Below are 226,043 nucleotides of genomic sequence, written 5' to 3' on the forward strand. Positions count from 1 at the left end.
AATGAAAAGCTCGTCTCCACTGGCAGATCGCATGCTAATGGAGAAGAAACGCGTTTCCAAGGGGAAAAGGGACTTTTTCATTGGGCGCTGTTGTTTTTTCAGAGGGGAGCGCGCGTGCGGTCGCCATGCGATGCGCTCCAGCGCTCGCCTCAATGGATCGAAGGCGTGCCGCGGCGTGCCGGCCAGGTGGCCAGAACCACCCCCGCCAGCGCCGCCGCGAAGGCCAGGATCTGCGCGCCGCCGAGCGATTCGCCGAGCACCAGCACACCCACCAGCGCCGCGCTCACGGGCAGCATCACGCTGAACACGCCGGCCTGCGCCGCGGGCACGCGCTTCAGGCCCGTCATCCAGAGCCACACGGTCCAGATGCTCGCGGCCAGTGCATAGAGCACCAGCAGGCCCCAGGTGCTCGCACCCACCGAGGCGAAGTCGAAGCGCCATGCGAACCAGAGACCGAAGGGCGTCGAGAGCACGAAGCCCCAGAGGTTGATCAGCGAGGAGATGCGCTTGGGCCCGAGGCGCCCGGTCAGCGACTTGCCGATCACCGCATAGGCGGCTTCGCAGAGCACCGCGCAGAAGACCAGCACGTTGCCCAGCCACGGCATCGCGCCGCGCGGCGCGTCGGTGGGCGCGGCGGCATGCGCGGGCGACAGCGCCAGCAGGCCGATGCCGACGGCCGCGCAGCCGATCGCCAGGCCGATGCGCCAGCCGATGCGTTCGCGCAGGAACATCCAGCTGGCGACCGCGACCACGGCCGGGATCGACGCCATGATCACGCCGGCCGAGACCGCGCTGGTCATGCTCACGCCGAACAGCATGCAGACCGAGAACAGGAAGTTGCCGAGGAAGGATTCGAGGAAGACCAGCCCGCGCGTGCGGCGCGTCATGGGCGGCTCGTCGGCCGGGCGCTTGAGCCAGTGCGGCATCGCCAGCGCGGCGATGCCGAAGCGCAGCCAGGCCAGCAGCAGCACCGGGAAGGCCGCGACCAGCGGCTTGGAGAGGGCGACATAGGTGCCCACGAGCGTCATGCTGAGCGCGAGGCAGCCATAGGCGATCAGTCGGCGCGGGTCGGGGGCGGTGTGGTTCACTGGCGGGCGATCGAATCGAGGATGACGAGATTGAATTCAATGATGCCCCATCGCCATGAACCGCCCCGGCTCACCCCTGTCTTCGTCTACGGCACGCTGCGCCGGGGCGGCTCCAACGACATCGCGCGCTACCGGCCCGCGCCGCGCTTCGTGGGCGAGGCCTTCATCGCGGCCACGCTCCTCGACCTGGACACCTATCCGGGCGCGGTGCTCGGCGGCACGGCGCGGCTGCGCGGCGAGGTCTACCGCATCACGCCCGAAGTCGAGGCGGCGCTCGACCTGCTCGAGGACGTGCGGGCCGACGGCACGGGCGAATACCTGCGGCGCAAAGTGGATGTCGAGGTGGATGGCGTGCGCCTGCCGTGCCTGGTCTACGAACTGCATCCCGCGCGCGTGGCGGGGCGGCCGGTGATCGCCTCCGGCGACTGGTTCGACGCGCCCGGCGCGCGGCGCGATTTCATCCGTAGAAACTGATTCCGTCATGCGAAATCGCTGCTTGCTGCAGCGCAGTATTTTTTCTCGATATGAGAAAACAAATTCCGCATCGAGAAAATAGATGGATAAGTGGTTGATTTTGTTGATGAAAAAATATGTCTTATATAAGACATAAGACAGAGGTGCGGCGACTACAGTGGATGCCAAGGCCCCGCGCCGAACGATTCACTTCAACCCCACCTCCGGAGTCACTCATGCCCCAGAATTTCACCGAACAGCTCAGCCGTGAACAGCAGATCGCCGCCCTCGAGAAGGACTGGGCGAGCAACCCGCGCTGGAAGGGCGTCAAGCGCGGCTACAGCGCCGCCGACGTGGTGCGCCTGCGCGGCTCGCTGCCCATCGAGCACACGCTGGCCAAGCGCGGCGCCGAGAAGCTCTGGGACAAGATCAACGGTGGCGCCAAGAAGGGCTACGTGAACGCCTTCGGCGCGATCTCCGCCGGCCAGGCGATGCAGCAGGCCAAGGCCGGCCTCGAAGCCGTGTACCTGTCGGGCTGGCAGGTCGCCGCCGACGGCAACACCTCGGAAACGATGTACCCCGACCAGTCGCTCTACGCCTACGACTCGGTGCCGACCATGGTCCGCCGCATCAACAACACCTTCAAGCGCGCCGACGAAATCCAGTGGGGCCGCGGCGTCAACCCGGGCGACAAGGAGTTCATCGACTACTTCCTGCCGATCGTGGCCGACGCCGAAGCCGGTTTCGGCGGCGTGCTGAACGCCTTCGAGCTGATGAAGAACATGATCGCCTCCGGCGCGGCCGGCGTGCACTTCGAAGACCAGCTGGCGGCCGTGAAGAAGTGCGGCCACATGGGCGGCAAGGTGCTGGTGCCCACGCAGGAAGCCTGCGAGAAGCTGATCTCGGCGCGTTTCGCCGCCGACGTGATGGGCGTGCCCACCATCGTGCTGGCCCGCACCGATGCCGAAGCCGCCAACCTGATCACCTCCGACCACGACGCCAACGACAAGCGCTTCCTGACCGGCGAGCGCACGCCCGAAGGCTTCTACCGCGTCAAGAACGGCCTGGAGCAGGCCATCAGCCGCGGCGTGGCCTACGCCCCCTATGCCGACCTGGTGTGGTGCGAAACCGGCGTGCCGGACATCGGCTTCGCCCGCGAGTTCGCGCAGGCCGTGCATGCCGCCTGCCCGGGCAAGCTGCTGTCGTACAACTGCTCGCCGTCCTTCAACTGGAAGAAGAACCTCGACGACAAGCAGATCGCCTCGTTCCAGGAAGACCTGTCGGAGCTGGGCTACAAGTACCAGTTCATCACCCTGGCCGGCATCCACATCAACTGGTACAACACCTTCCAGTTCGCCCACGCCTACGCCAACGGCGAAGGCATGAAGCACTACGTGAACATGGTGCAGGAACCCGAGTTCGCCGCCCGCGACAAGGGCTACACCTTCGTGTCGCACCAGCAGGAAGTCGGCGCCGGCTACTTCGACGACGTGACCACCGTGATCCAGGGCGGCTCGTCCAGCGTCAAGGCGCTGACCGGCTCGACCGAGGAAGAGCAGTTCCACTGATCGGCCCTGCGCCGCACCAGGAGCCCGGCCCCGTGCCGGGCTTTTTTTGCGTCCGCTGTTAAACTCGGCCCTCTCTGCTCCTCACAAGAACGGGAAAGGCATTCTGGTTATGACACCGCGAACTACGTCCGACGCATTCCACGGCGCTTCCACCTTCGAAGGAACGCGCCGGTAATCCGCGCACGCTGGTCCCACCAGCCGTTCAACCAGAGCAAAGCGCGGTCACCACCGCGCTTTTTTGTTTTTCCGCCCAAGGTTTTTCATGATCCAGATCACGCTCCCTGACAACTCGCAGCGCGAGTACCCCGGCCCGGTTTCGGTGGCCGATGTGGCCCGTTCCATCGGCCCCGGCCTGGCGAAGATGACGGTCGCCGGCAAGGTCGACGGCAAGCTGGTCGATGCCAGCGACATCATCGACCACGACGCCAAGCTGCAGATCATCACGCCCAAGGACGACGAGGGGCTGGAGATCATCCGCCACTCGACGGCCCACCTGGTCGGCCACGCGGTCAAGCAGCTCTATCCGACGGCCAAGATGGTCATCGGCCCGGTGATCGACGAAGGTTTCTACTACGACATCTCCTACGAGCGCCCCTTCACGCCCGAGGACGTGGCGGCGATCGAGGCGCGCATGCGCGAGCTGATCGCGCAGGACTACGACGTGGTCAAGAAGGTCACGCCGCGCGCCGAGGTGATCGAGGTCTTCAAGTCGCGCGGCGAGGACTACAAGCTGCGCCTGGTCGAGGACATGCCCGACGAGCAGGCCATGGGCCTCTACTACCACCAGGAATACGTCGACATGTGCCGCGGCCCGCACGTGCCGAACACGCGTTTCCTCAAGGTCTTCAAGCTCACGAAGCTGGCCGGCGCCTACTGGCGCGGCGACGCCAAGAACGAACAGCTGCAGCGCATCTATGGCACGGCCTGGGCCGACAAGAAGCAGCTCGAGCAATACATCCAGCGCATCGAGGAAGCCGAGAAGCGCGACCACCGCAAGCTGGGCAAGGAACTCGACCTGTTCCACATCGACGAAGTGGCGCCGGGCGTGGTGTTCTGGCACCCCAAGGGCTGGGCCGTGTGGCAGCAGGTCGAGCAGTACATGCGCGCCATCTACCGCGACACAGGCTACTGGGAAGTCAAGGGCCCGCAGATCCTCGACAAGAGCCTGTGGGAGAAGACGGGCCACTGGCAGAACTACCGCGACAACATGTTCACGACGGAATCGGAGAAGCGCGAGTACGCGCTGAAGCCGATGAACTGCCCGGGCCATGTGCTGATCTTCAAGAGCGACCTGCGCAGCTACCGCGACCTGCCGCTGCGCTACGGCGAGTTCGGCCAGTGCCACCGCAACGAGCCCAGCGGCGCGCTGCACGGCATCATGCGCGTGCGCGGCTTCACGCAGGACGACGGCCACGTCTTCTGCACGGAAGACCAGATCCTCGACGAATGCGTGGCCTACACGGCGCAGCTGCAGAAGGTGTATGCCGACTTCGGCTTCACGGACATCCTCTACAAGGTCGCGACGCGGCCCGACAACCGCGTCGGCTCGGACGAGCTGTGGGACAAGGCCGAGCATGCGGTCATGGAGGCGCTGCGCCGTTCGGGCGTGGACTTCATCATCTCGCCCGGCGACGGCGCCTTCTACGGCCCGAAGATCGAGTACACGCTCAAGGACGCGCTGGGCCGCCAGTGGCAGTGCGGCACGATGCAGGTCGACTTCAACACGGCCGAGCGCCTGGGCGGCGAGTACGTGACGGAAACGAGTGGCCGCGCGCACCCGGTGATGCTGCACCGCGCGATCGTCGGCAGCCTCGAGCGCTTCATCGGCATGCTGATCGAACACCATGCCGGCGCACTGCCCGCATGGCTCGCGCCGGTGCAGGTGGCGGTGCTCAATATCAGCGAAGGCCAGGCGGACTACGCGGCATCCGTGGCGAAAACGCTGCAGAATCAAGGGCTTAGAGTTCAGCTCGATCTGCACAACGAGAAGATTACGTATAAAATACGCAAGCATTCGTTGCAAAAGCTTCCCTACATCCTCGTCGTGGGCGACAAGGAGAAGGAAGCAGGTGCCGTCGCAGTGCGCGCCCGAGGCAATGTTGACCTCGGTGCCATGTCGGTCGAGGCGTTCTCCCAAAAGATCGCCGACGACATTCAACACAAACGCTGATTTTTCGGAACAGGCCGGTTGTGGCGCGTGGATGCGACGGTGTTAGCTACAGTTTCTGTAGCAAGTTGTTTGAAGGATTCTGACCATCGCTACTGCATTTCGCGACCGCCGCCACCGCGAGGAACGCCAACACCGCCTGAACCGGGAAATCATGGCCCCGGAAGTCCGCCTTGTAGGCCCGGAAAACGAGCCATTGGGTGTCATGAGTATTTCCGAGGCTCTGCGTCTGGCCGGTGAGGCCGATGTGGATCTGGTGGAGGTTGTCGCCGCGGCGAACCCGCCGGTGTGTCGCCTGATCGAGTACGGCAAGTTCAAGTACCACGAGCAGAAGAAGGCCGCCGAGGCGAAGTCGAAGCAGAAGGTCATCGAGGTCAAGGAAATCAAGTTCCGGCCCGGTACCGACGACGGCGACTACAACATCAAGATGCGCAACATCAAGCGCTTCCTTGAGGACGGCGACAAATGCAAGATCACGCTGCGCTTCCGCGGCCGCGAGATCACGCACCAGGAACTCGGCCTGGCCCTGCTGCAGCGCATCCGCGACGAGCTGGGCGACACCATCCTGGTCGAGCAGTTCCCCAAGCTGGAAGGCCGCCAGATGATCATGATGATCGCGCCTGGCCGCAAGAAGCCGGGTGGCGCGCCGAAGCCGGCCGCCGCCGCAGAGGGCGCGGCACCCGCAACGGCTTCGGCCTGAGCGACGAGAGTAGAAGAGTTTTTGAAGGGATTTCGCCGGCGCTGCAAAGCGATGGCGAGATGAAGAAGTGTCTCGGGGCCAACAAGTCTGCGGAGTTTCCGTGGCGCCTCACGAGCACAAATTAAAGGAGCATTCACATGCCCAAAATGAAGACCAAGAGCAGCGCGAAAAAACGTTTCCGCGTTCGTCCCGGTGGCACCGTCAAGCGCGGTCAAGCCTTCAAGCGTCACATCTTGACGAAGAAGACCACCAAGAACAAGCGTCACCTCCGTGGTGCAGTCGCAGTGCATGAGACCAACATGGTTTCTGTCGCCGCCATGCTGCCCGGCCGTGGCATTTAACCCAGACGAACAAGGAGTACTCACATGCCTCGCGTCAAACGTGGTGTAACGGCTCGCGCCCGCCACAAGAAAGTTCTCGCACTCGCCAAGGGTTTCCGCGGTCGCCGCGGCAATGTCTTCCGCGTCGCCAAACAGGCGGTGATGAAGGCAGGCCAATATGCCTACCGTGATCGCCGCACCAAGAAGCGCGTCTTCCGTCAACTGTGGATCGCGCGTATCAACGCCGCCTCGCGTGAACTGGGCCTGACCTACAGCCAGTTCGCCAATGGCATCCGCAAGGCCGGCATCGAGATCGACCGCAAGATGCTTGCGGACATCGCCGTGCATGACAAGGCCGCTTTTGCCGGCATCGTGGAGCAGGTCAAGGCCAAGCTGGCTGCTTGATCCCGCACAGCAGACGGCAGCCCTTTCGGGGGCGTCCGTTTGCGCCCACGGCACAAGGGCTGGCGCTTGAAAGAGCACCAGCCCTTTTTTATTTTTTCCCGAAGAAATCCCATGAACGAGTTGGACTCTCTGGTCGCCACCGCCAGCGCCGCCTTCGCCCAGGCGACGGCCCCCGCGGAGCTTGAAAACGCCAAGGCGCTGTTTCTCGGCAAGGCCGGCCGCATCACCGAGCTGATGAAGGGCATGGCCCAGCTGCCGGTCGACGAGAAGAAGTCGCGCGGCGCCGCCATCAACGTGGCCAAGCAGGCCATCGAGGCCGCGCTGAACGAACGCCGCCAGCAACTCGCCGACGAGGAACTCGCGGTGCAACTGCGCGCCGAGGCGCTCGACGTGACCCTGCCGGGCCGCAAGCACGCCGGCGGCGGCCTGCACCCGGTGAGCCGCACGCTGGAACGCATCGAGGCGATCTTCTCCAGCATGGGCTTCGACGTGGCCGACGGCCCGGAGATCGAGAGCGACTGGCACAGCTTCACCTCGCTCAACAACCCGCCGAACCATCCGGCGCGTTCGATGCAGGACACCTTCTACGTCGACATCAACGGCGACGACGGCGTGCCCTACAACCTGCGCCCGCACACCAGCCCGATGCAGGTGCGCTATGCCCACCAGCACATCAAGAAGCACGCCGCCGCCTTCGAGGCCGCGGCCGCAGACAGCACCGGCACGCTCAAGGCGCCCGAGATCCGCGTGATCGCGCCGGGCCGCACCTACCGCGTGGACAGCGACGCCACGCATTCGCCGATGTTCCACCAGTGCGAAGGCCTGTGGCTGGGCGAGAACGTGAGCTTCAAGGACCTGAAGGTCGTGTTCACCGACTTCTGCCGCACCTTCTTCGAGAGCGACGACCTGGTGCTGCGCTTCCGCCCCAGCTTCTTCCCGTTCACCGAGCCCAGCGCCGAGATCGACATCCAGTTCCAGAGCGGCCCGCTGGCCGGCCGCTGGCTCGAGGTCGCGGGCTCCGGCCAGGTGCACCCCAACGTCGTGCGCAACATGGGGCTGGACCCCGAGCGCTACATCGGCTTCGCCTTCGGCATGGGCCCGGACCGGCTCACCATGCTGCGCTATGGCGTGAGCGACCTCCGGCTGTTCTTCGACGGCGACCTGCGTTTCCTCTCGCAATTCCGCTGATCCAGCCCCGACAACGCCCCGAACGAGAACGAGAAGATGCAATTCCCCGAATCCTGGTTGCGCGAGTTCTGCAACCCGCCGCTGTCCAGCGCCGACCTGGCCGAGACGCTCACCATGGGCGGCTTCGAAGTCGAAGAGCGCCGTCCCGTCGCGCCGCCCTTCAGCAAGATCGTGGTCGGCGAGATCAAGGAAGCCGAGCAGCACCCCAATGCCGATCGCCTGCGCGTGTGCCAGGTCGACGTGGGCCAGGGCGCCCTGCTCAACATCGTCTGCGGCGCGCCCAATGCGCGCGTGGGCATCAAGGTGCCGTGCGCGCTGGTCGGCGCCGAACTGCCGCCGGGTGAGGACGGCAAGCCCTTCCTGATCAAGCTGGGCAAGCTGCGCGGCGTCGAGAGCCAGGGCATGCTGTGCTCGGCGCGCGAGCTCAAGCTCAGCGAAGACCACGGCGGCCTGCTCGAGCTGGCCGCCGATGCGCCCGTTGGCGCCGACGTGCGCGAGGTGCTCCAGCTCGACGACGCGCTGCTCACGCTCAAGCTCACGCCCAACCTGGCCCACGGCCTCAGCGTCTACGGCATCGCGCGCGAACTCTCGGCGCTGACCGGTGCGCCGCTGACCACGCCCCCGATCGCCTCGGTGGCCGCGGCCCATGCCGACCGCCTGCCGGTGAAGGTCGAGGCGCCCGAACTGTGCGGCCGCTTCTCGGGCCGCATCGTGCGCAACGTCGACACCCGCGCCGCCACGCCGGCCTGGCTGGTCGAGCGCCTCGCGCGCTGCGGCCAGCGCAGCGTCTCGCCGCTGGTCGACATCTCGAACTACGTGATGTTCGAGTACGGCCAGCCGACCCACATCTTCGACCTCGACAAGATCCACGGCGGCCTCACGGTGCGTTGGGGCAAGGCGGGCGAAGAGCTCAAGCTGCTCAACGGCAACACCGTGACCGTCGATGAAAAGGTCGGCGTGATCGCCGACGAGCGCGAGGTCGAATCGCTGGCCGGCATCATGGGCGGCGACGCGACCGCGGTGTCGGACGACACGAAGAACATCTATGTCGAAGCCGCCTTCTGGTGGCCCGAGTCCATCCAGGGCCGTTCGCGCCGCTTCAACTTCTCGACCGATGCGGGGCACCGCTTCGAGCGCGGCGTCGACCCGAGCCGCACCATCGAGATCATCGAACGCATCACGCAACTGATCGTCGAGGTCTGCGGCGGCGCCGCCGGCCCGATCGACGACCAGACCCTGCGCCTGCCCGAAGCCAAGCCCGTCACGCTGCGCGTGGCCCGCGCGGCGCGCGTGATCGGCATGCCGGTCACGCAGGCGCAGTGCGTCGATGCGCTCAAGCGCCTGGGCCTGCCGATCGAGGAAGGCGAGGGCATCGTGATCGTCACGCCGGCCCCGCACCGCTTCGACCTGCAGATCGAGGAAGACCTGATCGAGGAGGTTGCGCGCCTGATCGGCTACAACAACCTGCCGACCACGCCGCCGCTCGCGCCCATCACCGCCCGCCTGCGCCCCGAAGCGCAGCGCAGCCGCTTCGCGGTGCGCCATCGCGCAGCCGCGCTGGGCTACCAGGAAACCATCAACTTCAGCTTCGTCGAAGCGCACTGGGAGAGCGATCTCGCCGGCAACGCCAACCCGATCAAGCTGCTGAACCCCATCGCCAGCCCGATGAGCGTGATGCGCTCGTCGCTGATCGGCTCGCTGCTGCAGGTGCTCAAGTTCAACCTCGACCGCAAGGCGCCGCGCGTGCGCGTGTTCGAGGCCGGCCGCGTGTTCCTGCGCGACGACACGGTCGCCACCACCGACAGCACCGTCAAGGGCATCCATCAGCCGATGCGCCTGGCCGGCCTGGCCTTCGGCGATGCGGCCGACGCGCGCTGGGACGGCAAGCCCCAGCGGGTCGACTTCTACGACGTGAAGGGCGACGTCGAAGCGCTGCTCGCGCCGCTGGTGCCCACCTTCGAGGCCACCGAGCATCCCGCGCTGCACCCCGGACGCGCGGCCCGCGTGCTGGTCGACGGCAAGGCCATCGGCGTGGTCGGCGAACTGCACCCGCGCTGGCGCCAGAAGTGGGACTTCGCGCACGCGCCCATCGTGTTCGAACTCGAGCTCGACGCCGTGACCGCGCGCCCCGTGCCCCTGGCCCAGCCGGTGCCCAAGCACCAGGCCGTGGAGCGCGACATCGCGGTCGTGGTGACAGAGAGCGTCACGCACGATGCGCTGCTGCAGGCCATCGACGGCGCGCCGACCGGCGGCCTGCTGCGCGACGCGGCGCTGTTCGACATCTACCGTCCGCAGCCGGGCCGCGACGGCGGGCTGGCGGCCGGCGAGAAGAGCATGGCGGTGCGCCTGAGCTTCCACAGCGACAGCGCCACGCTGACCGATGAACAGGTCGATCCGGCCGTGCGTGCGATCCTCGATCGCCTCGCTGAACGGCTCGGCGCACGCCTGCGAGGATGAACGCCATGGATTTCACGCTCGAAGCCCTCGAAACGCCCGCGCTCACCAAGGCGCATCTGGCCGAACTGCTGTTCGAGCAGATCGGTCTGAACAAGCGCGAATCGAAGGACATGGTCGAGGCCTTCTTCGAATTGGTGTCCAGCGGCCTGATCGAAGGCACCGACGTCAAGATCTCGGGCTTCGGCAATTTCCAGATCCGCGTGAAGGCACCGCGGCCGGGCCGCAATCCGCGCACCGGCGAGGCCATTCCCATCGGCGCGCGCCGCGTCGCGACCTTCCACGCCAGCGCCAAGCTCAAGGAGCAGATCCAGGGCGGCCTGGTCGCCGAAGCGGCCGAAGATGCCGGCGAAACAACGTCCGCCGAAGTCTGGCGCGTCGGTACGGAATAAGTGCTTGGTGGGGCGCGCGTGCCTGGAGTAACCTATGAGGTTTCGCGCGCACGATCTTGATTTCAATGGAGAAAACCCTCCCACCGATTCCTGTCAAACGCTACTTCACGATCGGTGAAGTGGGCGAGCTCTGCGGCGTGAAGCCGCATGTGCTTCGCTACTGGGAGCAGGAATTCACCCAGCTGCGGCCGATGAAGCGGCGCGGCAACCGTCGTTACTACCAGCACCACGAGGTGCTGATGATCCGGCGCATCCGCGACCTGCTCTACGACCAGGGCTTCACCATCAGCGGCGCCCGCAACAAGCTGCAGGAACTCACGCAGTCCGAGCGCGAGCGCCGCAAGGCGGGCGGCCTCGCCGAAGAGGTGCATCTCGACGGCGTCGAGGCCACCGACATCGAGCCGGAGGAGTGGGAAGCGGCGACGCATCATCCACAGCCCGCCGAACAGGGCGTCGTTGCGACGCCGCGCGCCGTCGATTCGGTGCCCTGGGAGCAATTGCGACGCGAGTTGTTTGAAATTCGTGAGCTGTTGACGTCGGGACACTGATCTCACCGGCTATAATCACAGGCTTCGGTGTGTGGCGCAGCCTGGTAGCGCACTTGCATGGGGTGCAAGGGGTCGAAGGTTCGAATCCTTTCACACCGACCATAAACGTCAGATAGATCAACGGGTCACGCTCACAAGGCGTGACCCGTTTTTCTTTGTCTTCGACCAACCCGCTCGTGCGGTTCCCGCAAGTCTTGGACGCCTCCTGCCCGTACGGCTTGCCCGGCGTGGAGAAGAGCAGGCACCGTCGTCCTTCTGTCATGAGGCAGGGCTAGCGTCCAGGAACCTCCAGGAGCGCACGATGAAACTGTCCCGACTCGGCATCGCCACGTTCAACCTGTTCAATCTCAATCTGCCCGGCCTTCGGATGTACGCGAACCAGGAGGGGTGGAGCCAGGCGCAGTACGACAGCAAGATCGGCTGGACGGCCCGGCAGCTGCAATTGCTCGATGCCGATGTGGTCGGTTTCCAGGAGCTCTGGCATGCGGACGCGATGGCGGCGGTGCTCGATGCCGCCGGCTTGACCGACCTGTACGAGGTGCTGGTGCCGGGCGATGCCAAGGGCACGAAGATCGTGTGCGCAGGCATCGTTCGCAAGGGCCTGTTGAGCAGCGCGCCGGATTGGATCAGCGACTTTCCCGAGGCCTTCGTGCTGCGCTCCAGGGGCGACGACCCGCAGACGCCGCTGATCGAGGTCAACATCCGCGGCTTCTCGCGCCCGGTGCTGCACTTCACGATCCAGCCGCGCGAAGACGGCCCGGACGTGCATGTCTACGTCTGCCATTTCAAGTCCAAAGCCCCCACGAAGGTCTTCAACGAGGATTGGTACAAGGCGGACAAGGACACCTACGGCAAGCACGGCGACGGCCTGGGCGCCGCGCTGTCCACCATCCGCCGCACCGCCGAGGCGGCCGCACTGCGCTTCCTGCTGAGCGAGTCGATGAAAGGCAACGACACGCCGGTGATCGTGCTGGGCGACATCAACGACGGCCAGCACAGCAACACCGCCAACATCCTCACCGACCAGCCGCGCTACCTGGTGGGCGACTCGAAGGGCGGCGGCGACACCGCGCTCTACACGGCCCAGACGCTGCAGGAATACCGCGACACGCGCGACGTCTACTACACGCACATCCACCAGGACATCCGGGAATCGCTGGACCATGTGCTGGTGAGCCAGGAGTTCTACGACAACAGCCGAAAGCGCCTGTGGATGTTCGATGGCCTGATCATCAACAACGACCACCTGAATTTCGACGACCACAAGGGCCTGGGCACCAACGACCACGGCATCATCCGCGCCACCTTCCAGTACAAGCCGATCACGAAGAGCGGTGTCTGAAGCCGGGGGCGGCTTCTGCGCAACGGGGCCTCGAGCGAGGGACAGAAAGCGGTGCTGACGCCGCCGAACGACACCACGGGCGCCCCTGAATCCACCGTGTCGCGCCGGTGTCGACGCGCCTCTCGTGCGCGCTGGCGCGGGCGTTCCGCCGCGCCTATAGTGAACGCATGAGTGAGCGTTTGCGCATTGTTTTCATCTCACGCCGGAACTCCCTGCGCAGCGTCCTGGCCGAGGCCTGTCTCTCGCATCTGAACCCCACCAAGTTCGTGGTTTCGTCGGGTGGCCAGCCAGGTCAGGTGGCCGCGCAGTTCCATCCGGCGGCGATCGGCGCCCTGAACAGCGCCGGCATCGCGCTGCCCGCGGGCCGTCCGAAAGCATGGGATGCGGTGCTGCGGCGTGGCGCACCCGTTGCGGACTTCGTGATCACGCTCGATGCCGAGTTGCCGCAATCGGCACCGCGCTGGCCGGGCCAGCCTGAAGTGGCGACCTGGCCCTTCCCGGACATCGCCGTCGGCATGGACGCGGAGGAAACGGCCGTCGCCGCGATCCGGATGCTTTACGCGTTGCGCCGCAGGCTCGAACTGCTGTCGAGCCTCCCCTTGCGCGGGGCGGATCGCAGCGCCGTTCGCGGCGATGTGCGAGACCTCGCGCACTGGCACTAGCGCGACGCGTCGCCACCGGCCCGAGCGGCCGGCCCGTGCCGCGCACGGCGCTCGACCCGAGATAGACGCAGGCAAGGCTGAAAGCCGCACCTCGTTCCACAGGCAGGCATTCCCTCTCGCCCGGCCCGTGTGCGCGCGCGGCCGTAACAAAGAAGACACATCCCGGCACGATGATGGAATTTTGCGCAATGGGCCTCATCGCTTGTCAATCCGATTCGCCTCATCGTTCGGCTGGCCGCATCGTCGCGGCACCCGGGCGTGCCTTCGTGCCTGTGCGAGTTGCAGAGGTCGTCGCAGGTGTGCGCGTACGCCGGCCGCCTGAACCGTAGCCAGGCGCTCGCATGGGCCTTCTGCGGCTTCGCCGTCTCCGCGCCGGCCGCCGAGATCGACGGCGACGGTCTGAGGGTCGGGGCCGATGGGCGTCAGCCGGCGTCGGACAGGGCGTTCGCCGTGCGCCTCCAACGCTTCGACATTCCGGCACAGCCCCTGGCCGCCGCCCTGCATCGCTATGCCTCGGTCTCGGGTCGGCCGATCCTGTTCCATGGAACGATGGTGGCGGGGCGCACCTCGTCTCCCTTGCAGGGCGATTACGAGCCCGGTGCCGCGCTGCACCGCCTGCTCGATGGCACGGGCCTGGTGCCGGCGAAGGTGGATGCGGGGCCCGCGGATACCTATACCTTGAAGGCCGCGGACGCGCGCCAGCCCGACGCGGACCCGGACGCGCCAGGGGTCGACTTCGCGTACGGCGGATGGGTGCAGGCGCGAATCTGGCAAACCCTTTGCGCGGACGCCCGGACCACACCGGGCCGCTGGCGCTCGCTGTTGCGCTTCCGGATCGATGCGGACGGCCATGTCCATGCCGCGCGAATGCTCGGCTCGACCGGCACGGCGGCGCGCGACGGGGCGGTCATCGCCGCGCTGCAGCGTGTGCGCATGGAGCGCGCCCCGCCGCCGGAGATGCCGCAACCCCTGACCCTGCTCATCCTGCCCTTCGCGCAGGGCAGCGGGCCACGCTGCGCGGGCACGCCGTCAGGGACGGAGCGCGCAACCGCGTCGGCACATGACTGAAGATGCGCGACTCGCCCTGACGGACTACCTGGCCAAGCACTACGCCCACCTCCGTCGCCGCCTGACCCAGGTGCTGGGCAACAGCGAGCTCGCGGGCGATGCCTTGCAGGACACCTGGGTGCGGCTGCACGGCAAGGAGGAGGAGAGCCCGGTCCAGAGCCCCACGGGCTACCTGGTGCGCATGGCCGTCAACATCGCGGTGGACATCCAGCGCCGTCAAAGCCGCTCCGTGTCCTTCGAGGAGGTCAACGCCCTGATGGAGCTGGCCGATCCGGCGCCCGGCCCGGCGCAGGCGGCCGAGACCCGGTCCGAGCTCGACAAGGTGGTCAAGCTCATGGAGCGGCTGCCGGAACGGCGCCGGACCATCCTCATGCTGGTGCGGCTCGAACACCTGCCGCAGAAGGAAGTGGCGCGGCGGCTGGGCATCTCGACCAGCGCCGTCGAGCACGAATTGAGACGCGCGCATGACTTTCTGGACGCGCACATGAAGCATGAAAAAAAATAGTTGGAGGTTTGGCGTGCCGTCGTTCGTCCTAGGGGATGAGAAGCCTCGTCGCCCCTCCCGCGTGCACCCGTTCGCCCGGCCTCTTGCCGGCGTCGGCGGCCGCGTGTCCGCCGAGGGGCTGACACGATGAACCCGCGCGCCGACGAAGTGACCGATGGCAGCGATGCCGTGCGCACCCAGGCGCGCGTCTGGCTGCGCCTGCTCACGTCCACGCAGGTCAAGGCCTACGACACCGATGGCTTCCAGCGTTGGCTGCAGGCCAGCCCGGCCCACAAGGCAGCCTTCAGCGAGGCCAGGAGGCATTGGGACGCACTGGCGCCGGCATCGCGGGCCTTCCTGCAAACGCATCCCGGCGCGGACGAGGCGCACCGGCGTGCGCTGCATGGCACGCGCCCCGACCGCCGCGCATTCCTCGGTGCCGCGGTGGGCGCGGCGGCCGTGGCGGGCGTGGCCGGCATGGCGGTGGCCTATCCGCCGGCGGGGCTCTGGCGCGCACCGTCGGAATGGGGGGCCGACGATCGCACGATCACGGGCGAGCAGCGCACGCTGGTGCTGGCCGATCGGGTCCAGGTGATGTTGAACACCCAGACCAGCGTGCGCCGCGGGGCCGGCGGCGACAGCCACGCGGCGAGCCTCGAACTGATCACGGGCGAGGCCGCCATCGACCTTCCGTCCGGCGGCGCTTCCTTTGCCGTCACCGCGGGGGCCGGCCGCAGCAGCGCCGATGCCGGGCGCTTCGAGGTCCGCAACCTCGACGGCAGGGTCTGCGTGACCTGCGTCGCGGGCGCGGTGCAGGTGGTGCATCCGGCGGGAACGCGAACGCTGAAGGCGCGCCAGCAGGCGGTCTACGACGCGCATGCGCTGAGCGGTGTGGCGAGCGTCGACCCGGCGTCGATGTCGGCCTGGCGGCGCGGAGAGCTCGTGTTCGACGAGGCCCGCCTGAGCGACGTGGTCGCCGAGATCAACCGCTACCGCGCGGGACGCGTCGTGCTCCTGCGGCGCTCCGCGCAGGACAGCCGGATCAGCGGTCGCTTCCTCATCGCATCCCTGGACGCCGTGTTCGCGCAGCTGCAGCAGATGTTCGCGTTGCGCGTCCGCACGCTGCCCGGCGGCCTCGTGCTGCTGGGCTGAAGCCGGGGCCGCAGAAGGGCCGCTCGAAAAAGAAAGTTGGAGGTTGTCGCGGCTTCCGTTCGTCCTAGCGTATCGGGATCCTGTCCGTGATGCGCCCGCGATCGGTTGCAGGCGATGGTCGGAATTCCGTGACCGTGACCGGCTGCATGGCGCAGGCGGCACGGTGATCCTTGCATCACTACGGGCTGGAATTTCACATGAGCACAGGCGGACACAAGAGCGCAGCAACGAAGACGGCCACCAGGGTCGCCACGGCGGGCCGCACGGCCCTGCGCGGGCGGAGTTTCCGCATGGCACCAACGGCGCGCGTCGTCGCCATGATGCTGGCGGCCGGCGGCGTGCTCGCCGATGCCCACGCGCAGCGCGCGCTGGGCGCGGCCTGGCTGGCGCAGAAGAACGTGATCCAGGGCACGGCGCAGGCTACGGGCCGGCTGCCCAACGGCCAGCCGGTGTCGAGCCTCACGAACCCCACGCAGCAGCGCGACAGCGCGCAGATGCAGCGCTCGCTCGACAACCTCAACCTCGCGGCACGCGGCATCGCGGCGCAGCAGGCGGCCCAGGAAGCGGCGCGGCTGGCGGCATCGAACGGCACGGCCACGGTGCCCGATGGCCTCGTGGACGGTGGCCTCAAGGTCGACACGAACAGCCTCACGGCCGGCTGGCTCAACGCCAAGGCGCCGGTGCAGAGCGTCGCGGACGGGCGCACGGTGGTGGGCATCGAGCAGACCGACGAGAAGGCGATCCTCAACTGGGAGCGCTTCAACGTGGGCCGGAACACCACGGTGAAGTTCGACCAGAAGGGCGGCGCGAAGGCCGACGGCACCAACGGCTGGATCGCGCTCAACCGCATCAACGACCCCAGCGGCAAGCCGAGCCAGATCGCGGGCCAGATCCAGGCCGACGGCGCGGTCTACATCGTCAACCGCAACGGCATCGTCTTCAACGGCAGCGCGCAGGTCAACACGCGCACGCTGATCGCCTCGTCGCTGGCCCTGTCGGACGCGCAGTTCATGCGGGGCATCAACAACCCGACCAGCATGGCGCACGTCTGGGCGGGCGACACGCTGCTGCCGGCCTTCGGCGACCACGCGCCGACGGTGACGCCGAACTTCGATCGCGCCGACGCCTGGGCGCCGACGGCCCCGACGCCCGGCACCGTGAGCGTGCAGGCCGGCGCGCAGATCCAGGTGGAAAAGGGCGGCAAGCTGATGCTGCTCGGTACGCAAGTGAGCAACGCGGGCCGGCTCCACGCGAGGGACGGCCAGGTCATCCTGGCCGCCGGCGAGCAGGTGTGGCTGTCCGAGGACGTCAACGGTGTGCGCGGGCTCGACGTGGCGGTGTCGGGGCCGATGCCCTACCTCACGCTGTACTCGAACATCAACCAGGCCGTGACCCAGGGGCCCATCTATGCGTTCCATGACTTCCAGGCGCGGTTGGCGGCCGAGATCCTGCCGGCGCTGGACGCCCGCGCGGCGGCGCTCGACTACAACGTCCTGAACACCGGCACCATCCACTCGGACCGCGGCAACATCACCCTGCAGGCGCGCGACGTGCGCCAGATGGGCGTGCTCACGGCCAGCACCGCGCTCAACAACCGCGACGGCAGCATCCGCCTGCGGGCATGGGCGCAGGGCCAGCTGTTCGGCGGCGCGGGCATCTTCGAGGGCTTCAACTACGGCTCCGCGAGCTGGTCGGCCGGCACGCTGACCATGGGCGAAGGCAGCGTCACGCGGGTCCGGCCCGACGCCGAGGACACCAGCCAGATCGAGGCCACCGACCTCGCCATGCGCTACACGCCCGGCTCCATCAGCCTGTACGGCAAGCTGATCGACCTGCGTCCCGGCAGCCTGACGATGGCGCCCTCGGGCCTGGTCGACATCGTGGCGGCCACGGTGCCCTATGTCGCCGGCAACAAGCAGGTCATCACGCCGGGCTTCGGTGCCCGCGCCAACGACACGAGCCGCATCTACATCGACAGCGGGGCGGTGGTCAGCACGGCAGGCCTGCAGGAGGTGGCCGTGCCGATCGAGCGCAACTTCATCGAGGTCGACCTGCGCATCAACGAGTTGCGCGATTCGCCGCTCTTGCGCGACAGCTGGCTGCGCGGGCAGAAGCTCATCGTCGACCGGCGCGCGAGCGGCGTGTTCGCGCACGGCCCGATGTCGGGCGTGCGGTGGGGTGGCGACGCCGGCGCCTGGCAAGGCACGCCGCTGGCCGACGTCTCGGGGTGGATCGGCGTCGGCAAGACCGACCTGCAGGAACTCTCCGCCACCGGCGGCAGCATCAACCTCAAGACCGGCGGCGACCTGATCGCCCGCCCGGGCTCGCTGCTGGACATCTCGGGCGGCTCGGTGCGCTACGCCGGCGGCTGGAACACCACCAGCAGGATCCGCAGCCAGGACGGCCGCCTTCACACCATGGCCAACGCCTCGCCGGACCTGGTGTACGACAGCATCGCCGGGCGCTTCATCAGCGAGCACGCGCGCTGGAACGTCAACGAGACCTTCCTGTCGCCCCTGCTGTCGGGCAAGGCCTTCGAGGCCGGCTACACCGAGGGCCGAGGGGCCGGTGCGATGCAGATGTACGTGGGGCAGGGCGTGGTGCTCGAGGGCGACCTGGCCGGCGGCACGGTGGTCGGTGAGCGCCAGCAGGGCGACGCAGGCACGGCCAAGGCCGGCCGCTGGACCTTCGGCGGGGGCAGCAACCTCGAGTGGCCCTGGAACCTGGGCGCGCTCACCATCTCGGATGCGCCCGAGCAATTGGGCAGCGACTTCACCCGCGCCACCGCGCTCGACACGCGCTGGCGGCAGGCCGACGGCAGCACCGCCAGCTGGTTCGATGCCGGCATGCTGGAGCGCAGCGGCCTGGGCAGCATCCAACTCGCCGTGGGCGGCAATTTCACGCTGGCCAAGGACACGGAACTGAGGCTGGCGCCCAGGACCGCGTTCACCATCACCGCCAGCGCGGGCAACACCTCGAGGCTCGACTTCCGGATCGACGGCACGCTGCGAAGCGCGGGCGGCGCGGTCGTGCTGGCGAACCAGGACCCCACCGGCGGCAGCGTGACGCTGGGCGACGGCGCGCGCATCGACGTCGGCGGGCAATGGCACAACGAGACCTTGAACGGCCGGGCGGTGGAGGTGCTCGCCAAGGACGGCGGCTCGATCTCGCTCGAGGCGGCCAGGCTGCATGTGGAAGGCCCCGCGACCCTCGTCGTCTCCGGCGGTGGCCGGGGCTGGCGCGAGGGCAGCAAGAAGAAGCTGGACATGGGCGATGCCGGCAGCATCCGCCTCGACGGCGTGGCCGGCAAGGACCTCGACCGGCTGGACCTCCAGGCCTTCGCTGCCGGCTCGGGCGGCTCGCTCGCGCTGGTGCTGGCGCAAGACCAGCTGAGCATCGGCGGTCCGCCGCTGGCCGACGCGTGGCGCCTGCCGAGCACGTTCTATGGCGACCGCGGCTTCCGCGCCGTGTCGCTGGAAGTGCCGGGCCCGGTGGACATCGCCGACGGCACGCGGATCGGGCTCGTGCCGCTCGGTTGGGACATGGTCGGTGTCGACCACGAGGCGATCGCCAGCGGCAGCCGGCTGGGCGATCTGCTGACGGCCTCGCCGCTGCGGCCCGAGCAACGGCTGGCGCGCGCGCCGGCGTCCCTGAGCCTCTCGACCATGGGCCAGGGCGACCTGCGGGTGGGCCGGGACGCGAGCATCCGGGTCGACACCGGCGGCACCTTGTCGCTCAACGCTACCGCCGTCGACGTCCGGGGCACGGTCGAGGCGCCGGCCGGCGCGATCAGCGTGAGCGCGGCCACCACCCTGACCCTGGCCGAGGGCGCGAGCCTGCTGGCGCGCGGCGCGGCGGTGGTCCATGACGACGCCCGGGGGCGGCGCATCGGCCGTGTGCTCGACGGCGGGCGCGTCACGCTCCGGGCCGCCGACCTGGCGCTGGAGACGGGCTCGCTGATCGATGTCTCGGGCACGCAGGCCGTGCTCGACAGCGTGCCGTCCGCGTGGCATGAAAGCGTCGGCCTGGAGGTGGCCAGCCATGGCGGCAGCATCGCGGTCACCGGCAAGGGCCTGATCGCAGGCCGCCTGGTCGCGCGGGCCGGCGGCGCCGGCGCGCATGGCGGTTCGCTGTCGCTCACCCACGCGGATCCCTCGGTGCAGGGCGATCCGGGCCAGCTGCTGGTGCAGCAGTTCTGCGGCATCGTCGGCTTCTGCGATCCGTCGCAGGTGATCGGCGTCGATTTCGCGAAGGTGCTGGAAGACTACGGCATGCCCGGCTTCCCGCGCATGGTGCTGACGCAGGCCTTCATCGACGCGCTCAGCAACTCCTTGCGCGCGGGCCTGTCGGTCACCGACGCGGCCTTGCAGGCCGGCAGTGGCACGATCGACTTCGCGGCCTACGGGCTCGATGACGCCGCGCTGGATGGGTTCCGCGACGGCGTCGGCATCGACCTGCGCGCCATCCAGCCGACGCGTTCGCTGCTCACCGTGCGTCCCGGCGCGATGGCGTCGGGCGGGTTCGCGGACCTCGCGCTGAAGGCCAGCGGACGGGTGGAACTGGGCGACGTGCACCTGAGCGCCGGCCGTTCGATCACGGTGGACGGCATGCTCGCCCGTGCGCCCGGCGAGTCGGCCGGCGCCAGCCTGGTGGCGCCCTACATCGCGCTGCAGCGCACCGGCTCCAGCGCCAAGGCCGCGCCCGCGGACGAACTCGCGGGCCACCTGCGGCTGCAGGCCGATACCGTCGACGTGTACGGCGGCCGCAACGCGGGTGCCATCCACGGCCCGGCCAGCTTGCGCGGCTTTGCGCAGACCACGGTGGCGGCGGACGCACTGCGCTTCACGGTGGTCACGCCCGGCAGCGGGGCCGAGCCCACCGGCGCGCGCGAGGCCACGCTCGACGTCGACGGCAGCTTGCGCATCGAGGCGGGCCAGGTGTACCCGTCGACCGGTGTCGACGCGAAGATCGTCGCCAGCCGTTCGATCGAGGTGCATGGCAAGGGCGCGACGCCGGCGGCACCGCTGTCCGCCGGTGGCGCGCTCACCCTGACGGCCCCGGTGATCGAGCAGCACGGCGTGTTGCGCGCGCCCTTCGGGCAACTCACGCTGGCCGCCGGCGAACGGCTGGTACTCGGCGCCGGCAGCCTCACCTCGGTCTCCGGCGACGGCCTGCGGGTGCCCTACGGTGCGCTCCTCAACAACGAGTACTGGACCGGCCCCTTCCAGCTGGAAGGCGAACGCGGCATGTCCGCACCGCCGGAAAAACGCATCGTGCTGCAGGGGGCGTCGGTCGACGTGGCCGCCGGCTCGGTGATCGACATCCGCGGTGGCGGCGACATGGTCGCGCGTGAGTTCGTGCCGGGCAGCGGCGGCTCGCACGACATCCTGACGCTGCCGGGCGCCTACGCGGTGGTGCCCGGCCATGCCTCGGCGGTGGCGCCCGGCATGCCCGCGCGCGCCGGCCACAGCCTCTGGCTGGCGGGCGGCAATGGCCTCACGGCCGGCTGGTACACGCTGCTGCCGGCCAGCTACGCGGCGCTGCCGGGGGCCTTCCTGGTGCTGCCCACCGGCGCACCGGCCACGCTCGGCAACCCGCCGGCTGGCACGGCAATACGGGCGGACGGCTCGGTGGTGATGGCGGGCCGCGAAGGCAATGCGCTGGCCGGTTCGGCCGATGCCCGCAGCGGCTGGTGGCAGGTGATGAACGGCGCCCAGTTGCGCCAGTACAGCCAATACAACGAGGCCCAGGCCAACACCTTCTTCGCCTCCGAGGCCTTCAAGCTCACGCAGTACCGGCTGACCGGCATCGACATCGTCACGCCGCGGCTGCCGATGGATGCGGGGGCGGTGGTGCTGCGCGCCGCGCAGCAGCTGCAGCTCGGCGGCAGCCTGCAGGCGCGCGGCGGCAGGGGGCCGGACGGCGAGACCGGCCGCGGTGGCCTGGTCGACATCGTGGCCGACAAGATCGCCATCGTCGGCGCCGGGCAGGACCCGTCGGCGCTCCGCGCGGAGGGCTTCCTGGTGCTGGCAGCGGACATGCTGTCGAACTTCGGCGCGGGCAGCCTGCTGGTCGGGGGCACCCGCTCCGGCGATGCGCTCGGGCTGGCGCTGGACATCGAGGCCAGCGAGATCCTGGTGCGCAACGACGCCGGCAGCGCCCTCGGCGGACCCGAGATCATCCTGGCCGCGACCGATGCAGTGAAGGTCGCGGACGGCAGCGTCATCCGCGCCGTCGGAAAGGCGGATGGCCGCGGCACCAACCTCATCGTCAAGCCGCGGCAGAAGGCGGTCTATGCCGACCCCGACGGCCAGCTCGACGACAACCGCGACGGCGTGATCGACCAGCTCGACGCGGCCGACGACGTGCTGGTCTCGCCGGCGCGCGACTGGGGTGCATTGCTGCGGCTGTCGAACGCGGGAACGGCGCAGGTGGTGCGCTCGGCGGTCGATGCGACGCAGGGCGGCGTGATGCAGATCGGCGCCGGCGCCACGCTGGCCGGCGGCGCGTCGCTGCTGATCGACGCCACGCGCACCACCCTGCTGGCGCCGAGTGCCCGCCTGTCCGGCGAAGCGCTGTCGGTGGCCTCCGGGCGCATCGGGCTGGGCGGTGGCAGCGAAGGCCTGGTGCTCGGTGCCGGCTCGTTGGCCCAACTGGCCGACACGCGCGAACTCACCTTGCGCAGCTACGGCAGCATCGACTTCCACGGCAACGTGGACTTCGGCGGCGCCGGCCTTCGCAGCGTGGTGCTCGATGCGCAGCGCTTGTCGGGGCAGGGCGGCGACGTGGTGGTGGACGCCGCCCTGCTGACGCTGAGCAACAGCAGCGGTGCGTCCGTGGGCGGCAACGGCTCCGGCCTCGGCAGCCTGCGCCTCACGGCCGACGAACTGCGACTGGGCAGCGGCGACAAACGGATCGACGGCTTTGCGTCGATCGCGTTCGGCGGTCGCCAGCGCGTGCTGGCCGTCGGCAGCGGCAGCCTGGATGCGGGGGCGATCGATCTCGTGCTGCACACCCCCGTGCTCACCGGCCAGCGCGGCGCGCGCCAGGCGGTGACGACCACCGGTGCATTGACGCTCGCGCATGCGCCGGGCGCCGCATCGGCGGCCGAAGCGGAGGACAGCCTGGGCTCCTCGCTGTCGCTCACCGGCGGCTCGGTCGGCGTCGAGGGGCGCATCGTGGCGCTCGGCGGCAGCGTGTCGCTCCAGGCCTTGACCGGCGACCTGCAACTGGCGGCAGGCTCGCGCATCGATGTCGGCGGCTTCGCCAAGCGTTTCTTCGACGTGGCCGCCTACGCCGATGCAGGCCGCATCACGCTGCAGGCCGGCCAGGGCCACATCGTGCAGGCGGCCGGCTCGACCCTGGCCCTGGCGGCCCATGCCGATGGCGGCAATGCCGGCACGCTGAGCATCGAGACCGCTGGCGCGGGCACGGTGTCGCTGGACGGCGCGCTGCTCGCCCAGGCGGGCGCCGGCGGCCAGGGCGGGAGCTTTGCGTTGAACATCGCCGCACTGCCCGGCTTCGGCGCGCTCGCCGCGCGCCTCAATGCGGCGGGCTTCGACGCCGCGCGCGATTTCCGCGTGCGCAGCGGCGACGTGACCGTCGACGGCAGCACGCAGGTGGCGGACTTCCGGCTCAGCGCCGACCAGGGCCGGGTGACGCTGGCCGGCGCCATCGATGCGCGCTCGACCTATGGCGGCCGCATCGCGGTCGCCGGCGGCGGCGGCGTGACCATGACCAACGCCGCTTCGCTGCGGGCCGGTGCCACCGACGCCGAACTGGGCTCGGGCCGGATCACGCTCGAAGCGAGCGGCGGACAACTGGACCTGCAGGGCGGCGCGATCGACGTCGGCGGCGGCGAGGGCGGGCGCGTGCGCCTGCGCGCGCGCCAGAACGCAGGCCACGACGAGATCGCGGTGACGGCCTTGAACGCCACCGTCAGCGGCGCACGCTCGGCGGTGCTGGAAGGCGTGACGGTGTACGACAGCCCATCGGTCGATGCCGTCAAGGCACAGGCCGTGGCCGACGCGCAGCAGTTCGCATCCCACGCCGGTGCCGTCGCCCGGCGCCTCGGGCTGGGCCCGCTGAGCGTGATGCCGGGCATCGAGATCCGCAGCGATGGCGACCTGAGCCTCGGCACCGACTGGAACCTGTACGCCAGCTTCGGGACCGGGCTGCGCGAAGGCGGGCTGACGTTGCGGGCGGCCGGCAACCTGGTGATCGGCGCCAACCTGAGCGACGGCTTCGACGCCGCGGGCCGCGGCGGCGTGCTGCAGGACGCCGCCTCGTGGGATCTGCGGCTGGTGGCCGGTGCCGACCTGTCGGCGGCGAACGCGCTGTCGGTGCGCCAGTCCACGCAACTGGCGGCGGGCAGTGGCAACGTGGTGGTCGGCACCGCCACGGCCGGCTCCCTGGTGCGCACCGGCACGGGCGACCTGCAACTGGCCGCGGGCCGCGACCTCGACCTGGCCCACCAGGCGTCGGTCCTCTACACGGCGGGCCGCAGCGACAGCACGGTGTGGGCCGATTTCACGACGCTGCCTTCGTCGGTCGAGCTGCAGGGGCCGAGCTGGAACCCGAGCATCGGGACGGTGGCGCTGCCCACGGCGGCCTATGGCGTGCAGGGCGGCAACCTCGAGCTGCGCACGGGCGGCGACATCCGCTCGGTGGCGGTGGCCGGTGCCGAGGCGCAGTTCTTCGGCGAATGGCTGCGGCGCCTGGGGCGCAAGGAGCCGACCCTCTCGGGGACCCCGGGGGTGGTCACGGTCGACATGCCGTTCCAGCCCGGCGAGCAGGCGACCTGGTTCGTGGACTACGCAAAGTTCAACCAGGGCGTGGGCGCGCTGGGCGGCGGCAACGTGACGGTGCAGGCCGGTGGCGGCATCGACGACCTGCTGGTCGCACAGCCGACCCATGGCCGGGTGCGCGGTGGTCGCACCGCGGGCGAAGCGATGACGCTGGTGCTGGGCAACGGCGGCGCGATGAAGGTGACGGCCGAGGGTGCCATCCGCGGCGGCCAGTACTACATCGGCCGCGGCGAGGGCCGCATCACGGCCGGCGAAATGACGGCGGGCTCAGGCGCGCAGGCGCCGGTCCTGGCCATCGGCGACAGCGTGCTGGGCGTGACCACGCGGGGCGACCTGCGCGTGAGCACGGTGGCCGATCCGTTGATGACCGACCAGCGCTACACCAACGTCTACCAGGGCAGCAGCACGATCTATGGCGGCTTCATGAGCGGCTACACCGCGCGCAGCGCGGTCGACCTTCGCTCGGTGGGCGGCGACCTGGTGCTCGGCACGGCGGACATCGGCAGCCTGAAGGGGCAGGACACCTATCCGTCGAAGCTCGCGCTGACCGCGCTCAGCGGCTCGGTGAGCAACGAGACCGGCTCGTACAACCCGATGCAGTCCGACGACCAGCTGTACTACGTGCCGCGCACCGGCCTGCTGTTCATGATGCCCTCGACGCAGACCGAACTGCGGGTGCTGGCCGACCGGGACGTGCGGCTGGGCGAGATCGTCATGTCGCGGAGTGCGCCCGACATGCTGCCACGGCCCTTCAATCCGATGCGCGACTGGGTGTCGGCCCTGCGCCGGTGGATGATCGATCCCACGGGCGGCCTCGTCGGCACCCCGCAGAGCACCACCCCTGAGTTGAACTGGCTGGCCGACGATCATGCGCCGAGCCGGATCTACGCGCGCTCGGGCGACATCGTGCGCCGCGTGTCGAGCAAGCTGGTGGCCAGCGAGCAGCTCTGGCTGCGCGCCGGCGAGGACATCCGCGGGCTGCGGCTGGACCTGCGCAACAACCATGCAGACGAGGTCTCGATGCTGGCGGCGGGCAAGGACGTCATCGGCCTCATCGCCGACCCGCAGCTGATGAACAACCCGAACACCACGGCCACCCTCAGCATCCAGGGCCCCGGGGGCCTGCTGGTGTCGGCGGGCCGCGATGTCTACAACGTCAACGCGATCAGCCAGGGCAACATCCAGCGCTGGGACGCGAACAACTTCCCCGAGGAAAGCAGCCGGGTGCAGCACCTGCCCGACGAGGGCGCGTCGATCACGGTCATGGCCGGCCTGCAGGGCAAGGACCCGGACTACGCCGCCTTCGTGGCCGCCTACCTCGACCCGGCCCGGGTGGCCTCGATGCCGGCGCATCTGGTGAGCACGCTGGCCGACGGCACACGGGTGCCGCGCTACCTGCTCGACGCGCAGGAAACGCGCGCCGGCGGGCAGGACAAGACCGTGCAGCGCGGACTCGTTTCCTACATGAAGGAGATGACCGGCGAGTCCTTCGATCCGCTCGCGGCCTGGGCCCGTTTCCGCGCGTTGCCGGCCTTGGCACAGGAGGTGTTCGCGCGCCGCGTGTTCCAGCAGGAACTGCGCGAAGCCGGACGCAACCAGAACACGCCCGACGCCAAGGGCGAGCCGGTGCATGGCGGCTACAACCGCGGCTACGCCGCCATCGAGACGCTGTTCCCGGGCAGCGACTGGAAGGGCAGCGTGCTGGCCGACAGCATGACGCTGCGCACCATGCGCGGCGGCGACATCGACGTCCTGGCGCCGGGCGGCCACCTGCAGGCGGCATCGCTCACGCGCATCCCGGCGGCCGGCGAGGGCATCGTGACCCTGGCCGGTGGCCACATCGGCCTGTTCGCCGACGACAGCGTGGTCGTCAACCGCTCGCGCATCCTGGCCTTCGTGCCCGAGGCGACCCAGCGCGGCAGCGACATGATCATCTGGTCGAGCAACGGCGACGTGGACGCGGGGCGCGGCGCCAAGACCGTGCGCGTGCCCGCCAGGCCGATCGTCAAGACCGACGTCGACGGCGTGACCCGGGTGACGGAGCGTTCCGACATGAGCGGCAGCGGCATCGGCACCGTGGGCGACGGCGACGTCGACCTGATGGCGCCCAAGGGCACGATCAACGCCGGCGATGCCGGCATCCGCTTCGCCGGCAACCTCAACCTGGCGGCCCTGCACGTGCTCAACGCCGACAACATCCAGGGCGAAGGCGACGTCACGGGCTTGCCGGTGGTCGCCGCGGTGAACATCGGCGCGCTGACCAACGCCAGCGCCGCGACCGCGCAGGCCACGGCGGCGGCGCAGGAGGTGCTGCAGCGCGAACGCGCGGCGGCGCGCCAGGCGCTGCCCTCGGTGTTCACGGTGCGGGTGCTGGGCTTCGGCAGCGAGGCGCCCGAGCGTGGCGGCGCGGCCCTTCCGGCCGGGCCTTCGGCGGCCGCGGCGACCGCCCCGCGCTACGACGCCACGAGTCCCGTGCGACTGGTGGGCAACGGCCAGCACTTCGAGACCCGGGGCTGGGCCCTGTTGACGGAGCAAGAGCGCCGTCAATTGCGCCAGGACCGCTGAGCCGCGTCGTTCCGTCCGCCCCATCCTGCGGCGGCAGGGTGGGGCGCCATCGCCCTTCACACGAGGCAGAGCCACCATGGCATTCCACACCCCCGGTGATTTCGAGGCGGCGTGCGGCGACGGGAGCGCCTGCGCAGCGCCGGCCGACGCACGGCACGGCCAGGCCTTGCGCGGCTTCCTGGTGACGCACTACGACCAGCTGCAACGCAAGCTGATGCGCCATCTCGGCTGCGCCGACATGGCCAGCGAATGCCTGCACGATGCGTGGCTGCGTCTGGGCCGATCGGCGATCAGCGATCCGGTCCAGAGTCCCGAGGCCTACATCTACCGCATGGCGTGCAACGTCGCGACCGATCGCGCGCGCAGCAACCGTGCATGGCAGTGCGCGGGCGACGCCGACGAGGCGCTCGCGCACTTTGTCGATGAAGCGCCGGGGCCCGAGGACATCGCGGCCGGGCGCGCCGACCTGGCCGCGGTGGAGCGTGCGCTGCAGGACCTGCCGCGCCGCCACCGCGCGGTGCTGATCGCGCTGCGCATCGACGAGATGGCCCGTCAGGACGTTGCCAGCCGCCATGCCCTGTCGTTGCGCCGCCTGGACACCGTGCTGCGCCAGGCGCTGCGGCACTGTGCCGAGAAGGCGAGGCCGCATGCGCTCCAGGGCGGGCGTGCGTTCGAGGCACCGTGCGCGGCGCCCGAGCCCTGAAGACGGGGGGCGCGTGGCCCCGGGGCCGACGGCTCAGAGCCCCCCGTCGTCGGCCAGGATGACTTCGACGCGCGCCACGCCCAGTGCATTGGTTAGCGCCGAGCCCTCCGGCAGCTGGTCCGTGACCAGGCGGTCGAGGCCGGCCAGCGGGCTCCAGGGGAACAGGGCTTCGCGCCCCAGCTTGGACGAATCCGCGAGCACCGTGACCGACCGCGCATGCGCCACCATGGCGCGCGCCACGTCCGATTCCTCGAGCGCGAAATCCATCGCGCCGAACTGGGAGATCGCACCCACGGTCAGGACCGCGTGGTCGGCACGGAAGCGCGAGATCTGCTCGAGCACGAAGCTTCCCAGGTTCTGGCTCGACTCCTCGCGGTACTCGCCGCCGAGCAGGAAGACCTTGTTCTTGCCGCGTCCCTGGCCCATCACGCGTGCGATGGAGGCCGAGTTGGTGATCACGGTCAGGCCCGTGGACTCGGCCAGCGCCTCGGCGAACATCAGCGTGGTGGTGCCCGTGTCGATGAACAGCGAATCGCCGGGCTTGAACAGCTGCGCGGCGCGCTTGGCGATGCGCTTCTTGTGCGGCGCGCTCTCGTTCATCCGGATGTCGAAGGAGTTCTCGCTCGTGGCCTCGGGCAGGACCGCGCTGCCGTGCACCTTGCGGATGCGTCCCTCTTCGGCCAGGCCGGAGAGATCGCGTCGAACGGTTTCCTTGGACGCGCCCAGCATCACGGCCAAATCCTCGACGGAAACGCGGCTGTTCTCGCGCACCAGTCGCACAATCTGCTCTCGACGTTCCAATGGTTTCATTCTTGCGGGCAGGCCCTGGTCATTTGCTCTCACAAGTCTATTCCATGTCTTTTGGCGACCCGGGCCGCGCGCGGGCCTCAGTTCGGCGCGAAGCCGGCTTCCACCGCGCTCCACAGATGCACGGGGCAGCCGCGGTCCTGGAAGATCCGCATCTCGCGGGCCACGCCGGAGCTCTCCTTCCAGCCCGGCGCATCGATGACGATGAGTTCGTCCATGGCGTCCATGAAGACCTGGTCCACCGGCGCCCAGAGCCTGCCGATGGCCGCCTTGTCCAGGCCCGCGAGTTCGCCATTGATCGGGTGCGACATCGAGACCTGGCTGAAGACGGCGCAGCCGGCTTTCACGAGCCTGGCCGCGACCTGGTTGGACAGCCGGAAGCGCTGCGCCACCACCTCCTTGTCGTCGTGGCCGTAGGGACAGGCCAGAAAAATCTTGCGCATTGCTTTACCTCTGCTGGTTGAAAAATTCGGGGATGTCGGGATGCTCACTGGCGCCAGTGCCGCGCGCGTTGCAGCGCCGAGGCGAAGCGCCGGCGATCCGCCTCGGCCACCCGACCGTCGGGCCCAAAGCGGCTCAGCGTGCCCCGCAGCGCGCTCACGTCGGCGCCGCAGAGGCCGGCCAGGCCCAGGGCGCTCAGCTCGTACATCGACGGCACCGTGACCGTCCGTTCGCAGGCCGAGGCCAGGAAGCGCGCGAAGTAGGGGCTCTGCGAGAGCCCGCCATCGATGGAAATGGTGTCGCCCGGCGCGCGGGTCGGGGTGGCGGCGTCCACCAGGCCGGCGCTCAGCATGGCGACGCCCTCGAGCACCGCGCGCACCAGGTCGCGGCGGTCGGTGGCGTGGTCCATGCCGATGAACAGCGGCGCGGCGCTGCGGTCCCAGTGCGGGGCCGCCAGGCCCGACAGCGCGGGCACGAAGACGATGCCCCGGCTCAGCGCGGAAGGGCCTTCGAAGTGCTGCAACTCCTCCATCGTGTCGAAGAGGCCGAGGCTGCGCGCCCATTCCAGCGCGGCGCCCGCGTCGTAGACGCCGCCCTCGACGGCATGGACCGGCGGCGCGCCCTTCAGCTGCCAGGCGATGGTCGGCAGCAGCGCGCTCGGCGCCGGGCGCTGCGGCCCGGTGATCGCGAGGAAGAAGGCGCCGGTGCCGAAGGTGATCTTGCTGTCGCCCGGCACCCTGCAGCCGTGGCCGTACAGCGCGGCCTGCTGGTCGACGATGGAGGCCCGCACCGGCACGCCCTCGATGCTGCCGAAGCCTTCGTCGACCGGCACGATGCGCGGCAGGCATTCGATGGGCACGCCATGGAATTCGCACATCTCGGGGCTCCAGGCCAGCCGCTGCAGGTCCATCAGGCCGGTGCGCGAGGCGGTGGCCACGTCGGTCAGGCATTGGCCCGTGAGGCGCTGGAGGAAGAAGGCGTCGGTGGTGCCCAGCCGCAGGCGCCCGGCGCGCAGCGCCTGCGCCACCGCGGGCAGGTGAGTCACCAGCCAGGCCAGCTTGCTGGCGGAGAAGTAGGGGTCCAGCGGCAGGCCGGTGATCTCGCGCGAACGCCGGTCGGCGGCGTCGCCCAGGGCTTTCAGCGCGTCCTCGGTGCGCGCGTCCTGCCAGACGATGACCGGCGACAGCGCCTGGCCGGTGAGCGCATCCCAGGCCAGGCAGCTCTCGCCCTGGTTGGCCAGGCCGATCGCATCGACCGCGCCCGCGCTGTCGAGCACCGCGCGCACGTTCGCGAGCAGCTCCTCGGGGTCGTGCTCGACCCATCCCGCGGCGGGGTGGTGCCGCGCATGGCGCCGTGAAGCGGCCAGCCTCACGCCCTGCGCTTCCACCACCAGGCAGCGGGTGGAGGTCGTTCCCTGGTCGATCGCTGCAATCCGCATTCAGGCGTTCTCCTCGAAGACAAATGAAATCCGGCCGGCCTCCGGCGCACCGGGCGGCATCGGCACCAAGATGCGCCGTTCGGGCAGCCAGTGGCCGCTGTGCCGCCAGGCCGGGATGCCGTCGAGCAGCAGCGTGATGCGTCCGGCCGCCGCGCGCGTCATGCGCAGCTGGAAGTGCCGGAAGGCGTGGGCCGCCAGGCGGTCGCCGCTGCGCAGCAGGCCCGGCACGACCAGCTTGATCGGCGCGTCGAAGTGCACCCGCACGGGCTCGCGCGCCGCGGCCGGCCGCGCCAGGTCGTCGGCCACGGCCCGGCCGACCGAGCGCCCCTCGCGAAAGGCCCAGCCGCCGGTCTCGATGGCGCGCAGCACGTTGCCGGCCGCGAAGTAGAGCGGATTCTGCAGCCGGCCGTGCTGGTCCACGAGCGGCGCGCCGCTGCCGGCGGCCACGCCCAGGTCGCCCAGCAGGTGCAGCGACGCCTCGGGCGTGAAGCGGCCGGTGAACAGCACGCCGTCGCATTCGATCTCGCTCAGGCGGTCGCCGTGCCGGAGCGTGACCGACTCGACCCGCTGGCGGCCCCGGATGTCGACGATCTCCGCGCTGCGATGGAAGGGGATGCCCAGCAGCGTCGGCAGCCAGGTCAGCGGTTGCCTGGCCGTCGCGCGCGCGTTGGCCTCGACCATCGCCACCGGCCGGGCGCCATGGCCGATGCAGGTCAGCACCGCCGACAGGGACACCAGTTCGGAGCCGACGATCAGCGGCCGGCGAAAGGGCATGAGCCCGTGGAAGGCCACATAGGACTGGAGGGCGCCTGTGGTGAGCACGCCCAGCGGCCGGTCGCCCGACACCAGCCGCGCCGAGCGCGGGGTTTCGCGGGCGCCGGTGGAGGTGACGATGCGGCGCCCCCGCAGGCTGGAGACGCCGTGGGGGCTGCTCACCAGCAGTTCGCCGTCGTCGCCCAGGCGCACCACCGAGTGCGAGGTGCGCACGTCGACGCCCGCGGCCAGGGCCTCCTGCTGCAGCCGGCGCCCGTAGCTCGCGCCGAGGTAGACGCGATGGAACTCCCGCATGCCGAAGGGCGAGTGGCTGCAATGGCGCGTGGCGCCGCCGAGCTCGGTCTCGCGGTCGAGCAGCACCACGTCCCTGACGCCGCGCCGCCGCAGCTCCACGGCCGCCGCGACGCCGGAGGGCCCGCCGCCCACGACGATCACATCATGGGTCGCGCTCATCGGGCCGCGTCCCCGGCCTTGACGGCCAGCGGCGCCGGCCACAGGTCCTGCGTCATGTCGGCCAGCCTGGCGTTGCAGTAGAAGCCCTGGCAGCGGCCCATGCCGGCCCGCGTGCGCCGGCGCAGCCCGCCGAAGTCGCCCGGGGGCACGGGGCTGTTCAGCGCGGCGACGATCTCGCGCTTCGTCACCAGCTCGCAGTGGCAGACGATCTCGCCGTGTTCGGGCGCCTGCCAGTCGCGCCGGCGGCATTCCGCGAGGTTGGGCATGCGCACCATCGGCACGGGCGGTGCAGGGCGCTCGGTGGCGCCGAAGCCCGCATGCAGCTGCAGCGCATGCTGGGCCAGGCCCAGGGCGGCGCTCAGGCCGGTCGAGCGGATCCCGCCCAGCGTGATGGCGCGCTGTTCGGCGCGCACGAAGACCCGGTAGGCCTTGTCCTCGGTCGCGGGGCGCAGGCCCGCATACACCGCGGTCACCGGAATGGCCGCGAGCGCGGGCACGATCTCGGCCGCCTTGCGCAGCAGTATCTCCAGCGTGGCCTGCTCGACCGTGGCCCGGTCCCGGTCCTCCTGCTCCTCGGCGGTCGGGCCGACGAGCACGTTCCCGAAGGCCGTGGGGCACACCACGATGCCCTTGGTGATCTCGGTGGGCACGGGCAGGACGATGCGCGGCACGTAGCGCGCGGCCGCCTTGTCGAGCACCACGAACTGGCCCTTGCGCGGCCGGATCTGGAACGCGCGGGGCAGGCCCAGGCGTTCGTCGACGAGGTCGCCGAACAGTCCCGCGGCGTTGACCACCGACGCGGCCTCGACCCGGCCCGCGGTGGTCTGCAGGTGCCAGCTGCCGTCGAAGCTGCCTCGCACGAGTTCGGCATGGCGCAGGAACACCGCGCCCAGCGCCACGGCCTGGGTCAGGTAGGCGAGCGGGGCCGACCAGGGGTCGATCACGTGCTCGTCGTCCACCTCCAGCGCCTGCACCAGCCGCTCGGACAGGTGCGGCATGGACTGCCGCGCTTCCTTCGCGCCGAGCAGGCGGAGCTTCTGCACGCCGTTGCGCCGGCCCTGCGCCTCGATGGCGGCCAGCTTGTCGGCCTGCTGCGCGTCCCAGGCGCACACCAGCGCGCCGGTCTGCACCAGCGGCAGGTTGAGCCCGTCGGCGATCTCCAGGTATTCCGCCCGGCCGGCCTGGACCAGGGCGTGCTCCAGGCTGTCCGGCGGCGCATCGAAGCCGGTGTGGAGGATCGCGCTGTTCGCCTTGGACGCGCCCGACAGCAGGTCGGCCCCCTTCTCGATCAGCACCACCCGCGCGCCGGCCAGCGCGAAGCGGCGGGCCACGGCACATCCCACCACGCCGGCGCCGATGACGGCCACGTCGAACCGCCCCTCGGCGGCCCTGGCCCTCTGCTGCGCGCCAGCATGCGCTTCATGTCCAACACATTCGGTCATTATTTATGCCACTTTTCGGCGTTTTGTGGCCGAATCATAGTATCTTTCTGCCCGAACGTACACATCGGGACAACCCTTTGAATACGAGCGGTCAGTGAGTCATCGCCGCCCCAACCGGCGTGCGGTGAATGCGGGATCGACGAGTTCCTCCAATGAGACTTGCGGGAGGATCGCGTGACGTGAGCGGTGTTCTCAGACCCTGAGATGGCTGCACCGAATCGGGCGCCGTCCGCGCACCAGCACTGTGCTTCGTCGCACCTGGTCAGTGATTTGACGGAGATTTAGACCATTCGGTAGATATAAATGACCATTCGGGTAACTACGATGTGACGTATGACCGTTATGGTCTGAAAATTGCAAAGACTGTGAAGTCGTTTTTTCCAACAACGCCCGAACGGGCATCACGAGGTAACTATGGATAGAAAGTTGAGCGAACTGGATGCTGTGGCTTGCGCGGAACTGGTCGCCAGCGGCGAGGTCAGCGCGGTCGAGATGGTCGAGGCGGCCATCGACCGCATCGAGCAGGTCAATGGCGATGTGCATGCGGTCATCCATCCGCGCTACGAGCGTGCGCTCGACGAAGCCCGGAACGCGCAGAACGGCACGGCCCGCTTCCGCGGCGTCCCGATCCTCGTGAAGGACCTCGACGGCACGCTGGCCGGCGAGCCCTACCACGGCGGCATGAAGTTCCTGAAGGAGCTGGGCTGGAAGGAGACCGAGGACTCGACCCTGTTCCGCCGCCTCAAGGACGCCGGCTTCATCGTGGTGGGCAAGACCAACACGCCCGAACTCGGCACCATGACGACCACCGAGCCGCTGGCGCACGGCCCGACCCGCAACCCCTACAACCTCGAACATTCGACCGGTGGCTCCAGCGGCGGCTCGGCCGCGGCGGTCGCGGCCCGCATGGTGCCGCTGGCCCACGCGGGTGACGGCGGCGGCTCCATCCGCGTGCCGGCCAGCGAATGCGGCCTGGTCGGCCTGAAGCCCTCGCGTGGCCGCGTCTCCCTCGGTCCGGTCGAGAGCGAAGGCTGGGCCGGCATGGTGAGCCGCCACGTCGTCACCCGGACCGTGCGCGACAGCGCCGCGGTGCTGGACATCCTGGGCCAGCCGATGCCCGGCGACCCCTACGGCCCGCTGCAGGCGGCGCCTGCCGGTGGCTATGAAAGCACCCACCGGATCGCGCCGCCGCGGCTGCGCGCGGGCCTGATGCTGCAGACGCCCGGCAACGAATACCCGATGGACCCCGAAGTGATCGAGGCCACCCGGCTGTGCGGCCGGCTGCTGGAAGGCATGGGCCACGCGGTCGACGAGTCGCATCCGCGCGCGCTCGACAACGACGTGATGATGAGCAACGTCGGCGTGATCATCCGCACCTGGACCGCCGCCTCGCTGGAAGCCTGGGGCGAACGCATCGGCCGGCAGATCGTCGAATCGGACGTCGAGCCGCTGAACTGGGTGTACCTCAAGGACGGCCAGACCTACAACGCGGTGCAGTACGTGCGCGCGCTGGAGCGCCTGCATGCCTGGTCGCGCGATGTCGAGAGCTGGTGGAACGACTACGACATCCTGGTCACGCCCACGGTCTGCGAGCTGCCGCCCCCGCTGGGCGCGTTCCGTACGACCGACGACCCCTGGGCCCCCTTCCACAAGGGGAAGGTGATCTCCGCCATGGCGCGGCCCTTCAATGTCACCGGCCAGCCCGCCATCTCGGTGCCGCTGACCGTGTCGAAGTCCGGACTGCCGATCGGCATCCAGATCGTCGCCAGCGAAGGCCGCGAAGACCTGCTGCTGCAGATCGCGGCGCAGCTGGAAACACAGCTGCAGTGGCAAGACCGCCGCCCCACCCATTCCGCCCGTTGACCGTTGGAGCATTGAAGATGAGCCCCGTTCTTTCCCGCCTCGCCCGGACCCTGCAACTGAGCGCCATTGCCGCGCTCCTCGGCGTCACCGCCGTCCATGCCCAACTGCACGACAAGAAGACGCTGACCGCCGTGCTGGAGGCGGACGTGCGGGTGCTCGACCCGTCGTTCACCACCGTCTACATCACCCGCACCTTCGGCTTCATGGTGTACGACACGCTGTTCTCGCAGGCCGAGGACGGCTCGGTCAAGCCGCAGATGCTCGAGAGCTTCGACGTGAGCCCCGACAAGATGGTCTACAAGTTCGTCCTGCGCGACGGCCTCAGGTTCCACGACGGCAGCAAGGTCACTTCGGCCGACGTGGTCGCCTCGCTGCAGCGCTGGGGCCAGAAGGACGCCCTGGGCAAGGCCCTCACGGCGGCCACCAAGAGCCTGGTCGCGGCCGACGAGAAGACCATCGTGCTGACGCTGGGCAAGCCCTACGGCCAGGTGCTGCAGACGCTGGGCAAGCCCTCGGCGATGGTGCCCTTCATCATGCCGGCGCGCCTGGCCAAGACGCCGCTGAGCGAGCAGGTGCCCGAGATCATCGGCTCGGGCCCCTTCGTCTTCAAGCGCAGCGAATGGAAGCCCGGCAGCCAGATGACCTTCGAGCGCTTCAAGGACTACGTGCCGCGCAAGGAGGCCGCGGACTTCCTGGCGGGCGGCAAGGTGGCCAAGGTGGACCGGGTGATCTGGAAGGTGATCCCCGACGCGAACACCGCCATCTCCGCGCTGCAGGCCGGCGAAGTCGACTATGTGCAGTACCCGAGCTTCGACATGCTGAAGCTGCTGCAGAAGGACCCGAGCGTGCAGCTCGTGAGCGCCAAGGGCGCGGGCATGTTCATGGGCCACTTCCGCCTCAACCATCTCGAGAAGCCTTTCGACGACCCGGCGATCCGGCGCGTCGTCAACATGGCCGTCGACTCGTCCAAGTTCATGGCCGCACTGGGCGTGCCGCCCGAGTTCGCGGTCAAGAACTGCCTGGCCTACTTCAGCTGTGGCGGGACCTACGAAAGCAATGCGGGCAGCGAACTCGTCGCGCCGCGCACCGTCGCCGCCGCCAAGGCCGCCCTGGCCAAGACCAGGTACAAGGGCGAGAAGATCACCATCCTGCAAGGCACGGACATCGAGGCGCCGCGCGTGTCGGGCGAGGTGCTGGCGCAGACGCTGCGCGAGGTCGGCTTCAACGTCGACCTCCAGAGCATGGACTGGGGCAGCGTGGTGTCCAAGCGGGCCGCGAAGACGGGATGGCATCTGTTCTCGGTGCACAACGCGGGCTACGACATGGCCAACCCGCTCACCAACCTCTACATCGGCAACAACTGCGCCGACTACCCGGGCTGGTCCTGCGACGAGCGCATGACGAAGAAGCTCGCCGAGTTCCGGGAGACCGCGGACCTGGCCAAGCAGAAGGAACTGGCGGCCGACATCCAGAAGCTGGCCTACGAGACCACGCCTTCGGTGGTCTGGGGCCAGTTCGCCCAGCCCGCGGCGCTCAGCAAGGAGCTCAAGGGAATGATCAATTCGTCGATTCCAGTCTTCTGGAACGTCTCGAAGTAACGCGCAGCGCACGTCATGCCAAGGCTGATTCTTTCCCGGCTGATGGCGACCATTCCGGTGGTCGCCATCGTGGCCCTCTTCATTTTCCTGATGCTGCGACTCAGCCCTGGCGATCCGGCCATCATCATGGCCGGCGACAACGCCACGCCGGCCGAGCTGGCCGCCATCCGCGCCCAGCTCGGCCTCGACCAGCCGCTGATCCTGAGCTTCCTGCGCTGGGCTGGCCAGGTGCTCCAGGGCGACCTGGGCATGTCGCTGTTCGCGCACATCCCGGTGACCGAGCTCATCGGCCAGCGGCTGGAACCCACGCTGATGCTGACCCTGTGCGCCACCCTGTTCTCGGTCACGGTCGCCGTACCGCTGGGCGTGGTGGCGGGCATCCACCAGGGCAAGCTCATCGACCGCGCCGTGATGGTGATGGTGGTGCTGGGCTTCTCGCTGCCGGTGTTCCTCATCGGCTACGGGCTGGTGCGGGAGCTGTCCATCCAGGCCGGCATCTTTCCGGTCCAGGGCTACGTCTCGGTCTTCGAAGACCCGCTCCGGTCGCTGCACCACCTGGTGCTGCCGACCGTCACCGTGGGGCTGGCCTATGCCTCGCTGGTGGCGCGCATGACGCGCTCCTCGATCATCGAGGTGATGAAGCAGGACTACATCCGCACGGCCCGGGCGAAGGGGCTCCGGCCGCTGGTGGTGCTGGGCATCCATGCGCTCAAGAACGCCTCGCCGCCGATCATCACCACCATCGGCGCCGGCGTGGCGGTGCTGCTCGGCGGCGTGGTGGTCACCGAAAGCGTGTTCGCCATTCCCGGCCTGGGCCGGCTCACGGTGGACGTGGTGCTGCGCCGCGACTACCCGGTGATCCAGGGGCTGCTGCTGCTTTTCTCCGGCCTCTATTTCCTGGTCAACCTGGTCGTTGACATCCTCTACGTGATGGTCGATCCACGGGTGCGCACATGAAACTGCTCAGAACCCGCAACATCCTCGCGCTGGTCTGCGCGACCTACCTGCTGCTGCTGGTCCTGTCGACCCTGTTCGCCGCGCAGATCACCAGCTTCGATCCCAAGGCGATGGCGCCGCTGCAGCGCCTGCAGGCGCCGTCGATGGAACATTGGTTCGGCACCGACTCCTTCGGCCGCGACGTCTTCACCCGCACGCTCTACGGCGGCCAGGTCAGCCTGGTGGTGGGCGTGGCCGTGACGCTGCTGGCGCTGCTCATCGGCACCACCATCGGCCTGGTCAGCGGCTACTTCAGCGCGCTGGACAAGATCCTGATGCGCATCATGGACGGCATCATGTCCATGCCCGGCATCGTGCTGGCCGTGGCGCTGATGGCGCTCTTCAACGCCGACATCAAGACCGTGGTGATCGCGATCACCATCCCCGAGATCCCGCGGGTGGCGCGGCTCGTGCGCTCGGTGGTGCTGACCATCCGCGAGCAGGAGTTCGTGCAGGCCGCCATCGTGACCGGCTGCACGGTGCCGCAGATCCTGTACCGCCACATCCTGCCCAACGCGGCCGGCCCGCTGGCGGTGCAGGCCACCTTCGTCTGCGCCTCGGCGATCCTGCTCGAGGCCTACCTCAGCTTCCTGGGTGTCGGCCTGCCGCAGGAGACGCCGACCTGGGGCAACATCATGAGCGGCGGGCGGCTGTCGGTGCAGATCGCCTTCTGGGCCATCCTCTACCCCGGCATCGTGCTCGCGCTCACCATCCTCTCGGTCAACGTGCTGGGCGACAGCATCCGCGACCTGTTCGACCCCAAAGGAAAGAAGTGATGAGCGACAACGTTCTGGAGGTCCGGGGGCTGTCGATCGCGGTCGGCGGCGAGGAGGGCGACAGCGCGCTGGTGCGCGACGTCAATTTCTCGCTGGCCGAGGGCAAGACCGTCGGCATCGTCGGTGAAAGCGGCAGCGGCAAGACGCTGACCTCGCTCGCGCTCATGGGCCTGCTGAGCCCGCCGCTGAAAGTCACCGCGGGCAGCATCCGGCTCGCCGGCGAGGAACTGGTGGGCGCGCCGGAGCAGCGGCTGCGCGCACTGCGCGGCAACCGGATGGCGATGGTCTTCCAGGAGCCGATGACCTCGCTCAACCCGGTGCTGAGCATCGGCTACCAGCTCTCGGAAGCCCTGATGGTGCACAGCGGCTGCAGCCGCAAGGAGGCGCTGGCCAAGGCCGTGCAGCTGCTCGACCGCGTGCGCATCCCCAAGGCCAGGGAGCGGCTCAGGAGCTATCCGCACGAACTCTCGGGCGGGATGCGCCAGCGCATGATGATCGCGATGGCCATGATGTGCGACCCGAAGGTGATCGTGGCCGACGAGCCGACCACGGCGCTGGACGTCACGGTGCAGGCCGAAGTGCTGATGCTGCTCAAGGACCTGCAGCGCGAGTACCGCACGGCCGTGGTGTTCATCTCGCACGACCTGGGCGTGATCGGCGACGTCTGCGACGAGGTGATGGTCATGTACCGCGGCGACGTCGTCGAGACCGGCGCGGTGGCCGAGGTGCTGCAGCGACCCCGCCATGCGTACACCGCCGCGCTGCTGGCGGCGCGGCCGGCCTTCCACCGCGGCGCGCATGCGCTTCGACTGGACAAGAGGACGCGGCTGGCGGACCTGAACTCAATGATGGAGGCCACCTGATGCCCAACACCGCAGCGATGCCGGCACCCCGTGCCGGTGCCCACGTCCTCGAGGCCCGCAACCTCGTCAAGGACTACAAGACCCAGAAGAGCGAGGACGGCAGCAAGACCTTCCGCGCCGTCGACGGCGTCTCCTTCAACCTGGCGCGCGGCCAGACCCTGAGCATCGTGGGCGAGAGCGGCAGCGGCAAGTCGACGGTGGCACGGATGGTCATGCGGCTGATCGAACCCACGAGCGGCCAGGTGGACATCGACGGGCGCGACTGGCTGGCGCTCAGGGGCTCGGCGTTGCGCGCCGCGCGCCGCAAGCTCCAGCTGGTGTTCCAGGACCCGTATTCCTCGATCAACCCGCGCATGAAGGTCCACCAGATCGTCTCGGAACCGCTGCGGAATTTCGGCCTCTGCCCGGCTTCGCAGCTGAAGGACCGCGCGGCCGAACTGCTCGAGAAGGTGGGTCTGCCGACCGCCGCGCTGGAGCGCTATCCGCACCAGTTCTCCGGCGGGCAGCGCCAGCGCATCGTGATCGCGCGCGCCCTGGCCTCGGAGCCGGAGATCATCATCTGCGACGAGGCGGTGTCGGCGCTCGATGTCTCGATCCAGGCCCAGATCCTGAACCTGCTGCGCGACATCCAGGCCAAGACCGACGTCGCCTTCCTGTTCATCTCGCACGACCTGGCCGTGGTGCAGCACATCAGCGACGAGGTGCTGGTCATGCGCAAGGGCCAGGTCGTCGAGCGGGGCGACGTGCGCAGCCTCTTCTCGGCGCCGAAGCACGAGTACACCGTCAAGCTGCTGGATTCGGTGCCGGGGCAGCGGGTCTTTTCCTAGGCCCCGGGATGCGCGACTGCAAGGAAACACGAGGGTGTTTCGATGCAGCGGCGTGGAGGCCGGGGCCGTCGAATCCTCTTCGGCGGCCATCCGGCGGGCGCGGCCTCAGTGCAGGAAGCCTGTCGAGATCCAGGGAATCGCGGTGACGAACACCAGGCCGATGAACAGCGCCACCATGTAGCCGACGATGGGCTTCATGCCTTCGTCGGGGTGCACGCGACTGATGGCGCAGGCTGCGTAGTAGCCGACGCCGAAGGGCGGGGCGAACAGGCCCAGGCCCATCGCCAGCACCACGACCATCGCATAGTGGATCTCGTGGATGCCCAGCGTGTGCGCGATCGGGAACATCAGCGGGCCGAACAGCACGATCGCGGGAATGCCTTCCAGCAGACTGCCCAGCACGATGAAGGCCAGTACCGACACGGCCAGGAAGGTCGCTGCGCCGCCGGGCAGATCGCTCATGAACAGGGCCAGTGCGTTCGAGAAGCCGGACTGCGTCAGGCCCCAGGCCATCGCGGTGGCCGCGCCGATGATCAGCAGGATGGCGCCCGACAGCGATGCGGTGTCCACCAGCATGGGCCGCAGGCGTGCCCAATCGAACTGGCGGTACACGAACAGGCCCATGATCACGGCGTAGGCGATGCCGATGGTCGAGACTTCGGTCGCGGTGGCCACGCCTTCGATCACCGCGGCGCGGATCACGAAGGGCAGGGCGATCGCAGGCAGCGCCGCGATGAAGGCACGGCCGATCTCGCCGCGGCTGGCCTTGGTCACGCCCGCCAGGCTCTCGCCGCGGTGCCGCCACCAGACCACGAAGCACAGGCCGATGCCGAGCACCACCGCCGGCATCAGCCCGCCGGTGAACAGCGCCGAGATCGACAGGCCGGTGACCGAGCCGACGGTGATCAGCACCAGGCTGGGCGGCACGGTTTCGGTCTGCGCCCCGGTGGCCGACAGCAGCGCCACCAGTTCGCCGCGCTTCGCACCGCGCTTCTCCATCTCGGGGAATAGCACCGGCGCGACCGCCGCCATGTCGGCCGCCTTCGAGCCGGAGATGCCGGACACCAGGTACATCGCACCCACCAGCACGTAGCTCAGGCCACCGCGCACATGGCCCAGCAGGCTGGCCAGGAAGCGCACCATGGCGCGTGCCATGCCGGTCATCTCGATCAGCAGGCCCAGGAACACGAACAGCGGCACCGCGAGCAGGATGAGGTGCGACATGCCTTCGTCCATGCGGCTGACAACCACCGTCACCGGCATGCTGGTCGTCAGCGCGAGGTAGCCGAAGGTCGCCAGGCCGAAGCAGAAGGCGATCGGAACGCCGGCCAGCACGGTCGCGGCCACGATGACGACGAAGAACACCACGAGGTTGATGTTGCCCAGGCCCTTGAAGACCGGCTGCATCGCATACAGCACGCCGCAGATGGCGGCCACCGCGACCAGTGCAGTAGCGACCAGCCGCAGGTTGCCGACCTGCGCCAGGCGGATGACCGCGGTGACGATCATGAGCGCGACGCCGACCGGCAGCGCGGCCGCGCGCCACGAATTGGCGATCTCGAGCGCGGGCGTGGTGATGAAGGCCTCGTCGGCCGCGTACTCGTAGGCCGGATGCGCGAGCAGCACCAGGAAGGCCAGGGCCGCGGCGATGGCGATGACGTCGAACATCGCGCGCCGGCCCGGCGAGGCCTTGTTGACCAGTGCGGTCATGCGCATGTGCTCGCCGCGGCGGAACGCGACCACCGAACCGAGCATCGCGAGCCAGAGGAACAGGATCGAGGCCAGTTCGTCGGACCACACCACCGGATGGTGCAGCACGTAGCGCGACACCACGCCTGTCAGCAGGACCAGGACTTCCGCCAGCACCAGCAGCGCGGCGGGAATCTCGACCAGCAGGCCGAGCCAGCGGTCGATCGCCGCCAGCGCGCCCGTGGCCGGCACGCCTTCGGCGTGTTGAGGATTTTCCATATCGCTTGCAGTCCCCGCGTCAGCTCAGGTTGCCGCTGTACTTTTCCAGCAGCGCCCAGGCCTCGGGGCCGAACTTCTGCTTCCAGTCGGCGTAGTACCCGGCCGTCTTGAGCTTCTGGCGGAAAGGCGCGTTGTCGACTTCGTTGAACTTCATGCCCTTGGCACTGAGGCTCTGGCGCAGCTGCGCATCCTGCTTGGCCATGTCTTCGCGCTGGTCGAGCGCCGACCGGTCGAAGTGCTTGCTCACGATGGCCTGCAGCTCGGCGGGCATGCGTTGGAACGAGCGGCGGTTGCCGAGCACCCAGTAGCCGTCCCACATGTGGTTGGTCAGCGAGCAGAACTGCTGCACTTCGTACAGGCGGTTGGTCTCCAGGATGACCAGCGGATTCTCCTGCCCGTTGACGACCTTGGTCTGCAGCGAGGTGTAAAGCTCCGAGAAATTGATCGCGGTCGGGCTGGCGCCGAAGCCCTTGAAGAGCGACACCCACATCGGGCTGGCCGGGACCCGGATCTTGAAGCCGTTGAAGTCCTCCGGCGTGCGGATCGGCACCGAGCTGCTGGTGACCTGGCGGTAGCCGCTGGTCCAGATGCGCGGCATGGCGATCAGGCCGGCCTTCTCGATCTGGGTGCGCAGGTGGCTGCCGACCTCGCCGTCCATTGCCTTGAGCGCGGTGGCCGTGTCCTTGAACGCAAAGCCGACGCCCGGCAGTGCCGCGGCCGCGACCAGTGGGGCCACGAGCTGCGTCGAGTACATGAAGTAGTCGAGTGCACCCGAGCGCAGCTGCCCCAGCATGTCCGGGCCGCTGCCGAGCTGGTTGTTGGGGAACAGCTTGATGTCGACGCGGCCGCCGGTTTCTTCCTTGATGCGCGCACAGGCTTCCAGCGTGCGCACGTTGCAGGGGTGGCTGGCCGGGGTGTCGCTGGCGATCTTGAACTCGAATTCGGCGGCAAAGGCAAAGCGCGGCAGCAGGGCGGCGCCGGCAAGCGCTGCAGAGCCGGACAGGAGGTGGCGTCGGTTGAGGGTGGTCATGGAATGTCTCCGGGATGTAGGCGCCGTCTCTGGTTGCCGCGGTGCGCGGCCCCGGGACGGCAGTGAGGGCAGGAAGAGGCGGGTGGGGAGGAAGTAGCGGCTCAGGCCTTGTCGGCTGCGTGGGCGCTGCCGAGGAAGTCCTCGTCGTCGAGTGCCAGAACCATCGCGGTCAGGGCGCCGAGGTAGCTGTACTGGCGCATGCCCATGCACAGGCCGGTGGCGGTGTGGGTGAAGCTCGATTGGATGCTGCCGCCGCCCAGGCCGCGTGCGCCACCGGCGCTGGCCGAGATGTTCGCGAAGTGCACCTCGATCACCGGCCGGCCGGTGTCCTCGAGCGCGTGGCGCACGCCTTCGCCCACGGTCGTGAGGCCGGCCGGATTGATGATGTAGCCGTCCACACGCTCGGCCGAGGCATGGATGAATTCCAGGATGTCGCCCTGGTGGTTGGACGAGAAGGCCTCGATGTCCACGCCGAGGCGCGTGCCGAAGGCCGCGACGTAGGCCTTGAGTTCGTCGAGCGAGCCGATCTTGCCGTAGACCTTCTTGCTGCGGGCGCCCAGGTTGGACATGTTCGGGCCGTCGATGACCGCGATCCGGTGGCGGCGTGCGCTGGCGCGCTCGATCGTTGCTGTGGAAGTGCTCATGCGTGTCTCCGTTGTTCGGGGTGGGTTTCAGTTGAAGCGCAGGCCGGCGTCGACGTTGAGCGTCTGGCCGGTGATGTACTTGCTGGCGTCCGAAGCCAGGAACATGGTCGCGCCGATCATGTCGCTCACGTCGCCCTTGCGCTTGAGCGCCTGGGCCGAGAGGATCGCGTCCCACTGCTCGGGCTTGATGGTGTCGCGCGGCACCTCGGTCACGATGCCGTGCGGGCTGATGGCGTTGACGTTGATGCCGGCATCGCCGAGCTCGGTGGCCAGCGCGCGGGTCAGCGCAACCACGGCGCCCTTGGATGCGACGTAGTGCGCATAGTGGGCGCGGCCGGTGACGACCACGCTCGACGAGATGTTGATGATCTTGCCGCGGCCCTGGGCCCGCATCGGCTTGGCGGCCGCCTGGGCGCAGAAGAACACGCCGCGTGCGTTGACGGCCATGACGCGGTCCCATTCGTCGCCGTCGATCTCCTCGAAGGGCTTCATCTTCAACGTCGAGAAGATCGCTGCGTTGTTGATCAGCACGTCGACCTGGCCGAAGGCGGCGATCGCCGCGTCGACCATGGCCTGTGCGCTGGCGCGGTTGGCCACGTCGACCGTGACGGCGATGGCCTTGCCACCCGCGGCGGCGACTTCGCCTGCGACCTTGGCAGCCTGCTCGCCGTTGAGGTCGGCCACCACGACGGCCGCGCCGGCCTTGGCGAACTCGTGTGCATAGGCGCGACCGATGCCTTGGCCGGACCCGGTGATAACGACGACTTTGTCCTTGAATTCCATGACGATGCTCTTTGTAGAAAAGGGGTGTTGAACGAGAAAAAGAAAAGAGAGGGCCACTCAGCGCGGCATGCGCAGGGCCGTCATGCCGCCGTCGAGGTTGATCACGCTGCCGACCGACGAATGCGCGCCGGCGCGCGCCAGGTAGGCGACCGCCTCGCCGACTTCCTGCGGCGAGACCATGCGCCCGGTCGGCTGGCGCGCCTCGAATTGCGCGCGCTTGGCGGCCGGGTCCGGCGCACGGGCGGCGAGTTCGGCCATGAACGGCGTGTCGACGGTGCCGGGGCTCACGCAGTTGACGCGGATGCCTTCGGTGACCAGGTCGGCCGCCATGGCCATGGTCATGGACTGCACGGCGCCCTTGGTGGCCGAATAGAGCGCGCGCTGCGGCAGGCCGTTGACGGCGGTGCACGACGACATGTTGACGATCGCCGCGTCCGCCGAACGCCGCAGCCAGGGCAGGGCGGCGCGGGTGGCGCGCATCATGCCCACGACGTTGATGTCGAAGATGCGGTGCCAGTCGGCCTCGGTGCCGTCCTCGATGGTGCCGACGAAGCTCACGCCGGCGTTGTTGACCAGTACGTCGATGCGGCCATGGGCCGTGCCGAACTGGCCGATGGCTCGGTCGAGCGCATCCTGGTTGCGCACGTCGGCCACCAGTGCCGTGACGCCGGCGGGCACGCCGTCGGTGCCGAGGTCGATCGAGGCGACGGTGCAGCCGAGGTCGTGCAGCACCTGGGCCACGGCCTGGCCGATGCCGGCGGCGCCGCCGGTGACGACCGCGACGCGGCCCTGGAAGGAATCAGTGGTGGAGGTCATCGATGGCTTTCGCGTGGGGCGCGCCAGTGCGCGGTCAGCGCCGCGACGAGCGGCGGCGTGGCGAACAGCGGTGCCATGTGGCCTCCGCCGTCGAGTGTGGAGAGTTCGACCCCGTCGCCGCGGCCGGCCGCGACGAAGGCGTCGACGATGGCCTGCATGGCCCGGGGCGGGGTGGACCGATCGTCCGCGGCCGCAATGCACAGCGTGGGCGGCAGGTCCTGCACCAGTCCGGCATAGCCGGGAAACTGGGACAGCGCCTCCCATGCGCCGGCGAGGCCTGCCGGCTGCATCCTTGCCAGTGCGGCCTGTGCATAGGCTTGCGGCGCATGATCGAGGCCACGGGCGTCGCCGAACCAGCGCGCCAGGGTCTGTGCCGAGGCGGCCGCCATGCCGCCGGCCCGCACCTCCGCGCCGCGCTGCGTGAACACGGCGCCGCCGTGGGCGGGCGTCGAGAGCAGCGTCAACGATGCGATGCGGCCAGGCGCACGGCGCATGACGCTGGCTGCGAGCAGTGCTGCCACGGCGCCGCCCATCGAATGCCCGAGCACATGCACTGGCGCCTCGCCACAACCCGCGAGCGCTGCGATGGCATCCTGCACGTACTGATCGAGGCTGGCGTTGGATGTGCCGGCACTGGTGCCATGGCCGCGCTGGTCGAAGGACACGATGCGCCAGTGCCCGTCCAGCGCTCGACGCAGGGCATCGAAGGCATGCGCATCCAGTCCCAGCGAATGCAGGGCCAGCACGGTGCCCGCGGCACCGTCGCCGCTGCGAACGACGTCCGTGCGGAAGTCGCCGAGCGACTCGGTCGCGCTGCGGATGGCGACGCTGGATGTCATGGCGCGACCGGCTCCCGCTGCACCAGCACGCCGCGCCCGATCAGCGCGGCGACTTCGGCGCCGGCCGTTCCGAGCCAATCGCCGAGCACCTGTTCGGCGTTCTCGCCCAGGCGCGGCGGGTAGCTCGCATCGCGCTCGTCTTCGCCGACGAAACGGATCGGATTGCCGACGACTTCGATCTGTTCGCCATGCGCGCTGTCGAGCTGCAGGATCATGCCGCGGCCCGATTCGCGCGCGTCCTGCAGCGCCTCCGGCACGTTCTTGATCAAGGCCACCGGCACGCCGTGCTGTTGCAGCGGGGCGATCCATTCGGCCGCGGCGCGGGTGCGGAAGGCCTCTTCGAGCAGGGGCCAGAGCGCCTCGCGGTTCTTCAGGCGCCGGCCGCCGCTGTCGAAGCGCGCGTCGGTCGTCAGTGCCGCCAGCCCGAGCGCTTCGCAGAGGCCTTTCCACATGCGTTCGGTGTTGGCGGTGACCACCAGCTCGCGGCCGTCGCCGGCGACGAAGGAGCGGTACGTCGGGATCGAGTCGTGGCGCGCGCCTTGCGGCTGCGGCGTGGTGCCGGCGACCAGCGCGTAGGTGCTCTGGTAGGACAGCATGGCGAGCTGGCAGTCGAGCATCGACACATCGATGACGCGGCCTTCGCCACTGCGTTCGCGGTCGGCCAATGCGGCGTTGATCGCGATTGCCGCGTACATGCCGGCCACCATGTCGCCGGCCGGAATGCCCAGGCGCACGGCCGGGCGGCCGGGCTCGCCGGTCAGGCTCATGACGCCCGAGAGGGCCTGCACGATCATGTCGTAGGCGGGCTTGTCGCGCCACGGGCCGGTCTGGCCGAAACCGCTGACCGAGGCCCAGATCAGCGTGGGGCTGGCGTCGCGCAGGGCCGCGATGTCCAGGCCGATGCGGGCCGCCACGCCGGGGCGGTAGTTCTCGACCACGACGTCGGCGGCAGCGATCAGCCGCTTGACCAGCGCCAGCCCCTCTGGCTGCTTAAGGTCGATGGCGACGCTCTGCTTGTTGCGGTTGATGCCCAGGTAGTAGGCGCTGTCGCTGCCGACGAAATGTGGCGGGATCGCGCGGCTGGAGTCGCCCTCGGGTGCCTCGACCTTGACAACCTCCGCGCCGAGGTCGGCCAGGATCTGGGTGCAGAACGGGCCCGAGAGGAAGGTCGTCAGGTCGAGGATGCGATAGCCGGCGAGCGGCTGCGAACGGGGAGTTTCCGAGTTCATGAGGTGGCGGCTCCGAGGTCATGCGACAGCGCCTTGGCGCGTGCCGCGACCTCCTGGCCGATGGCGTCGATGCTGGCGTGCGGCATGCGCGCCTTGGGGGAAGTGAGGCAGATGCAGCCGATGACGCCTGCGGGGCCGAACACCGGTGCGGCGATGCCGCGGGCATCGGGCAGTTTTTCGCTTTCGCTGACGGCCCAGCCGCGGGCACGGATCCCGGCCAGCTCGGCGGCCAGTGCATCGGCGGTCGGCCGCGAAGCGCCGGTGGCGGGCGAAGGGCCTTCGGCCGCGAGGATGGCGGCCGTGACCGGCTCGGGCAGGAAGGCCAGCACCGATTTGCCCGAGGCACCCCAGACCAGCGACAGCGGCTGGTGCAGGTCGATCTGGTACTTGAGCTTCTGTTGTCCGTCGGCGCGCGCGGCAAAACTCAGCGCGCCCTCGGTCGGAAGGTAGAGCCCGAACACCACGGTCTCGTTGAAGATGCCTGCGATCGCCTCGATCGCCGGCTGGGCGATGGCCGTCGGCGACTTGCCGCCGACCACGCGCGCAGCCACGCGGTAGAACTGCGGGCCGATGCCGTACTGCCCACCGGCCGCCGCGTCGACGAAGCCTTCCTTGCGCAGCAGTTGCAGCAGGCGGTGCGCGGTCGACGGCGGGACCTGCAGGGAGTCGCCGACCTGCTTGACGGTGACGCTGCCGCCCGCGTCGGCCAGCAGGGTCAGCAGCGCCAGCGCGCGGCTCACCGTGCCGGTGCCGGCGCCTTCGGATGTGGTGGCCGCGGGAGACGGATGGGCGGGCGTCATCACAGCGCGCGTTCGAACAGGTGGACGGTGCACGCACCGTGGTCCAGGCCGGCGATGCCGCCACCCGTGACGTGCGACAGGCCGATGCGGGCCTGGTCGACCTGGCGCGCGCCGGCCTGGGCCGTGAGCTGCCAGTACATCTCGACCGCTTGCGCGACGCCGCTGCAGCCGACCGGGTGGCCCTTCGACAGCAGGCCGCCGCTCGGATTGACGACCACGTCGCCGCCATAGGTCGTCTTGCCGGACTTCAGGTAGTCGGCCGACTCGCCGGGTTTGCACAGGCCCAGGGCTTCGTAATAGACCAGTTCGGCGATGGTGAAGGCGTCGTGCAGCTCGACCACGTCGACATCGCTGGCGCCGATGCCCGCGGCCTCGTAGGCGTCGCTGGCCGAGTGGTAGGTGATCTCTGGCCGCAGCATGTCGCGAAAGCCGGTGGTCATCGCGCCCGAGTGCAGGATCGATGCGGCGATGCGCACCGCCGGCAGGCCCAGCCGCCTGCGCACCGCATCGGACACCACCAGCACGGCGGCCGCGCCGTCGCCGGTCGGGCAGCACTGCAGCAGCGTCAGCGGCTCGCAGATGTAGCGCGAGGCCAGCACTTCGTCGACCGTGACTTCCTTGCGGAACTGCGCGTAGGGGTTCTTGGCGCCATGGCGCCGGGCCTTGACGCTGACTTCGGCCAGGTCCGAAGGCTGGGCGCCGCGCTCGTGCAGGTAGCGGCGCGCGCGCATCGCGTAGAGCGCGGGCATGACCATGCCCTGCTGCACTTCGGGATCTTCGAGCACCAGCGGCAGCGTCCCGCCGCCGAACTGCGTGAGCTTGTCGACGCCGATGACCAGCACGATCTCGTGGCGTCCGGCCTGGATGTCCTTCCATGCCAGATGCAGCGCGGTGGCGCCGCCGGAGCATGCGTTGTCCACGTTGGTGACCGGCACCGAGGCGATGCCCATTTCCTTCACGATGCGCTGGCCCGTCAGCATGCCGCCGAAGGCGTGACCACAGACCACCGACTGGACTTCGGAGGGCGCGACGCCAGCCGATGCCAGTGCGTTGAGGACCGCGGGCAGTGCCAGGCCCGAATAGCTGGAGTCCCGGTGCTTGCCCATCGGGATCATGGCGGCGCCGACGATGTAGGCCTGGCTCATGCGGATGCTCCTTGTTGGCTGACGGGCGAGACGAACCAGCGGGCACCGTCGGCGCGCAGTTCGACCGGCTGGTCGCAGGCGAGCATTTCGCCCGCGGATTCGACCTGAGCCAGCACGCGCACGCCGTTGTCGAAGTCCACATAGCCGATGGTGTAGGGCGTGGGGCGCGACGAGGACACGTGCACCGTCGAGTAGCTGTAGAGCGTGCCGCGCGGGCCGAAGGTCATGGGCTCCATGTCGCGCGCGCCGGTTTCGTGGCAGACCAGGCGCGCGGGAAAGGCGCGGCTGCCCGAGGAGCGCGATACGCTGCCGCGCAGCAGGACCGCGCCGTCGCGGATCTCGAAAGAGGACTGGTCGGACACGGCCAGGTCGGTGAACGGCAGGGCATCGGACGCGAAGGCCGATCCTGACGTGGTGGTGGCGGGTGCTGTGGACATGGAGGTGTGATGATTGAAATGACGGAAAGGGGTCAGGCGGCCCAGAAGGCGGCCAGCGCCTCGGCGAAACGGCCGGGCTGTTCGATAGGGGGCGTGTGGCCGGAGGCTTCCAGCACGATGTGGCGGCTGCCCGGCACGCGGTCGGCGATGAACTGCATGTCGGCGGGCTTTTTGGCGCGGTCCAGCGCGCCGCTGAACAGCAGCACCGGCATGGTCAGGCGCGACAGGCTGTCGACGTGGCTGTTGCGGGCGAAGACTTCGTGCACTGCATCCGGAATGCGCGCGTCGAGCGCTGCGAAGTGCTGGCGCCAGTGCGCCAGCGCCGGGCTGGCGGCTTCGATGAAATGGCTGCCGAACATGGTCTGGACCAGGCCGTCGACGAGCGCGGCCGGCCCCTGGGCGCGTAGCGCGGCCTCGAGTGCGGCGAAGCGCTCGGGCTGTTGCTCGGCCTCGGCGGTGCAGCAGGAGAGCACGCACGAACGCAACAGGTCGGGCCGGCGGACGGCGAGTTCCATCGCCACATAGCCGCCCATCGAACTGCCGACCAAGTGCACCGGGCCATCGCCCAGCGCCTGGATCAGGGCCTCGGTGTCGGCAGCGAGTTGACCCATGGTGGGCGCGCGCAGGCCGGATTCGCTGGCGCCCTGGCCTCGGTGGTCCGGACAGACCACGCGCCACTGCGGTGGCAACTGCGCGGCCACTTCTTCGAACATCGACGCGCCGAAGAACAGCGAGGGCAGGAGCACGGCCGTGCCCGCTGCGGGCGTGCGCGCCGGCCGCTCCAGGAAACACAGGAGGGCGCCGTCGCTCGCGATGAAATTGCCTGGACGAGGCAAGAAGGGGTTCATCTATATATTCCGTTTATCGGAATGTTATTTTGTTTAATGGAACGAATGGAGTTTATGAACCGGGTGAGGCCCACACAAGTCCGGGAAAACCCTGTGACTCCGCCTCACGCCCGATACGGAGGCTGGCATTCCGAGAGCACATGAACGTCGAACGAATGCGAGCTTGTGGCGTGAGCTCCGGCATGGGGCGCCGGCGTCGGGTCACGCAAGACGGCGTGCCGCGATCGAACGGCATGCGTCACAATTGCTTACGAAGCCGCGCCGAGCTGATCGCCGCTCCGGAGTTCCGCTGCCTTCATGACGAAGGCGGAAGAAGTGGAGAGGGGCGATCTGTGAGATCCGTCATCCGTGTTGCGTCGAAGCGGCGCCCGGAAGGTCGACCGTTGGCGACAAGGCATCCGCACGGCCCGCATCGTCACGCGCCGCGCGCTCGAAAAGAAAAACCAACTCGCCGTGACAGGTTCCCTATGTCGATCTCCATGCTCCAGTCCCTCTCCGAGACGAACTTTCCCGTGACGATCAAGGGTGGGGAGGACGTCGATGCGATCCACATCCTGGTGATCGCGGGCCATGTGGAGGCCGACATCGCGAAGGCGGTTCGCACGCCCGCCGGCTGGATGAACCCCACCGCCACCGTGACCTCCATCACGCGCACCGGCCTCCAGATGCTGCGGCTCTTTCCCCGAAGGGCCGGCTCGCGCAAGCGCCTCGGCGTGGGCTGAGGGCGCGCCCAAGCCTGCGCCTTGCCGCCGCGATATGCGGATTCCGAGCAAGCCAGCTTCTTTTTCTTCGTTCCCTGTCGCGCCGCCGGCGCGAAGAATCCGGGCTTCCGCTGCCCCGGCGCCAGGGCGCATGCCGTCCCGGCAGGTCCGCCGGGCGCCGTCCCTGGAACGAAGAAAGAACCATGAGCCATCTCAACGACTACCTGGCCGAGAAACGCGCGGCCGTGCTGGCGCGCAGAGCCGCCATCGAGGCCGGCACCGCGCAGCCGGCGCATCTGAAGGCCACCGTGCGGGCCGAAGGCCGCAGCGGCGTGCGCCGCCTGCGCATCCGCGACCACCAGGTGATCAGCGACAGCCCGCCCGATTTCGCGGGCTACAACCTGGGCCCGAGCTCGCCCGAGCTGCAGCTCGGCGTGCTGGGCACCTGCGTGACCCACATCTTCCTGATCCAGGCGGCCGAACGGCAGGTGCCGCTGGAGAGCCTCGAGGTCGAGGTGACCGGCATCATCGATCCGCGCGGCGGCAAGCCGGGCCATGAAGAGACGCCGATCTGGCCGCACCAGATCGCCTACATGGTGCACATCGATTCGCCCGCCAGCCGGGCCGACATCGATGCGCTGTTCGAGGCGGTCGAGCGCAACTGCCCGATCCTGAACCTGCTGCGCAATCCGCAAACGATCCGGGCCGAGGTCAAGCTGACCGATTCCCTGGCCACGCAGGCCGACACCCGCCTCGCGGCCTGAGCAGGAGCTGCGCCGCCATGTCCCTCACGCTCGACCACATCGTCATCGCCGTCCACGACCTCGACACCACCATCGCCGACTACACGGCGCTGGGCTTCAACGTGCAGCGCGGCGGCGACCATCCCGGCCGCTCGACGCACAACGCGCTGGTGGTGTTCGCCGACGGCAGCTATTTCGAACTCATCGCCTGGAAGCAGCCCGCGCCGCAGGAACGCTGGTGGCAACTGCTGCAGCGCCATGGCGAGGGCATCATCGACTTCGCGCTGCTGCCACGCAGCGTGGCCGACACGGTGACGCAGGCCGGCCAGCGCGGCCTGGTGCTCGACGGCCCGCTCGAAGGCGGCCGCCTGCGCCCCGATGGCGAACGGCTGCACTGGCAGACCGCGCGGCCGCCGTCGACCGACCTGCCCTTCCTCTGCGGCGACGTCACGCCGCGCGCCTTGCGCGTGCCCGAGGGCGGCGCGCGCGTGCATCCCAACGGCGCGCTCGGCGTGGCCAGCCTGGCGGTCGCGGTGCACGACCTCGACGCATCGCTGGCACGCTACCGCGCGTTGTTCGGCAACGGCGCCCACGTCGCGATCGGGCAGCCCGTGCCGCTGCCGGGGCAGGGCCTGCGGCTGGCGGTGATCGCCTTCGGCAGCAGCGCGCTGGTGCTGTCCACCGCGCGTGAAGCTGTCGAAGGCCAGGTCGAAGGTCCTTATGCGCTGGTGCTGCGCACCGCGGATGCCACGCAGCCGCTCGGCGCGCTCGAGCGGGTGCGCAGCCACGGCGCGCGCATCGAATTCGAACGCGCGGGCACGCCGGCGCCGGCCGTGAACCGCGACTGAATTCCGCACCGCGGTTCGGGCGGCGGCGCGGGCATCGCTTATTCGGTGACCGCATAAAGATGCTACTTAATCGGTGCCCAAAGCACAGGCGCCTGACTACGATTTCCAAAGCCGGCGAAGCGCGTTCGCGCGCCGCCGGGCTCTTCTTCCTCCCCATCGAAAGTACTTCGTGATCGTGTTTTCCAGAAGGTTTGAGCGCGCGGCTGCGGCCGTCGCCGTCGCGGCTCTGATGGCGCTGGTCGCCGCCTGCTCCAAGACCGCCGATGCGCCGGCCGCCGCGGCCGCCGCCAACCCCTCGGCCCCCGTGACCGGCGGCACGCTGGTCTACCTCGAGCAGCAGGCGCACACCAACCTGTACCCCCCCGCGGGCGGCTTCTATCCCAACGGCGGCATCCTCAACCAGATCACCGACAAGCTCACGTACCAGGACCCGAAGACGCTCAAGGTCGAGCCCTGGATCGCGGAATCGTGGACGGTCAACGACGCGGTCACCGAGTACACCTTCAAGCTGCGCGAAGGCGTGAGCTTCTCCGACGGCACGCCGCTGGACGCGACCGCGGTGGCGAAGAACTTCGACACCTTCGGCAAGGGCAACAAGGCGCTCAAGCAGCCGGTGTCCGAAGCCATCAACAACTACGACCGCAGCGAAGTGATCGACGCGCGCACGGTCAAGTTCTACTTCAAGAAGCCCTCGCCGGGCTTCCTGCAGGGCACCTCGGTGATCGGCTCGGGCCTGGTGTCGCTGAGCACGCTGGCCCGCCCCTTCGAGGAGCTGGGCGACGCGACCAAGATCATCGGCTCCGGCCCCTTCGTCGTCGCCAGCGAGACGCTGGGCAAGGAGCTGGTGCTCGCGGCGCGCAAGGACTACGCCTGGGGCCCGAGCACGCTCGCGCACCAGGGCCGCGCGCGGCTCGACGAGATCAAGGTCATCGTGACGCCCGAGGACAGCGTGCGCATCGGCGCGCTGGTGGCGGGGCAGGCCGGCTTCATCCGCCAGGTGCAGGCCTACGACGAGAAGCGCGTGAAGGACCAGGGCTTCGCGATCTACGCGCCCTCGACGCGCGGCGTGAACAACAGCATCAACTTCCGACCGGACAACCCGCTGGTGGCCGACGTGCGCGTGCGCCAGGCGCTGCTGCATGCGACCAACACCAAGGAAATCGTCGAGACCCTGTTCTCCCCGAACTATCCGCAGGCCACCTCGGTGATCGCGGCCACCGCGGCCGGCTACCTGGACCTGTCGGCCAAGCTGGGCTACGACGAGGCCAAGGCCAAGCAGCTGCTCGACGAGGCCGGCTGGACCGTGGGCGCCAACGGCGCGCGGACCAAGGACGGCCAGGAGCTGGCGCTGCGGGCCTACGAGGCGCTGCCCCAGCCACAGAACAAGGCGACGCTGCAGCTGGTGGCGCAGCAGTGGGCCAAGATCGGCGTCAAGCTCAACGTGCTCACGGGCGATGCGGGCACCACCACCCTCGACAACCTCGACCCGGCCAAGACCGCGGTGCTGCCGACCATGGTGGGCCGCGCCGATCCCGACGTGATCAAGAGCCAGTACTACCCGACCAACCGCAACGTGCTGCTGCAGAAGGGCGGCGTGAGCGACAAGGTCAAGAGCTTCCAGGACGCCAAGCTCAACGCGCTGCTCGAAGGCATCGCCAGTGAGGTCGACCCAGCCCAACGGCTGGCGCTGGTCGGCGAGGTGCAGAACTACCTGATCGACCAGGCCTACGTGATCCCGATCTTCGAAGAGCCGCAGGCCTTCGCCGGCGCGCCCTGGGTCAAGGACGTGGGCTACGAGGCCGTCGGCCGCCCGAGCTTCTATTCCGCCTGGCTGGCCGCGCACTGAGCCGCTGAATGAGCAAGTACCTCTGGAGCCGCGTCGCGCAGGCCTTGGTGGTGCTGTGGGCCGCGTTCACCGCGTCCTTCGTGCTGCTGCAGGCCCTGCCCGGGGATGCGGTGCTGATCAAGTTCCTCAACCCCGAACTGGGGCTGGGGCCCAGCGAGATCGCCGACATCCGCGCCGCTTATGGCGCCGACAACCCGGTGTGGGAGCGCTACGTCCACACGCTGTGGAATTTCCTGGGCGGCAACTTCGGCTACTCGATGCAGGCCGGCGTGCCGGTGAGCCAGGGCCTGGCGGTCAACCTGCCGCCCACGCTGCGGCTCGCGAGCTTCGGCTTCGGCGTGGCGCTGCTGCTGGCGGTGGGCCTGGCCTTCCTGTCGAACCTCACGCGCTTCGCCTGGCTGCGCGCGGCGATCCAGTCGCTGCCCTCGCTGTTCGTCTCGGTGCCGGTGTTCTGGCTGGGCATCATGCTGATCCAGGTCTTCTCGTTCCGGCTCGGCCTGATCCCGGTGATCAATCCCGGCAAGTGGGAAGGGCTGGTGCTGCCCACGCTCACGCTGGCGATCCCGATCTCCGCGCCGCTGGCGCAGATCCTGATGCGCAACATCGACCAGGTGCTCACCCAGCCCTTCGTGACCGTGGCGCGGGCCAAGGGCGCGACGCGCAACTGGGTGCTCTGGAAGCACGTCGCGCGCAACGCCGTGCTGCCGACGCTGACCATCGCGGGCATCCTGTTCGGCGAGCTGCTGGCCGGCGCGGTGGTGACCGAAGCGGTGTTCGGCCTCAACGGCCTGGGCAGCCTCACGCAGCAGGCGGTGGGCAACCAGGACACGGCGGTGCTGCAGGCCATCGTCGTGATCTCCGCCGCGGCCTTCGTCCTCATCAACCTCGTGGTCGACCTGCTGTATCCGGTGCTCGACCCGCGCCTGCGCGTCCAACTGGGCCACTGACACCATGAGCCTCACGCTAGAGATCGATTCGCTGGCCTCCACGGCCGCACCGCGCGCCGCGGCCGCCGTCAACCCGCCGGCGACGGCCCCGGCCCCCGCCGCCGTTCCGGCCAGGACCACGCCCGCATGGCGCAAGGGGTGGCAGGCGCTGCGCCGCGCCCAACCCGGCCTGCTGCTCGCCTGGCTGGTGATCGCCACCGTCACGCTGTGGGCCGTGGCACCGGGCCTGTTCTCGGGCTACAACCCGGTGCAGGGCACTTCGGGCCAGCACCTGCTGGCACCGAGCACCACCCACCTGCTGGGCACCGACGGCCTGGGCCGCGACCTCTATGCGCGCGTGGTGCACGGCGCGGTGCATTCGCTGTCGGGCGCCTTCCTGGCCGTGACCGTGGGCCTGCTGCTGGGCACCGCCATCGGCGTGCTCGCGGGCTCGGTCGGCGGGTTGCTGGAGGACGCGCTGATGCGCGTGGTCGACGTGCTGCTGGCCGTGCCCTCGCTGCTGCTCTCGCTGAGCATCATCATCATCCTGGGCTTCGGCACGCTGAACGCCGCGCTGGCGGTCGGCGTCGCTTCGGTGGCGGGCTTCGCGCGGCTGGTGCGCTCGGAGGTGGTGCGGGTGCGCCGCGCCGAATACGTCGAGGCCGCCTTCGGCAGCGGTGGCAGCTTCCGCAGCGTGCTCTGGCGCCATGTGCTGCCCAACTCGATGACCTCGGTCGCGGCCATGGCCGCGCTGCAGTTCGGCACCGCCATCCTGTCGATCTCCACGCTGGGTTTCCTGGGCTACGGCGCGCCGCCGCCCACGCCCGAATGGGGCCTGCTGATCGCCGAGGGCCGCAACTACATCTCGACCGGCTGGTGGCTCACCACCGTGCCGGGCCTGGTCGTGGTGGCCGTGGTGCTGTCGGCCAACCGCATCAGCGTGGCGGTGTCGAAGGCGCGCCGATGAGCGCGACTGTGGCGCCGGTGCTCGAGGTCGAAGGGCTGGCGATCGGCTACCGCGACCAGGACGTGCTGCAGCGCGTGGTGCACGACGTGTCCTTCGCGATTCATCCCGGCGAGATCGTCGCGCTGGTGGGCGAGTCGGGCTCGGGCAAGACCACCACCGCGCAGGCGGTGATCGGCCTGCTGCCCGAGAACGGCCAGCGCGAGGCCGGTGCGATCCGGCTCAACGGCGTCGACGTCGCGAACTGGTCGCAGAAGCGCTTCGACAGCATCCGCGGCGCGGTCGTGAGCCTGATCCCGCAGGACCCGACCAGCTCGCTGAACCCGGTGCGCACCGTGGGCGAGCAGGTGGCCGAGATCCTGCGCATCCACCGCCGCGTGGCGCGGCGCGAGATCGACGCCCGCGTGGTCGAGCTGCTGGCCCGCGTCGGCCTCTCGCAGCCCGAGCTGCGCGCGCGCCAGTACCCGCACGAACTCTCGGGTGGCATGAAGCAGCGCGTGCTGATCGCGATCGCGATCGCCCTGCAGCCCGCGCTGATCATTGCCGACGAGCCCACCAGCGCGCTCGACGTGACGGTGCAGAAGCGCATCCTCGACCTGATCGACGAGCTGCGCCTGGCCTACGGCACCGCCGTGCTGCTGGTGACGCACGACCTGGGCGTGGCCACCGACCGCGCGAGCCGCATCGTGGTGCTGCAGGGCGGCCGCATCCAGGAGCAGGGCCCCACGGCCGAGCTGCTGCGCAAGCCGAGCAGCCCCTACACGCGCCAGCTGCTGGCCGATGCGCCTTCGCTGGCGATGGCGGACTTCCGGCCGGAGCGCGCGCCGGCGGCAACCGCGGAAGACGACTTCGCCATCGTGGTCGAGCACCTGGTGCACGACTTCGCCGTGGGCGGCAAGGGCGGCACGCGCTTCCGCGCGGTCGACGACGTGTCCTTCCGCGTGCGGCGCGGCACCACCCATGCGATCGTGGGCGAGTCGGGCTCGGGCAAGACCACCACCATCCGCGACGTGGTGGGCTTCCGCCAGCCGACCAGCGGCCGCATCCTGATCGAGGGCACCGAGCTCACGACCCTGCGCGGCGAGGCGCTGCGCCAGTTCCGCCGCAAGATCCAGCTGGTCCACCAGAATCCCTTCAGCTCGCTGGACCCGCGCCAGACCATCTTCCAGATCATCGAGGAGCCGCTGCGCAACTTCGAGCCGCTGGAGCCGGCCGAGCGCACGCGCCGCGTCGAGCACATCCTCGCGCGCGTCGGCCTGCCGCCCGCGGTGCTGCAGCGCCGGCCGCATGCGCTGTCGGGCGGGCAGCGCCAGCGCGTGGCCATTGCGCGCGCGCTGGTGCTCGAGCCGCGGGTGCTGGTGCTGGACGAGGCCGTGTCGGCGCTCGACGTGACCGTGCAGGCGCAGATCCTGCGGCTGCTCGACCAGCTGCAGGGCGAACTCGGCCTGACCTATCTCTTCATTTCGCACGACCTCGCGGTGGTGCGCCAGATCGCGGACACCGTGTCGGTGCTGCAGAACGGGCGGCAGGTCGATGCCGGCCGCGTGGAAGACGTCTTCCTCTGGCCGCACAGCGCCTACACGCGCGAACTCATCGACGCCATCCCCGGCAAAAGGAATTCCGATCTTGTTTCCCAACATCCAGCGCCTGGGCTTCTTCAGCCGGCTTCTTGACGACGCCACCGCCGCCGAGCGCTACCGCCTCGTCACCGAACAGATCCTCCACGCCGAAGCCCTGGGCTTCGATTCGGCCTGGGTCGCGCAGCACCACTTCCACGAGGCCGAGGGCGGCCTGCCGTCGCCGCTGGTCTTTCTCGCTTCGGTGGCGGCGCGCACGCAGCGCATCCGGCTCGGCACCGGCATCGTCACGCTGCCGCTGGAGAACCCGGTGCGCGTGGCCGAGGATGCGGTGGTGCTCGACCTGATCGCCGGCGGGCGGCTGGAGTTCGGCGTGGGCACCGGCGGCACGCCTTCGTCCTTCACCGCCTTCGGCCAGCAGAGCGAGCAGCGCGCGGCGGTGTTCGCCAGCCACCTCGCACAGGTGCGCGAGGCCTGGGCCGGCCGGCCGCTGCAAGGCGGCGACCGGCTGTACCCGGTTTCGGCGCAGCTGCCCGACCGCGTCTGGCAGGCCAGCTTCTCGGTCGCCGGCGGCGCGCGCGCGGGCCTGGCCGGCGACGGCCTGATGCTCTCGCGCACCCAGCCCCGGCCGGCCGATGCGCCGCAGGCCACGCTGGCCGAGATCCAGCTGCCGATCATCGAGGCCTACCTGGCCGCGCTGCCCGCGGGCCGCGCGCCGCGCATCGTGGGCTCGCGCTCGGTCTTCGTGGCCGACGACCGTGCGCTCGCGCGCCGGCTGGCCGAGGAGGGCCTGCGCCGCAGCCTGGCGCGCCAGAGCGATCCGGCGCTCGCGGGCCTGCCCTTCACGCTCGACCAGCTGATCGCGCGCCAGGACGTGCACGTGGGCACGCCCGACGAGGTGATCGCCTCGCTGCGCGCCGACCGTACCTTGGCGCAGGTGACCGACCTGGTGTGCCAGGTGCACTCGGTGGACCCGCCGCACCGCCACATCCTGCGTTCGATCGAGCTCATCGCCACCGAGGTCGCGCCCGCGCTCGGCTGGGCCGGGCCGTCGACGAAAACCCTTTCTTCCCACGCACCTCTCCAGGCCATCGCATGACTGTCTCCTCCCTTCCGGACGTGATCGACCAACTGGTCGGCATCCAGCCCGGCGACGCGCTCGACGCGATCCGCGCCCAGCGCCAGCAGGCCCGCCTGCACGCGCAGCAAAGCCACATCGCGCTGTTCGAGCCCGCCGATCTCGCGGCCTCGACCTTCACCGCCGCCGAGCGCCATGCGCTCGCGGTCTTCGTGGCCGGTCTGCACGGCCAGGTCGAACTGGTTGCCTTCCATGCGAGCGCGCTGCTGCTGGCGGGCGCGCCCACCGCGCTGTTCGATGCCGTGAGCGCCGAGGCCGAAGCCGGCGCGGGCCGTGGCCCCTACGGCAGCTACCCGGTGGGCCCGCTGAGCGCCGAGAACGCGCCCGGTCCGCTGTACGCTGCAAGCGCCGCCCGTCGCGCCGTGCTCGGCACGCGGCTCGCCGCTGCCTTGGCGCATGCGCACCGGCTGGTGTTCCATCCGCGCGATGCCGAGGCGGCCTGGCTGCAGGCGCTGCTGGACGCAGGCTGGTCGACCACCGAGATCGTCACGCTGTCGCAGCTGGTGTCCTTCCTGAGCTTCCAGATCCGCGTGATCGCGGGCCTGCGCGCGCTGGCCACGCAACCTTCCCTGGCCATCGCCTGAACAGACTTCCCCATGAGCACCCAGACCCTCTCGCATCCCGGCAATGTCCCGCCCAGCGCCTTCACGCAGGCGCAGCTCGAATGGCTGCCCTGGCTCGAACCGCTGCCGCAGGAAGAACTGACCGATCGCCACCTGGCGGGCCTGGTCGATGCCTCGCGCGCCAAGTCGCCGTACTTCATGCTGCTGGCGCGCGACCCGGACATCCTCGGCGCGCGCACCCGCACCGACAAGGACATCTTCTACAACCCCGAGGCCGGCCTGCCGCGCGCCGAGCGCGAACTGGCGGCCGCGGCCACCTCGCGCTACAACGGCTGCATCTACTGCGCCTCGGTGCATGCGCGCTTCGCCACGCATTTCTCGCCGCGCTCGGCCGACATCCAGCGCCTGCTCGACGAAGGCGTGGGCGCGGCGCTGGACCCGCGCTGGGACGCGATCGTGGCGGCGTCGGTGGCGCTGTCGGCAACGCCCGTCTCCTTCGACGCAACCCACGTCGAGGCGCTGCGGGCCGTGGGGCTGGACGACCTCGCGGTCTCCGACGTGATCCACGGCGCCGCCTTCTTCAACTGGGCCAACCGGCTCATGCTGTCGCTGGGCGAGCCGCAGGCGCCGGCCGCCTGAGGCCGACCGCGTCCCTTCACGCGCACCGCCTCCATCCGCCGCGCCGGCGCTATGCTCGCAGCACCCTCGCGGTCTGCGGCCCGTGTCCGGCGGACGTTCCCGTCCGCGCCGCCGAGGGCAGGGCAGCGAACGCACGGAATCTGTGGAGAGCGAGAGTCAAGGATGAGTGAAGGTACGAAGGAGCAGAAGGGCCAGCCGCTGGTGACGGGCCTGCTGCGGGGGCTCGAGGTGCTGCGCTGTTTCGACCTCGGGCGCGAGCGCCTCGGCAGCTCGGACATCGCGCGCATGACGGGGCTGCCCCAGCCCACCGTCTGGCGGCTGTGCAAGACGCTCGAGCACGGCGGCTACCTGATCGCCGACCGCGACGGCTCGCGCTTCCGCCCGGGCCTGTCGATCCTCACGCTGGGCTACGCGGCCCTCGACACGCTCGAGTTGGCCGAGCTCGCGCGCCCGCTGCTGCAGGACGTGGCCACGCGCTTCCACGGCGGCGCCAGCCTGTCGACGCGCGAGCGCACCTCGATGCTCTACCTGCAGCGCTACGAGGCGCCGAACGCGGTGCTCAACGTCAACGTGCGGGTCGGCTCCGAGGTGCCGATCATGAACAGCGGCACTGGCTGGGCCTACCTGGCCGGGCTCGACGACGCGGCGCGCGCGCAGGCACTGCACGAGTGCAAGGCGGCCGACGCCGCGCTCTACAGGAAGCACGAGAAGGGCGCGCTGAAGGCGATCGCCGACTACCGCAAGACCGGCTTCATCACCAACATCGACGTCTTCTTCCCGGGCCTGAGCACGGTGGCGGTGCCGCTGCCGAGCGCGCCGGGCGGCACGCCCTACGTGCTCAACTGCACCTCGCCCTCGGCCGCGCTGGCCGATCCCGAGGTGCGCCATGAAGCGGGCCTCGCGCTGATGCACGCGGTGGAGCAACTGCGCCGCGCGGCGGCGCGGCTCGACACGGCCGGCTAGGCACGGGCCGCCCTGCGCACCCACTGGCTGCGCAGGGCCATTCATTTCCTTCCTCCTGATCTTCTGGCGACCCTGACGCCGGCGCGCGTTCGCGCGTCTCGCGGCCTGCCCCGGTCCTAGGTGAACTCCCTGATGCAGCCGCCGGCCATTGGCTCGTACGATTAGTGAATAGACTATTCATTAAGTGAATAGATGGTCTTCAAGTTCACTTTTCAAGGAAGCAACGTGATCAGTTATCCCTTCTCCGTCCAAGGCCTCCACACCCGCGTCCTGGAGGCCGGCCAGGGCGAGCGCGCGGTGGTCTTCGTGCACGGCACCGGCGGCCGTGCCGACCGCTGGGTGCGCAACATCGACGCCATCGCGGCTGCGGGCTACCACGTCTATGCGCTGGACCTGCCGGGCCATGGCTATGCATCGAAGGGCGCCGAGGTCGCCTGCTCGGTGCCCGCCTACCGCGACTTCCTCGGCCAATTCCTCGACGCGCAGAAGATCGATCGCGCGACCATCGTCGGCACCTCGCTGGGCGGCCATGTGGTGGCGGCCTACGCGGTGGCCCACCCGGCGCGCATCGACGGCATCGCGCTGGTGGGCAGCATGGGCCTGGTGCCGATCGGCGACGAGGCGCGTGGCCGCATCCAGGCCGGCGCCAACAACCAGACGCGCGACGGCGTGGCGACCAAGCTGGCGCGCGTGATCCACGACCAGGCGCTGGTCACGGCCGAGATGCAGGAAGAGGAATGGCGCATCAACAACTCGGCCGGCGCCGCCGAGTCCTTCGCCACGCTGGGCCGCTACATCGCCGCCGACCTGGACCGCGACGTGGTGGGCGAAGCGCTGGCCGGCACCGACTTCCCGGTGCTGCTGGTCTGGGGCGAGGAGGACAAGACCGTGCCGCCCGCGGTCGGCGAGAAGGCCCGTGCCATGCTGCCGCGCAGCCGCTTGGCGCTGCTGGCCGGCGCGGCCCACACCGCCTACTACGAGAAGCCCGAGCTGTTCAACCGCGTGCTGCTGGACTTCCTCGCGGGGCAGGGCGCCACGCACCAGGCCGCCGGGCTGCAGTGGAAGTGAATGCCGTGACGGGCTCCGCAGACACCAAGCGCTACCTGACCGGCGGCCGGCTGATCGACGGCACGGGCGACGCGCCGCAGCCGCTGCACTGGATGGAATTGAGCGGCGATCGCATCACCGACATCGAGGCCGGCGAGGGCCCGGGCCGGCCGCTGCCGCCGGGTGCGGTGATCGCCTTCGATGCCGCCGGCAAGACCGTGATGCCGGGCCTGATCGACGCCCACTGCCACATCAGCTACGGCGTGGCGCGCGGCATCGAGGAGCAGGACCTGTTCGGCTCGGCCGAGTACCGCTCGATCCGCGCCATGTACCACGCACAGACCGTACTGCAGGCGGGCGTGACTTCGTGCAGCGACCCGGGCGGCGGCTGGTACGTGGCGGTCGCGGTGCGCGACGCGGTCAAGGCCGGGCTGTTCCCGGGGCCGCGCATCTCGGCCGCCGCGCGCTACCTCAGCACGCATGCCGCGTTGACCGACTATTTCCCCTCGTGGGTGGGCTCGCCGCGCTCGGGCGTGGGCGTGCTCACCGAAGGCGCGAGCCACATGGTCAACGAGGTGCGCGAGCAGATCAAGAACGGCGTCGACTTCATCAAGATCGCGGCCAGCGGCGAATCGGCCACGCTCACGCCGGGCGGCGGCAGCGTGCCGGCCTTCCGCGCCGAAGAGCTCAAGGTGATCGTCGACGAGGCGCACCGCCTCGGCCGCCGCGTGACCGCGCATGCGCGCAGCGGCCAGTCGGTGGAGGACTGCGTGGACGCGGGCATCGACTGGATCATGCACGCCGACTTCATGGACCGGCGCCAGGCCGACAAGCTGGCCGCAAGCGGCATCCCCTGCTGCCCCACGCTGACCTTCGTGGCCAACGTGGCGCAATGGGGTCACATCGCGGGCTGCTCGCAGGGCCGCCTCGACCGCTTCCGGCGCGACCTCGACCTGGCCGTGACCAACCTCGACTACGCCTGGCGCAACGGCGTGCAGATGATGTGCGGCACCGACACCGGCTTTGCCGTCACGCCCTACGGCGAGTGGCATGCGCGCGAGCTCGAGCTCTTCGTCGACCTGCTGGGGATGAGCCCGCTGCAGGCCATCACCTGCGCCACGCGCAATGCGGCGGTCACGGTCGATGCGGCCAACCTCGGCACGCTGCAGAAGGGCCGGCTGGCCGACTTCCTGGTGGTCGACGGCGACCCGCTGGCCGACATCCGCATCCTGCAGGACAAGACCCGCTTCAGCGCGATCTTCCAGGGCGGCCGGCCGGTCGACCTGACGCCGCAGAAACCCATCCACCGCTGGCCCTGGGAGCGTTCGCTGCAGATCTCCGAACGCGAGCTCTACCAGTCCACCGTGACCCAGGCGCTCGCGCACCCCTGACAGAGATTCCCCACAAGAACCACAGGAGACAAGACCCATGTTGAAGAAGATCCACCGCCGCGCCTGCCTGGCCCTCGCCGGGCTCGCGGGCCTCGTGCTCGCCGGCAGCGCCCTGGCCGCCGACCCCAGCCGCATCACCATCGTCGTGCCCTATCCGCCGGGCGGCCTGGCCGACATCGTCGCGCGCCTCACCGGCAAGGTGCTGGCGCAGAACATGGGCGTGCCGGTCATCGTCGAGAACAAGCCCGGCGCCAACGGCGTGCTGGGCCTGCAGGCGATCGCCCATGCCACGCCCGACGGCGCCACCATCGGCCTGGTGCCCGCCAGCGTGCTCACGGTCAATCCCTGGCTCTACAAGGACATGAAGGTCGACACGCTCAAGGACGTGCTGCCGCTCACCCTGGCCGTGACGCTGCCCAACGTGCTGGTGGTCAACCGCGACCTGCCGGTGAAGAACCTCGACGACCTGGTGGCCTACCTGAAGAAGACACCCAACGTGAACTTCGGCTCCATGGGCACCGGCTCGAGCGCGCACCTCAACGGCGAGATGCTCCAGCGCAGCACCGGCGTCACGCTGACCCATGTGCCCTACAAGGGCAGCGGGGCGGTGATGCAGGACCTGATGGGCGGCAACATCCAGATGGCCTTCGAGAACCTGCCGCTGGCGCTGCCGCTGATCCAGTCGGGCAAGCTGCGCGCGATCGGCGTCACCAGCGCGGCCGTGTCGCCACAGGCCCCCGACATCCCGCCGATCAGCAAGGTCGTGCCCGGCATGGTCGACCAGATCTGGTTCGGCTTCATCGCGCCGCGCGGCCTGCCCAAGGACGTGGCGACCCGATTGCACGACCAGCTGGTGCGCGCGCTGCAGTCCGACGAGGTCGGCGTGCCGATCCGCGAGCGCGGCGCCAACATCACGCCGAGCACGCCCGAGGCCATGCAGAAGGTGATCGTCGACGAGCGCGGCCACTGGCAGAAGCTGATCGCCGAACGCAACATCTCCGTCAACTGAAGGCCGCCTGACGGCATGCGGGAACGAACTTCCGAACGCAGAGGACGCGGAGACGGCGCAGAAGACGCGAAAGAAGTCGAAGAAGGGAAATCTTCTTTTTGGCTTTCTTCTGCGAAACCTCTGCATCTTCTGCGTCCGGTGGTCCGCTCCCGATGCCAGGACGACGCCCTGGATGCCTCGATCACCCGCGGCCATGGCGTCGATCCGGCCTGGCCCGGTGCCCTCATCTCTCGTTTTTTTCCACCCCTGAGCATCACCCATGAAATTCGCAAGTTATGAACTCGACGGCCGCGCCAGCTGGGGCGCGGTGGTCGGCGACATCGTCGTCCCGCTGGCCACGCCGGCCCTGCCCACGCTCAAGGATGCGATCGCCGCCGAGGCCCTGCCACAGAGCGAAGCCGGCCTCGCGCTGCAGACCGGCGTGCCGTTGTCGGCCGTGCGCTGGCTGCCGGTGATTCCCGAGCCCGGCAAGATCTTCTGCATCGGCGTCAACTACGAGGAGCATCGCGTCGAGATGAAGCGCGAGCGTGTCGGCCACCCGACGGTGTTCATGCGCGTGGCCGATTCGCAGATCGGCCACGGCCAGCCGATGCTGCGGCCGCCCGAATCGGAACAGCTCGACTACGAAGGCGAGATCGCGATCGTGATCGGCCGCGGCGGGCGCCGCATCGCCGAGGCCGATGCCTGGACCCACATCGCGGGCTACGCGCCCTACAACGACGGCTCGGTCCGCGCCTGGCAGCGCCACACCACGCAGTGGACGCCGGGCAAGAACTTCAGCGGCACCGGCGGCTTCGGCCCCTGGATGGTCACGCGCGGCGAGATCGCCGACGGCGAGGTGCTGACGCTGGAGACCCGCCTCAACGGCAAGGTGATGCAGCACGCCACCACCGACATGCTGCTGTTCGACATCCCCTCGCAGATCGCCTACATCTCGAGCTTCACCACGCTGCGGCCCGGCGACGTGATCGTCACCGGCACGCCGGGCGGCGTGGGCGCGCGCCACGAGCCGCCGATCTGGATGAAGCCCGGCGACCGCATCGAGGTCGAGGTCTCGAAGCTGGGCACGCTGGTCAACCTGGTGGCGCAGGAGTAGCCGCGGCATGGACCTGGGCATCCAGGGCCGCTGGGCGCTGGTCTGCGGCGGCAGCCAGGGCCTCGGGCTGGCCTGTGCGGGCGCGCTGGCGCGCGAGGGCGTGCATGTGCTGCTGGTGGCGCGCGGCGCCGAGGCCCTGGCCGCGGCGGCCGCGGCGCTGGCGCACGACCCGCGGCTGCCGACCGGCACCTGCGTCCAGACCGTCGCCGCCGACATCGGCACCGAGGCGGGCCGCGATGCCGTGCGGGCGGTGCGCGGCGAGGTCGACATCCTGGTCAACAACGGCGGCGGGCCGCCGCCCGGCGATTTCCGGGCCTGGGACCGGGACGACTGGATCGGCGCGCTCGAGGCCAACATGCTGGCGCCGATCGCGCTGATGCGCGCCTACGTCGACGGCATGGTGGCGCGCGGCTTCGGCCGCATCGTCAACATCACCTCCAGCGCGGTCAAGGCGCCGATCGAGATGCTGGGCCTGTCCAACGGCGCACGCAGCGGACTCACCGGTTTCGTGGGCGGGCTGGCGCGCTCGAGCGAACTGGCGGCGGCCAACGTGACGGTCAACAACCTGCTGCCCGGCCTGTTCGACACCGCTCGCATGGCCCGGCTCGCGCACGCGGCGGCCGAGCGGTCCGGACAGTCGGTCGCGCAGTACACGCAGGACAAGCACGCCACCATTCCCGCGCGCCGCGCCGGCCGGCCCGAGGAGTTCGGCGCCGCCTGCGCCTTCCTCTGCGGCGCGCAGGCCGGCTACCTCACGGGGCAGAACATCCTGCTCGACGGCGGCGCCTTTCGCGGGACGCTTTGACGGAAAAGAGGGCGGACCGGCACGGTCGGGCCGGTCCGATTCGGTGGCGTATGCTCCGCCTTCTTCTGTGTCAAGGTTCAATTTTTCGATGGCAAAAACATTCGTTCAGGTGCAAAAACAGATCGAGCAACTGCAAAAGCAGGCCGATCAGCTGCGAAAGAAGGAAGCCGACGGCGTGCGCGCCCGGATCCAGGAAGCGATCAGCGTGTACGGCTTCGGCGCGGACGATTTCGATTTCTCGGGCCAGCCCCCGCGCGCGGGAACGGCCCGGAAAAGCGCCGGCCAGCGCGCTCCCAAGGCCGCAGCGAAGACCCGGGCGAAGGCCAAGGCCTCGCCCGCCGCCGCCAAGTACAAGGACGACCAGGGCCACACCTGGGGCGGCCGCGGTCCGCGTCCCGTCTGGTTCAAGGCGGCACTGGAAGCCGGCAAGACGCCGGAAGAGCTCCTCGCCTGATTGTTGGCGCGTGCTTCGCTCCGGTCGGGCAGTTGGCCTGCACGGGGTGGGCGCCCGCGCTGCTACATTGCCGCATGGTTTCCGCCGACCCCGATCCTGATCCCGACACCGCCATCGATGCCTTGATGGACGTCGCCTCGAGCGAGGGGCTGCGCGCCTTGCTGCTGCGACTCAACGAGCGGGTGGCGCACCGCTACACCGCGATCTACCGCCTGAACGGCGAGATGCTGCAATGCGTGCACCTGATCGACAAGACCGGCGCGGTGCAGCCCGGTTTCCTGGCCGAGGTGTCCTTGCAGGACAGCTTCTGCCAGTTCGTGTTCCGCGACGGCGTCTTCCAGACCGAGAACTCGGCCTTCGACCATCGGCTCGACGGCCATCCCTACCAGGGCGTGGTGGTGTCGTACCACGCGATTCCGCTGGTGGCCGAGGGCGGCACCCTGTTCGGCACGCTGTGCCATCTCGACACCGTGCCCTGCGACCTGCCGGAACGGGAGCTCGCCTTCCTGCAGCGCGTGGCCGCGGGCCTGCCGGCTTTTCTGGAGCGTCCCGCCGCGTGAGCGGTACACGCCTGAAGGCCGCGTCCTGCGCGGCGTCCCAAGCCGGCCATGACACTCAAGATCTTTCTTGTCGAGGACAACCAGACCATCCGGGACAACCTCGTCCCGACGCTGGAGGATCTGGCCCACGCCGAGGTGGTGGGCATCGCCGAGGGTGAGCACGACGCCAACACCTGGCTCGCGCGCCATCCGGAGGCCTGGCAGCTGGCGGTGGTCGATCTGTTCCTCAAGGAGGGTTCGGGCCTGGGCGTGCTGCGCCAGCTGCAGAACCGCGCGCCCGGCCAGCATGCGGTGGTGCTGACCAATTACCCGACCCCGAGCATCCGCCACCGCAGCCTGGCGCTGGGCGCCGACGCGGTGTTCGACAAGTCGACCGAGCTCGACGCCTTCTTCGCCTTCTGCCTGCAGCCGCAGGCGCACGCGGCGCGCTGAGCCGCTGCTAGGGCGCCGTGGGGACCGTCAGCGTCTCCCCGATCGCCAGGAAGTGCCCGCCCGCGATGTAGTGCAGGCTGCGCAAGGCCGGATCGGCCGTCTCGAAATGCCAGTGGCCGTCGCGGAACACCCGCGTGTCGGACCAGGCGGCCACCACCTCGCCGATGAACAGGTCGTAGGCCTGCTGGTTGTGCGGCTCCGCGATCAGCCGGCATTGCAGCCAGGCCGCGCAACCGTCGACGAACGGCAGGTCGCTGCCGGGCATGCGGAACAGCTGCACGCCCGAGCGCTCGAGCTTGTCGGCCGCCTCGTGCAGGCTGCGCGTGCCCAGCGTGTGGGTCAGCGTCAGCTGCGCGACCGTCGGCACCTGGATCACGAAAGTGCCGCTGCCCTCGACCAGTTCACGGGTCTTGGTCGCCTTGTCCAGCACGACGGTGAGCTTGGGCGGTGCGAAGTCCAGCGCGCAGGCCCAGGCCGCGGCCATCACGTTGTCCACACCGTCGTGGCGGGCGGACACCAGCACCGTCGGGCCGTGGTTGAGCAGGCGGTAGGCTTTGTCGAGGGGGACGGGGGCGATGGGGTGTTTCATGGGGAGGGGTCGACGGGCACGTTCGCGACGCCAGTGAGCGCTCTGGCTGCGGGCAGATATCGCTCCAGGATGCCGCACATCGTCGCGGCGTCGGCTTTGGACAAGGGCGGAAACGGCGAGCGGTACGAGGTCGCGTTGCGCCGCTCGTGCGCGCGAATGACCGCATCCATCTCCGCGGGCAGCAGCTTCAAGTCGGCGCTGACGCGCTGGATCGCCAGCGCGCGGCCTGCCTCCTTGGTGCGTACTTCGCGAAATTCGAGAACGGCCTGCACCAACTGGTGATAACCCTCGTAGGCATTCGTGAAGACCTGCATCGGTTCGGTGGCCAGCGGCGTGCCGGCCAGCAGCGATTTCGACAAGGCCAGGAAGCTCTCCGCATTCTTCAGGAAGCCAGCCACCGCGCCGGGCGTGGGTTGCACAGCCTCGAGCGCGCGGGTCCGGATGAGGTTCTCGTATTCAGTCGGTCTGGGCATGCGGTATCACCTCGAGTCTGGGACCCTGGACGATCTGGGATACCACCGGATCTTCCTTCACCAGGTGGCGCCATTCCTGCGGTTCATAGACATTGAATTGCACCACACGTCCGAGTTTCTGCTGCAACCGGCTGGAGGCTTCGAACAACTCGAGCGGGGGCACCGTGCCCACGATCATGACGTCGATGTCGCTCGTCGCGGTGTCCGTGCCTTTCACCACCGAGCCGAAGATGAAGGCCTCGTCGATGCGATCCGCGTGGGCTTGCAGCGCCTCGCGCACAGGTTCGATCAGGCCGAAGGTCTTCAGCGCGATGCTGCGCAATTCCGGGTACAGGAAGAACGCGGTGTTGGCGCGGATGCTTCGCTGCCGACCTCGGCGGGGCTCTTCCATGAGCACGCCGGCATCGACCAGCCGGTCGATCTGCTTCTGGGCGCTGCCGCGGCCCGCGTCGGCCTGACGCAGCAGTTCCTGGAGCGTGAATGAGCGTTCCGGATGGCTCAGCGTCGTGCCGAGCACGCGCTGCACGGTGGGTGTGAAGAGAAAGTCGACGGAACCCATTGAATCCCTGAATGAAGGCTATTTATCCCTATTTTAGGGATAAATGGCCTTTCAATGGGGATATGCATTCGCGCTCAGCGCCGCATCGTGTCCCGCTGCGACACCGCCGGCGCGTCGTTGCCCCAGCTGCCGCGCACATAGGTCAGCACGGCCGCGATGTCGTTGTCGTCGAGCACGTGGCCGAAGGGCGGCATGCCGTAGGGGCGAGGGTTGCCGGCCGTGGCGGGCAGGAAGCCGCCGTGGCGCACCACCTGGATCAGGTTGGCGGGGGTGTCCATGTTGACCGCGCGGCTGCCGGCCAGCGGCGGGTAGGCGCCGGCCGCGCCCTGGCCCGCGTCGCCGTGGCAGTAGGCGCAGCGCTGGTCGTAGATGCGCGCGCCGCGTTCCATCGTGCCGACGTCGCGCCGCTGCGGCGCGGGTGCCGGCGCGGTGGCGTCGGGCAGCTTCTGCAGGTAGAGCGCCATGGCCGTGAGGTCGGCCTCGCTCAGGTGTTGCGTGCTGCGGAAGACCACGTCGGCCATCGGGCCCATCACCGAGCCGCCGGGCGCGGTGCCGTTCTTCAGCAGCGCCACCACGTGGCGCGTCTCCCAGTCGGCCACCGAGGCTTCGCGCTTCGAGGTGAGCGAGGGCGCGTACCAGTTCTCGATCGGGATCAGGCCGCCCGACAGGCCGCGTTTTTCTTCGGTGGCGCCCAGCACGTTGCGCGTGCCGTGGCAGGCGATGCAGTGGCCCAGGCCTTCGACCAGGTAGGCGCCGCGGTTCCATTCGGCCGGCTGCGCCGGGTCGGGCACGAAGGGCGCGGGCGTGAAGGAGAGCGCGCGCCACACGGCCAGCGCGGCCTGCGTGTCGTAGGGGAAGCGCAGCCGGTGCGGCGCGTTCGGCGTGGCCGAGGCCGGCACGCTGCGCAGGTAGGCGTAGAGCGCGTCGGAATCCTCGCGCGTGATGCGCGTGAAGCTCGGGTAGGGGAAGGCCGGGTAGAGCAGGCGGCCGTCCTTGGAGCGGCCGTTGTGCATCGCGCGCCAGAAGTGCGCCGGGCTCCAGCTGCCGATGCCCTGCTGGGCGTCGGGCGTGAGGTTGCTGGCGTAGACGGTGCCGAAGGGCGTTTCGATGCCCAGGCCGCCCGCGTAGGGCTGGCCGCCGCGCACCGTGTGGCAGCCCGCGCAGTTGCCGGCCAGCGCGAGGTAGCGGCCGCGGTCGACCTGGGCCGGCGTGGCCTCGAAGGCGGTGCCGGCTTCGGCGGGCAGTGCGTCTTCGCCGCGCAGGTTGAGTGCGACCAAAGCCGCGGTGCCGAGCACCAGCAGCACGACCAGGCCGGCGAGGATGTAGAGGAGGCGTTTCAACATGGTCGCGCCCTCACTTCTTCACCGAGGCCGGCATGGCGCTGCAGGGCATGGGCAGCGGGCCGGGCAGCGCGGCCACGGCCTTGGCGCGGTCGGGCACGGGCTGCAGCGCGAGCCAGGCCGCGACGGCGTTGATGTCGGCGGTGTCCAGCTTGCGGCCGACCTGGGCCATGCAGTCGGGCGCGAGCGCGTGGCGGTCGTCGGTGAGCCAGGCGCCGAGCTGCGAGGACAGGTAGAGCCGCGGCAGGCCGACCAGCGCCGGGATGCCGGGCAGCACGCCGGTGAGCGCCGCGCCGTGGCATTGCGTACAGGCCGGAATGCCGCGCGCCGCGTCGCCCTGCAGCGCCAGCGTCTTGCCGCGCGCCAGCGTCTCGGCCGAGGCGTCGCTGACGGGCGAGACCGCGGGGTAGGGCAGGTCGAGCCCGGCGAAGTAGGCGGCCATCTCGCGCAGGTAGTCGTCTGACAGGTGCTGCACCAGGTGGACCATGTCCGAGTTGAAGCGCCGGCCGTCGCGGAAGCTCACCAGTTGATTGAACAGGTAGCCCTCGGGCTTGCCGGCCAGCCGAGGGAAGAAGGCCGCGTTGTTGCTCGCGCCTTCGCGGCCATGGCAGGCGATGCAGGCGGCCACGCGCTGCGCGATGGTGTCGGGGACGGTGCGCGGTGCCGCCGCGGGTTCGGCCGCCGGGGCCAGCGTGGGGAGGACGCAGAGTGCGAGCAGGGCCAGCAGGCGGCGGGAGGAGTGCAGCAGCTTCAAATCGGGGCGCTTGTCGTCGTGATCGTGGGCCCGCACGCACTCGGGCGCGCGCGGGGACAGGGCCGATTGTCGGCGCTGGGTCCGGGGCCGAACAGCATCAGTTGCGGTCGCTTCGACCCTAGCAGTTGGGGCCTACAGCCAGCCGATGCACTGGAAACACACGACCGCCAGCGGCATCAGCAACGCGGTCGCGATGCCGTTGAGCCCCATGGCCAGCGCGGCGAAGGCGCCGGTGCCCGGGTGCTCCTGCAGTTCGCGCGCCATGCCGATGGCATGGGCCGAGAGCCCGATCGCGAAGCCGCGCGCGGCCGGGTCGTGCACCCGCAGCAGGTGGAGCAGCGGGCGCGAGACGACGGTGCCGGCGATGCCGGTGAGCGCCACAGCCACCGCGGCCAGCGCCGGCAGCCCGCCGAAGCGTTCGGCCACCGGCATCGCGATCGGCATGGTGGCCGACTTGGGCGCCAGCGACATCAGCGTTTCGCGCGTGCCGCCCAGCGCCCAGGCCACGCCCACGGCCGAAGCGATGGCCGTGAGGGCGCCGATCGCCAAGGCGATGCACAGGGGTCGCCAGATCGCCTGGAGCCGGGCCCGGTGCCCGAACAGCGGCACCGCGAGCGCCACCGTGGCCGGGCCGACCAGCAGGGTCAGCAGCTGCGTGCCCTGCGCATAGACCGGGTAGGGCGTGCCGCTGAGCCACAGCGCGCCGATCACCAGCGTGACCGCGGTGAACACCGGGAGCAGCAGCGGGTGGCCGCCGCTGCGGCGGTAGAGCCATTGCGCGAGCAGGTAGGCCGCCAGCGTCAGGCCGATCCAGGGCAGCGGCGAAGCGGCGAGCCGGGACCAGTCCGGGGGCCAGGTGGCGCTCATGCGTCGTCCGCCGGTCGGCGCCGCAGCAGCAGCCACTGCAGCACGAGCGCGGTCACGGCCAGCGTGACGATCGCGCCCACCACGCAGGCCGCGAGAAAGGGTCGCCATTCGCGGGCCACGCGCTCGAAGTGCAGCATCACGCCGGCCACCGCGGGCACGAACAGCAGCATCATGTGCCGCAGCAGCGAGCCGGCGGTGCGCTCCAGCGCGGCCGGCACGTAGCCCATCACGGCCAGCGCGGCACAGAGCAGCAGCATACCGACCAGCGCGCCGGGCAGCGGCAGGCCGAAGCCCGCCACCAGCATCTCGCCCAGCAGCTGGAGGCCGATCAGCGCGGCAAGGGCCTGGATCATGGCGTGGCCGCCGCGGCCGAGGTGTCGTCGTCGTCCTGCGCGAACACGCGCGAGACGAGGGCCAGGTGCGCCAGCCACGCGGCCAGGCCCGCCACGGCCCAGAGCACCAGCGCGCGACCGGCCGCGGGCTGCTGGTCGGCCAGGTACACGGCGCACAGCTGCAGCGGCGCCTCCTGGTAGAGCAGGCCCGCGGCCAGCATCATCCAGAAGCCGTTGAGCACGAAGAAGGCCTGCAGCACCGTGCCCGCGCGCGGCCACGAGGAGGCCGCCCAGGCGCCCGCGGCCACCAGGCTCGCGACCTTGGCCAGCGCGATGCCCCCGTGCAGCACGGCCTGGTCGAGCGCGGCCGGCAGCATCCAGAAGCCGCTGGTGCACAGCGCGGCCAGCAGGCCCGGCAGGCCGTGCGCGTTCCAGGCGGCGAAGCGCGGCGAGCGCGCCGCACCGCTGCACGGCGGCAGCGTGCAGCCCAGCAGGAACAGGGCCGGCAGCTCGAGCCCCATGTGCCGCGCCATCGTGTGCTCCAGCCAGGGATGGGCGGGCGCGAGCGCGGCGATCGCCAGCGCCGGGGCGCAGGCGATCAGCGTGCGACGCGTGGCGGGTGTCATGGTGTGCGCAGCTGCGCGGCCAGCGCGAGGTCGGGCCGGTCGACGTCGTAGGCCTGCGCGAGCCGGCCCTGGCGGTCGATCACGAACAGCGCTGCGTTGTGCGCGTAGCCGCCCAGGCCGTCGGGCAGCACCACGACACCGAACAGCGACAGCATGCGTGCCAGCTGGGCCGGATCGGCGACCGTGGCGAAGCGCCACAGCGCGGGGTCGGCGTCGAGCCGCCGCGCATGTGCCGCCAGCACCGCGGGCGTGTCGTTGGCGGGGTCGAAGCTCAGCGTGAGCAGGCGCATCTGCCCTTCGAGTCCGCGGGCCCGGATCTCCGACTGCAGCCAGGACTGGCCCGAGGCGCTGGTCAGGCACACGGTCTGGCAGCGCAGGTACTGCAGGGTCACGAAGGTGATCGGGCCGTTGGGGGCCGCGTAGTCGCTCAGTTGCAGGCCGCGGCCCGCGCCGTCGACCAGGGCGAGGTCCGGCAGCGCACGCGGCGCTTGTTCGATGTCGGCGCGCCGCACGCCGTCGGAAGTCACGGCCGCGAAGCCGCGCGTCACGCCGGCGAAGGCCGCGAGCGCCAGCGCCGCGACGGCCAGCGTGGCGAGCGCCGTGCGCGCGGCGCTCATGGCGTGGCGTCCGCCTTGGCCAGGAAGTCCTGCAGTTGCTTCACGCCGTTCCATGGTTCGGTGCGGCTGGCCGAGGCCGCGCGCGCGGCCTGCACGGCGTCGGCCGTGACCGGCGGGCTGTCGTTGCCCCATGCGCCGCGCACGAAGCTCAGCACGGCCGCGAGTTCGGCGTCGTTCATCTGCTCGCCGAAGGCCGGCATGGCGCCGTTGTAGGTGGTGCCCGCGACCTCGATCGGACCGTTCAGGCCGTGCAGCAGGATCTGCACCGGCAGCGCCGGCGCGTCCTTCACCCACGATGCGCCCGCGAGCGGCGGGAACACGCCGGGCAGGCCCTGGCCGTTGGCCTGGTGGCAGGCCTGGCACTTGGCGACGAAGAGCTGGCGGCCATCGACCGCCCCGCCCGGCGCCGCGGCCGCGCCCTGCGCCAGCGTGGCCGGCTGGCGCTGGTCGCCCAGGCCGGCCAGGCCGTCGGGCCGCGCCATCACGATGTAGGCCAGCGCCCAGGCGATCAGCGCGCCGACCAGGGCCAGCACCACATGCGGCACCGGGTTGTACTGCTCGTGCGGGTCGTCGTGTTCGCTCTTACGGTTTTGCGGCGGCGGGGGCATCGGTCTTCCGTTCTTCGTGGGGGGCGTCGGCGGCGCCCGTCTGGCGTCCGGGCGGCAGCAGGCGGATCACCGCCTCGGCCTGGGCCGGCGTGAGCACCGGGTATTCGCGCTTCAGGCTCTGCAGGTAGGCCACGAGGTCGAGCGCCTCGGGCTTCGCCACCACGATCTCGCTGAGCGACACCGTGCCCGGCGGCAGCGTGACCACGCGTTCGCCCTTGGCCACGGTCTGCTCGTTCTTGATCTCGAACAGGAAGCGGTAGGCCGGCATGTTGCTGCCGGCCACATAGGCGCGCGGCTGGAACAGGTGGCCCAGGTGCCAGTCGGCGCTGGGCTGGCGCACGCCGATGTTGAACAGGTCGGGCCCGGTGCGCATGGTGCCCAGCAGCGGCGGCGCGTCGTAGTGGTAGTCGCCGGCCACCGAGGCACGGCCCCAGCCGCGGCGCGCGTCGGCGATGCCGGCGCCGGTGGTGCTGGGCTGCTGCGTGTGGCAGGCGATGCAGCCGTTGGCCATGTAGACCGCGCGGCCGCGCAGCTCCTGGCTGGTGTAGGGCTTCAGGGCCGGCGGCGCCGGGTCGTCCTTGAGCTGCAGGAAGGGCACCACGATCATGGCCGCGGTGGCGAGGGACAGCGTGACCATGGCCCCGCTGACGAGCTTGAGTTCGTTTTCCATCAGGGGCCTCAGGCGGTGGTGACGGGCGAGGCGAGGCGCTCGGCCGGGGCGAACACGCCCGAGCGCGCGGAGATCAGCAGCACGTGCCAGGCGAACACCAGGTGGCCCAGCGTCATCAGCGCGCCGCCGACCGAGCGGCCCTGCAGCCAGGGCAGCGTGACCGCCACCGCGTCCATGAAGGGCCGCGCGGGGTCGAGCAGGATCAGGCCCTGCAGCACGCCGCCGATGCTCAGCGTCACCATGTAGACGGTGAAGCCCGCGACCACCAGCCAGAAGTGCAGGCCGATCAGCGCCGGCTGCGGCCAGCGCACGTCGAGGATGCGCGGCAGCGCGAAGTAGACGCCGCCGAAGATCACCATCGAGACGAAGCCGTACATGCCCAGGTGGGCGTGGGCCACGGTGAAGTGGGTGAAGTGCGTGACCGCGTTGAAGGAACGCAGCGCCTGGAACGAGCCCTGCAGCGAGGCGCAGGTGTACATCACGGCGCCGAAGACGATGAAGCGCAGCACATGCGAATGCCGCAGCGCGCCGAAGTGGCCCTTGAGCGTGAGGTGCTGGTTGACCGAGAACGCGACCACCGGGATCACCATCATCACGCTCTGCACGATCGACAGCGTGATCAGCCATTCGGGGATCGGCCCGCCGATCAGGTGGTGCGCGCCGACCTGGCCGTAGAAGAAGGCCAGCGTCCAGAAGCCCAGCAGCGAGAGGTTGTACGAACGCACCGGCCGGCCGATGACCTTGGGCAGGAAGTAGTAGACGCAGGCCAGCGACAGCGGCGTGTAGAACAGGCCCAGCACGTTGTGGCCGAACCACCAGTTCATGGTCGCCTGCTCGACGCCGAAGTGCACGCCGGGCACCTTGGCCACGATGTAGAGCGTGGGGAACCAGAACAGCGCCGCGCCCATGTACCAGACCGACACGTAGAGATGCTGCACCTGGCGCCGCTGCAGCATCAGCGCCATCGGCAGGCCGATCAGCATGCCGCCGAGCGCGAACAGCGCGCCGATCTGCCAGGGGATCTCCAGCCATTCCATGCCGGCGTTGATGCCCACCGCCAGGCCGCCCAGGCCCGCGACCAGGCCGGCGTTCCACAGCAGCGTGCCCACGATCACCAGCCGGCCGCCCTGCAGCTGCGTCTTGAGCAGGCGCGGCAGCATCCAGATCGCCAGGCCCAGCAGGCCCATCGGCGCCCAGCCGTAGGCCACGGCATTGAGGTGCAGCGTGCGCAGCCGGCCGAAGCCGAGCCAGGCCTGATCGGTCAGCAGGTCGGGCCAGTGCAGCTTCAGCGAGCTCAGCAGGCCGGCCGCCGAGGCCACCACCAGCCAGACCGTGGCGCAGGCGATCAGCATGAAGGCCGGGAAGGAGCTCGAGCGGTCGGCCGCCTCGCGCGCGGCCAGCTCGGTGGGTGCCGGGCCGGCCACCTCGCCGGCGTGCGCCGCGACCACGCGCGTGAGCGCATGGTGCTGGTCGGCGCTGGCCGAGGGTTCTTCGGGCCGGCCGATCTCGCCGGGCGAGAAGATGGTGCGCGCGCCGCTGGACTCGGCGTCGAACAGGCCCTTGCGCAGCGACCAGATGAAGCCGAACAGGCCGACGATGGAAAGAAGGAAGGTGGCCAGCAGCAGGGCGGTGGGATTCATGGGCACTCGTGGGGCAGCGTCGCCCCGTTCCCTGCGAAGGCGGCGGGCGGTGGCGAAGACGGAAGCCGATGCTAGGCCGAACGCATCAGTTGGAGAACCATCAGTTGATAGGTGAAAAACCGGATCAGAAGGAAAGCGTGCGAGAGGAATACACTGGCGGGACCGAATCGGCGCAGTTGCCTGAGCTGCCTGAATCAACCCAGAAAATACGGATCAGGCGTGCCGCCTGCTCCTTCCGGAGCCCTCCATGAAGCGCTACGAGGCCCTGGCGGCCGATGTCGAGGAATCGATACGCAGCGGCGTGCTGCAACCCGGCGACCGCGTGCCCTCGGTGCGCCACACCACCGCCAGCCGCGGCGTGAGCGCCTCGACGGTGTTCCAGGCCTACTACCTGCTCGAGGCGCGCGGCCTGATCCGGGCGCGCGAGCGCTCGGGCTACTACGTGGCCGCCGCCGGCGCCAAGGGCCGCCGCGTGCCGCCCGAGCCCGACCTGAGCTCGCAGCCGGCCGACGCCTCGATCGCGGTCGACGTGAGCGACCGCGTGTTCGAGATCCTCGAGGCCAGCAAGACGCGCGACGTGGTGCCCTTCGGCTCGGCCTTCCTGAGCCCGCTGCTGTTCCCGCTGGCCCGGCTGGGCCAGGCGCTGGCTTCGAGCGCGAAGACGCTCGACCCCTGGAGCACGGTCGACGACCTCACGCCCGGCAACGCCGCGCTGCGCCGCCAGATCGCGCTGCGCTACCTGGCCGACGGCCTCCACGTGCACCCCGACGAGATCGTGGTCACCAACGGCGCGCTGGAGGCGCTCAACCTCTGCCTGGCGGCGGTCACGCGGCCCGGCGATTCGGTGATCGTCGAGTCGCCCACCTTCTATGCGGCGCTGCAGGCGCTGGAGCGCATGGGCCTGCAGGCCATCGAGGTGCCCACGCATCCGCGCGAGGGCATCGACCTGGCGGCGCTGGCGCGCGCGATCGAGCGCCACAAGCCGCGCGCCTGCTGGCTCATGACCACCTTCCAGAACCCGCTGGGCAGCCTGATGCCCGAGGCCAAGAAGAAGGCGCTGGTGGCGCTGCTCGCCGAGCACGAGATCCCGCTGATCGAGGACGACGTCTACGCCGAGCTCTACTTCGGCGACAAGCGCCCGCTGCCGGCCAAGGCCTTCGACACGCAGGGGCTGGTGATGCACTGCGGTTCGTTCTCCAAGTGCCTGGCGCCGGGCTATCGCATCGGCTGGGCCGCGCCCGGGCGCCACGCCAAGGCCGTGGGCCGGCTCAAGCTCACGACCACGCTGGGCGCCTCGGCGCCCGCGCAGGCCGCGCTCGCGACCTACCTCGAGCACGGCGGCTTCGACAAGCACCTGCGCAAGCTGCGCCAGACCCTGGCCGGGCAGCAGGCGCCGCTGGCGGAGGCGGTGGCGCGGCACTTCCCGGCCGGCACCCGCGCCACGCGGCCGGCCGGCGGCTACTTCCTCTGGGTCGAGCTGCCCGAGGGCGTCGACGCGATCGAGATCCACCGCCGCGCGCTGGCGCTGGGCATCAGCGTGGCGCCGGGCCCGATCTTCTCGGCCAGCCGGGCCTTCGCGAACTGCCTGCGGCTCAACTACGGCCATGCCTGGGATGCGCGGGCCGAGGAGGCGGTGGTCACGCTGGGCCGGCTGGTGGCGGCCTCGCTAAAGTGAGCGCCATGCAAACACATCTCTCGAAGGCCGCCGGGCTGCAGCGCCTGGCCTACGGCGCCGCGGCCGGGCTGGCCGTGGGCCTGGTGCCCTGGCCCATGGGCGGCATCGCGCGCGGCCTGCTGGGCTGGACCTGCGGCACGCTGGTCTACCTGCTGCTGGCCTGGTGGCTGGCCGAGACCTTCGACGCCGAGCGCACGCGGGCGCGCTCCCAGTCGCTGGACCAGCCCAACGTGCTGATCCTGGTCATCACGCTCACGGCCGTGGCCGCGTCGGCCTCGGCCATCCTGATGATGCTGCAGCAGGTCAAGCAGCTCGACGGCATCGAGCGGGCCGCGCACATTGCGCTGGGCATGTTCGCGCTCGCGGCCTCATGGCTGCTGATCCACACGATCTACGCCTTCCACTACGCGCACCGCTACTACCAGACCGAGATGCAGAAGACCGAGGCCGGCCCGGGCCTGGACTTTCCGGGCAAGCTGGACCCGGATTACTTCGATTTCCTCTACTTCTCCTTCGTGATCGGCATGACCTCGCAGGTGTCGGACGTGCAGGTCACCTCGCGCGTCATGCGGCGCATCACGCTCGTGCACGGCGTGCTGGCCTTCGCCTTCAACATGCTGGTGCTGGCCCTGTCGATCAACGTGGTGGCCGGGAGTATCTGACTCGCCGCGCTCAGGCCTTCCGGCCCAGCTTCACCAGCCCCGTCGACAGCGCCACGCCGCAGACGATCACGGCCGCGCACACCAGCATCCACTGCGTGATGTGCTCGCCCAGGAACACGGTGCCGTAGAACACCGCGAACACCGGCACCAGGAAGGTCACGGTCAGCGCGCGCGCCGGCCCGGCGCGTTCGATCAGGCGGAAGAACAGTATGTAGGCCAGGCCGGTGCAGGCCACGCCCAGCACGACCAGCGCGAGCCAGGCCCGCAGGCTGGGCATCTTCTCGGGCCAGAACCACAGCGCGGGCAGCGCGAGGAACAGCGTGGCGCCGAGCTGGCTGCCGGTGGCGGTGGCCAGGGCCGGCACGCCGCCGAGGTGGCGCCGCGTGGCGCTGGCCGCCACGCCGTAGCAGAGGCAGGCGCCCAGGCAGGCCAGCACGGCCCAGGTGGCGCCGTAGCCGCTGGCATCGGCGTGCAGGCCGGCGCTGCGGCTGGCCAGCATCGCGACCCCGGTGAAGCCGATCACCAGCCCGACGATGCGCGAGCCGCTGGGCCGTTCGCTGAACCAGGCCCAGGCCACCAGCGCGCCGAACATCGGCACGGTGGCGTTGAGCACGGCCGCGAGCCCGCTGTTGATGGTGAGCAGCGCAAAGCAGAACAGCGCGAAGGGCAGGCCCGAGTTGAGGATGCCGATCACGAAGCTGGCCTTCCAGTGCTGCCGCAGCGCCGCGGCCTGGCCGCGCAGGAACAGCAGCGGCAGCAGGAACAGCGCGGCCACCGTGACCCGCACCGCGGCCGCCGGCAGCGCGCCGAACTCGGCCGCGCCGATGCGCATGAACAGGAAGGACGCGCCCCACAGCGCCCCCAGCAGCACGAGGTCGAGGAGCCAGGCGTTGGAAGCCTTGGGCGAGGCGAGGGGCGAGACGGTGTTGTTGTTGGTTGTTGTCATAAGGGTGGTCGAGAACGGCGCGCGAACGCCGGCCCCGATGCTAGCGGGCGCCTTCGAGGGCCAGCAGCGCGGTCTTGCGTTCGAGCCCGCCCGCATAGCCGGTGAGCGAGCCGTCGGCGCCGAGCACGCGGTGGCAGGGCACGATCACGCTGATCGGGTTGCGGCCGACCGCGGCCCCGACCGCGCGCACCGCCGCCGGGTTGCCCACGCGCTGGCTCAGCGTGCCGTAGCTGGTGGTCTGGCCCGCGGGAATGGCCAACAGCGCCTGCCACACGGCCTGCTGAAAGGCGGTGCCGTGCGACAGGTCCAGCGGCAGGTCGAAATCGCTGCGGGTGCCTGCGAAGTAGTCCTGCAGCTGCGCCGCGGCCGCGCGCAGCACGGGGTGCGCGTCGTCGGGCTGCCAGCCGCGCATGTCGGGCAGGTGGCGCTGCCGGTCGAACCAGAGCCCGGCCAGGCCGTCGTCGGTGGCGGCCAGCGTGACGCCGCCGAGCGCGGTGTCGACATGCAGCGTGCGGAGGAGGGGGGTCTTGAACTTCATGGCGTGCTCCGTTCGAGGGAAGGGGCGGGCGGCGTGTGCCAGGCGCGCAGCACCGCATAGCTGCGCCAGGGCCGCCAGGCCTGCGAGGCCTCGGCCGCGGCGCGGGCCGTGCCCACGCCCAGCGCCTTCTGCAGCGCCACGTCGCCCGAGGGAAAGGCATCGGGCCAGCGCAGCGCGCGCATCGCGATGTACTGCGCGGTCCAGTCGCCGATGCCCGGCAGCGCCTGCAATGCGGCCAAGGTGGCCGGCACGTCGGCGCCCGCATGCAGCGCCAGCCGGCCCGAGGCCACCTCGTGCGCCAGCGCCTGCAGCGCCGCCTGCCGCTGGCGCACGATGCCCAGCTGGCCCAGTGCGTCGCCGCTGGCCGCCGCGATCGCGGCCGGCGTGGGGAACAGGTGGGTGAGCCCGGCGACCGGGGTCTCGACGGGCTCGCCGAAGGCGGCCACCAGCCGCGAGCCCAGGGTGCGCGCCGCGGCCACCGTGATCTGCTGGCCCAGCACCGCGCGCACCGCCAGCTCGAAGCCGTCGACCGTGCCCGGCACGCGCAGGCCGTCGCCCAGCGGGAAGGTGGCGTGCAGCAGCGCGTTGATGGCCATCGGCTCGGCATCGAGGTCGAGCAGGGCGCGCACGCGGCTGATCACCACCGGCAGCGCGCCGGCCAGCGTGTCGCTCACGGCCAGCTGCAACTGCTCGCGCGCCGGGTCGAAGCGCAGCGCGATCCAGCCCGTGCAGGCGCGGCCCGCATGCTGGACGCGCAGCGTGCGCGCGAAACGCGTGCCGCCGGCATCGAAGGCCTCGACGCCCTGCAGCGCGCGCCGGGCGAAGAAGCCCAGCACTGCGTCCACGTCGTAGGGCGGGCGATAGCCCAGCCGCACGGCGATGGTGTGGCCGCTCGGCTGGTCGCCGGCACGCCGCAGCGCGCTCGGATTGAGCCCGTAGTGCGCCAGGAAGGCGGCATTGAAGCGCCGCACGCTCGCGAAGCCGCTGGCCAGCGCCACCTGCGCCATCGGCAGCGCGGTGTCGGCGATCAGCTGCTTGGCCGCGAGCAGGCGCCGCGTCTGCAGGTATTGCAGTGGCGAAACGCCGAACTGGGCCTCGAAGATGCGGCGCAGGTGGCGGTCGCTCACGCCCAGGCGCTGCGCGATCCGGGCGGCGCCGGGACCGTCCTCGCTCCAGGCGTCGGGTTCGTCGATCAATCTGGCGGCCTGCAGCGCCAGGATGCGCGAGGCGTCCTCGGTCGACCAGCTCGCCGCGCGCGGCGCCAGCTCGGGCCGGCAGCGCAGGCAGGGGCGGAAGCCCTCGGCCTCGGCCTGGGCCGCATGGCGGAAGAAGCGGCAGTTCTCGCGCCGCGGCAGCTTCACCCGGCAGACCGGCCGGCAGTAGATGCCGGTGGAGGTCACGGCGGTGAAGAAGCTGCCGTCGAAGCGCGCATCGTGGGTGGTCATCGCCAGGTAGCAGGCGTCGCTTTCCAGCTCGGCGCCGGGTGCGCCGGGTGCGGGGGAGGAAGATGCCTGGGCCATGCGATCGATCATACGGTTGCACCCTCTCGCAAGTAGCCATTTCCGGACATCTGGCCGAAGGTGGGCATGCCTACAATGGCTTCCGTTTTTGAGAACTTTCAGGGCAACGCCATGCAACTCAGCGCATCGATCTTCAAGGCCTACGACATCCGGGGCGTCGTCCCCAGCACGCTCGACCCCGAGATCGCGGAAGCGCTCGGCAAGGCCTTCGGAAGCGCGGCGCGCGCGGCCGGCGAGAAATCCGTGGCGGTCGGCCGCGACGGCCGCCTGTCGGGCCCCTCGCTGGTCGAGGCGCTGATCCGCGGCCTGGTGGCCACCGGCGTCGAGGTGATCGACGTGGGCGCGGTCACCACCCCCATGCTGTACTTCGCGGCCCACACGCTCGCCACCAGCGGCATCCAGGTCACGGGCAGCCACAACCCGCGCGACTACAACGGCTTCAAGATGGTGCTGGCCGGCCGCGCGATCTACGGCGACGACATCCAGGGCCTGCGCCAGGTGATGGAGGCCGACAGCGCCACGCTGGCCCCCGGTGGCAGCGTGCGCAAGGTCGACGTGACCGAGGCCTACACCCAGCGCATCGTCGGCGACATCAAGCTCGCGCGCCCGCTGAAGATCGTGGTCGATTCGGGCAACGGCATCGCCGGCGCCTCGGCCCCCGCGATCCTGCGGGCCATCGGCTGCGAGGTGACCGAACTGTTCAGCGAGGTCGACGGCAACTTCCCCAACCACCATCCCGACCCCAGCAAGCCCGAGAACCTCAAGGACCTGATCGCCGCGCTCAAGGCCGGCGACGCCGAACTGGGCCTGGCCTTCGACGGCGACGGCGACCGCCTGGGCATCGTGACCCGCGAAGGCAACAACATCTACCCCGACCGCCAGATGATGCTGTTCGCGCAGGACGTGCTCTCGCGCGTGCCGGGCGGCACCATCGTCTACGACGTGAAGTGCTCGCAGCGCCTGGGCCCGGCCATCGAGGCCGCGGGCGGCGTGCCGATGATCTACAAGACCGGCCACTCGCTGATCAAGGCCAAGATGAAGGAGATCGACTCCCCGCTGGGCGGCGAGATGAGCGGCCACATCTTCTTCAAGGAGCGCTGGTTCGGTTTCGACGACGGCACCTACGCCGGCTGCCGCCTGCTCGAGATCCTGAGCAAGAGCCCCAACGCGAGCACCGTGCTCGACGGCCTGCCCACCAGCTTCTCGACACCCGAGCTCAACGTGAAGTGCGCCGAAGGCGAGCCGCACGCGCTGGTCGACCAGTTGGTCAAGACCGTCAACTTCCCCGCGCCCGCGAGCATCTCCACCATCGACGGCGTGCGCGTCGACTGGCCCGACGGCTTCGGCCTGATCCGCGCCTCGAACACCACGCCGGTGCTCGTGATGCGCTTCGAAGGCCAGACCGAGGCCGCGCTGCACCGCATCGAAGCCGAGATGCTGGCGCTGCTCAAGACCGTCAAGCCCGACTACGCGCTGGCCGAAGCCGCGCACTGAAGGTTCCTGTCAGCGTGCGTTCCTTTTCGCTTCGCCTCTACGGGCTCTTCACCTCCCTGGCCCAGCCGCTGGTGCGGCGCAAGCTGCGCCGGCGCGCGGTCGCCGAACCGGGCTATGCCCATGCGGTCGAGGAGCGCTTCGGCCACTACGACGAGGCCGCGGTCGGCGCCGGCTGGTGCTGGGTGCATGCGGTCTCGCTGGGCGAGTCGCGCGCGGCCGGCATCCTGATCGCCGAGCTGCGGCGCCAGCATCCGGGCATCCCGATCCTGCTCACCCACGGCACCGCCACCGGCCGCGAGGAGGGCGCCAAGCTGCTCGAGCCGGGCGACCTGCAGGTCTGGCAGCCCTGGGACACGCCGGCCGCCGTGGCGCGCTTCCTCGACCGCTTCGCGCCGCGCATCGGCGTGCTGATGGAAACCGAGGTCTGGCCCGAGATGGTCGCGGCCTGCCGCGAGCGCCGGATTCCGCTGGTGCTGGCCAACGCGCGGCTCAACGAGAAATCGCTGGCCTCGGCCGAACGCCTGGGCTGGCTGGCCCGCCCCGCCTACTCGGCGCTGACCGCCGTCTGGGCCCAGACCGAGGCCGACTCGCACCGGCTGGTGTCGCTGGGCGCCAAGGTGGCCGGCGTCTACGGCAACCTCAAGTTCGACGCCTCGCCCGATGCGCGCCAGCTCGCGACGGCGCAGAAGTTCAAGTCGCAGCTGCCGCGGCCGCTGGTCGTGCTGGCCAGCTCGCGCGACGGCGAGGAGCAGCTGCTGCTCGACGTGCTCAAGCGCTTCGGAGCCAACGCGCCGCTGCCCGAGGCCACGCCCGGCATCGACTCGATCGCGCGCCAGGTGGCGGCGGTGCAGTGGATGATCGTGCCGCGCCACCCGCAACGCTTCGACGAGGTTGCGGCGCTGATCGAGTCCAACGGCTTCGCGGTCGCGCGGCGCAGCACCGCGGGCGCGCCCACGCAGTCGGAGATCTGGCTCGGCGATTCGCTGGGCGAGATGGCGCTGTACTACGGCCTGGCCGACGCCGCGCTGCTGGGCGGCAGCTTCGAGGATCTGGGCGGCCAGAACCTGATCGAGGCCGCGGCCTGCGGCTGCCCGGTGATCCTGGGGCCCTCGACCTTCAATTTCGCCGAGGCCGCCGACCTCGCGCTGGTCGCGGGCGCGGCGCTGCGCGTGCAGGGCATGGAGCAGGCGGTGCGTGCCGCGCTGCAACTGGTGGGCGACCCGGTGCGGCGCGAGGCGATGGTGCAGTCGGCCCAGGCCTTCTCGTCGTCCAACCGCGGCGCCGCGGAGCGCACGGCGACGGCGGTGCTGGCGATCGCGATGCAGGCCGCGCCGGCGGAGCCGCCGGCTGCGGCGCCGGGCGCTTCGGCTTCTTCGACCGCCGAGCCCGAGCGGGCCGAGCCCACGCTCGACTGATCCGGCGGATCAGCGCGGGGCCGGCGTGCCGCCCTGCGCCAGCACGGCGTTGATCGGCTGCAGGTCGGTCGGCGTCAGGGTGCCGCTGGCCTGGCGCAGCTTGAGGTTGCCCATCAGCACGTTGTAGCGCGCCACGGCCAGGTCGCGCTTGGTCTGGAACAGCTGGCTCTGCGAGTTGAGCACGTCGATGTTGATGCGCACCCCGACCTGGTAGCCCAGCCGGTTGGCGTCGAGCGCACTCTGGCTCGAGGCCTCGGCCGCTTCCAGCGCCTTGACCTGGCCCGCGCCCGAGATCAGACCCAGGTAGGCGGTGCGCGTGGCCTGCGTCACGTTGCGGCGCGTGCCCTCGAGCACCGCGCGCGACTGCTCCTCGAGCGATAGCGTCTCGCGGATCCGGTTCTCGGTCGCGAAGCCCGCGAACAGCGGCATGTTGAACACCACGCCGATGCTCGGCCCGCTGGCGCGCGTGCCCACGGTGGTCGTGAGGTTGCCCTGCGGGCTGCGCGTCACGCTGTAGCCCAGCTGCGCGTCGATGGTCGGCTTGTGGCCGGCCTCGGCCTTCTGCACCTCCAGCCCGGCCACGTCCAGGCCCAGCTGCGCCTGGCGGATCGCGGGATGCACGGCCTCGGCCTGCGCCACCCAGGCGTTCATGTCGGCTGGCACCGGGGCGGGCAGCACCACCGGCGTGGCCAGCGGCAGTGGCGCGCTGCCGGTGCGCCCGACCAGCTGGTCGAGCGCGATGCGCCGGACCTGCAGGTCGTTTTCGGCCGCGATCTCCTGCGCGACCACCAGGTCGTAGCGGGCCTGGGCCTCGCGCGAGTCGGTGATGGTCGACGTGCCGACCTCGAAGTTGCGCTGGGCGAAGGCCAGCTGCTCGGCCACGGCCGTTTTCTGCGCGCGCACCAGCGCCAGCGTGTCCTGCGCGGCCAGCACGTCGAAGTAGCCCTGGCTCACGCGCACGATCAGGTCCTGCTCGGCCGTGGCCAGCACGGTCTGGGCGATCTCGGCCTGGCGCTTGCCCTGCTCGTAGGCGGCCCAGGCGACCGGGCGGTAGAGCGGCTGCGTGGCGCTGATGGCCGCGCTCTGGGTGTTGAAGTTGCGCTCGCCCGAGCCCGGCGGCGCGCCTGAGATCACGTCGATGTCGAACTGGTTGCGCTGCACACTGGCCTGCGCGCCCACCTGCGGCAGGATGCCGGCCTTGGCCTGCGCGGCGCGCGCCAGGTTGGCATCGAACTGGGCCCGCGCGCTCTGGTAGCTCGCGTCGTAGTCGCGCGCCGCCTCGTAGAGCGTGAGCAGGCTCTGGCCGTGGGCCGGCAGCGCGAGCGCCGCGGCCAGCGCGGCTGCAAGAGGAAGAAGCCGGGTCACGCGGGTCGCGGGCATGGGATGCGTCCTTGGAGGAAGAGAGTCAGTAGCGCGGGACGTTCGCGTCGCGCAGGGCCGACCAGGCATCGATGCCGCCGGCCACGTTGGCCACGTCGGCAAAGCCGTTCTGCGACAGGAAGGCCGCCACGCGCTGGCTGCGCGCGCCGTGGTGGCACAGGCAGGCGATGCGGTGGCCCGCGTCGAGCTCGCCCAGGCGCGCGGGGATCTCGTTCATCGGGATGGCCACCAGCGTGAAGCCCTGCGGCGCGACGCTCGCGGTCTGCAGCTCCCAGGGTTCGCGCACGTCGAGCAGCACGGGCACCGCCGCGGGGTCCTGGGCGAACCAGGCGTCGAGGTCGGAGGGGCGGACTTGGTCGATCATGAAGGTGCTTTTCGGGGTGACGCGGGGACGCAGCGGGCGGGGCCGTGCGTCGCTCTCCGCAAGAAGAGCGACGGACGCGGTGCGCGCTGCGCCGATGCGGCTAGAAGTTGAAGGGCGAGGGTTCGGGGAAGTTCAGCAGGCGCGGCGCGACCGTGTCCCAGGGCTGCGTGGTTTCCCACTGGCCTTCGCTCACGCGGGTCACGATGTGGGTGCGCATCATGGGCTCGTTGCCGACGATGGCGCTCAACCGGCCGCCGATGTTGAGCGAGCCCAGCAGGCCCTGCGGAATGCGGGCCACCGAGCCGCTGAGCACGATCACGTCGAAGGTCGGGCCGCTGGACAGCGGCTTGGAGCCGTCGGCGTGGCGCACCTCGACGTTGGTCACGCCGTTGCGCTGCAGCGTCTTCGCGGCGCTCTCGGCCAGCCGGGCGTCGATTTCCAGCGTCAGCACCTTGGCGGCGCGGCCGGCCAGCAAAGCGGCCATGAAGCCGGAGCCGGTGCCGATCTCGAGCACCGATTCGTGCGGCTGCACCTTGAGGTCGTTGAGCGTGCGGGCTTCGATCTTGGGCGCGAGCATGGTCTGGCCGGGCTCGGCACCGTTGCCCAGCGGCAGTTCCATGTCGAAGAAGGCCAGCGCGCGGTGCACCGCGGGCACGTAGTCCTCGCGGCGGATCGTGTTGAGCAGTTCGAGGACCAGCGGGTCGTGCACGTCCCAGGGACGGATCTGCTGCTCGATCATGTTGAAGCGCAGACGCTCGTGGGTGGCGGGGGTGTTCATGTGTTTCTCTTTTCGGAGTGGGACTCAGGCAAACCCACGATTTTAGGCGGCCGGGGAAATCGAGGGCGGGTGGCGGGAGAGGCCGCGGATGGCGATCTCGGTCTGGGTCGCGATGTACTTCAGCGGGTCGAGCTCGATGTCGCTCTCGACCCAGGTGCTGTTGTGCTTCACGAGGAACAGGAAAATCATGGGTGCGACCACGGTGTAGATGGCGTTGTCGACGTCCACCGGCAGGAATTCGCCGCGGTCGATGCCGCGCCGCAGGATGCGCCGCATCAGCGCATGGCCGGGGGCCACGACCTCGCGCTGGTAGAAGGCCGCGAGCTCGGGGAAATTGTTGCCTTCGCTGAGCATCAGCTTGGTCAGGCCCGACACCGGCGTGGCGCCGACGCGCTCCCACCAGACCTGGGTGCAGTAGCGCAGCATGTCGGCGGTGCTGCCCTCGAAGGCCTCGAATTCCTCGTTCCACTCGGTGAAGCGGCCCGCGAGGCTTTCGGTGATCACCGCCTTCAGCAGGTCTTCCTTGCTCTGGAAGTAGAGGAACAGCGTGCCCTTGGACACGCCGGCCCGCGCCGCCACTTCCTCCGAGCGGGTGGCGGCGAAGCCCTTCTCGACGAACAGCTCGAGCGCGGCCTGGATCAGTTCGCCCGGGCGCGCCTCCTTGCGGCGCTCGCGCTTGGCGCGGCCCGGGCAGAGGAGGTTGTTGCTGAGGAAGCGGGGCATGAAGTTAATGACTGGCGGGTTAGTAATGTAGTGAGGCCCATCCGTCACGTCAAGCCGCGACAATAGCGGGCTCCGCTTTTTACCGAGCCGCCATGACAGACACGACCACCCCTTCCGCCACCCCGACCGAGACCATCGTCCTGGGCGGCGGCTGCTTCTGGTGCACCGAGGCCGTGTTCGACCGCGTGCGCGGCGTGCTCGACGTCGAGTCCGGCTACAGCAACGGCCAGACGCTCAACCCCAGCTACGAGCAGGTCTGCACTGGCCGCACCGGCCACAACGAGGTCGTCAAGCTGGTCTTCGACCCGCGCGAGATCGCGCTGCGCGAGGTGCTGGAGATCTTCTTCGTGGTGCACGACCCGACCACGCTCAACCGCCAGGGCAACGACGTCGGCACCCAGTACCGCAGCGGCATCTACTACACGAGCGATGCGCAGAAGCAGGTGGCCGAAGAAGTGATCCGCGAGATCGAGGCCGGCAAGACCTATGCGTCGCCCGTGGTGACCGAGGTGGTGCCGCTCGCCAACTACTCGACCGCCGAGGCCTACCACCAGGACTACTTCCTGAACCACCCGAACCAGGGCTACTGCGCCTTCGTGGTCGGGCCCAAGGTCGAGAAGTTCCAGAAGACCTTCGCGGCCCGCGTCAAGGACTGACGCGCGCCTCTCGCATGCACGCCCTGCGCCATTCCCGCTGCCACGCCAGCCTCATCGTCGCCCTTGCGGTGGCGCTGTGGCTCGCGTCCACGCTGGGGCTGATGCACCGGGTGCTGCACCCCGGCGCGGGCAATGCGCCGGCCTCCGCGGCCGTGGCCCAGGCCTACGGCGTGGGCCATGCGCACAAGGTCGGGCAGGGCGGGCTGCTGGCCCTGTTCGGCGATCACGTCGACGCCGACTGCCGGCTGTACGACCAGCTCGCCGGCGGCGCCGCCGCGCTGTCGGTTCCCTTCGTGGTGCTGCCCATCGCCTTGCCGATGGCGCGCTTCCACTACTTCCTGGGCGAAGCCCTCGCCCGCTGGGTCACGCTGTTCGACGCGCGTGGCCCTCCGCTGACCCGCTGAATCCCCCCTGGTATTCGATTGGCTGCAGCCCCCGGAGGGGCCGCGGCCGGTTTTTCCTTGATTCAACGAGTCCGCACCATGATTTCCAATTTCCGCCTCAGCGCCATCGGCGTCGCCGTCCTGTCCCTCGCGTCCTGGGCCGCCCACGCCCAGACCGCGCCCGCCGCGACGGCGCCCGCCCCGAGCCTGCGCGAGGTGACCGTCACCGGCAACCCGCTCGGCGCGTCCGAACTGATCGCGCCCACCGACACCCTGCAGGGCGATGCGCTGCTGCAGCGCTCGACCTCCACGCTGGGCGAGACGCTCAACAACATCCCGGGCGTGAGCAGCAGCTACTTCGGCCCCAACGCGAGCCGGCCCATCATCCGCGGCCAGGACGGCGACCGCATCCGCATCCTGCAGAACGGCGGCAGCGCGCCCGACGCCTCGGCGCTGAGCTACGACCATGCGGTGCCGGTCGATGCGCTGGTGACCGACCGCATCGAGGTGCTGCGCGGCCCCTCGGCGCTGCAATACGGCGGCAGCGCGGTCGGCGGCGTGGTCAACGTGATCGACAACCGCATCCCCAGCGAACCGCTCAACGGCTTCGGCGGCCGCGCCGACGCGGGCTATGCCACCGGCAGCAAGGAGAAGAGCGGCGGCGTGGTGCTCGAAGGCGGCAACGACCGCTACGCGCTGCACATCGACGCCTTCGACCGCCGCTCGGACGACGTGCGCGTGCCGATCGAGCTCGCCTGCGAGAAGCCCGGTTCGCCCGGCTTCGCGCGCCGCATCTGCAATTCGCAGAACAGCGCCCATGGCGGCGCGGTCGGCGGCTCGGTGTTCTTCGACCAGGGCTGGATCGGCGCCTCGGTCAGCACCTACCGCAGCGACTACGGCACGGTGGCCGAAGACGACGTGACCATCGGCATGAAGTCGGACCGCTACGCGCTCGAAGGCGAATGGCGCCCGGGCGGCTTCTTCAGCAGCGTGCACGCCAAGATCAGCCACACCGACTACCGCCACACCGAGTTCGAGGGCGGCGAGCCCGGCACCACCTTCGCCAACAAGACCAACGACATCCGCATCGAGGCGCGCCACCGCAAGATCGGCGGCCTCGAGGGCCTGATCGGCTTCACCAGCGAGACCGGCCGCTTCTCGGCCGACGGCGAGGAGGCTTTCGCGCCGCACAGCCGCACGCGCTCGAACGCGCTGTTCGTGCACGAGGAACTCGGCACCGCGTGGGGCCGGCTGAGCTTCGGCGCGCGCACCGAGCAGGTCAAGGTCCAGTCCTTCGGCTACCCCGAAGACCCGTCCATCACCCGCTTCACCGTGGGCGAGCGCAGCTTCAACCCGCACAGCGCGGCCTTCGGCGCGCTGGTCGACCTGACGCCGCAATGGCAGCTGACCTCCAACCTGGCCTACACCGAACGCGCGCCCAAGGACTACGAGCTGTTCGCCAACGGCCCGCACGTCGCGACCGCGGCCTGGGAGGTGGGTGATCCGTCGCTGCAGAAGGAGAAGTCGGTCGGCTTCGACATCGGCGCGCAGTGGAAGTCCGGCGCCAACAACGCGCGCGTGAACGCCTACGTGACCCGCTTCCGCAACTACATCGGCCTGACCGCCACCGGCAACCAGCGCGACGGCGAGGGCGCGGTGGTCACCGACCCGGCCGCGGAAGACACCTTGGCCGAGTACGTCTACGGCGGCGTGCGTGCGCGCTTCACCGGCCTCGAGGCCAGCGGCAACCTGCGCCTGCTGGGCGCCGACGGCTTCGCCGGCACCACCGCGGGATCGACGCTGGACCTGCAATGGCGCGGCGACCTGGTGCGCGCGACCAACACCGACACCGGCGAGCCGCTGCCGCGCATCTCGCCGGTGCGCGTGGGCGCCGCGCTGGCCTACGGCGACGGACCGTGGACCGCGCGCCTGGGCTTCGACCGCTACTCGGCGCAGAACCGCGTGCCGGCCGAAGGCGCGCGCGCGACCGAGGCCTACACGCTGTGGAACGCGGCCCTGGCCTACCGCATGAAGGTGCAGGGCGCGAGCCTCACCTGGTATGCGCGGCTGGACAACCTGAGCAACAAGCTGGCCTACAGCGCGACGTCGATCCTGACCACGACCGTCTATCCTGCCGCGCCGCTGCCCGGCCGCTCCGTGAAAGTCGGCCTGCGCGTCAACTTCTAAAGCGCCGACGTGAACCCGCCGCGGCGAGCCGCTATGCTCGCCGCGGTGAATTCACCTGTCGCTTCCGCCCTGCTGCCCGTCGTCCTTCTCATCGCCGCGGGCTATCTCGCCGGGCACCGTCGCTGGGTCGGGGCCCATGCGGTCAAGGACCTCTCCAACCTGATCTTCCTGCTGCTCGCGCCCGCGCTGCTGTTCCGCTCGATGAGCGCGGTGCACTTCGAGCAGCTGAGCCTGAAGCCCGTGGCCGCGTACTTCATCGGCGCGGGCATCATCTTCATCGGCACGCTGCTGTGGCGCGGACTCAACCGCACGGCGGCGGTGCTGGCCATCGCGAGCACCTTCAGCAACACCGTGATCATCGGCGTCGCGCTGGTCGACCTGGCCTACGGGCCCGACGGCCTGGTGGTGCTGCTCACGCTGGTGTCGCTGCATTCGCTGGTGCTGATCACCAGCGCCACGGTGCTGATCGAGCTCATGGTGGCGCGCGAGCACGCGGCCTCGAACGGCCGCCAGCGGCACCATCTGCTGCGCACCGTGGGGCGCGCGCTGCGCAATTCGATCTTCCATCCGGTGCCGCTGCCCATCATCGCGGGCCTGCTGTATGCGCAGACCGGTTGGGGCCTTCCGGCCGTCATCGACAAGCCGCTGATGCTGCTGGGCCAGGCCTTCAGCCCGGTGGCGCTGGTGCTGGTGGGCGTGACGCTGGCGCTGACGCCGGTCGGCACGCATCTGCGCGACGCCTTCACCATGGCGCTGGTCAAGAACGTGGTGCACCCGCTGCTGGTGCTGGGCACGGGCTGGCTGCTGGGCGTGCGCGGCCTGCCGCTCACGGTGATGGTGGTGGCCGCGGCCATGCCCATCGGCGCCAACGCCTTCCTGTTCTCGCAGCGCTACAAGGTGGCGGAGGAACTGGTGACGGCCAGCGTGGTCGTGTCGACCGTGCTGGCGCTGCTCACGCTGAGCGCCGCGATGGCGCTGATGGCCCGCTTCTAGGCGGGCCGGGGCCTCACATCAGCAGGTGTTCGCCGGCGTTGTCGCCGCCCAGCGTGACGTAGTTGACCTTGCGGATGTCCATCAGCGCCTTGCCGCCGGCATAGCTGATGGAGCTCTGCACGTCCTGCTCCATCTCGACCAGCGTGTCGGCCAGCTTGCCCTTGATCGGCTCGAGGATGCGCTTGCCCTCGACGTGCTTGTACTCGCCCTTGTTGAAGTCGCTGGCCGAGCCGTAGTACTCCTTGAACAGCACGCCGTCGACCTCGACCGTCTTGCCCGGCGACTCCTCGTGGCCCGCGAACAGCGAGCCGATCATCACCATCGAGGCGCCGAAGCGGATGCTCTTGGCGATGTCGCCGTGGTCGCGGATGCCGCCGTCGGCAATGATGGGCTTGGTCGCCACGCGGGCGCACCACTTGAGCGCGCTGAGCTGCCAGCCGCCCGTGCCGAAGCCGGTCTTGAGCTTGGTGATGCAGACCTTGCCCGGGCCGATGCCGACCTTGGTCGCGTCGGCGCCCCAGTTCTCCAGGTCGATGATGGCTTCGGGCGTGCCCACGTTGCCGGCGATCACGAAGGACTGCGGCAGCTTGGACTTGAGGTAGCCGATCATGTTCTTCACCGTGTCGGCATGGCCGTGCGCGATGTCGATGGTGATGTATTCGGGTGTCAGGCCGGCCGCGGCCAGCTGGTCGACGGTGTCGTAGTCGGCCTTCTTCACGCCCAGCGAGATCGAGGCGAACACGCCCTGGGCCTGCATGTCCTTGACGAACTGCACGTTGTCCAGGTCGAAACGGTGCATCACGTAGAAGTAGCCGTTCCGTGCCAGCCAGAGGCTGATGGTCTCGTCCACCACCGTCTTCATGTTGGCCGGCACCACCGGCAGGCGGAACTTGCGCCCGCCCAGCGTCACGCCGGCGTCGCATTCCGAGCGGCTTTCCACGCGGCACTTGCGCGGCAGCAGCAGGATGTTGTCGTAGTCGAAAATTTGCATGATGAGACCAAGCTCCTGTGAAGGGTTCGCCGGCAGGAAGTCCCTGTCGGCGTGGGCGCTTGGTCTTGGCCGGTTCCGTCGCCGCGAAAGCGGGCGAAAAAAAACCGGGCGACAAGAATCTTGGGCCCGGTGATTGATTCTAGGGGAGCGGCCGCGCGCGGGTCAGACGGCTTTCCATATAGACCTTATTTTCCGTGCGGCGCCATGGCGCGGCGTGCTCAGAAGCGGTAGCCCACGCCCACGCCGATCAGCAGCGGGTCGACCTTCACGGTCGACAGCCGGCTGCCGTTCAGGCTCACGTCGGTGCGGATCTGCACCTTCTTGACGTCGAAGTTCAGGAACACGTTCTTCGCGATCGCGATGTCCACGCCGGCGCCCAGGGCCAGCCCGAAGCTGTTGTGCTCCAGGTCCAGCCGGCCGACCGTGGGCACGGCCAGGTTCACCGAGCCGATGCGCGTGTAGTTCAGGCCGATGCCCGCATAGGGGCGGACGGTGCCGTCGGGGATGAAGTGGTACTGCAGCATCAGCGAGGGCGGCAGGTGCTTGAAGCTGCCGATGTCGACCGGGCCGCCCAGCGCGCTCTGCGTGATCGTGACGCGCTGCTTCTGCGGCACCGTCAGCACCAGCTCGGCGGCGATGTTCGGCGTGAAGAAGTAGGTGATGTCGATCTCGGGGATGGTCTTGTCGTTGACGTGGATCGCATCGGCCGGCACCGCCAGCGCGCCGATCGCGTCGGAATGGTTGGCCGTATCGATGCGCACGGCGCGGGCGCGCAGCAGCCAGTTGCCCTGGGCTTCCTGTGCGGCGGCGGGCAGGGCGCAGGTGGCGCCCAGGGCGCCGAGGAGGGCGCCGATCCAGGCGCGCGTGAGCAGGTTCTTCTTCATGGTCGGGGACTCCGTTGCGGGCCGCGCAGGGGGCGCGCGGCAACTGGCACCCAGTGTCCGGAAGCGGCCTCTTCGTGTCCTTGATCCAGGGCAAGCATCGGTCCGCGGCGCATTCCGGGCCCGGCGTTCCTACAATGCCGGGATGTCTCTTTTCGGCTCGCACGACGCTTTCGACGGCGCCCCCCCTTCCCCAGCGGCCGCCTCGCCCCTGCTCCACAACCTCAATGCCGAACAACTCGCCGCGGTCACGCTGCCCGAGGGCAATGCGCTGATCCTGGCCGGTGCCGGTTCGGGCAAGACCCGGGTGCTCACCACCCGCATCGCCTGGCTGCTGCAGACCGGGCAGGTGACGCCGGGCGGCATCCTGGCCGTGACCTTCACCAACAAGGCGGCCAAGGAAATGGTCACGCGGCTGACGGCGATGCTGCCGATCAACGCGCGCGGCATGTGGATCGGCACCTTCCACGGGCTGTGCAACCGCTTCCTGCGCGCGCACTGGAAACTGGCCAACCTGCCGTCCACCTTCCAGATCCTCGACACCCAGGACCAGCTCTCGGCCATCAAGCGGCTGATGAAGCAGTTCAACGTCGACGACGAGCGCTTTCCGGCCAAGCAGACCCAGTGGTTCATCTCGGGCGCCAAGGAAGAGGGCAAGCGCCCCGGCGACATCGAGGTGCGCAGCGAGGAAGACCGCAAGAAGGTCGAGATCTACCAGCTCTACGAGGAGCAGTGCCAGCGCGAAGGCGTGGTCGACTTCAGCGAGCTGATGCTGCGCAGCTACGAACTGCTGCGCGACAACGATCCGATCCGCGAGCACTACCAGCGGCGCTTCCGCCACATCCTGATCGACGAGTTCCAGGACACCAACCGGCTGCAGTACGCCTGGATCAAGATGCTCTCGGGCACCACGGCCGGCGGCCGCTTCACGCCCGGCGGCAACAGCGTGATCGCGGTGGGCGACGACGACCAGAGCATCTACGCCTTCCGTGGCGCGCGCGTGGGCAACATGGCCGACTTCGTGCGCGAGTTCGAGGTCTCGCGCCAGATCAAGCTGGAGCAGAACTACCGCAGCTACAGCAACATCCTCGATTCGGCCAACGCGCTGATCGGCCACAACACCAAGCGGCTGGGCAAGAACCTGCGCACCGAGCAGGGCCCGGGCGAGCCGGTGCGGGTCTACGAATCGACCAGCGACTTCGCCGAGGCGCAGTGGATGGTCGAGGAGATGCGCCAGCTGGTGCGCGACGGCATCGAGCGCAAGGAGATGGCCGTGCTCTACCGCAGCAATGCGCAGAGCCGGGTGATCGAGACCGCGCTGTTCAATGCCTCGGTGCCCTACCGCGTGTACGGCGGCCTGCGCTTCTTCGAGCGCGCCGAGATCAAGCATGCGCTGGGCTACCTGCGGCTGCTGGAGAACAAGGACGACGACACCAGCTTCCTGCGCATCGTCAACTTCCCGCCGCGCGGCATCGGCGCGCGCAGCATCGAGCTGCTGCAGGATGCGGCGCGCGCGGCCGGCCACTCGCTGCACGACGCGGTGAGCGCGGTCGGCGGCAAGGCCGGCGCCAACCTGTCGGCCTTCGTCGCCAAGATCGACGTGCTGCGCGAGCAGACCGTGGGCATCTCGCTGCGCGAGATCATCGAGCTGGTGCTCGACCACAGCGGCCTGATCGAGCACTACAAGGCCGACCGCGAAGGCGCCGACCGGGTGGAGAACCTGGAGGAACTGGTGAACGCGGCCGAGAGCTTCGTCACCCAGGAAGGCTTCGGCCGCGACGCGGTGGCGCTGCCGGTCGACGAGCTGCGCCAATCGCCCGCGAGCCAGGGGCTGAACCCCAACCTGCCGGTCCTCGACGAGCCGCTGGCACCCGATGCCGAGACCGGCGAGACGCTGAGCCCGCTGGCCGCCTTCCTCACGCATGCGGCGCTGGAATCGGGCGACAACCAGGCCCAGGCCGGGCAGGACGCGGTGCAGCTCATGACCGTGCACGCGGCCAAGGGCCTGGAGTTCGACTGCGTGTTCATCACCGGCATGGAAGAGGGCCTGTTCCCGCACGAGAACTCGATGAGCGACCACGACGGCCTCGAGGAAGAGCGCCGCCTGATGTACGTGGCCATCACCCGCGCCCGCCAGCGCCTGTACCTGAGCCACTCGCAGACCCGCATGCTGCACGGCCAGACCCGCTACAACCTCAAGAGCCGCTTCTACGACGAACTGCCCGAGGCCGCGCTCAAGTGGCTCACGCCCAAGAACCAGGGCTTCAAGCCCTCGGCCTTCGGCTACGGCGGCGGCTACGGCAGCACGCGCGCCGGCACCGGCGGCGGCGGCTTCAGCCCCGACGCCTTCGCCAGCCCCCCGGTCCCGCCGCAGAAAGCCGCGCCCTCCCACGGCCTGCGCTCGGGCATGCAGGTCTTCCACAACAAGTTCGGCGAAGGCACGGTGATCGCGCTGGAAGGCAGCGGCGACGACGCCCGCGCCCAGATCAACTTCCCGCGGCACGGGGTGAAGTGGCTGGCGCTGTCGGTGGCGAAGCTCACGCCGGTCTGATCAGCCAGCGCTGCCGGCGCACTCTTTTCCAGGGACACCGCGGAACCGGCTTTGCCGGGCCGCCGGTGTCGCCCCCCTGAAAGGGGGGAGGGGCGCCAGCCACACGAAGTGGGCCAGCCCTTCGGGGGGTCAGTCTATGAAGCTGTCGCGGAAGGTGAACCACGTGCTCGTGAAGAACATCGACGCCATCACCAGCGCCCCGCCCACCATCAGCGCACCGCCGGCCGCGGCCGCGCCGCCGCCGACCAGCGCCGCGAACAGCGTGGCCACCAGGCTCAGCACGATGCCCGAGCCGATGAAGACGCCGATCCAGGTCAGGCCGAAGACGAACATCGCGCCGAAATTCCGGAAGCAGGCGATGAAGCTGAAGAACAGGCTCTTGGTCGGCGGCACGCCGTGCCAGTGCACCAGCGCCGGCGCGTGCCAGAAGGCCAGCGACAGCGGCAGGTACAGCGCCATGGCGATCCACAGCGCGGCCTGGAACGAACCCGACTCGGCCATCTCGCGGCTCACGGTCTCGCCCATCAGGTAGACCCGTGCGAACTGGCCGCCGTCGGCCAAGGCCGACACGCCCATCACCAGCAGGAACAGCACCGCATAGAGCGCGCCCAGCACCAGCATCGGGCGGATGCCGCTGCGGGCGGCGGTCAGCGCGGCCAGCAGCACGGCGGCGGCCGGCGGCTTCTGGCCGGGCCCGGCCTTGGCGGCCTCGGCGCTGGCGGCCATCAGGCCCAGCGTCATGGTGGGCAGCAGCATCAGCGCCAGCGCGGTGCCGACCAGCGGCAGCTGCGAGGCGATCGACACCATCGCCATGAAGAAGAAGAACAGCGAGGCGAAGGCCAGCGGCCGCTTGGTGAAGGTCTGCAGTCCGCTGCGGACCCAGGTCGCACCCGTGCGGGCCGGGACTATGTTGAGTTTCATCGAATCCGTTCGTCTTCAGGCGGCCATCGCGGGCGCCTGCAGCGCCAGCGGCTCGCGGGCCCGCTCGCGCAGCACCCGCTCGAAATGCGTGGGGTCGTGCGCCTGCAGCATGCTGGCCTCGCGCGGCAGGTGGAAATCCCAGAGCCGCGAGATCCAGAAGCGCAGCGCCGCGGCGCGCAGCATCGCGGGCAGCAGCGTGCGCTCGGCGCCGGTCAGCGGGCGCACCGCGAGGTAGGCCGCGAGCAGCGCATCGCTGCGCGCCGGATCGGGCTTGCCGCTCGGCAGGTCGATGGCCCAATCGTTGAGGCACACCGCCAGGTCGAACAGCCAGGTGTCGGTGCCGGCGAAGTAGAAGTCGAACACGCCGCTGAGCCGGGGCGCGGCGCCGTCGGTGCCGGTCTCGAACATCGCGTTGTCGCGGAACAGGTCGGCATGCACCGGCCCGCGCGGCAAAGCGGCATAGGCCGAGGAGGCGGCCACGTGGTTCTGGTAGGCCAGTTCGGCGCGCAGCAGGGCGGCCTGCGGTGCCTCGAGGTAGGGCAGCACCACCGGCGCGGTGTCGTTCCACCAGTCCAGGCCGCGCAGGTTGGGCTGGATGCGGTCGAAGTCGCGGCCCGCCAGGTGCATGCGCGCCAGCCAGTGGCCGAGTTCGGCGCAGTGCGCGGCGTCGGGCGCGAGCTGGCTGTGGCCGCTCAGGCGCTGCACCACGGCGGCCGGCTTGCCCGCCACCTTGTGCACCAGCTCGCAGGGCGCGTCGGGCGCCGATGCCAGCAGTCCCGCCTTGGCCGGCGTCACGGCAGGGTCGGCCATGGGCTCGGGCACCGGGATGCCGCGGGCGGCCAGGTGCTTCATCAGGCACAGGTAGTAGGGCAGCTGTTCGGGGCCGAGGCGCTCGAACAGCGTCAGCACGTACTCGCCCTTTTCGGTGCTGGCGAAGTAGTTGGTGTTCTCGATGCCGCCCTGGATGCCCTTGAGCGCCTGCAGGGCCCCCAGGCCCAGGCGCTGCACGAGCGCGTTCGCTTCGTCGAAACCGACGTCGGTGTAGACCGCCACGCCGCTCAGAACTTCATCAGGTTCCAGACGCGGGGGCCGTTGCCGCCGCTGCTGGTCTCGGCCTGGCCCTGGCGCGAGCGGCCGCCGTCGTTGGGCAGCACCTCGTAGGAGGGCACGTTGGCCTTGGGCTGCACCGTGATGCTCTGGGTCTGGCCGCCGTAGCGGACCTCGTCGACGCTGGCGCCGCCGTCTTCGACGTGGATGTTCTCGATCTTCTGGTTGCGGCGGCCCTCGGCCTTTTCTTCCTGCTTCTGCTGGTCGGCGGTGGGGGCCGGCTGCGGCGCGGGCTGGGCCTGCACGGCGGCCACGGGGACGGCGCAGATGAACGCCAGCGTCAGGGCGTGGCGAAGGAGGGAGGAGGTGGTGGGGGCCATGCCCCGATTGTAGGTGCGCGGCCGTATCCCGTCTGTCAGCGCGGGGCGCTTTCGGCTGTCTGGCAGCGGCGCGGCGCGCGGGCGCGCGGGCCGGGCAAAATGGGCCGATGACCGACAAGAAAACGCTGCTGCTGGTGGATGGTTCGAGCTACCTCTACCGCGCCTTCCACGCCATGCCCGACCTGCGGGCCGTGCCCGGCGATCCCAAGAGCCCGGCCACCGGCGCCATCCGCGGGATGATCAACATGATGAGCGCGCTGCGCCGCGAGGTGCGCGCCGACTACGCGGCCTGCGTGTTCGACGCGCCCGGCCGGACCTTCCGCGACGACTGGTACCCCGAGTACAAGGCCAACCGCTCGCCCATGCCCGACGACCTGCGCAGCCAGATCGACCCGATCCACGAGATCGTGCGGCTCTTGGGCTGGCCGGTGCTGACCGTGCCCGATGTCGAGGCCGACGACGTGATCGGCACGCTGGCCAAGATCGCCGCCGCGCAGGGCGTGGAGGTGATCGTCTCCAGCGGCGACAAGGACCTGAGCCAGCTGGTCGACGCGCACATCACGATCATCGACACCATGAACGGCAAGAAGCGCGACGTGGCCGGCGTGACCGCCGAGTTCGGCGTGCCGCCCGAGCTGATGATCGACTACCAGACGCTGGTGGGCGACACGGTCGACAACGTGCCCGGCGTGCCCAAGGTCGGACCCAAGACCGCCGCCAAGTGGCTGCTCGAATACGGCTCGCTCGATGCGCTGATCGAACGCGCGGCCGAGGTCAAGGGCGCGGCCGGCGAGAACCTGCGCCAGGCGCTGGACAAGCTGCCGCTGAGCAAGCGCCTGGTGACCATCCGCACCGACTGCGACCTGGCCTCACATGTGAGCGGCCTGCCCTCGCTCGACGGCCTGCCGGTGGGCGCGCCGCAGGTCGAGCTGCTCAAGCCGCTCTACGAGACCTACGGCTTCAAGAGCCTGGTCAAGGCGCTCGAGGCGCAGGCGGTGCCGCCCGAACTGATCGAGGAAGAGAACGCGAAGAAGAAGGGCGCGAAGAAGGACACCGACCAGGGCGGCCTGTTCGACGAGCCTTCGGAGCTCGCTGCGCTGGAAGCCGCGGCGCCCGCGAGCAACCTCCAGTACGACACGGTCACCACCTGGGAGCAGTTCGACGCCTGGCTCGTGAAGCTCGAAGCCGCCGAACTCGCGGCCATCGACACCGAGACCACCTCGCTCGACGAGATGGTGGCGCAGATCGTGGGCCTGAGCTTCAGCGTCGAGCCCGGCGAGGCGGCCTACATTCCGCTGGCGCACAACTACCCCGACGCGCCCGCGCAGCTGCCCCTCGACGAGGTGCTGGCGAAGCTCAAGCCCTGGCTCGAGAACGGCGCGAAGAAGAAGCTGGGCCAGCACATCAAGTACGACCGCCACGTGTTCGCCAACCACGGCATCGAGGTGCAGGGCTATGCGCACGACACCATGCTGCAGAGCTATGTGCTCGAGGTGCACAAGCCGCACGGGCTGGCCAGCCTGGCCGAGCGCCACCTGGGCCGCAGCGGCATCTCCTACGAAGACCTGTGCGGCAAGGGCGCGCACCAGATCCCGTTCAGCCAGGTCGACATCGCCAAGGCGGCCGAGTACTCCTGCGAGGACAGCGACCAGACGCTGGACGTCCACCGCGTGCTCTGGCCCCAGCTGCAGGCCGACGACAAGCTGCGCTTCGTCTACCAGCTCGAGATGGATTCGAGCGAGGCGCTCTACCGGGTCGAGCGCAACGGCGTGCTGATCGACGCGCCCACGCTGGCCTCGCAGAGCCACGAGCTCGGCACGCGCATCATGGAACTCGAGCAGCAGGCCTACGAGATCGCGGGCCAGCCCTTCAACCTCGGTTCGCCCAAGCAGATCGGCGAGATCTTCTTCACCAAGCTGGGCCTGCCGGTGGTCAAGAAGACGCCGAGCGGAGCGCCCAGCACCGACGAGGAAGTGCTCGAGAAACTGGCGGAGGACTATCCGCTGCCGGCCAAGATCCTCGAGCACCGCGGCCTGTCGAAGCTCAAGGGCACCTACACCGACAAGCTGGGCCAGCTGGCGAATCCGCGCACCGGCCGCGTCCACACGCACTACGCGCAGGCGGTGGCGGTCACGGGCCGGCTCAGCAGCAACGACCCCAACCTGCAGAACATCCCGATCCGCACGCCCGAAGGCCGGCGCGTGCGCGAGGCCTTCGTGGCGCCCGCGGGCAGCGTGATCGCGAGTGCCGACTACTCGCAGATCGAGCTGCGCATCATGGCCCACATCAGCGGCGACGCCTCGCTGCTGCGCGCCTTCACCGAAGGCATCGACGTGCACCGCGCGACCGCGGCCGAGGTGTTCGGCAGCACGCCCGAGGAGGTGTCGAGCGAGCAGCGCCGCTATGCCAAGGTGATCAACTTCGGCCTGATCTACGGCATGAGCAGCTTCGGCCTGGCGAAGAACCTGGGCATCGAGACCAAGGCCGCGGCCTCCTACATCGAGCGCTACTTCGCGCGCTACCCGGGGGTGAAGGCCTACATGGACGAGACCAAGGCACTGGCCAAGGAGCAGGGCTACGTCGAGACCGTGTTCGGCCGGCGCCTCTACCTGCCCGAGATCAACTCGCCCAACGGCCCGCGCCGCGGCGGCGCCGAGCGCGCGGCCATCAACGCGCCCATGCAGGGCACGGCGGCCGACCTGATCAAGCTCAGCATGGTCAAGGTGCAGGACGTGCTCGAGGCCGAAGGGCGCGGCACCAAGATGATCATGCAGGTGCACGACGAACTGGTGTTCGAGGTGCCCGAGGCGGAAGTCGAATGGGTGCGCACCGAAGTGCCGCGCCTGATGGCCGGCGTGGCCGATCTCAAGGTGCCGCTGCTGGCCGAGATCGGTGTCGGCCCGAACTGGGACAAGGCGCATTGAGCCTGAGGCCTGCCTTCGCCATGGCGGCCGCCCTGCTGGGGCTGGCCGCTGGGCCCGCCATTGCGCAGCCGGCCGTGAAGGTGCCGCCCACCGGCGTGCGCCAGTGCCTGGGCTTCCAGCCGGACGGCTGGCCCGCGCCCCAGGCCTGCGCCGAGGCCGGCGCGTTGAAGCTGGTGCCCAAGCAGGACGGCCTGCAGGGCGCGGGGCCGATGGCCTACGAGGCCGTGCCGGGGCAGCCGCTGACCGCCTGCGTGCGCGACCGCGTGTCCGGCCTGGTCTGGGAAGGCAAGCCCGACAGCGGCCGGCAGCCCTGGCCCGTGCGACGCGACGGTCCGGAGGGCTCGCCCCGCTTCGACACCGCGGGCTACGGGCCGCAGAACCAGCCGGTGCCCGGCAGCCGCGGCCACAGCGAGGCCTATTCCTTCCACCGCGATGGCCGGCCGGGCGGGGCGCTGGCCTATGTGGCCGAGGTCAACGCGAGCCGGCTGTGCGGGTACGCGGACTGGCGTTTGCCCACGGTGGCCGAACTGCATGGCCTGGTCGACCTGGGCAAGGCGCGGACGTCCGACGTGCGCCCCACGCGGCCGCTGGCCGAGCAGGCGCTCATCGACGCGCGCTGGTTCCCTCACACCGTGCCGGCGGTCTACCTGAGCTCGGAGTGGCGCGACGACACCAGCGTCTGGTGCGTGAACTTCGAGAACGCCCACGTCTACGACTGCGACCCCGAGATGGCGCGCAAGCCGCCGCCGCTCTTCGTGCGCCTGGTGCGGGGCCCGGCCGTGCCGACGACCGAGCGCTGGCGCGCGTTGCCCGACGAGCGCGGCGTGGCGGGCGGCGCGGTCGAGGACCGCCACACCGGCCTGGTGTGGCGTCGCTGCGCGGAGCCGCAGGCCTGGAACGGCCGGCGCTGCACCGGGACGGCCCGGCGCTACGACGACGTGCAGGCCTTGCAGCGCGCCAGCGGGGAAGCGGGCTGGCGCCTGCCCACGATCAAGGAAGTCAACAGCCTGGCGCAGCGCGAAGCCGAGCGCTTCGCGTTCCCCGACACCGGCTTCCCGGCCCCGGGGGACGACGCCCGGCGCGTGGGCCACTGGTCTTCCACCGTCTGCGATGCGCGCCCCGAAACACCGTCCGCGCGAGCCTCGGTCAGCGCCTGGGTGCTGAGCGAGGACGGCGCGATCCTCTGCGAGTCGCGCATCCGGCACCTCGGGGTCCGGCTGGTGCGCGAGTGACCTCATCCTCCCCAACAGGTAACTTCTGCATGCTTCTCCATCCCGCCCGCACCTTCATCCTCCGTGCATTGCTGCCGATGCTGCTGGCCGGCGCCGCCGCGGCAGCGCCCGACCCGCGCATCGCCGACCTGGCGGCCGCGCAGAAGCAGCCGCTGCTCGATTCGCTGGCGCAGCTGGTGGCCATCGAGTCCGGCAGCCGCGACCTCGAAGGCCTGGCGAAGATCTCCGAGCTCATCGCCGCGAAGTTCAAGGCCCTGGGCGGCGAGGTCGAGCTGATCGACCCGAGCGCCGAGGCCTACCGCATGGAAGACACGCCCGAGCAGCTGGGCCGCGTGGTGCGCGCCACCTTCAAGGGCACGGGTCAGAAGAAGATCCTGCTGATCGCGCACATGGACACGGTCTACACCCAGGGCATGCTGGCCAGGCAGCCGTTCCGCATCGACGGCGACAAGGCCTACGGCCTGGGCATCGCCGACGACAAGCAGGGCATCGCGGTGATCCTGCACATCGTGTCGATGCTGCAGGCGCTGCAGTTCAAGGACTACGGCACGCTCACCGTGCTGATCAACGGCGACGAGGAGATCAGCTCGCCCGGCGCGCGCGGCCTCATCACGCGCATGGGCGCCGAGCACGACGCCGTCATGTCCTTCGAGGGCGCCTACGTGAAGGACGACAAGCTCTCGCTCGCCACGGCGGGCATCGCCTCGGTCACGCTGAACGTCACGGGCAAGGCCTCGCATGCGGGCTCCGCGCCCGAGAGGGGCGTGAACGCGCTGTACGAGCTGTCGCACCAGATCCTGCAGATGCGTGACCTGTCCGACCCGGCCACGGGCCTGAAGATGAACTGGACCATCTCCAAGTCGGGCAGCAACCGCAACGTGATCCCGGCCAGCGCGTCCGCGGGCGCCGACGTGCGCGTCCTCAAGGTCAGCGACTACGACCGCATCGAGCAGCAGGTGAACGAGCGCGTGAAGAAGCAGCTGATTCCCGAGGCCAAGGTCGAGCTGAAGTTCGAGCGCCGCCGTCCGCCGCTGGAAGCCACCGACGCCTCGCGCGCCCTGGCTGCCCACGCGCAGCGGATCTACAAGGACGAACTCGGCCTGCCGCTGGGCGCCGACGACAAGGCCGCCGGCGGCGGCACCGACGCGGCCTTCGCGGCACTGAAGACGAAGGCGCCGGTCATCGAGCGCTTCGGCCTGCAGGGCTTCGGTGCGCATTCGGCCGATGCCGAATACGTGCTGGTCGATTCGATCGCGCCGCGCCTGTACCTGGGCACGCGCCTGATCATGGACATCGCCCTCGGCAAGACCAGCCACTGAGCCACCGCCCGCGATGCGCCTGCGCCACATCGAGGTCTTCAACGCCATCATGCTCACCGGCAGCGTGAGCGCGGCGGCGCGGCTGATCAACATCACGCAGCCGGCCGTGAGCCGCACGCTGCAGCATGCCGAGCTGCAGCTGGGCTTCCCGCTGTTCGAGCGCGCCAAGGGCCGGCTGGTGCCGACCACCGAGGCGCTCACGCTGTACCCGCACATCGAGCGCCTGTTCGCGCAGCTCGACGAGGTGCAGCGGCTGGCCTCGAACCTGCGCACCGCGGGCGACACCGGCGAGCTGCGCATCCTCAGCGTGCTGGCGCTGAGCTACGAGGTGCTGCCGCGCGCGCTCAAGATCTTCCGCGAGAAGCACGCGGGCGTGGCGGTGACGGTCGAGTCGCTGCACTCGCCGCAGATCCTGTCGGCGCTGCTGTCGCAGCAGGCCGACGTGGGCTTCGCCTTCAGCCCGGCGGTGCATCCCTCGCTGCTGCAGGAAACGCTGGCCGACAGCCGCATGGTGTGCATCGCGCCCAAGGGCATGCTGTCGCGCGCGCTGGTGCGCAACGGTTCGGTGGCACTGCACGACCTGGCCGAGCGCCCGGTGGTCGGCCTCGACAGCCGCGACCCGGTGGGCACCAGCCTGAGCCAGGCCTGCCGCCAGGCCGGCGTGGGCTTCCACCAGGCGGTGGTCACGGTGCAGACCTACCACGCGGCGCTGGCCATGGCGCATCACGGTCTGGGCGTGGCCCTGGTCGACGGCTGCACGGCCGCCTCGGCCGACCGAAGCAAGGTCGACGTGCTGGCGCTGGAGCCGCACATCCCGGTGCCGATCCGTGCGCTGCGGCTGTCGGGCCGGCCCGACTCGGTGGTGGTGCGCGCGATCACGGCGGCGATGCGGCAGGCGATCGAGCAGATGGGGCGCGAGAACGGGTGAATGAGCCGGCGGCGTTCCTGAACTCGCCTTGACAGGCTCTGGCATGCGCGGCGGTGCTTCGCCGCGTTCCTGACGCGAGGGCGCGCTGGCGCCAGCACTGGCGGTCATTGGCTTGAAATGCCTCTAAATTTGTCCGATATATAAGACAATTACAACATTTTTGATTGATGTATCGGACATTAGTCGCTGTTTGTGTTCCTGCGCAATCGATGTTGTTTCATCGAAAAATGTCTGATATTCCAGGCAAATCCTTCTGAAATGATTAAAGTATCGGACACCATGCCCAGAATCTTTCAGGCGCAGTTCCCGTCGATCGAAAAGCAGGTGCGCGCATTGGCCGCGCGCATGCGCACCGCACGGCTGCGCCGGCGCATCACCACCGTGCAATTCGCGGAGCGGGTAGGCATCTCGCGCGACACGCTCCATCGCCTGGAGTCGGGTGACCCCCACATCGCGTTCGGGACCTACATGCGTGCGCTGCGTGTCCTGGGCCTGGAGAAGGACATGGACGCCGTGGCCAGCGATGACGTCCTGGGCCGCAAGCTGCAGGACCTGGCGCTGGTTGCTCCCCGCACCCGACGGAGCGCGTCGCCAGCAAAGGCGCCGCTCGCCCATGGCGAAGAAGACTGAGCGCAGGTCGTACGAGGTCCATCTGGACGCGCCCGAACTCGGCCTGCGGCAGCAGGTCGGCACGCTGCACCGCCATGAGACCCGCACCGACGTGCCGCCGGCCTTCGAATACGCGCCGGCCTGGCTCCAGAGCGCGTCGTGCTTCATGCTCGATCCTCGGCTCGATCTCTACGGAGGCGAGCAGCACCCACCCCGCGGAACAACGGCCTTCGGGATCTTCATGGACTCGGCGCCCGATCGCTGGGGTCGCGTCCTGATGGAGCGCCGTGAGGCCGTGGTCGCCCAGAGGGAAGGGCGCAAGATGCGCGCCCTCCAGGACCTCGACTTCCTGCTCGGCGTGCACGACCTGACGCGTTCCGGCGGGCTGCGCTTGCGTGCAGCGCCCGACCCTGCGCTGGCAAAGGCGGGCCGGGCGATCGAGCCGAATCCCTTCCTCGACGACAGCGCGCATGCGGCGCCTCCGGTGACCGATCTGCAGACCTTGGCGCATGTCAGCGCCAGGCTCGAGGAGCCGGGTGTGGAGCGCATGCCGGAGTACGAACGTTGGCTCTCGATGCTCATCGCACCAGGCACCTCGCTGGGCGGCGCGCGGCCCAAAGCCAACTTCACCGAGACCGACGGCGCGCTGTGGATCGCCAAGTTTCCCGCCCACGAGGATCGGCACGATGTCGGTGGCTGGGAGCACGTGGTGCACCAGTTGGCTCGTCGCGCGGGCATCGCCGTGCCGGATTCCCGCGCACTCCGATTCGGCGAGGGCTACCGCACCTTCTGCGTGCGCCGCTTCGACCGCACGCCCGCCGGACGGCGCATGTATGCCTCGGCCATGACGATGCTGGAGCGGCAGGACGGCGAAGAGGGTGCGAGCTATCTGGACCTGGCCGAGTTCATCGCGGACAACGGGGCCAAGGGCCAGGTGGAGGCTGATCTCGCGCAGCTCTTTCGCCGCATGGTCTTCAACATCCTGGTCGCCAATCGGGATGACCACCTGCGCAACCACGGCTTCATCCGGGAGGCCACGGGCTGGCGGCTCTCCGCCGCCTTCGACATCAACCCCAACCTTGCCAAGGCCGAGCATGCCCTGAGCATCGATGGGCACAACGCCTCGCCGGACATCGACGTCGCGCTGGCCACCGCAGAGCTCTACCGGCTCGACGCCGCCGCGGCCAGGGCCGTGCTCGACGAGGTGTCGAAGGTGGTCGGCACCTGGCGGGCCACGGCGGAAGCCCTGGGCATGGCCGGCACCGAGATGGCGCGAATGGCACGGCTGTTCGAGTCTTGAGCAGGCTGCCGTTCACATTCACGCCATAATCCCGCCCCATGTCCACCCTGCGCCGCATCACCCTCCTGCACCGTTGCGTGCTGGCGTGGTTCCTGCTGTCGCTGGGTGTGGCGGTCGCGGCGCCCATCGTGCATCCGCAGGCGATGGAGCTGGTGTGCTCGACGGCCGGCATGATCAAGGTGATCGTGCAGACCGACGATGGCGCGCAGGAGCTCGGGACCGTCGGCACCGACTGCCCCTTGTGCCTGTTGGCCGGCGCACCGCCGCCCACCCTCGCGCCGATGAAGATCGCGGCCCCGCTGCCGCTGGCCCGTGCGGTGCAGTCGATCCCCGCGGCACGCATCGCCGCCGCCACCGCCGCGCCGCTGCCGGCGCGCGGGCCGCCCTCTCTTTCCTGAAGTCCCATCGCTGCATCCCCCGCGTGCCTTGACGGCGCGCGTGCGACTGCACCTTCGAGGGTCCGCGACCGTCCGATCCCGCATCGGCGGCCTCGCGGCAAGCGACTGCGCATCGCGCGGTCGCGTTCTTCAGTGAGTGAGTGTTTCCATGTCCCGTTCTTCTTCCCTCGACCGCGCCCTGCGCGCGCGTCGTTCCCTTCTGGCCGCCGCATCGCTGATGGCCTGTGCCGGCGCGATGGCCCAGTCCGCCACCGCCTCGCTGCCGCAGGTCGAGGTCTCCGACGATGCCCCGCGCGGCAACGGCCGGCTCAACCTCGACGCGCCGGCCGAGACCGGCAGCCGGCTCGGCCTGAGCGTGCGCGAGACGCCGGCCTCGGTCACGGTGGTCAACCGCGCCACCATCGACGCGCGCGGCGCGCTGGACACGCAGGAGATCCTGCGCGCCGTGCCCGGCATCACAGCCCACAACGCGCCGGGCTCGATCGGCGTGAGCTACCGCGGCTTCGGCAGCGGCTCGCTGTCGCAGATGTTCAACGGCATCAACGTGCAGTACTCGATCGCGGCGCGGCCGGTCGACAGCTGGATCTACGACCGTGTCGAGGTGATCGGCGGGCCGTCGAGCTTTTTGTTCGGCGCGGGCGGCGTGGGCGGCTCGATCAACTACATCACCAAGCTCGCCGAGCGCAGCGACTTCTCCGAAGTGCAGCTGCGCGCCGGCAGCAACGACCTGAAGGAGGCCTCGCTCGGCCTCAACCGCCGCATCGCGGGCGACGGCGGCGCGGGCAGCCACTACCTGCGCATCGACCTCAACCACCGCGACACCGGCAGCTGGACCGACGGCACCGATGCGCGCTCGACCCAGCTGGCCGCCTCGCTGCTGTCGGACCTCGGCGGCGGCCTGAGCCACACGCTGGCCTACGAGTACCAGAAGGAGCAGGTCGACCGCCCCTACTGGGGCACGCCGGTGCTCAACCCGGCCCTCGGCACGCTGCGCGTCGACCCGGCCACGCGCTTCAAGAACTACAACAGCGCCGACGGCATCTATGCGCAGGAAGTGCAGTGGCTGCGTTCGATCACCGAGCTGCGCGCCAGCGACACGCTGCAGTTCAAGAACACCTTCTACGTCTACGACGCGCTGCGCGACTACCGCAACGTCGAGAGCTACCGCTTCAATGCGAACAACACCGCGGTGATCCGCTCGGGTGCACTGCTGCAGCGCCATGACCAGACGATGGTGGGCGACCGCCTCGACGGGCTCTACCAGGGCAGCCTCGCCGGGCTGCGCAGCGACTGGTCCTTCGGGCTCGACCTGAGCCGCAACCGGCAGACGCGCTTCCCCAACAGCCTGCCGGCGACCGTGAGCACGGTGAACCCCTACCAGTTCACGACCGAGAACTTCCTCAACGTGCCGGGCATGCAGCCGGGCTTCAACCCCGACCGCAACAACGAGATCCAGACCACCGCGCTCTACCTGGAGAACCGCACCGCGCTGCGGCCCGCGCTCAACCTCGTGACGGCGCTGCGGCACGAGCGCATCGACCTCGAGCTCACCAACCAGCGCGCGGTCACGGCCGCCAGTCCCGCGAGCTTCAGCCGCAGCTACAACCCGACCACCGGCCGCATCGGCCTGGTCTGGGACTTCGCGCCAGGCGCCAACCTCTATGCGCAGTACGCGACCGCGGCCGACCCGCCCTCGGGCGTGCTGTCGACGGCCTCCTTCTCCGACGTGATGAACAACAGCGAGCTCACGACCGGGCGCCAGTTCGAGATCGGCAGCAAGCTGGACTTCTGGCAGGGCAAGGGCACGGCCACCGTGGCGGCCTACGACATCACGCGCAAGAACATCGCCACGCAGGATGCGAACAACAGCGCGCTGACCGTGCTGGTGGGCCAGCAGTCGGCGCGCGGCGTGGAGGTGGCGGTGGGAATCCAGCCCACGGCGCGATGGTCGCTGCAGGGCAACTTCACTTATGTCGACGCGCAGTACGACCAGTTCCGCCAGGGCGGCGTGTCGTTGGCCGGCAAGACGCCGACCAACACGCCCTCGACCGTGGCGAACCTCTGGGTGTCGTATGCGATCACGCCGGCCGTGCAGGCCAGCGTGGGCGTGCGCCACGTCGGCAAGGTCTATGCGGACGCCGCCAACACCATGACCTGGCCGGCCTACACGCTGCTCGACCTGGGCCTGAGCTGGAAGATCAACAGGTCGGTCACGCTGGTCGGCCGCGTGCGCAACGCCACCGACAAACTCTATGCGGCCAACGTGAGCAGCACCCAGGCCTACCTCGGCGCGCCGCGCACCGCCGACCTCACGCTGCGCGCGGCGTTCTGAAGAGGGCGACGCGATGCTGCCCCATGCCAAACGCTGGCTGTTCCTGGTCCACCGCTGGCTGGGCATCGTCGCGTGCGCCTTCTTCGCGATGTGGTTCGTCTCGGGCGTGGTGATGATGTACGTGGGCTATCCCAAGCTCACGGCCGAGGAGCGGCTGCAGCATCTGCCGCCGCTCGATGCCTCGGCGCCGCTGATGGGGCCGCGGCAGGCGCTCGATGCGGCAGGGCTGCAGGGGCCGCTGCAATCGCTGCGCCTGGCCGCGGCCAGCGGCGGCCGCGCGGTGTACCTCGCGGTGCCGGCGCAAAAGCGCGCCACGGTGGTGGTCGACGCGCAGACGGGTGCCGTGCTGCGCGCGGTCGACGAGGCACGCGTGCTGGCCAGCGCGCGCGCCTATGCGGGCCCCGGCGTGGCGCTGCATGCCGACGGCACCATCGACGAAGACGCCTTCAGCCATTCGCGCGGCCTCGATGCGCACCGGCCGCTGCACCGCGTGCAGCTCGACGACCCGGCCGCCACCCGGCTCTACATCTCGGGCACCACCGGCGAGGTGGTGCGCGACGCGCCGCGCGCCGAGCGCCTCTGGAACTACGTGGGCGCCTGGATCCACTGGCTCTATCCCTTCCGCGGCAACGTCTTCGACCCCTACTGGGCCGACATCGTGAACTGGCTGTCGATCCTGGGCATCGTGGCCACGCTCGCGGGCACCGTCGTCGGCGTCATGCGCTGGCGCTTCGCGGGCCGCTACAAGAGCGGCTCGCGCTCGCCCTACCGCGGCTTCATGATGCGCTGGCACCACATCACCGGGCTGCTGTTCGCGCTGGTCACGCTGACCTGGATCTTCAGCGGCCTGATGTCGATGAATCCCTGGCGCATCTTCGACAGCGGCGCGCCCGCGCTGCGCGTGGCGGCGATGAACGGCGGGCCGCTGGTGATCGGCGAACGCGACGCGGCGCCCGCGGTGCTGCTGGCCGCGGCCGGGCGCGAAGTGCGCGAGCTGCAATGGGAGCGGGTCGACGGCCGCACGCTGGTGCTGGCGCGCGGCGCGGCGGGTCGGCCGCAACTGCTGGCCTCCGAAGGCGGGCGGACGGCGATCGACGAGGCCGCATTGAAGGTGGCCGTGGCGCGCCTGCTGCCCGATGCGGTCGCGCGCATCGAGCTGCTTCGGGCCTACGACCTCCACTACTACGCGCGCGATGCCCACACCATGATGGGCGGCACCGAGAAGCCGCTGCCCGTCTGGCGCGTGGTGTTCGACGATGCGCAGCAGACCTGGGTGCATGTCGATCCTTCCACCGGCGCCGTGCTGGGCCGCAGCGACCGCACGCGGCGCGCGAGCCGCTGGCTGTTCGCGATGCTGCACAGCTGGGACTGGCTGCCGCTGCTCGAGCGCCGGCCGCTGTGGGACATCGTGCTGGTGCTGCTGAGCCTGGGTGGTGCGGCGCTGAGCCTGACCGGCGTGGTGATCGGCTGGCGCCGGCTGGGCAAGAAGCTCGGGGCCGCGAGAGCTTAGGCGCGCAGTGTTTCAGCGATGCGCTGCGCCGAACCGAAGGCCAGCGTGAAGCCCAGCGCGCCGTGGCCGGTGTTGAACAGCATGTTGGCCGGTGCGGCCGCGCGCCGGCCGATGATCGGCAGGCCGGTGGGCGTGGCCGGGCGCATGCCGGTCCAGGGGCTCGGGTCGTCGAAGCGCTCGATCTGCGGGAACACCGCGCGCGTGGCCGCGGCCAGCGTCTCGATGCGGTCGGCGGGGATGCGCGTGTCCTCGCCCACCAGCTCGGCCATGCCGGCCACGCGCAGCCGCGAGCCGATGCGCGCGAACACCACCTTGCGTGCGCTGTCGGTCACGCTCACGCGCGGCGCGGCGCCCACGGCCTCGTCCACCTCGAGCGTGATGCTGTAGCCCTTGAGCGGGTACACCGGCAGCGAGCTGCCCAGCTTGCGCCCCAGCCGGTGCGAGGCCGTGCCCAGCGCCATCACGAAGGCATCGGCCTCGACCGTGCCGCCATCGCCGGTGCGCACCGCGGCCACGCGGTCCTTGCGGATCTCGAAGCCCTGCACCTCGGTGCCGAGCAGGAAGCGCACGCCGCGCGCGCGCAGCGCCTGTTCCAGCGCCAGGCAGACCTTGAGGCAATCGGCCGCGCATTCGCTGGGCGTGTGGACCGCGCCCGCGATGCGCGCCTGGTAGCCGGCCAGCGCCGGCTCGATCGCCACGCACTCCGCGGGCGTGACCAGCGTCTGCGTGCTGCCCATGCGGCGCTGCAGCTCGACCTGGCGGCGCGCACCCTCGAGGCCCTGGGCGTTCTGATAGAGCACCAGCTTGCCGGTGGCGGAGAAGTCGCAGTCGGGGGCGAGCTCGGCGCGCATGGCCTCGAAGCCCAGGCGGCTGGCCGCGGCCAGGGTGAGCAGCGCGGCCGTGCTCTCGCGCGAGGTCTGGGCGTTGCAGGCGGCCATGAACTCGATGCCCCAGCGCCACTGCAGCGGGTCGAGCCGCGGCCGCAGCTTGAGCGGGGAGTCGGCGGCCAGCAGCAGCTTGGGCAGCTGCTTCCAGATCGACGGATCGGCCAGCGGCTGCACGTAGGAGTAGCTCAGCTGCGCGCCGTTGCCGCCGCTCGCGCCCGCGCCGGGGGCGGCACGGTCGATCACGGCCACATCATGGCCGTCCTGTAGAAGCTGCCAGGCCGTGGCGAGGCCCACGATGCCGGCCCCCAGCACGCACACGCGCATGGCTCGTCCTTTTCTTGTTGTCGATTGCTGCAATGCCGCAACTCTAGGCGCCACGAGGCCATCGTGGAAATGCCAAAAGCACCCACACCCATAGCCGGAACGCATGGGTGGGCCCACGCATAACTTTGGGGCATGGGGCAGGGCGCAAAAGGAATGATGGCTTTCCTGTGACAACTTCCTACACTGGCTGTCCGCGTCGGTCTTCGACGTCCTCCCCACCCGAACATTGAAAGGGCTCGCATGAAACTCTCCGTACTGATGGCTGCCATCCTGCTGACCGCCACCGGCGCCCAGGCCGCCGACACGCTGGCGAAGATCGCCGCGGCGAACAAGATCACGATGGCCTATCGCGAATCGTCGGTGCCCTTCAGCTACCTGGACGGCCCGAGCAAGCCCATCGGTTTCTCGGTCGACCTGTCGAACGCGATCGCGGCGGAAGTGAAGAAGAAGCTCAACAAGCCGAACCTCGAGGTGTCGTGGATGGCCGTGACCTCGCAGAACCGCATCCCGCTGCTGCAGAACGGCACGGTGGACGTCGAGTGCGGCTCCACCACCAACAACAGCGCGCGCGGCAAGGACGTGGCCTTCGCGATCAACCATTTCTACACCGGCACCCGGCTGCTGGTGAAGACGAATTCGGGCATCAAGAACTACGCCGACCTCAAGGGCAAGAAGGTGGCGATCACCACCGGCACCACCAACATGCTGGTGGTGCGCAAGTACAACGAGGACAAGAAGCTCGACATCGACATCGTGTCGGCCAAGGACCATGCCGATGCGCTGCTGCTGGTCGAGAGCGACCGCGCCTCGGCCTTCGCGATGGACGACATCCTGCTGTACGGGCTGCGCTCCAACTCCAAGAGCCCGGCCAGCCTCGAGGTGGTGGGCGACGCGCTGCAGGTCGAGCCCTACGCCTGCATGCTGCCCAAGGACGATCCGCAGTTCAAGGCGCTGGTCGACGGCGTGATCGTCGGCCTGATGAAGTCGGGCGAGTTCGAGAAGCTCTACAACAAGTGGTTCCTCGGCCCGATCCCGCCCAAGGGCCTGCCGGTCGGCCTGCCGCTGAGCGACGAGCTGCGCGAGAACATCAAGACGCCGAGCGACAAGCCGGCGACCTGATACGGGGGTGACTGACATGACGCAGGTGGTCGGCATCCTGGGGGGCATGGGCCCGGCGGCGGGCGCCGACTTCGTGCGGCTCTTCGTCGACGCCTGCGCCCAGCACATGCGCGCGGCGGGCGAGCCGGTGCGCGACCAGTCCTTTCCCGAGCACTGGCTCGCGCAGGTGCCGGTGCCCGATCGCAGCGGCGCGCTCGAGCGCACGGGCGAGGGCGCGCACCAGCCGCTCGAGCCGATGCTGCAGGCGCTGGGTCGGCTGGCCGCGCTGGGCAGCCGCGCGGTCGCGATCGCCTGCAACACCGCGCATGCCTGGCACGCCACGCTGCAGCAGCGCTTTCCGCAGATCGAGCTGCTGCACGTGGCGCGCGAGGTCGCGGCCCATCTGTCGGCCCGCGGCGAGACCCAGGTCGCGCTGATGGCGACCGAAGGCACCTACCGCGTGCGCCTCTACGAACAGGCGCTGGCCGACAGCGGCCTGCCATGCCACCTCCCGACCGCCGAGGAGCGCCGCATGCTGATGCGCGGCATCTACGAGGGCGTGAAGGCCGGCGACCTGCCGCTGGCCGAGGAACTGTTCTCCGAAGTGGCCCTGCGGCTTTCGCAGCGCCATGGCGACGTGGCCATCGTCATGGGCTGCACCGAGGTCCCGCTGGGCCTGCAGGGCGCGGCGGCGGTGCAAGGGCTCAAGCTGGTCGATCCGGCCCGGGTGCTGGCGTCCGCATTGGCGGAGCGCGCCTACGCCAGGCCTTAGGGATCTGCCCTACATTGCAGCAGCGCCCCTCGCGGCGCGCGCCTGCCGGTGCACCTCCCGCGCCGCGCATCCCCCTTTGCAATGTCCCGTCCCTTCCCAGGAGTGAGCATGTCTTCCCTCGACGATCCGCGTTCCGATCTGCAGGCCGATTTCGATTCGCTGCGCCCCGGCGACAGCACCGCGCAGGGCGCGACCCGCCGCACCGCGCTCAAGGCCGCGCTGGGCGTGGGCTACGCCGCCGCCACGCTGCCGATCGCGGCACAGACCGCCATCACGACCTCCGACGACGGCCTGCAGGCCGGCCCGATCAGCTACACCGTCGACGGCTTCAAGGTGCCGGCCTATGCGGCCGCGCCCTCGGGCAGGACCGGGCTGCCGGTGATCCTCGTGATCCAGGAGATCTTCGGCGTGCACGCGTACATCGCCGACACCTGCCGCCGATTCGCCAAGCTGGGCTACCTGGCCATCGCGCCCGAGCTCTACGCGCGCCAGGGCGATCCCCGCAACTACACCGAGATCCCCAAGCTGCAGAGCGAGCTGGTGTCGACGGTGCCCGATGCGCAGGTGATGGCCGACCTCGACGGCGCGCTGCGGTACGCGGCGCTCAACGGCGGCGACGTGTCCAAGGCCGGCATCACCGGCTTCTGCTGGGGCGGGCGCATCGTCTGGCTCTATGCCGCCACGGGCAAGGTCAAGGCCGGCGTGGCCTGGTACGGCCGGCTGGTCGGGCAGCCCAGCGAGAACACGCCGCGTCACCCGGTCGACGTCGCGGCCACGCTCAAGGCGCCGGTGCTCGGTCTTTACGGCGGCAAGGACCAGGGCATCCCGCTCGACACTATTGATAAGGTAAAATCAATTCTGGCGACCGGATCGGACGCCGCCAGGATTTCGCAATTCGTCGTGTACCCCGAAGCGGGCCATGCCTTCCATGCCGATTACCGGCCGAGCTACCTCAAGGAGCCGGCCGAAGACGGCTGGCAGCGCGCACTGGCCTGGTTCAAAGCCAACGGCGTCGCCTGACCCCTCCGGGGGCGGGCGAACGCTCCCGCCGGCATGACGAAAAGCCGCCCTTCGGGGCGGTTTTTGTTGGGGGATCGAACCCGCGGGCATCGCGCCCGTGCACTGAGAGAACGCAAGAAAAACGTCATGAATTTGCTGATCATCCTGGCCGCCACCCTGGTCGCGGGCATCGGAAGCGTCTGGGTCGCCGCACTGCTGATGCGCGTGGGGGTGCGCAGCAGCGGCGGCGTCAACCCGCAGCACCTGCTGAGCCTGGCCGCGGGCGCACTGCTGGCCACGGCCTTCATGCACCTGCTGCCCGAAGCCTTCGAGAGCGGCATCGAGCCCGCGATGCTGTTCGCCGCGCTGCTGTTCGGCGTGGTGTTCTTCTTCCTGCTCGACAAGGCCGAGCTCTGGCACCACGGGCACGAGCACAACGCGGCGGAAACGCAGGACCACGGGCACCACGGCCATGCGCACGCGCACGGCCACGCGCACGCCCATGCCCCGCGCTCCGGCGGCTGGGCCGTGCTCACCGGCGACAGCGTGCATTGCTTCGGCGACGGCATCCTGATCGCCTCGGCCTTCATCGCGGACATGCGGCTGGGCCTGGTGGCCGCGCTGGCGGTGCTGGCGCACGAGGTGCCGCACCACATCGGCGACCTGGTGGTGCTGCGCCAGACCTCGGCCAATCCGCGTGCGGCCTTCCTCAAGGTCTCGCTGGCCGGCACCATGACCGCGCTGGGCGGGCTCGCGGGCTGGTGGCTGGTCGACCAGCTGCATGGCTGGCTGCCGTACTTCCTGGTGCTGGCGAGCAGCAGCTTCGTCTACGTGGCGCTGGCCGACCTGATCCCGCAGCTGCAGAAACAACTGCCGGCACGCCAGACCTTCGCGCAGATCGCCTGGCTGGTGGTCGGCATCGTGCTGGTCACGCTGGTGAGCCGGCTCGCGCATGGCGGGCATGAACATGGCCACGCGCATGACCACGGTGGCGCCGGACATTCGCACCGCGACGAAGCGGCGCACGGCGCCGACCCCAAGCACTGAGCGGGATCGGGTTGCATGCGCGCGCGAACAGGCGCAGCATGGGTCACCTCGTTCCGTTCTTGCTGGAGACCCGTGCCATGACCGCTGCCGACCCGCGCCCGCGCACCGTACCGCCCTTGCTGGCGGACGATGCCAACGACCTCGACGACGCCGAAGAGAGCCTGGGCGACAGCCTCGATGTGTCCGAGCCCTCGGCCACCGACGAACTGTCGGAGGAGACCGGCATCGACCTCAGCGATGCGAGCGAACTCGACGCCGACAACGTGCCGGCGGACGAAGAGCACGACCGGATCATGCAGGCGCCGGACTGAGGGCGACACGCGTCTTCACGGGGCCGCGCAGAGCCGGCCCCGCCTCTCTCACACCGCTTGAGGCCGTGCGTGCGCCGTGGAAGAAGCCGGCGGCACATCGCTGATCAGGGCCGTGGCTCGTCGCCGGGTCGACGGCCCTGCGGCGGCTGCGGATGCTGCTGGCGCGCCTGCTGCTCCTGCGCCTGGCGTCGCTGCTGCTGCTGCTGGGCCTGCTCCTGCTGTTGACGCTGCGCCTGCTCCTGCTGGTGGCGCTGCTGCAGCTGGGCCTGTTGTTGTTGTTGTTGCTGCTGTTGTTGATGGGCCTGCTCGGCTTGCCGGCGCTGTTGTTCCTGTTGCTGCCGTTGTTGCTGTTGTTGCTGTTGTTGCGCCTGAGCTGCCTGCTGCCGCTGCTGCTCCTGTGATTGGCGTTGCCGCTCCTGGGCCTGTTGCTGCTGCTGTTGTTGCTGCTGGCGACGCGCCTGCTCCTGTTGCTGCTGTTGTTGCGCCTGCTGTGCCTGCTGCGCCTGCGCTGCCTGCTGCCGCTGCTGCTCCTGTGATTGGCGTTGCCGCTCCTGGACCTGTTGCTGCTGTTGCTGCTGGCGACGCGCCTGTTCCTGTTGCTGCTGTTGCTGCTGTCGCACCTGGTCCTGCTGCCGCGCCTGCGCGTCGATCTGCTGGCGCCGTGCCTGCTCCTGCTGTTGGCGCGCCTGTTGCCGCTGGTCCTGCTGGGCCCGCTGCTGTTGTTGCTGGCGCACCTGTTCCTGCTGCTGCCGCTGGCGCTGCTGCTCCTGCTCGACCCGGGCCTGTTCGCCGCGGCGCTGCTGTTCGGCCGCCTGCTGCTGCCTGCGCGCCTCTTCCTGCTGGCCCTGCTGCTGGCGTTGCTGCAACTGCTGGTTCTGGGCCTGCATCTGCTGCTGGCGCTGCTGTTCCTGCTGCTGCCGCACCTGGTCGCGCTGGGCCTGCATCTGCTGATCGCGCTGGCGGGCCTGCTGGTCCTGCAACTGCCGTTGTTGCTGTTGCTGTTGCTGCTGCTGGAACTGCCGCTGCTGTTCCGCCTGCACCAGTTGCGCCGACGGCTGGGGCTGCGGCGGCTGCGACCGCGGTGCGGGTGCGTTGTTGTTGTAGACGTTGCGGATGTTGTTGTTGACGATGGTCTCCGAACGCGAGACGTAGGTCGACTGGTTGTAGATCACGGCCGGCCGGGTGGGTGGGCGCTGTTCCGGCGGCCGGCCATCGGGCCGGCGCGGGTCGCGGCCGCGGTCGCCCCAGTTCATGCCCCATGCATTCCAGCCCCAGTCGTGGCGCTGGATCGCGCTGCCCACCACCACGCCGAGCCCGAAGGTCAAGGCGCCCGCAGTGGCGATCTGCGCGTTGCTGTAGCGCGGCTCCACATAGACGGGCGGCGGCGGGGCATAGGCATAGCCCGGGTACACCGGCACCGGCTCGCCGTAGATCCGCTGCGGGTCGTAGCTGGGCACGTAGACCAGGTCGGGCTGGGCCGGCGCGATGGTGATGAGCTCCGGTGGCGCCTCGATGATCGGCGGCCCCGCATAGATCGGCTGCGCGTTGGGGTCGGCCCGGTACACCGGCGCGGCCGTCGCTGCGGCCACCTTGAGCTGCGGCGTGCTCTTGAGCCGGCCCGCGCGCTGGGCGCGGGTGCGCATCACCTGCACCGCGTTGAGCACGTCGGTCGGGTCGTTGTAGTAGGCCTCGCCCAGCGCGGTGGTCCAGGGCAGGTTCTTCGCCATCTGGTCGAGCACCGTGCGGAAGGCGGTCAGCGACTTGATGCTCGGGTCCCAGGGCTGGCGCTCCGCGGCGTCGGCCAGGGGGCCGGCCTTGAGCTGCGCGTTCTGCGCGAGCCAGAGGTCGGCGGCCGTGACCTGGTCCGGGTAGGTGGCGCCGGCCAGCACCTGCGCCACCAGCTTGTCGGGGTAGAGCGCGATCGGCGCGACCAGCTGGGTCAGCTGCTCGGCCGTGGGCGGCACGTAGGCGGGTGGCGGCGGGGGCGCGGGTGCCGGTGGGGGGGCTGCGGCTGCGGCCACCGCGGGGGCCGCGGCCGGCGCGGCGACCGGGGCTTCGGCCGGCTTGTTGTCGCAGCCCGCGAGGGCCAGCACGGCCGCGCCGATGGCGGCGAGCATCAGGCCGGCGCGCGGCGCGGATCGTTGGAGTGGAGCCATGGTCTCGCTTCCTGGTGAGGTCGAACAGGGACGGCGAGCGCGCGCATCGTCTGCCTGCGTGTGCCGCCTTCCTCTCAACGTTCACCCTGGCCCCGGGGCCGACGCCATGTGTGTCAGTGCGTTTCGGCCCCGCGTGTCAGCGCCGGGGCCGCGGCGGGCGGCCGCTCAGTTCTTCGCGCCGCCGCCGTAGGCCGTGACGCTCTGCGCATCCATGCGGTAGCCGGCCACGCCCATGCCCGAGTCGCTGCGCGCGGTCTTGAGCGTGCCGACCACCCAGACCGCGTCCATGGCGCGGAACTTCGCGGCCTTGGACGGGTGCACGTGCAGGATCTGGTTGGCCGGCGGCGGCGGCGTGTGGATGCAGGCGCCGAAGTAGGGCACCAGCAGGAACTCGGTGATCTCGCCGGCCTTCTTCTGCTCCAGCGGCACGATGTAGCCGGGGATCTTGACCTGCGCGCCGTCGAGCGACGCATTGACCGGCGCGTTGTCGAAGGCCTGCTGCATCTTCTTCATCAGCGCGGTCGCGCGCGGGTCGCCGTCCTGCAGCCGGCCGATGTCGGTGGCGCTGAAGTCCTTCATCGGGTCCCAGTCCTTCGGCACCAGCTCGTCCCAGACGATCTCGCGCACCGCGCCCGGCCGGGCCTTGGCCGGCGCCGCGGGTTCGGCCGCGGGCGCTGGCAGCAGGGCGAGGGTGCCCGCGGTGAGGACGAGGGCGCGCAGCAGGTGGAGGGGCTTCATGGCAAGTGTCCTGGGTCCAAGGGCGAAGTATCCGGTTTCATCAAAGACGTGGCGACAGCCCGTCGGCCAGCGAGAGCCGGTAGGCGCGCAGCGCGGGCAGCAGGCTGGCGAGCCAGCCGGCGCCCAGCAGCGCGGCCAGCAGCAGCGCCTCGTTCGCGGTCGGGGCCGACAGCGCCAGTGTGAGCCCGAAGTGTGACTGCAGCCAGGGCGACAGTGCCGCGATGCCCAGCGCCGCGGCGGCCGTGCCGACGAGCACGCCGGCCAGCGTGACCAAGGCGCCCTCGATCGCCAGCAGCGCCAGCACATGGCGCAGGCCCGCGCCGGCCGCGCGCAGCACCGCGAGTTCGCGCCGGCGCTGGTCGAGGCCGGCCAGCACCACCGACACCAGGCCCGCGAGGCTCACCAGCGCGACCAGCGCCGACATCAGCAGCAGCGCGTTCTCGCCGACGCCGACCATGTCCCACAGCGCATCCAACGCCACGCCGGGCAGCACCGCCATCAGCGGCTCGCCGCCGTAGGTCGAGACCCAGCGCTGCACGCCGAACACCGCCGCGCGGTTCTTCAGGCCGACCAGCGCGGCCGTCACGTTCTTGGGCGTGAGGTCGAGCTGGCGCACCTGTTCGGCCGACAGCCGCAGGCCGGGCAGCGGTGCGCCGCCGCGCCAGTCGGCGTGGAGGGCCTCCATCGCCTCGAGCCCGATGTGCACCGTGCGATCGACCGGCGTGCCGGTGCGCGCGAGGATGCCGACCACGGTGAAGGGCTTGTCGGCATGCTCGGCCACGATCAGCTCGCCCGTGCCGTGCGCCAGCGTGATGCGCTGGCCGACCCGGTAGCCCAGGCGCTCGGCCACTTCGGCGCCCACGACCGCGTCGAACAGGCCCTCGAAGGGCCGGCCTTCCTGCAGCGCCAGCGGCTGGCGGTCGCCGTAGTGGAAATGCGTGAAGTAGGCCGGCGTGGTCGCGAGCACCGCGAAGCCGCGGTGCGAATCGCCCAGCGACAGTGGCACCACCCAGTCGACGCCCGGGTGCGCCGACAGCGCCTGAACGCTGGTCCAGGCGATGTTGTTGGTGGCCGCGCCGATGCGGAACACCGAATAGAGCAGCAGCTCGGTCGAGCCGGTGCGCGCGCCCACGATCAGGTCGGTGCCCGAGACGGCCGACGAGAAGCTGTCGCGCAGCTGCGTGCGGATGCGTTCCACGCCCAGCAGCAGCAGCGTCGACAGCGCGATCGACAGCACCGTCAGCAGCAGCGTGAAGCGCCGGTTCCAGGCGCTGCGCCAGGCGATGGAGAACAGCGCGCTCATCGGGCGGTGGCGGCGCGGTTGAGGTCCGGCAGCCGGAGTTCGCGGGCGAAGCGCGCGGCGATGCGCTGGTCGTGGCTCACGAACACCAGCGCGCTGCGGTGCGCGGCGCAGGCCGCCAGCAGCACCTCGAGGAAGGCCTCGCGGTGGCCTTCGTCGAGCGCGGAGGTGGGTTCGTCGGCGATCACCAGCTCGGGCTGGCCGATCAAGGCGCGCGCCGCGGCCACGCGCTGCTGCTGGCCCACCGACAGCTGCAGCGCCGGGCGGCGCCACAGGGTGCGATCCAGGCCCATGCCCGCGAGCAAATCCTCGGCCTGGGCGCGCGGCGTGCCGTGCTGCCGCGCGGCGCGGCTGCGTCGGCGATCGGAAAAGCGGCAGGGCAGCAGCACGTTGTCGAGCACGCTCAGGTAGGGCAGCAGGTTGAACTGCTGGAAGATGTAGCCCACGTGCGCCACGCGGCAGCGGTCGCGCGCCGCGCCCGAGACCGCGGCCCAGTCGTGGCCCAGCAGCGTGGCGCGGCCGCTGTCGGCCACCAGCACGCCGGCCATCAGCGACAGCAGCGTGCTCTTGCCGCAGCCGCTCGGGCCATGCAGGAACAGCGTGTCGCCGGCCCGCACCTCGAGCCGCTCGATGTCGATGCACGGCGCCGCGGCGCCCGGCCAGCCGAAGCGCAGCGCTTCGATGGCGAGCACCTGGCTCATGGCCGCTTCATCGCCGCGTCACTTGCCCCACGCGAGCCGCGCGTTGGGCCGCTTGAGCGTGCGCTTGAACTGGCCCTGGGGCGAGACGATCTGGGCCTCGATCTGGCGCGGGCCCTTGAAGGCGGTGAACAGCGCCACGTCGATGAACTTCACGGCCGAGGCGGTGGCGCAGTTGAAGGCGAAGGTGGCGTCGATGTCGGCATGGGCGCCGGCCGCGGGCGCCGCGGCATCGGCCTTGCCCAGGCCCAGCACCGGCGCGCGCAGCTCGACCGGGCCCAGCTTGCAGTTGCCGGCCGGGTCGATGGCGAACAGGGTGTCGGCGGCGCGCAGCCTGGCCACGGCCTCGTCGACCGTCTTCTTCTCGGCGTCGTTGCGCGGCGCGCGCTCGAAGCCCAGGAAGTTGTCCAGCGGCGCGTCCATCGTGATCACCACGGTGGGGCCTTCGACCGCGACGTCGAGCTTGACCTGGCCGTGCACATGCGCGGCCTGCTGCGCCTGCGCCGCGAAGGGCAGCGCGCACAGGGCAGCGGAGAGAAGGAGAAGAAGACGGGACAGTCCTCGGTTCATGGTTCGGCGCCTTGCCGGGTCGGCAGCCCCGGCGTGTTGCTCCATTCGCTCCAGCTGCCGGCATAGAGCGCGGTCGGCCCCAGGCCCGCGATGCGCATCGCGATCAGGTTGGGCAGGGCGCTCACGCCGCTGCCGCACTGGTGGACGACCGTCGAGGGATCGCGTCCGGCCAGCAGGGTGTCGAATTCGGCGCGCAGCTGCGCGGCGGGCTTGAACTTGCCGTCCGGACCGATGTTCTCGGCGAAGGGGCGGTTGAGCGCCCCGGGGATGTGACCGGCGATCGGGTCCAGAGGTTCCACTTCGCCGCGATATCGTGCGCCGGCGCGGGCGTCGATCAGCGTCTGGCGCGCATCGCCCAGGCCGGCCGCGACCTGCTGCGTGCCGACCAGCGCCACGCGCGGTGCCGAAGGCACGAAGTTCGACTGGAAGTGCGCCGGCTCCTCGCCCTGCGCCACCGCGCCGCCCGCGGCCTGCCAGGCCTGCAGGCCGCCGTCGAGCACCGCGACGGCCTCGTGGCCCATCCACTGCAGCATCCACCAGAGCCGGCCGCAGTAGTTGGCGCCGTTGCGGTCGTAGACCACGGCCTGCATGCCGTTGGTGAAGCCCACGCTCGAGAGCCAGGTCGCGAACTTCTCGCGGCTGGGCAGCGGATGGCGGCCGCCCGAGGCGGGCACGCCGTCGTCGTGCGCCACCACCACCGCGCCGTCCTTGCCGGGCAGGCCGTGAGGGGCGCTGAGCGCTTCGTCGAGGCTGGCGTACACCGCGCCGGCGATGTGCAGCGCGAGGAACTGGGCGGCGCCGGCCGCGGGCTTCATCAGGTCGAAGCTGCAGTCGAAGACCATCAGCGGCGTGCCGGCGGCCTGCAGGGCCTGCAGCTGTTCGGCGGAGATCAGGGTGTCGTAGCGGGAGGTGGCCATGGGAACTCCTTGCGGGAACGGGGGGGACAAACGTCAGTGTTCTTCGGCCGGCGCCTTGGGCAGCGAGCGCTGGCGCAGGAAGGTGGCGGCGATGCCGCTCGCGATGATCAGGCCCATGCCGGCCCAGCCGCTCAGGTCCAGCCGGTCGTCGAACAGGAAGACGCCGTAGAGGGCCGCGAAGATGATGCCCGAGTACTGCAGGTTGGCGACCAGCAGCGTGCCGCTTTCGGACTTGGCGGTGGCGTAGGCGCGCGTCATGCACAGCTGGCCCAGTGCGGCGAGCACGCCCACGGGCAGCAGCCAGGCGGCATGGGACCAGGACCACTGGGCCCAGGGCGTGAAGCCGTCGATCACCGTGACCAGCCCGCCCGCCACGGCCGAGCCGACCGCGAAGTAGAAGACGGTGCGGGCTTCGGGTTCGCCGGCGCGCGAGAGCGCCACCACCTGCATGTAGGCGAAGGCGGCGGTCATGCCCGAGAACAGGCCCATCAGGCTGGCGAAGCCCTGGCTGCCGTCGACGCTGGGCTTGAGCATCAGCACCACGCCCGCGAAGCCGACCAGCACCGTGAGCGCCATCGTCCCCTGGAACGGCGGCCGCGGAATCCTGCCGTCGCGCCCGGGCACCGGCATCCAGGCCAGCAGCGCGCCGCCGACCAGGAAGGCCGCGATCCAGACGCTGCTCATGTAGTTGAGCGTGACCGCGGTGGCCAGCGGCAGGTGCGCGATCGCATAGAACCAGGCGCCCAGCGAGACCACGCCGATCAGGCTGCGCCAGGCATGCATGCCCGGGTAGCGCGTGCCCAGCGAGACGCCGCGGTTGCGTGCCAGCAGCCAGAGGAAGACGATGCCGATCAGGCCGCGGTAGAACACCAGTTCGGCGCTGGTGAACCAGGCCGAGGCGATCTTGACGCAGAGGCCCATGGTCGCGAAGAAGAGTGCGCCCAGCACCATCCAGAGAGCTTGCATTTTCAGTCTTCGTGCGCCGGCAGCGGTTCGGTATCAGTCATGAGGCACCGCGGGACCGGCGCCGCCGAGTCAGGGGTGTGGGCGTGGCGACGGTCCGTGTCCTCAGGCCGCGGGGGCGAGCCGAGACCTGTACCACTCGTGGAACTGCTGCATGCCGTCTTCCATCGGGCTCTGGTAGGGGCCAGTCTCGTTGTCGCCGCGCAGCATCAGCGCGCGGCGGCCGGCGTCCATGCGCTCGGCGATCTCGTCGTCTTCCACGCAGGTCTCCATGTAGGCGGCCTGCTGGGCCTCGACGAACTCGCGCTCGAAGGCGACGATTTCCTCGGGGTAGAAGAACTCGACCATGTTGAGCGTCTTGGTCGGGCTCACCGGGTGCAGCGTCGACACGGTCAGCACGTGCGGGTACCACTCGATCATCACGTGCGGGTAGTAGGTCAGCCAGATCGCGCCGTACTTGGGCGGCTTGCCGTTGCGGTACTGGAGCAGCTGCTCCTGCCACTTCTGGTAGACCGGGCTGCCCGCGCGGCCGAGCCGGTTGGCCACGCCCACGGTCTGCACCGAGAACTCGCGGCCGAATTCCCAGCGCAGGTCGTCGCAGGTCACGAAGCTGCCCAGGCCGGGGTGGAAGGGGCCGACGTGGTAGTCCTCGAGGTAGACCTCGATGAAGGTCTTCCAGTTGTAGTTGCACTCGTGCAGTTCGACGCGGTCGAGCGCATAGCCGCTGAAGTCGAGGTCGGCGCGCGGGCCCAGGCCGGCCAGGTCGGCCGCCACGTTGCGGCCGCTGCCGTCGGCGTTCTTCTCGAACAGCAGGCCGTTCCACTCCTCGATCGGGTAGTTGTGCAGGTTCAGGCAGGGGTCCTGCGCGAAGTGCGGGGCGCCGATCAGCGTGCCGGTGGCGCGCGGGTCGGCCGCGGCGTAGGTCCAGCGGTGCAGCGGGCAGACGATGTTGCCGCCGGTCTTGTTGTCGAGCTGGCCGCGGCCCTGCAGGATCAGCGCCTGGCGGTGGCGGCAGACGTTGGAGATCAGCTCCACGCCCTTGGGCGTGTGGACCAGCGCGCGGCCGTCGTGCTCCTGCGGCAGGGTATGGAAGTTGCCCAGCTCCGGCACGGACAGCCGGTGGCCGACGTAGCGCGGTCCATTGGCGAACAGCGTCTGCAGCTCGCGAGCGAAAAGGGCTTCGTCGAAGTACGCGGAAACCGGAAGTTGGCTCTGAGCCGGCTGCAGTTGAAGACTTAAATCAGACATGGGTGACCTGACCAAGCTCCCCACAGGGAGGAAAAAGGAAAAGAGGCGCCGTCTGGCGGATGCGACGGCCCGAAAAGAACATCGCCGGCGGGCGCCGGCGTGGAGGAGGGGCGATTGTACCCGGCCGACCTTTTCCTGCATCCCGAAGCACCAGCGTCCCCAGAAGCGCACATGGCATTTTCCCGCGCCGGGACCGCCGGCGGGGCCGGTTTCTGGGGTGCGCGACGGCACGCGGCGCTGTGGAAACTAAAATGCGACGTTTCATCCACGATCTCCCGCATGCCCAAGGCGCTTCCCCCTCTTTCCCAGACCGGTCCCGACACCGGGCCCCTGCCGGCCAGCTACGAAGCCGGGCTGCAGGAACTCGAACGGCTGGTGAACGAACTCGAGTCCGGGCAATTGCCGCTCGACCAGTTGCTGGGCAGCTACCAGCGCGGCGCGGCCCTGCTCGGCTTCTGCCGCGACCGGCTGCAGGCGGTGGAAGACCAGATCAAGGTGCTCGACGCGGGCCACCTCAAGGCGTGGTCGGCCGAATGACCGCCGCTCGGACGGCAGCGGGCTGGGACGCGCAGCGCCTGGCGGCCTGGAGCGGGCCGCATCTTTCCAGCGTCGAAGCGGCGCTTTCGGCCTGGGTCGGGGTGGATGCGCCGGTGCAGCTGGGCGACGCGATGCGCTATGCGGTGCTCGACGGCGGCAAGCGCCTGCGCCCGCTGCTGGTGCTGGCCGCCAGCGAGGCGGTGGGCGGCGTCGCTGCCGCGGCCCTGCGCGCGGCCTGTGCCACCGAATTGATCCACGCGTACTCGCTGGTGCACGACGACCTGCCCTGCATGGACAACGACGTGCTGCGCCGGGGCAAGCCCACGGTGCACGTGCAGTTCGGCGAGGCCGATGCGCTGCTCGCGGGCGATGCGCTGCAGGCGTTGGCCTTCGAGCTGCTCACGCCCGACGACGGCAGCGTCGCGCCCGCGGTGCAGGCCGCGCTGTGCCGGCTGCTGGCGCGCGCGGCCGGCAGCCAGGGCATGGCCGGCGGCCAGGCGATCGACCTGGCCAGCGTGGGCCTGGCCCTGGACGAAGCGCAGCTGCGCGAGATGCACCGCCTGAAGACCGGCGCGCTGCTGCAGGGCAGCGTCGACATGGGCGCGGCCTGCGCGCAGCAGGTGGCGCCCCGGGCGCTGGCCGCGCTGAGCGCCTACGGCGCGGCGCTGGGCCTGGCCTTCCAGGTGGTGGACGACATCCTCGACGTCGTCGCCGATTCGCAGACCCTGGGCAAGACCGCCGGCAAGGATGCCGCGGCCGACAAGCCGACCTACGTGTCGCTGCTGGGCCTGGACGGCGCGCGCGCGCAGGCGACCCAGCTGCTGGGCGAGGCCCTGGCCGCGCTCGAACGCAGCGGCCTGCCCGACACGAATGCGCTGCGTGCGCTGGCACACATGGTCGTGGACCGCGACCGATAACAAGAACACATCCCATGGCCGAGCTGCTCCCCACCATCCACGATCCTTCGGTCCTGCGCCAGTACGACCGTGCCCAGCTCAAGCAGCTGTCCGACGAGGTGCGCGCCTGCGTGCTGGACAACGTGTCGCGCACCGGCGGCCACCTGAGCTCGAACCTCGGCACCGTGGAGCTCACCGTCGCGCTGCACCACGTGTTCAACACGCCGCACGACCGGCTGGTGTGGGACGTGGGCCACCAGACCTACCCGCACAAGATCCTGACCGGCCGGCGCGAGCGCATGCCCACGCTGCGCCAGCAGGGCGGCATCTCGGGCTTCCCGCAGCGTGCCGAGAGCGAGTACGACACCTTCGGCACCGCCCATTCCTCGACCAGCATCTCGGCCGCGCTCGGCATGGCGATGGCGGCCAAGCAGAAGGGCGAGGACCGGCATGCGGTGGCCATCATCGGCGACGGCGCGATGACCGCGGGCATGGCCTTCGAGGCGCTCAACAACGCGGGCGTGTCGGACTGCAAGCTGCTGGTGATCCTGAACGACAACGACATGTCGATCAGCCCGCCCGTGGGCGCGCTCAACCGCTACCTCGCGCAGCTCATGAGCGGCAACTTCTACGCGGCCGCGAAGAACGTGGGCAAGAGCGTGCTGCGCGCCGCGCCGCCGCTGTTCGAGCTGGCCAAGCGCTTCGAGCAGCATGCCAAGGGCATGGTGGTGCCGGCCACGCTGTTCGAGCAGTTCGGCTTCAACTACGTCGGCCCGATCGACGGCCACGACATCGATTCGCTGGTGCCCACGCTGGAGAACCTCAAGCAGCTCAGCGGCCCGCAGTTCCTGCACGTGGTGACCAAGAAGGGCCAGGGCTACAAGCTGGCCGAGGCCGACCCGGTGGCCTACCACGGCCCGGGCAAGTTCGATCCGCAGGTGGGCCTGGTGAAGTCGACCACGGTCGCCAAGCAGACCTTCACGCAGGTCTTCGGCCAGTGGCTGTGCGACATGGCGGCCCAGGACGGACGCCTGGTCGGCATCACGCCCGCGATGCGCGAAGGTTCGGGCATGGTGGAGTTCGAACAGAAATTCCCGGCCCGCTACCACGACGTCGGCATCGCCGAGCAGCATGCCGTGACCTTCGCCGCCGGCCTGGCCTGCGAAGGGCTCAAGCCGGTGGTCGCGATCTACTCGACCTTCCTGCAGCGCGCCTACGACCAGCTGATCCACGACGTGGCGATCCAGAACCTGCCGGTGGTGTTCGCGCTCGACCGCGCGGGGCTGGTGGGCGCCGACGGTGCCACGCACGCGGGCGCCTACGACATCCCCTTCGTGCGCTGCATCCCCAACATGAGCATCGCCTGCCCGGCCGACGAGCGCGAGTGCCGGCAGCTGCTGAGCACCGCCTACGCGCAGAACCATCCGGTGACGGTGCGCTACCCGCGCGGCGCGGGCGCCGGCGTCACGCCGCATCTCACGCTCGAGGCGCTGCCCTTCGGCAAGGGAGAGATCCGCCGCGAAGGCCGGCGCATCGCGATCCTGGCCTTCGGCTCGCTGCTGTATCCGGCCTTGAAGGCCGCCGAGTCGCTCGACGCGACGGTGCTCAACATGCGCTGGGCCAAGCCGCTGGACGTCGAGCTGCTGCTGCAGGTGGCGGCCACGCACGAGGCCTTCGTCACGCTGGAGGAGGGCGCCATCATGGGCGGCGCCGGCAGCGCGGTGCTGGAGGCGCTGCAGGCCGCGAAGGTGCAGAAGCCGGTGCTGCAGCTGGGCCTGCCCGATGTGTTCATCGAGCATGGCGATCCGGCGAAGCTGCTGGCGGGCGTGGGGCTGGATGCGGCGGGCATCGAGCAGTCGATCGTGGAGCGCTTCGGCCGCGCCTGATCCGGTTTTGCTCCTTCCCCCTCTGGGGGAAGGCTGGGATGGGGGCTTGCATCGCCACCGACGCTGTGGCGTTTCGAAGGCCGGCGGCCCCCACCCCGACCCTCCCCCAGCGGGGGAGGGAGGAATACCAAAGAGCGTCAGCTTCCCAGGTACGCGTCCTGCACCTTCGGATTTCCCAGCAGCTCCCGCCCGCTGCCCGCGAGCACGATCGACCCGGTCTCGATCACATAGGCCCGGTCCGCGATCTTCAGCGCCTGGCGCACGTTCTGCTCCACCAGGAAGATCGTCAGCCCCTGCTTGTTGATCTCGCGCAGCGTGCGGAAGATGTCCTGCACGATGATCGGCGCCAGGCCCATCGAGGGCTCGTCCAGCAGCAGCACGCGGGGCTTGGCCATCAGCGCGCGGCCGATGGCCAGCATCTGCTGCTCGCCGCCCGACAGGTTGCCCGCCAGGCCGTCGGCCCGGTCCTTGAGCACCGGGAACAGCGTGTAGATGCGCTCCAGGTCGGCTGCGCGCGCGGCCGCGCCGTCGCGCCGCGTGTAGGCGCCGAGCTCGAGGTTCTCGCGCACCGTCAGCGTGGTCAGCGTGGCGCGGCCTTCGGCCACCTGCACCAGGCCGCCGGCCACGATCTTGTGCGGCGACAGCGTCGTGATGTCCTGGCCCGCGAACAGCACGCGTCCGGCGGTCTTCTTCACCAGGCCCGACAGCGCCAGCAGCGTGGTCGACTTGCCGGCGCCGTTGGCACCGACCAGCGTGGTGATCTGGCCTTCGTGCAGCGCGAAGTCGATGCCCTTGACGGCCTCGACGTGGCCGAAGGACACCTTCAGGCCCTGGACCTGCAGCAAGGGGGTGTTCGTGGCGACGCTCATGCCGGGGTCTCCTGGTCGTTCGTGGCTTCGTCGTCCTCGCGGCCGAGGTAGGCCTCGATCACCTGCGGGTCGTTGCGGATCTGGTCGGGGCCGCCGCGCGCGATGATGCGGCCGAAGTTCAGCACCGCGATCTGCTGGCACAGGCCCATCACGAAGCGCATGTCGTGCTCGATCATGAAGACCGTGAAGCCGCGCGCCGCGATGTTCTCGATCTCGACCATCAGCTCGCTCTTCTCGGTGCTGTTCATGCCGGCCACCGGCTCGTCGAGCAGCAGCAGCGTGGGCTCGGTGGCCAGCGCGCGCGCGAGTTCCAGCTTGCGCTGGTCGCCGTACGAGAGGTTGTCGGCCACGTCGTGCGCCTTGTGGTCGAGCTTGACCCAGCTCAGCAGTTCGCGCGCACGCTCGCGGGCACGCTTCTCCTCGCTGCGGAACAGGCCCGAGCCGGCCAGCAGCCCGAGCGGGCCGTAGCGCAGCTTGGCGTCCATGCCCACCGTCACGTTCTCCAGCAGCGACATCTCCTTGAAGATGCGGATGTTCTGGAAGGTGCGCGCGATGCCGCCGCGGGTGATCTGGAAGGGCTTGCGGCCCGCCAGGTCCTGGCCTTCGAAGTGGATCGTGCCGCTGGTGGTCGGCAGCAGGCCGGTGATCAGGTTGAACACCGTGGTCTTGCCGGCGCCGTTGGGACCGATCAGGCCGAAGATGCCGCCCTTGGGAATGTCGAGGTTCACGTCCTGCAGGACCTTGAGCCCGCCGAAGTGCCGCGACACGTTCTTCAATGTCAAAAGTGTCTGGTCGCTCATGCTGCGCTCCCCTTGCGGCCGAACCATTGGCGGATGCGTGCCGGGTCCCAGATGCCCTTGGGCAGGAACAGCACGATCAGCACCAGGATGAAGCCATTGACCACCAGGCGGAAGGCACCCAGGCCGCGCAGCGTTTCCGGCAGCAGCGTGAGGATGGCGCCGCCCAGCACCGGGCCGGTGAGGCTGCCGATACCGCCCAGGATCGCCATCGTGAGGATGTCGACCGCGCGGTTGAAGCCGTACTCGCCCGGGCCGATGAAGAAGGTCAGGTGCGCGTTGAGCGTGCCCGCCAGGCCGGCGATGGCGCCGCCCAGCACGAAGGCCAGCATCTTGTGGCCCGCCACGTCGATGCCCATCAGGCCCGCGGCGGTCTCGTCTTCCTTGATGGCCTCGAAGGCGCGGCCGACCTTGGAGCGGCGGATGCGCCACAGCACCAGCAGCGTGAGCACCAGCGCCAGCGCCACATGCCACCACTCGGTGGATTGCGGGATGCCGTTCAGGCCCAGCGCGCCGCCCGTGAGCGACTCGGCGTTGAGGATGGTGATGCGCACCACCTCGCCGAAGGCCAGCGTGGCCATCGCGAGGTAGACGCCCGACAGCCGCAGCGTGGGCTTGCCGATGACGAAGGCGACCAGCGCCGGCGCGGCCATGCCGGCGGCGATGGCCACCGGGAAGGGCACGCCGTAGTTGAGCGTGAGGATCGAGGCGGTGTAGGCGCCGATGCCCATGAAGGCCGCGTTGGCCAGGGCCAGCATGCCGCAGGCCAGCGTGAGCCAGATCGAGAGCGCCAGCAGGCCGTTGATGCCCAGCGAGAGCACCAGGTTGCTGTAGACCGACCAGAAATTGTCGAGAGCTTCCATGGTCAGACCTTGCGCTCCTTCAACGAGCCGAAGAGACCCTTGGGGCGCACGAGCAGCACCAGGAACAGCAGGCCGAAGGCCACCGCGTCGCGCATGTTGGAGCCCACGTAGGCCACCGACAGCACCTCGGCGAAACCGAGGAACAGGCCGCCCAGCAGCGCGCCGCGGATGTCGCCCATGCCGCCCAGGATGATCACCGCGATGCCCTTCTCGAGCATCGGCTGGCCCATCAGCGGGAACAGCGCGTTGGAGTACAGGCCGATCAGCACGCCGGCCACGCCGCCCAGGCCCGCGGCCACGAAGGAGGTCAGGTAGAACAGGCCTTCGACGTTCACGCCGACCAGGTAGGCCGCCTTGGGCGATTCGGCGATCGCGCGCAGGGCGCGGCCCAGCTGCGTGCGCTGCAGCGACAGCATCAGCACGCCCATCAGCACGAAGGACGAGAGCACGATGCCCAGTTCGAGCACGGTGACGTGGATGCTGCCGATGACCAGCGCGTCGTCGGGGATGGTGCCGGGCGGGAAGCGCAGGTTCTCGGCGCCGAAGATGCCCTGGATGCCGTTGTTCAGGATGATGGCCACGCCGATGGTGGCGATCATCGGGATCAGGTGGGGCGCGTTGCGCTTGCGCAGCGGCTTGAGAACCAGCACGTCGATCACGAAGCCCACCACGCCGCAGAAGGCGAAGGCGAAGGGCAGGCCGACCCACAGGGGCATGCCCGAGACGCGCATGAATTCGGCCGCGGCATAGGCGCCGACCATGAACACCGCGCCGTGCGAGAGGTTGATGACGCCGAGCACGCCGAAGATGAGTGTGAAGCCGAGCGCGAAGAGTGCGTAGACGCACCCCAGCGACAAGGCGTTGACAAGCTGCTGATCGAGCACGATGGGCTTCCGTCAGGCCGCGGGCAGGGCGCGCCGCGGCAAATCAAAAAAAGAAAACGGCGCAGAGGTCTGCGCCATTGAGGGAACAGGGCGGGCCGCGCGGCCCGCCGGCGAGAGGCTTACTTCTCGATCACGAACTGCGTGCCGCGCGACACGCTCACGATGGCCTTCTGCTGCGCGTCGTAGCCGGCGGGCTTGCCGGCCTTGTCCGTGGCGCGCGCGAAGGCGAAGGCGCCGGTGGCACCGGTCCACTTCACGTCGGGCAGTGCATTGCGCAGCGCGCTGCGGTCGGCCGCGAGGTTGCCCGAGAGCTTCACGCCCTTGAGCGCCTGGGCCACCACGTACAGGCCGTCGTAGGCCTGGGCCGCGAACTGGTCCGGCGCGATCTTGAACTTGTCGTTGTAGGCCTTCTGGAACTTGGTGTTCTCGGCCGTGGCGTTACTGGCCGACCAGGGGCTGCCCACGTAGAGGTTGTCCGAGCTGCCCTTGGCCAGTTCGAAGATCTTGGTCGAGTTCATGCCGTTGCCGCCGATGATCGGCACGTTCAGGCCGAGCTGGCGCGCTTGCACCATCACCGGCGCGCCTTCGGCGAGCAGGGCCGACAGCACGATCGCGTCGGGGTTGGTGGCCTTGATCTTGGTCAGCTGGGCCTTGAAGTCCACGTCGCCCTTGGCGAAGGTCTCGGTGGTGGTCACGGGCAGCTTCAGGTCTTCCAGGGCCTTCTTGAAGTTGTCGTAGCCACTCTTGGTGAACACGTCGTCGTTGCCGTAGAGCACCGCGACCTTCTTCACGTTGGCGTGCTTGATCGCCACGCGCAGCGTCTCGGGCAGCACGTCGGCCTCGGTCACCGAGTTGCGGAAGATGTAGTCGCCGATCGAGGTGATGCCGTCGGCGGTGTTCGAGGTGCCGAAGGCCACGGTCTTGGAGGCCTGGGCGATCGGGTCGGCCGCCTGGGCCGAGTTCGACAGCGTGGGGCCGAAGGTCATCAGGACCTTGTCCTGGAAGATCAGCTTCTTGAAGACGTTGATCGCGTCTTCCTTCTTGCCTTGCTCGTCCTCGATGGCCAGCACGATCTTGTCGCCGTTGATGCCGCCAGCGGCATTGATCTCGTCGGCGGCCAGCTGGAAGCCGTTGCGGATGGCGGCGCCGTACTGCGCGGCACCACCGGAAAGGGCTGCGGCCACGCCGATCTTGATGTCGGCGGCCTGGGCGCCGAAGGCGGTGGCGGCGGCGAGCGCGAGCAATGCGGGCTTGAAGGAAATGGGGTTTCTCATGAGAAGGCCGTTGTCAGGGAGGTATAAGGGCGGTCTCACATTTTATGCCTCCCGCCCGCGGACCGCTCCGTGGCTGCGGCGCCCGACTTGCGGCGGCGCAGGGTAAACCCCCCGCCGAACGCTGTAAGTGCTTTTTTACAATCGCCCGGGCTGACACCCCAGTCGCTGACGCGGTCATGAGCCGCATGTCGTTTTTCTCAAAGAACCCGGAGTTGTCCATGGATCGTCGTTCCCTCATCAAAAACGCTGGCATCGCGGGCGTGTTGGCCGCAGGCATCGCGCCTGCAGTGCATGCCCAGACGGCCGTGCGCTGGCGTCTCGCCTCGAGCTTTCCCCGTTCCCTGGACACCATCTTCGGCAGCGCCGAAATGCTCTCGAAGACCGTCAAGGCCCTGTCGGGCGGCAAGTTCGAGATCACCGCGCACCCGGCCGGCGAACTGATGCCCGCCTTCGGCGTGGTCGATGCGCTGCAGGGCGACACCATCGAGATGGCGCAGAGCGCCGCCTACTACTTCACCGGCAAGGACCCGATCTTCGCCTTCAGCTGCGCCGTGCCCTTCGGCCTGACCGCGCGCCAGAACGACGCCTGGAAGGAATACGGCAACGGCCGCAAGCTGCTGGACGCCTTCTTCGCGCAGTACAACTTCCGCACGGCCAGCGCCGGCAACACCGGCACCCAGATGGGCGGCTGGTACCGCAAGGAAATCAAGACCGTCGCCGACCTCAAGGGCCTGAAGATGCGCATGGGCGGCGGCGTGTTCGGCGAATCGATGGCCAAGCTGGGCGTGATCTCGCAGAACATGCCCGCGGGCGACGTCTACCAGGCGCTCGAGAAGGGCACGCTGGATGCGGCCGAATTCGTCGGCCCCTACGACGACCTGAAGCTGGGCTTCAACAAGGTCGCGCCCTTCTACTACTACCCCGGCTGGTGGGAAGGCGGCGCCGACCTCGAGTTCTTCGTCAACAACAAGGCCTTCGCCAAGCTGTCGGACGAGAACAAGGCCATCCTCGATGCGGCCATGAAGGTCGCCGCACGCGACATGACCGCCAAGTACGACGCCTACAACCCGATCGCGCTGAAGAAGCTGGTCGCCGACAAGACCCAGCTCAAGGCCTTCCCCAAGGCCGTGATGGACGCCGGCTTCAAGACCGCCATGGAAGTCTTCGCCGAGCACGAAGCCAAGTCGCCGGAGTTCAAGAAGATCCACCAGGACATGCGCACCTTCCAGCGCGACCAGATCCTCTGGAACCGCTTCTCCGAGTTCCCGTTCAACCAGTACATGAACGGCGTGAAGGTCTGAGTCCGACGCCGGCCTTCGCGGCCGGCGCCCAAAGAAAAACCGCGCACTGCGCGGTTTTTTTTCGCCTGCATCCAGGCGGTGGGCCGAGGCGCAGGAGCGCCCCGGTGGGTTCAGGGACTCTTGGGTTTGAGCGAGTCCTGCAGCGCCTTGAGCGGATCGTCGGCGGTCGACTCGGGCGGCGCCGACGAAGGCTCCGCGCCGGGCTCGGGCATCGCGCCGCCTTCGGTCGGTGCCGCGGGTTCGGTGCTCGGTTCTTCGTTCGCGCCGTAGCCACCGTCGGTGTCGTTGCTCTCGGGCTGCAGCTGCTCGCGCATCTGCTCGCCCACCTTGTCGAGGTCGTAGTTCTGCACCTTGTCCAGGCTGCCGGTGACCAGGCCCGGGAATGCGATCAGCACGCCCACCATCACCAGCTGGATCAGCACGAAAGGCACCGCGCCGCGGTAGATCTGCATGGTCGTGACCGGTTGCATGATCTTCTGCGTCACGCGGTCGACGTAGGGCTTCTCGGGCGCCACCGAGCGCAGGAAGAACAGCGCGAAGCCGAAGGGCGGATGCATGAACGAGGTCTGCATGTTGACCGCCAGCAGCACGCCGAACCAGATCAGGTCGATGCCCAGCTTGTGCGCCACCGGCGCCAGCAGCGGCACCACGATGAAGGACAGCTCGAAGTAGTCGAGGAAGAAGGCCAGGATGAAGATCAGCAGGTTCACCACGATCAGGAAGCCGATCTGTCCGCCCGGCAGGCCGGTCAGCAGGTGCTCGACCCAGATCGGGCCGTCGGCGGCCTGGAACACCAGGCCGAAGACGGTGGCGCCGATCAGGATGAACATCACGAAGCTGCCCAGCTTGGTCGTGACGGTCAGCGCCTGCTTGAGCAGGTTCATGTCGAGGCGCTTGCGCACCACGCCCATCACCAGCGCGCCGATCGCGCCCATGGCGCCGCCTTCGGTCGGCGTGGCCACGCCCAGGAAGATGGTGCCCAGCACCAGGAAGATCAGCAGCAGTGGGGGGATCAGCACGAAGGTCACGCGTTCGGCCAGGCGCGACAGCAGCTTGAGGCCGGTGAGCTTGTTGAAGACCGCGATCACGAAGGCCACGAAGGTGCCGCCGCACATCGCGACCACGACCTTCTCGTCGGTGGCGACGAAGGTGACTTCCTGGCCCTGCCACCAGCTGTGCAGCGCGGTCATGTTCTGCGCCAGCAGGATCGCGGCGATGGCCGAGATGGTCATCAGCACGACCAGCGACATGTAGCCGCCGCCGCCGTTGGGCTCGCGGTAGATGCGGGCTTCGGGCGGCAGTGCGGGCACGCGCTCGGGCTTGAAGATCGCCAGGAAGGCGACGTAGAGCACGTACAGCCCCACCAGCATGAAGGCCGGGAGGAAGGCGCCCTTGTACATGTCGCCGACGCTCTTGCCCAGCTGGTCGGCCATGATGATCAGCACCAGCGAGGGCGGGATGATCTGCGCCAGCGTGCCGGAGGCCGCGATCACGCCCGAGGCCATGCGCCGGTCGTAGCCGTAGCGCAGCATGATGGGCAGCGAGATCAGGCCCATCGAGATCACCGAGGCGGCGACCACGCCGGTGGTGGCGGCCAGCAGCGCGCCCACGAAGATCACGGCCAGCGCCAGGCCGCCGCGCATCGGGCCGAAGACCTGGCCGACGGTGTCGAGCAGGTCCTCGGCCATGCCGCTTCGCTCCAGTATCAGCCCCATGAGCGTGAAGAAGGGAACGGCCAGCAGCGTGTCGTTGGCCATGATGCCGATGAGCCGCTGCGGCAGCCAGGCCATGACCGAGGACTGGAACACGCCCAGCTCGATGCCGATGAAACCGAAGAACAGCCCGCAGGCGCCGAGGCTGAAGGCCACCGGGAAGCCCAGCAGCAGGAAGATGATCAGCCCCGCGAACATGATCGGGGCGAAGTTGGCAGTGATGAATTCCATGGTGTGTGCGGTGCGCTTCGTTCAGCGGGCCTGGGGCGCCGTCTCGGGCGTGCCGGGCTGGATGCCTGCGCGTTCGCGCAGCACTTCGGCCAGTTCTTCCTCGGCCGATTTCTCGCCCAGCTTGAGCGTCGGGTCCGGGCCCGCGCCGCGCAGGAAGGCGACGCGCTTGATCAGCTCCGACCAGCCCTGCAGCAGCAGCAGCGTGAAGCCCACCGGCAGCGCGAGCCAGACCGGCCAGCGGATCAGGCCGCCCGAGTTGCCGGACATCTCGCCCGACTGGTACTGCGAGATCAGCATGGGCACGGTGTAGTACAGCACCACCAGGCACAGCGGCGTGAGGAACAGCGCGAAGCCGAGGATGTCGATCCACATCTGCGTGCGCTTGGACAGCCGGCTGTTGAGCACGTCGATGCGCACGTGTTCGCGGTGGAGCAGGGTGAAGCCCGCCGCGATCAGGAAGGACCAGGCGAACAGGTACCACTGGACTTCGAGGTAGGCGTTCGAACTGGTGTTGAACACCTTGCGGACCACCGCGTTCAGCGTGCTGATGACCGTGGACGCCAGAATGATCCAGATCGCGTACTTGCCCACTTGGGCATTGAGCCAGTCGATGGCTCTCGACAACTTCATCAGGCCTTGCATAGTCGCTCCATGTTTTGGACGTGCTTGATACGAACACACCCGACATACCGGCGTTGTGCGCAGGCGGGTCGGGTGCAGTGGGGCGGATTTTATCGGTGCATCGCGGGATCCCAATGCGGCGTTTGCCCGTAGTCGGGCCCGGGAAATTGCACCGCGATAATCCGTCGATGCCTGCCCTCCCTGGTCCTGCGTCACGGCCCGCGCATGCGACACCGCAATCGATCGACTCGCCCGACATGCGGCGCGCCGGCCGCGAACTGCTGTCGCTGGCGCTGATCGACGCGCGCAACCACACGCTGCACCTGCTGTCGCTGTGGGAGCAGGCGCAGGAGCGCGGCAGCGCGCTGGCTCAGCCCCAGGAGGGCGTGGTCCCGCCGTTCTGGCTGGGCGGGCACGTCGCCTGGTTCTCCGAATGGTGGATCGCCCGCAACACGCAGCGCGCCTTCGGCCTGGACTGCCCCGCGCGCCCGACGCGGCTGGCGTCGATCGAGCCGCGCGCCGACGACTGGTGGAGCGCCGCGCCCGGCGCCAGCGCCGAACTGCCCGATGCCGAGGCCACGCGCGCCTACCTTCTCGAGACGCTGGAGTGCACGCTCGACCTGCTCGCGCGCGCGGCCGAGACCGACGCCGGCCTGTACTTCTACCGGCTGGCGCTGCTGCACGAGGACCTGCGCGGCGAGCAGCTGATCGTGATGGCCCAGAGCCTGGGCCTGCCGCTGGACATCGAGCTGTCGCCCGCGGCCGCGCCGCGCGCACCGCTGCTGATGCCCGCCACCCACTGGACGCTGGGCCGGCCCGCCGACGCCCCCGGCCTGGCCCTGTCGCAGGAGACCGGCACCTTGCGCATCGCGGTGCCCGAGTTCGAGATCGACGCCCAGCCGGTGAGCTGGCAGCAGTTCGCGGAATTCGTCGACGACGGCGGCTACGACCGCCAGGACCTGTGGCAGCCCGGCGGCTGGCAATGGCTGGCGCAGCAGCCCGACGGGCGCCGCGCGCCGCGTCATGTGGAGCAGATCGGCACCGGCCCGCGCGGCGCGGGTGGCGCGGTGCTGCAGCGCCGCTTCGGCCGCATGGTGCAGGCCGGCAACCACCATGCCGCTGTGCACCTGAGCTGGTGGGAGGCCGACGCCTGGGCGCGCTGGGCCGGCCGCCGCATCGCCACCGAGGTCGAATGGGAGATCGCGGCCCAGGCCGGTGCCCACCGCGGCTTCGGCTGGGGCGGTGTGCACGAATGGACCGCGGGCACGCTGCAGGCCTGGCCCGGCTGGCGTGCCGACCCCTGGAGCAGCGGCACCGAATTCGATCCCGTGCCCGCCTTCGGCACCGCGCGCGTGCTGCGGGGTTCGTCCTTCGCGACCCGGGCGCGCATGCGCTCCATGCATTGGCGCGGCTTCGCACCGCCGGCGCGCGACGACGGCTTCTTCGGCTTCCGCAGCTGCAGCATCTGAGGCATGACCCGCGAGGTCATCGACGCCGCGCGCGAGCGGCGCGATCCTTCATGCACCCCGCGCCGTTGCGGGCCGCAAACGCCGAAGGAATCGCCATGATGAACACCGCCACCCCCGATGCCGCCGGCATCGCCCACGCCTACCTCGCCGTCTGGAACGAGACCGATCCGCTGCGCCGCCGTCGCCTGCTCGAAGCCGGCTGGCAGCCCGATGCCAGCTATGTCGACCCGATGGCGCAGGCCCGCGGACTCGACGCGATCGACGCGCTGGTCGGCGCGGTGCAGCAGCGCTACCCGGGCTTCCGCTTCCACCTCAAGGGCCGGGCCGACGCGCATGGCGACCACCTGCGCTTCGGCTGGACGCTGGGGCCCGCGGGCGCCGAGGACCTGATCGAGGGCTCGGACTTCGCGCAACTCGACGGCGGCAAGCTGCGCGCCGTGACCGGCTTCCTGGACAAGGTGCCGGCCGGGGCCTGAGAAGGCTAGCGCGCCGGCCCGACGCGGCCTTCGTCCAGCGTCACCACCGACTGCGCCAACGCCTCGACGTCGCTCGGGTCGTGCGTGACCAGCAGCGTGGGCACCTGCACGCGCTCGAGCATCTCGGCCAGTTCGGCGCGCAGCCGGACCCGCAGCACCGTGTCGAGCGCGGAGAGCGGCTCGTCGAGCAGCAGCACGCGCGGCTGCGGTGCCAGCGCCCGGGCCAGGGCCACGCGCTGGCGCTGGCCGCCCGACAGGTGGCGCGGCCAGGCGGTGCGCAGGCTGCCCAGGTCGAACTGCCGCACCAGCGCGTCGATGCGCGCGCGCTGGGCCTCGTCGGGGCGCTGGCCCAGGCGGCAGAGGCCGAAGGCCAGGTTCTGCTCGACCGTCATGTGGGGGAACAGCGCATAGTCCTGGAACACCAGGCCCACGCCGCGCGCGCGGGCCGGCAGGTCGATGCCGTGCGCGCTGTCGAGCAGCGCCTCGCCCGCCACCCGCACATGGCCGCGCGCATGCGGCGCCAGGCCCGCGATCGCCATCAGCACCGTCGACTTGCCCGAGCCGGAGGCGCCGATCAGCGCGGTGCGCAGCGTGGTGGACTTGAACTGCGCGTCGAGCTCGAAACGCCGCCCGGGCGATTCCAGCAGGGTCTGCACGTGGATGTCGAGCACCGGGATCATGGTCGTCAATGCTTGGCCTGCAGCATGCGGCCCGACACCACCAGCACCACCACGCACACCACCGAGATCACCAGCGTGAGCCACAGCGCCTGCGCGTCGTTGCCGGCCTGCACGGCGTCGTAGATGGCGATCGACAGCGTCTGCGTCTTGCCGGGCAGGTTGCCGGCGATCATCAGCGTGGCGCCGAATTCGCCCATGGCGCGCGCGAAGGCCAGCATCAGGCCGGCCGTGATGCCGCGCACCGCCAGCGGCAGCGCGATGCGCGCGAAGATCTCGAACTCACCCGCGCCCAGCGTGCGCGCGGCATGCAGGAAGCGGCCGTCCACGTCCTCGAAGGCGGCGCGCGCGGCCTTGTAGATCAACGGCAGCGAGACCAGCGAGGCCGCGATCACCGCGCCCTGCCAGGTGAACATCAGGTTGATGCCGAACCAGCGGTCGAGGTACTGGCCCAGCACGCCGTTGCGGCCGATCACCACGATCAGGTAGTAGCCGAGCACCGTGGGCGGCAGCACCATCGGCAGCATCAGCAGCGCGTCGACGAAGCTCTTGCCCGCGAACTGGCGCCGCGCCATCCACCAGCCCAGGGCGATGCCCATCGCGCCTGCCAGCAGCGTGGCCAGCAGGGCGATCTTGAGCGTGAGCCAGAGGGGAGCGAGCAAGGATCAGGGCTTGGAGAAGCCGAAGCCGTCGAGGATCTGCTGGCCCGGGGCGCTGCGCACGAAGGCGATGAAGTCCTTGCCGCCGGCCGCGTTCTTGCTGCTGGCGATCTGCGCGATCGGGTAGCTCACGGGCGTGGTGGTGGGCACGGTCAGCGCGATGCGCGTCTTCTCGCGTTCGATCAGCGCGTCGGTGCGGTAGACGAAGCCGGCATCGACCTCGGCGCGCGCCACGTAGTTGAGCACCTGGCGCACGCTCTCGCCGTAGATCCACTTGGGTTCCAGCGCGGCCGTGAGGCCGGCTTCCTGCACCGAGGCCATGGTGTAGCGGCCCACGGGCACCGACGACGGCGTGCCGGTCGAGATGCGCTTGTACGCGGCGTCGGAGAGGTCGGACAGCTTGGCGGGCGAGGCCGCGGCGCTGGCGGGGACGATCAGCACCAGCGTGTTGCGCGCGAAGTCGGCGCGCGTGCCCTCGGCCAGCAGGTTGGCCTTGGCGGCGCGGTCCATGGTTTCCTGGTCGGCCGAGGCGAAGACGTCGACCGGCGCGCCCTGCTGGATCTGCGCGAGCAGCGGGCCGGAGGCCGCGAAGTTGAAGGTCACCTTGGTGCCCGGATGCGCCTTCTCGTAGGCCTGCCCGACGGCCTGGAAGGCATTGGTCAGGCTGGCGGCGGCGGACACCACGAGCTCCTGCGCATGCAGCGCGACGCTGCCCAGCGAAAAAACGGCCAGCAGGGTGGCTTTGTGCAGCCAGCGGGGAGTCGTGTTCATCTCGCGTCCTTCGGTTCGCTATTCAAATCGGGAATAGCGAAATCATAACAACGCAGGCACACGCGGACCCTGGGGAAAGCCGCATCAGGCCATGCGGTCGTCGGCGCGGATGGTGGGCAGTGCGTCCAGGCGGTCGGCGAACCAGCCGATGCGCTCGGTGGCGCGCACGTCGAAGCGCGGCACGTAGGGCTTGATATCGAGGACGGGCGTGCCGTCGAGCATGTCGTTGCCCGCGATGTGCAGGATGCGGCCCTCGACCTTCAGCAGCTGCACGATCGACAGCCCCAGCCGGTTCGGCCGGGCCGGCGCGCGTGTGGCGAACACGCCGTGCGTGCGGTCGTCGAGGAAGGGCGTGACTTCCAGCTTCTCGCTGGCGCAGCGATGGAAGTGCGTGAACAGGAGCAGGTACTCGAAGCCCTCGATGTCGCGCAGCCCGGCCGCGAACTCGGCGAAGACCTCGACCCGTGCCAGTTCCTGCGGCACGCCGGCCGACTGGATCGGCATGCCCGTGACCTCGGTGAAGCGGCTGTGCACGCGCGCGACCGGCCGGCAGACGACAGCGTCGTTCATCCGATGGCCTTGTCGCTGGCCGTGAAGGTCCAGGCCGCGGGCCGCGACCCGCTGCGCGCGCCCTGTGCCGGCGAAGACCAGCAGGACCAGACCGTCTGCGACAGCGGCCGGTCGACCGCCGGCGCGGGTTCGGCGATGGTGCCGATGCTGACGAAGCCCGCGAGGAATTCGTGCGGCCCCAGGCCCAGGTCGGCGCAGACCTCGGCGTCGAAGCAGCGGTCGCCGCTGAGCATGATCGCGCCGTAGCCCTGCGCATGCGCGGCGTTGAGCAGGTTGCCCAGCGCGGCCCCGGAGGCCAGCCATTGCTCGCGCAGCGGCACGCGCTTGCGCTGGCGCAGCGACACCACGAAGGCCAGCAGGCAGGGCGGACGGGTGGCGTGTTCGCGTGCGCGGCGCAGGTCGCTCGCGGCCGCCATGGGGTCGCGGCCGCGCTTCTCGCGCTCGAAGATGTCGGCCAGCGCCTCGCGCGCCTCGGCGCGAAACTCGATCACGCGCCAGGGGTGCAGGCGGCCATGGTCGGGGGCCGCGAGGGCCGCCTGCAGCATCAGGTCGAGCGCCTCGGGCGTGGGCGCCGGCCCGGTCAGCCGGCGCGGCGACACCGAGCGCCGCGCCAGCAGCATCGGCAGCGAGGCGTTGGCCGGCGCCTTGTGGCCCAGCATCTCCACGTCGCCGAAGGCCAGGTGGCGCAGCGCGCGGTCGGCCAGCGGGTGCGTGAGCAGCGCCCAGTAGGCGCCCGGCATGGCCGGCGAGCCGGCCGCGGCGCTCCATTCGCGCAGCAGGTCGGCGCTGCCGCGGGCGCGCGCGAACTGCGCCAGCGCCGGTGCATGGCGCCGGTCGAGCGCCGCGTTGAGCGCCTCGGCCTCGGCACCGGCCGCGGCCGCGCTGGCCACCGCGGCCGCGAGCACCGCGTCGTCGAGCTCGCGCTGGGCGACGGCCCCGTGCGGCAGCAGCTCGCGCAGCGCCTCGACCGGCAGGCAGGTGCGCAGCACCGAGGCATGCAGGTGGCGGCCCAGCCGCGCGAGGGAATGACGCGGGGCGGCCGCTTCGGAGGCAAGGGCGTCGGCACTCACGGTAGGGGTCCTTTCAGTACGGGCCGCGGCTGGCCGAGGGGCGGTGCGCCGCGCTATTCCAAAAAAGGATAACGCAAGCGGCGCCGCCGTGTGCGCATTGCACAATGCCCCGCATGGCAAGCCCCCGACTCATCGACGCGCTCGGGCACGGCCCGAGCGACAAGCGCATCGACCTGCTGCGCGGCATCGCCCGCAGCGGCAGCATCTCCCAGGCCGCGCGCGACGCGGGCGTGAGCTACAAGGCCGCCTGGCAGGCCATCGACACCCTGACCAATCTCGCGGGCGTGCCGCTGGTCGAGCGGGCGGTGGGCGGCGCGGGCGGCGGCGGCGCGCTGCTCACGGCGCACGGCGGCCACCTGCTCGAGCTGGCCGAGGCGCTCGACACCGCGCGCCGCGCCGTGCACGCGCGCTGGGCCGCCGGCGGGGCCGAGGCCGCGCCGCGGGCCGACACCACGATCGCGCGGCTGGCGGTGCGCACCAGCATGCGCAACCAGCTGCCGGCCGTGATCGAGGCCTTGCAGCCGACCGGCCGCACGGTGCGCGCCCTGATGCGGCTCGGCGATGCGGCCGAAGGCGGCCGCATCGCCGCGCGCATCACCCAGGAAAGCGCCGAGCTGCTGGGCCTGCACGAAGGCCTGCCGGTGCTCGCGCTGTGCAAGGCCACCGCGGTGCGCGTGGTGCGCGCCGATGCCGCGCCGGCCACCGCGCGCGGCAACCGGCTCGACGGTGCCGTGACGGGCGTGCTGCGCGGCGCGGGCGGCGACGAGATCGCGGTGGCGATCGGCGCCGGCCTGCAGCTGGTGGGCTTCGCGCCGCGCGACGTCGCGCTGCGCACGCGGCAACGCGTGGCGGCCGTGCTCGACGAGGCGGCGGTGGTGGTGGCGCTGCCGGCCTGAGGCGGGCCGGTGCGCAGTGTGCGCACAAATCTTGTGCGGCGGCACGGCTGGCGCGCCGCGGCGTGCGCTCCTACCATTCGGGCCGTCACACTGCATCGGCCATGAAAGGCAACCGCGCATGAAGAAGCACCCCGGCATCCGCCAGCGCCCCGACCCCGCCGTCGCCTAGCGATCCGATCCGGCCACACGCGCGCGGATCCCCCTCGAATTCCAGACCGCATCCCTTCGGGGCGAGCCCGTCTCGCACCCGGTGGCGTCGCGGCGTCCTCTTTTTGTTTGCTGTCACACCCCAAGGAAGAATCATGAAGAACACGTTCAAGTACCGCCTCGGCGCGGTGGGCCTCGTTGCACTGGCGGCATTGGCCGGCTGCGGCGGTGGCGGAGGAGGGGGCCCGGCCCCGTCCGAAGCCCTGGTCTCGCTGCCCGCCCAGGACCTCCAATGGCGCGACGTCCCCGGCACCGGCGGCATCCGCGCCGCCAATGTGCGCGGCGAGATCCTGGGCCAGGGCCCCTACGAGGCCTTCGTGGAATTCCCGGCCGGTTATGTCAACCCGCACCACTTCCACACCCAGGCCCTGCCCACGGTGGTGCTGAGCGGCGTGTTCTACGCGATCTTCGAGGACGGCAAGAAGGTGCAGTACCCGGCGGGCTCCTACTACTACATCCCGGGCAAGCTGCCGCACTTCAGCGGCTGCGAGCCGGGCACCAACTGCCTGCTGTTCCAGTACCAGGCCGACCACTTCGACCTGGTGCCCACGCCCGCCACCCGCTGAGCCTGCGCGCGGCGCAAGATCGCGAGGAATGCTGTTCATTGCCCATGACGGCATGTGGGGTAAAATACAGGCAGGGTGGCATGCCAATCAGGGCATGTCAGGTCATTGCGAAGGTCGGGCCGCCTCGCAGTTTCGTCACGATCGAAAAACATGACCGACACCCCGATCCAATGGATCGCGGCAGCCATCTTCGCTGTCGCCCTGCTCCACACCTTCGCCGCCAAGCAGTTCGAGCGGCTCTCCCATCGCCATCCCGCCCATGCCGGCCTGTTCCACCTGCTGGGCGAGGTCGAGGTCGTCTTCGGCTTCTGGGCCATCGTGCTGGTGCTGGCGATGGCCTTCGTCAGCGGCGGCACGCAGGCGCTGGACTATGCGGAATCGCGCAACTACACCGAGCCCCTGTTCGTCTTCGTGGTGATGGTGATCGCCGCGTCGCGGCCGGTGCTGCGCACGGTGATGGCGAGCGTCGACACGCTGGCGCGGGTGCTGCCGGTGTCCACGCCGCTGGCCACCGCCTGGCTGGGCCTGGCCGCGGTGCCGCTGTTCGGCTCGCTGATCACCGAGCCGGCCGCGATGACCATCGCCGCGCTCATGCTGGCGCCGCAGATCTTCCGGCCGGAGGTGCCCGAGCGCGTCAAGTACCTGGCCCTGGGTGTGCTGTTCGTGAACGTCTCGATCGGCGGCACGCTCACCTCCTATGCGGCACCGCCGGTGCTGATGGTCGCGACCACCTGGCAATGGGACAGCGCCTTCATGTTCGCCACCTTCGGCTGGAAGGCCGCGCTGGCGGTGCTGGTGAACGCCAGCGTCGCGGCCTTCGTGCTGCGCCACCATCTGCGCCCCGCGCCCGCGGCCCTGGACGGCGCAGCGGCCGAAGCGCGCGTGCCGCCGACGGTGGTGGCCGTGCACGTGGGGCTGCTCGCGGGCGTGGTGCTGTTCGCGCATCACCCGGTGGTGTTCCTCGGGCTGTTCCTGATGTTCCTCGGCTTCACCCAAGCCTATGAGCGGCACCAGAGCCCGCTGATCATCAAGGAGGCGCTGCTGGTGGGCTTCTTCCTGGCCGGCCTGGTGGTGCTGGGCGGCATGCAGCAGTGGTGGCTGCAGCCCATCGTCTCGGGCCTGACGCCGATCGCGCTGTTCCTCGGCGCGCTGGGCCTGACCGCCATCACCGACAACGCCGCTCTGACCTACCTCGGTTCGCTGATCGTCGGCATCTCGGACGAGTCGAAGTACATGCTGGTGGCCGGCGCGGTCGCGGGCGGTGGCCTGACGGTGATCGCCAACGCGCCCAATCCCGCCGGCATCGCCCTGCTCAAGCGGGGCTTTGCGGACGAGACGGTCGGCGCGGGCGGGCTGCTGCTCGGGGCGCTGGGGCCCACGGCGGTGGCCGCGGCCGCCTTCATGTTCCTCTGACAAGGCGCTGAACCGCCGCGGGTGTGTCGCGGCGCTTCGGCGGCCTTACTTCTTCATGCCGTCCTTGGACATCGCGTCCTTCGACATCGCATCCTTGCCCATGGCGTCCTTGCCCATGGCGTCCTTCTTCATGCCGTCCTTGGCCATGCCGTCCTTAGCCATCGCGTCCTTGGACATGCCGTCCTTGGCCATCGAATCCTTCTTCATCGCGTCCTTCTTCATGCCGTCCTTGGACATGCTGTCCTTCGACATCGAATCCTTGGCCATGCCGTCCTTGGCCATCTCGTCGGCAGCGAAGGCCGAGACCGAGCCGACGGCGATGAAGGCGGCGAGGAGGGTGGTGCTGAGCTTGTTCATTTGGGTTTCCTTGATGTGATGAGAGCGTTTGTCGAGAGAGAAAAATGGCCGGGTTCGACAGGGCGCCGGCCGCGCGTTGCAGCGGTGCTGAGCCTCGGGTCGCTCAGCTCCCGCCGAACCAGTTGTAGCCCTGGTCTTCCCAGTAGCCGCCAGGGTTGGTGTTGGTGACGAAGATGGCCTTGATGTGCTTCGGGTTCTTGTAGCCCAGCTTGGTCGGCATGCGCAGCTTCATCGGGAAGCCGTACTTCGGCGGCAGCGGCTCGCCGTCGTAGGTCAGCGTGAGCAGGGTCTGCGGATGCAGCGCGGTCGGCATGTCGATGCTGGTGTAGTAGTCGTCGGCGCACTTGAAGCCGATGAACTTCGCGCTGGTGTCGGCGCCCACGCGCCGCAGGAAGTCGGCGAAGCGCACGCCGCCCCATTTGCCGATGGCGCTCCAGCCTTCCACGCAGATGTGGCGCGTGACCTGGTCCTGCTGCGGCATGGCGCGCAGTTCGGCCAGCGTCCATTGGCGCCTGTCGGCCACCAGGCCGGTCACTTCGAGCCGGTAGCTCTCCTCGTCGACCTCGCGCACCTCGCTCTCGCCGTAGAAGGCGTTGAAGGGGAAGGGCCGCGTGATCATCGATTCGGGATACGTGGGCGCGAGCTGCGCGGGATCGAAGATCAGCCCCTGCACCTTGTCGTTGAAGCGCGAGATGGTGTTGAGCGCGGCCTCGACGCCGGCGTTGTCGCTGATGCTGCAGCCGGTGAGCAGCGACAGGCCGCCCAGCGTCAGCGAGCGCGTGAGGAAGGCGCGGCGCGCGGGGTGTTCGACCTTGCGCTGGATCAGCTGGCGGGCTTCGGCCAGCGCGGCCTCGCTGTCGACGCCGATCAGCGGCAGGCGGCGAAGGATCTTCATGACGTCTTTCCTTTGGGCAGGCCGGCGCGGCCGCTGAGCATGGTGAGCAGGGTGCGGGGCACCAGCGCCACCATCACCAGGTGCACCGCGACGAAGCCGACCAGCGCGGCCATTGCGAAGAAGTGGATGCGGCGCGCGAAGTCGTAGCCGCCCAGCAGGTCCCGCAGGACCGCGAACTGCACCGACTTCCAGAGCACCAGGCCCGACAGCACCAGCAGCACGATGTCGAGCATCACGAACAGGTAGGCCGCGCGCTGCACGCTGTTGTAGTGGCGCGGGTCGGCATGCGAGAGCCGGCCGTGCAGGGCCGCGAGCGCGTCGTGCCAGATGCCCCGGACCGACAGCGGGAAGAACTTGCGCAACAGGCGGCCGCTGGCGATGTTGAGCACCAGGTAGATCAATCCGTTGGCCGCCAGCAGCCACATCGCCGCGAAGTGCCATTGCAGCGCGCCGCCCAGCCAGCCGCCCAGCGTGAGGCCCTTGGGGATCTCGAAGGGGAAGAAGGGCGCGGCGTTGTAGATGCGCCAGCCGCTGGTCACCAGCACCAGCACGGCCAGCGCATTGAGCCAGTGGGTGATGCGCATCCACACCGGGTGGATCGGGCGGCGATCGGGGGTGAGGGATGGGTCTTGCATGGGGCGGATTGTTGGGCGCACCTGCTGGCCGAATCCTCACGAAGAGTTCAATAATTCGTGATAACTCCCGCGGCCGTCCCGCCGCAGAATGCGTACACATGGAAACCGCCAAACGCGTGCTGATCGTCGAGGACGACGCCCACATCGCCGAGCTGCTGCGCATGCACCTGCACGACGAGGGCTACGCCGTGACGCATGCGGCCGACGGCGATGCCGGGGCGCGCGAACTCGAGCGCGGCAGCTGGGACGCGCTGATCCTCGACCTGATGCTGCCGGGCATCGACGGCCTCGAGATCTGCCGCCGCGCCCGCGCCATGACGCGCTACACGCCGATCATCATCACCAGCGCGCGCTCGAGCGAGGTGCACCGCATCCTCGGGCTGGAGCTGGGTGCCGACGACTACCTGGCCAAGCCCTTCTCGGTGCTGGAGCTGGTGGCGCGGGTGCGTGCGCTGCTGCGGCGCACCGAGGCGATGGCACGCAACGCGCGCATGGAATCGGGCCGGCTCGCGCTCGGCAACCTGGACATCGACCCGGTGGCGCGCGAGGTGTGGGTCGACCGCAAGCCGATCGAGCTCACGCCGCGCGAGTTCGACCTGCTGTACTTCTTCGCGCGCCATCCGGGCCGGGTGTTCTCGCGGCTCGACCTGCTCAACCAGGTCTGGGGCTACCAGCACGACGGCTACGAGCACACGGTCAACACGCACATCAACCGGCTGCGCATGAAGATCGAGGCCGACCCGACCGAGCCGCGCCGCATCCTCACGGTCTGGGGGCGTGGCTACAAGCTGGCGCCCACCGACGCGCCGGAGGCCGCGGCATGAAGTCGGCCTTCGCCTCGGCCAGCCTCTCGCGCCGCTTGTCGGCCGTGTTCGCGGTGCTGCTGCTGGCCTGCTGCGGCGCTTCGGCCTGGCTGCAGTGGTCGGCCGGCGGGCGGCACGAGCAGGAGGTGACGCAGCGCCTGTCGATGGGCCTGGCGGCCCACATCGCGGGCAATGCCGCGCTGATGCGCGCCAACGGCCTCGACGACACGGCCGTGCATGCGTTGTTCGACCAGCTGATGGCGGTCAACCCCAGCGTCGAGGTCTACCTGCTGGCCGCCGACGGCCGCATCGTCGCGCAGGCCGCGCCGCCGGGCCACCTCAAGCGCGACCGGGTCGACCTGGGACCCATCCGCCGCCTGCTGGGCGGCGCGGCGCTGCCGGTGTTCGGCGACGATCCGCGCGGCCAGGGCGGGCGCAAGGTGTTCAGCGCCGCGCCGCTGCAGGCCGACGGGCGCGACGCGGGCTATGTCTACGTGGTGCTGTCGGGCGAAGACCGCGAGGCCGTGGCCGCCAACGTCGCGGCCGGCAGCGTGATGCGCACCACGCTGTGGTCGATGGCGCTGGTCGCGCTGCTGGGCCTGGTGGCGGGGCTGTTTGCCTTCCGGCTCATCACGCGGCCGCTGCGCGAACTGACCGGCGCGGTGGAGCGCTTCGAGCGCGAGGGCGTGGCCGCGCTGGAGCAGGCCACGCCCGCGCTCGACCGCGTGGCGCGCACGGGCGGCGAGATCGGCATGCTGGGCCAGGCCTTCCAGAAGATGGCGCAGCGCATCGCCGAGCAATGGCGCGAACTCACGGCGCAGGACCAGCAGCGGCGCGAGCTCTTCGCCAACATCTCGCACGACCTGCGCACGCCGCTGACCTCGCTGCACGGCTACCTCGAGACGCTGCAGATGAAGGCCGACACGCTGGCGCCCGCCGAGCGCCGCCGCTACCTGGAGATCGCGCTGGGCCAGAGCCGCAAGGTCGGCCGGCTGGCGCAGGAGCTGTTCGAGCTGGCGCGGCTGGAATACGGCGTGGTCAAGCCCGAGAAGGAGCGCTTCGCGCTGGCCGACCTGGTGCAGGACGTGTTCCAGAAGTTCGAGCTCGCGGCCGAGGCGCGGCGCCAGCACCTGGTGGCCGACATCGCGCAGGGCCTGCCCGCCGTCCATGCCGACCTGGGCATGATCGAGCGCGTGCTCACCAACCTGCTGGACAACGCGATCCGCCACACGCCCGAAGGCGGCGAAGTCCGGGTGCGTTTGTCGGGCGAGGGCACCGGCATCCGCGTCGAGGTCAGCGACACCGGCCCGGGCCTGCCGCAGGAACTGAAGCCCGTGATCTTCACGCGGCCGGCCTTTGCCGCGGGCCGGCAACGCGAGGGCGGGCTGGGCCTGATGATCGTCTGGCGCATCCTGCAACTGCACGGCAGCGACATCCGGCTCGAGCCGCGCGAGGGTCGCGGCGCGGTCTTCACCTTCGGGCTGCAATAGAGGAAGCGAGATTGTTCTTGACTTGGAGTGCGCTCGAACTTCGAGAATGCACGCCATGGACTCCCCCCTGAGCATCGACGAGGTCTCGCGCCGCACCGGCCTCACGGCACACACGCTGCGCTACTACGAACGCATCGGGCTCATCGCCCCGGTGACGCGTGCCGCCGGCGGCCAGCGCCGCTATGCGGCCGCGGACCTCGACTGGATCGCGTTCCTGCTGCGCCTGCGCGAGACCCGCATGCCGGTCGCCCGGATGCAGGAATTCGCCCTCTTGCGCAGCCAGGGCGATGCCACGGCCGCGCAACGGCGCCAGATGCTCGCGACGCATCTGGCCGAAGTGCAGGCGTCCATCGCCGAGATGCAGCGCGCGGCCGGCATCCTGGCCGACAAGATCACGCACTACCGCGCCATCGAGCGCAGCCCTCTTTCATCGCAAAAGGAAAAAGCAGCATGAAGCAACGTTCCATCGGCCAGAGCGGCCTCCAGGTCGGGGCGCTCGGCCTCGGCTGCATGGGCATGTCCGAGTTCTACGGCGAGACCGACGACGCCCAATCGCTGGCCACGCTCGAGCACGCGCTCGACGCGGGCGTGACCCTGTTCGACACCGCCGACGCCTACGGCTTCGGCGCCAACGAGGAACTGCTGGGCCGCTTCCTCCGGGGCAAGCGCGAGCGCGTCACGCTCGCCACCAAGTTCGGCCTGGTGCGCAAGCCCGGCAGCTACGAGCGCCGCGTCGACAACTCGCCGGCCTACATCCGCTCGGCCTGCGAGGCCTCGCTGCGCCGGCTGGGCGTGGAGACCATCGACCTCTACTACATCCACCGGCTCAACCTCGAGACGCCGCTGGAGGACTCGATCGGCGCGCTGGCCGAGCTGGTCAAGGCCGGCAAGGTGCGCGCCATCGGGCTGTCGGAGGTCTCGCCCGACACGCTGCGGCGCGCGGCGGCGCTGCACCCGATCGCCGCGGTGCAGAGCGAATACTCGCTGTGGACGCGCGACCCCGAGCAGGGCGTGCTGCAGGCCTGCCGCGAGGTGGGCGCCGCCTTCTGCGCCTACAGCCCGCTGGGCCGCGGCTTCCTCACGGGCCAGGTCACCAGCGATTCGCTCGACGCCAAGGACTTCCGGCGCTCCAACCCGCGCTTCGCCGAGGAGAACCTGCAGGGCAACCTGCGCATCGTCGAAACGGTCAAGGCGCTGGCGGCCGAGAAGGCCTGCACGCCGGCCCAGCTGGCGCTGGCCTGGCTGCTGGCGCAGGGCGAGGACGTGATCCCGATCCCGGGCACCAAGCGCATCCGCTATCTCGACGACAACCTGGGTGCGCTGAAGGTGGCGCTGTCGGCCGAGGAACTGGCCCGCATCGGCGCGGCGCTGCCGATCGGCGTGGCGGCCGGCGGGCGCTACACCGACGAGGGCATGAAGGGTTTGAACGCCTGAAACGCGCGGCTCAGCGCCCGCGCGCCGCCAGCTTGCGGTAGACCGTCGCCCGGCTGATGCCCAGCGCGCGTGCGGCCTCGGCCACGTTGCCGCGGGCGTCCTCGACCGCCTTGCGGATCAGCGCCGTTTCCACGTCGCGCAGCCGCGGGCGGGCGGGAGCGGGCGCCGCGCCGCGCGTCGGCAGTTCGGGCCAGGCCTGCAGGCGCAGGCCGGACCACAGCGGGATCTCGAGCGTGCGGCCGTGCCGGGCGGCGTCCCACAGCAACCCCGGTGGCAGCGCGAACAGCGTGTCGGCACTCGGTGCCGCGCCCGCGCGCAGCGGCGCGTTCAGCATCTGCCGCGCCGCGGCGTTGGCCGCCAGCACGCGCGCATCGGTGTCGAGCGCCAGCAGCCCTTCGGACTCGTCGCCGCTGGCGCAGCCGGGCCAGTTCAGGCGCAGCAGCAGCGCGTGCGGCTGGGCGCGCACCAGTGCGTTCTCGATGCTGCGCGCCGAACCGGCCGCCAGGTGCCGCAGCTCGGGCCGTTCGGCCGCGTGCACGCCGGTCAGGTCGAGCATGCCGATGCACTCGCCCTGCGGTCCGAACAGCGGCGCGCCCGCGCAGCTGTAGATGCCGGTGTCGTCGAAGAAGTGTTCGGCGCGGTGCAGCCACACCGGCGCCTGCTCGGCCAGCGCGGCGCCGATGGCCGAGGTGCCGATGGCGCGCTCCGACAGGTCGACGCCCACGCGGGCGATGTCGCGCGCGCGGCGCGCGGCGTCGTCGCTGCCGCCGGGCAGCGCGCCGACTTCGATCACCAGGCCGTCGGCATCGGTCAGCAGCGCGAAGTAGCGGGTGTCCGCGATGGCGCGCGACAGCCGCTCGAGCACCGGGCGCGCCGCGCCCAGCAGCGCCTGGTGGCGCTCGCCGGCGTCGCGCTCGGCGGTGCGCGATACCGGCTCGAAGCTCAGCCGCTGCTGCGGCCGATGGCCGGCCGCCAGGCAGCGCCGCCACGAGCGCAGCAGCCAGGGTTCGACCGGCGTGGCCAGGGCCACGTCCTCGCCATGGATGCACTGCCGCCGCGCCTGGGCAATGGCCTGGAGGCGGTTGCCGTCGCGGGGGGAATGGGCGGGGGTGGTGAGCATCTTGGGGTGAGGCGGAACGGCGGCGTGGGGGGACGGACCGGGGCCCGCTGTTCCATTTTGAGAATTTCGCGGTCGACCTGCAAGCGGCAAGGGTTTTGCCTAGGATGGTGGCCACCTCCGGCGCCCAAGATGCCATTCGCCGAACCAGCCATTCCTTCCACGGAGACAGCCACATGCAGGTATCTTTCACCGTCAACGGCCGTGCGGCCACGGTCGACGCCCCGCCCAACACCTTCCTCGTGCACGCGATCCGCGAGCACCTGCACCTGACCGGCACCCATGTGGGCTGCGACACCGCCCAGTGCGGCGCCTGCACCGTGCACGTGAACGGCCGCGCGATCAAGTCCTGCAACGTGCTGGTGGCCCAGGTGGCCGGCGCCGAGATCACCACCATCGAGGGCGTGGCCGAGGCCGACGGCACCATGCACCCGATGCAGGCGGCCTTCAAGGAGTGCCACGGGCTGCAGTGCGGCTTCTGCACCCCGGGCATGGTGATGAGCGCCATCGACCTGTGCACCTACCACCCGAACGCGAGCGAGACCGAGGTCCGCGCGCTGCTCGACGGCAACCTGTGCCGCTGTACCGGCTACCAGAACATCGTCAAGGCCGTGCAATTGGGCGGCAAGAACATGACCGCGGCGGCTGCCAAGCCCGTCACGGCCTGAGGAGCCGGCCATGGGTGCATCCGATTTCGCCAACCTGCCGCACATCGGCGAGGCGGTCCGTCGCAAGGAGGACTACCGCTTCCTGACCGGCGCCGGCAACTACACCGACGACGTGACCATGGCCGCGCAGAGCCATGCGATCTTCGTGCGTTCGCCGCACGCGCACGCCACCATCCGCTCGGTCGACACCGCCGAGGCGCTCAAGATGCCCGGCGTGATCGGCATCTTCAGCGGCAAGGACATCGAGGGCAAGATGGGCGGGCTGCCCTGCGGCTGGCTGATCAACAACCCCGACGGCACGCCGATGAAGGAGCCGCTGCACCCGATCCTGGCGATCAAGAAGGTGCGCTACGTGGGCGACCACGTCGCGATGGTGGTGGCCGAGACGGTCGAGCAGGCCAAGAACGCGGCCGAGGCCGTGGTGGTCGACTACGACGTGCACACCGCGCTGGTGAGCGTGGCCGACGCCGCCAGGAAACAGAGCGGCGTGACCATCCACGACGAGGCGCCCGACAACCAGTGCTACAAGTGGACGCTGGGCGACAAGGCCGGCGTCGATGCGGCCTTCGCCAATGCGGCGCACGTGACGAAGCTCGACCTGGTCAACAACCGGCTGATCCCCAACCCGATCGAGCCGCGCGTGGCCATCGGCAACTACAGCCGCGCGACCGAGGAGTACGTGCTCTACGTGTCGAACCAGAACCCGCACGTCGAGCGCCTGCTCATGACCGCCTTCGTACTGGGCCTGCCCGAGCACAAGGTGCGGGTGATCGCGCCCGACGTGGGCGGCGGCTTCGGCTCCAAGATCTACCTCTACGCCGAGGACGTGTGCCTGACCTGGGCCGCCAAGCAGCTCAACCGCAGCATCAAGTGGACCGGCGAGCGCTCGGAGTGCTTCCTGTCCGACGCCCACGGCCGCGACCATGTGAGCCATGCCGAGATGGCGATGGACAAGGATGGCAAGTTCCTCGCCCTGCGCGTGCACACCGACGCCAACCTGGGCGCCTACCTGTCGACCTTCTCGACCGCCATCCCGACCATCCTCTACGCCACGCTGCTGGCCGGCCAGTACGCCACGCCGCAGATCCACGTCGAGGTCGACGCCTGGTTCACCAACACCGCGCCGGTCGACGCCTACCGCGGCGCGGGCCGGCCCGAGGCCACCTACCTGCTCGAGCGGCTGGTGTCGCGCTGCGCCTGGGAGATGAACCTGGCGCAGGACGAGATCCGGCGCCGCAACTTCATCGGCAGCTTCCCCTACCAGACGCCGGTCGCGCTGCAGTACGACACGGGCGATTTCCCGGCCTTGCTGAACCGCGCGAACGAACTGGCCGAGGTGTCGGGCCTGGCCGCGCGCCGGGCCGAGAGCGAAAAGAACGGCAAGCTGCGCGGCATCGGCTATTCCAGCTACATCGAGGCCTGCGGCCTGGCGCCGTCGAACGTGGCGGGTGCGCTCGGCGCGCGCGCCGGCCTGTTCGAAGCCGGCGAGGTGCGGGTGCATCCGACCGGCAGCGTGACCGTGTTCACCGGCTCGCACAGCCACGGCCAGGGCCACGAGACCACCTTCGCGCAGCTGGTGGCGGCGCGCCTGGGCATCCCGGTGGAGAACGTCGACATCGTGCACGGCGACACCGGCCGCGTGCCCTTCGGCATGGGCACCTACGGCTCGCGTTCGCTGTCGGTGGGCGGCACGGCGATCATGAAGGCGCTGGACAAGATCGAGACCAAGGCCAAGAAGATCGCGGCGCACCTGATGGAGGCCAGCGACGCCGACATCGAGTTCGCCAACGGCGAGTTCACGGTCAAGGGCACCGACAAGAAGATCCCCTTCGGCCAGGTGGCGCTCACGGCCTACGTGCCGCACAACTACCCGCTCGACAAGCTCGAGCCCGGCCTCAACGAAACGGCCTTCTACGACCCGACCAACTTCACCTACCCGGCCGGCACCTACATCTGCGAGGTCGAGATCGACAAGGGCACGGGCGAGGTCACCATCGACCGCTTCACCGCGGTCGACGACTTCGGCACCATCATCAACCCGATGATCGTCGAGGGCCAGGTGCATGGCGGCATCGTGCAGGGCATCGGCCAGGCGCTGATGGAGAACTGCGTCTACGACAACGAGACCGGGCAGCTGCTCACCGGCAGCTTCATGGACTACGCGATGCCGCGCGCCCAGGACTTCCCCAACTTCAAGCTCGACACGCTGAGCACCCCCTGCACCCACAACCCGATCGGCTCCAAGGGCTGCGGCGAGGCCGGCGCCATCGGCTCGCCACCGGCCGTGATCAACGCGGTGCTCGATGCGCTGGCGCCGCTGGGCGTCAAGGACTTCGACATGCCCGCGTCGCCGCACCGCGTGTGGGAGGCGATGCAGAAGGGCGCCACCACGCCGACCCAGCAGCCGCAGACCCCGTCGCTCGCCGCGAGCACCCAGGGCCGTCCGCCCGTCTGAACCAGGAGCGACCTCCATGTACCCCTTCACCCTCGAACGTCCGGCCAGCGTGGCCGATGCCGCCAAGCTCGCAGCCGCCGGCGGCAAGCCGCTGGCCGGCGGCCAGACCCTGCTGGCCTCGATGAAGCTGCGCCTTTCGGCGCCCGAACAGCTGGTGGACCTCGGCGGCATCGCCGAACTCGCGACCATCCGCAAAGAAGGCGACGCCTTCGTGATCGGCGCCATGGCACGCCACCTCGACGTGGCGAACCATGCCGAGATCCAGGCCGCGTACCCGGCGCTGGCCGACCTGGCCTCGCGCATCGGCGACCGCCAGGTGCGCGCCATGGGCACGATCGGCGGCTCGGTCGCCAACAACGACCCGGCTGCCTGCTACCCCAGTGCCGTGCTGGCCTCGGGCGCGACCATCGTGACCGACCAGCGCGAGATCGCGGCCGACGACTTCTTCCAGGGCCTGTTCACCACCGCGCTGGCCGAGGGCGAGCTGATCACCGCGATCCGCTTCCCGGTCCCCAAGCGCGCGCACTACGAGAAGCTGCGCCAGAAGGCCTCGCATTTCCCGCTGGTCGGCGTGTTCCTCGCGCAGTACGACGCGGGCGTGCGCGTGGCCATCACCGGCGCGGGCAACGGCGTGTTCCGCCATACTGGGCTGGAGGATGCGCTCAACAAGAGCTTCACGCCCGAGGCGGTGGCGGCGGTGAAGATCGACGCGAGCGACCTCAACAGCGACCTGCATGCCTCGGCGGCGTACCGGGCGAACCTGATCACGGTGCTGACACAGCGGGCGGTGGCGAAGGCGCTGGGCTGAGGACTCGAAGACGGACTGCCGGACGCAGAGGGCGCAGAGGTTTCGCAGAAGACGCAAAAAAGACATTTCTTGGTTTTGCTTCTGCGCTTTCTGCGAGTCCTTTGCGCCCTCTGCGTCCGGAAGTCCGATTCCGCATCCGCTACCCTTCGTCATGACCTTCTCCAGCATCGATGCCGTCGCCCTCGCGCTCCAGGGCGCGGGCTATTTCGCCGACCGCCGGCTCGCCACGGCCGTGTTCCTCGCGCTCAAGCTGCAGCGCCCGCTGCTGCTGGAAGGCGAGCCGGGCGTGGGCAAGACCGAGCTGGCCAAGGCGCTGTCGATCGCGCTGCAGCGAGAGCTGCTGCGTCTGCAGTGCTACGACGGCCTGGAGCAGCGCGAGGCGCTCTACGAATGGAACTATGCGGCGCAGCTGCTGCACATGCGCGCGGCCGAGGCCCACGGCGCGTCGAGCGACATCGAATCCGAGGTCTACCAGCCGCGCTACCTGATCCGCCGCCCCCTGTTGCAGGCGCTGCAGACACCGGCCCCCGGCGCGGTGCTGCTGATCGACGAGGTCGACCGCGCCGACGAGCCCTTCGAGGCCTTCCTGCTCGAATACCTGGGCGAGTACCAGGTGAGCATTCCCGAGCTGGGTACCGTGGCGGCCGTGGTGCCGCCAGTGACCATCCTCACCAGCAACCGCACGCGCGAACTCAACGACGCGGTCAAGCGTCGCTGCCTCTACCACTGGCTCGACTATCCCGAGCGCGAACGCGAGCTCGCGATCGTGCGCGCCCAGGTGCCCGAGGCCGGCGAGGCGCTGTCGCGCCAGGTGGCCGACTTCATCGGGCGGGTGCGCAGCGCGCCCTTCGCCAACGCCTTCCAGCGCGCCCCCGGCATCGCCGAGAGCGTGGAGTGGGCGCGCGCGCTGGTCGCGCTCGATGCGCTGGTGCTCGACCCTGAAGTGGTGGTCGACACCGCGGGCATCCTGTTCAAGCAGCGCGACGACGTGGCCGCGGTGACGCAGGCGCTGGCGGCCGAACTGCTGAGGCCCGAGGAGGCGGGGACATGAAGACCGGTCGCAGAAGGCGCAAGGATTCCGCAGAGAACGCAGAAGGGAGGCCCCAAAATTCTGGCGGTTCTTCCGCGTCTTCTGCGAAACCTTTGCGTCCTCTGCGTCCGGCCAAGTTCAGGAGCGTGCGATGGAGCAGCTAGGCGACGCGCGTCGCGGCAAGATGGCCGGCAACATCGCCGGCTTCGGCCGCGCGCTGCGCCGGGCCGGCGTGCCCACCGACGCGTCGCGCATCGCGCTCGCCACCGAGGCGGCGGTGCTGGTCGGCGTCGATGCGCGTGACGACCTCTGCGCCGCGATGGAGGCCGTGATGGTCAGTCGCGAGCAGGACCGCGGCGTGTTCCGTGAACTGTTCGACGCCTGGTTCCGCGACCCCGAGCTGGCGAACAAGATGCTGGCCCAGATGCTGCCCAGCGCCGAGGGCAAGATGGAGCCGTCGAAGCGCCGCCCCCGGGTGCGCGAGGCCCTGGCCGCGCCGCGCGAGGCCGACCGGCCCGCGCAGAGCGAACGCGAGGTGGACTTCGACGCGGCCATGACGGCCAGCGACCTGCAGCGCCTGCAGCATGCCGATTTCAACGCGCTGGGCGCGGCCGAGTACCGGCTGGTCGAACGGCTGGCGCGCGACATCGCCCTGCCCGTGCCCACCTTGCCCTCGCGCCGCCTGCGCGTGGTGGCCGGCGGCGGCACGCATGCGCGCATGCACTGGCCCGGCGTGCTGCACGAGGCGGCGCGCACCGGCGGCGAGATGCTGCGCCTGCCCCGGCTGGCGCGCCGCGCGCAGCCCCTGCCGCTGCTGGTGCTGATCGACGTGTCGGGCTCGATGGAGCGCTATGCGCGGCTGCTGCTGGCCTTCCTGCACGCGGCCACGCGCCGCGCGGGCCGGCGCGACGTGTTCGCCTTCGGCACCCGCCTGACCGACCTGACGCCGGCCTTCGCCATTGCCGATGCCGACGCGATGCTGGCCGCCGCCAGCGCCGCCATCGACGATTTCGCGGGCGGCACGCGCCTGGGCGATTCGCTGCACGAACTGCGTCGCGGGCATGCGCGGCGGCTCACCGGGCGCCGCACCCTGGTGCTGGTGATCAGCGACGGGCTCGACACCGGCGAGCCGGCCGTGCTGGAGAACGAGCTGCTGTGGCTCAAGCGGCACGCCCGGCGCGTGCTGTGGCTCAACCCCCTGCTGCGCTTCGAGGGCTACGCCCCCCTTGCGCGCGGTGCGGCCATCCTGCACCGCCATGCAGACGCGATGCTGGCGGTCCACAATCTCAACGCGCTCGGCCAGCTGGCCACGAGCCTGGCGACGCTGATGCGCGCCGGCCGGTAGCGGCGCATCGCCCCACGACAGAAGGAAGAACACCATGGAAATGCTCGGCAACCGCCGTCTCGGCGTCACGCAGCAACAGGCGTGGGAAGCGCTCAACGACCCGGAGACGCTGAAGAAGTGCATCCCCGGCTGCGACAAGTTCGAGCTCACCGGCGACGACCAGTACAGCGTCACGGCCGCGGTCAAGGTCGGCCCGGTGTCGGCCAAGTTCTCCGGCAAGGTCACGCTGACCGACATCGCGCCGCCCGACGGCTACAAGCTCAGCTTCGAAGGGCAGGGCGGCGTGGCCGGTTTCGCCAAGGGCGCCTCGAGCGTCACGCTCAAGCCGGTGGCCGACGACGCCGGCGCCTGCGAGCTCGACTACACCGTGCAGGCCCAGGTGGGCGGCAAGATCGCCCAACTCGGCCAGCGGCTGATCGACGGCGCCGCCAAGTCCACCGCCGACGACTTCTTCAAGCGCTTCGACGCCGAGATGCAACGCCGCTACTGCCCGGCGCCGGCCGAGGAAGAGGCGGCCGGGGAGAAGAAGGGCGCGGTGGCCGGCTTCATGCAGAAGATCGGGCTGGGCGGCAAGAAGGACGCCGACGCGAGCTGACACCGCCATGGAAAACCTCGACGTCATGGTGCTGCGCACGCTGCGCGACTGGCGCCGCGCCGGCCGGCGCGCGCTGCTCACGACCGTGGTGCGCACCTGGGGCTCGTCGCCACGGCCGGTGGGCTCGATCATGGCGCTGGCCGAGGACGGCGCGGTGGTCGGCTCGGTCTCGGGCGGCTGCATCGAGGACGACCTGATCGCGCGCTACAGCCGGCTGCACGGCGCGGCAGAGCCGATGCCGCCCGCCGGTGCGCCCGCGCTGGTCAAGTACGGCATCACGGCCGACGAGGCGCACCGCTTCGGCCTGCCCTGCGGCGGCACGCTGGAGCTGCTGCTCGAGTACGACCCCGACGCCGCCTCGCTCGACACGCTGGTGGCCGCGCTCGAACGCGGCCAGCTGATGCAGCGCACCGTGGCGCTGGCCGACGGCAGCGTGCGGCTGGCCGAATCGGCCGCGCCCGACGCCCTGCAGGTGGACGAGCAGGCCCTCACCAACACCTTCGGCCCCGAGTACCGCATGCTGCTGATCGGCGCGGGCCAGCTGGCCGAGTACCTGTCGACCATGGCCAAGTTCAGCGGCTTCGCGGTCACGCTGTGCGACCCGCGCGTCGAATACCGCAGCGCCTGGTCGGTGCCCGGCGTGGCGATCACCACCGAGATGCCCGACGACGCGGTGCTGGCCTTCCGGCCCGACCGCCGCAGCTGCGTGGTGGCGCTCACCCACGATCCCAAGCTCGACGACCTGGCGCTGCTGGAAGCGCTGGCGAGCGAGGCCTTCTACGTGGGCGCCATCGGCTCGCGGCGCAACGCCGAAGCGCGGCGCGAGCGCATGGTCGAACACTTCGGCCAGACCGCGGCCTCGCTGGCGCGCCTGCGCGGCCCGATCGGCATCTACATCGGCAGCAAGACGCCGCCCGAGATCGCGGTGAGCGTGATGGCCGAGATCCTCGCGGTGAAGAACGCGGTCACGCTGCCGCGCGAGACCGAGGTGGCCAACGCCAAGGCCCTGCAGGAAGAAGCCGGTTGAGCGCGCTGGAGTGCAGGGCCGACTGCGGTGCCTGCTGCACCGCCCCCTCGATCAGCAGCGCGATCCCCGGCATGCCGAACGGCAAACCCGCCGGCGTGCGCTGCGTGCAGCTGATGGCCGACCAGCGCTGCGCGATCTTCGGCCAGCCCGAGCGGCCCGCCTGCTGCGGCGGCCTGCAGCCGTCGCGCGAGATGTGCGGCGATTCGCGCGGCCAGGCGATGATCTGGCTCACCGAGCTGGAGCTGGCCACCGCGCCTTGAAAAAAACGATGAACATGTCCTCGACACCCGTGATCGCCATCCACGGCGGCGCCGGCACCGTGCAGGCCTCCGCTCTCGATGCGGCGGCCGCGGCCGGCTACCACGACGCGCTGCAGGGCATCGTGCGCGCCGCGCAGACGCTGCTGCACGAGGGCGCGAGCGCGCTCGACGCGGTCTGCCTCGCCGTGGCCCTGCTCGAAGACTGCCCGCTGTTCAACGCGGGCCACGGCGCGGTGTTCACCGCCGACGCCACGCACGAACTCGATGCGGCCGTGATGGACGGCGCCGACCTGTCGGCCGGTGCGGTGGCGGGCGTGAGCCGCTTGCGCAACCCGGTGCGCGCGGCCCGTGCGGTGCGCGACGACGGCCAGCACGTGCTGATGGCCGGCGCCGGTGCCGAGGCCTTCGCGCTGGCGCGGGGCGCGGAAGCGGTCGACCCGTCCTACTTCTCGACCGCCTTCCGGCGCGAACAGCTGGAGCGCGCCCGCTCGGCCCAGCGCGTGGTGCTCGACCATGACGGCGCGCCGCTGAACGAAGACTGCAAGCTGGGCACGGTCGGCGCGGTGGCGCTCGATGTGCACGGCCACCTGGCGGCCGCCACCTCCACCGGCGGCATGACCAACAAGCGCGTGGGCCGCATCGGCGATTCGCCGCTGATCGGCGCCGGCACCTATGCCGACGACCGCGGCGCGGCGGTCTCCTGCACCGGCACCGGCGAGGCCTTCATCCGCCTCGCCGCGGCCTACGACGTCAGCGCGCGCATGCGCTACGCGGGCGTGGGCCTGGCCGAAGCGGCCGAGACGGTGGTGCGGCAGAGCCTCACCGGCCTGGGCGGCAGCGGCGGCCTGATCGCCCTCGATGCCACGGGCCGGCTCAGCATGCCCTTCAACACCGAGGGCATGTACCGGGCCCATGCGCGCGGCAGCGAACCGCCGCAGAGCGCGATCCACCGCTGAGCGCTCAGCCCGCGATCTCCGCCCCGCGCGCCGCCAGCAGCCCGCGCAGCAGCGAGCGGTGGCAGCGCGCCTCGTCCTCGCAATAGCAGCCGACCGCGAATGACGTCTGCTGCGACAGCGCGGCCAGCAGGTCGAGGCTGCGGCTCGCGTCGGGCTCGGACATCTCGCGCTGGTAGTGGCGGGTGAAGAGCGCCCATTGCGCGGGCGTCTCGGCCTGCTGGCCCAGCTTCATGGTCTCGGCCGAGGGCGCGAGGTTGGGGTACCAGACGTCGTACCAGTCCTGGCGGGCGAATTCGGCCTTGGGCACGCCGCGCGGCGGGCGCCGCACGGTGCCGATGCGCAGGCCTTCGCCGGGCCCGCGCGGGCTGCCGAGGCGGACGATGTGAACGGGCATGGCGGTCTCCTTTTTCTTCGAATGATCGAGCTCAGCTGCCGACGATGCCACCATCGCGCCGCCGCACCACCACCGTGGCCGAGCGCGGCCGGGTGCTGACGGGCGTGGCGCCGTCGGGCCAGGCGGGCAGCAGGGCGCCCGTGGCCGCATCGACGCGTTCGGCGGGATGCTGCACGTTGACGAACAGCGTGCGGCGGTCGGGCGTGAGCACGCAGCCGGTGATCTCGCAGCCGTTGGGGCCGACCAGGAAGCGGCGGATGCGGCCGCTCGCGGGGTCGGCGCACAGCAGCTGGTTGTTGCCCATCGGCGCCTGGGTGTCGCTGCCGTTGCGCTGGGTGCTGCCCATGTCGGTCTGCACCCAGAGCAGGCCGCCGCTGTCGAAATGCAGCCCGTCGGGCGAGCCGAAGGCGTCGGCATCGGCCTGCGGGTAGCGCGCGCCCGCGCCGGGCTGCGCGGGGTCGCCGGCGAGCACGAAGTGGTCCCAGGCGAAGCCCAGGCTCGCGGCGTCGCCCTCGTCCTCGCGCCAGCGCAGGATGCCGCCCGAGACGTTGCGCTCGCGCGGGTTGGCCGCGTCGGCCGCGGGCTGGCCGGGTTCGCCGCGCAGGATGTTGTTGGTCAGCGTGACGTAGACCTCGCCGGTCTGCGGATGCACCGCGATCCATTCGGGCCGGTCCATCTTCGTGCCGCCGACCACGTCGGCCGCGAGCCGCGCATGCAGCAGCACCTGGGCCTGGTCGGCGAAGCCGCTGGCGGCGTCGATGCCACCGCGGCCGTGCGTGAGTTCGAGCCAGCGGCCGCGGCCGTCGGCGTCGTAGCGCGCGACGTAGAGCGTGCCGTGGTCGAGCAGCGTGCGGTTGGCCGCGCGCGCCGCCGCATCCTGGCCCGGGCGCACCGTGTCGCGGCTCACGAACTTGTAGATGTACTCGAAGGCCGCGTCGTCGCCCATGTAGACCGCCACCCGGCCGTCGCGGGCCAGCCGGCAGGTCGCGCTCTCCTGGCGCTTGCGGCCCAGCGCGGTGCGCTTGACGGGCGTGGACCGGGGGTCGAAGGGGTCGATCTCGACCACCCAGCCGAAGCGGTTCGGCTCGTTGGGATGCTTCGACAGGTCGAAGCGCTCGTCGAAGCGCCAGTACTCGACCCACTGCGTGCCGGCCACGGTGCCGTAGCGCTTCTGGGCCGGCGTGGCCTGGGCCGCGTGCGCCTTCGGGCCGCCGAAATAGCCGTGGAAGTTTTCCTCGCATGTGAGGTAGGTGCCCCAGGGCGTGACGCCCATCGCGCAGTTGGCGAAGGTGCCCAGCACACGCGTGCCCTCGGGGTCTGCGGCGGTGCGCAGCCAGGGCATGCCGGCGACCGGCCCCGCGATGCGCATCGGCGTTGCGCCGTGGATGCGGCGGGCAAGGCGCGAGGGCAGCACCTGGCGCCAGCCATGGGCCGTGCGCTCGATCTCGATCACCGACACGCCCATCGCATGCAGCGACTTGCGCACCTTCGCCGCGGTCCAGCGGTCGACGCCGTCGGTGTGCAGCCAGCGCTCGTCGGTGTACTCGTGGTTCATCACCAGCAGCCCGCGCCGGCCGTCGGTGCCGAGCGGGAAGAAGTGCATGCCGTCGTGGTGCATGCCGGCCTGCAGCGCCTGGTCGGCCGCGCTGTTGCTGCCGTCGGGCGCGAAGGCCGGCATGGCACCGATCAGGCCGGTGGGCGCACCCCAGGGATAGAGGATCTCGGCCGCGTACTCGGCCGGCAGGGTGAGGCCGTCGTGCAGCGTGGCCGGCACCGGGCCGAAGCCCAGCATCGGCAGCGATGCGGCGCGCGGCGCACCGGCGGCGGATTCGGCCAGCAGCGCGACCAGCGCGGCGGCGCCGGATTGAAGGAAGACGCGACGATCGACGCTCATGGCATCGCCGCGCGCAGGGGAAGCAGGGAAGGGCAGGCTGGCATCCCCCGATGATGCCGCGCCCGCGGCCCGGTTCAGCGCGTGGTCTCGGGTCCCTGGTTGGCCAGGCCCACGGTGGGCAGTCGGCACTCGATCACCGTGTTCAGCGTGCCGTTGGCGAGCACATAGCGCACCTCGGTCACTTCCATGCGCTGCAGCGCCGCCTCCTCGAGACCGGTTTCGATGATCTCGCCCAGGCGCGGCACCGCGCTCGCGGCATCGAGCTGGATGTCCTGGACCGTTCCGTTGGTCAGCAATCGCAGTAGGGTGGGCATGGGAAGGAACTCCTGAAACATGAAGATCCTGACTCTGGTCCCGGGCGTCGAAGGCCGCTGTGGGCCAACACGCAGGGGGCGCGCAGGACCGTACGGGCATGCGGGGCTTGTAACAACACGCTAAGCTCGCGGCTTCGTGCCACGTGGTGGCCCCTGATGCCAAAGGATGCGCCTTGCCTGCTCCAGAAGATCGCAGCGAAACCGAGGTCCGGCGTTTCGACGACGACGGTTGGACGGTGCGCATTCACCTCACCGGCACCGGACCCGACGGTTTTCTCGCCGGCCATGCCGACGTGTCGCAGGCCGGCCTGCCCCGCTGCCGGCTCATGCTGGTCGGGCAGCGCCACGATGCCGCCTCGGCCACCGAGGTGCTCGAGACCCGGGCGCGCGATTTCATTGCCGACTGGAGCCGGCGCGATCACAGCGGGCGCACCGGCTTTGCCGAACTCTGAGACCAAAGCGGACGGGGTGCGCAAACCGTAGGACCGACCATGCTGCCGTTTGGGGGTGCCGTCCGACGCCGGCGCCTCTGGATTGGCGGCACTTTGATGCTTGGGGAGCTCGACGACTCTGACTCTGCGAGGAGGCCGACATGAAGTTCGTGGTGATTCAGGAATTGGGTGGCCGTTGGATCTGGGAACTCAGGAACATCGATGGCGACGCGGTGTGCCGGAGCGCCATGGGTTTCAAGGACCGCGAGCAGGTCTTCAAGGCCATCCACGCGGTCCGCGGCAATGCGCCGCGTGCGCTGGTTTTCGACCCGCTGGGCACCCTGTACGAAGGGGTGTGAGGGCCGTCTCTCGATGCGTTTCTGTCGCGCTTCAGCGGCGGCTGTCTGACCCGACAGGGGCTGCGGCGGTTCTCCTGCCGGGCCGCTGACCGTCATGTCCGGGCAGGTGGCGTGGGTGTCCCAGTCTAGAATGAGAACCATTCTTGTTTGATGGCGGCCCGTGCCGTCGTGCACCGCCGCCATGTCCGCCGCCGAACCCGCCCTGCACCCGCACATCCGCACGCTCTACAGCGCGCACCACGGCTGGCTGCAGGGCTGGCTGCGCAAGAAGCTGGGCAACGCCTTCGACGCGGCCGACCTGGCGCAGGACACCTTCGTTCGCCTGCTCTCGGCTCCGGACGACACCCCCGAGAAGCAGGCCGACTGGCAGCTGCGCGAACCCCGCGCCTACCTGACGCTGATCGCCAAGCGTCTGATGGCCAACCTCTACCGCCGGCGTTCGCTCGAGCAGGCCTACCTCGAGGCGCTGGGCGCGCTGCCCGAGCCGATGGCGCCGTCGCCCGAGCAGCAGGCCATCATTCTCGAGACGCTGCAGGAGATCGACGCCATGCTCGACGGGCTGGCGCCCGCCGTGCGCCAGGCCTTCCTGCTGGCGCAGCTCGAAGGCCTGGGCTATGCGGAGATCGCGGCCAAGCTCGCGGTAAGCGAGCGCACCGTCAAGCGCTACATGGCCGAGGCGATGGCGCGCTGCATCCTGCTGGCCAGCGAATGAGCGCCATCCGCGAGGACGTGGCCCTGCAGGCCGCGCAATGGTTCTTCCTGCTGAACTCCGGCGAGGCCACGGCCGCCGACCGCCGGCGCTGGGCGCACTGGCGCGCGGCCGACCCCACGCACGACCTCGCCTGGCAGCGCGCCGAGCGCGTGAGCCTCAAGTTCGACCTGCTGCCCCGCACGCTGGCCGCGCCGGTGCTCGGCCGTGCGGCGCGTGCCGACCGGCGCGCGGCGGTGAAGGCGCTGGCGCTGCTGGTCGCGGCCGTGCCCGCGGGCTGGCTGGCCTGGCGCGCCGTGCCCGCGCGCGAATGGCTGGCCGCGCACCGCACCGCGACCGGCGAGCGGCGCGAACTGCGGCTGCCCGACGGCACGCGCCTGGTGCTCAACACCGCCACCGCGCTCGACGTGGCCTACGACGAGCACCTGCGCCTGCTGCGCCTGCGCGCGGGCGAGATCCTGGTCGAGACCGCGCCCGATGCGGTGCCGCCCGATCACCCTGGCTACCGGCCGCTGGTGGTCGAGACCGCGCAGGGCCGGCTGCGCGCGCTGGGCACGCGCTTCGTCGCACGGCAGTTCGACGAGGGCCGCAGCCACGTCGCGGTGCTCGAAGGCGCGGTCGAGGTTCGGCCGGAGCGTGCCGCCGACCGACCGGTGGTGGTGCAGGCGGGCGAGCAGGCCGGTTTCTCCTCGCACGCGGTGGACGCGGTGACCCCCGCGGGGCCGCAGGTCGACGACTGGTCGCGCGGCATCCTGCGCGCGCGCGACATGCGGCTGCAGGACTTCGTGGCCGAGCTGGGCCGCTACCGGCCCGGCGTGCTGCGTTGCGACCCGGCGGTGGCCGAGTTGCGCATCTCCGGCGTGTTCCAGCTGCGCGACACCGGCCCGGTACTCGACAGCCTGCCGCAGGCGCTGCCGGTGGACGTGCGCTGGCGCACGCGCTACTGGGTGACGGTGGTCGCGCCGGGCACCTGAGCCCCGCGAGCCGCGATGCGTCGCGGCGCATCGAAAAAAAGATCCATCGCGCCGTGTCCCTTTTCCTTCTCTCGCGTGTGAAGCCTTGAGGAACAACCACTTCACACCTTTCCGGAGAGAGAAATCCATGGCCCGCCGCCGACCTTCCGCTTTCGTTCGTCACACCCCTTCGCACCGCGTGCTCTCGCTGGCCGTCCATGCCGCCGTGCTGGCCATGGGCCTGGCCGCGGCCGGTGCCTCGGCACAGCCGGCCGCCGCCGCCACGGCAGCGGCCGAGACGCAGAAGGTCTACCGCATCGCCGCCGGCCCGCTCGACGAGGCCCTGGGCGGCTTCGCGGCCGCGGCCGGCGTGAGCATCACCGTGCCGCCGGCCCTGGTGCAGGGCAAGAGCACGCGCGGCCTCGACGGCGGCTTCACGGTGCGCGACGGCTTCGCGCGCCTGCTGGCCGGCTCGGGCCTCGAGGTCACGGGCGGTGCGGGCGGTGCCTTCGCGCTGCGCCGCGCCGTGGCCGGCGACACCGAGGCCAGCGGCAGCACCCTGGCCTCGGTCACCGTCACCGCGCAGGCCGAGCGCGCGGCCACCACCGAAGGCACGCGCTCCTATGCGACCCGCGCCACGACCATCGGCAAGACCGAGCAGGCGCTCAAGGACATCCCGCAGTCGGTCAGCGTGGTCACGCGCCAGCGCATGGACGACCAGAACCTGCTGAGCCTCAGCGACGTGGTGAGCAACACCACCGGCCTGGTCGCCACGCAGGGCATGGGCGCGGGCATCGCCGTGACCGCGCGCGGCTTCCTGCTCGACACCATGCAGTACGACGGCGTGGCCGTGCCGCGCAACACCTACTCGCTGGGCAACTGGGGCAGCGAGTCGCTGGTGTTCTACGACCGCGTGGAGGTGCTGCGTGGCGCGGCCGGCCTGCTGCAGGGCGCGGGCAGCCCCGGCGGCACGATCAACTTCGTGCGCAAGCGCGGCCAGGCCGAACGCACCGTGAGCCTGAGCGGCAAGGCCGGCTCCTGGGACCGCTACGGCGTGCAGCTCGATGCCGGCGGCCCGCTCAATGCCGAAGGCACGCTGCGCGGCCGGCTGGTGCTCGACGAGGACCGCGGCCATTCCTTCATCGACAGCGTGTGGAACCGCACCCGCTCCAGCTACGCCGCGCTCGACTACGACATCGATGCCGACACCACGGTCGGCCTGGGCGTGAGCAACAAGCACAGCCGTTCGCGCCCCACCTTCATCGGCCTGCCGCGCTACCGCGACACCCGCGACATCGGCCTGCCGCGCTCCACCTTCACCGGCGCGAACTGGAACCGGGCCTACAACGACCAGACCAGCGTCTATGCGGACCTCGAGCACCGCTTCAACGACCGCTGGGTGTTCAAGGCCTCCGCACTCGGCATGAACGAGACGAACAGTTCGGTGCACCAGCGCATCGCGGGCGTCGTCAACGCCGACGGCAGCGGCCCGAACTACGGCGACTTCGCCACCGACCTGCGCGGCCAGCAGCGCGGGCTGGACGTCTACCTGCGCGGGCGCTTCGAGGCGCTGGCGATGCCGCACGAAGTCGTGATCGGCGCCAACTACTCGAAGTACACCACCGACGATGCCTATGCGCGGGTCTGGACCCGGGGCGTCAACGTGTTCGACATCGACCACGACCGGCCATGGCAGGACTACGCCAGCATCGCCGCGCGCGGGTCCAGCACCCGAAGCAGCTACGACGTGCGGCAGAAGGGCCTCTACGGCACCTGGCGCGCCGGCCTGAGCGACTCGCTCACGGCCGTCGTCGGCGCCCGCGCGAGCTGGTACGACTCGGTATACGCGCAGCCCCTGGACGACTACCGCAGCCCCAGCAGCGCCTCGGGCAAGGTCACGCCCTATGTTGGCCTGGTGCAGGCGTTGAACAAGCAGTGGTCGGCCTACGCCAGCTATACCGACGTCTTCGAGCCGCAGACCGCGCGCACCGCGGCCGGCGCGGTGCTCGAGCCGGTGCTCGGCAGCAACTACGAGCTGGGCCTGAAGGGCGAACTGATGGACGGGCGGCTGAACACCTCCTTCGCCGTCTTCCGCTACGACCACAAGAACCGCGCCGTGACCGACTTCGCCTCGGGCTTCGCCTGCGACGGCTGGTACTGCTCGAACGCCTCGGGCAAGGTGCGCAGCCAGGGCTTCGAGGCCGAAGTCAGCGGCGAGCTGCTGCGCGGCCTGCAGCTCGCGGCGGGCTACACCTTCAACACGACCCGGTACCTGGAGGACGCGGAATACAAGGGCCAGGTCTTCAGCACCTGGACGCCCAAGCACCTGGTGCGCGTGTGGGCCGACTACCGGCTGCCGGGCGCCTGGAGCCGGCTCAGCCTCGGCGGCGGCGTGAACCTGCAGAGCCGCGCGCTGAGCTTCGACCGCGCCTTCCAGGTGCCGGGCTTCGCCGTGTGGGGCGCCCGCATCGCCTACCAGGCGACGCCAACCGTGTCGGTCGCGGTCAACGTGAACAACGTGTTCGACAAGCGCTACTACATCCCCTCGTACAACGGCACGGACGGCAGCAACTACTACGGCGATCCGCGCAACGTGATGTTCACGCTGAAGTACACGCCGAAGCTGTGAGTCGACATCGACGCCCGATCCCGGGCGTCGAGATCGTGCTCAGAACCTGCCGCGCAGGCTTACCGTGACGCTGCGCGGCTCGCCGTAGAAGTTGCCCCAGGCCGGCGCGCCGATGGTCTGGTAGTAGGTCTTGTCGAACAGGTTGGCCAGGTTGAGCGCGGCCGACCAGTGGCGGTTGATCTGGTAGCCGACGCGCGCGCCCCAGACCGCGTACGAGGCCTGCTCCAGCGTGATCGCGCCGGTGGTGCGCGTGCTGGCGGTCTGGAAGTTCACGCCGCCGCCCAGCGTCCAGGCGTTGAGCGTGCCCAGCAGCCGGTAGTCGGTCCACACGCGCAGCATGTGCTTGGGCGAGTAGGTGCTCGCGAAATCGATGCCGGCGTTGGCGGTGTCGTCCAGGTACTTGAAGTGGTTGAGCGTGTAGCCGGCGAAGACCTGCCAGCCGCGCGCCAGCTCGCCGCTGATCTCCGCATCCAGGCCCTGGCTGCGCACCTTGCCGGTCGACACCGAGCAGTAGGTGCTGCGGGTGCAGACATTGACCAGGTCTTCCTGCGCGCGGTTGTTCTGGTCGATGCGGAACAGCGCGAGCGAGGCGTTCACCTTGCCGTCGAACAGCTCGCCCTTCAGGCCCGCTTCGTAGTTGCGGCCCTTGATGGGCGGCAGCAGGTCGCCGGCGGCCGTCATCGCGTTCTGCGGCTGGAAGATGTCGGCATAGCTCACATAGGCCGACCACTGCGGGTTCAGCGCGTAGACCAGGCCGCCGTAGGGCGTGAGCACGCCGCTCTCGCGGAAGGGCTCGCTGGTGTCGGCGCCGGTGGCGCGGTCGCGGGTGCTGCCGGTGTAGCGGGTCACGCGCGCACCGGCGACCAGGGTCAACGGGTCGCTGAGGCTCAGGCGTGCCACGCCGTAGGCGCCCGATTGCGTCATGCGCGTGATGGCGTCGCCGCCGCGGTAGCTGTTGGCGGCGAAGGTGGCGGCGCTGGGCTCGGCGATGGCCGAGACCGGATCGAACACGTTGTTGGCCACGCCCACCATCTGGATCAGCGCGAAGTCGCTGTGGTTGACCATGCGGCCGGTGTTGGCGCCGAAGCTCAGCGCATGCCGCCGGCCGAAGGCATCGAACTTGCCGTCGACGGCGAGGTCCAGCGTCTTGTTCTCGGTCTCGAAGTCGAACAGGCCGCCGTACATCACGTTGCCGGCCAGCGTGCGCGGGTTGACGGCGCCGAGCGCGAAGGCGTACTTGATGTCGTGCTGCTCGCGCACGTAGCCGGCCGTCAGCTTGAGCGACCAGTCGGCATCGAAGCGGTGGGCGAGTTCGGCGAAGACCGTGCGCTGCTCGCTGTTCCAGCGATTCCAGTCGGCCATCAGCGCGGTCGATCGGCGCAGGTGCAGGTCGGCGCCGTTGCTGTAGCGCGGCAGGCCCTGGAAGAAGGGCGTGGACTTGAGCTTCTCGTCACTGGCACCGAGGGTGAGCAGCGTCCGCGGGCCGATGTCGGCCTCGAGCACACCGTACAGCACGCCGGTGCGGCTCTTGGCGGTGTCGTAGAAGTAGTCGCGGTCGTTGGCGCTCGCCACCACGCGGCCGCGCAGCGTGCCGGCCTCGTTGATCGGGCCGCTGGCGTCGAGCTCGGTGCGCAGGTTGTTCCATGAGCCCGCGCTGGCCGACAGCTGCAGCTGCTTCTCGGCCGTCGGCCGCTTGCGCACCATGTTGATGGTGGCGCTGGGCGCCCCCGCACCCTGCAGCAGGCCGGTGGCGCCGCGCACCACCTCGACCCGGTCCAGCGTGGCGGCATTGCTCGTGAAGTTGTTGGCCTGCGGGTAGTAGAAGGCGCGGTTCACGCCGTCGAACTGGTAGGTGTCGACGCGGAAGCCGCGCGAGTAGACATAGCGGCCGCCCATCGGGCTGTCGTACATCGTGATGCCCGTGGTCTGGGCCAGCACCTCGTCGATGGTGTTCAGGTTCTGATCGTCCATCTTCTGGCGCGTGACGACCGTGATGGACTGCGGAATTTCCTTCAAGGCCTGCTCGCCCTTGCCGACGGTCACGATGCGGCTGGCGTACGACCCCGAGCCTTCGGTGGTCGCGCTGCGCTCGGCCTGCGCGGTGACGCGCACTTCGCTGAGCGTGTTCGTGCCGGCGTTCCCCGGCGCGGCGGCACTGGCGCCGGGTGGCGACGGGCGCAGCGTGTAGCCGCCACCCGCGCGCGGCACGGCGTCGAGCCCCGTGCCGGCGAGCAGGCGGGCGAAGCCGTCGCCCACCGCATGGCTGCCGCGCAGGCCCGCGGTCTGGCGGCCTTCGGTCAAGGCGGGTTCGAAGGACAGCGTGACACCGGCCTGCGCGGCGAAGCGCGAGAGCGCCGGACCCAGCGCGCCGGCGGGGATGTCGTAGCTGGCGCTGGCGCTGGCGGCGGCCGGCGGGCTCGCCTGCGCCAGCGCGGCGCCCGCGGCGCCGAGCGCGAAGGCCAGGCACAGCGCGCGCACGCCCTGGGTCACGGCGCTCGGGCGCGTGGGCATGGAGAGGGATGCGAGCCGCGGGCGCGCGGTGCGGGAGGGATGCAATGCCATGGTTCTTGGTCCTGTTCTTGCCGTGTTCACAGCACGGCTCCATGGCTTGCCCGACGAGCGCAGGAAAAGGGACAGGCGGATGCGAAAAATTTTCAGACGGGCAGCACCGTCACCCACCAGCGCGTGCGCGTGAGCACCTGCACCGGCAGCGTGCTGGCCACCATCGACAGCACATAGTCGGTGTCGCGCAGCTGGAAGGCGCCGGAGATGCGCAGTTCGGCCACCTCGGGGCTGCAGTGCAGCAGCCCGGGCCGGTAGCGCGCCAGCTCGGCGCAGAAGTCGGCCAGCCGCATGTTCTCGGCATAGAGCACGCCCTGGGTCCAGGCCTGGCTCTCGGGCGTCACTGCCGTCAAGGCCGTCAAGGGCGAGGCACCCTGGTGGCGCAGCAGCGTCTGCCGGCCGGCCGGCACCACCAGCGCGGGCGACGATGCGCCGCGCAAGGTGACTTCGACCGCGCCTTCGGTCACGGCCAAGCGGATCTGCCGCTGCGTGTCTTCGCCGTCCTGCCGCACCGTGAAGCGCGTGCCCAGGGCGCGCAGCCGGCCGAGCGCGGTCTCGACGACGAAGGGGCGCGCGTCGGCCGCGGTCGCGACCTGGATCGCACCCACGCGCAGCCGCAGCGTGCGCTGCGCGCCGTCGATGCGCACGTCGATCGCGCTGCCGGTGTCGAGCAGCACGCGGCTGCCGTCGGCGAGTTGCACTTCGCGCCGTTCGCCGGTGGCGGTGCGGTGGTCGGAGATCCAGGCTTCCCAGGGCGCGAGCCGCCAGCCCAGCCAGGCGGCGGGCGCGGCGGTGGCGAGCAGGGCCAGCGTGCGCAGCGCGGCGCGGCGGTTGCCGCGGGCCTGCCGCGCCAGCACCGGCACGCCGACCCCCGAGGGCACGGCGCCGAATTTCCGCGACAGCCGCTCGGCGCGCTGCCAGGCGCGCTCGTGCGCCGGGTCCGCCTCGCGCCAGGCCGCGCAAGCCGCGTGATCGGCTTCGCGCGCGCGGCCCGAGTGCAGCCGCACCAGCCATTGCGCGGCCTCGCGCAGCACGGCGGCGTCGGGGGCGGGCGGGGGCAGGGCGCTCATTCCATGACCGCCAGGCAGCGCTCGAATCCCTGCGCCATGTAGCGCTTGACCGTGCGTTCGCTGACGCCCAGGCGCTCGGCGATCTGCGCATAGCCCAGCCCTTCGAGCTGCGACAGCACGAAGGCTTCGCGCGCCTTGGGCGCCAGGCCGTCGAGCATGGCGTCGATCTCGTCCAGCGTCTGCAGCAGCTGCAGCCGCTCCTCGGGCGACAGCGCCAGCGGCTCGGGCATGAGCGCCAGCGCCTCGAGGTAGGCGCGCTCCAACGCCTGGCGGCGCCAGTGCTCGCTGACCACGCCCTTGGCCAGGGTCGTGAGGTAGGCGCGCGGCTCGCGCAGCGTGGGCAGCGCCTGCGGCCGCAGCAGCACGCGCACGAAGGTGTCCTGCGCCAGGTCGGCCGCGCTGTGCGCGCAGCCCAGGCGCCGGCGCAGCCAGGTGCTGAGCCAGCCGTGGTGCGCGGTGTAGAGGGCCTGCACGGCGGAGGTGTCGGCGGAGGGCATGGAGAAACGGGATGCCAATGCAATTGAGAATTAATCTCATTTTATAATCAACGGTGTCCTGGTGCGCCGCGCGGGACCTCCATGCTCTTCCGTCCGATCGCCGCCATGCCCGCCGCCCCCTCCGTCCACCACCGCCACATCGACACGCTCTACAGCGACCACCACCGCTGGCTGCAGGGCTGGCTGAGCCGCAGGCTGGGCAACGCCTTCGAGGCGGCCGACCTGGCGCAGGACACCTTCGTCCGGCTGCTGGGCGCGCCGTCCGCACCCGCCGAGGGCGCGCTGCGCGAGCCGCGGGCCTATCTCGCGACGGTGGCGCGGCGGCTGCTGCTCAATCACCTGCGGCGCCGCGCGCTGGAGCAGTCCTACCTCGACGCGCTGGCGGTGCTTCCCGAGGCGCAGGCGCCGTCGCCCGAGCAGCAGCTGGTGATCCTGCAGGCGCTGCAGGAAATCGACGCCATGCTCGACGGCCTGCCGCCCAAGGTGCGCGGCGTGTTCATCCTGTCGCAGATCGACGGCCTGAGCTACGCCGCGATCGCCGACGAGATGAAGATCAGCCTGCGCTCGGTCAAGCGCTACATGGCGCAGGCCATGACCGAGTGCATCCTGCTGGCGGCATGAGCGTCCCGGCCCTCGCCGCCGTCGAGCCGCCGCTGTCGCGCCAGGTCGCTGCGCAGGCGGCCGAGTGGTTCGTGCTGCTGCATTCGGCCGAGGCCACCGCGAACGACCGACGGGCCTTCGAAGGCTGGCTGGCACGCGCGCCCGAGCACGCCCGCGCATGGCAGCGCGCGCTGCAGGTGAGCCAGCGCGCGGGCCATGTGCCGCCCGCGCTGGCGACCTCGACGCTGCAGCGCCCGCGCAGCCGGCGCGCGGCCGTGCGGGCCCTGGTGCTGCTCATGACAGCGGCACCCGCCGGCTGGCTGGCCTGGCGCCACGCGCCGCCGCAATGGACCGCCACGCACGCCACCGCCACCGGCGAGCAGCGCGAGGTGCAATTGCCCGACGGCACGCGCATCCGCCTCGACACCGCCAGCGCCATCGACCTCGCCTACGACGCCACCCAGCGCCTGGTGCTGCTGCGCGCGGGCGCGGCGCTGATCGAGACCGCGCGCGACCCGGCCGGCCGGCCCTTCCTCGTGCGCACCGCCGAGGGCACGGCGCGCGCCATCGGCACCCGCTTCGTGGTGCGGCCGCAGGCGCAGCGCAGCCATGTCGCGGTGCTGGAGGGTGCGGTCGAGTTGCGCACGCGCGAGGGCGGGGCGGTGCAGCTGCTGCAGGCCAGGCAGCAGGCCGGCTTCGACGCCTCGCACATCGAGGCGGTCGCGGCGGTCGATGCCGGCGCCGGCCAGTGGGCGCGCGGCATCCTGGCGGTCGACGACATGCGGCTCGATGCCTTCATCGCCGAGGTAGCGCGCTACCGTCCGGGCCTGCTGCGCTGCGAGCCTTCGGTGGGCGGCCTGCGCATCACCGGCGCCTTCCAGTTGGCCGATACGGACGCGATCCTGCAGAACGTGGCGCAGCTGCTGCCGGTGGAGGTGCGGTTCCGCACGCGCTACTGGGTCACGCTCGCGGCGCCCGAAAAGCAGCGCTGAAATTTTTTCGCATCCGGCTGGCCCCTTCTTGCGGCCCGGCGTGTCCTGTTCGATGTGCTCTCTTCAACCTCATCGACGGACGTGCTCCAAGGAATCAAGAACATGGCTTCCCGCCCCGACCCCCGCTGCCGTGCGGCCGCAGGTCATTCCTCCTCTTCATTGAAAAGCGCCATGCGCGCCACCTGCATCGCCACCGGCCTGCTGGCCGCGATGGCCGCCGCGCCCATCGCGCTGGCGCAGGCCCCGGGCGCCGAAGCGGCACGCAGCTTCCAGGTGCCCGCCGGCCCGCTGGCCACCGCGCTGGCCGGCTTCGCGGCCGATGCGGGCGTGAGCGTGAGCGCGCCGCCCGAACTGGTGCGCGGCGTGGTGTCGCCCGGGCTCGCCGGCAGCTTCGCCGTGCCCGAGGCGCTGACGCGCCTGCTGGCCGGCACCGGCCTCGAAGCCGTGCCCGGCGCCGCGCGCACCTGGGTGCTGCGCCGCAAGGCCGCGGCCCCGGTGGCCGAGGCCGCGGGTGGCACGTTGAGCGAAGTGCGCGTCACCGCCACCGCGATCAACGACGGCACCACCGAGGGCTCGGGCTCGTACGTCGCGGGCCCGTCCAGCACCGCCACGCGCCTCGGCCTGTCGCTGCGCGAGACGCCGCAGTCGGTCAGCGTCATCACGCGCCAGCAGATGGACGACCAGGGCCTGACCAACCTGCCCGAGATCCTCGAGAAGACCGTGGGCGTGACCGTGGGGCGCAACGACAGCGAGCGCGCGACCTTCTATGCGCGCGGCTTCTCGGTCGAGAACTTCCAGTTCGACGGCGTGCCCAACACCATGGACAGCGCCAGCCAGTTCACCACCTCGCTGGCCGACAGCGCGATCTACGACCGCGTCGAGATCGTCAAGGGTGCGACCGGCCTGCTGACCGGCGCCGGCAACCCCTCGGCCACGATCAACCTGGTGCGCAAGAAGCCCACCAGCGAGTTCGCCGGCAGCGTGTCGGCGGGCGTGGGCTCGTACGACCGCTACCGCAGCGTCGGCGACTTCTCCGGTCCGTTGAACGAGAGCGGCAGCGTGCGCGGGCGCGTGGTGGCGGCGGTGCAGAACGCCAACGCCTACGTCGACCGCTACGGGCGCGACACGCGCAACCTCTACGGCATCGTCGAGGTCGACCTCACGCCCCGCACCTTGCTGAGCCTGGGCGTCGACCACATGGAGACCCGCGCCAAGGGGGCCAGCTACGGCCACATCCCGCTGTTCTACAACGACGGCACGCAGACCCACTTCCCGCGCAGCTTCAACCCGGCGGCAAGCTGGTCGTACTGGAACAACGAGAGCACCGACGTCTTCGCCACGCTCAAGCACGACTTCGGCAACGGCTGGAAGCTCGACCTCGCGACCAGCTACCTCAAGCAGTCGCGCGACGTGGAGGTCGGCGCCGCCAGCTATGGCGCCATCGACGCGCTGACGGGCGCGGGCATCAGCCTGCTGTCGGCCAAGATCCCGACCACGGCCACCGTGCCCTCGCTGAACGCCGCGGTGTCGGGCCCGTTCGAACTGTTCGGCCGGCAGCACGAGCTGTCCTTCGGCCTGGGCTGGTCGCGCCAGCGCCGCGAGGCGCCCGGCTACTCGAGCGCCTTCGATCCCATCGCCAATTACCTGAACTGGCAGGGCGATGCGCCGCGGCCGAACTTCGTCCACCAGGAAGACCGCAGCACCCGCATCACCGAGAAGGGCGTGTTCGCGGCCGTGCGACTGCGGCCGACCGATGCGCTGTCGGTGATCCTCGGCACGCGCGTGAGCTGGTACAGGCTGTTCGACGAGACCACCGGCCTCGACGGCAGCTACAGCGTGGCCGACAACCTGTCGGTCAACCGCAAGGCCATCCCCTACGCGGGCCTGGTCTACGACATCGACCGGCAGTTCTCGGTCTACGCGAGCTACACCGACATCTTCAATCCGCAGACCTACTACAAGGACAGCGGCGACAGGCCGCTGCCGCCGCTGACCGGCAAGAGCGCGGAGATCGGCATCAAGGGCGAGCTGCTGGACCGGCGCCTGAACACCAGCCTCGCGCTGTTCCAGGTCAAGCAGCAGAACGCGGCCCAGTACGTGGGTTCCAGCCCGGTGACCGGGCTGGAGATCTACCGCGCCATCGACGGCGTCACGACCCGCGGGCTGGAGGCCGAAGTCTCGGGCCAGATCACGCCCGACTGGAACATCGCCGGCGGCTACACGCTGCGCCGCTCGACCATCCCGCCGCAGCCCGACGAGATCCTGAGCGCGGTCAACACCAACCAGCCCAAGCACCTGGTCAAGCTCAGCACCAGCTACCGCCTGCCGGGCGACTGGCACCGGCTGGTGATCGGCGGCTCCTTCTCGTGGCAGAGCGAGACCTACTACCAGACCTCCGACGGCACCGGCTGGCGTGCGACGCAGCCGGCCTATGCGCTGGTGGGCCTGATGGCGCGCTACGAGTTCGACCGGCACCTGAGCCTGGCGCTCAACATCGGCAACCTGTTCGACAAGACCTACATGCCGGGCCTGGGTTCCTACGGCACCGGCGTCTATGGCGACCGGCGCAGCGCGATGCTCAGCGCGACCTACAAGTTCTGAGCCTGGCGCGGCAGCGCGGGAGGAGGGGCCGGTCACCGTTCATTACAATGAGAACAATTCTTATTTGTAATGGGCGTCCGGCCCCTTTCTCATTCTTCGCGCACCGCCCATGTCCGCCGCGTCCGCCGATCCGCACGCCTTCCATCCGCTCGTCCAGGCCTTCTACGTCGACCACCACGGCTGGCTGCAGGGCTGGCTGCGGCGCAAGCTGGGCAACCCCTTCGATGCGGCCGACCTGGCGCAGGACACCTTCGTGCGCCTGCTCGGCGCGCCCGGGCTCGAGCGCGTCGACGCGCCGCGCGCCTACCTCACGACGGTCGCGCGCAACCTGCTGATCAACCATGTGCGCCGGCGCGCGATCGAGCAGGCTTATCTCGATGCGCTCGCGCTGCTGCCCGAACCGGTGGCGCCGCCGCCCGAGCAGCGGCTCATGGTGCTCGAGACGCTGGTCGAGATCGACCGCCGGCTGGGCGGCCTGCCGGTGCAGGCCAAGAAGGCCTTCCTGCTCGCGCAGCTGGAAGGCCTGGGCCAGGCCGAGATCGCGGCCGCGCTGGGCCTCTCGGTGTCGACGGTCAAGCGCCACCTGGCCAAGGCGGCGATGCGCTGCTTCTTCCCCGCGTAGCGTCGTGAGCAGTCTTCATTTTCCCGGCGCCACCGACCCGGTCGCCCCCGCCATCGCGCGCCAGGCGGTGCAGTGGTGGATCGAGCTGCGCTCCAGCGAGTTCGACAGCGCACGGCGCGCGCTGTGGGAGCGCTGGCGCGCGGCCGACCCCGCGCACGAAGCGGCCTGGCAGCGCATCGAATCGGTGGGTGGCCGGCTGGCGGAGATCCCCTCGCCGCTGGCCAGGGCCGCGCTCACGGCCGCGCCGGAATCGATGCAGCGCCGCCGCGGCATGCAGCTGCTGACGGCGCTGGTCGTGGGTGGCGGCGGTGCACTGGTCGCGACCCAGTCGACCGCCTGGCATGCCTGGAACGCCGACCATGTGGCGGCCGTCGGCGAGCGGCCCGCGCTGGCGCTGCCCGATGGCGGCCGCGTGGTGCTCAATTCCGGCAGCGCGGTCAACGTGCGCTTCGATGCCGAACGCCGTGTGCTGCAGCTGGTGCGCGGCGAGATCCTGGTGCAGACCGCGCCCGACGCGCGGCAGCGGCCCTTCCTGGTCCAGACCGGCGCCGGTTCGGTGCGCGCGATCGGCACGCGCTTCACGGTACGGCTGCGCGACGACGCAGCGGTCGATGTCGGCGTGCTGCAGGGCGCGGTCGAGCTGCGGCCCGTCGATGCGCCGGCCGCGCTGCGCGTGCTGCAGGCCGGCGAGGCCGGGCGCTTCACGCGCGCGCGGACCGGCAACGCGACGCCGCTCGACGCCGATGCGAGTGCCTGGGCCGACGGCATGCTGGTGGTCTCGCACATGCGCCTCGACGACTTCCTGGCCGAGCTCGGGCGGCACCGCCAGGGCCGGCTGGGCTGCGACCCGGCCATCGCCGGGCTGCAGGTCTCGGGCGCCTATCCGCTGGCCGACACCGACCGCGTGCTGGCCGCGCTGACCTCGGCGCTGCCGGTCGAAGTGCACACCTACACGCGCTTCTGGGTCAGCGTGAAGCCACGCCGCGCGCGGGGCTGAGCACGCATCGAAAAAAAGATGAGCTGATTCGGCGGGGATGGCTGTCAAGCAAGGGGAGGGCGCGAATGACGCGGCCTGCTTCTTCTTCCCGACTGTCCATTTCCTCGAAGGCGATCCCATGTTTTCACCCACCGGCCGGCGCGTGTGCGCCGCGAAAGCAACTTCTTCCACCGTGCACCTGCAGCCGATCGCGCTGGCCGCACTGATCGTGGCCGGCGCCACCGCGCCGCAGTTCGTGCTGGCACAGACCGAGGCCGCGCGCGCATCGAAACAGCAGGCCGTGCAGCGCTTCGACATCCCCGCGGGCCCGCTCGAAGGCGTGCTCAACCGGCTGGGACGCGAGGCCGGCGTGCTGATCGGCTTCGGCTCGGCCGTGACCGAGGGGCTGCGCAGCAACGGTGTCAGCGGCAGCCTGACGGTGCAGGACGCGCTGTCGCGTGCGCTCGCGGGCACGGGCCTGGGCGCGGTGCGTTCGGCGGGCGGTGGCTATGCGTTGAGCGCACTGCCGGCATCTGCCGCAGGGCCGGCCGACGCAGCGACAACGCTGCCAGCGGTGACGGTCAGTGCGCAGGCCGAGCGCAGCGCCGTGACGGAGGGATCGGGCTCCTATGCGGCAGCGGGGCCCAGCACTGCGGCGACCCGGCTGGCCCTGACGGCGCGCGAAACGCCGCAATCGGTAAGCGTCGTGACGCGCCAGCAGATCGACGATCGCGGCTTCCAGTCGCTGGAGGATGTGGCGCTCGACGCCACCGGCCTCAGCACGCGGCAGATCGGCGGCGGTGAGCGCACGCAGTTCTTCTCCCGCGGCTTCGAGGTGAACTCCTTCTTGGCCGACGGCGTTCCGCTCGCCTTCGACTACGACACCCAGGGCCTTGCGACCCTGGCCATGTACGACCGGGTCGAGATCATTCGCGGCGCGGCGGGGATCGTGACGGGAACCGGCAACCCTTCGGGGACCATCAACCTGGTGCGCAAGCGTCCTACGGCGACGCCGCAGGTGTCACTGACCGCCAGCGCCGGCAGTTGGGACAACCGCCGCGGCGAGATCGATGCCGGCGGGCCACTCAACGAAGCAGGCACCCTGCGCGGGCGCGCAGTGATCGCTTCCCAAAGTGCCGACACCTTCAAGAAGGCCTACAGCCATCAACGGGATCTCTTCTACGGAACCCTGGAGGTCGACCTGGGGCGTGACACCACCTTGAGTCTGGGGGGCTACTTCAACAAGGAGGACAACCCCGGCGCCGACTGGAACGGCTTGCCGACCCGACGCGATGGCAGCTTCTATCCCTTCGCGAGGTCGACGCGACTGACCCCGGACTGGGCCTACTGGAACAAGAGGAACGCCAGCGTCTTCGCGGAGTTGGAGCACCGCTTCGACGGCGGCTGGAAGACCAAGGTCACGGCCCGCGCGTTGCAGGCCAAGATGGACATGCTCGGCACCTATCTGTATCCGCTCGATGACGCCACGTTGTTCGGACAGGGCGTGGGCGCGTATGCGTACAAGAAGAACCAATACAGCATCGACGGCTATGCGCAGGGACCATTCCAGTGGCTGGGTCGAACGCACGAGCTGGTGTTCGGTGGCAGCTATCGGAAGAACCGGGACGACGACGGCCCAGGTGGCTGGCCGAGCGACTACGACGTGACCGTGGATCCGATGAACTGGAATTCCAGCGCGGTACCGAGGCCTGTCATCGACTATCTCTGGTCGCGCAAGGGCTACCAGACGCAGGCGGGCCTCTACGGCACGGCCCGATTCAGCGTCAGCGATCCGCTGACCCTGATGTTGGGCGCACGGGTGGACTCCTATCGGTACCAGATGCATCTGAGCTCCGGCACATGGAACGACGACAGTGCCTACAAGGTCAGCCACAAGCTGACGCCGTACGCAGGGCTCGTCTACGACATCGGTGCCAACCATTCCATCTATGCCAGCGGGACCAGTGTCTTCCAGCCCCAGAACAACCAGAATCCGCAAGGCGCGGTGCTGGCCCCGGTGACCGGAACCAACATGGAGATCGGGATCAAGGGCGAGTACCTGGGGGGACAACTCAATGCCAGTGCCGCGGTGTTCCAGATCGACCAGAAGAACCTGCCCCTTCAATTGGAGCAGTACCGATGCCAATCGGCCGCCGCTTCCTGCTACGCGCAGGCCGGCGAAGTTCGAAGCCGTGGCGTGGAGTTCGAGATCGCCGGGGCGCTGACACCCGACTGGCAGGTGATGGCTGGCTACACCTACAACTCGGCGCAGTTCGTTCGGGATTCGGACGCTGGCGTTGCCGGTACGCGCTACGACACGCAGACCCCGCGGCACCTCCTGAAGTTGTCGACCAGCTATCGCCTGCCGGGCGTCCTGAGCGCCTGGCGTGTCGGGGGCGCGTGGAGGACCCGGAGCGAGACGAGCACCACGTTCGGCGTGCGCCAGGGCGGCTACACCCTCATCGATCTGATGGCGTCCTATGCGGTGAACCGCCACCTCGACATCCGCCTGAATCTCTACAACGTCACGGACAAGTACTACTACCAGACCATCGGGAGCACGCAGGACAACAACCACTTCGGCACACCCCGCAACGCATTGCTCACGGTGAACTACAGGTACTGAATCGCGCTGTGACGGGACCTGCGAGCGGTGCAGGGGGGCACGTCGGAGCGGAGGCTGGCTACAATGAAATAAGAACCATTCTTGATTGACCGTCGGCTCCGCGCCCCGGTGAAGCCCTGGGAAGCCGCCATGCATGCCGCCGAGATCCCCCCCTGCAGCGAGCGCAGCGAAGTCGCCGCGCTCTATGCCGACCACCACGGCTGGCTGCAGGGCTGGCTGCGCAGGAAGCTGGGCAATGCCTGCGATGCGGCCGACCTGGCGCAGGACACCTTCATGCGCCTGCTGGTGGCGCGGCAGCCCGAGCTCATCGTCCAGCCGCGCGCCTACCTGACGCGCATCGCCCAGAACATCCTCGTCAACTGGTACCAGCGCCAGGCGCTGGAGCGGGCGTATCTCGAGGCGCTGGCCGTGCTGCCCGAGGCGCAGGCGCCTTCGGCCGAGCATCGGCTGGTCATCCTCGAGACGCTGCACGAGATCGACGCCATGCTCGACGCGCTCAAGCCGCAGGCGCGGCGCGCCTTTTTGCTGTCGCAGATCGAGGGCATGAAGTACGAGGACATCGCGCGCGAGCTGGGCGTGTCGCTGGTCACGGTCAAGCGCTACATGCAGCAGGGCTTCCGGGGCTGCCTGGCGTTGATGGCATGAGCGCAGCGCCGGGCCGCCCCAAGCAAGCTCGCACCGCAGCGCGCAGCGCGGAGGTTTTTGAATGAGCGCAGCGCCGGGCCGCCCCAAGCAAGCTCGCACCGCAGCGCGCGGCGCGGAGGTTCTTGAATGAGCGCAGGCCTCGACGCCCGCGTGCTCGACGAGGCCGCCGAGTGGCTCATGCGCCTGCACGACAGCCGCGCCACGCCCGCCGACCGGCAGGCCTGCGAGCACTGGCAGCGTGCCGACCCCGCGCATGCGCAGGCCTGGGCGCGGGCCGAGCTGCTGATGCACAAGCTGGGCGGGCTGCCCTCGGCGCTGGCGATGCCGGCACTGGGCCGGCCGGCGCACGCGGGCCGACGGGCCGCGATGGTCAAGCTGGCCGCGCTGCTGGCGGCCGTGCCCGCGGGCTGGCTCGCCTGGCAGGTGGCCGACGCGCAGGGCTGGACCGCCACGCACCGCACCGCCACCGGCGAACGCCGCGAACTCACGCTGGCCGACGGCACGCGCGTGACGCTCAACACCGCGAGCGCGCTCGATGTGCGCTTCGATGCCCATCAGCGCCTGCTGGTGCTGCGCGCGGGCGAGATCTTCGTCGCCACCGCGCCTGACAACGCCGCCGTGCACCGGCCCTTTCGGGTGGCCACGCGCCAGGGCCTGCTGCAGGCGCTGGGCACGCGCTTCACGGTGCGGCAGGACGCGGGCCGCACGCGGCTCGCGGTGCTCGAGGGCGCGGTGCGCATCACGCCCGACAGCGGCACCACGCCGGTGGTGGTCGAGGCCGGTGCGCAGTCCACGTTCAGCCGCGAGGCCATCGACAGGCAGAGCGCACGCGACCCCGACGCCAGCGCCTGGACGCGCGGCATGCTGGTGGCCGACCGCATGCGGCTGGCCGACTTCGCGGCCGAAGTGGGGCGCTACCGGCCCGGCCTGCTGGCCTGCGATGCGGCCGTGGCCGAACTGCGCGTGTCGGGCGCCTTCCCCATCGACGACACCGACCGCGTGCTGCGCATGCTGGTCTCGACCTACGAGGTCGAGGCGGTGTCGCGCCTGCACGGGCACTGGGTCACGCTCGTGGCGCGCTGAGGAAGAAGAAGTTTTTTTTGCAGCGCGCCTGATACTTTTTGCGATCTCGGCTGGCAAGGCGGGTGAACCCCTTTCTTGATCTGCTTGCCAAAGGTCCGCTTCCATGTCCGTCCGTCCTTCCCGCGCCGCTGCGGCGCATTTCCGCTTCGCGGCTTTCCCTGTTGCCCTTCATCGCGCCCTGCTGGTGCTCGCGCTCGGCGGCGCCGCCTCGGCCTTCGCCGCCGGCCCGGTCGCGCTCGAGTCGATCGCGCCGCGCGCCTACGACATCCCGGCTGGCCCGCTGGGCCGCACGCTGTCGGCCTTCGCGGCCGAGGCCGGCGTGGCGCTGTCCTTCGACCCGGCCCTGACCGACGGCCGCACCGGGCCCGCGCTCTCGGGCCGCTATGCAGGCCGCGAAGCGATGGCCGCGCTGCTGGCGGCAGCGGCCTCGAGGCGGTGGCCCGTGACGACGGCAGCTACGTGCTGCGCCGGCGCGCGGCGGCGGTGTCGTCGGCCACCGCGACGGGCGAGTCGCTGCCCACCGTCACGGTCAGCGCCGATGCCGACCGCAGCGGCACCACCGAGGGCACGGGCTCTTACACCACGCGCGCCACCGCCGCGGCCACCGGGCTGTCGCTGGCGCTGCGCGACACGCCGCAGTCGGTCAGCGTGCTCACGCGCCAGCAGATCGAGGACCAGAACCTGGTCTCGCTCAACGAGGCGCTGCGCAGCGTCACCGGCATCCATGTGGTCAGCTCCGACAGCGACCGCTCCGACTTCTATTCGCGCGGCTTCTACATCGACAACGTCCAGTACGACGGCGTGCCGACCTCGCTGGGCCTCTCGTTCTACGGCGAGTCGGGCAGCGACACCACGATCTACGACCGGGTCGAGGTGGTGCGCGGCGCCACCGGCCTGCTGACCGGCGCGGGCAACCCCTCGGCCTCGATCAACCTGGTGCGCAAGCGCGCCGACAGCAAGGTCTTCACCGGCAGCGCTTCGCTGGGCATCGGCTCGTGGAACCAGCACCGCGCGGCGGTCGACCTGTCGACGCCGATCACCGAAGACGGGCGGGTGCGCGGGCGCTTCGCGGCCATGACCGAGGCGCGCGATTCGCACGTCGACCTCTACCATGCACGCAAGAACGCCTTCTACGGCGTGGTCGATGCCGACCTCACGCCCGCCACCACGCTCAGCGTGGGCGCCGACTACCAGTCGAACCGGCCCACGGGCTCGACCTGGGGTGGCCTGCCGCTGGTGTTCAGCGACGGCTCGATCGCCGACTGGCCGACCTCCAAGACCACGGCCGCCAACTGGACCCACTGGAACAGCACCAACCGCAGCGTGTTCGCCAACCTCGCGCACCGCTTCGACGGCGGCTGGTCGCTCAAGGCCAACCTGTCGCACCGCGAGAGCGACTACGACGCCAAGCTGCTCTACCTGTTCAGCCAGCCCGACCCGGTCACGGGCCTGGGCCTGCGCGCGCTGCCCAACTACTCGGAATACAGCTTCCAGCAGAACAGCGCCGACCTGCAGGCCACCGGCCCCTTCACGCTGCTGGGCCGCACGCACGAGGCGGTGCTCGGGCTCAGCAGCAGCCGCGCGCGCGAGGTCAAGGCCGGCCATGCGCGCACCGGCGTGCTGGCCGGCACCGGCGATTTCCGCCAGTGGGATGGGTCCTTCGCCGAGCCGAGCTGGGGGCCGCTGACCATCAGCTCACTCGACCGCACGCGCCAGGACGGCCTCTACGGCGCGCTGCGCCTGTCGCTGGCCGATCCGCTCAAGCTGATCCTCGGCGGTCGCCAGAGCAGCTGGGAGGTGCAGGGCCTGCGCGTGACGCGCAAGCACGACGTGTTCACGCCCTACGCCGGCCTGGTCTACGAGATCGACCGCACCTATTCGGCCTACGCCAGCTACACCGACATCTTCCAGCCTCAGAACTACCGCGACACCAGCGGCGCCTACCTCGATCCGGTGACCGGCAAGAGCTTCGAGCTGGGCTTGAAGGGCGCGCACCTGGGCGGGCGCCTCAACACCTCGTTCGCGGTCTTCCGCATCCGCCAGGACAACGTGGCGCAGCTCGACGGCAACCAGGTCGTGCCCGGCACCACCGACTTCGCCTACTTCGGTGCCAAGGGCGTGACCAGCCGCGGCTTCGAGGCGCAGGTCTCGGGCGAGATCACGCCCGACTGGAAGCTCTCGGCCGGCCTCTCGCGCACCGTGGCCGAGGATGCCGAAGGCACGGCCGTCAACACCTGGGCGCCGCGCACGCAGGTGCAGCTGTTCAGCAGCTACCGGCTGCAGGGTGCGTGGCAGGCCCTCACGCTGGGCGGCGGCTTCACCTGGCAGTCGAGCACCTCGTCGAGCTTCTCGACCGCGAGCGCCGACGTGGTGTTCCGCCAGAAGTCCTTCGGCCTGCTGAACCTGATGGCGCGCTATGCGTTCACGCCGCAGCTCTCGCTGCAGCTCAACCTGAACAACCTGGCGGACAAGAAGTACTACGTCAACATCGACGGGCAAGGGCAGTTCGGCACGCCGCGCAGCGTGATGGCGACGCTCAACTACAAGTTCTGATCGGGGGTGTCGACGGGCCGCGGCGTGCTGGTTGCGCGGTGAAGTCCCGGCGCCTGCGGCCGCGCTTGACACACGCGCTGCAGAAAAACTGTGGTTTTTGGGGGAACGGGCCTTCCCGGATGACCCCTTTTTCGATCTCGTTGGTCATGTATCAGGAGAGGCGCTTTTTCATGCGCCCCACCTGACCACCACCCCGATGCCTTCTTCCTCCATTCCCGCGCCCGCGGGCCTGCTCGTCCTGTCCCGCCTCGCGGCCGCCGTGTTCGGCGGCTATGCGCTGGCGGCGGCCACCGCGGTGTGCCTGGCGGCCGTGCTGCCGTCCGCGCGTGCCGACGCGGTGCTCGCCGGCATGCAGTTCAGCTTCGTCGTCCACACGCTCGCCGTGGTCTGGGCCTTCTCGCCGGTGCGGCCGGCCCGTGTCTGGCTCGGGTTGCTGGGGCCGGCTGGGGTGCTCGCGCTGGTCGGCTGGCTGTGGCCGCGCGTGGGAGGCTGAGATGAGCAATTCACAGACCAAGGCGGCGCACAAGGCGCTGCGCAAGAAGGCCGCAGGCCACGGGGCCGGCGAGGGCGGCTTCCGCCAGGCGCAGGCCTGGCTGCACACCTGGTGCGGCCTGTGGTTCTCGTGGCTGCTGTTCGCGGTGTTCCTCACCGGCACGCTGGCGGTGTTCGACGAGCCGATCTCGCACTGGATGACGCCCGAGCACCATGCCGAGGAAGCGGCCGCCGCCGCGGCGCCCAAGGCCGCGACGGCCGGACGCGCGCAGCGCCTCGCCTGGGGCATGGCCTACATGGCCGAGCACCATCCCCAGGCGCAGATGTGGGAGCTCTGGCCTTCTGACGCACAGGGCGGCGGCGAACTGAAGGTGTACTGGTTCGATGCCAAGGGCCAGTACGTGGCCGCGGCATTGAACCCCGCGACCGGGGACGCGCTGGCCGCCGACACCGCCACGCCGGTGCGCGGCACGCTGGCCGGCCACCACTTCGTCGACTTCCACTACGAACTGCACGCGGGCCAGGTCGGCCTGTGGATCGTGGGCATCGCCGCGCTGGCCATGCTGGTGGCGCTGGTCTCGGGCGTGATCACGCACAAGCGCATCTTCAAGGACTTCTTCACCTTCCGGCCGAAGAAGGGGCAGCGCAGCTGGCTCGATGCGCACAACGCGGTCGCGGTGCTCACGCTGCCCTTCCAGCTGATGATCGCCTACACCGGCATCGTGATCTCGGGCCTGACCTTCATGCCCGTGGCCAAGCTCGCGCACTACGGCAGCGACAAGGCCGCGCAGCAGCAGTTCATGGCCGAGCTCAACGGCGGCAAGCCCGCGCGCAGCGGCACCGCGATGCCCGTGCCGGCGCTCGAATCCTTCGCCGCGCGCGGCCAGGCGCTCATGGGGCAGCCGGTGCGCGCGGTGGTGATCGACCACCCCGGCGACGCCGCGGCGCGCATCGGCGTCTACGGCTGGAACGGCGAGGCCGAGTCGCTGCACCGGCTGAGCCCGACCACCGGCATGGCTTCGTTCTCGGCGGCCACCGGCGAGCTGCTGCAGGTCCGCTTGCCCGGCGCGGCCGATGGCGGCACGGCCGCGCTCGCGCAATCGGCGATGGGCGGCCTGCACATGGCGAGCTTCGGCGGCTGGGCCGTCAAGTGGCTCTACTTCCTCTGCGGCCTGGCGGGCACCGCGATGATGGGCACGGGCGCGATCCTGTTCATGGTCAAGCGCCGCGGCAAGCATGGCACCGAGTTCGGCGGCGCCACCGCGCGCGTCTATCGACTGGTCGAGGGCCTCAACGTCGCCGCGATCGCCGGGCTGGGCATCGCCTGCATCGGCTACCTCTGGGCCAACCGCCTGGTGCCGCTGGGCCTCACGCAGCGCGCCGACTGGGAACTGCGCGTGTTCTTCGGCCTGTGGCTGCTGGCGCTGGTCCACGCGCTGCTGCGCAGGCCGGGCGCTGCGTGGCGCGAGCAGATGGGCCTGCTGGCCGCGCTGTGCCTGCTGCTGCCGGTGCTGAACTTCGCCACCACCGGCGACTGGCCGCTGGCCCAATGGCTGCGCGGCGACTGGGAGAGCGCGGGCGTCGAGGCGGTGTCGGTTGCCTTCGGCGTGGCGGCCGTCGCTGCCTTGCGCTTCCTGCGCCGGCGCGAGCGGCACGGCGTCGCGCACACGACGAAGAAGGCCGTGCGTTCGACGGCGACCCCCACCACCGCCGAGGCCTCGCCATGAACACCACCACCGCTTCGCTGCTGGCGCTCGCGCTGGCCTTCGCCGGCATGGCCGCGCTGGGCTTCGCGATGGACCGCCACCATGAACAGCTCACGCGACGGCGCGAGACGCCGACGCTGCAGCGCCGGCTGTTGCGCGGCCTGGGCAGCCTGCTGGTCGCGCTCGCGCTGGCACCCTGCCTGATCGCCTGGGGCGGCAGCGTGGGCACCGTCGCGTGGCTGGGTTTCCTGAGCGCGGCCGCCCTGGGCGTGGCGTTGCTGCTGCCCTACCTGCCGCGCACGGCGGCCACGGGCGCGGCCCTGTCGGCCGTGGCCGGCGTGGCCTGCCTGGGCTGGTCGCTGGCATCGTCTTCCCTGTCTTTCTGAGCGGCCTGCGACGGCCGCCCGCGAACTTCTTTCATCCGATTCCTCCAAGGTCCATTCACCCATGACGTTCCCGTCCTCGCTCCGCCTTCGCTCGCTGTCCCGCTCCGTCTCGCTGGCCGCCGCGCTCCTCTCGCTGGCCGGTGCTTCGCAGGCGCAGTACCTCTGGCTGCAGCGCGAAGGCCCGGTGGTCGAGGCGCGCATGGGTGACCTGGGCAAGGGCAGCCAGCCGCTGGCCGGCCTGCTCGCGCCGCGCGCCTTCCTGGCCGACGGCAAGGACCTGCCGCTCGCGGCCGAGGCCGAGCGCCTGGCCATTTCCGCGCCAGCCACGCCCGCCGACCTGCGCGTGGTCACCAGCCGTGTCGACGCCGCATCCGCCACGCCGGTCCTGCACTACTACCAGGCCAGGTTCGGCCGCGCCGAGACCAAGGCGGTCAACGACCTGGAACTGGTGCCGACCGAACCCGGCGGCAACACCTTCAAGCTGGTGTGGAAGGGCAACACCGTGGCCGCCTCGCAGGTCAACGTCGACACCTCCGAGGGCTGGCGCCGCGTGCTCAAGCCCTCGAAGGACGGCACCGTCACGCTGGGCACGCCGTTCCCCGGCCTGTACCTGCTGGAGGTCACGGCGCGCGTCAACGGCGCGGTCACGGTCGACGGCAAGAAGTACGAGGATGTGCGCCACACCGCCACGCTGAGCTTCGAGGTGGCCCGCTGATGGCGGTGGCGGCGCGTCCCGCGCGCGGCCGGCGCGCACTCGCGATCGTGCTGGCCGCGGCCGTGGTGGCCGGCGGTGCGGCGTGGTGGTGGAAGGCGCGGCCCTCGGTCGTGTACCAGACCCAGGCCGTGGCGCGCGGCGAGGTCGCGTCGACCGTCACCGCCATCGGCACGCTGCAGCCGCGCAGCTATGTCGACGTGGGCGCGCAGGTGTCGGGGCTGATCCAGCGCCTGCCGGTGGAACCGGGCAGCGTGGTGACGAAGGGGCAGCTGCTGGTCGAGATCGACCCCAGCGTGCAGCAGGCCACGGTCGATGCCGGCCGTGCGGCGCTGGCGGGCCTGCGGGCGCAGCGCACCGACCAGCAGTCGCAGCACCGGCTGGCGGTGCAGCAGCTGGCGCGGCAGCAGCAGATGGCGGCCGAGGGCGCCACGCGCGACGAAGATCTGCAGACGGCCGAGGCCACGCTGGCCTCGACCGCCGCCAAGGTCGCGCACCTCGACGCGCAGATCGCCCAGACCCAGGCCACGCAGCGCGCCGAGGAAGCGCGGCTGGGCTACACGCGCATCTACGCGCCGATGGCGGGCACGGTGGTGTCGGTGGAAGCGCGCGCCGGCCAGACCCTCAACGCCACCTACCAGACGCCCAACATCCTGCGCATCGCCGACCTGTCGGCCATGACGGTCTGGACCGAGGTCAGCGAGGCCGACGTGCGCCGCGTGAAGGCCGGCCTGCCGGTCTACTTCACCACGCTGGGCGGGCTCGACAGCGCCACGCCGCGGCGCTGGAACGCCACCGTGCGCCAGGTGCTGCCCGCGCCGCCCGTGCCCGAAGGCCCCGCCGGCGCCAAGGCCGCGGGCGGCTCGGTGCCCGGCGCCGCCAAGGCGGTGGTCTACACCGTGCTGTTCGACGTCGACAACGCCGACGGCGAACTGATGCCGCAGATGACCGCGCAGGTCGGCTTCGTCACCGCGCAGGCCCAGGGCGTGCTCGCGGTGCCGCTGGCTGCACTCACGGCCGTCGACGGCGAACCGGGCGCCTACACCGCGCGCGTGCTGGGCGCCGATGGCCAGCCGGTGGCGCGCACGCTGCGCGTGGGCGTCCGCAGCCGGCACCTGGCCGAGGTGCAGCAGGGGCTGGCCGAGGGCGAGCGCCTGGTGGTGGGCGAGAAGCCGGTCGAGGGCGTGCGGTGGATCCAGTGGTGAGCGGGGCACCGCTGATCGCGCTGCGCGGCATCCGCAAGCGCTACGGCGGCAACGGCAGCGGCCGGCCGCCGGTCGAGGTGTTGCGCGGCATCGACCTCGACATCCACCAGGGCGAGTTCCTCGCGGTGGTCGGCACTTCGGGTTCGGGCAAGTCCACGCTGATGAACCTGCTGGGCTGCCTGGACCGCCCGAGCGAAGGCAGCTACCGCTTCGGCGGCCACGACGTGGCGTCGCTCGGCGCCGATGAGCTGGCCTGGCTGCGGCGCGAGGCCTTCGGCTTCGTGTTCCAGGGCTACCACCTGATCGCGAGCGAATCGGCGCGCGAGAACGTCGAGGTGCCGGCCATCTACGCCGGCATGCCCGAGCCCGAACGCGCGCAACGCGCCGCCGCGCTGCTGGGCCGGCTGGGCCTGCCCGACAAGCTAGAGAACCGGCCCAACCAGCTGTCGGGCGGGCAGCAGCAGCGGGTGTCGATCGCGCGCGCGCTGATGAACGGCGGGCGCATCATCCTGGCCGACGAGCCCACGGGCGCGCTCGATTCGAAGAGCGGCGCCGAGGTGATGGCGCTGCTGCGCGAACTGGCCGACGCCGGCCACACGGTGATCGTCATCACGCACGACCGCGAGGTGGCCGCGCAGGCGCGCCGCGTGATCGAGATCCGCGACGGCGAGATCGTGGGCGACAGCGCGCGGGGCGCGGCGCCGGTCCTCTCGGGCCACACCTTGCCGCCGCTGGACATCGCCGATGCGGCCAGGGGCGGCGGCGCCTCCTTCGGCGCCGACGTGCGCGAGGCCGCGCGCACCGCCTGGCGTGGCATGCGCCTGAACCGCGCGCGCACCGGCCTCACGCTGCTGGGCATCGTGATCGGCGTGGCCTCGGTGATCGTGATGCTGGCCATCGGCGAGGGCGCGCGCCAGCGCGTGGTGCAGCAGATGGGCACCATGGGCACGGCCATCCTCTACCTGGGCAGCCGTCCGCCGCCCACGGGCGGGCCGGCCGGGTTGATCACGCCCGAGGACCTCGAGGCGCTGGCCGAACTGCCCGAGATCCGGCGCGTGCTGCCGGTCATCGGCGACCCGATCACGGTGCGCTACGGCAGCGCCGACCGCCAGGTCTACGTCTTCGCCGCCAGCGAGCAGATGCCGCTGGTGCACCACTGGCCGGTGGCGCTGGGCCGCTACTACACCGAGGCCGAAGACCACGACCTCGCGCCGCTGGTGGTGCTGGGCCACAAGGCGCACCGCCACTTCTTCCCCGATACGCCCAACCCGCTGGGCAAGCAATTGCTGATCGGCCATTCGCCCTTCGAGGTGATCGGCGTGATGGCCGAGCGCGGCGCCGACTCCGGTGCGCAGGACTACGACGACATGGTCTTCATCCCCTACCGCGCCGGCCGGGCGCGGGTCTACCAGGTGCAGACCCAGCCCGACTACGTGGTGGTCGAGGCCGCCTCGTCGGCCGACGTGCTGCCGGCCGAGCGCGCGATGAAGGCGCTGCTGCTCGCGCGCCACGGCCGCGAGGACTTCGGCATCGGCAACGCCGGCGCACGGCTGCAGGCCGAGGCCGCCACCCGCCAGAGCATGACCGTGATGCTGGGCCTGATCGCCGCGGTGTCGCTGGTGGTGGGCGGCATCGGCGTGATGAACGTGATGCTGATGACGGTGCGCGAACGCACGCGCGAGATCGGCATCCGCATGGCCACCGGCGCCCGCCAGCGCGACATCCTGCGGCAGTTTCTGACCGAGGCGGTGCTGGTGACCGTGACCGGCGGCGCCGTGGGCGTAGCGCTGGGCGTGATGGTCGCGGCGGTGCTGATCGCGCTCGCGGTGCCGGTGGTGCTCTCGGTGTCGGCCATGGCCGGCGCCTTCCTGTGCGCCGTGGCCACCGGCCTGGTGTTCGGCTACATGCCGGCCAAGACCGCCGCGCGGCTGGACCCGGTCGTGGCGCTGGCGGGCGAATGAAAGAACGCATGCACAGAAGCTTCATCACGCTCGGCGTCAGCCTGCTGCTCGCCGCCTGTGCGGCACCGCCGCGCCCGCCCGACATGGCGGCGCCGGCATTGCCCGCGCAATGGCAGGCGCCCGCGTCCGACTGCGTCGCCTGCAGCGGCTGGCAGGCCTTCGGCAGCGCCGAACTCGAGGCGCTGAGCGCGCAGGCGCTGGCACGCAACCTCGACCTGGTCGCCGCCGCCGCCCGCGTGGCGCAGGCCGATGCGGCCGCGCGCATCGCGGGTGCCGCGCTGCGGCCGAAGGTCACGGCGCAGCTCGACGCAAGCCGGCAGGACCGGCTGGGCGGCGAAGCCGTCGTCGCCGGCCGCAGCCTCGGTGCGAGCCTCGGCGCGCAGTACGAGATCGACTTCTGGGGCCGCCACCGCGCGACCCGCGACAGCGCGCTGCGCGGCCTGCAGGCCAGCGTGTTCGACCGCGACACCGTGCGGCTCACGCTGCTGGCCCATGTCGCGACGAACTGGCTGCAGGCGGTGTCGGCCGCCGAGCGCAGCGAGATCGCTTTGCTCAACCATGCGCGCGCCAACCGTGTGCTGGCGCTGGTCGAAGCGCGTGCCCGCGCCGGCGCGGCCACGCCGCTCGAACTGGCGCAGCAACGCGGCCTGGTCGCCACCCAGGCACGCAGCCTCGCGGCGCTGCGCCAGCAGGCGGTCGATGCGCGCACCGCGCTGGCGCTGCTGCTGGGCGAGACCGGCGCGCGCGCGCTACGCACCACCTCGCTCGATGGATTGACGCCGCCGTCGCTCGGCGCCGGCCTGCCTTCCGAGCTGCTCGCGCGTCGGCCCGATGTCGCCGCCGCCGAAGCCCGCCTGGCTGCGGCCGAGGCCGACGTGGCCGCGGCGCGCGCCGCGATGCTGCCGCGCGTGACGCTGGGCGGCAGCCTGGGCTACGCGGGCGATCGCGTGCGCACGCTGTTCGACAACCCGCTCTACAGCCTGGCCGCCGGCCTGGCCGCGCCGGTGTTCGACGCCGGCCGGCTCGCCGCCGAGGCCGGCCAGGCAGCGGCCCGCCGCACCGAACTGCTGGCCAATTACCACCAGGCCATCGTCGCGGCCTTCGGCGACGTCGAAGTCGCGCTCAACGCCGTCGACGGCAGCCGCGCGCAGGCCGAGGCGCAGGCCGAAGAACTGCTGCAGGCCGGCCGCGCCGCCGCCCTGGCCGAGTCGCGCTACCGGGCCGGCGCCGAGACGCTGCTGACGCTGCTCGATGCGCAGCGCACGCTCTATGCCGCGCAGGACGAGGCGGTGCAGGCCCGGCTGGCGCGGATGCAGGCCGGCGTGGCCCTGCACCGCGCGCTGGGCGGCGGCTGGCAGGTGGCGGAGGTGCCCCGGTGAGCGTCGCGCCCGGCCACATCGTCCAGCGGCTGCGCGCCGCGCGGTTGCGGCCCACCGTGGCCCGCATCGGCGCGCTGCAGATCGTGGAAGCCGCGGCGCCCGAGCGCCTGTGCGCCGAGGAGGTGTTCCGCCGGATGATGCTGCGCGGCACGCACGCCAGCATCGGCACCGTCTACCGCACGCTGCAGCAGCTCGAGGCGGTGGGACTGCTGCGCAAGGAGTGGGGCGCGGGCCGCAAGGCCTTCTATGGTCTGGGCCTGGCCGAAGGCGAGGGCGCGGCGCTGCGCCTGGTGTGCGGCCACAGCGGTCGCAGCGTGCTGCTCGACGACCCCGAGCTGCACGCACGCCTGGTCGCCGTGGCCTCCGCGCAGGGCATGGACCTGGCGGGGCAGGCGCTCACGCTGCAGGCCGAGGCCCGCACCCGGGCCGTGACAGGCTGGCGCCGCCGGTCCTGAGGCCCGTGCCTTTCGTCGCGGATTCCAGCGCTGTGTTGCTTTCCGGTGTCGCATAAAGCGTCCTAAAGTACTAATCTATGCGCCAGCATGAAGTACTTTGTGTTCCAAACGTCCGGAGCCCGCTGGGTTTGGGAATTGCGTATGAACGAAGGCGATGTGCTGGCGCGGAGTCCGCGTGAATTCGCGACCCTCGCGCAGGCCGTCGCCTCGATCCAGTTGGTGCAGTTCGCCGCCTCGGGGGCCTGGATCGTCGATGTGGACGGCCGGCGCCTCGCATGGCGCGCCTGACGCAGGCCGGAGGGGCATTCGCTCTTCACCGCATGGCAGAATCCAGGGCTGACGCCGCAGTGCATCGCTGCATGCACACCCGCCGACGTCCCATCTTCTTCTGCCCGTAGCTCAGTTGGATAGAGCACCTGCCTTCTAAGCAGGTTGTCGGGGGTTCGATCCCCTCCGGGCAGGCCAATTTCGTCTCTCACCGCGCTGGAAATCTCCGACTCCAGCGGGTCGCAGATGTCAATTTCATTTCTTTTTTGTGACGAAATGACGCCAATTGCGTCAATGCGCGTCCGTGCGTTTTAGGCTCTTTTCACCAAAACGAAGCCACAATTTCGCTGCCCAAAAAAGAGGCGACTTGAAACTTAGTGTTTTGAGCGTTGCGCAAACTTTTCACCTCACGTAAAAACGCGGGGTCTGTAGGAGAAGAGCTTGAGTGCAGACTCAAGCTTCCTGCGGAGGCGTTCTCCATCGCGGGGGCGCCTTCCTCTCCTCACTGCGCCCTCGGAAGAGGTTTGCAGGCCCTGCTCGTTTCTCTCCTCGCCGGTATTCCCACACACGGTTTAACGAATGGTCTCCATCAGACCTGGGCTTTGCCCTGCGCCTCTTGTTAATGTTCGTTACCTTAAAAGGTATTTTTTAGTGTCGAAAGTATTCATCTCAAGACTCGGAGCCATGGTGGCCCTGCTGGCCATGGCCATCGGTATTCCCACTTCGGTATTTGCCCAAACCCAAATCCTCACCGGTCAAAGCGGCTCCTTCACGTTGTCGAGCACCACCGTGGTGGTGTATGGCGCCAGCGGCCTCTACAGCACCAAAACCCTGACGCCCGGCACCTATGTGTGCGGCGACCAATTGTTCGGTGACCCCGCGCCGGGCAAGAACAAGCTCTGCGCCGTGAAGGACGGCGCCACGACCACCCCGATGACCCTGGTGACGGGGCAAAGCGGCACCTTCACGCTGACTACCACCACGACCATGGCCTATGGCGCGGGCTCGAGCCTGAACCAGAAGACCCTGACGCCCGGCACCTACACCTGCGGCGACCAGCTCTTCGGGGATCCGGCCCCGGGCCTGAACAAGCTCTGCTATGCCATGCAGACCTCGACGACGCCGACGCCCACCCCGACGCCGACGCCAACCCCCACGCCGACCCCCACCCCGACGCCGCCCACCTCCACCGGCCAGATGAAGCAGCTGACGGGGCAGAGCGGCACCTTCACGCTGAGCACGGCCAGCAGCATCGCCTACGGCACCGGCACCCGCTTCAACATCAAGCAGCTGGCCGCGGGCACCTACACCTGTGGGGATCAGCTGTTCGGCGACCCGGCACCGGGCGTGAACAAGTCCTGCTATCTGGTCGACGGCAGCACCACGACCCCGACCCCCACGCCGACCCCGACGCCCACGCCCACGCCTGACCCCACGCCGACGCCGAACCCCGGCGTGATCGCGATCAGCGGCGACGTGATGGTCAACGGCGCGGTGTCCAACGCCGAGTACCAGGCGATGGCGCAGAAGATGGGCACCGACGATGCGATCGCGTACCGCTACGGCCCGTCCTCGGCCGACTACGGCACCGCCTCGCAAAGCGGCCTGCCGACCTACGGCAAGCGCACCAGCCAGCCGATGAACATGGTGTCGATCCAGAACCCCAACGGCCAGGGCAACCGCGGTTGCGGCTGGACCGGCTGGTGCGGCAACTGGCAGGTCGGCGGACCGCTCGAGTACGACCCGGGCGACTACAGCTCGAGCATCCTGAACTTCGGCTACATCCCCGACGCGACGCCCGACGCCAGCTTCTACAAGCGCTCCTACGCGGCCGGCTTGGGCTCGGTGCAGGCGATCAGCGTGGCGCACAACACGATGTCGGTCGAGCCCGAGGCGAGCTGGACGCGCTACAACGGCCCGTCGAACGACGGCGGCACGATCGACGCCGGCGTGGACATGTACCTCAAGAGCTTCTCGCTCCAGAAGCCGGTGGCGCTGGGCAAGTGCTACGGCCGTGGCGGCTGGTGCACCAACACGCTCGCGGTCTATGCCGACGGTCGCATCGTGGGCGTGGGCAGCAACACGGCGAGCAACCAGGTCAGCGCGCAGCTGCCGGCCGGCAAGGTGCCGACCGCGCTCACCGTCACCAACAGCGGCGAATTCGCCCTGGTCACGGTCTGGGACACCGCCGCCATGCGCGGTCAGGTCGCCGTGCTGGCGCTGGGCGACGGTTGCCAGGGTTGCTCCATGGCCACCGAATCGCAGTGGTACGGCAACTGGGGCAACTGGAAGCGCTCCTACCCGGGCATGCCCGGTCTGGGCAACTACAACTTCATCAAGCTGATCGGCTTCGTCGACCTGCCGGACACCATGAAGGCGCCCACGGAGATCTCGGTGTCGACCGGTCTCGCGAACAACGACTACCAGCGCGTGCAACGCTACTGGGACACCGACCTGGACAACGCGAGCGTTCGAACGCGCTACTTCAGCGGTGACCTGTCGAGCGCCTATGCCCGCGCCGGCATGGCCGTGGTGATCTCCAAATCGGAGAAGCGTGCCGCCTTCGTGGACCTGCGCCCGCTGTTCGCCTACTACAAGCAGCAGTACTTCGGCCAGGCGCAAGCCGGCTTCAACAGCATGATCGCCAACCGCGGCATGCAGGCTTCGCAGTGGCCCTACACCTTCGACGTCGCCTCGGGCCAGAAGCCCACGGTGGTCAAGGTGATGGACCTGGACAACCGTCCCACCGCCGTCAAGGTGTCGCTGACCGCGCCGTTCCGCGCCTTCATCGCCACGCAGGAAGGCAAGCTGCGGGTGTTCGACCTGGGTTCGGGCTACCTGAACCAGGCCTCGGGCGGCACGCCGTCGGACATCGTCGAGCGCTTCTCGGTGGCCGTGGGGCGCAACCCGACGGGCATCGCCTACGCCAAGGAGAAGGCCTCGGCCACCCCGGTGATCAAGGACATCTATCCCAACACCGTCGAGCGCGAGATGATCGTGACCTCGCGCGGCGACCGCAAGGTCCAGTGGGTGCGTTTCGATTCGGGCATCACCTCGGGTTCGGTGGCGCGCACGCTGCAGGAGAGCCGCATGATCGATCCGATCTCGACGGAAGACACGGACAACCACGGCACCGAAAGCTACGTGGTGAGCGTGGCCGACTACGGCGGCAAGGGCATCCACAACTTCCTGTACGGCCCGATCACCTGGCACACCTACGCGGCGTCGAAGGCCTGCTCGGACGCCAAGGGCGGCTGCAAGCTGCTCAACAACGCAGCCTTCGAGTACGGCGGCACCTTCAAGCTGCCGGGCAAGCCCTTCCACGCGATGGGCGCCAACATCAACTGATGGCGTGAGAAGAAGCGGTCGCCTCCGAGGAGGCGACCGCCAATGGCCCTTCGGGGCCCGGCGGCCGCTCCCCTTTCAGGGCAGCGGCCGCATTGCATGGGGCGGCGGCTCGGGCAACTCGACCGCCGTGAGCTTCCAGGACCACAGGCCCTGGCGCGTGAACACGAACGCGCCGGCGGCCGAAGCGCCCTCGGCGCGCAGCAGCGCCGTCGACAGGTTCCGGTAGCGCAGCGCATGGTGCCATGCGCTGCCCGCCCCGGCCGGTGGCGCCTCACGCAGCGCCGCCATGTCCACCGTCACCTTGCCTTGCGCGACCATGCGCATCACGCTGGCCGGCGAGACGAAGCTGTCCACCATCTGGCCCAGCAGGCCCACGGCCAGCATCTGGCCCAGGCCCGACAGGCGGTCGTTCTTCCCGGCGGCGCCCATGGTCTGCGTCATTTCGTGCATCAGCTGCGCCTTGAGGTTTTCCGTCAGCGCGGGAAGGTCGACGTGCGCGGAGAAGGCCGCGGTGTCCCGTGCCTCGGCGGCGGCGCGCAGGCGCTGGAGCGCCCAGTAGGGGCTGAGGTACAGCGCGGTGCTTGCCAGCACCACCGCCAGCGCGGCGGCCGTGCCGGCGATGCGGATGCGATTCTTCTCATGCTTCTTCAATGTCTTGCGCCTTGTGTGCCACCTTCGGGCGCTGGATCGTAACGTCCGGCGCGGACCGAATCGGGCGCGAGGCGCGCCTACCGCCGCGCCTCGCGCGCCACCTGCTGCGCGAAGGCCTGCGCGCTGCCTTCGAAGGGCAGGTTGCTCATGCCGCGCAGCCGCGTCTGGAGCGCGGGGGTGTGCAGCGCCACCGCCACCGCGCGGTTCAGCCGCTCGGCCAGCGCTTCGGGCAGCTCGGGCGGCGCGAACAGGCCGAACAGCGAGTCGAGGTTCGCGTCCTCGTAGCCGAGCTCGGCCAGCGTGGGCGTGTCGGGCAGCACCTGCAGGCGCGCCGGCGCGCCCACCGCCAGCGCGACCAGGCGGCCCGCGGCGATGTCTTCCAGCTGCGCGCTGGCCACGTTGGTGGACAGCACCTCGAAGTGGCCCGCCAGCGCATCCAGCAGCTGCTGGCCGCCGCCCTTGTAGGGGATGTGCAGGATCTCGGTGCGGCTCGCGCGGCGCACGCGGTCGAGCACCGCGTAGCCGGTCGTGCCTTCGCCGGTGGTGGCCCAGCGCACGCTGCCCGGCGACTGGCGCGCCTTGTCGACCATGCGCGCGAAGCCGTCGACGCCCAGGCTGCGCGTGCCGACGACCAGGATCGGCGTGCGCATGACGCCGGCCACCGGCACGGCCGCGCGCAACGCCGTGCCGCGGCTTTGCGCGGCCTGGGCGCGCAAGGCGATCGCGGTGGCGGCCACGAAGCACAGGCTGTGGCCGTCGGCCGGGCGCCGCACCAGCAGGTCGAGGGCCAGCGTGCCGCTGGCGCCGGCCTTGTTCTCGATCACCACCGGCACGCCCAGGTCGGCCGACAGCACCTCGGCCAGCGCGCGTGCGATCTGGTCGCTGACGCCGCCCGGCGGATAGGCCACCGTGATGTGGATCGCACGCTGCGGCCAGCGCGCGGCGAAGGCGGCGCCGCCCAGCGGCAGGGCTGCCAGCGGCCACCGCAGCAGCGCACGGCGGCGGTCGGAGGCCGGGCCCGGGCTAGTCGAAGAGCGCATGGTCCTTGCGGGCGGCGAGCTCGCGCACCAGCGCGATGAAGGCGCCCGTGGGGCCGTTGCAGTCCGCCTCGCGGTAGACCAGGGTGAGCGGCGAGCGCAGGCTGCGCGCGTCCTTGAAGGGCCGGTACACCACGGCCTGCGCGTGCGTGCCGCGCATCGATGCCGGCGCGATCGACAGGCCCACGCCCGCGGCCACGAGGTTGAGGTTGGTCATCATGTGCTCGACCTCGACCGCCAGCTCGACCTCCACGTCCTCGCGCGCGCAGGCCGCGAGCAGGTTGGCGTAGAGGCCGGGCGCGCCCGGGCGCCGGACCAGGATCAGCCGCTCGCCCCGCAGGTCCTTGAGCGTGACCGGCGTGGCCGGATCGGCCGCCAGCCGGTGGTCGATCGGAATGGCCAGCACCGATTCCTCCTCCAGCACCGGCTCGAAGGCCAGGCCGGCGGGGCGCGCCACCGGCACGCGCACGAAGCCGCAGTGCAGCCGCGCGTCGAGCACGGCGGCCGTGATCTCCGCGGCGTTGTCCTCGCTCACGTCGATCTGCAGCTCGGGGTGGCGGCTGCGGCACAGGCGCAGCGAGGCCGGCGTGAAGGCATGGGCCGCGGCGGAGGTGGTGAAGCCGATCGCGATGCGTCCGCGCCGGCCCTCGACGAAGTCGAGCATGCGCGTCTGCATGGCGCCGAATTCCGCCAGCAGGCGCCGGGCCTCGGTCTGCAGCAGCCGGCCCGCTTCGGTGAGCTTGACGCCCTTGGGATGCCGGTTGAACAGGTCGGCACCGAGCTCCGTCTCGAGCGCGCGGATCTGCTGCGACAGCGGCGGCTGCTGCATGCCCAGCGCTTCGGCGGCGCGGGTGATGTGGCCGGCGTCGGCGACCGCCATGAAGTAGCGAAGGTGACGGATCTCGATATGCATTGTGTATGGCGGTCATATTCTAGACATCTTTGCCATATCGTCTTCTTGTTTCCACAATCCGCCGCATACCTACAGGAGACAAGACCTTGAAAGCACTTTGCAATTCGGCCGCGGTGACGGCCGCCGCGGTCGCGGCCGTGATCGCGCTGTCCGCTTGCGGCGGCAGTTCCGACGACAACAGCGCTGGCGCCGCGCCGACCCCGCCGGTGAAGCCCGCGCCGGTCGATCCCGTGCCCGTCGATCCGCCGGCTCCCGCGCCGGAATCCACCGAAGCCGCACCCAGCCCGGTCGCCTGCCCGGCGGCCGTGCCCTCCACCGCCAGCTGCCTGGGCGGCGTGGATTCCAAGGGCGCCTACTACCTGATCGCCAAGCCCGCGGTCTGGAACGGCAAGCTGGTGCTGCATGCGCATGGCGGCCCCAGCCTCGACGCGCCGACCGCCGAGCGGGCCACCGAAGACCTGACGCGCTGGGCCGTGATGGTCGATGCGGGCTATGCCTGGGCCGGCTCGACCTTCCGCCAGGGCGGCGTCGAAGTGCGCGCCGCCGCGGAAGACACCGAGCGCCTGCGCGGCATCTTCCGCCAGCACGTGGGCAAGCCGACCCGCACCATCCTGCACGGGCAGTCCTGGGGCGCGGGCGTGGCCGCGAAGGCGGCCGAGATGTTCACCGCCGAGACGCTGGGCGTGCAGCCCTACGACGCGGTGCTGCTCACCAGCGGCGTGCTGGCCGGCGGTACGCGCTCCTACGACTTCCGCACCGACCTGCGCGTGGTCTACCAGTACCTGTGCAACAACCACCCGCGTCCCACCGAAACGCCCTACGCGCTGAACCTGGGCCTGCCCGCGGGCGTGACCATGACGCAGTCGAACCTCTCGGCCCGGGTCAACGAATGCTTGGCGCTCAACAAGGCCGCCGCCGACCGCACGCCCGAACAGAAGGCACGCATCGCGACCATCGAGAAGGTGATCAGGATTCCGTCCAGCGCGATCCAGTCGCACCTGAACTGGGGCACCTTCCACTACCAGGACGTGAGCAGCAAGCGCACCGGCGGCGCCAGCCCCTTCGGCAACGCGGGCGTGGTCTACAGCGGCTCGGACGACGACGCCGCGCTCAACGCCGGCGTGCTGCGCTACAGCGCCGACCCGGCCGCCTACGGCCGCTTCGCCGCCGACACCGACCCCACGGGCAAGATCCCGGTGCCGGTGCTCACCGTCAAGTGGATCAGCGACCCCACGGCCTTCGTCGAGCTCGACGCCCAGTTCAAGTCGGTGATGCAACAGGGCGGCAGCGGCGACCGGCTGGTCCAGACCTTCACCACCAACGGCACCCACAGCTACATCAGCGGCCCGACCTACCCGACGCTGATGAACGCCTTGCTGGCCTGGGTGGAGCAGGGCACCAAGCCCACGCCCGCCGGCATCGCGGCCGCCTGCCCGGCCAACGAAGCCGCCTTCGGCGTCGGCTGCAGCTTCGACCCGGCCTACACGCCCGCCGCGCTGGAAACCCGCGTGCCGGCCCGCACTCGCCCGCAGTGAACGCTTTGACAAGACGACGACGGAAAGACCCGGAAGCCCTCATGAAATCGACGCTGAAGAACACGCTGGGCCTGGCCCTCGGGGCCCTGGCCCTGGCCGCGGGCGCCCAGGCCCAGAACTACCCCGACGGCAAGGTCATCACGATCGTGGTGCCCTTCGCAGCCGGCGGCCCGACCGACCGCGTGGCGCGCGACCTGGCCGAGGCCATGCGCAAGCCGCTGGACGGCGTGAGCATCGTGATCGATAACGCCGCGGGCGCGGGCAGCACCATCGGCAACGCCAAGGTCGCGCGCGCCAAGGCCGACGGCTACACGCTGCTGCTCACCCACGTGGGCATGGCCACCACCCCGGTGCTCTACCGCAAGCTGCCCTACAACTACGAGACCGACTTCGAGTACCTGGGCCTGATCAACGACGTGCCCATGACCGTGATCGGCAAGCCGCAGCTGGAAGCCAACAACTTCAAGGAACTGCGCGAGTGGATCGGCAAGAACCCGGGCAAGGTGAACCTGGGCAACGCGGGCATCGGCTCGGCTTCGCACCTGTGCGGCCTCTTGTTCCAGAGCGAGCTGAAGGCGGAAATGACCACCGTGCCGTACAAGGGCACGGCGCCGGCGATCGCCGACCTGCTGGGCGGCCAGATCGACCTGCTGTGCGACCAGACCACCAACACCACGAGCCAGATCGAGGCGAAGAAGGTCAAGCCGTACGCGGTGACCACGCTCAAGCGGCTGATGACGCCGGCCTTGAAGGACATCCCGACGCTGGACGAGTCGGGCATGAAGAACTTCCAGGTCACGATCTGGCACGGGCTGTACGCGCCCAAGGGCACGCCGCCGGCGGTGCTCAAGAAGCTCAACGACGCGGTGAAGGTGGCGTTGAAGGACCCGGATTTCATCAAGAAGGAAGAGGGCCTGGGCGCGGTGGTGGTGACGGACAAGCGCGTGGAGCCGGCGGAGCACAAGAAGTTCGTGCAGGCGGAAGTCGCGCGCTTCGGGCCGGTGATCAAGGCCGCGGGCGTGTACGCGGACTGATCTCGCGCTGCGCTTGAACGACAAAGCCGCCGGCCCTTCGGGACCGGCGGCTTTTTCAATGGCGCGAAATCCGTTGGAAATCGGCGGGGCGCCCCGCGCCTTTCAATGCTTTTTAAAAATTAAACCTAAAGAATTCATTTGCCGCCGCGTCTGTTTTTTCAGGTCGGACATGGACTTGTCATGTGTGGCGGAACGAGCTTGCGGATGTTACGTAACGCCCCACTCAAAACGCATTCGTAACACGTCCCCGACGGCATTCGCCGACCCATTGAATTTCAATCAATTCATTTGAAATCAATGACTTAGCTTGAATCCGACTGGAATAGAGAAGAGGCGGCACGCCGGCGGCACGCGAGTTGCGGAAAGAGATGCATCTTTTTGTTCAAGAGGGTGCCATGACCGTTCCATCGACATCGACCGCTGCGTCCACTTCCGTTTCCACGTCCGCCGTGGAGCCCGTTGTCATCGCGCAGGCTTCCGGCCTGCCGACGGCGGCACCCACCGGGGCCGTGGCCTCCGCCGTCGCGGCCGCGCCGACCGGTGCCGGCACGCTCTCGAACGCGACGCCCGGCGTCACGGTGATGCGCGGCGGCGAGACGATCGCCGTGCAGGGCTCGCAATCGCTGCTGGCCGGCGACCGCGTGATCGTGCCGGAAGGCGGCCAGGCGGCCGTGACCTTCCCGTCGGCCACCGACAAGGCACCGCTCACCGGCGTGTTCACCGGCGGCACCGACGCGACCATCGCGACCACGCGCCTGCCGGGCGGCCTGGAGCAGGTCGACGTCGACCTGGCCGCGGGCGACTTGGTGGTCACGCCGACCGAAGGCGCGGGCGACGCGGCCGCGGTGGCAGTGACCAAGAAGGTGGCGGCCGGTGCCGGCGGCATCGGCCTGGGCGAGTTCGCGCTCGGCGCACTGGGCGCGCTGGCCCTCGGTGCGGCGCTGAGCGACGGTGGTGGCGACAGCGGTGGCGGCGGCACGACCGTGCCTCCGGGCAGCGGCGAAAGCGATGCCGACGCGGATGCCGACGCGGACGCGGACGCGGACGCGGACGGTGACTCCGATGCGGATGCGGACGCCGACGCCGACGCAGATGCAGATGCTGACGCCGACGCCGACGCCGACGCCGACGCTGACGCGGATGCCGATGCGGACGCAGACGCAGACGCCGATGCAGATGCAGATGCAGATGCAGATGCAGATGCAGATGCAGATGCAGATGCAGATGCAGATGCGGACGCCGACGCGGATGCCGACGCTGACGCTGACGCCGACGCCGACGCCGACGCCGACGCCGACGCCGACGCCGATTCCGACACGCTGCTCCATCCCGCCGATGGCGTCGTGGGCGATCTGGTCGACGCGGTCGACGGCGTGCTCGGCACGGGCGGCGCGCTGGCACCGGTGACCCACGTGGTCGACAACGTGACGACCATCCTCGACGGTGCGCTGGCACCGCTGCTGGGTGGTGAATTCACCACGAACAACCCCAATGCGCTGGACCCGGTCGATGACGTCGTGGCCACCGTGGGCGGCCTGGCCGGCGGCGTGCTGAGCCCGATCCTGGACAAGGTGCTGGGCAATGGCGTCACCGACGCGCTGCTCGGCGGTGTCGCCCATCAGGTCGATTACCTGACCGACGGCGTCGTGCACCTGGTCGATGACGTGGTGATCGGTGGCGTGGTCAATGGCCTGCTGGCCGACACGCCGGTGGCCGACTTGGTCAATGGCCTGCTGGGCGACAAGGGCCTGCTGGGCGAAGGCAGCCTGGTCGGTGGCGTGTTGGACGGCGTGCTCGGCCAGGACGGCCTGGTCGGCGGCCTGCTGGCCGAGAACGGCCTGGTGGGTGGCCTGCTCGCCGAAGACGGCCTGGTCGGTGGCCTGCTGGCCGACAACGGCCTGGTGGGCGGCCTGCTCGACCCGCTGCTGGGCGACCAGGGCCTGCTGAGCGGCCTGACCGGCGAGGACGGCCTGACCGGCGCGCTGCTGGGCCCGGACACGCTGGTGGGCGGCCTGCTGGCCGAGAACGGCCTGGTCGGCGGCCTGCTCGCGGACGACGGCCTGGTCGGTGGCCTCCTGGGCACGCAAGGCCCGGTCGCCGGCCTGGCCAACGGTCTGCTGGGCGAGAACGGCCTGGTGGGGGGCCTGCTCAATGGGCTCACCGGCGGCCAAACGCCGGCGCCGAGCGGCGACTCGCTGCTGTCGCCGGCCAACACGCTGGTCGGCAATGCCACCGACGTCGTCGCCGGCCTGCCGGTGGTCGGCGAACTGGCCGGTGGCCTGCTCGAGCCCGTGGGTGGCCTGGTCGCCGGCGCGACCGGCGCGGTCGAAGGCCTGCTGGCCCCGGTGCTGGGCGACAGCTTCACCGCCAACAACCCCAACATCCTCGACCCGGTCGACGACCTGACCGGCGGCCTGCTGGCCACGGCGGGTGGCCTGGTGAGCCCGCTGGCCGACGGCCTGCTGGGCCAGGGCGCCACGAACAGCCTGATCAACCCGGTCATCGGCCAGGTGGACTTCCTGACCGACGGCGTGGCGAATCTGGTGGGCGGCGACCTGCTGGGCGGCGTGCTGGGCCAGGACGGATTGCTGGGCGGTTTGACGGGTGGCGATCTGCTGGGTGGTGACCTGCTCGGCGGCGTGCTGGGCGAGAACGGCCTGGTGGGCGGGCTGATCGGTGGTGACCTGTTGGGTGGTGACCTGCTCGGCGGCGTGCTGGGCGAGAACGGCCTGGTGGGCGGGCTGATCGGTGGCGACCTGTTGGGCGGCGACCTGCTGGGTGGCGTGCTGGGCGAGAACGGCCTGGTAGGCGGGCTGATCGGCGGCGACCTGTTGGGCGGTGACCTGCTCGGCGGCGTGCTGGGTCAGGACGGCCTGGTGGGTGGCCTGATCGGCGGCGATCTGTTGGGCGGTGACTTGCTCGGCGGCGTGCTGGGCCAGGACGGCTTGGTGGGTGGCCTGATCGGCGGCGACCTGCTGGGTGGTGACCTGCTCGGCGGCGTGCTGGGTCAGGACGGCCTGGTGGGCGGTCTGATCGGTGGCGACCTGTTGGGTGGTGACCTGCTCGGCGGCGTGCTGGGTCAGGACGGCCTGGTGGGCGGTCTGATCGGTGGCGACCTGTTGGGTGGTGACCTGCTCGGCGGCGTGCTGGGTCAGGATGGCCTGGTCGGCGGGCTGATCGGTGGCGATCTGTTGGGCGGTGACTTGCTGGGCGGCGTGCTGGGCCAGGACGGCTTGGTGGGTGGCCTGATCGGCGGCGACCTGCTGGGTGGTGACCTGCTCGGCGGCGTGCTGGGCCAGGATGGTTTGGTGGGTAGCCTGCTCGGCGGCGGCGCATCGGGTGGCGGTCTGCTCGACGGCGTGCTGGGCGAGCACGGTCTGGTGGGCGGCTTGGTCGGAGGCGACCTGCTGGGTGGCGTGCTGGGCCAGGACGGCCTGGTCGGCGGCCTGCTCGGCGGCGGCGCATCGGGTGGCGGTCTGCTCGACGGCGTGTTGGGCGAGCACGGTCTGGTGGGCGGTTTGGTCGGTGGCGACCTGCTGGGCGGCGTGCTGGGCCAGGACGGCCTGGTGGGCGGTCTGCTCGGCGGCGGCGCCTCGGGTGGCAGCCTGCTCGACGGCGTGCTGGGCCAGGACGGCCTGGTCGGCGGCCTGCTGGGCGGTGGCGCATCGGGTGGCGGTCTGCTGGGCGGCGTGCTGGGCGAGAGCGGCCTGGTCGGTGGCCTGCTGGGTGGCGGCGCCTCGGGCGGCGGCCTGGTGGGCGGCCTGCTCGGCGGCGCCGGCGGTGGCGCAGCGGGCGGGGGCCTGCTGGGCGGTGTGCTGGGCGAGCACGGCCTCGTGGGCGGTCTGCTGGGCGGCAACAGCGGCCTGCTGGCCCCGGTCACGAGCGTCGTCGACAACGCCGCAGGCGGTGCGGGTGCGCCTGTCAGCCAGCTGCTGCACGGCGTCCTCGCCTGAGCGGCCGGGCCCTGCCTCTGAACGCGGGCCCGCACCACGGTGCGGCCCGCGCCCTCCCAAAGGAAAGCATATGAACCGATTTCTCAGCCTGAGCCTGGTGGCCGCGGCCACGGTGCTCGCGGGTTGCGCGACACCCAGCGACGGCAGCGACCAGACCACCCACTACTACGCCAACCGTCCGGCCTCGCGTCCGGTCGCGGGAGTGCGCGTCAATCCGGCACCGCCGAAGGCCGAGCGCGGGCCGGTCGGCGTGGCCCGCATCGTCTACTTCGATTTCGACAAGTCGACCATCCGGCCCGCCGACCGCAGCGTGGTGGAGGCGCATGCCAACTACCTGCGCGCGCGCCGTTCCGAGTCGGTGGTGCTCGAAGGCCACACCGATGTGCGCGGCGGCCGCGAATACAACCTGGCGCTGGGCCAGCGCCGTTCCGAGTCGGTGAAGAAGGCCATGGCACTGCTGGGCGTGGACACCTCGCAGGTCGAAGCTGTGAGCTGGGGCACGGAGAAGCCGGCCTCCCTGGAACAGACCGAGGCGGGTTACCAGCTCAACCGCCGCGTCGAGTTCAGCTACCGCTGAGCCGGCAGCCCCTCACGGAGACCGGAACGCAATGATCGCTTTCAGGGAACGGTTGCGCGCCTGCCGGGACCACCTGCTGTCGCACTGTGCGCCGCTGCCGGCGCCGTACCCGGCCTACGTGTTCTTCTTTTCGGCCACCGATGGCCAGCAGCGTGCGCATGTCGTGCACGCCGGCGGCCCGGACTTCACGACCGCATGGCAGCGCGGCGTCGAGCTGCTCCAGCAGTGGATCGATACGCAGGAACCGGGCGCGCTGTGGCTGCGCGTCGACTGGGTCGAAGGCGCGCGCGCCGTGAGCTGGGAGCGGCTGACCCATCAGCTGGCGCTGACCAAGCGCAACTATTTCCGCTACGGCATCGCCTTCGACGAAGACTTCGAATGCGCCTTCACCGAGCAGGAGCTCAACGCCAACGCCATGCTGTACGGCGGCTCGGGCATCGAGCATGCGGTGGTCAACCGCGGCAACTTCGGCATCTACCATCGCACGCGCTTCGGCCCGGCCCCCATGCCCGAGCTGCCGCCCGCCGGCCAGGTCTACCTGCTGTCGACCCGCGGCGTGTTCTGCCAGCCCGACGGCGTGCCCCATGCCATCGAAGGCGCGGGCCTGAACGCGGGCCGCCGGGTCGTCGACCGGCTCGATTCCGAGCGCGTGCTGGCGCTGGTGCGCAGCGGCTCGTCCTTCCTCGCGCAGCAGGTGCGTGACAACGGCGCCTTCGTCTACGGCCACTTCCCCTGCTTCGATCGCCGCATTCCCACCTACAACACGCTGCGGCATGCGAGCTCGGTCTACGCCATGCTCGAGGCCTGGGAGCTCACGCGCGACGATGCGCTGCGGGATGCGATCGAGGTCGCCATCGAGCATGTGGCGAAGGAACTGGTGCGACAGTACACGCTGCCGGATGGCCAGGAAGTCGCCTTCCTGATCGACACCGCCGACGAGATCAAGCTGGGCGGCAACGCCGTGTGCCTGCTTGCGATGGTCAAGTACTGCGAGCTCATGGACAGCGACCGCTGGCTGCCGCTGCTCGAGAAGCTGGCCCTGGGCATCGCCTCGCTGCAGGACCCGCAGACGGGCCGCTTCTACCATGTGCTGCATGCCGGCGACCTGTCGCTCAAGCAGGCCTCGCGCATCATCTACTACGACGGCGAAGCCGCCTTCGGGCTGCTGCGGCTCTATGCGCTGACGCGCGACGGCCGGTGGCTGGCGGTGGTGGAGAAGGCCTTCGGCTACTTCATCGCCAACGAACACTGGCGCGCGCACGACCACTGGCTGAGCTATTGCGTGAACGAACTCACGCGCTGGCGGCCGCTGGAGGTGTATTTCCGCTTCGGCCTGCTCAACGTGGCCGACCACCTGGACTTCGTGCTGGAACGCAAGACCACCTTTCCCACGCTGCTCGAGCTCATGCTGGCCGCCGAGCAGATGCTGCGCCGGCTGCGCGCCATGCCGACCATGCGCCATCTGCTCGACGACTTCGACACCGCCAAGTTCTACCGTGCGCTCGAGCACCGCGCGCACTACCTGCTCAACGGCTTCTTCTGGCCCGAGATGGCGATGTACTTCAAGAAGCCCGCGGCCATCAACGGCTCCTTCTTCATCCGGCACCAGGCCTTCCGCGTGCGCATCGACGACGTGGAGCACTACCTCTCGGGCTTCGTCGCCTACCACCGCTTTCTGCTGCAGACACCGATCGTCGAATCTGTGGTCCCGATGTCGAAACAAGACTTGTCAAGAGTAACAATCCAGTGACAATTTGGGGGTGCGCACGGGCGCTTTCCTCAAAGGCTTTCCGACATGCTTAAGTTCCTATTGCCGAGACAACTCGTGGCCGACACGCCAACGGAGCCGGGCGGCAGCAGTTATGCCGGCGCGCTGCGGGAAGCCTTCGGTGCGGCCTATCCGCTGATCCGCACGGCGGCCTGGTGGTCCTTGCCGATCAGCCTGTTCGGCCTGCTGCCCTCGATCTTCCTGCTGCAGGTGTACGACCGCGTGATCTATCGCGGCGGCATGTCGACCTTGTGGGCCCTGGTCTGCGGCATCCTGTGTTTCCTGTGCATCGAGTTCTGGCTGCGCCATCAGCGCTCGCGCCTGCTGCGCGATGCCGGCGCGGTGATCGACCACCATGTGTCGGGCGCGATGCTCGGCTCGATGCTGCACCGCCCGCTGCGTGCACTCGAGCACCGGCCCGCCTCGGCCTGGTTCCAGTACTTCCGCGACGTGGGCGCGGTGCGCGGTACCGTCACCGGCGGCCTCGCGATGTCGGTGTTCGACCTGCCGATGGCGGTGTTCGCATTGATCGTGATCGGCATCGTGGCCTTGCCGGTGCTGCCGGTGGTGATCGCCTTCCTGGGCATCGTGTCTTTCCTCGCCTGGTGGTGGGCCGACGAGGTGCGTGCGGGCCGGGTCGAGGAAGTGCAGCGCGGGCGCAGCCTGGAGCGCATGACCTCCGAGATCTGCCAGGCCCGCGAGACGCTCAAGACGCAGGCCAACGACGCGCCCACGGTGCAGCTCTGGCGCGAGACCTACAACGCCTGGCTGGCCGAGAGCTTCCGCAAGAACGGCGAGATCGAGACCGCACGCGACGGCACCACGGTGCTGCTGACCATGTTCTCGGTGGTCGTGATCACCGTCGGCGCGATCTCGGTGATGTCGCAGATGATGACCGTGGGCGGCCTGATCGCGGCCAACATGCTGGCCATCAAGGCGCTGCAGCCGGTGGCCGGCCTGGCCTCGAGTTGGCGCTCGCTGGCCGCGGCCTCGGAGGCCGCCAAGCGCCTCGAGACCGTGCTGGCCGAGCCGGTCGAGCGCGAGCCCTCGGGCGTGGCGCTGCCGCAGCCCGCGGGCCGCATCGTGCTCAAGGACGTGTCCTTTGCCTTCGCCGAAGGCGCGCGGCCGGTGCTCGAGCACCTGGACCTGGAGATGGGCCCGGGCGGGCTGCACGTGATCGTCGGCAAGAACGGCGCCGGCAAGTCCACGCTGCTGAAGCTGGTCGCGGGCCTCTACGAACCCACGCGCGGCAGCGTCAGCCTCGGCGAGTACGACGTCTCGCAGTTCGCGCGCGCCGAACTCGCGCAGTGGATCAGCTACCTGCCGCAGGAGGTCTACTGGTTCGGCGGCGAGCTGATGGACACCTTGCGCCGCGCCGCGCCCGGCCAGAGCGACGAGCAGATCCTCACTGCCTGCCGCGTGGCCGGCGTGCACGAATTCATCTCGCGCCAGCCGGCCGGCTACCGCACGGTGGTGGGCGAGGGCGGCACCGGCCTGTCGGTGGGCGAGCGACGCAAGCTCGCGCTGGCGCTGAGCTTCCTGCGCAACCCGTCGGTGCTGATCCTCGACGAGCCCAGCAACGACCTCGACATCCAGAGCGAACTCGCGCTGCTGGCCACGCTGCAGGCCGTGGCCAAGACGCGCACGGTGGTGGTCGTGACCCATTCGCTGCGCATGGTGTCGGCCGCCTCGCAGGTCTACCACGTGAGCGGCGACGGCGGCGTCGAGCAGGGCTCGGCCGCCGACATGGTGCCCAAGCTCTTCGGCGTGCGAAAGCTGGTGGCCGTGGCGCCCGTTCCCAAGCCGGCGGAGGCCGATTCGACAGGCCAGGCGGGCGCATCGCCCGCAGCCGATGCCGCGGCGCAGGCCGCGGTCAACCTCGCGGCATTGGCCGCAGGAGCAGAGCGATGAGTGCAGCAGACAACCCCCAGGCCGACCTGCCCAGCGTGCTGCGCGACCAGGCCTTCGTGGCGTCGGCCGCCACCGCGCGCGGCGGCACCGGCCGCCGCCAGTGGCTCATCGGCGGCGCCATCGCCCTGCTGGCCGTGGTGGCCCTGTGCTTTCCCATGGAGACGGTGGTGGTCTCGCCGGGCCGCGTGATCCCGTCGGACCGCGTCAAGTCGATCCAGCATCTGGAAGGCGGCATCGTCAGCGCGGTCTATGTGAAGGAAGGCGAGACGGTGCGCCAGGGCCAGTCGCTGGTCGAGATCGACCTGGGCGGCAGCGGGCTCAATTTGGAAGAACTCACGGCACGCCATGCCTCGACCCTGGGCGCGCGCGTGCGCCTGATCGCCGAGAGCCGCGGGCTGCCGCTCACGCGCAAGTCCTTCGACGAGGGCATCGACGAGGCGGTGTACCTCGGCGAGATGGGCGCCTTCGATGCGCGTTCGATGGAGCAGCGCGGCGTGATGGCCGGCGCGGTGTCCGCGATGGAACAGGCCCGCAGCCGGCAGATGGAGCAGCAGGCCAAGATCTACGGCCTGCAGGAGCGCCTGGCGCTGATGCAGAAGGAGCAGGAGATCTCCGAGCAGTTGCTGGCCGAGAAACTGATCGGACAGGTCGAGGTGCTGGAGAAGCGCCGCCAGACCGAGACCGTGCGCGCCGACCTGGCAGTCGCGCGCCAGATGGCGGTGTCGGCCGCGGCGGCCATCACCGAGGCCCAGGCCAAGATGGCCGAGGCCGAAGGCCGCTACCGGCGCCGTGCCTCCGATGAACTGGCCACGGTCGAGCGGCAGTTCGCGAGCCTGACCGAAGACCTGGCGCGTGCGAAGACGCAGCGCTCGCGCACCACCGTCAAGGCGCCCTCCGACGGCATCGTCAAGGGCCTGCGCAACCCCGGCCCGGGCTGGGTCGTGAAACCCGGCGAAGCCATCATGGAAGTGGTGCCCGACCAGGACCTGATCATGGTCGAGGCCAAGCTCAGCCCCAACGACCGCGGTTTCGTTGAAGCCGGCCAGGCCGCGCGCGTGAAGATCACGGCCTACGACTTCCTGCGCTACGGCTCGGTCAACGGCCGCGTGATGCTGGTGGCCGCCGATGCCGACAAGGACCCGGCGAGCGCCTCGGCCGCGCCGTACTACCGGCTGCTGGTGAGCACCGACAAGAGCCACGTGGGGCGGCCCGAGAACCGCATCACGGCCGGCATGGAGGCCGAGGTCGACCTGATCGTCGGCAGCGATCCCTTCATCTGGTACATGCTGCGCCCGGTGCTCAAGCTCAAGCGCGAAGCGTTCCGCGAACCATGAGGCGGCCCATGTCATTCCCGCGCACCGCCGTGGCCTTCTGCGTCGCCACGCTGGGCTGGCTGCAGGCCGCGCCCGTGGCCGCCGCGGCCGAGCCCGCGCCACTGGCCGTCGCGCGCCGGCTCGCGCCGCCCGACACCCAGGCGATCGGGCAGGGCGCCCGCATCAAGGCCGCGCTGGTGCAGCTGGCGCGCGAACATCCCGACGTGCAGTCGGCGCAGGCCGCCGCCGACACCAGCAGCTTCGAGATCGATGCGGCCCGCAGCGCGCGCTACCCGCGCCTCAAGGTCGGCACCGCCTCGGGCAGCTACGACAGCGGCGTGCAGGGCACCGGCTCGCGCGCCTACCAGCTGGTCACGGCCGACCTGCGCATGAGCCTGCTCGACGGCGGCGCGATGAGCGCGCGCGTGCGCGCCGCCGAATTCGGCAGCGAGGCCGGCGCCGAAGCCGTCAAGTCGACCTCGCAGAAGGTGGTGCTGGATGCGCTGACCGCCTACCTGCAGGTGCAGCGCTTCGACCTCAAGAAGCAGATCGCGCGCAAGTCCACCGAGGTGCTGGACGAACTCGCGCGCGCCGAGCGCCGTCGCATCGAACTGGGCGCGGCCGGCGAGAACGACCTGCGCATGGCCACCTCGCGCCGCGCCGGCATCGCGGCGCGCGAGATGGACTTCGAGGCGCAGCGCGGCGAGGCCCTGGCCAAGTTCGCGACCTTCTTCCGCTTCACGCCCGACACCGCCCACCTGCCCGTGATCGCCGTGCCCCTGCAATGGCAGCCAGCCTCCGAGGCCGAAGCCCTGCTGCAGGCCGAAGACCGCAGCTCGGAACTGGCCGAGGCGCGCGGCCGCGTGCAGCGCGCGCAGGCCACGGTCGAGCAGTACGAGGCCAGTGCCTGGCCGACGGTCGATGCGGTGCTGGTGAAGACCAAGGACCCGCGCGGCGTGTCGCCCTCGGAGCCCACGCGCGCGGCGCTGGAGCTGAACTGGAACTTCGGCAACGGCTTCGACCGCCAGGTGCGCGTCAAGGCCGCCATCGCCGAGGTCGCCAACCAGGAGGCCAGGCTCGAGAGTGCGCGGCAGAACCTGGTCGAACTCACCGCGTCGTCATGGGCCCGCACGGCAGCGGGCCGCGAGCGCGAACAGCAGCTGCGCGCCGCGGTCACCGATTCGGGACTGGCCTTCCAGGGCCGGCGCCGGCTGCTGGCCTTCGGCCGCGAGACGCTGCCCAACGTGCTCGATGCACAGGTCGAGTACTACACGCTGCTGCTGGACTACGTCGACGCGGTGTTCGACCTGCGCGTGACCGAGCTGCGCCTGCAGCGCACCGCGGGCCGGCTGTTCGTGGCGCCCGACAGCGACAACCTCTGGATCGACAGCCTGATCGCGGGCGCGCCGCGCCCGGTGCTGACGGAAGACAGCCTGCTGGCCGCGCCCTGCATCGCACGCGTGCGCTGCGAGCCGACGGCGGTGCCGGCCGTGGCCGTCGGGTCGCCCGTGGCCGGCCTGGCCTTGCGCCGCAGCGCGCGGCTCGGAAGCCTCTGAGGCAAGGAGGGCGCGTGCGCTTCGGCGCGCCGCTCGCTCAACTCAATGCTCCTCGGGGATCTCCGGCTCGCCGTCCATGATCTGGTATTTGCGCATCTTTTCCCAGAGCACCTTGCGGCTGATGCCCAGCTGCTGGGCCGAGTCCTGGCGCTTCCATTCGTTGGCCTCGAGCGCGGCGATGATGCGGTTGCGCTCGCCGCTGTTCCAGCCCTTGCGGTCGACCGTGTTGGGCGCCGCGGTCGCCGGCACGCCGTCGGGCGTGATGCGCATCAGCGCCACCGCGCGCTCGATCAGCACCCGGTCCCAGACGCCGAACTGCCGCACGATCACACCCACGCGTTCGGCCAGGTTGCGCAGCTGCCGCACGTTGCCCGGGAAGTAGGTGTTGGAGACCGCATCGGTCAGCCAGTAGGGCAGGCTCTCCAGCAGCGCCTCGCCCTCGAGCACCTCGGACAGGATGGCCTTGAAGATCGCGATCTTGTCGACCACGCCGCGCTCTTCGAGGTTGGGGATGTGCAGTTCGATCACCGCCAGGCGATAGAACAGGTCGGCACGGAAGTCGCCGCTCGCGACCATCTCGCGCAGGTCGCGGTTGGTCGCCGCCACCAGCCGGAAGTCGAGCCGCACCGGCGTGGTCGAGCCCAGCCGCGTGACCGCGTTGTCCTCGAGCACGCGCAGCAGCTTGACCTGCTGGTAGCGCGGCAGGTCGCCGATCTCGTCGAGGAACAGCGTGCCGCCCGAAGCCTGTTCGAAAAAACCGCGGTGCGCATGCACGGCCCCGGTGAACGAGCCCTTGGCATGGCCGAAGAACAGCGACTCGAACAGCCCGTCGGGAATCGCACCGCAGTTCACCGGCACGAAGGCGCCGGTGCTGTAGGTCGGATGACCCAGGTGCAGCAGCTCGGCGATGCGCTCCTTGCCCACACCCGTCTCGCCGCGCACCAGCACGTTGTGCTTGCAGTCGGCAAAGGCCTTCACCTCGTTCAGCAGCGAGCGCATGGATTCCGAATGCGCGATCAGCGTGTTGGTTTTTTCAGGCTGCACCGAGCGCGCGCGCAGCTGGCGCACCAGCTTCGCCACCAGCGTGCGCAGTTCGGCGCCGGTGAAGTCGTAGGGCAGCACATAGAGGTAGTCGGGCGGATAGCTGCGCGCATCGCGCTCGCGCGAGGCCGCGGCCACCCAGATCACGGGCATGCCCTGCAGCAGCTCGGTGGTTACCGGCATGCCGCCGCCGTCGATCACCGACACACTGATCACCGCCAGCGCCGCGCGCGAAGACGAACGGTCCTGCGGCATCGGAATGCCATCGGCACGCACCACGCCGACGTCGAAGCTGGCCATGCAGCGCTCGATGCGCTCGACGATGTCGGCCTTGCCTTCCCAGACGTAGAGGTCTAGTTCGTCGAAGTTGAGGGTGGGGGTCATCAGCAGAACGCGATCTATATGTCAATAAACGATTTCTGCTCCGCGATTGCACGAAAGGCGAGCGCCGATTTGAGTGGTCGCAAGGTCAATGCCTGCAACGCGGAGTAGCTCTTTGACGAGGGGGTCCAGTAGGGGAGACAACGCTGTTTTAAGGAGATCGCTCAAGGAGGAAATGAGATTGCTGATAAGTTGAATGCTCCCAGTCAAAAGTGCGCCCAGTGCTCCACCCGCGTCACTTTGGTAAGGAGATATCTTTACCCCGCCAATAGCACTCCCCAAACTACCGACAACGTCCGTTACATTGATGGATTGATATGAAGGATCCGGGGCGGTACCGCTATACGGAGCCGCGTCAATCTCCGGTAAATTTTCTGGCAAAGGCGAGCTGTAGGTAAGCTTTGGTGAGCTTGATGAGCCAGAGACATCCAAGTCAACAGAAAGGCCGAAGCCAGCGATAAGGGTTTTTTTTGCGTCCGACGGAAAACTTCCGACAGGTAAAGATGCTGGATACGCGACAAATTGACCAGCTTCATTTTTATATTGCTTTCCGAAGCAGATAAGGCTCAAAAGGCAACTGGTGTAGCGTTGTTCCGAGTATCCAATTTTAACCAGTGGAATAGGTTCTACTGAAATCGGGTCTGAGGAGAATGCATTTTTTATCTTTCCTATTCTTATCGCGGCTAGGCTGGTTTTTCCTTGCACGACCAGCGACTTGGATTCCGCCGCGCATGTATGGTTCGTAACATACGCACTGCCTGCGCTTCCCTCAATACCGATATCGATCCCAGCGTCTGGAAGAACGGTCGTATAGATAACCTTGGATGCATCGCAAGGAGCGCAGACAACAAGTCCCACCAGTTCCGTAAGAATCTTCCCGAGATTAAGCGAGGTCACGGTATTCAAAAAATTCACTAGGGGTGATAAAGCGTCAAGCAGTACTTTGACAAGATTGTTGACCAACCCGGTGACTGCTTTTAACTCTAATGTATGTAGTGTTCGAACTTGTGCTGTTCGCACAAAAATACGTTGTGGGTCCGATGTTCCCAACATTGGGTTGACTAGATTCGGATTTCCGATTCCTGAAAGTTGAGGTTTTTCAATGACTTTTATTTTTGATGTAAAATTCCCAAGCCCAAGCAGGGAAAGGTTCAAATCAGCAGCTAAAGCACTTTCTCCATTTGCTAGCTGAATAGCCCCTTGAGCCAGCCCGAATGCTTGCAGATCCACTGCCAAGGCGGAGAATGGCGTCCCACTGGCGACGCCTAGTAGATCGCCCACTCTGATGTCCAGGTTCTTGATTTCCGCCGCCAGACTGAGTTCATTTAGCGCCGCTTTTGCATCGACAAGGCTGCCATTTATTTTAATGACGGTTGCGCCAACCTTGAGAAGTTTTGCAAGTGATACTCTGCTGTTGAGTATGCTCTCGTAGTTTCCCGCGTTTGCGTCGAGTGCAATCAAGTAGTCCAGTATGTTGATGTTGGCATCGAGCAAACCGTTCCAGCCCACGGCTCCAATCTTCACAGCTCCACCAAGAAGTGCGCTGGTTACAAGATTTAGTAGTGCGGCCCTATCGTCATTGATGTTTATTAGTGTGCTGCGAATACTCAATGCAGCCTGCGGATGCTTCATGGATGCGATGGCTTCGACAACAATGGTGCGTCCGCTGTTGCCAGGCATATTAGGAAAAAGGAGTGCAGGTGTTTTTTGCAGATAGACGCGAACTGCGTTGAAGGGTTTCATTCCGGAGATAAAGTGACGCCCGGTGGCATCGCTTGCCGTTGGGCTCCATTGGCCGCAAGAGATTTCGGTATCTTCGAGGGAGAAAGCACTCGAAAGATTGCGCGTAGGATCTTTTTTGTCGGTGCCGTTGGCATTGCGTTTGGCCGCATCGATAGCGGCGCCGCAGGAGTTAGGATCGATTTTCTGTGCGCCTGCGAGCGCAGCAAGGTCAGCCGCTTTTTGCAGGTCTCTTTTCATCCAAGAGAGATAGCCCAATTCACTGCCAATTAGCAGGATCACTAGAAGACTGATGGCAATCGCGGCATTGACAACGACTGAGCCACCTTGTCTATTGGGCGATGATTTTCTATTTCTATGAAATAAGGGCATCATTGGTGCTGCGTTAAAGCGATGGCTTGGTCACTGTGGCATGCGCCCGAAGGGTGTCAGGTATCATCCAGTTCGCAGTGAAGGGGAGGCGGGGGAGAAGTGCATTGGCCGAGTACGGATACGTAATTGTCACTATCACCGGGTTCGTGTTCATCGGCGAAGTTACCTGTAAACCAGGTGAGTCCTTCCAAGGAGCACTCATTGATTCGAGAACGGTGGCCCGTACTTGGCCCTCTGTGACGTTGTTGAACTGCACTACAACACGGGCGCCGTCCTCCGCCGCGCGGGTGAGCATGTGTTGCGTGTAGAGCACCATGCCGAATGTCGAAATTCCGTACAGAAATAAGATGAGCGCTGTGAATATCAGTGCGAATTCAATAGCGGCAATTCCCTGCTGCTGATGTATTTTGATCCTGATCCGCTTCATAGTGATCTGCCATCAATAAGCAAGCTTGCCTGACTTGTCAGAGTGTCTGGGATGGCGAAGGATGGGAACGGCGGCAGTACCTTGTTTAGCCCGCTGGCAGTCACTTTCACGACGATGCGACATCGCTTATCAGGGGTCATGCCGCACGTGCTCCCACTGCTGTAGACCACATCTGCGGCTACCTTTGCAGTTACTGGTAGCCAACGCTCTGTCTGTGCAAGTGCGACAGCTTTGGCCTTATTCTGTCGTGCCTCAAGATTCACTTGGTAACGCAATGCCGCGCGTGCGCCGTCCTCTGCCGCATTTTGCAATCCAAATCGAAAAGTGAGAAGAATTCCATAGCAGATGATTGCGTATATGAACGTGAAGAAGATCAGAAATACGAAAGCGAATTCGATCGCGTACACCCCGTTCTGTTTGTGTCTCGTAGATAGACGGACATGAGGGGCAAGAGGGCGCGTCATAACATTCAGTCGCAGGCTTAACGCCAATGCTCTTATCGGCCACCACCAGAGCTGCTGCCCGACTTTTGCACCGCTGCGCCGAACTTTTCCGGAATCGGAAACTTGAAGCTGTCGAGGTAACGCTTGTAGCTGAGGCTTGCGATCTCGCCCGTCAGCGGACGCGGCGTTGTGGAGGCCGAAATGCCATTGCGTTGTAGGGCCAGAAGATTGTGGGTGGCGTCACCAACCTGCAGTTGTCTGCCCGGCAGCGGGGGCGCTTGGATCTGTTCAAGCGATGCGACCGTGGTGACCATGTCGATCGATGCGGCGGGGACACCTGGTGCGATCGAAGCGCCGTCCTGTTGTGCCGATGCACGCAAGGGAATGTATGCCGTCACGGCCGTGATCAACAAAAAGGCGGCACTTGCGCAGGCACGCGTTGAGGATGGACAGGTCATGGTTGCGCTCCGGTCGTTGGCACGGGTTGAAGGATCTCGGCGGCATCCGCCGTGGTCATGGTGGTAGTCTCGGGCTGCGCAGGCGTATTTGCTTGGGGACGGACCATCACATGGATGCGTCGAGGCCAAGAGGCCGTCTTGAGCAGGAGAGGTTGTCGGCTTTCCTCCGGTGCGACTACCGTCCGTGCTACTGGCGTAACCGTTGTCACAATGGGGAGCGTATTGGCCGATGCTGCGGGCGCGGCAGTCGCTCCCGCGCTGGCGGCGACCGAATAGGACGCCAGTAGGTCGCGTGCAGCTTCCTGTATTGCGGCGCGCGTTGCGGCAGGCATCTTGCTGTCTTCCATCAGTGCCTGAGCTTGCGCTGCTTGGCCGCTGGCTTGCAGGTACAAGGCTGCGTTTGCATGTACCTGCGGATTCTCAGGCGCAAGCTGGAGCGCTTGCATCAGCGGCACGCGAGCTTGCGCTAGGCGCCCTGCTCGCATCTGCGCGTAGCCCAAATCACTCAAGAGTCCGCCGTCTGTCGGTGCGCGTCGCTGAGCCTGCTCGAGCATGCGCACAGCCCGAAGATAGTCGGCCTCGCCACCTGCGATTAGGCCGAGCCCGCGGTATCCGGCAGCTTCGATTGGCGTGCCCAGGAGCTTTTCGTAGAGCTTTCGGCTTTCCTCTACTTGGTCAGTCTGACGAAGCGCATCTGCGCGCATCCTGGTTGAGTCGGGCGACGAACCCCAGCGCTGTTCGAGCGCATCGATGTGTGCGAGTGAAGCAAACCACAGTCCGTCGCGTTGCATCCGCTCGACCAATTTGAGGTAGGTGCCTACGCTGTCGGTGATGGCACCGGTACTCGCATCGGACATGGCGTTAGCTTCGGCCCGTTCATGCTGCTCGGCTGCGCCGGGGTAGTTGCTCTTGGTTCCCGCGCAACCGGCGAGAGCGAGCAAGGCGAGCACAGCGAACCAATGGGTGAGTGCGAACGATTTCATTTTCCCATTGCTCCCAGAGAACGAAAGATGGCGAGAAAACCTGGACCGGCAGTGACAATGACCAAAGCAGGCAAGAGCGTCATCACCATTACGCCGGTCATCTTCACGGTGATCTTTCCTATGCGTTCCTTCAGCTCCATGCGTCGGTGCTCTCGCAGCCGGTCGCTGTACTTCTGAAGCGGCTCCTGTACTGCGCCGCCGTGGCGGTCGACCTGAACCAGCAGTGCAACCAATCCGGCCAGGTTCTCGTTGTCATAGAGCACGGCCAGCCGCTGCAGAGAGTGCTCGCGAGTGCGGCCTTGGCTGTACTGGCGGTTAGCGATCTGAAGTTCTTCGGCCAGGATGCGAAGCACATGTCCGAAGTCGGTCGCCATGACCTGCAGGCTTTGATCCAGGCTCAGACCTACACCTTGCAGCAACCGCAACAAGTCAACGAAGAGCGGTAGTTCGTTTGCGACGCGGTCGCGCCGTCCGGCGGCGTAGTAGCCAAGTACCCATTTGGGGAGCAAAAAACCGACTACGAAGGCGAAAGCCATCGTCAAACCGCGGTGTTGAGAAAGGACTCCTATGCTCTTCAGGATTAGCCAGGTCAGCAGCGGCAGCAGCAGTGCCAGAGCGACGCGAACAACGAGGAAGACGAGTTGTGCGCGCACCGATGGGAAGCCGCATTGGTCGATGAGTCGCCGGTCTTCGTCGGCTACTAGCATGCGGCCGAGCCGCGTGTGCAGCCAGTGGGTCGGTAGATCATCGTCCTTCCGGCCTTGCGCGACAGTTTCAAAGTCAACATCGTCGCCAGAATTGCGGCCTGCTGCTGAGGTCTGAGGTTCGACGGTGCTGCGGCGAATCGCGCGGCCGATGGCGTCACCACTGCGAGCGCGGCGGACCTCTCGGGCGATCAGCAAGCCTGCTGCCAGGGCGAGTCCCAATGCCAGAAAGGCAAGACTGAACGTCGTCAGTTGCGCGGGAGAGAGATTCATGCGATCCGCGCCAGTCGATAGAGCAGTAGTACGCCGAAGATCTGTAGTCCGAACGCACCGAAGATCATGATTTGGCCTGTGGAATCGTTCCACATTTGGGTGAAGTACGATCCATTGAGCATGATGATCATCGAGCCCACCACGACCGGCAGAAGGCCTAGGACCCAAGCGGAGAGCCGCGTTTCTGAGGACATCGCTACCAGCTCATGCTGTGCCTGCTCACGATCACGCATGAAGTTCGCGACACGCTCGAGCAAGACGTCGGCGCGACCACCGTAGCGCACGCCCAGGCCAAGGATCGAGGCCAGCAGGTACATCTCTTCAATGCGCACCTGTCGGGCCATCTGGTGCAATGCCTGGTCGAGTTCCATACCGGCGCGCATCAGGCCGGTAGCACCTTCGAGGTAGCCTCGCAACGGAGCTTTGGTAGTGTCCACAGCCAGTTGGAAAGCCGCCTGGGTTGAATTGCCAACGGTGATCAGGCGCACCATGGCGTCGATGAAACCCGGCAACTGTGCGGCGAGCGTCTTGCGGAACTTCTGCAGGCGCAGCCAGAGACCGAAAGATCCGATCCCCAGGAGCAGTATCAGTGCGCCGCTGGCTGCAATACCGCCCGCGAATGCAAAGATGAGCGCACAGGTCACCAGAATGGCCGCCAAGCCTGCGGCCAGACCCTGTGGTGTGGCGACGTTTTCCAACCAACCGGGCAGCACGATGGCATTCAGGCCGGTCTTGCGCGCAACCGGTGCCGTACCGGTCATGAGCCATGGGTCGGTCATGGCATTCGCCGGGGCGGCGGCGCGGCGAACGTCGAACGCCGGCTCGTCGCCCGCAGTGCGTTTGTGAACCTGTTCGCCGACATGCCGGTCCGCCAGCATGCGTCCTTGCCGGCGGCCAGCCCAGTGCCACAGCATCAACGCCGCAGCCGCGAGCAGCAGCGCCAGGATCGCGGGAATCAGGAAGGCCTCAGGCACGTCCATCTCCCGCGCGCTGCATGCTTTGGCGGAAGCGCGTCACCTTGGCCGAATGCGGCGCGATGCCCAGCGAGATCCAGCGGTCACGCTCCTGACCATCGGGACCCATGGCGGGCTCGTAGCGGTAGAGCTCCTGCATCGCCACCACGCTGTCGTTGACACCGGTGATCTCCGAAATCGACAGGATCCGGCGCTGCCCGCCCGAGAGCCGGCCGATCTGCACGATGAAGTCGACGGCATTCGCGATCTGCCGACGCAGGCTGGTTTCGCTGCCCTGGTAGCCCGCGAAGCCTGCCAGCATCTCGAGGCGGTAAAGGCATTCGCGCGGCGAACTCGCGTGGATGGTGCCCATCGAGCCGTCATGGCCGGTGTTCATGGCCTGGAGCATCTCGATGACTTCGGCACCCCGCACTTCACCCACGATGATCCGGTCGGGCCGCATGCGCAGGCTGTTGCGCAACAGGTCTCGGATCGAGACCAGACCCGCGCCGTCGAAGCCACCGGGCCGGCTTTCCAGCCGCACCACATGCGCGTGGCCCAGCGAGAGTTCGGCCGTGTCCTCGATGGTCACGACGCGTTCGGTCTCGGGCACGAAGGTGGCAAGCGCGTTCAGCAACGAGGTCTTGCCCGAGCTCGTGCCGCCGCTCACCAGCACGTTGCAGCGCGCCTTGACCGCGATCTCCAGCAGCTGCGCCATGCCGGCGTCGAAGGTGCCCAGCTGCACTAGGTCGGCAGGCGTGAGCGGGTCCTTGCGGAACTTGCGGATCGACACCGACATGCCGTCGATGGCCAGCGGTTCGATGACCGCGTTGATGCGACCGCCATCGGGCAGGCGCGCATCGACCATGGGGTTGGCCTCGTCGAGCCGGCGCCCGAGCGGCGCCAGGATGCGACGCACGATGCGCAGCACATGCTCTTCGTCGGAGAAGCGGATCGTCTCGCGCACCAGCTTGCCGTGCCGAGAGACATAGACCTGCTTGTGGCCGTTGATCAGGATGTCTTCCACCGCCGGATCGTTGAGCAGGTCTTCCAGCGGGCCGAAGCCCGCCAGTTCCTTGGTCAACGCATCGGCGATGAGCTGCATCTCGCGGTCGTTGATCGGCACGCGCTGCAGTCGCACGAAGCTGTCGAGCTCCAGCTCGACGAACTGCTGGATCGACGCGCGCGACCAGCGGCCGAACTCTGCCCCCAGCTCCTCGATGCGGCTCAGCAGGTGGTCGTGCGTCCAGCCCTTGATGTCCTGGAACTGCTGCGAGCCCAGGAACGCCTCGTTGTCGTCGGCAAACTCGATATCGGTAGACATGCTCAGTGCTCTCTTGGACTTTTCCATTTGCCGGCGAGTTGCGTCATGAACGCATTCCAGGGCGATCGCGTGGGCGGCGGAGCCGTGACATCACCGTATTCGCGGTGCAGCGCGTTCACCATGCCGAGCACGGCCTGCACATAGGGATCGTTGCGCGCCACGCGCGCGAGCATTTCGCCGCGGCTGGCCGCCGACAGCAGCGCGGTGCGCCGCATGGGCAGCACGTGTGCCAGCGGCAGGCGCAGCCGCGCCGCGATGTCGCGCGCCGACAGCCCCACGCCGGGGTCGATCTTGTTGATCACGAGCGAGAGCCGTTGAAGCTCGATGCCGCGGGCCTGCAGGTCGCGCAGCAGGTTGGCGGTGGAGACGATGGCGCCGATGCTCTGGTCGCACACCACCCAGGTCTTGTCGGCTTCCTGCACGGTCTGGGCGATGAAGTCGATGGTGGAGAAGCCACCCAGGTCGGCGATCTGGAAGTCGAAGTGCTCGCTGAGTCGCTTGATCAACGCCACCGAGTCGGCGTGCGAGATCTCGCGCACCTGCGCCAGGCTCGAGGGCAAGGGCAGCACGGCGGTGCCGCCGGTGTGGTGGGCCAGCGCGGTCTGCAGCAGGGTCTGGTCGAGCCGACGCAGGTTGTGCACGCCGTCGACGAAACTGAAGCTGCTCTGCGTGTCCAGATACAGCAGCCCGTCGCGCGCGGGAAGGCCCAGGTCGAGCAGCGCGACGCCGCGCCGGCCGTCCGAAGCGGCCTCGGTCGACGTCGACGTGCGGTTGGCCGCAGCCTGGTTGAACTGGTCCTGGAGCAGCAGTGCGAGATGGGTGGCCAGCGTGGTCACGCCGAGGCCGGCACGTGCGCCGAGCAGCGCGATCGTGTGGCCACGCTTCTGTTCACGGTGGACCGCGCGCCGTTCGAGCAACGCGCGCAGCGTGGGCAGCACGTCCTGCGCCGGTGCGGCCATGTCGATGAAGTCATCGACGCCCGCACGCAGCGCCGCCAGCATGGTCGTGGGCTCGCTGGCGGAGCCTGTGC

204 protein-coding genes and 2 tRNA genes (1 of these 206 cut by a window edge) are annotated in these 226,043 nt (G+C 69.7%); 121 read left to right on the forward strand and 85 right to left on the reverse strand.

Annotated elements, in window-relative coordinates; all coding sequences use genetic code 11:
- Positions 1-149 precede the first annotated feature (149 nt).
- The gene (locus QTI20_RS00280; protein ID WP_286550875.1) at positions 150-1,088 is read right to left on the reverse strand and encodes a DMT family transporter; all 939 of its coding nucleotides are present in this window, start codon (positions 1,086-1,088) and stop codon (positions 150-152) included.
- 42 nt (positions 1,089-1,130) lie between these two features.
- Between QTI20_RS00280 and QTI20_RS00285 the strand changes: the two genes are divergently transcribed.
- The 18 genes from QTI20_RS00285 (at position 1,131) to QTI20_RS00370 (ending at position 28,066) form a co-directional block, all read left to right on the forward strand.
- The gene (locus tag QTI20_RS00285) at positions 1,131-1,562 is read left to right on the forward strand and encodes a gamma-glutamylcyclotransferase family protein (RefSeq protein ID WP_286550874.1); all 432 of its coding nucleotides are present in this window, start codon (positions 1,131-1,133) and stop codon (positions 1,560-1,562) included.
- A gap of 215 nt (positions 1,563-1,777) precedes the next feature.
- On the forward strand, positions 1,778-3,109 hold the full coding sequence (gene aceA, locus QTI20_RS00290) for an isocitrate lyase (RefSeq protein ID WP_183027175.1): 1,332 nt from the start codon (positions 1,778-1,780) through the stop codon (positions 3,107-3,109).
- Between the two features lie 262 nt (positions 3,110-3,371).
- Positions 3,372-5,279: a threonine--tRNA ligase gene (gene thrS / locus QTI20_RS00295; RefSeq protein WP_286550873.1), complete on the forward strand. Its 1,908-nt coding sequence runs from the start codon at positions 3,372-3,374 to the stop codon at positions 5,277-5,279.
- A gap of 76 nt (positions 5,280-5,355) precedes the next feature.
- The gene (infC, locus tag QTI20_RS00300) at positions 5,356-5,976 is read left to right on the forward strand and encodes a translation initiation factor IF-3 (RefSeq protein ID WP_183027271.1); all 621 of its coding nucleotides are present in this window, start codon (positions 5,356-5,358) and stop codon (positions 5,974-5,976) included.
- Positions 5,977-6,113: 137 nt separating this feature from the next.
- Positions 6,114-6,317, forward strand: coding sequence for a 50S ribosomal protein L35 (gene rpmI, locus QTI20_RS00305; protein WP_007832497.1), 204 nt, complete (start codon positions 6,114-6,116; stop codon positions 6,315-6,317).
- A 24-nt stretch (positions 6,318-6,341) separates the two neighbouring features.
- On the forward strand, positions 6,342-6,701 hold the full coding sequence (gene rplT / locus QTI20_RS00310) for a 50S ribosomal protein L20 (RefSeq protein ID WP_007832499.1): 360 nt from the start codon (positions 6,342-6,344) through the stop codon (positions 6,699-6,701).
- A 111-nt stretch (positions 6,702-6,812) separates the two neighbouring features.
- Positions 6,813-7,889, forward strand: coding sequence for a phenylalanine--tRNA ligase subunit alpha (gene pheS, locus QTI20_RS00315; protein WP_286550872.1), 1,077 nt, complete (start codon positions 6,813-6,815; stop codon positions 7,887-7,889).
- Between the two features lie 36 nt (positions 7,890-7,925).
- A complete protein-coding gene (gene pheT, locus QTI20_RS00320; protein WP_286550871.1) occupies positions 7,926-10,346 on the forward strand; it encodes a phenylalanine--tRNA ligase subunit beta in 2,421 nt (806 codons plus the stop codon).
- Complete coding sequence (locus QTI20_RS00325) at positions 10,343-10,735, forward strand: integration host factor subunit alpha (protein WP_286550870.1); 393 nt, start codon at positions 10,343-10,345, stop codon at positions 10,733-10,735. Before pheT ends, QTI20_RS00325 begins: the two co-directional genes overlap by 4 nt.
- A gap of 65 nt (positions 10,736-10,800) precedes the next feature.
- Positions 10,801-11,283, forward strand: coding sequence for a MerR family transcriptional regulator (locus QTI20_RS00330; protein ID WP_286550869.1), 483 nt, complete (start codon positions 10,801-10,803; stop codon positions 11,281-11,283).
- Positions 11,284-11,308: 25 nt separating this feature from the next.
- Positions 11,309-11,385 (forward strand) — tRNA-Pro (locus QTI20_RS00335).
- A 199-nt stretch (positions 11,386-11,584) separates the two neighbouring features.
- Entirely contained in the window at positions 11,585-12,625 is a 1,041-nt protein-coding gene (locus tag QTI20_RS00340) for an endonuclease/exonuclease/phosphatase family protein (protein ID WP_286550868.1), read from the forward strand.
- 167 nt (positions 12,626-12,792) lie between these two features.
- Positions 12,793-13,287 (forward strand): arsenate reductase/protein-tyrosine-phosphatase family protein, encoded by a 495-nt coding sequence (locus tag QTI20_RS00345; protein ID WP_286550867.1) that lies wholly within the window; start codon positions 12,793-12,795, stop codon positions 13,285-13,287.
- A gap of 297 nt (positions 13,288-13,584) precedes the next feature.
- On the forward strand, positions 13,585-14,355 hold the full coding sequence (locus tag QTI20_RS00350; RefSeq protein ID WP_286550866.1) for a TonB family protein: 771 nt from the start codon (positions 13,585-13,587) through the stop codon (positions 14,353-14,355).
- On the forward strand, positions 14,348-14,860 hold the full coding sequence (locus QTI20_RS00355) for an RNA polymerase sigma factor (protein WP_286550865.1): 513 nt from the start codon (positions 14,348-14,350) through the stop codon (positions 14,858-14,860). The genes QTI20_RS00350 and QTI20_RS00355 overlap by 8 nt, the downstream gene beginning before the upstream one ends.
- 126 nt (positions 14,861-14,986) lie before the next feature.
- Entirely contained in the window at positions 14,987-15,991 is a 1,005-nt protein-coding gene (locus tag QTI20_RS00360; RefSeq protein ID WP_286550864.1) for a FecR family protein, read from the forward strand.
- Between the two features lie 197 nt (positions 15,992-16,188).
- Entirely contained in the window at positions 16,189-27,363 is an 11,175-nt protein-coding gene (locus tag QTI20_RS00365) for a filamentous hemagglutinin family protein (RefSeq protein ID WP_286550863.1), read from the forward strand.
- A 76-nt stretch (positions 27,364-27,439) separates the two neighbouring features.
- Entirely contained in the window at positions 27,440-28,066 is a 627-nt protein-coding gene (locus tag QTI20_RS00370; RefSeq protein ID WP_286550862.1) for an RNA polymerase sigma factor, read from the forward strand.
- A 33-nt stretch (positions 28,067-28,099) separates the two neighbouring features.
- Here QTI20_RS00370 and QTI20_RS00375 read toward each other — a convergent pair whose 3' ends face one another.
- The 5 genes from QTI20_RS00375 to QTI20_RS00395 all read right to left on the reverse strand — a co-directional run bounded on the left by QTI20_RS00375 (position 28,100) and on the right by QTI20_RS00395 (position 33,346).
- Entirely contained in the window at positions 28,100-28,876 is a 777-nt protein-coding gene (locus QTI20_RS00375) for a DeoR/GlpR family DNA-binding transcription regulator (RefSeq protein WP_286550861.1), read from the reverse strand.
- Between the two features lie 77 nt (positions 28,877-28,953).
- The gene (locus QTI20_RS00380) at positions 28,954-29,316 is read right to left on the reverse strand and encodes a DUF1937 family protein (RefSeq protein ID WP_286550860.1); all 363 of its coding nucleotides are present in this window, start codon (positions 29,314-29,316) and stop codon (positions 28,954-28,956) included.
- A 44-nt stretch (positions 29,317-29,360) separates the two neighbouring features.
- Positions 29,361-30,752: an FGGY family carbohydrate kinase gene (locus QTI20_RS00385; protein WP_286550859.1), complete on the reverse strand. Its 1,392-nt coding sequence runs from the start codon at positions 30,750-30,752 to the stop codon at positions 29,361-29,363.
- The gene (locus QTI20_RS00390) at positions 30,753-31,979 is read right to left on the reverse strand and encodes an NAD(P)/FAD-dependent oxidoreductase (RefSeq protein WP_286550858.1); all 1,227 of its coding nucleotides are present in this window, start codon (positions 31,977-31,979) and stop codon (positions 30,753-30,755) included. It lies immediately after the preceding gene.
- A complete protein-coding gene (locus QTI20_RS00395) occupies positions 31,976-33,346 on the reverse strand; it encodes an NAD(P)/FAD-dependent oxidoreductase (protein ID WP_286550857.1) in 1,371 nt (456 codons plus the stop codon). Before QTI20_RS00395 ends, QTI20_RS00390 begins: the two co-directional genes overlap by 4 nt.
- 501 nt (positions 33,347-33,847) lie before the next feature.
- On the opposite strand from QTI20_RS00395, the gene QTI20_RS00400 reads away from it, so the two are divergent.
- The 6 genes from QTI20_RS00400 to QTI20_RS00425 are packed head-to-tail and all read left to right on the forward strand — an operon-like array spanning position 33,848 to position 40,344.
- A complete protein-coding gene (locus QTI20_RS00400; RefSeq protein ID WP_286550856.1) occupies positions 33,848-35,284 on the forward strand; it encodes an amidase in 1,437 nt (478 codons plus the stop codon).
- Positions 35,285-35,301: 17 nt separating this feature from the next.
- Complete coding sequence (locus QTI20_RS00405) at positions 35,302-36,882, forward strand: ABC transporter substrate-binding protein (RefSeq protein WP_286550855.1); 1,581 nt, start codon at positions 35,302-35,304, stop codon at positions 36,880-36,882.
- Between the two features lie 15 nt (positions 36,883-36,897).
- Positions 36,898-37,839: an ABC transporter permease gene (locus QTI20_RS00410; protein WP_286550854.1), complete on the forward strand. Its 942-nt coding sequence runs from the start codon at positions 36,898-36,900 to the stop codon at positions 37,837-37,839.
- Complete coding sequence (locus QTI20_RS00415; RefSeq protein WP_286550853.1) at positions 37,836-38,654, forward strand: ABC transporter permease; 819 nt, start codon at positions 37,836-37,838, stop codon at positions 38,652-38,654. The genes QTI20_RS00410 and QTI20_RS00415 overlap by 4 nt, the downstream gene beginning before the upstream one ends.
- The gene (locus QTI20_RS00420; RefSeq protein ID WP_286550852.1) at positions 38,654-39,517 is read left to right on the forward strand and encodes an ABC transporter ATP-binding protein; all 864 of its coding nucleotides are present in this window, start codon (positions 38,654-38,656) and stop codon (positions 39,515-39,517) included. Before QTI20_RS00415 ends, QTI20_RS00420 begins: the two co-directional genes overlap by 1 nt.
- Positions 39,517-40,344, forward strand: coding sequence for an ATP-binding cassette domain-containing protein (locus QTI20_RS00425; RefSeq protein WP_286550851.1), 828 nt, complete (start codon positions 39,517-39,519; stop codon positions 40,342-40,344). Before QTI20_RS00420 ends, QTI20_RS00425 begins: the two co-directional genes overlap by 1 nt.
- A gap of 105 nt (positions 40,345-40,449) precedes the next feature.
- On the opposite strand, the gene QTI20_RS00430 is transcribed toward QTI20_RS00425, so the two are convergent.
- The 11 genes from QTI20_RS00430 to QTI20_RS00480 all read right to left on the reverse strand — a co-directional run bounded on the left by QTI20_RS00430 (position 40,450) and on the right by QTI20_RS00480 (position 50,883).
- On the reverse strand, positions 40,450-42,312 hold the full coding sequence (locus QTI20_RS00430) for a TRAP transporter large permease (RefSeq protein WP_286550850.1): 1,863 nt from the start codon (positions 42,310-42,312) through the stop codon (positions 40,450-40,452).
- Positions 42,313-42,331: 19 nt separating this feature from the next.
- Positions 42,332-43,342 (reverse strand): TRAP transporter substrate-binding protein, encoded by a 1,011-nt coding sequence (locus tag QTI20_RS00435; protein ID WP_286550849.1) that lies wholly within the window; start codon positions 43,340-43,342, stop codon positions 42,332-42,334.
- Between the two features lie 101 nt (positions 43,343-43,443).
- On the reverse strand, positions 43,444-43,986 hold the full coding sequence (locus QTI20_RS00440; RefSeq protein WP_286550848.1) for a type II 3-dehydroquinate dehydratase: 543 nt from the start codon (positions 43,984-43,986) through the stop codon (positions 43,444-43,446).
- Positions 43,987-44,013: 27 nt separating this feature from the next.
- On the reverse strand, positions 44,014-44,769 hold the full coding sequence (locus tag QTI20_RS00445; protein WP_286550847.1) for an SDR family NAD(P)-dependent oxidoreductase: 756 nt from the start codon (positions 44,767-44,769) through the stop codon (positions 44,014-44,016).
- Between the two features lie 57 nt (positions 44,770-44,826).
- A complete protein-coding gene (locus QTI20_RS00450; RefSeq protein ID WP_286550846.1) occupies positions 44,827-45,585 on the reverse strand; it encodes an SDR family NAD(P)-dependent oxidoreductase in 759 nt (252 codons plus the stop codon).
- Positions 45,582-46,424, reverse strand: a complete 843-nt coding sequence (locus QTI20_RS00455) for an alpha/beta fold hydrolase (RefSeq protein ID WP_286550845.1) — start codon at positions 46,422-46,424, stop codon at positions 45,582-45,584. Before QTI20_RS00455 ends, QTI20_RS00450 begins: the two co-directional genes overlap by 4 nt.
- On the reverse strand, positions 46,421-47,653 hold the full coding sequence (locus QTI20_RS00460; RefSeq protein WP_286550844.1) for a CaiB/BaiF CoA transferase family protein: 1,233 nt from the start codon (positions 47,651-47,653) through the stop codon (positions 46,421-46,423). Before QTI20_RS00460 ends, QTI20_RS00455 begins: the two co-directional genes overlap by 4 nt.
- Positions 47,650-48,453 carry an IclR family transcriptional regulator gene (locus QTI20_RS00465; RefSeq protein WP_286550843.1) on the reverse strand — a complete coding sequence of 268 codons (804 nt, stop codon included), beginning with the start codon at positions 48,451-48,453 and terminating at the stop codon, positions 47,650-47,652. Before QTI20_RS00465 ends, QTI20_RS00460 begins: the two co-directional genes overlap by 4 nt.
- The gene (locus QTI20_RS00470; RefSeq protein ID WP_286550842.1) at positions 48,453-49,598 is read right to left on the reverse strand and encodes a thiolase family protein; all 1,146 of its coding nucleotides are present in this window, start codon (positions 49,596-49,598) and stop codon (positions 48,453-48,455) included. The genes QTI20_RS00465 and QTI20_RS00470 overlap by 1 nt, the downstream gene beginning before the upstream one ends.
- Positions 49,595-50,035, reverse strand: a complete 441-nt coding sequence (locus tag QTI20_RS00475) for a Zn-ribbon domain-containing OB-fold protein (protein WP_286550841.1) — start codon at positions 50,033-50,035, stop codon at positions 49,595-49,597. Before QTI20_RS00475 ends, QTI20_RS00470 begins: the two co-directional genes overlap by 4 nt.
- Positions 50,036-50,067: 32 nt before the next feature.
- On the reverse strand, positions 50,068-50,883 hold the full coding sequence (locus QTI20_RS00480) for an alpha/beta fold hydrolase (RefSeq protein ID WP_286550840.1): 816 nt from the start codon (positions 50,881-50,883) through the stop codon (positions 50,068-50,070).
- Positions 50,884-51,362: 479 nt separating this feature from the next.
- Between QTI20_RS00480 and QTI20_RS00485 the strand changes: the two genes are divergently transcribed.
- The 19 genes from QTI20_RS00485 (at position 51,363) to QTI20_RS00575 (ending at position 68,585) form a co-directional block, all read left to right on the forward strand.
- Positions 51,363-51,605, forward strand: coding sequence for a hypothetical protein (locus tag QTI20_RS00485; RefSeq protein ID WP_286550839.1), 243 nt, complete (start codon positions 51,363-51,365; stop codon positions 51,603-51,605).
- Positions 51,606-51,787: 182 nt separating this feature from the next.
- Positions 51,788-52,348 carry an OsmC family protein gene (locus QTI20_RS00490; protein ID WP_286550838.1) on the forward strand — a complete coding sequence of 187 codons (561 nt, stop codon included), beginning with the start codon at positions 51,788-51,790 and terminating at the stop codon, positions 52,346-52,348.
- A 17-nt stretch (positions 52,349-52,365) separates the two neighbouring features.
- On the forward strand, positions 52,366-53,175 hold the full coding sequence (locus QTI20_RS00495) for a VOC family protein (RefSeq protein WP_286550837.1): 810 nt from the start codon (positions 52,366-52,368) through the stop codon (positions 53,173-53,175).
- Positions 53,176-53,404: 229 nt separating this feature from the next.
- Complete coding sequence (locus QTI20_RS00500; protein ID WP_286550836.1) at positions 53,405-55,021, forward strand: TIGR04028 family ABC transporter substrate-binding protein; 1,617 nt, start codon at positions 53,405-53,407, stop codon at positions 55,019-55,021.
- An 8-nt stretch (positions 55,022-55,029) separates the two neighbouring features.
- Positions 55,030-55,968, forward strand: a complete 939-nt coding sequence (locus tag QTI20_RS00505) for an ABC transporter permease (RefSeq protein WP_286550835.1) — start codon at positions 55,030-55,032, stop codon at positions 55,966-55,968.
- 4 nt (positions 55,969-55,972) lie between these two features.
- Entirely contained in the window at positions 55,973-56,914 is a 942-nt protein-coding gene (locus QTI20_RS00510; protein WP_286550834.1) for an ABC transporter permease, read from the forward strand.
- Positions 56,911-58,584: a dipeptide ABC transporter ATP-binding protein gene (locus tag QTI20_RS00515; RefSeq protein WP_286550833.1), complete on the forward strand. Its 1,674-nt coding sequence runs from the start codon at positions 56,911-56,913 to the stop codon at positions 58,582-58,584. The genes QTI20_RS00510 and QTI20_RS00515 overlap by 4 nt, the downstream gene beginning before the upstream one ends.
- Positions 58,538-59,587, forward strand: a complete 1,050-nt coding sequence (locus tag QTI20_RS00520) for a putative FMN-dependent luciferase-like monooxygenase (RefSeq protein ID WP_286550832.1) — start codon at positions 58,538-58,540, stop codon at positions 59,585-59,587. The genes QTI20_RS00515 and QTI20_RS00520 overlap by 47 nt, the downstream gene beginning before the upstream one ends.
- The gene (locus tag QTI20_RS00525; protein WP_286550831.1) at positions 59,584-60,210 is read left to right on the forward strand and encodes a CMD domain protein; all 627 of its coding nucleotides are present in this window, start codon (positions 59,584-59,586) and stop codon (positions 60,208-60,210) included. The genes QTI20_RS00520 and QTI20_RS00525 overlap by 4 nt, the downstream gene beginning before the upstream one ends.
- A 12-nt stretch (positions 60,211-60,222) precedes the next feature.
- The gene (locus tag QTI20_RS00530) at positions 60,223-60,828 is read left to right on the forward strand and encodes an alkylhydroperoxidase domain protein (protein WP_286550830.1); all 606 of its coding nucleotides are present in this window, start codon (positions 60,223-60,225) and stop codon (positions 60,826-60,828) included.
- Between the two features lie 162 nt (positions 60,829-60,990).
- Complete coding sequence (locus tag QTI20_RS00535; RefSeq protein ID WP_286550829.1) at positions 60,991-61,791, forward strand: IclR family transcriptional regulator; 801 nt, start codon at positions 60,991-60,993, stop codon at positions 61,789-61,791.
- Between the two features lie 225 nt (positions 61,792-62,016).
- Positions 62,017-62,859 (forward strand): alpha/beta fold hydrolase, encoded by an 843-nt coding sequence (locus QTI20_RS00540; protein WP_286550828.1) that lies wholly within the window; start codon positions 62,017-62,019, stop codon positions 62,857-62,859.
- A gap of 5 nt (positions 62,860-62,864) precedes the next feature.
- A complete protein-coding gene (locus QTI20_RS00545; RefSeq protein ID WP_286550827.1) occupies positions 62,865-64,229 on the forward strand; it encodes a metal-dependent hydrolase family protein in 1,365 nt (454 codons plus the stop codon).
- A gap of 37 nt (positions 64,230-64,266) precedes the next feature.
- Entirely contained in the window at positions 64,267-65,238 is a 972-nt protein-coding gene (locus tag QTI20_RS00550) for a Bug family tripartite tricarboxylate transporter substrate binding protein (protein WP_286550826.1), read from the forward strand.
- A gap of 259 nt (positions 65,239-65,497) precedes the next feature.
- On the forward strand, positions 65,498-66,334 hold the full coding sequence (locus QTI20_RS00555) for a fumarylacetoacetate hydrolase family protein (protein ID WP_286550825.1): 837 nt from the start codon (positions 65,498-65,500) through the stop codon (positions 66,332-66,334).
- Between the two features lie 7 nt (positions 66,335-66,341).
- Positions 66,342-67,139, forward strand: a complete 798-nt coding sequence (locus tag QTI20_RS00560; protein ID WP_286550824.1) for an SDR family oxidoreductase — start codon at positions 66,342-66,344, stop codon at positions 67,137-67,139.
- Between the two features lie 88 nt (positions 67,140-67,227).
- The gene (locus QTI20_RS00565; protein ID WP_286550823.1) at positions 67,228-67,593 is read left to right on the forward strand and encodes an H-NS histone family protein; all 366 of its coding nucleotides are present in this window, start codon (positions 67,228-67,230) and stop codon (positions 67,591-67,593) included.
- 74 nt (positions 67,594-67,667) lie between these two features.
- The gene (locus tag QTI20_RS00570) at positions 67,668-68,153 is read left to right on the forward strand and encodes a guanylate cyclase (RefSeq protein ID WP_286550822.1); all 486 of its coding nucleotides are present in this window, start codon (positions 67,668-67,670) and stop codon (positions 68,151-68,153) included.
- Positions 68,154-68,201: 48 nt separating this feature from the next.
- Positions 68,202-68,585 carry a response regulator gene (locus tag QTI20_RS00575; RefSeq protein WP_286550821.1) on the forward strand — a complete coding sequence of 128 codons (384 nt, stop codon included), beginning with the start codon at positions 68,202-68,204 and terminating at the stop codon, positions 68,583-68,585.
- Positions 68,586-68,592: 7 nt separating this feature from the next.
- Here QTI20_RS00575 and QTI20_RS00580 read toward each other — a convergent pair whose 3' ends face one another.
- The 12 genes from QTI20_RS00580 to QTI20_RS00635 form a co-directional block, all read right to left on the reverse strand.
- Positions 68,593-69,174, reverse strand: coding sequence for a flavin reductase family protein (locus QTI20_RS00580; protein ID WP_286550820.1), 582 nt, complete (start codon positions 69,172-69,174; stop codon positions 68,593-68,595).
- Positions 69,171-69,647, reverse strand: coding sequence for a hypothetical protein (locus QTI20_RS00585; RefSeq protein WP_286550819.1), 477 nt, complete (start codon positions 69,645-69,647; stop codon positions 69,171-69,173). Before QTI20_RS00585 ends, QTI20_RS00580 begins: the two co-directional genes overlap by 4 nt.
- Entirely contained in the window at positions 69,631-70,206 is a 576-nt protein-coding gene (locus QTI20_RS00590; RefSeq protein WP_286550818.1) for a nucleotidyltransferase domain-containing protein, read from the reverse strand. The genes QTI20_RS00585 and QTI20_RS00590 overlap by 17 nt, the downstream gene beginning before the upstream one ends.
- Positions 70,207-70,280: 74 nt before the next feature.
- Positions 70,281-71,549: a c-type cytochrome gene (locus QTI20_RS00595; RefSeq protein ID WP_286550817.1), complete on the reverse strand. Its 1,269-nt coding sequence runs from the start codon at positions 71,547-71,549 to the stop codon at positions 70,281-70,283.
- 10 nt (positions 71,550-71,559) lie between these two features.
- Positions 71,560-72,300 (reverse strand): c-type cytochrome, encoded by a 741-nt coding sequence (locus tag QTI20_RS00600; protein ID WP_286550816.1) that lies wholly within the window; start codon positions 72,298-72,300, stop codon positions 71,560-71,562.
- A 132-nt stretch (positions 72,301-72,432) separates the two neighbouring features.
- Positions 72,433-73,167 (reverse strand): LrgB family protein, encoded by a 735-nt coding sequence (locus QTI20_RS00605; protein WP_286550815.1) that lies wholly within the window; start codon positions 73,165-73,167, stop codon positions 72,433-72,435.
- A complete protein-coding gene (locus QTI20_RS00610; protein ID WP_286550814.1) occupies positions 73,164-73,520 on the reverse strand; it encodes a CidA/LrgA family protein in 357 nt (118 codons plus the stop codon). The genes QTI20_RS00605 and QTI20_RS00610 overlap by 4 nt, the downstream gene beginning before the upstream one ends.
- Complete coding sequence (locus QTI20_RS00615; protein WP_286550813.1) at positions 73,517-74,125, reverse strand: hypothetical protein; 609 nt, start codon at positions 74,123-74,125, stop codon at positions 73,517-73,519. The genes QTI20_RS00610 and QTI20_RS00615 overlap by 4 nt, the downstream gene beginning before the upstream one ends.
- A complete protein-coding gene (locus QTI20_RS00620) occupies positions 74,122-74,742 on the reverse strand; it encodes an SCO family protein (protein WP_286550812.1) in 621 nt (206 codons plus the stop codon). The genes QTI20_RS00615 and QTI20_RS00620 overlap by 4 nt, the downstream gene beginning before the upstream one ends.
- A complete protein-coding gene (locus QTI20_RS00625; protein WP_286550811.1) occupies positions 74,739-75,350 on the reverse strand; it encodes a c-type cytochrome in 612 nt (203 codons plus the stop codon). Before QTI20_RS00625 ends, QTI20_RS00620 begins: the two co-directional genes overlap by 4 nt.
- Positions 75,325-76,020, reverse strand: a complete 696-nt coding sequence (locus QTI20_RS00630) for a cbb3-type cytochrome c oxidase subunit II (RefSeq protein WP_286550810.1) — start codon at positions 76,018-76,020, stop codon at positions 75,325-75,327. Before QTI20_RS00630 ends, QTI20_RS00625 begins: the two co-directional genes overlap by 26 nt.
- 8 nt (positions 76,021-76,028) lie before the next feature.
- Positions 76,029-77,660, reverse strand: a complete 1,632-nt coding sequence (locus QTI20_RS00635) for a cbb3-type cytochrome c oxidase subunit I (RefSeq protein ID WP_286550809.1) — start codon at positions 77,658-77,660, stop codon at positions 76,029-76,031.
- A gap of 247 nt (positions 77,661-77,907) precedes the next feature.
- On the opposite strand from QTI20_RS00635, the gene QTI20_RS00640 reads away from it, so the two are divergent.
- Together QTI20_RS00640 and QTI20_RS00645 are read left to right on the forward strand one after the other, a co-directional pair.
- Positions 77,908-79,335, forward strand: a complete 1,428-nt coding sequence (locus QTI20_RS00640) for an aminotransferase-like domain-containing protein (protein ID WP_183027225.1) — start codon at positions 77,908-77,910, stop codon at positions 79,333-79,335.
- Positions 79,336-79,340: 5 nt separating this feature from the next.
- The gene (locus QTI20_RS00645) at positions 79,341-79,997 is read left to right on the forward strand and encodes a DUF1345 domain-containing protein (protein ID WP_286550808.1); all 657 of its coding nucleotides are present in this window, start codon (positions 79,341-79,343) and stop codon (positions 79,995-79,997) included.
- Between the two features lie 10 nt (positions 79,998-80,007).
- Here QTI20_RS00645 and QTI20_RS00650 read toward each other — a convergent pair whose 3' ends face one another.
- The 3 genes from QTI20_RS00650 to QTI20_RS00660 are packed head-to-tail and all read right to left on the reverse strand — an operon-like array spanning position 80,008 to position 83,001.
- Positions 80,008-80,943 (reverse strand): DMT family transporter, encoded by a 936-nt coding sequence (locus tag QTI20_RS00650; RefSeq protein ID WP_286550807.1) that lies wholly within the window; start codon positions 80,941-80,943, stop codon positions 80,008-80,010.
- A gap of 40 nt (positions 80,944-80,983) precedes the next feature.
- Complete coding sequence (locus QTI20_RS00655; RefSeq protein ID WP_286550806.1) at positions 80,984-81,481, reverse strand: methylated-DNA--[protein]-cysteine S-methyltransferase; 498 nt, start codon at positions 81,479-81,481, stop codon at positions 80,984-80,986.
- The gene (locus QTI20_RS00660; protein WP_286550805.1) at positions 81,478-83,001 is read right to left on the reverse strand and encodes an AlkA N-terminal domain-containing protein; all 1,524 of its coding nucleotides are present in this window, start codon (positions 82,999-83,001) and stop codon (positions 81,478-81,480) included. The genes QTI20_RS00655 and QTI20_RS00660 overlap by 4 nt, the downstream gene beginning before the upstream one ends.
- Before the next feature lie 111 nt (positions 83,002-83,112).
- On the opposite strand from QTI20_RS00660, the gene QTI20_RS00665 reads away from it, so the two are divergent.
- Positions 83,113-84,495, forward strand: a complete 1,383-nt coding sequence (locus tag QTI20_RS00665) for a phosphomannomutase/phosphoglucomutase (protein WP_286550804.1) — start codon at positions 83,113-83,115, stop codon at positions 84,493-84,495.
- Between the two features lie 14 nt (positions 84,496-84,509).
- Positions 84,510-85,910 (forward strand): 3-deoxy-D-manno-octulosonic acid transferase, encoded by a 1,401-nt coding sequence (locus QTI20_RS00670; RefSeq protein WP_286550803.1) that lies wholly within the window; start codon positions 84,510-84,512, stop codon positions 85,908-85,910.
- A 9-nt stretch (positions 85,911-85,919) separates the two neighbouring features.
- Here QTI20_RS00670 and QTI20_RS00675 read toward each other — a convergent pair whose 3' ends face one another.
- The 4 genes from QTI20_RS00675 to QTI20_RS00690 all read right to left on the reverse strand — a co-directional run bounded on the left by QTI20_RS00675 (position 85,920) and on the right by QTI20_RS00690 (position 89,155).
- Positions 85,920-87,290 (reverse strand): TolC family outer membrane protein, encoded by a 1,371-nt coding sequence (locus tag QTI20_RS00675; protein ID WP_286550802.1) that lies wholly within the window; start codon positions 87,288-87,290, stop codon positions 85,920-85,922.
- A 25-nt stretch (positions 87,291-87,315) separates the two neighbouring features.
- Positions 87,316-87,654 carry a rhodanese-like domain-containing protein gene (locus QTI20_RS00680; protein WP_183027233.1) on the reverse strand — a complete coding sequence of 113 codons (339 nt, stop codon included), beginning with the start codon at positions 87,652-87,654 and terminating at the stop codon, positions 87,316-87,318.
- A 100-nt stretch (positions 87,655-87,754) separates the two neighbouring features.
- The gene (locus QTI20_RS00685) at positions 87,755-88,432 is read right to left on the reverse strand and encodes a protein-L-isoaspartate O-methyltransferase family protein (protein WP_286550801.1); all 678 of its coding nucleotides are present in this window, start codon (positions 88,430-88,432) and stop codon (positions 87,755-87,757) included.
- Between the two features lie 42 nt (positions 88,433-88,474).
- Entirely contained in the window at positions 88,475-89,155 is a 681-nt protein-coding gene (locus tag QTI20_RS00690) for a TetR/AcrR family transcriptional regulator (protein ID WP_286550800.1), read from the reverse strand.
- A gap of 92 nt (positions 89,156-89,247) precedes the next feature.
- Between QTI20_RS00690 and msrA the strand changes: the two genes are divergently transcribed.
- From msrA to QTI20_RS00710, 4 genes are all read left to right on the forward strand, one after another.
- Positions 89,248-89,811 (forward strand): peptide-methionine (S)-S-oxide reductase MsrA, encoded by a 564-nt coding sequence (gene msrA, locus QTI20_RS00695; protein WP_286550799.1) that lies wholly within the window; start codon positions 89,248-89,250, stop codon positions 89,809-89,811.
- Positions 89,812-89,825: 14 nt separating this feature from the next.
- A complete protein-coding gene (locus tag QTI20_RS00700; protein WP_286550798.1) occupies positions 89,826-90,215 on the forward strand; it encodes a hypothetical protein in 390 nt (129 codons plus the stop codon).
- 78 nt (positions 90,216-90,293) lie between these two features.
- Positions 90,294-92,381 (forward strand): TonB-dependent receptor, encoded by a 2,088-nt coding sequence (locus QTI20_RS00705; protein WP_286550797.1) that lies wholly within the window; start codon positions 90,294-90,296, stop codon positions 92,379-92,381.
- A 45-nt stretch (positions 92,382-92,426) separates the two neighbouring features.
- Positions 92,427-93,374, forward strand: a complete 948-nt coding sequence (locus QTI20_RS00710; RefSeq protein ID WP_286550796.1) for an AEC family transporter — start codon at positions 92,427-92,429, stop codon at positions 93,372-93,374.
- A 13-nt stretch (positions 93,375-93,387) separates the two neighbouring features.
- Here the strand turns inward: QTI20_RS00710 and QTI20_RS00715 are convergent, their stop codons facing one another.
- On the reverse strand, positions 93,388-94,365 hold the full coding sequence (locus QTI20_RS00715) for a GMP reductase (RefSeq protein ID WP_286550795.1): 978 nt from the start codon (positions 94,363-94,365) through the stop codon (positions 93,388-93,390).
- 218 nt (positions 94,366-94,583) lie between these two features.
- Entirely contained in the window at positions 94,584-95,249 is a 666-nt protein-coding gene (locus tag QTI20_RS00720; RefSeq protein WP_286550794.1) for an OmpW/AlkL family protein, read from the reverse strand.
- 142 nt (positions 95,250-95,391) lie between these two features.
- Here QTI20_RS00720 and QTI20_RS00725 point away from each other — a divergent pair, with 142 nt between their 5' ends.
- Entirely contained in the window at positions 95,392-97,797 is a 2,406-nt protein-coding gene (locus QTI20_RS00725) for a UvrD-helicase domain-containing protein (RefSeq protein WP_286550793.1), read from the forward strand.
- A gap of 129 nt (positions 97,798-97,926) precedes the next feature.
- Here QTI20_RS00725 and QTI20_RS00730 read toward each other — a convergent pair whose 3' ends face one another.
- Genes QTI20_RS00730 through QTI20_RS00740 form a run of 3 tightly spaced genes read right to left on the reverse strand, consistent with a single transcriptional unit; the run spans position 97,927 to position 100,145 of the window.
- The gene (locus tag QTI20_RS00730; RefSeq protein ID WP_286550792.1) at positions 97,927-98,718 is read right to left on the reverse strand and encodes a BPSS1780 family membrane protein; all 792 of its coding nucleotides are present in this window, start codon (positions 98,716-98,718) and stop codon (positions 97,927-97,929) included.
- Between the two features lie 15 nt (positions 98,719-98,733).
- Positions 98,734-99,771 (reverse strand): homoserine kinase, encoded by a 1,038-nt coding sequence (locus QTI20_RS00735; protein ID WP_286550791.1) that lies wholly within the window; start codon positions 99,769-99,771, stop codon positions 98,734-98,736.
- Positions 99,772-99,776: 5 nt separating this feature from the next.
- Entirely contained in the window at positions 99,777-100,145 is a 369-nt protein-coding gene (locus tag QTI20_RS00740) for a hypothetical protein (protein ID WP_286550790.1), read from the reverse strand.
- Between the two features lie 107 nt (positions 100,146-100,252).
- Between QTI20_RS00740 and polA the strand changes: the two genes are divergently transcribed.
- The 9 genes from polA (at position 100,253) to QTI20_RS00785 (ending at position 112,697) form a co-directional block, all read left to right on the forward strand.
- Complete coding sequence (polA, locus tag QTI20_RS00745) at positions 100,253-103,069, forward strand: DNA polymerase I (protein ID WP_286550789.1); 2,817 nt, start codon at positions 100,253-100,255, stop codon at positions 103,067-103,069.
- On the forward strand, positions 103,066-104,301 hold the full coding sequence (locus QTI20_RS00750) for an Lcl C-terminal domain-containing protein (RefSeq protein WP_286550788.1): 1,236 nt from the start codon (positions 103,066-103,068) through the stop codon (positions 104,299-104,301). Before polA ends, QTI20_RS00750 begins: the two co-directional genes overlap by 4 nt.
- A gap of 29 nt (positions 104,302-104,330) precedes the next feature.
- Positions 104,331-105,620, forward strand: a complete 1,290-nt coding sequence (locus tag QTI20_RS00755) for a M20/M25/M40 family metallo-hydrolase (protein WP_286550787.1) — start codon at positions 104,331-104,333, stop codon at positions 105,618-105,620.
- A 13-nt stretch (positions 105,621-105,633) separates the two neighbouring features.
- Positions 105,634-106,548: a LysR family transcriptional regulator gene (locus QTI20_RS00760; RefSeq protein WP_286550786.1), complete on the forward strand. Its 915-nt coding sequence runs from the start codon at positions 105,634-105,636 to the stop codon at positions 106,546-106,548.
- A gap of 279 nt (positions 106,549-106,827) precedes the next feature.
- Positions 106,828-107,178: a helix-turn-helix domain-containing protein gene (locus QTI20_RS00765; RefSeq protein WP_286574124.1), complete on the forward strand. Its 351-nt coding sequence runs from the start codon at positions 106,828-106,830 to the stop codon at positions 107,176-107,178.
- Entirely contained in the window at positions 107,162-108,457 is a 1,296-nt protein-coding gene (locus QTI20_RS00770; RefSeq protein ID WP_286550784.1) for a type II toxin-antitoxin system HipA family toxin, read from the forward strand. The genes QTI20_RS00765 and QTI20_RS00770 overlap by 17 nt, the downstream gene beginning before the upstream one ends.
- 38 nt (positions 108,458-108,495) lie before the next feature.
- Positions 108,496-108,855 (forward strand): DUF2946 family protein, encoded by a 360-nt coding sequence (locus tag QTI20_RS00775; protein ID WP_286550783.1) that lies wholly within the window; start codon positions 108,496-108,498, stop codon positions 108,853-108,855.
- Positions 108,856-109,072: 217 nt separating this feature from the next.
- Entirely contained in the window at positions 109,073-111,187 is a 2,115-nt protein-coding gene (locus tag QTI20_RS00780; RefSeq protein ID WP_286551018.1) for a TonB-dependent receptor, read from the forward strand.
- Between the two features lie 13 nt (positions 111,188-111,200).
- The gene (locus QTI20_RS00785) at positions 111,201-112,697 is read left to right on the forward strand and encodes a PepSY domain-containing protein (protein ID WP_286550782.1); all 1,497 of its coding nucleotides are present in this window, start codon (positions 111,201-111,203) and stop codon (positions 112,695-112,697) included.
- Here QTI20_RS00785 and QTI20_RS00790 read toward each other — a convergent pair.
- On the reverse strand, positions 112,694-113,908 hold the full coding sequence (locus QTI20_RS00790) for a D-amino acid dehydrogenase (RefSeq protein ID WP_286550781.1): 1,215 nt from the start codon (positions 113,906-113,908) through the stop codon (positions 112,694-112,696). The genes QTI20_RS00785 and QTI20_RS00790 overlap by 4 nt on opposite strands.
- Positions 113,909-114,148: 240 nt before the next feature.
- On the opposite strand from QTI20_RS00790, the gene QTI20_RS00795 reads away from it, so the two are divergent.
- The 5 genes from QTI20_RS00795 (at position 114,149) to QTI20_RS00815 (ending at position 118,135) form a co-directional block, all read left to right on the forward strand.
- A complete protein-coding gene (locus tag QTI20_RS00795) occupies positions 114,149-115,027 on the forward strand; it encodes a transporter substrate-binding domain-containing protein (RefSeq protein ID WP_286550780.1) in 879 nt (292 codons plus the stop codon).
- A gap of 16 nt (positions 115,028-115,043) precedes the next feature.
- On the forward strand, positions 115,044-115,778 hold the full coding sequence (locus QTI20_RS00800) for an aspartate/glutamate racemase family protein (RefSeq protein WP_286551017.1): 735 nt from the start codon (positions 115,044-115,046) through the stop codon (positions 115,776-115,778).
- A gap of 108 nt (positions 115,779-115,886) precedes the next feature.
- Positions 115,887-116,798 carry a dienelactone hydrolase family protein gene (locus tag QTI20_RS00805; protein ID WP_286550779.1) on the forward strand — a complete coding sequence of 304 codons (912 nt, stop codon included), beginning with the start codon at positions 115,887-115,889 and terminating at the stop codon, positions 116,796-116,798.
- Positions 116,799-116,924: 126 nt separating this feature from the next.
- On the forward strand, positions 116,925-117,824 hold the full coding sequence (locus tag QTI20_RS00810; RefSeq protein ID WP_286550778.1) for a ZIP family metal transporter: 900 nt from the start codon (positions 116,925-116,927) through the stop codon (positions 117,822-117,824).
- Between the two features lie 77 nt (positions 117,825-117,901).
- Positions 117,902-118,135 (forward strand): hypothetical protein, encoded by a 234-nt coding sequence (locus QTI20_RS00815; RefSeq protein ID WP_183027258.1) that lies wholly within the window; start codon positions 117,902-117,904, stop codon positions 118,133-118,135.
- Between the two features lie 104 nt (positions 118,136-118,239).
- Here the strand turns inward: QTI20_RS00815 and QTI20_RS00820 are convergent, their stop codons facing one another.
- The 8 genes from QTI20_RS00820 to QTI20_RS00855 form a co-directional block, all read right to left on the reverse strand.
- Positions 118,240-120,291 carry a DUF3300 domain-containing protein gene (locus QTI20_RS00820; RefSeq protein WP_286550777.1) on the reverse strand — a complete coding sequence of 684 codons (2,052 nt, stop codon included), beginning with the start codon at positions 120,289-120,291 and terminating at the stop codon, positions 118,240-118,242.
- A gap of 165 nt (positions 120,292-120,456) precedes the next feature.
- Positions 120,457-121,029 (reverse strand): DUF3299 domain-containing protein, encoded by a 573-nt coding sequence (locus QTI20_RS00825; protein WP_286550776.1) that lies wholly within the window; start codon positions 121,027-121,029, stop codon positions 120,457-120,459.
- 40 nt (positions 121,030-121,069) lie between these two features.
- Positions 121,070-122,332, reverse strand: a complete 1,263-nt coding sequence (locus QTI20_RS00830) for an ABC transporter permease (protein WP_286550775.1) — start codon at positions 122,330-122,332, stop codon at positions 121,070-121,072.
- A complete protein-coding gene (locus QTI20_RS00835; protein WP_286550774.1) occupies positions 122,329-123,030 on the reverse strand; it encodes an ABC transporter ATP-binding protein in 702 nt (233 codons plus the stop codon). Before QTI20_RS00835 ends, QTI20_RS00830 begins: the two co-directional genes overlap by 4 nt.
- Positions 123,031-123,048: 18 nt before the next feature.
- A complete protein-coding gene (locus QTI20_RS00840; protein WP_286550773.1) occupies positions 123,049-123,597 on the reverse strand; it encodes a DUF2796 domain-containing protein in 549 nt (182 codons plus the stop codon).
- Positions 123,594-124,514, reverse strand: coding sequence for a sulfurtransferase (locus QTI20_RS00845; protein ID WP_286550772.1), 921 nt, complete (start codon positions 124,512-124,514; stop codon positions 123,594-123,596). Before QTI20_RS00845 ends, QTI20_RS00840 begins: the two co-directional genes overlap by 4 nt.
- A 33-nt stretch (positions 124,515-124,547) precedes the next feature.
- Complete coding sequence (locus QTI20_RS00850) at positions 124,548-125,480, reverse strand: DMT family transporter (RefSeq protein ID WP_286550771.1); 933 nt, start codon at positions 125,478-125,480, stop codon at positions 124,548-124,550.
- 102 nt (positions 125,481-125,582) lie between these two features.
- Positions 125,583-126,725, reverse strand: coding sequence for an aromatic ring-hydroxylating oxygenase subunit alpha (locus QTI20_RS00855; RefSeq protein WP_286550770.1), 1,143 nt, complete (start codon positions 126,723-126,725; stop codon positions 125,583-125,585).
- Positions 126,726-127,004: 279 nt separating this feature from the next.
- Here QTI20_RS00855 and xseB point away from each other — a divergent pair, with 279 nt between their 5' ends.
- From xseB to dxs, 3 genes are read left to right on the forward strand one after another with little or no spacing between them, the layout of a single operon-like run.
- Positions 127,005-127,262 carry an exodeoxyribonuclease VII small subunit gene (xseB, locus tag QTI20_RS00860; RefSeq protein ID WP_183026029.1) on the forward strand — a complete coding sequence of 86 codons (258 nt, stop codon included), beginning with the start codon at positions 127,005-127,007 and terminating at the stop codon, positions 127,260-127,262.
- Positions 127,259-128,179 carry a polyprenyl synthetase family protein gene (locus QTI20_RS00865; RefSeq protein WP_286550769.1) on the forward strand — a complete coding sequence of 307 codons (921 nt, stop codon included), beginning with the start codon at positions 127,259-127,261 and terminating at the stop codon, positions 128,177-128,179. The genes xseB and QTI20_RS00865 overlap by 4 nt, the downstream gene beginning before the upstream one ends.
- 14 nt (positions 128,180-128,193) lie before the next feature.
- A complete protein-coding gene (gene dxs, locus QTI20_RS00870) occupies positions 128,194-130,044 on the forward strand; it encodes a 1-deoxy-D-xylulose-5-phosphate synthase (protein ID WP_286550768.1) in 1,851 nt (616 codons plus the stop codon).
- Between the two features lie 137 nt (positions 130,045-130,181).
- Here dxs and QTI20_RS00875 read toward each other — a convergent pair whose 3' ends face one another.
- The 5 genes from QTI20_RS00875 to QTI20_RS00895 all read right to left on the reverse strand — a co-directional run bounded on the left by QTI20_RS00875 (position 130,182) and on the right by QTI20_RS00895 (position 134,731).
- Complete coding sequence (locus QTI20_RS00875; protein WP_286550767.1) at positions 130,182-130,913, reverse strand: ABC transporter ATP-binding protein; 732 nt, start codon at positions 130,911-130,913, stop codon at positions 130,182-130,184.
- Entirely contained in the window at positions 130,910-131,713 is an 804-nt protein-coding gene (locus QTI20_RS00880) for an ABC transporter ATP-binding protein (RefSeq protein ID WP_286550766.1), read from the reverse strand. Before QTI20_RS00880 ends, QTI20_RS00875 begins: the two co-directional genes overlap by 4 nt.
- Positions 131,710-132,573, reverse strand: coding sequence for a branched-chain amino acid ABC transporter permease (locus QTI20_RS00885; protein WP_286550765.1), 864 nt, complete (start codon positions 132,571-132,573; stop codon positions 131,710-131,712). The genes QTI20_RS00880 and QTI20_RS00885 overlap by 4 nt, the downstream gene beginning before the upstream one ends.
- 2 nt (positions 132,574-132,575) lie before the next feature.
- Positions 132,576-133,457, reverse strand: coding sequence for a branched-chain amino acid ABC transporter permease (locus QTI20_RS00890; protein WP_286550764.1), 882 nt, complete (start codon positions 133,455-133,457; stop codon positions 132,576-132,578).
- Positions 133,458-133,576: 119 nt separating this feature from the next.
- Positions 133,577-134,731 carry an ABC transporter substrate-binding protein gene (locus QTI20_RS00895; RefSeq protein WP_286550763.1) on the reverse strand — a complete coding sequence of 385 codons (1,155 nt, stop codon included), beginning with the start codon at positions 134,729-134,731 and terminating at the stop codon, positions 133,577-133,579.
- A 218-nt stretch (positions 134,732-134,949) separates the two neighbouring features.
- On the opposite strand from QTI20_RS00895, the gene QTI20_RS00900 reads away from it, so the two are divergent.
- A complete protein-coding gene (locus QTI20_RS00900) occupies positions 134,950-136,032 on the forward strand; it encodes a TRAP transporter substrate-binding protein (RefSeq protein WP_286550762.1) in 1,083 nt (360 codons plus the stop codon).
- 110 nt (positions 136,033-136,142) lie between these two features.
- On the opposite strand, the gene QTI20_RS00905 is transcribed toward QTI20_RS00900, so the two are convergent.
- A complete protein-coding gene (locus tag QTI20_RS00905) occupies positions 136,143-137,975 on the reverse strand; it encodes a TRAP transporter large permease (RefSeq protein ID WP_286550761.1) in 1,833 nt (610 codons plus the stop codon).
- A 21-nt stretch (positions 137,976-137,996) separates the two neighbouring features.
- A complete protein-coding gene (locus QTI20_RS00910) occupies positions 137,997-138,617 on the reverse strand; it encodes a TRAP transporter small permease subunit (RefSeq protein ID WP_286550760.1) in 621 nt (206 codons plus the stop codon).
- Between the two features lie 167 nt (positions 138,618-138,784).
- Here QTI20_RS00910 and QTI20_RS00915 point away from each other — a divergent pair, with 167 nt between their 5' ends.
- Together QTI20_RS00915 and QTI20_RS00920 are read left to right on the forward strand one after the other, a co-directional pair.
- Complete coding sequence (locus QTI20_RS00915) at positions 138,785-140,065, forward strand: SUMF1/EgtB/PvdO family nonheme iron enzyme (protein WP_286550759.1); 1,281 nt, start codon at positions 138,785-138,787, stop codon at positions 140,063-140,065.
- A 98-nt stretch (positions 140,066-140,163) separates the two neighbouring features.
- Positions 140,164-140,541, forward strand: coding sequence for a nuclear transport factor 2 family protein (locus QTI20_RS00920; protein ID WP_286550758.1), 378 nt, complete (start codon positions 140,164-140,166; stop codon positions 140,539-140,541).
- Between the two features lie 5 nt (positions 140,542-140,546).
- Here the strand turns inward: QTI20_RS00920 and QTI20_RS00925 are convergent, their stop codons facing one another.
- From QTI20_RS00925 to QTI20_RS00945, 5 genes are all read right to left on the reverse strand, one after another.
- The gene (locus QTI20_RS00925; protein WP_286551016.1) at positions 140,547-141,221 is read right to left on the reverse strand and encodes an ABC transporter ATP-binding protein; all 675 of its coding nucleotides are present in this window, start codon (positions 141,219-141,221) and stop codon (positions 140,547-140,549) included.
- 5 nt (positions 141,222-141,226) lie between these two features.
- Positions 141,227-141,880: a molybdate ABC transporter permease subunit gene (gene modB / locus QTI20_RS00930; RefSeq protein ID WP_286550757.1), complete on the reverse strand. Its 654-nt coding sequence runs from the start codon at positions 141,878-141,880 to the stop codon at positions 141,227-141,229.
- 3 nt (positions 141,881-141,883) lie between these two features.
- Positions 141,884-142,648, reverse strand: a complete 765-nt coding sequence (gene modA, locus QTI20_RS00935; protein WP_286550756.1) for a molybdate ABC transporter substrate-binding protein — start codon at positions 142,646-142,648, stop codon at positions 141,884-141,886.
- 84 nt (positions 142,649-142,732) lie between these two features.
- On the reverse strand, positions 142,733-143,218 hold the full coding sequence (gene tsaA / locus QTI20_RS00940; protein ID WP_286550755.1) for a tRNA (N6-threonylcarbamoyladenosine(37)-N6)-methyltransferase TrmO: 486 nt from the start codon (positions 143,216-143,218) through the stop codon (positions 142,733-142,735).
- Positions 143,215-144,288: a nitroreductase family protein gene (locus tag QTI20_RS00945; RefSeq protein WP_286550754.1), complete on the reverse strand. Its 1,074-nt coding sequence runs from the start codon at positions 144,286-144,288 to the stop codon at positions 143,215-143,217. The genes tsaA and QTI20_RS00945 overlap by 4 nt, the downstream gene beginning before the upstream one ends.
- 113 nt (positions 144,289-144,401) lie before the next feature.
- On the opposite strand from QTI20_RS00945, the gene QTI20_RS00950 reads away from it, so the two are divergent.
- From QTI20_RS00950 to QTI20_RS00960, 3 genes are all read left to right on the forward strand, one after another.
- On the forward strand, positions 144,402-145,184 hold the full coding sequence (locus QTI20_RS00950; RefSeq protein ID WP_353507271.1) for a TOBE domain-containing protein: 783 nt from the start codon (positions 144,402-144,404) through the stop codon (positions 145,182-145,184).
- A 302-nt stretch (positions 145,185-145,486) separates the two neighbouring features.
- Positions 145,487-145,957: a cupin domain-containing protein gene (locus QTI20_RS00955; protein ID WP_286550752.1), complete on the forward strand. Its 471-nt coding sequence runs from the start codon at positions 145,487-145,489 to the stop codon at positions 145,955-145,957.
- 150 nt (positions 145,958-146,107) lie between these two features.
- A complete protein-coding gene (locus tag QTI20_RS00960; protein ID WP_286550751.1) occupies positions 146,108-147,370 on the forward strand; it encodes a putative Na+/H+ antiporter in 1,263 nt (420 codons plus the stop codon).
- A 45-nt stretch (positions 147,371-147,415) separates the two neighbouring features.
- Here QTI20_RS00960 and QTI20_RS00965 read toward each other — a convergent pair whose 3' ends face one another.
- The 3 genes from QTI20_RS00965 to QTI20_RS00975 form a co-directional block, all read right to left on the reverse strand.
- Entirely contained in the window at positions 147,416-147,727 is a 312-nt protein-coding gene (locus tag QTI20_RS00965) for a pentapeptide MXKDX repeat protein (protein WP_286550750.1), read from the reverse strand.
- Positions 147,728-147,830: 103 nt separating this feature from the next.
- The gene (locus QTI20_RS00970) at positions 147,831-148,622 is read right to left on the reverse strand and encodes a molybdopterin-binding protein (protein WP_286550749.1); all 792 of its coding nucleotides are present in this window, start codon (positions 148,620-148,622) and stop codon (positions 147,831-147,833) included.
- On the reverse strand, positions 148,619-149,257 hold the full coding sequence (locus QTI20_RS00975; RefSeq protein WP_286550748.1) for a cytochrome b/b6 domain-containing protein: 639 nt from the start codon (positions 149,255-149,257) through the stop codon (positions 148,619-148,621). The genes QTI20_RS00970 and QTI20_RS00975 overlap by 4 nt, the downstream gene beginning before the upstream one ends.
- Positions 149,258-149,355: 98 nt before the next feature.
- On the opposite strand from QTI20_RS00975, the gene QTI20_RS00980 reads away from it, so the two are divergent.
- From QTI20_RS00980 to QTI20_RS00995, 4 genes are read left to right on the forward strand one after another with little or no spacing between them, the layout of a single operon-like run.
- The gene (locus QTI20_RS00980) at positions 149,356-150,081 is read left to right on the forward strand and encodes a response regulator transcription factor (RefSeq protein WP_286550747.1); all 726 of its coding nucleotides are present in this window, start codon (positions 149,356-149,358) and stop codon (positions 150,079-150,081) included.
- Positions 150,078-151,550 (forward strand): sensor histidine kinase, encoded by a 1,473-nt coding sequence (locus QTI20_RS00985; protein ID WP_286550746.1) that lies wholly within the window; start codon positions 150,078-150,080, stop codon positions 151,548-151,550. Before QTI20_RS00980 ends, QTI20_RS00985 begins: the two co-directional genes overlap by 4 nt.
- A 55-nt stretch (positions 151,551-151,605) precedes the next feature.
- The gene (locus QTI20_RS00990) at positions 151,606-152,004 is read left to right on the forward strand and encodes a MerR family transcriptional regulator (protein WP_286550745.1); all 399 of its coding nucleotides are present in this window, start codon (positions 151,606-151,608) and stop codon (positions 152,002-152,004) included.
- Positions 152,001-152,984: an aldo/keto reductase gene (locus tag QTI20_RS00995; RefSeq protein ID WP_286550744.1), complete on the forward strand. Its 984-nt coding sequence runs from the start codon at positions 152,001-152,003 to the stop codon at positions 152,982-152,984. The genes QTI20_RS00990 and QTI20_RS00995 overlap by 4 nt, the downstream gene beginning before the upstream one ends.
- 10 nt (positions 152,985-152,994) lie before the next feature.
- On the opposite strand, the gene QTI20_RS01000 is transcribed toward QTI20_RS00995, so the two are convergent.
- Entirely contained in the window at positions 152,995-154,104 is a 1,110-nt protein-coding gene (locus QTI20_RS01000; RefSeq protein ID WP_286550743.1) for a helix-turn-helix domain-containing protein, read from the reverse strand.
- A gap of 173 nt (positions 154,105-154,277) precedes the next feature.
- Here QTI20_RS01000 and QTI20_RS01005 point away from each other — a divergent pair, with 173 nt between their 5' ends.
- From QTI20_RS01005 to QTI20_RS01045, 9 genes are all read left to right on the forward strand, one after another.
- Complete coding sequence (locus QTI20_RS01005) at positions 154,278-154,769, forward strand: (2Fe-2S)-binding protein (protein WP_183026056.1); 492 nt, start codon at positions 154,278-154,280, stop codon at positions 154,767-154,769.
- Positions 154,770-154,779: 10 nt separating this feature from the next.
- The gene (locus QTI20_RS01010; RefSeq protein WP_286550742.1) at positions 154,780-157,224 is read left to right on the forward strand and encodes a xanthine dehydrogenase family protein molybdopterin-binding subunit; all 2,445 of its coding nucleotides are present in this window, start codon (positions 154,780-154,782) and stop codon (positions 157,222-157,224) included.
- A 16-nt stretch (positions 157,225-157,240) separates the two neighbouring features.
- Entirely contained in the window at positions 157,241-158,032 is a 792-nt protein-coding gene (locus tag QTI20_RS01015; RefSeq protein ID WP_286550741.1) for an FAD binding domain-containing protein, read from the forward strand.
- Positions 158,033-158,183: 151 nt separating this feature from the next.
- Positions 158,184-159,083, forward strand: a complete 900-nt coding sequence (locus tag QTI20_RS01020; RefSeq protein ID WP_286550740.1) for an AAA family ATPase — start codon at positions 158,184-158,186, stop codon at positions 159,081-159,083.
- A 130-nt stretch (positions 159,084-159,213) separates the two neighbouring features.
- Positions 159,214-160,407, forward strand: coding sequence for a vWA domain-containing protein (locus QTI20_RS01025; protein WP_286550739.1), 1,194 nt, complete (start codon positions 159,214-159,216; stop codon positions 160,405-160,407).
- A 34-nt stretch (positions 160,408-160,441) separates the two neighbouring features.
- Entirely contained in the window at positions 160,442-161,002 is a 561-nt protein-coding gene (locus QTI20_RS01030; protein ID WP_286550738.1) for an SRPBCC family protein, read from the forward strand.
- Between the two features lie 7 nt (positions 161,003-161,009).
- On the forward strand, positions 161,010-162,029 hold the full coding sequence (locus QTI20_RS01035; protein ID WP_286550737.1) for an XdhC family protein: 1,020 nt from the start codon (positions 161,010-161,012) through the stop codon (positions 162,027-162,029).
- The gene (locus tag QTI20_RS01040) at positions 162,026-162,289 is read left to right on the forward strand and encodes a YkgJ family cysteine cluster protein (RefSeq protein ID WP_183026063.1); all 264 of its coding nucleotides are present in this window, start codon (positions 162,026-162,028) and stop codon (positions 162,287-162,289) included. The genes QTI20_RS01035 and QTI20_RS01040 overlap by 4 nt, the downstream gene beginning before the upstream one ends.
- An 8-nt stretch (positions 162,290-162,297) precedes the next feature.
- Positions 162,298-163,245, forward strand: coding sequence for an isoaspartyl peptidase/L-asparaginase family protein (locus QTI20_RS01045; protein WP_503011376.1), 948 nt, complete (start codon positions 162,298-162,300; stop codon positions 163,243-163,245).
- A 4-nt stretch (positions 163,246-163,249) separates the two neighbouring features.
- Here the strand turns inward: QTI20_RS01045 and QTI20_RS01050 are convergent, their stop codons facing one another.
- The 3 genes from QTI20_RS01050 to QTI20_RS01060 all read right to left on the reverse strand — a co-directional run bounded on the left by QTI20_RS01050 (position 163,250) and on the right by QTI20_RS01060 (position 165,847).
- Positions 163,250-163,639 carry a DUF488 domain-containing protein gene (locus QTI20_RS01050; protein ID WP_286550735.1) on the reverse strand — a complete coding sequence of 130 codons (390 nt, stop codon included), beginning with the start codon at positions 163,637-163,639 and terminating at the stop codon, positions 163,250-163,252.
- A 31-nt stretch (positions 163,640-163,670) separates the two neighbouring features.
- Positions 163,671-165,533 (reverse strand): PhoX family protein, encoded by a 1,863-nt coding sequence (locus QTI20_RS01055; protein ID WP_286550734.1) that lies wholly within the window; start codon positions 165,531-165,533, stop codon positions 163,671-163,673.
- A gap of 74 nt (positions 165,534-165,607) precedes the next feature.
- Complete coding sequence (locus QTI20_RS01060; protein WP_286550733.1) at positions 165,608-165,847, reverse strand: hypothetical protein; 240 nt, start codon at positions 165,845-165,847, stop codon at positions 165,608-165,610.
- Between the two features lie 173 nt (positions 165,848-166,020).
- Between QTI20_RS01060 and QTI20_RS01065 the strand changes: the two genes are divergently transcribed.
- From QTI20_RS01065 to QTI20_RS01085, 5 genes are all read left to right on the forward strand, one after another.
- Complete coding sequence (locus QTI20_RS01065) at positions 166,021-166,299, forward strand: hypothetical protein (RefSeq protein WP_286550732.1); 279 nt, start codon at positions 166,021-166,023, stop codon at positions 166,297-166,299.
- Positions 166,300-166,439: 140 nt separating this feature from the next.
- Positions 166,440-166,637 (forward strand): DUF1508 domain-containing protein, encoded by a 198-nt coding sequence (locus QTI20_RS01070; protein ID WP_286550731.1) that lies wholly within the window; start codon positions 166,440-166,442, stop codon positions 166,635-166,637.
- A 181-nt stretch (positions 166,638-166,818) separates the two neighbouring features.
- Positions 166,819-167,349: a sigma-70 family RNA polymerase sigma factor gene (locus QTI20_RS01075; protein ID WP_286550730.1), complete on the forward strand. Its 531-nt coding sequence runs from the start codon at positions 166,819-166,821 to the stop codon at positions 167,347-167,349.
- Positions 167,346-168,320 (forward strand): FecR domain-containing protein, encoded by a 975-nt coding sequence (locus tag QTI20_RS01080; RefSeq protein WP_286550729.1) that lies wholly within the window; start codon positions 167,346-167,348, stop codon positions 168,318-168,320. The genes QTI20_RS01075 and QTI20_RS01080 overlap by 4 nt, the downstream gene beginning before the upstream one ends.
- A gap of 127 nt (positions 168,321-168,447) precedes the next feature.
- The gene (locus tag QTI20_RS01085) at positions 168,448-170,928 is read left to right on the forward strand and encodes a TonB-dependent siderophore receptor (protein WP_286550728.1); all 2,481 of its coding nucleotides are present in this window, start codon (positions 168,448-168,450) and stop codon (positions 170,926-170,928) included.
- A 39-nt stretch (positions 170,929-170,967) separates the two neighbouring features.
- Here QTI20_RS01085 and QTI20_RS01090 read toward each other — a convergent pair whose 3' ends face one another.
- The 3 genes from QTI20_RS01090 to QTI20_RS01100 all read right to left on the reverse strand — a co-directional run bounded on the left by QTI20_RS01090 (position 170,968) and on the right by QTI20_RS01100 (position 175,057).
- Positions 170,968-173,490: a TonB-dependent siderophore receptor gene (locus tag QTI20_RS01090; protein ID WP_286550727.1), complete on the reverse strand. Its 2,523-nt coding sequence runs from the start codon at positions 173,488-173,490 to the stop codon at positions 170,968-170,970.
- A gap of 92 nt (positions 173,491-173,582) precedes the next feature.
- The gene (locus QTI20_RS01095; RefSeq protein ID WP_286550726.1) at positions 173,583-174,560 is read right to left on the reverse strand and encodes a FecR domain-containing protein; all 978 of its coding nucleotides are present in this window, start codon (positions 174,558-174,560) and stop codon (positions 173,583-173,585) included.
- Entirely contained in the window at positions 174,557-175,057 is a 501-nt protein-coding gene (locus tag QTI20_RS01100) for a sigma-70 family RNA polymerase sigma factor (RefSeq protein ID WP_183026085.1), read from the reverse strand. Before QTI20_RS01100 ends, QTI20_RS01095 begins: the two co-directional genes overlap by 4 nt.
- A 105-nt stretch (positions 175,058-175,162) precedes the next feature.
- On the opposite strand from QTI20_RS01100, the gene QTI20_RS01105 reads away from it, so the two are divergent.
- The 20 genes from QTI20_RS01105 to QTI20_RS01200 all read left to right on the forward strand — a co-directional run bounded on the left by QTI20_RS01105 (position 175,163) and on the right by QTI20_RS01200 (position 199,666).
- A complete protein-coding gene (locus QTI20_RS01105; RefSeq protein WP_286550725.1) occupies positions 175,163-175,678 on the forward strand; it encodes a sigma-70 family RNA polymerase sigma factor in 516 nt (171 codons plus the stop codon).
- Entirely contained in the window at positions 175,675-176,649 is a 975-nt protein-coding gene (locus tag QTI20_RS01110; RefSeq protein WP_286550724.1) for a FecR domain-containing protein, read from the forward strand. The genes QTI20_RS01105 and QTI20_RS01110 overlap by 4 nt, the downstream gene beginning before the upstream one ends.
- Before the next feature lie 171 nt (positions 176,650-176,820).
- On the forward strand, positions 176,821-179,250 hold the full coding sequence (locus QTI20_RS01115) for a TonB-dependent siderophore receptor (RefSeq protein WP_286550723.1): 2,430 nt from the start codon (positions 176,821-176,823) through the stop codon (positions 179,248-179,250).
- 109 nt (positions 179,251-179,359) lie between these two features.
- On the forward strand, positions 179,360-179,872 hold the full coding sequence (locus QTI20_RS01120) for a sigma-70 family RNA polymerase sigma factor (RefSeq protein ID WP_286550722.1): 513 nt from the start codon (positions 179,360-179,362) through the stop codon (positions 179,870-179,872).
- A 4-nt stretch (positions 179,873-179,876) separates the two neighbouring features.
- Positions 179,877-180,869 carry a FecR domain-containing protein gene (locus tag QTI20_RS01125; protein ID WP_286550721.1) on the forward strand — a complete coding sequence of 331 codons (993 nt, stop codon included), beginning with the start codon at positions 179,877-179,879 and terminating at the stop codon, positions 180,867-180,869.
- A gap of 37 nt (positions 180,870-180,906) precedes the next feature.
- Positions 180,907-183,474: a TonB-dependent siderophore receptor gene (locus tag QTI20_RS01130; protein WP_286550720.1), complete on the forward strand. Its 2,568-nt coding sequence runs from the start codon at positions 180,907-180,909 to the stop codon at positions 183,472-183,474.
- 129 nt (positions 183,475-183,603) lie between these two features.
- Complete coding sequence (locus tag QTI20_RS01135) at positions 183,604-184,119, forward strand: sigma-70 family RNA polymerase sigma factor (protein ID WP_286551015.1); 516 nt, start codon at positions 183,604-183,606, stop codon at positions 184,117-184,119.
- Positions 184,120-184,245: 126 nt separating this feature from the next.
- The gene (locus QTI20_RS01140; RefSeq protein ID WP_286550719.1) at positions 184,246-185,202 is read left to right on the forward strand and encodes a FecR domain-containing protein; all 957 of its coding nucleotides are present in this window, start codon (positions 184,246-184,248) and stop codon (positions 185,200-185,202) included.
- Positions 185,203-185,637: 435 nt separating this feature from the next.
- A complete protein-coding gene (fhuE, locus tag QTI20_RS01145) occupies positions 185,638-187,755 on the forward strand; it encodes a ferric-rhodotorulic acid/ferric-coprogen receptor FhuE (RefSeq protein ID WP_286550718.1) in 2,118 nt (705 codons plus the stop codon).
- A gap of 196 nt (positions 187,756-187,951) precedes the next feature.
- The gene (locus QTI20_RS01150; RefSeq protein ID WP_286550717.1) at positions 187,952-188,248 is read left to right on the forward strand and encodes a DUF3649 domain-containing protein; all 297 of its coding nucleotides are present in this window, start codon (positions 187,952-187,954) and stop codon (positions 188,246-188,248) included.
- A gap of 1 nt (position 188,249) precedes the next feature.
- The gene (locus QTI20_RS01155; RefSeq protein WP_286550716.1) at positions 188,250-189,974 is read left to right on the forward strand and encodes a PepSY-associated TM helix domain-containing protein; all 1,725 of its coding nucleotides are present in this window, start codon (positions 188,250-188,252) and stop codon (positions 189,972-189,974) included.
- The gene (locus tag QTI20_RS01160; protein ID WP_286550715.1) at positions 189,971-190,339 is read left to right on the forward strand and encodes a DUF3325 domain-containing protein; all 369 of its coding nucleotides are present in this window, start codon (positions 189,971-189,973) and stop codon (positions 190,337-190,339) included. The genes QTI20_RS01155 and QTI20_RS01160 overlap by 4 nt, the downstream gene beginning before the upstream one ends.
- Before the next feature lie 61 nt (positions 190,340-190,400).
- Complete coding sequence (locus QTI20_RS01165) at positions 190,401-191,054, forward strand: hypothetical protein (RefSeq protein WP_286550714.1); 654 nt, start codon at positions 190,401-190,403, stop codon at positions 191,052-191,054.
- A complete protein-coding gene (locus QTI20_RS01170; RefSeq protein ID WP_286550713.1) occupies positions 191,054-192,256 on the forward strand; it encodes an efflux RND transporter periplasmic adaptor subunit in 1,203 nt (400 codons plus the stop codon). The genes QTI20_RS01165 and QTI20_RS01170 overlap by 1 nt, the downstream gene beginning before the upstream one ends.
- Entirely contained in the window at positions 192,253-194,217 is a 1,965-nt protein-coding gene (locus QTI20_RS01175) for an ABC transporter permease (protein WP_286550712.1), read from the forward strand. The genes QTI20_RS01170 and QTI20_RS01175 overlap by 4 nt, the downstream gene beginning before the upstream one ends.
- A gap of 8 nt (positions 194,218-194,225) precedes the next feature.
- Positions 194,226-195,596, forward strand: coding sequence for an efflux transporter outer membrane subunit (locus QTI20_RS01180; protein ID WP_286550711.1), 1,371 nt, complete (start codon positions 194,226-194,228; stop codon positions 195,594-195,596).
- Positions 195,593-196,051, forward strand: a complete 459-nt coding sequence (locus QTI20_RS01185) for a Fur family transcriptional regulator (RefSeq protein ID WP_286550710.1) — start codon at positions 195,593-195,595, stop codon at positions 196,049-196,051. Before QTI20_RS01180 ends, QTI20_RS01185 begins: the two co-directional genes overlap by 4 nt.
- 141 nt (positions 196,052-196,192) lie before the next feature.
- A complete protein-coding gene (locus tag QTI20_RS01190) occupies positions 196,193-196,339 on the forward strand; it encodes a hypothetical protein (protein WP_286574125.1) in 147 nt (48 codons plus the stop codon).
- A gap of 100 nt (positions 196,340-196,439) precedes the next feature.
- Positions 196,440-196,516: transfer RNA gene (locus QTI20_RS01195), tRNA-Arg, on the forward strand.
- A 576-nt stretch (positions 196,517-197,092) separates the two neighbouring features.
- Complete coding sequence (locus tag QTI20_RS01200; protein WP_286574127.1) at positions 197,093-199,666, forward strand: hypothetical protein; 2,574 nt, start codon at positions 197,093-197,095, stop codon at positions 199,664-199,666.
- 75 nt (positions 199,667-199,741) lie between these two features.
- On the opposite strand, the gene QTI20_RS01205 is transcribed toward QTI20_RS01200, so the two are convergent.
- The 3 genes from QTI20_RS01205 to QTI20_RS01215 all read right to left on the reverse strand — a co-directional run bounded on the left by QTI20_RS01205 (position 199,742) and on the right by QTI20_RS01215 (position 202,261).
- On the reverse strand, positions 199,742-200,317 hold the full coding sequence (locus QTI20_RS01205; RefSeq protein WP_286550707.1) for a DUF2939 domain-containing protein: 576 nt from the start codon (positions 200,315-200,317) through the stop codon (positions 199,742-199,744).
- A 77-nt stretch (positions 200,318-200,394) separates the two neighbouring features.
- Complete coding sequence (locus tag QTI20_RS01210) at positions 200,395-201,357, reverse strand: Bug family tripartite tricarboxylate transporter substrate binding protein (protein WP_286550706.1); 963 nt, start codon at positions 201,355-201,357, stop codon at positions 200,395-200,397.
- Positions 201,341-202,261, reverse strand: coding sequence for a LysR family transcriptional regulator (locus QTI20_RS01215; RefSeq protein ID WP_286551014.1), 921 nt, complete (start codon positions 202,259-202,261; stop codon positions 201,341-201,343). The genes QTI20_RS01210 and QTI20_RS01215 overlap by 17 nt, the downstream gene beginning before the upstream one ends.
- A gap of 92 nt (positions 202,262-202,353) precedes the next feature.
- Between QTI20_RS01215 and QTI20_RS01220 the strand changes: the two genes are divergently transcribed.
- The 8 genes from QTI20_RS01220 (at position 202,354) to QTI20_RS01255 (ending at position 215,914) form a co-directional block, all read left to right on the forward strand.
- A complete protein-coding gene (locus QTI20_RS01220) occupies positions 202,354-203,802 on the forward strand; it encodes a hypothetical protein (protein WP_503011375.1) in 1,449 nt (482 codons plus the stop codon).
- A 41-nt stretch (positions 203,803-203,843) separates the two neighbouring features.
- Positions 203,844-204,836: a tripartite tricarboxylate transporter substrate-binding protein gene (locus QTI20_RS01225; protein ID WP_286550705.1), complete on the forward strand. Its 993-nt coding sequence runs from the start codon at positions 203,844-203,846 to the stop codon at positions 204,834-204,836.
- A 395-nt stretch (positions 204,837-205,231) separates the two neighbouring features.
- On the forward strand, positions 205,232-208,789 hold the full coding sequence (locus QTI20_RS01230; RefSeq protein WP_286550704.1) for a hypothetical protein: 3,558 nt from the start codon (positions 205,232-205,234) through the stop codon (positions 208,787-208,789).
- Between the two features lie 70 nt (positions 208,790-208,859).
- Positions 208,860-209,366, forward strand: a complete 507-nt coding sequence (locus QTI20_RS01235; RefSeq protein ID WP_286550703.1) for an OmpA family protein — start codon at positions 208,860-208,862, stop codon at positions 209,364-209,366.
- A 31-nt stretch (positions 209,367-209,397) separates the two neighbouring features.
- Positions 209,398-211,116 carry a YyaL domain-containing protein gene (locus QTI20_RS01240; protein ID WP_286574129.1) on the forward strand — a complete coding sequence of 573 codons (1,719 nt, stop codon included), beginning with the start codon at positions 209,398-209,400 and terminating at the stop codon, positions 211,114-211,116.
- A 45-nt stretch (positions 211,117-211,161) separates the two neighbouring features.
- Positions 211,162-213,045, forward strand: a complete 1,884-nt coding sequence (locus tag QTI20_RS01245) for a peptidase domain-containing ABC transporter (protein WP_503011374.1) — start codon at positions 211,162-211,164, stop codon at positions 213,043-213,045.
- Positions 213,042-214,379 (forward strand): HlyD family type I secretion periplasmic adaptor subunit, encoded by a 1,338-nt coding sequence (locus tag QTI20_RS01250; protein ID WP_286550700.1) that lies wholly within the window; start codon positions 213,042-213,044, stop codon positions 214,377-214,379. The genes QTI20_RS01245 and QTI20_RS01250 overlap by 4 nt, the downstream gene beginning before the upstream one ends.
- An 8-nt stretch (positions 214,380-214,387) precedes the next feature.
- Positions 214,388-215,914 (forward strand): TolC family protein, encoded by a 1,527-nt coding sequence (locus QTI20_RS01255; protein ID WP_286550699.1) that lies wholly within the window; start codon positions 214,388-214,390, stop codon positions 215,912-215,914.
- Between the two features lie 42 nt (positions 215,915-215,956).
- Here the strand turns inward: QTI20_RS01255 and QTI20_RS01260 are convergent, their stop codons facing one another.
- The 10 genes from QTI20_RS01260 to QTI20_RS01300 form a co-directional block, all read right to left on the reverse strand.
- Positions 215,957-217,339, reverse strand: a complete 1,383-nt coding sequence (locus tag QTI20_RS01260) for a sigma 54-interacting transcriptional regulator (RefSeq protein ID WP_286550698.1) — start codon at positions 217,337-217,339, stop codon at positions 215,957-215,959.
- Between the two features lie 21 nt (positions 217,340-217,360).
- Positions 217,361-219,448 carry a TadG family pilus assembly protein gene (locus QTI20_RS01265; protein ID WP_286574131.1) on the reverse strand — a complete coding sequence of 696 codons (2,088 nt, stop codon included), beginning with the start codon at positions 219,446-219,448 and terminating at the stop codon, positions 217,361-217,363.
- 13 nt (positions 219,449-219,461) lie between these two features.
- Positions 219,462-219,875 carry a TadE/TadG family type IV pilus assembly protein gene (locus QTI20_RS30680; protein ID WP_353621709.1) on the reverse strand — a complete coding sequence of 138 codons (414 nt, stop codon included), beginning with the start codon at positions 219,873-219,875 and terminating at the stop codon, positions 219,462-219,464.
- Positions 219,872-220,282, reverse strand: a complete 411-nt coding sequence (locus tag QTI20_RS01270; protein ID WP_286550696.1) for a TadE/TadG family type IV pilus assembly protein — start codon at positions 220,280-220,282, stop codon at positions 219,872-219,874. The genes QTI20_RS30680 and QTI20_RS01270 overlap by 4 nt, the downstream gene beginning before the upstream one ends.
- A gap of 89 nt (positions 220,283-220,371) precedes the next feature.
- Positions 220,372-220,776, reverse strand: coding sequence for a DUF3613 domain-containing protein (locus tag QTI20_RS01275; protein WP_286550695.1), 405 nt, complete (start codon positions 220,774-220,776; stop codon positions 220,372-220,374).
- Positions 220,773-221,759 carry a tetratricopeptide repeat protein gene (locus QTI20_RS01280; protein ID WP_286550694.1) on the reverse strand — a complete coding sequence of 329 codons (987 nt, stop codon included), beginning with the start codon at positions 221,757-221,759 and terminating at the stop codon, positions 220,773-220,775. Before QTI20_RS01280 ends, QTI20_RS01275 begins: the two co-directional genes overlap by 4 nt.
- The gene (locus QTI20_RS01285) at positions 221,756-222,736 is read right to left on the reverse strand and encodes a type II secretion system F family protein (RefSeq protein ID WP_286550693.1); all 981 of its coding nucleotides are present in this window, start codon (positions 222,734-222,736) and stop codon (positions 221,756-221,758) included. Before QTI20_RS01285 ends, QTI20_RS01280 begins: the two co-directional genes overlap by 4 nt.
- Positions 222,733-223,716, reverse strand: coding sequence for a type II secretion system F family protein (locus QTI20_RS01290; protein ID WP_286550692.1), 984 nt, complete (start codon positions 223,714-223,716; stop codon positions 222,733-222,735). The genes QTI20_RS01285 and QTI20_RS01290 overlap by 4 nt, the downstream gene beginning before the upstream one ends.
- Complete coding sequence (locus tag QTI20_RS01295; protein WP_286550691.1) at positions 223,703-225,013, reverse strand: TadA family conjugal transfer-associated ATPase; 1,311 nt, start codon at positions 225,011-225,013, stop codon at positions 223,703-223,705. Before QTI20_RS01295 ends, QTI20_RS01290 begins: the two co-directional genes overlap by 14 nt.
- A 2-nt stretch (positions 225,014-225,015) precedes the next feature.
- Positions 225,016-226,043: the 3' portion of a CpaE/TadZ family protein gene (locus QTI20_RS01300; RefSeq protein WP_286550690.1), read on the reverse strand. 265 nt of this gene lie beyond the right edge of the window; the window shows 1,028 of its 1,293 coding nt (coding positions 266-1,293); the start codon falls outside the window, past its right edge; it ends in the stop codon at positions 225,016-225,018.

The sequence above is a fragment of the Variovorax sp. J2P1-31 genome, from assembly GCF_030317215.1.
In the GTDB taxonomy this organism is placed as follows: domain Bacteria; phylum Pseudomonadota; class Gammaproteobacteria; order Burkholderiales; family Burkholderiaceae_C; genus Variovorax.

What these genes read in the sequence shown, in the direction of transcription:
- QTI20_RS00285 (WP_286550874.1), top strand. Translation starts at nt 1,131, where the DNA reads ATGCCCCATCGCCATGAACCGCCCCGGCTCACCCCTGTCTTCGTCTAC.
- aceA (WP_183027175.1), top strand. Translation starts at nt 1,778, where the DNA reads ATGCCCCAGAATTTCACCGAACAGCTCAGCCGTGAACAGCAGATCGCC.
- thrS (WP_286550873.1), top strand. Translation starts at nt 3,372, where the DNA reads ATGATCCAGATCACGCTCCCTGACAACTCGCAGCGCGAGTACCCCGGC.
- rpmI (WP_007832497.1), top strand. Translation starts at nt 6,114, where the DNA reads ATGCCCAAAATGAAGACCAAGAGCAGCGCGAAAAAACGTTTCCGCGTT.
- rplT (WP_007832499.1), top strand. Translation starts at nt 6,342, where the DNA reads ATGCCTCGCGTCAAACGTGGTGTAACGGCTCGCGCCCGCCACAAGAAA.
- pheS (WP_286550872.1), top strand. Translation starts at nt 6,813, where the DNA reads ATGAACGAGTTGGACTCTCTGGTCGCCACCGCCAGCGCCGCCTTCGCC.
- pheT (WP_286550871.1), top strand. Translation starts at nt 7,926, where the DNA reads ATGCAATTCCCCGAATCCTGGTTGCGCGAGTTCTGCAACCCGCCGCTG.
- QTI20_RS00325 (WP_286550870.1), top strand. Translation starts at nt 10,343, where the DNA reads ATGAACGCCATGGATTTCACGCTCGAAGCCCTCGAAACGCCCGCGCTC.
- QTI20_RS00330 (WP_286550869.1), top strand. Translation starts at nt 10,801, where the DNA reads ATGGAGAAAACCCTCCCACCGATTCCTGTCAAACGCTACTTCACGATC.
- QTI20_RS00340 (WP_286550868.1), top strand. Translation starts at nt 11,585, where the DNA reads ATGAAACTGTCCCGACTCGGCATCGCCACGTTCAACCTGTTCAATCTC.
- QTI20_RS00345 (WP_286550867.1), top strand. Translation starts at nt 12,793, where the DNA reads ATGAGTGAGCGTTTGCGCATTGTTTTCATCTCACGCCGGAACTCCCTG.
- QTI20_RS00355 (WP_286550865.1), top strand. Translation starts at nt 14,348, where the DNA reads ATGACTGAAGATGCGCGACTCGCCCTGACGGACTACCTGGCCAAGCAC.
- QTI20_RS00360 (WP_286550864.1), top strand. Translation starts at nt 14,987, where the DNA reads ATGAACCCGCGCGCCGACGAAGTGACCGATGGCAGCGATGCCGTGCGC.
- QTI20_RS00365 (WP_286550863.1), top strand. Translation starts at nt 16,189, where the DNA reads ATGAGCACAGGCGGACACAAGAGCGCAGCAACGAAGACGGCCACCAGG.
- QTI20_RS00370 (WP_286550862.1), top strand. Translation starts at nt 27,440, where the DNA reads ATGGCATTCCACACCCCCGGTGATTTCGAGGCGGCGTGCGGCGACGGG.
- QTI20_RS00375 (WP_286550861.1), bottom strand. Translation starts at nt 28,876, where the DNA reads ATGAAACCATTGGAACGTCGAGAGCAGATTGTGCGACTGGTGCGCGAG.
- QTI20_RS00380 (WP_286550860.1), bottom strand. Translation starts at nt 29,316, where the DNA reads ATGCGCAAGATTTTTCTGGCCTGTCCCTACGGCCACGACGACAAGGAG.
- QTI20_RS00385 (WP_286550859.1), bottom strand. Translation starts at nt 30,752, where the DNA reads ATGCGGATTGCAGCGATCGACCAGGGAACGACCTCCACCCGCTGCCTG.
- QTI20_RS00390 (WP_286550858.1), bottom strand. Translation starts at nt 31,979, where the DNA reads ATGAGCGCGACCCATGATGTGATCGTCGTGGGCGGCGGGCCCTCCGGC.
- QTI20_RS00405 (WP_286550855.1), top strand. Translation starts at nt 35,302, where the DNA reads ATGAGCCCCGTTCTTTCCCGCCTCGCCCGGACCCTGCAACTGAGCGCC.
- QTI20_RS00410 (WP_286550854.1), top strand. Translation starts at nt 36,898, where the DNA reads ATGCCAAGGCTGATTCTTTCCCGGCTGATGGCGACCATTCCGGTGGTC.
- QTI20_RS00415 (WP_286550853.1), top strand. Translation starts at nt 37,836, where the DNA reads ATGAAACTGCTCAGAACCCGCAACATCCTCGCGCTGGTCTGCGCGACC.
- QTI20_RS00420 (WP_286550852.1), top strand. Translation starts at nt 38,654, where the DNA reads ATGAGCGACAACGTTCTGGAGGTCCGGGGGCTGTCGATCGCGGTCGGC.
- QTI20_RS00425 (WP_286550851.1), top strand. Translation starts at nt 39,517, where the DNA reads ATGCCCAACACCGCAGCGATGCCGGCACCCCGTGCCGGTGCCCACGTC.
- QTI20_RS00430 (WP_286550850.1), bottom strand. Translation starts at nt 42,312, where the DNA reads ATGGAAAATCCTCAACACGCCGAAGGCGTGCCGGCCACGGGCGCGCTG.
- QTI20_RS00435 (WP_286550849.1), bottom strand. Translation starts at nt 43,342, where the DNA reads ATGACCACCCTCAACCGACGCCACCTCCTGTCCGGCTCTGCAGCGCTT.
- QTI20_RS00440 (WP_286550848.1), bottom strand. Translation starts at nt 43,986, where the DNA reads ATGAGCACTTCCACAGCAACGATCGAGCGCGCCAGCGCACGCCGCCAC.
- QTI20_RS00445 (WP_286550847.1), bottom strand. Translation starts at nt 44,769, where the DNA reads ATGGAATTCAAGGACAAAGTCGTCGTTATCACCGGGTCCGGCCAAGGC.
- QTI20_RS00450 (WP_286550846.1), bottom strand. Translation starts at nt 45,585, where the DNA reads ATGACCTCCACCACTGATTCCTTCCAGGGCCGCGTCGCGGTCGTCACC.
- QTI20_RS00455 (WP_286550845.1), bottom strand. Translation starts at nt 46,424, where the DNA reads ATGACATCCAGCGTCGCCATCCGCAGCGCGACCGAGTCGCTCGGCGAC.
- QTI20_RS00460 (WP_286550844.1), bottom strand. Translation starts at nt 47,653, where the DNA reads ATGAACTCGGAAACTCCCCGTTCGCAGCCGCTCGCCGGCTATCGCATC.
- QTI20_RS00465 (WP_286550843.1), bottom strand. Translation starts at nt 48,453, where the DNA reads ATGACGCCCGCCCATCCGTCTCCCGCGGCCACCACATCCGAAGGCGCC.
- QTI20_RS00470 (WP_286550842.1), bottom strand. Translation starts at nt 49,598, where the DNA reads ATGAGCCAGGCCTACATCGTCGGCGCCGCCATGATCCCGATGGGCAAG.
- QTI20_RS00475 (WP_286550841.1), bottom strand. Translation starts at nt 50,035, where the DNA reads ATGTCCACAGCACCCGCCACCACCACGTCAGGATCGGCCTTCGCGTCC.
- QTI20_RS00480 (WP_286550840.1), bottom strand. Translation starts at nt 50,883, where the DNA reads ATGAACCCCTTCTTGCCTCGTCCAGGCAATTTCATCGCGAGCGACGGC.
- QTI20_RS00485 (WP_286550839.1), top strand. Translation starts at nt 51,363, where the DNA reads ATGCTCCAGTCCCTCTCCGAGACGAACTTTCCCGTGACGATCAAGGGT.
- QTI20_RS00490 (WP_286550838.1), top strand. Translation starts at nt 51,788, where the DNA reads ATGAGCCATCTCAACGACTACCTGGCCGAGAAACGCGCGGCCGTGCTG.
- QTI20_RS00495 (WP_286550837.1), top strand. Translation starts at nt 52,366, where the DNA reads ATGTCCCTCACGCTCGACCACATCGTCATCGCCGTCCACGACCTCGAC.
- QTI20_RS00500 (WP_286550836.1), top strand. Translation starts at nt 53,405, where the DNA reads ATGGCGCTGGTCGCCGCCTGCTCCAAGACCGCCGATGCGCCGGCCGCC.
- QTI20_RS00505 (WP_286550835.1), top strand. Translation starts at nt 55,030, where the DNA reads ATGAGCAAGTACCTCTGGAGCCGCGTCGCGCAGGCCTTGGTGGTGCTG.
- QTI20_RS00510 (WP_286550834.1), top strand. Translation starts at nt 55,973, where the DNA reads ATGAGCCTCACGCTAGAGATCGATTCGCTGGCCTCCACGGCCGCACCG.
- QTI20_RS00515 (WP_286550833.1), top strand. Translation starts at nt 56,911, where the DNA reads ATGAGCGCGACTGTGGCGCCGGTGCTCGAGGTCGAAGGGCTGGCGATC.
- QTI20_RS00525 (WP_286550831.1), top strand. Translation starts at nt 59,584, where the DNA reads ATGACTGTCTCCTCCCTTCCGGACGTGATCGACCAACTGGTCGGCATC.
- QTI20_RS00530 (WP_286550830.1), top strand. Translation starts at nt 60,223, where the DNA reads ATGAGCACCCAGACCCTCTCGCATCCCGGCAATGTCCCGCCCAGCGCC.
- QTI20_RS00535 (WP_286550829.1), top strand. Translation starts at nt 60,991, where the DNA reads ATGAGTGAAGGTACGAAGGAGCAGAAGGGCCAGCCGCTGGTGACGGGC.
- QTI20_RS00550 (WP_286550826.1), top strand. Translation starts at nt 64,267, where the DNA reads ATGTTGAAGAAGATCCACCGCCGCGCCTGCCTGGCCCTCGCCGGGCTC.
- QTI20_RS00555 (WP_286550825.1), top strand. Translation starts at nt 65,498, where the DNA reads ATGAAATTCGCAAGTTATGAACTCGACGGCCGCGCCAGCTGGGGCGCG.
- QTI20_RS00560 (WP_286550824.1), top strand. Translation starts at nt 66,342, where the DNA reads ATGGACCTGGGCATCCAGGGCCGCTGGGCGCTGGTCTGCGGCGGCAGC.
- QTI20_RS00565 (WP_286550823.1), top strand. Translation starts at nt 67,228, where the DNA reads ATGGCAAAAACATTCGTTCAGGTGCAAAAACAGATCGAGCAACTGCAA.
- QTI20_RS00570 (WP_286550822.1), top strand. Translation starts at nt 67,668, where the DNA reads ATGGTTTCCGCCGACCCCGATCCTGATCCCGACACCGCCATCGATGCC.
- QTI20_RS00575 (WP_286550821.1), top strand. Translation starts at nt 68,202, where the DNA reads ATGACACTCAAGATCTTTCTTGTCGAGGACAACCAGACCATCCGGGAC.
- QTI20_RS00580 (WP_286550820.1), bottom strand. Translation starts at nt 69,174, where the DNA reads ATGAAACACCCCATCGCCCCCGTCCCCCTCGACAAAGCCTACCGCCTG.
- QTI20_RS00585 (WP_286550819.1), bottom strand. Translation starts at nt 69,647, where the DNA reads ATGCCCAGACCGACTGAATACGAGAACCTCATCCGGACCCGCGCGCTC.
- QTI20_RS00590 (WP_286550818.1), bottom strand. Translation starts at nt 70,206, where the DNA reads ATGGGTTCCGTCGACTTTCTCTTCACACCCACCGTGCAGCGCGTGCTC.
- QTI20_RS00595 (WP_286550817.1), bottom strand. Translation starts at nt 71,549, where the DNA reads ATGTTGAAACGCCTCCTCTACATCCTCGCCGGCCTGGTCGTGCTGCTG.
- QTI20_RS00605 (WP_286550815.1), bottom strand. Translation starts at nt 73,167, where the DNA reads ATGAGCGCCACCTGGCCCCCGGACTGGTCCCGGCTCGCCGCTTCGCCG.
- QTI20_RS00610 (WP_286550814.1), bottom strand. Translation starts at nt 73,520, where the DNA reads ATGATCCAGGCCCTTGCCGCGCTGATCGGCCTCCAGCTGCTGGGCGAG.
- QTI20_RS00615 (WP_286550813.1), bottom strand. Translation starts at nt 74,125, where the DNA reads ATGACACCCGCCACGCGTCGCACGCTGATCGCCTGCGCCCCGGCGCTG.
- QTI20_RS00620 (WP_286550812.1), bottom strand. Translation starts at nt 74,742, where the DNA reads ATGAGCGCCGCGCGCACGGCGCTCGCCACGCTGGCCGTCGCGGCGCTG.
- QTI20_RS00625 (WP_286550811.1), bottom strand. Translation starts at nt 75,350, where the DNA reads ATGCCCCCGCCGCCGCAAAACCGTAAGAGCGAACACGACGACCCGCAC.
- QTI20_RS00630 (WP_286550810.1), bottom strand. Translation starts at nt 76,020, where the DNA reads ATGGAAAACGAACTCAAGCTCGTCAGCGGGGCCATGGTCACGCTGTCC.
- QTI20_RS00635 (WP_286550809.1), bottom strand. Translation starts at nt 77,660, where the DNA reads ATGAATCCCACCGCCCTGCTGCTGGCCACCTTCCTTCTTTCCATCGTC.
- QTI20_RS00640 (WP_183027225.1), top strand. Translation starts at nt 77,908, where the DNA reads ATGAAGCGCTACGAGGCCCTGGCGGCCGATGTCGAGGAATCGATACGC.
- QTI20_RS00645 (WP_286550808.1), top strand. Translation starts at nt 79,341, where the DNA reads ATGCAAACACATCTCTCGAAGGCCGCCGGGCTGCAGCGCCTGGCCTAC.
- QTI20_RS00650 (WP_286550807.1), bottom strand. Translation starts at nt 80,943, where the DNA reads ATGACAACAACCAACAACAACACCGTCTCGCCCCTCGCCTCGCCCAAG.
- QTI20_RS00655 (WP_286550806.1), bottom strand. Translation starts at nt 81,481, where the DNA reads ATGAAGTTCAAGACCCCCCTCCTCCGCACGCTGCATGTCGACACCGCG.
- QTI20_RS00660 (WP_286550805.1), bottom strand. Translation starts at nt 83,001, where the DNA reads ATGGCCCAGGCATCTTCCTCCCCCGCACCCGGCGCACCCGGCGCCGAG.
- QTI20_RS00665 (WP_286550804.1), top strand. Translation starts at nt 83,113, where the DNA reads ATGCAACTCAGCGCATCGATCTTCAAGGCCTACGACATCCGGGGCGTC.
- QTI20_RS00675 (WP_286550802.1), bottom strand. Translation starts at nt 87,290, where the DNA reads ATGCCCGCGACCCGCGTGACCCGGCTTCTTCCTCTTGCAGCCGCGCTG.
- QTI20_RS00680 (WP_183027233.1), bottom strand. Translation starts at nt 87,654, where the DNA reads ATGATCGACCAAGTCCGCCCCTCCGACCTCGACGCCTGGTTCGCCCAG.
- QTI20_RS00685 (WP_286550801.1), bottom strand. Translation starts at nt 88,432, where the DNA reads ATGAACACCCCCGCCACCCACGAGCGTCTGCGCTTCAACATGATCGAG.
- QTI20_RS00690 (WP_286550800.1), bottom strand. Translation starts at nt 89,155, where the DNA reads ATGCCCCGCTTCCTCAGCAACAACCTCCTCTGCCCGGGCCGCGCCAAG.
- msrA (WP_286550799.1), top strand. Translation starts at nt 89,248, where the DNA reads ATGACAGACACGACCACCCCTTCCGCCACCCCGACCGAGACCATCGTC.
- QTI20_RS00700 (WP_286550798.1), top strand. Translation starts at nt 89,826, where the DNA reads ATGCACGCCCTGCGCCATTCCCGCTGCCACGCCAGCCTCATCGTCGCC.
- QTI20_RS00705 (WP_286550797.1), top strand. Translation starts at nt 90,294, where the DNA reads ATGATTTCCAATTTCCGCCTCAGCGCCATCGGCGTCGCCGTCCTGTCC.
- QTI20_RS00715 (WP_286550795.1), bottom strand. Translation starts at nt 94,365, where the DNA reads ATGCAAATTTTCGACTACGACAACATCCTGCTGCTGCCGCGCAAGTGC.
- QTI20_RS00720 (WP_286550794.1), bottom strand. Translation starts at nt 95,249, where the DNA reads ATGAAGAAGAACCTGCTCACGCGCGCCTGGATCGGCGCCCTCCTCGGC.
- QTI20_RS00725 (WP_286550793.1), top strand. Translation starts at nt 95,392, where the DNA reads ATGTCTCTTTTCGGCTCGCACGACGCTTTCGACGGCGCCCCCCCTTCC.
- QTI20_RS00730 (WP_286550792.1), bottom strand. Translation starts at nt 98,718, where the DNA reads ATGAAACTCAACATAGTCCCGGCCCGCACGGGTGCGACCTGGGTCCGC.
- QTI20_RS00740 (WP_286550790.1), bottom strand. Translation starts at nt 100,145, where the DNA reads ATGGCCCCCACCACCTCCTCCCTCCTTCGCCACGCCCTGACGCTGGCG.
- polA (WP_286550789.1), top strand. Translation starts at nt 100,253, where the DNA reads ATGACCGACAAGAAAACGCTGCTGCTGGTGGATGGTTCGAGCTACCTC.
- QTI20_RS00755 (WP_286550787.1), top strand. Translation starts at nt 104,331, where the DNA reads ATGCTTCTCCATCCCGCCCGCACCTTCATCCTCCGTGCATTGCTGCCG.
- QTI20_RS00760 (WP_286550786.1), top strand. Translation starts at nt 105,634, where the DNA reads ATGCGCCTGCGCCACATCGAGGTCTTCAACGCCATCATGCTCACCGGC.
- QTI20_RS00765 (WP_286574124.1), top strand. Translation starts at nt 106,828, where the DNA reads ATGCCCAGAATCTTTCAGGCGCAGTTCCCGTCGATCGAAAAGCAGGTG.
- QTI20_RS00770 (WP_286550784.1), top strand. Translation starts at nt 107,162, where the DNA reads ATGGCGAAGAAGACTGAGCGCAGGTCGTACGAGGTCCATCTGGACGCG.
- QTI20_RS00775 (WP_286550783.1), top strand. Translation starts at nt 108,496, where the DNA reads ATGTCCACCCTGCGCCGCATCACCCTCCTGCACCGTTGCGTGCTGGCG.
- QTI20_RS00780 (WP_286551018.1), top strand. Translation starts at nt 109,073, where the DNA reads ATGGCCTGTGCCGGCGCGATGGCCCAGTCCGCCACCGCCTCGCTGCCG.
- QTI20_RS00785 (WP_286550782.1), top strand. Translation starts at nt 111,201, where the DNA reads ATGCTGCCCCATGCCAAACGCTGGCTGTTCCTGGTCCACCGCTGGCTG.
- QTI20_RS00790 (WP_286550781.1), bottom strand. Translation starts at nt 113,908, where the DNA reads ATGCGCGTGTGCGTGCTGGGGGCCGGCATCGTGGGCCTCGCCACGGCC.
- QTI20_RS00795 (WP_286550780.1), top strand. Translation starts at nt 114,149, where the DNA reads ATGAAACTCTCCGTACTGATGGCTGCCATCCTGCTGACCGCCACCGGC.
- QTI20_RS00800 (WP_286551017.1), top strand. Translation starts at nt 115,044, where the DNA reads ATGACGCAGGTGGTCGGCATCCTGGGGGGCATGGGCCCGGCGGCGGGC.
- QTI20_RS00805 (WP_286550779.1), top strand. Translation starts at nt 115,887, where the DNA reads ATGTCTTCCCTCGACGATCCGCGTTCCGATCTGCAGGCCGATTTCGAT.
- QTI20_RS00810 (WP_286550778.1), top strand. Translation starts at nt 116,925, where the DNA reads ATGAATTTGCTGATCATCCTGGCCGCCACCCTGGTCGCGGGCATCGGA.
- QTI20_RS00815 (WP_183027258.1), top strand. Translation starts at nt 117,902, where the DNA reads ATGACCGCTGCCGACCCGCGCCCGCGCACCGTACCGCCCTTGCTGGCG.
- QTI20_RS00820 (WP_286550777.1), bottom strand. Translation starts at nt 120,291, where the DNA reads ATGGCTCCACTCCAACGATCCGCGCCGCGCGCCGGCCTGATGCTCGCC.
- QTI20_RS00825 (WP_286550776.1), bottom strand. Translation starts at nt 121,029, where the DNA reads ATGAAGCCCCTCCACCTGCTGCGCGCCCTCGTCCTCACCGCGGGCACC.
- QTI20_RS00830 (WP_286550775.1), bottom strand. Translation starts at nt 122,332, where the DNA reads ATGAGCGCGCTGTTCTCCATCGCCTGGCGCAGCGCCTGGAACCGGCGC.
- QTI20_RS00835 (WP_286550774.1), bottom strand. Translation starts at nt 123,030, where the DNA reads ATGAGCCAGGTGCTCGCCATCGAAGCGCTGCGCTTCGGCTGGCCGGGC.
- QTI20_RS00840 (WP_286550773.1), bottom strand. Translation starts at nt 123,597, where the DNA reads ATGAACCGAGGACTGTCCCGTCTTCTTCTCCTTCTCTCCGCTGCCCTG.
- QTI20_RS00845 (WP_286550772.1), bottom strand. Translation starts at nt 124,514, where the DNA reads ATGGCCACCTCCCGCTACGACACCCTGATCTCCGCCGAACAGCTGCAG.
- QTI20_RS00850 (WP_286550771.1), bottom strand. Translation starts at nt 125,480, where the DNA reads ATGCAAGCTCTCTGGATGGTGCTGGGCGCACTCTTCTTCGCGACCATG.
- QTI20_RS00855 (WP_286550770.1), bottom strand. Translation starts at nt 126,725, where the DNA reads ATGTCTGATTTAAGTCTTCAACTGCAGCCGGCTCAGAGCCAACTTCCG.
- xseB (WP_183026029.1), top strand. Translation starts at nt 127,005, where the DNA reads ATGCCCAAGGCGCTTCCCCCTCTTTCCCAGACCGGTCCCGACACCGGG.
- QTI20_RS00865 (WP_286550769.1), top strand. Translation starts at nt 127,259, where the DNA reads ATGACCGCCGCTCGGACGGCAGCGGGCTGGGACGCGCAGCGCCTGGCG.
- dxs (WP_286550768.1), top strand. Translation starts at nt 128,194, where the DNA reads ATGGCCGAGCTGCTCCCCACCATCCACGATCCTTCGGTCCTGCGCCAG.
- QTI20_RS00875 (WP_286550767.1), bottom strand. Translation starts at nt 130,913, where the DNA reads ATGAGCGTCGCCACGAACACCCCCTTGCTGCAGGTCCAGGGCCTGAAG.
- QTI20_RS00880 (WP_286550766.1), bottom strand. Translation starts at nt 131,713, where the DNA reads ATGAGCGACCAGACACTTTTGACATTGAAGAACGTGTCGCGGCACTTC.
- QTI20_RS00885 (WP_286550765.1), bottom strand. Translation starts at nt 132,573, where the DNA reads ATGGAAGCTCTCGACAATTTCTGGTCGGTCTACAGCAACCTGGTGCTC.
- QTI20_RS00895 (WP_286550763.1), bottom strand. Translation starts at nt 134,731, where the DNA reads ATGAGAAACCCCATTTCCTTCAAGCCCGCATTGCTCGCGCTCGCCGCC.
- QTI20_RS00900 (WP_286550762.1), top strand. Translation starts at nt 134,950, where the DNA reads ATGGATCGTCGTTCCCTCATCAAAAACGCTGGCATCGCGGGCGTGTTG.
- QTI20_RS00905 (WP_286550761.1), bottom strand. Translation starts at nt 137,975, where the DNA reads ATGGAATTCATCACTGCCAACTTCGCCCCGATCATGTTCGCGGGGCTG.
- QTI20_RS00910 (WP_286550760.1), bottom strand. Translation starts at nt 138,617, where the DNA reads ATGCAAGGCCTGATGAAGTTGTCGAGAGCCATCGACTGGCTCAATGCC.
- QTI20_RS00915 (WP_286550759.1), top strand. Translation starts at nt 138,785, where the DNA reads ATGCCTGCCCTCCCTGGTCCTGCGTCACGGCCCGCGCATGCGACACCG.
- QTI20_RS00920 (WP_286550758.1), top strand. Translation starts at nt 140,164, where the DNA reads ATGAACACCGCCACCCCCGATGCCGCCGGCATCGCCCACGCCTACCTC.
- QTI20_RS00925 (WP_286551016.1), bottom strand. Translation starts at nt 141,221, where the DNA reads ATGATCCCGGTGCTCGACATCCACGTGCAGACCCTGCTGGAATCGCCC.
- modA (WP_286550756.1), bottom strand. Translation starts at nt 142,648, where the DNA reads ATGAACACGACTCCCCGCTGGCTGCACAAAGCCACCCTGCTGGCCGTT.
- tsaA (WP_286550755.1), bottom strand. Translation starts at nt 143,218, where the DNA reads ATGAACGACGCTGTCGTCTGCCGGCCGGTCGCGCGCGTGCACAGCCGC.
- QTI20_RS00950 (WP_353507271.1), top strand. Translation starts at nt 144,402, where the DNA reads ATGGCAAGCCCCCGACTCATCGACGCGCTCGGGCACGGCCCGAGCGAC.
- QTI20_RS00955 (WP_286550752.1), top strand. Translation starts at nt 145,487, where the DNA reads ATGAAGAACACGTTCAAGTACCGCCTCGGCGCGGTGGGCCTCGTTGCA.
- QTI20_RS00960 (WP_286550751.1), top strand. Translation starts at nt 146,108, where the DNA reads ATGACCGACACCCCGATCCAATGGATCGCGGCAGCCATCTTCGCTGTC.
- QTI20_RS00965 (WP_286550750.1), bottom strand. Translation starts at nt 147,727, where the DNA reads ATGAACAAGCTCAGCACCACCCTCCTCGCCGCCTTCATCGCCGTCGGC.
- QTI20_RS00970 (WP_286550749.1), bottom strand. Translation starts at nt 148,622, where the DNA reads ATGAAGATCCTTCGCCGCCTGCCGCTGATCGGCGTCGACAGCGAGGCC.
- QTI20_RS00975 (WP_286550748.1), bottom strand. Translation starts at nt 149,257, where the DNA reads ATGCAAGACCCATCCCTCACCCCCGATCGCCGCCCGATCCACCCGGTG.
- QTI20_RS00980 (WP_286550747.1), top strand. Translation starts at nt 149,356, where the DNA reads ATGGAAACCGCCAAACGCGTGCTGATCGTCGAGGACGACGCCCACATC.
- QTI20_RS00985 (WP_286550746.1), top strand. Translation starts at nt 150,078, where the DNA reads ATGAAGTCGGCCTTCGCCTCGGCCAGCCTCTCGCGCCGCTTGTCGGCC.
- QTI20_RS00990 (WP_286550745.1), top strand. Translation starts at nt 151,606, where the DNA reads ATGGACTCCCCCCTGAGCATCGACGAGGTCTCGCGCCGCACCGGCCTC.
- QTI20_RS00995 (WP_286550744.1), top strand. Translation starts at nt 152,001, where the DNA reads ATGAAGCAACGTTCCATCGGCCAGAGCGGCCTCCAGGTCGGGGCGCTC.
- QTI20_RS01000 (WP_286550743.1), bottom strand. Translation starts at nt 154,104, where the DNA reads ATGCTCACCACCCCCGCCCATTCCCCCCGCGACGGCAACCGCCTCCAG.
- QTI20_RS01005 (WP_183026056.1), top strand. Translation starts at nt 154,278, where the DNA reads ATGCAGGTATCTTTCACCGTCAACGGCCGTGCGGCCACGGTCGACGCC.
- QTI20_RS01010 (WP_286550742.1), top strand. Translation starts at nt 154,780, where the DNA reads ATGGGTGCATCCGATTTCGCCAACCTGCCGCACATCGGCGAGGCGGTC.
- QTI20_RS01015 (WP_286550741.1), top strand. Translation starts at nt 157,241, where the DNA reads ATGTACCCCTTCACCCTCGAACGTCCGGCCAGCGTGGCCGATGCCGCC.
- QTI20_RS01020 (WP_286550740.1), top strand. Translation starts at nt 158,184, where the DNA reads ATGACCTTCTCCAGCATCGATGCCGTCGCCCTCGCGCTCCAGGGCGCG.
- QTI20_RS01025 (WP_286550739.1), top strand. Translation starts at nt 159,214, where the DNA reads ATGGAGCAGCTAGGCGACGCGCGTCGCGGCAAGATGGCCGGCAACATC.
- QTI20_RS01030 (WP_286550738.1), top strand. Translation starts at nt 160,442, where the DNA reads ATGGAAATGCTCGGCAACCGCCGTCTCGGCGTCACGCAGCAACAGGCG.
- QTI20_RS01035 (WP_286550737.1), top strand. Translation starts at nt 161,010, where the DNA reads ATGGAAAACCTCGACGTCATGGTGCTGCGCACGCTGCGCGACTGGCGC.
- QTI20_RS01045 (WP_503011376.1), top strand. Translation starts at nt 162,298, where the DNA reads ATGAACATGTCCTCGACACCCGTGATCGCCATCCACGGCGGCGCCGGC.
- QTI20_RS01050 (WP_286550735.1), bottom strand. Translation starts at nt 163,639, where the DNA reads ATGCCCGTTCACATCGTCCGCCTCGGCAGCCCGCGCGGGCCCGGCGAA.
- QTI20_RS01055 (WP_286550734.1), bottom strand. Translation starts at nt 165,533, where the DNA reads ATGAGCGTCGATCGTCGCGTCTTCCTTCAATCCGGCGCCGCCGCGCTG.
- QTI20_RS01060 (WP_286550733.1), bottom strand. Translation starts at nt 165,847, where the DNA reads ATGCCCACCCTACTGCGATTGCTGACCAACGGAACGGTCCAGGACATC.
- QTI20_RS01070 (WP_286550731.1), top strand. Translation starts at nt 166,440, where the DNA reads ATGAAGTTCGTGGTGATTCAGGAATTGGGTGGCCGTTGGATCTGGGAA.
- QTI20_RS01075 (WP_286550730.1), top strand. Translation starts at nt 166,819, where the DNA reads ATGTCCGCCGCCGAACCCGCCCTGCACCCGCACATCCGCACGCTCTAC.
- QTI20_RS01080 (WP_286550729.1), top strand. Translation starts at nt 167,346, where the DNA reads ATGAGCGCCATCCGCGAGGACGTGGCCCTGCAGGCCGCGCAATGGTTC.
- QTI20_RS01085 (WP_286550728.1), top strand. Translation starts at nt 168,448, where the DNA reads ATGGCCCGCCGCCGACCTTCCGCTTTCGTTCGTCACACCCCTTCGCAC.
- QTI20_RS01090 (WP_286550727.1), bottom strand. Translation starts at nt 173,490, where the DNA reads ATGGCATTGCATCCCTCCCGCACCGCGCGCCCGCGGCTCGCATCCCTC.
- QTI20_RS01095 (WP_286550726.1), bottom strand. Translation starts at nt 174,560, where the DNA reads ATGAGCGCCCTGCCCCCGCCCGCCCCCGACGCCGCCGTGCTGCGCGAG.
- QTI20_RS01100 (WP_183026085.1), bottom strand. Translation starts at nt 175,057, where the DNA reads ATGCCCTCCGCCGACACCTCCGCCGTGCAGGCCCTCTACACCGCGCAC.
- QTI20_RS01105 (WP_286550725.1), top strand. Translation starts at nt 175,163, where the DNA reads ATGCCCGCCGCCCCCTCCGTCCACCACCGCCACATCGACACGCTCTAC.
- QTI20_RS01110 (WP_286550724.1), top strand. Translation starts at nt 175,675, where the DNA reads ATGAGCGTCCCGGCCCTCGCCGCCGTCGAGCCGCCGCTGTCGCGCCAG.
- QTI20_RS01115 (WP_286550723.1), top strand. Translation starts at nt 176,821, where the DNA reads ATGCGCGCCACCTGCATCGCCACCGGCCTGCTGGCCGCGATGGCCGCC.
- QTI20_RS01120 (WP_286550722.1), top strand. Translation starts at nt 179,360, where the DNA reads ATGTCCGCCGCGTCCGCCGATCCGCACGCCTTCCATCCGCTCGTCCAG.
- QTI20_RS01130 (WP_286550720.1), top strand. Translation starts at nt 180,907, where the DNA reads ATGGCTGTCAAGCAAGGGGAGGGCGCGAATGACGCGGCCTGCTTCTTC.
- QTI20_RS01135 (WP_286551015.1), top strand. Translation starts at nt 183,604, where the DNA reads ATGCATGCCGCCGAGATCCCCCCCTGCAGCGAGCGCAGCGAAGTCGCC.
- QTI20_RS01140 (WP_286550719.1), top strand. Translation starts at nt 184,246, where the DNA reads ATGAGCGCAGGCCTCGACGCCCGCGTGCTCGACGAGGCCGCCGAGTGG.
- QTI20_RS01150 (WP_286550717.1), top strand. Translation starts at nt 187,952, where the DNA reads ATGCCTTCTTCCTCCATTCCCGCGCCCGCGGGCCTGCTCGTCCTGTCC.
- QTI20_RS01155 (WP_286550716.1), top strand. Translation starts at nt 188,250, where the DNA reads ATGAGCAATTCACAGACCAAGGCGGCGCACAAGGCGCTGCGCAAGAAG.
- QTI20_RS01160 (WP_286550715.1), top strand. Translation starts at nt 189,971, where the DNA reads ATGAACACCACCACCGCTTCGCTGCTGGCGCTCGCGCTGGCCTTCGCC.
- QTI20_RS01165 (WP_286550714.1), top strand. Translation starts at nt 190,401, where the DNA reads ATGACGTTCCCGTCCTCGCTCCGCCTTCGCTCGCTGTCCCGCTCCGTC.
- QTI20_RS01170 (WP_286550713.1), top strand. Translation starts at nt 191,054, where the DNA reads ATGGCGGTGGCGGCGCGTCCCGCGCGCGGCCGGCGCGCACTCGCGATC.
- QTI20_RS01180 (WP_286550711.1), top strand. Translation starts at nt 194,226, where the DNA reads ATGCACAGAAGCTTCATCACGCTCGGCGTCAGCCTGCTGCTCGCCGCC.
- QTI20_RS01190 (WP_286574125.1), top strand. Translation starts at nt 196,193, where the DNA reads ATGAACGAAGGCGATGTGCTGGCGCGGAGTCCGCGTGAATTCGCGACC.
- QTI20_RS01210 (WP_286550706.1), bottom strand. Translation starts at nt 201,357, where the DNA reads ATGCGCTCTTCGACTAGCCCGGGCCCGGCCTCCGACCGCCGCCGTGCG.
- QTI20_RS01225 (WP_286550705.1), top strand. Translation starts at nt 203,844, where the DNA reads ATGAAATCGACGCTGAAGAACACGCTGGGCCTGGCCCTCGGGGCCCTG.
- QTI20_RS01230 (WP_286550704.1), top strand. Translation starts at nt 205,232, where the DNA reads ATGACCGTTCCATCGACATCGACCGCTGCGTCCACTTCCGTTTCCACG.
- QTI20_RS01235 (WP_286550703.1), top strand. Translation starts at nt 208,860, where the DNA reads ATGAACCGATTTCTCAGCCTGAGCCTGGTGGCCGCGGCCACGGTGCTC.
- QTI20_RS01240 (WP_286574129.1), top strand. Translation starts at nt 209,398, where the DNA reads ATGATCGCTTTCAGGGAACGGTTGCGCGCCTGCCGGGACCACCTGCTG.
- QTI20_RS01245 (WP_503011374.1), top strand. Translation starts at nt 211,162, where the DNA reads ATGCTTAAGTTCCTATTGCCGAGACAACTCGTGGCCGACACGCCAACG.
- QTI20_RS01250 (WP_286550700.1), top strand. Translation starts at nt 213,042, where the DNA reads ATGAGTGCAGCAGACAACCCCCAGGCCGACCTGCCCAGCGTGCTGCGC.
- QTI20_RS01255 (WP_286550699.1), top strand. Translation starts at nt 214,388, where the DNA reads ATGTCATTCCCGCGCACCGCCGTGGCCTTCTGCGTCGCCACGCTGGGC.
- QTI20_RS01260 (WP_286550698.1), bottom strand. Translation starts at nt 217,339, where the DNA reads ATGACCCCCACCCTCAACTTCGACGAACTAGACCTCTACGTCTGGGAA.
- QTI20_RS01265 (WP_286574131.1), bottom strand. Translation starts at nt 219,448, where the DNA reads ATGCCCTTATTTCATAGAAATAGAAAATCATCGCCCAATAGACAAGGT.
- QTI20_RS30680 (WP_353621709.1), bottom strand. Translation starts at nt 219,875, where the DNA reads ATGAAGCGGATCAGGATCAAAATACATCAGCAGCAGGGAATTGCCGCT.
- QTI20_RS01275 (WP_286550695.1), bottom strand. Translation starts at nt 220,776, where the DNA reads ATGACCTGTCCATCCTCAACGCGTGCCTGCGCAAGTGCCGCCTTTTTG.
- QTI20_RS01280 (WP_286550694.1), bottom strand. Translation starts at nt 221,759, where the DNA reads ATGAAATCGTTCGCACTCACCCATTGGTTCGCTGTGCTCGCCTTGCTC.
- QTI20_RS01285 (WP_286550693.1), bottom strand. Translation starts at nt 222,736, where the DNA reads ATGAATCTCTCTCCCGCGCAACTGACGACGTTCAGTCTTGCCTTTCTG.
- QTI20_RS01290 (WP_286550692.1), bottom strand. Translation starts at nt 223,716, where the DNA reads ATGGACGTGCCTGAGGCCTTCCTGATTCCCGCGATCCTGGCGCTGCTG.
- QTI20_RS01295 (WP_286550691.1), bottom strand. Translation starts at nt 225,013, where the DNA reads ATGTCTACCGATATCGAGTTTGCCGACGACAACGAGGCGTTCCTGGGC.